This window comes from Citrobacter sp. Ce129 (genome assembly GCF_030334545.1).
GTDB classification, from domain to species: domain Bacteria; phylum Pseudomonadota; class Gammaproteobacteria; order Enterobacterales; family Enterobacteriaceae; genus Citrobacter; species Citrobacter europaeus.
The window spans coordinates 230,002-453,147 of record NZ_JAOWDS010000057.1 but is presented as its reverse complement, the minus strand read 5'-3'; the positions used below and the strand labels follow the sequence as shown (position 1 = coordinate 453,147).

Below are 223,146 nucleotides of genomic sequence, written 5' to 3'. Positions count from 1 at the left end.
GCTTGTAATCCGTTGTTCCGTGTCAGTGGAGGCGCATTATAGGGAGTTATTTCAGGCTGACAAGGGGAAATTTAAAATAACTTTCCGAGTGCGTGTTTTTTCATCAAAACCATCATTAACATGCCATAAAATAAGCAAATTGCCGTTTTTGCAGCCGCAATCACATTTCCTAGTGGCATACTAATGAATAAGAAAATAAGTAAGGAAGAACATTCATGCCGTTAAATGCCCAACAGCTAGCCGCACAGAAAAACCTGTCCTACGTTCTGGCCGAAAAGCTGGCTCAGCGAATATTAAAAGGTGAATACGCACCAGGCGCGATATTGCCTGGCGAAATAGAGCTGGGCGATCAGTTTGGCGTGAGTCGCACTGCGGTAAGAGAAGCGGTAAAAACGTTAACGGCAAAAGGTATGGTATTACCGCGCCCGCGTATTGGTACACGCGTCATGCCGCAAGCAAACTGGAACTTCCTCGATCAGGAACTGCTCACCTGGTGGATGACGGAAGATAATTTCCCACAGGTCATTAAACATTTTCTGGTGATGCGTATCAGCCTGGAGCCTCAGGCGTGTTCACTGGCGGCGACCATAGGCACGGCAGAACAGAAAGCGCATCTCAACACGCTGATGGAAGAGATGGTCGAGCTGAAAAGAAACTTCAGACGCGAGCGCTGGATTGAAGTTGATATTGCATGGCATGAACACATCTATGAAATGAGTGCGAATCCGTTCCTTATATCCTTTGCATCACTGTTTCATTCCGTTTACCAGACCTACTTTACTTCTATTACCTATAACGACGTGGTTAAACTGGATTTGCACCAGGCCATTGTTGATGCAATTGATGATAGCGATGGCGATCGCGCCTTCACTGCCTGTCAGGCATTGCTGATAGCACCAAACGTGCTACCGGATAAATAATATGTCAGAAAAGAAATCACGCAGTATGGCCGGGCTGCCGTGGATAGCCGCCATGGCCTTTTTTATGCAGGCACTAGACGCCACAATCCTCAATACCGCCTTACCCGCAATAGCACATAGTCTTAACCGCTCTCCGCTCGCCATGCAGTCGGCTATTATCAGCTACACCCTGACGGTCGCCATGCTTATCCCGGTGAGTGGATGGCTGGCAGACAGGTTCGGCACCCGGCGCGTCTTTATGATTGCCGTTAGCCTGTTTACATTGGGATCGCTGGCCTGTGCGCTGTCCAGCTCCCTAAGCGAACTGGTGATTTTCCGCATAATTCAGGGCATCGGCGGCGCCATGATGATGCCCGTTGCCCGTCTGGCATTATTGCGAGCTTACCCCCGCAGCGAACTGCTTCCCGTGCTTAACTTCGTAACCATGCCAGGACTTGTAGGGCCGATTTTAGGTCCGGTATTGGGCGGTGTACTGGTCACATGGGCTAGCTGGCACTGGATATTCCTGATTAATATTCCAATTGGCGTGGCAGGTATCTTCTATGCACGCAAATATATGCCGAACTTCACCACGCCGCGCCGCAGTTTTGATATGACCGGTTTCTTTCTGTTTGGTTTGAGCCTGGTGTTGTTTTCCAGCGGGGTAGAGCTTTTCGGTGAGAAGCTTGTCGCAACCTGGATAGCGCTTAGCATTATTCTTACCAGCGTTTTGTTACTGCTTGCCTACATTCGCCATGCGCGTCGTCACCCAACGCCGCTGATATCGCTTCCTATATTTAAAACCCGAACCTTTTCTGTCGGGATCGCCGGAAACCTCGCCACTCGTCTGGGTACAGGGTGCGTGCCTTTCTTAATGCCGCTGATGTTGCAGGTAGGCTTTGGTTACCCGGCGCTGATAGCCGGTTGCATGATGGCGCCAACGGCACTGGGATCAATACTGGCGAAATCAATGGTGACGCAGGTACTGCGCCGGCTCGGCTACAGGACCACACTGGTCGGCGTTACGGTGTTTATCGGCCTGATGATTGCGCAGTTCGCGCTGCAATCTCCCGCCATGCCGGTCTGGATGCTGATCCTACCGTTGTTCATTTTAGGTATGGCGATGTCCACCCAGTTTACCTCAATGAATACTATCACTTTAGCAGATCTGACCGATGAAAACGCCAGTAGCGGCAACAGCGTGCTGGCTGTCACTCAGCAGTTATCAATCAGTTTAGGGGTCGCCATCAGCGCCGCCGTTCTGCGAATCTATGAAGGTATGGAAGGAACCAATACGGTCGAGCAGTTCCACTACACCTTTATAACGATGGGCGCTATCACGGTAGTGTCTGCGCTGATGTTCATGCTGCTAAAAGCCAAAGATGGACGCAACCTGATTAAAGAGCGACATAAGCCTAAACCGACCCCCGCTCCATCAAAACAGGAGTAAGTTGCAGGCGCTGCTGCTGCAATGCGGGCTGCGCCATCCGATGAATTAACACATCGATGGCCAGTTCGCCCAGTTCATCTTTTGGTTGGTGAATGGTCGTCAGGGGTGGCGTCATATAGCGCGCCAGCTCGATATCGTCATAACCCACCACCGCCATATCCTGCGGAATACGCAATCCCGACTGGTACAGAGCCTGATACGCGCCGACCGCCATTGCATCATTGCCGGTAAAAACGGCCTGCGGTCGCTGTTTATGCGATAGCAACGTTTGCATAGCTTCAAAGCCGCCGCCGAACTCAAAGTCACCGGTAATCTCGTAGCCTTCCGGGACAGGCAAGCCCGCCCGCTTCATGGCCGCCCGATATCCTTCCAGACGTAAACGCGCCGGAGTTTTATCCAGCGGCCCGGTAATGCAGGCAATGCGCGTAAAGCCTTTTTCGATAAGATGTTGCGTGGCTAAATCCCCGCCCAGCAGGGAGTTATCCTGAATCAGATCGCTTTCACCATCAAAAGGCGACCAGTCCATCATCACGGTTGGTATAGAAGGATAACGCTGCATTATCTCTCTGGAAGGCTGATGTGTTTCCGTACAGAGCAGCAGCAAACCGTCCACGCGTTTTTGCATCAGCGTTTCCAGATTACGGTTCATGCGCTGTTCATCGCCTTCGGTATTGCACAGCACCAGGCTGTAACCGCGCTCAAAACAGCTACGTTCAACGCCGCGCACCAGCTCAGAATAGAAGGGATTGGTACTGGCAGTGATTAACATGCCAATAGTGCGGGTCTGGTTTAACTTGAGACTACGCGCCAGCGCGGAGGGGGCATAGTTAAGCTCTTTAATCGCCGCTTGCACTTTGTCTGTGACAGACTCACTGACAAAGCGATCTTTATTAATGACGTGAGAAACCGTCGACGTGGAAACACCCGCCAGGCGGGCGACATCCTTCATTGTAGCCAAGCGTTACCTCTGCTGACTTAAAAACGCTTCTATTTCTTCGCGCCATGGAACGGAAGGCTGCGCACCTTTACGAGTGACCGCAATCGCCGCAGCGGCATGTGCAAAACGGATAGCTTCAGGCAGCGGGGTCTCTTCCAGTAACGCTGTAATTAACGCGCCGTTAAAGGTATCCCCAGCGGCAATGGTATCAACAGCGTCAACTTTAAACCCTGGCACACGCTGACCTTCACCCTTTACGCTGGCCCATACTCCGCGACTGCCTAAGGTAATCAGTACCGTATCGATCCCCTTCGCGTGCAATGCCTGCGCCGCTTTGGCCGCGTCTTCATCGTTTTCGACCCGGATCCCCGTCAGCTTTTCAGCCTCGGTTTCATTCGGGGTAATAATATCCACCAGCGCCAGCAGTTCGTCAGAAAGTTCACGTGCCGGAGCCGGATTCAGGGCAACCGTGGTCTTATTTTGATGTGCAATCTTTGCCGCAGCCAGTACGCTTTCGATCGGCGACTCTAACTGCATCAGTAAGGCTGACGCCTGCGCAATACGCTCATGCTGTGCTTCCACCAGAGCTGGCGAAAGCGCTGCGTTCGCACCAGCATGAATACCGATGACGTTCTCGCCTTCACCATTCACAAAAATCAACGCCACACCGGTCGATTCCCCCGAAATTACGCTAATCGGCGCAATATCGATATTATCTTTTGCTAACTGTTTACGAACACTTTCGCCAATATCATCATCGCCCGTACAGGCAATAAATGCGATATTCGCGCCACTACGACCCGCAGCAACAGCCTGATTCGCGCCTTTACCGCCAAATGCGACCTGATAATGGCTACCGGTTACGGTTTCACCAGGTGTCGGGAAAGAATTAAGATTAAGGATGTGATCGGCATTGATACTGCCAAGAACAACGAGGTTGCCTGCGGTTTTCATATTTGGTGTTCCAAGTCAAAGTGCGCCACCGGGTTAGGGTGGCGCGTGCCCTGCTTTTCTTTTTACGCTTTCATCCCCAAAACCAGATACGGGGATGGCGTATTTATGTCTCCATCAGGCCGCGAGCGACCTGAATCGGTATTACTGCTTGATGACCAGCTTCAGGTCAACCGGATATTTAGCCTGAACCTTCTCGCCTTTCAGGACCTTATCCGCAGTCTCAACGCCTTTGGCGCCGATCTGATCCGGCAACTGAGCAATGGTCGCAGCCAGTTTGCCATCATTTACTGCTTTTTCGCCATCTGGAGTGCCGTCAAATCCAACCACCATCACATCAGATTTACCCGCAGTTTGCAGTGCGCGCAGCGCGCCAAGCGCCATTTCATCGTTCTGGGCAAATACGGCCTGCACGTCAGGATGCGCGGTCAGCAGGTTCTGCATGACGTTCAGACCTTTGGTGCGGTCGAAGTCTGCCGGCTGGCTGGCCAGTACGTTAAATTTGTGTGCCGCAACGGCCTGCTGGAAACCTTCGCCACGCTCACGCGCCGCTGAAGTACCGGCAATACCCTGCAGTTCGATAACTTTAGCGCCTTCACCTGCTTTCTTCGCGATGTAATCACCCGCGATTTTGCCGCCCAACACGTTATCAGACGCAATGTGGCTTACCACTTCGCCTTTGGACGCAACGCGGTCAAGGGTAATAACCGGAATTTTAGCCTGGTTAGCCATTTTCACAGCGTTACCAACAGCATCAGAGTCGGTCGGGTTGATCAGCAGAATTTTAGTTCCACGAACCGTTAAATCCTGAACGTTAGCCAGCTCTTTAGCCGGGTTGTTCTGTGAGTCCAGAATCACCAGGTTGTAGCCCAGCTTATCCGCCTCTTTTTGCGCCCCATCCTTCAGAGAAACAAAGAACGGGTTGTTGAGGGTGGAGACCACCAGCGCAATGGTATCTTTCGCCATCGCATTCGCGCTCACGGTGGCGCTCAGCGCAACAGCAGAAACCAGGGTAGCCAGTTTTTTCATATTCATATTTAAGATGTCCTGTAATCGTTGTTACTGCTTTTTGTTGTCTACCAGTACCGCCAGCAAAATCACCACCGCTTTAACGATCATCTGGTAATAGGAGGATACACCTAACAAATTCAAACCATTATTGAGGAAACCAAGAATCAATGCGCCGATCAGCGTCCCAACAATACGTCCTTTACCACCCGCCAGGCTGGTACCGCCTAACACTACCGCTGCGATAGCATCCAGCTCATAGCCAGTGCCTGCCGTTGGTTGCGCAGAGGAGAGGCGCGCTACTTCAATGATGCCCGCCAGCGATGCCAGCAGACCGCACAGTGAGTAAACGATAATTTTGATTTTACTGACGCTGATACCGGACAGACGCGTTGCCGCTTCGTTACCGCCCAGCGCATAGATATAACGGCCCAGACGAGTGTGGTGCAGCATGTACCACGCCGCGAGGAAGACAACCCCCATGATCCACACAGGCGTCGGGACGCCTAACGGACGACCAATACCAAACCAGCCAAACAGATCGGCATTATCAGTAAACCCGGTATTTACCGGACTGCCGTTGGTGTAGACCATGGTTACACCGCGCAGCAGCAGCATCATCACCAGAGTTGCGATAAACGCCTGCACACGGCCTTTCGCAACAATCACCCCGGTGACTGCGCCAATGGCAGCGCCGAGCGCCAGGGCCGCAGCAACAGCCACCAGCGCATTGACTTCAATCCCTACAATCGAAGCCGCAACCGCGCCGGTAAGCGCCAGCAAGGAACCGACTGACAGATCGATACCCGACGTCAGGATAACCAGCGTCATGCCGACGGCCATGATGGCGTTCACCGACGTTTGCTGGAGAATGTTGAACAGGTTATTAACGGTAAAAAAGTTAGGGCTCATGGTAGAAACAATCGCGATCAGCACTAGCAGAGCGATGAGCGACTTTTGCTCCAGAAGCCATGCTTTAGTGAAATAACGGCGACCAGAAACAGCCTGGGTAGTCATCTTTTTTACTCCTGATTCACGCGATTAAGCTTGCCCACAGCGGCAGCCATTAATACTTCCTGAGTGGCCTGCTCGCGAGTGAACTCACCGCCGAGATGCCCTTCATGCATAACGATAATTCGATCGCTCATGCCCAATACTTCTGGCATCTCAGAGGAGACCAGAATGATGCTCAGCCCATCGGCCTTAAACTGGTTGATAAGCTGATAGATTTCTTTCTTGGCCCCAACGTCAACGCCGCGCGTTGGTTCATCAAGGATCAGGACTTTGGGTCGAGTCATGAGACCGCGCGCAATGGCCACTTTCTGCTGGTTACCGCCGGAGAGCAGGCCGATAGCCTGTTCCATCGACGGCGTTTTAACATTGAACAGACGAATAAAATCACCTACCGCCTGCTGCTCATCTTTATGCTTCAGGCTTCCACCGGCGCGGCTGAAATAGCGCAGCGCGGTCAATGACATGTTCTCTTTCACCGACATGCCCAGCACTAAACCATCGCGTTTACGGTCTTCAGAAATATAGACGATGCCGTTAGCCAACCCATCCTGCGGCGAACGGGTAACAACCTCATGGCCATCAAGCGTGACGTAGCCGCTGGTGCGTGGCAATGCGCCGTACAACACTTTCATCAGCTCGGTACGTCCGGCTCCCATCAGCCCTGATACGCCAAGGATCTCGCCTTTACGCAGCGTGAACGAAACATCATTTACGCCAGGGCCACACAGATTATCGACCTTCAGGCGAATATCACCCGGCGCTTTTTCCAGGCGCGGGTACTGATCTTCCAGCTTACGTCCCACCATCATTTCAATCAGCGAGTCTTCGGTAAGCGAGGCGACTTCACGCTCGGCAATAAACTGCCCGTCGCGGAAGACGGTTACGTCATCGCAAATCTCGAAGATCTCTTTCATGCGGTGAGAAATATAGACAATGCCGCGTCCCTGGGATTTCAGTTCGCGAATGACGCGGAACAGAGATTCAGTTTCAGTATCGGTGAGCGCATCCGTCGGTTCATCCATAATGATGACCTTCGATTCAAAGCTCAGCACTTTGGCAATTTCGACCATCTGCTGATCGCCAATCGACAGCTCACCGACCAGCCTGTCGCTTTTAAAGCGCAGATTGAGTTTGGCGAGCAGCAAATCGGCTTCGGCGTACATCTTTTTCCAGTCAATTTTGCCAAAGCGATTCACAAACTCGCGGCCAAGAAAAATGTTCTCGGCGATAGTGAGTTGCGGGATCAGGTTCAGCTCCTGGTGGATGATACCGATTCCGGCTTCCTGGGAGGATTTCGGGCCGTTAAAGGTGGTCTCTTTCCCCAGCCACAATAAAGAGCCGGCATCACGGGTGTAGATCCCGGTCAGCACTTTCATCATGGTGGATTTGCCCGCGCCGTTTTCGCCCACCAGCGCCATTACGCGGCCTGGATAGACATTCAGCGCAGCGCCGGATAGCGCTTTTACGCCCGGGAACGCTTTATCGATCCCTTTGAGTTGCAGTAATGCGTTCATGATGGCCTCAGAACGTGACGCCAGCACAGAGAATGATATTCGCATACGGAGAACACTCTCCGCTGCGAATTACCGCCTGACTGTCTGCGGTTTGTTTTTTGAATTGTTCATGCGTGGTGTAACGAATTTCAATGGTGTTTCCCTGGTGTTGTTGCAGTTGCTCAATGAACTTAAGCAACGTTTCGTGGAGTTGCGGATTATGTTGTTTAATTTCCGACGCGAGAATGGCCGCCTCGACCTGCATTTCACGTGTAACCACATCCAGTACCTGCATAAAAGAAGGTACGCCCTGGGTTAATGCCATATCAATACGCGTTGTGCTGTTCGGGATGGGTAAACCTGCATCACACACCACCAGCGTATCGGTATGCCCCAGACGGGAGATCACCGTTGAAATTTCAGAGTTGAGTACCGTGCCTTTCTTCATTTTCTTTCCCCACTAGCGAAACGTTTCGCTGAAGATAAGTGTAGTGTGAAGAGTGGACAGAAAACCACCGTGACGTTACGAAAATGTGATCGTCATCGAAACGTTTCGCAAGGATTATCATTCGATGAAATGAAAACTGAGAGGGACAAAACAAAACGCCCCCTTTCGCGATGAAAGAGGGCGTCGATGAGATTAAATCTCGACCTGAGTACCGAGCTCAATAACCCGGTTCGGTGGGATTTCAAACTGGTCCGGCGCGCGCAGCGCGTTGCGCTGTAGCAGCAGATACAGCTTGCCGCGCAGACGCAGATACCATGGCCGCTTGCCGACAATCAACGACTCGTGCGACATGAAGAAAGAGGTTTCCATCATTCTACAGCTTAAACCTTCCAGACCGCAGCGATGGAACACTTCCTCAACGTTCGGCGTTTCGCGCCAACCGTAGCTGGCCACCACGCGCCAGAAGGTGGGCGATAATTGCTCAATCTGCACCCTACGCACGTTGTGAACATAGGGCGCATCTTCCGTGCGCAGCGTCAGCAGAATAACGCGCTCATGCAGCACCTTGTTATGTTTGAGGTTATGCAGAAGCGCAAACGGGATGACGTTCAATGCACGAGACATATACACCGCCGTTCCCGGCACGCGTACCGGTGGAGATTTCTCCAGAGAGGCAATCATCGCCTCCAGAGAATTGCCGTGCTCATGCATGCGACGCAGCAGACGGAAACGCTCGCTTTTCCAGGTGGTCATGATGGTGAACATCACCAGCCCCAGCGTCAGAGGCAGCCAACCGCCGGAAATCAGTTTATCGAGGTTCGCGGAGAACAGCGGAATATCGACGCACAAGAACGCCACCAGGATCAGGAAGACAAAGTATTTATTCCAGTGCCAGTTTTTGCGCGCCACGGTGGTCGACAAAATTGAGGTCAGCACCATCGTTCCCGTCACCGCAATTCCGTACGCAGCGGCCAGATTACTGGAGTGCTCAAAGCTCACAATCACGATAACCACCGCAAAATAGAGCATCCAGTTAACGAAAGGAATGTAGATCTGGCCAGATTCCATTTCCGAAGTATGAATGATACGCATCGGTGACAAATACCCCAGACGCACGGCCTGACGCGTCAGCGAGAAGACGCCAGAGATAACTGCCTGTGAAGCGATGACCGTTGCCAACGCGGCGAGGATCAGAAGCGGTATCAACGCCCAGTCCGGCGCCAGCAGGAAGAACGGGTTTTTGATCGCTTCAGGATGCTTTAACAGCAACGCCCCCTGACCAAAATAGTTCAGCACCAGCGAAGGTAATACCACGGAGAACCAAGCCAGGCGAATCGGCAACTTACCGAAGTGGCCCATATCTGCATACAGCGCTTCAACACCGGTGATCGACAGCACCACCGCACCCAGCGCTATAAAGGACAACGTTTTGAATTCGAGGAAGAAATGCACCGCCCAATACGGATTGAGCGCCTGCAGCACTTCCGGATTGCCAATAATACTGCGTACACCTAATACCGCGAGCGTCAGGAACCACAGCAGCATAATCGGCGCAAACAGCTTACCGACCATGCCGGTACCGTGTTTTTGAATCAAAAACAGCAGGGTCAGCACGATTATCGAGAGCGGAACAATCCAGGTGTCCAGTTGCGGGGCAACTATCTCCAGACCTTCAATCGCCGACATCACCGAGATGGCAGGTGTTATCACCACTTCTCCATAGAAGAAGCTGCCGCCAATCAACCCCATAATCACCAGCATGGAAGTGGTTCGCGCCGAGGTATTGCGCCCGGCCAATGACATCAGCGTCAGGATCCCGCCTTCTCCGGCGTTATCCGCGCGCATGACAAACGTCAGGTATTTAATGGAAACAACAAAGATAAGCAGCCAGAAAATCAGCGAGAGAAAGCCAAATACGGCATCACGTTCAACGCCAAAACCAAACTGGCCGGACAAACATTCACGAAGCGTATAAAGTGGGCTGGTACCAATATCACCGTAGACAACCCCAATGGCCGCAAGGGTAATCGCAGACAATGATTGTTTATTATCAGTGCTCATAGACTCGTCTTTCGTTTATACACATCATCTTTCAAGCCGCCTCCGCGTGGGCTGCATTCGTTATTCCCCCCATCCCCGGAGAAAACTCCATTGCCGCCTTGGTGCAGCTTGATTGATTTGGTGTATATATAAGAAATGTGTGCGTCGTCCCTTGGCCCACAAAAAGGCGCACAGTATGCACGATTAATCGCAAAATCGTACCCCTAAATGAGACCAGATTAATCTGGCTCAAAGAAAAATAAGCGCACCTTCAGTCTATTACTGCACTGGTGTGAAGCATCTATACTCGCAGTTTATGCAGTACATTTGGCGAAAGGACGCCACTTCATTATGGCTCACCCACATTTATTAGCGGAAAGAATTTCCCGTCTGAGCAATGCGCTGGAAAAGGGACTTTATGAACGTAGCCACGCTATTCGCCTGTGTCTGCTGGCTGCACTCAGCGGCGAGAGCGTTTTCTTATTAGGTCCTCCCGGGATTGCGAAAAGCTTAATTGCCCGCAGACTGAAATTTGCTTTTCAAAATGCTCGCGCCTTCGAATACCTGATGACGCGTTTCTCTACACCGGAAGAGGTTTTCGGCCCGCTGTCGATTCAAGCCCTTAAAGATGAAGGTCGCTATGAACGCTTAACCGCAGGCTATCTTCCTGAAGCTGAAATCGTCTTTCTCGACGAAATCTGGAAGGCGGGCCCGGCGATTCTTAACACCCTGCTAACCGCCATCAACGAACGCCACTTTCGTAACGGCGCGCATGAAGAGAAAATCCCGATGCGCTTGCTGGTGGCAGCCTCCAATGAACTGCCAGAAGCAGACAGCAGCCTGGAAGCACTGTACGACCGTATGCTGATTCGCCTGTGGCTGGATAAAGTTCAGGACAAAGCCAACTTCCGATCGATGCTGTTAAGTCAGCAAGATGAAAGCGACAATCCGGTCCCGGCGTCGTTACAGGTGACGGATGAAGAGTATAACCAGTGGCAAAAGGACATTGGCGCCATCAAGCTTCCCGATCGCGTGTTTGAGCTTATTTTCACGTTGCGCCAGCAACTGGACACGCTACCGAATGCCCCTTATGTGTCCGATCGGCGCTGGAAAAAAGCCATTCGCTTACTCCAGGCCAGCGCTTTCTTTAGCGGACGTGATGCCGTAGTACCTATCGACCTGATCCTGCTGAAAGATTGCCTGTGGTACGACGCGCAAAGCCTGAATCTGATGCAACAACAGCTGGAAATATTGATGACCGGACACGCATGGCAGCAGCAAGCCATGCTGACGCGACTGGGCGGTATTGTGCAGCGCCGCATTCAACTCCAGCAGCAGCAAAGCGACAAAACGGCGTTCACGGTGATCCGCCAGGGCGGCATGTTCAGCCGTCGCCCTCATTATGATTTACCGCCGGAAGCTACGTCTTCTGTCGTAACATTACTCCTGCAAAAGCCCTTAAAGCTGCATGACATGGAAGTTATCCATATTGCTTTCGAACGTGGCGCACTGGAGTTGTGGCTCACCAAAGGTGGTGAGATCCGCGGAAAATTAAACGGGATCGGTTTTGCCCAGACGCTGAACATGGAAGTGGATAGCGCGCAGCACCTGGTCGTGCGTGATGTCAGTTTACAAGGCTCTCGACTGGCATTGCCCGGTTCTTCACAAGAGAGTATGCCTGCAGAGATAAAACAAGAGCTCGAAGCACTTGATAACGAGTGGCACCAGCAGCACAGCGCATTTAGCGAGCAGCAAAAATGTCTGTTTATTCATAGCGACTGGTTAGGCCGCATTGAGGCCAGCCTGCAGGATGTCGGGGCGCAAATCCGCCAGGCGCAACAATGCTGACCCTTGATACACTCAACATCATGCTGGCAGTCAGTGAAGAGGCGATGATCGAAGAGATGATCGTCGCCCTGCTGGCTTCTCCAAAGATGGTGGTCTTTTTTAAAAAATTCCCCCGCCTCAAAAAAGCGATCGCTGAAGATATACCGCGCTGGCGTGAATCTTTGCGTAGCCGCCTTAAAGATACCCATGTGCCGCCGGAGTTGGCGGAAGAGGTCATTTGTTATCAGCAAAGCCAGCTCCTCTCTCATGCGCAGTTTATCGTCCAGCTTCCGCAAATATTGTCGCTATTGCACCGCCTCCATTCGCCGTGGGCCGGACAAGCGCAACAGTTGGTTAATGACAACAGCGCGTTTACGCCTGCCCTCCATACGCTTTTTCTTCAGCGCTGGCGCCTGAGTCTGGTGGTGCAAACCACAACCCTGAATCAGCAACTGCTGGAAGAAGAGCGCGAACATTTGCTCAGTGAAGTACAGGAACGGATGACCCTTAGCGGGCAACTGGAACCCGTACTGGCAGAAAATGACAACGCCGCAGGCCGGTTATGGGATATGAGCGCGGGTCAAATCAAGCGCGGTGATTATCAGTTGCTGGTTAAATATGGCGAATTCCTGACGCAACAGCCCGAACTCCAGCGTCTGGCTGAGCAGTTAGGCCGTTCCAGAGAAGCGAAATCCGTGCCGCGTAAAGATGCGCCAATGGAAACCTTCCGTACCCTGGTACGCGAACCGGCAACCGTACCGGAGCAGGTGGATGGCATCCAGCAAAGTGACGATATCCTGCGCTTGCTGCCGCCTGAACTGGCCACGCTGGGCATTACCGAACTGGAATACGAGTTCTACCGCCGGCTGGTGGAAAAGCAACTGCTGACCTACCGTCTGCACGGCGAAGCATGGCGCGAGAAAGTAACGGAACGTCCGGTGGTGCATCAGGATTTTGACGAGCAGCCGCGCGGGCCTTTTATCGTCTGCGTTGATACTTCGGGATCGATGGGCGGGTTCAATGAACAGTGTGCGAAAGCCTTTTGCCTGGCGCTAATGCGCGTCGCCCTTGCCGATAATCGGCGCTGTTTCATTATGCTGTTTTCAACAGAAGTGGTGCGCTATGAGCTGTCTGGTCCAGAGGGTATCGAACAGGCGATTCGTTTTTTAAGTCAGCGCTTTCGTGGCGGTACCGATATTGCCAGCTGTTTTCGCGCCATTATTGAGCGCATGCAGGGTCGGGAATGGTTTGATGCCGATGCGGTGGTTATCTCTGATTTTATCGCTCAGCGATTACCCGATGAGGTCGTCAGCAAAGTGGGGGAATTACAGCGGGTACACCAGCACAGATTTCACGCGGTGGCGATGTCTGCACATGGCAAACCCGGCATCATGCGCATTTTCGATCATATCTGGCGCTTTGATACCGGGATGCGAAGCCGCCTGCTCAGACGCTGGCGGCGTTAATTATTACAGCAGAGAGGCGACGCTTTCACGTACCTGTGCCGGCCATACGCCACACTGAACCTGACCAATGTGCGGTAATTGCAGCAACAGCATGGTCAGACGCGACTGCCCAATGCCGCCACCAATTGTCTGCGGCATTTCACCGCGCAGCAGCGCCTGATGCCATTCCAGACTCAGGCGATCTTCATCACCGGTCAGAGACAGTTGGTGTTTCAGGGCGTCAGCATCGACACGGATCCCCATAGAAGACAGCTCAAACGCATCTTCCAGCACCGGGTTCCAGACCAGAATATCCCCGTTCAGACCGGCGTGACCCAGCTCGGACGCTGAACTCCAGTCATCATAATCCGGCGCACGTACATCGTGACGGTGACCGTCACTGAGCTTGCCGCCGATCCCCACCAGGAATACCGCGCCCAGCTCTTTAGCGATCGCACGTTCACGACCTTTTGCATCAAGATCCGGATAACGAGATAACAACTCCTGGCTATGAACAAAGTGGATCTGCTCTGGCAGGAACGGTGCCAGACCAAACTCTTTGCTAACCGCAGCCTCAGTAGCCTTAATACCCGCCCAGATAGCCTCTACCGTGCTTTTCAGAGTGGAGAATTGACGCTCACCGTCGCCCATCACGCGCTCCCAGTCCCACTGATCAACATACACTGAGTGCAGCGGGGAGAGGCGATCTTCATCGGGACGCAGGGCCTTCATGTGCGTGTACAGCCCTTCACCTGCGCTAAAGTCGTGTTGTCCTAACGTTTGACGCTTCCACTTCGCCAGTGAATGAACCACTTCGAATTGAGCGTCTGGCAATGCTTTAACCTTCACCTGCACCGCTTTTTCACAGCCCGACAAGTTATCCTGCGTGCCATCTCCAACGCGGCTGAGGATCGGTGCCTGAACTTCGATCAGACCTAAACGCTCTTCCAGCTGACGAGAAAAATGAGATTTTACGAAGCTAATTTGACGTTGTTTGGCAATGTAAGCGGTTTTCATTATGTGTACTCCTGTGTCCTGTTGCCTATGATTAAGCAACAGAATGGAGGTAATATTCAATAATCAACAAACAAAAAGCCGACTTCGATTTTGATTCGTTAAAATTAACGTCTAAAATAGAGGGAATCATTAATCTACATAAGAAAAACCTATGGAAAATTATCAGATCGACAATCTGGACCGCGGCATTCTTGACGCCCTGATGGAAAATGCCCGTACCGCCTACGCAGAATTAGCCAAACAATTCGGCGTCAGCCCAGGAACAATTCACGTACGTGTAGAAAAGATGAAACAGGCCGGGATTATTACCGGCGCGCGGATTGATGTGAGTCCCAAACAGTTGGGCTATGACGTCGGCTGCTTTATCGGCATCATCCTGAAAAGTGCGAAAGACTATCCGTCAGCGCTGGCCAGACTGGAAAGCCTCGATGAAGTGACCGAAGCGTATTACACCACCGGGCACTACAGCATCTTTATTAAGGTGATGTGCAAGTCGATCGACGCGTTGCAGCAGGTACTTATCAACAAGATCCAAACAATTGACGAAATTCAGTCCACGGAAACCCTGATCGTCCTGCAAAACCCGATCATGCGTACCATCAAGCCGTGATCGCTTTTTTTAATACCCTGGTTTTCCACAGGTAGATCCCAGCTCGCTCACAGCGTACAATACGCCCTCTTTATAAAGGTGGGCGATCATGGCAGACATCACTCTTATCAGCGGTAGTACGCTTGGCAGTGCGGAATATGTAGCAGAACATCTGGCTGAAAAGCTGGACGACGCCGGTTTTTCCAGCGAAATACTGCATGGGCCAATGCTTGAAGAGGTTCCGACTGACGGCATCTGGCTGATTATTAGCTCTACGCACGGTGCGGGAGACATTCCTGACAACCTACAGCCTTTATATGATGCGTTACGCGAGCAAAAGCCGGACCTGTCACAAGTGCGGTTTGGCGCAATCGGGATCGGAAGTCGTGAATATGACACCTTTTGCGGCGCAATCGACAAGCTGGAAGCCGAATTGAAGACCTGTGGAGCAAAACAGGTAGGCGAAACGCTCAGGATCAACGTACTGGAACATGAAATTCCGGAAGATCCGGCTGAAATTTGGCTGGGATCGTGGCATCCATTGCTCAGAGATTTGTAAAGATCGTACTTTTTTATGTGGATAACTCTGGTTAAAAGCTTGGATCAACCGGTAGTTATCCCAAGAACAACCGTTGTTCAGTTTTTGAGTTGTGTATAACCCTTCATTCTGATCCCAGCTTATACGGACCAGGATCACCGATCATTCACAGCTAATGATCCTCAGCAACCTGTTGATCTTATTCAAAGGATCGCCCTTATCCACAGAAACTTGCGATCCTAATAAGAGATCACAATAAAACAGATCTCTAAATAAAAAGATCTTCTTTTTAATACCCAGGATCCCAGGTCTTTCTCCATCGACTAAAGTTGAGTAGAATCCACGGCCCGGGCTTCAATCCATTTTCACACCGCGTTATGCGAGGCAATTACCATGTTTTATCAGGATCCTTTTGACGTCATCATCATTGGCGGGGGTCATGCAGGCACCGAGGCCGCAATGGCCGCGGCGCGAATGGGTCAACAGACTCTGCTTTTGACACACAATATCGACACTCTGGGGCAGATGAGCTGCAATCCGGCGATCGGCGGTATTGGGAAGGGACACCTGGTAAAAGAAGTGGATGCGCTTGGTGGGTTGATGGCAAAAGCGATCGACCATGCAGGTATCCAGTTTAGGATACTAAACGCAAGCAAAGGGCCAGCCGTTCGCGCTACCCGAGCTCAGGCCGATCGCGTGCTCTATCGCCAGGCGGTACGCACTGCGCTGGAGAATCAACCCAACCTGATGATCTTCCAGCAGGCGGTTGAAGATCTGATTGTTGAAAACGATCGTGTTGTGGGCGCAGTGACCCAAATGGGACTGAAGTTCCGTGCCAAAGCGGTTGTATTAACCGTGGGGACTTTCCTCGACGGCAAAATTCATATTGGTCTGGATAACTACAGCGGTGGCCGTGCTGGCGATCCGCCGTCTATCCCGCTGTCACGTCGTCTGCGTGAACTGCCGCTGCGCGTCAGCCGCCTGAAAACGGGTACACCGCCGCGTATCGATGCGCGCACTATTGATTTCAGCGTGCTTGGCCAGCAAAACAGCGATAACCCGATGCCGGTCTTCTCATTCCTGGGCGATGCTTCTCAACATCCGCGCCAGATGCCGTGTTACATCACGCATACCAATGAGAGAACCCATGACGTGATCCGCAATAACCTCGATCGTAGCCCGATGTACGCCGGCGTGATCGAAGGTATCGGCCCGCGCTACTGCCCGTCGATCGAAGACAAAGTGATGCGCTTTGCCGATCGTAACCAGCATCAGATCTTCCTTGAACCGGAAGGACTGACGTCTAACGAAATTTACCCGAATGGCATCTCCACCAGCCTGCCGTTCGATGTGCAGATGCAAATTGTCCGCTCTATGCAGGGAATGGAAAATGCCAGAATCGTCCGCCCTGGCTACGCTATTGAGTATGATTTCTTCGATCCGCGCGACCTGAAACCTACTCTGGAAAGCAAATTCATCCAGGGTCTGTTCTTTGCGGGACAGATTAACGGTACAACCGGTTACGAAGAAGCCGCCGCGCAAGGCATGCTGGCTGGTCTGAACGCCGCACGCTTGTCTGCTGAGAAAGACGGCTGGGCACCGCGTCGCGATCAGGCTTATCTTGGCGTGCTGGTGGACGACCTGTGTACGCTAGGCACTAAAGAACCGTACCGCATGTTTACCTCACGCGCAGAATACCGTTTGATGCTGCGTGAAGATAACGCCGACCTGCGTCTGACCGAAATTGGTCGAGAACTGGGTCTGGTGGACGATGAGCGCTGGGCTCGCTTCAACGAGAAGCTGGAGCGCATCGAACAAGAACGCCAGCGTCTCAAATCAACATGGGTAAACCCGTTAGCGGAATCTGCAGCAGAAGTGAATGCTCACCTGGCAACGCCTCTGTCACGTGAAGCCAGCGGTGAAGATCTGCTGCGTCGCCCGGATATGACCTATGCTCAGTTGACCTCTTTATCTGCGTTCGCACCAGCGCTTGACGATGCTCAGGCCGCGGAACAGGTTGAGATTCAGGTGAAATACGAAGGGTATATCGCCCGTCAGCAGGAAGAAATTGAAAGACAGCAGCGTAATGAGAACACCCTGTTGCCTGCAACGCTGGATTATCGCCAGGTCTCTGGCTTGTCGAATGAAGTCATCGCCAAACTGAACGATCACAAACCGGTATCGATCGGTCAGGCATCGCGCATTTCCGGCGTAACGCCTGCCGCCATCTCCATTCTGCTGGTATGGCTGAAAAAACAAGGTATGCTGCGCCGCAGCGCTTGATAACTCTCATTTGGCGGGGGCGCTTCGCTTGCCCGCCGTACAAATTTGTAGGCCCGATAAGCGAAAGCGCATCGGGCATTTGATTATTAACAGGTAACGACCGTGCTCAACAAACTCTCTCGTCTGCTGGCTGATGCCGGTATTTCTCTTACCGATCACCAGAAAAATCAGCTGATTGCGTATGTCGATATGCTGCACAAATGGAATAAAGCGTACAACCTGACGTCGGTGCGGGATCCCAACGAAATGCTGGTGCGCCATATTCTGGACAGCATTGTCGTCGCGCCGTATCTGAAGGGGGAGCGTTTTATCGATGTGGGTACGGGACCTGGCCTGCCGGGAATTCCGCTCTCTATCGTGCGCCCTGAAGCGCATTTCACACTGCTGGATAGCTTGGGAAAACGCGTCCGTTTCTTGCGTCAGGTGCAGCATGAGCTTGCGCTTACTAACATCACGCCTGTGCAAAGCCGTGTTGAAGAATTCCCTTCAGAACCGCCGTTCGATGGGGTCATTAGCCGTGCTTTTGCATCACTCAATGATATGGTGAGCTGGTGCCATCATTTGCCAGGACCTGATGGACGTTTTTATGCGTTAAAAGGGCAGTTGCCTGCAGATGAAATTGACTCGCTGCCAGCAGAATTCAACGTCGAGTCGGTTGAAAAATTACGCGTTCCGCAGTTGGAAGGCGAACGTCATTTGGTGGTTATTAAGCCAAACAAAATTTAATTTTTATCAAAAAAAATAGAAAAAAAACGGCAGTTCAGGTGTTAAAAGTCATAGGGAATAGTGTGGTTAAATGTCGTTACATTTCACCAATGCCTTACGGTTTTGCATCATAACTATAACGTACCGTTTTTTGTTAAAAGCGAAACAAGTCAGCTGTGAAAATATCAGTCTGCTAAAAATAGAACGTAAGAATCACCCGTTATGTTAATTTTTTATTATAAATGTCAATGCGTGGTTTTTTTGTTGTTAGCTGTTGTTTTTTAAATAGTGGCTATTTTTACGCTTAAATATCAAAAAGATGAAAAGGCATCATTTGCCACGTAAATAAATTATGCGAAGGTGAATATGTTCAATATGTGATCTGGTGCACGCTTTACCGCCAGTGTTTACGCGGCATTTGCAGTTTTGCATGATCGTTCACAGTTTGCCAAAAAGTGATAAATGTGGGGTAGCGAAAAATATTTAAACATTTATTCACTTTTTAGCTACTTATTGTTTGAAATCACGAAGCCGCACCGTATAATTTGACCGCTTTTTGATGCTTGACTCTAAGCCATAAAGAACGTTTTATACGACACGCGGCATACCTCGTAGGGAGCAGGAGTAAAAACGTGATGTCTATGTCGCTCTTGAGTCGAAACGTTGCTCGTAAGCTTTTGCTCACACAGCTTCTGGCGGTAATAGCAAGTGGATTGCTGTTTAGCCTCAAAGACCCTTTCTGGGGCATCTCCGCGTTGTGCGGTGGATTGGCAGTGTTACTGCCTAACGTGTTGTTTATGATATTTGCCTGGCGTCACCAGGCGCATACACCAGCTAAAGGTCGAGTAGCCTGGACGTTCGCTTTCGGCGAAGCCTTCAAGGTGTTAGCGATGCTGGTTTTGCTGGTGGTGGCGTTGGCTGTTTTGAAAGCGGTATTCATGCCGCTGATCGTTACGTGGGTTTTGGTGCTGGTGGTTCAGATACTGGCGCCGGCTGTAATTAACAACAAAGGGTAAAGGCATCATGGCTTCAGAAAATATGACGCCGCAGGATTACATAGGACACCATCTGAATAACCTTCAGTTGGACCTACGTACATTCTCGCTGGTGGATCCGCACAACCCCCCAGCCACCTTCTGGACGCTCAATATTGACTCCATTTTCTTCTCGGTGGTTCTGGGTCTGTTGTTCCTGCTTATGTTCCGTAGCGTAGCCAAAAAGGCGACCAGCGGCGTACCAGGTAAATTTCAGACCGCGATTGAGCTGGTAATCGGCTTTGTGCATGGTAGCGTGAAAGACATGTACCATGGCAAAAGCAAGCTGATTGCTCCGCTGGCCCTGACGATTTTCGTCTGGGTATTCCTGATGAACTTGATGGATTTGCTGCCTATCGACCTGCTGCCGTACATCGGTGAGCATATCTTTGGCCTGCCGGCTCTGCGTGTGGTTCCGTCTGCTGACGTGAACATCACCCTGTCGATGGCGCTGGGCGTATTTATCCTCATTCTGTTCTACAGCATCAAAATGAAAGGCATCGGTGGCTTCGCGAAAGAGTTGACGCTGCAGCCGTTCAATCACTGGGCGTTCATCCCTGTCAACTTAATCCTTGAAGGGGTAAGCCTGCTGTCCAAACCAATTTCTCTTGGTCTGCGACTGTTCGGCAACATGTATGCCGGTGAGCTGATTTTCATTCTGATTGCTGGTCTGTTGCCGTGGTGGTCACAGTGGATCCTGAATGTGCCATGGGCCATTTTCCACATACTGATTATCACGCTGCAAGCCTTCATATTTATGGTTCTGACGATTGTCTATCTGTCGATGGCATCTGAAGAGCATTAATTTACCAACACTACTACGTTTTAACTGAAACAAACTGGAGACTGTCATGGAAAACCTGAATATGGATCTGCTGTACATTGCTGCCGCTGTGATGATGGGTCTGGCGGCAATCGGTGCTGCGATCGGTATCGGCATCCTCGGGGGTAAATTCCTGGAAGGCGCAGCGCGTCAACCGGATCTGATTCCTCTGCTGCGTACTCAGTTCTTTATCGTTATGGGTCTGGTGGATGCAATCCCAATGATCGCTGTAGGTCTGGGTCTGTACGTGATGTTTGCTGTCGCGTAGTAAGCGTTGCTTGAATTAAGAGCAATATCAGAACGTTAACTAGATAGAGGCATTGTGCTGTGAATCTTAACGCAACAATCCTCGGCCAGGCCATCGCGTTTGTCCTGTTCGTTCTGTTCTGCATGAAGTACGTATGGCCGCCATTAATGGCTGCCATCGAAAAACGTCAAAAAGAAATTGCTGACGGCCTTGCTTCTGCAGAACGAGCACATAAGGATCTTGACCTTGCAAAGGCCAGCGCGACCGACCAGCTGAAAAAAGCGAAGGCGGAAGCTCAGGTAATCATCGAGCAGGCGAACAAACGCCGCGCTCAGATCCTGGACGAAGCTAAAACTGAAGCAGAGCAGGAACGTACTAAAATCGTGGCACAGGCGCAGGCGGAAATTGACGCCGAGCGTAAACGTGCTCGCGAAGAGCTGCGTAAGCAAGTTGCTATCCTGGCTGTTGCTGGCGCCGAGAAGATCATCGAACGTTCCGTGGATGAAGCTGCTAATAGCGACATCGTGGACAAACTTGTCGCTGAACTGTAAGGAGGGAGGGGCTGATGTCTGAATTTATTACGGTAGCTCGCCCCTACGCCAAAGCAGCTTTTGACTTTGCCGTTGAGCACCAAAGCGTTGACCGTTGGCAGGATATGCTGACGTTTGCCGCTGAGGTGACTAAAAACGAACAAATGGCAGAGCTTCTTTCTGGCGCACTGGCGCCGGAAACGCTCGCTGAGTCGTTTATCGCCGTGTGCGGTGAGCAGTTGGACGAAAGCGGCCAGAACCTGATTAGGGTAATGGCTGAAAATAACCGTCTGAATGCGCTCCCGGATGTTCTTGAGCAGTTTATTCACCTGCGTGCAGCCAGTGAGGCTATCTCTGAGGTAGAAGTCACTTCTGCCAATGCACTGAGTGATGAACAGCTTACGAAGATTAGTGCAGCGATGGAAAAACGTCTGTCACGCAAAGTTAAGCTGAATTGCAAAATCGATAAGTCTGTAATGGCAGGCGTAATCATCCGAGCGGGTGATATGGTCATTGATGGCAGCGTACGCGGCCGTCTTGAGCGCCTTGCAGACGTCTTGCAGTCTTAAGGGGACTGGAGCATGCAACTGAATTCCACCGAAATCAGCGAACTGATCAAGCAGCGCATTGCTCAGTTCAATGTTGTGAGCGAAGCTCATAACGAAGGTACTATTGTTTCTGTAAGTGACGGTGTTATCCGCATTCACGGCCTGGCCGATTGTATGCAGGGTGAGATGATTTCCCTGCCGGGTAACCGTTACGCTATCGCACTGAACCTGGAGCGCGACTCCGTAGGTGCAGTTGTGATGGGTCCATACGCTGACCTTGCCGAAGGCATGAAGGTTAAGTGTACGGGTCGTATTCTGGAAGTTCCGGTTGGCCGTGGCCTGCTGGGTCGTGTGGTGAACACTCTGGGTTCCCCGATTGACGGTAAAGGTCCGGTTGATAACGATGGCTTCTCGCCAATCGAAGTTATCGCACCAGGCGTAATCGAACGTCAGTCCGTCGACCAGCCAGTACAGACCGGTTATAAATCTGTTGATGCCATGATCCCAATCGGTCGTGGCCAGCGTGAGCTGATCATCGGTGACCGTCAGACAGGTAAAACTGCGATGGCAATCGACGCCATCATCAACCAGCGTGATTCCGGCATCAAATGTGTGTACGTGGCTATCGGCCAGAAAGCGTCCACCATTTCCAACGTGGTTCGTAAACTGGAAGAACACGGCGCACTGTCCAACACCATCGTTGTGGTGGCGACTGCGTCTGAATCTGCTGCACTGCAATACCTGGCGCCATATGCCGGTTGCGCAATGGGCGAATACTTCCGTGACCGCGGCGAAGATGCACTGATCGTTTACGATGACCTGTCTAAACAGGCTGTTGCTTACCGTCAGGTTTCCCTGCTGCTCCGTCGTCCGCCAGGACGTGAAGCATTCCCAGGCGACGTATTTTACCTCCACTCCCGTCTGCTGGAACGCGCATCCCGCGTAAACGCGGAATACGTTGAGAAGTTCACCAATGGTGAAGTGAAAGGTAAAACCGGCTCCCTGACCGCTCTGCCGATTATCGAAACCCAGGCGGGTGACGTTTCTGCGTTCGTTCCGACCAACGTAATTTCCATTACCGATGGTCAGATCTTCCTGGAAACCAACCTGTTCAACTCCGGTATTCGTCCGGCTGTTAACCCGGGTATCTCCGTATCTCGTGTAGGTGGCGCAGCGCAGACCAAGATCATCAAGAAACTGTCCGGTGGTATTCGTACCGCACTGGCGCAGTATCGTGAACTGGCAGCGTTTTCTCAGTTCGCTTCCGACCTGGATGAAGCTACGCGTAAGCAGCTGAGCCACGGTCAGAAAGTAACTGAACTGCTGAAGCAGAAACAGTATGCCCCAATGTCTGTAGCACAGCAGGGCGTGGTGCTGTTTGCGGCTGAACGCGGTTACCTCGAAGATGTGGAACTGGCGAAAATCGGTAGCTTCGAAGCCGCTCTGCTGGCTTACGTTGACCGTGACCACGCTCCGCTGATGCAAGAGATCAACCAGTCCGGTGGCTATAACGATGAAATCGAAGGCAAGCTGAAAGCTATCCTCGATTCCTTCAAGGCAACCCAGTCCTGGTAACGTCTGGCGGTCTGCTTTAGGGCGGACCGCAAGGCATTGAGGAGAAGCTCATGGCCGGCGCAAAAGAGATACGTAGTAAGATCGCAAGCGTCCAGAACACGCAGAAGATCACTAAAGCGATGGAGATGGTCGCCGCTTCCAAAATGCGTAAATCGCAGGATCGCATGGCGGCCAGCCGTCCTTATGCAGAGACCATGCGCAAAGTGATTGGTCACCTTGCGAATGGTAATCTGGAATATAAGCACCCTTACCTGGAAGAACGCGACGTTAAACGCGTGGGCTACCTGGTGGTGTCGACCGACCGTGGTCTGTGCGGTGGCTTGAACATTAACCTGTTCAAAAAGCTGCTGGCGGATATGAAAACATGGTCCGATAAAGGCGTTCAGTGCGATATCGCAATGATCGGCTCTAAGGGCGTGTCTTTCTTTAACTCCGTTGGCGGTAATGTGATTGCTCAGGTAACCGGTATGGGGGATAACCCTTCCCTATCCGAACTGATCGGTCCGGTTAAAGTGATGCTGCAAGCCTACGATGAAGGTCGTCTGGACAGACTGTACGTTGTCAGCAACAAATTTATTAACACCATGTCTCAGACGCCAACCATCACCCAACTGCTGCCTCTGCCGGCATCAGATGATGATGAATTGAAGCGTAAATCCTGGGATTACCTGTATGAACCAGACCCGAAAGCGCTGCTGGATACCCTGCTGCGTCGTTATGTCGAGTCTCAGGTTTATCAGGGCGTGGTAGAAAACCTGGCCAGCGAGCAGGCCGCACGTATGGTGGCGATGAAAGCCGCGACCGACAATGGCGGCAGCCTGATTAAAGAGCTGCAGTTGGTATACAACAAAGCTCGTCAGGCCAGCATTACTCAGGAACTCACCGAAATCGTCGGTGGTGCATCCGCGGTATAACCAGGTTAATTCGTAGAGGATTCAAGATGGCTACTGGAAAAATTGTCCAGGTAATCGGCGCCGTGGTTGACGTCGAATTCCCTCAGGATGCCGTACCGCGCGTGTACGATGCTCTTGAGGTTATGAATGGTAAAGAGAGCCTGGTGCTGGAAGTTCAGCAGCAGCTCGGCGGCGGTATCGTACGTACCATCGCCATGGGTTCTTCCGACGGTCTGCGTCGTGGTCTGGAAGTTAAAGACCTCGAGCACCCGATCGAAGTCCCGGTAGGTAAAGCAACTCTGGGTCGTATCATGAACGTCCTGGGTCATCCGATCGACATGAAAGGCGATATCGGTGAAGAAGAGCGTTGGGCTATCCACCGCGCGGCTCCTTCCTATGAAGAGCTGTCCAGCTCTCAGGAACTGCTGGAAACCGGCATCAAAGTTATCGACCTGATGTGTCCGTTCGCTAAGGGCGGTAAAGTTGGTCTGTTCGGTGGTGCGGGTGTAGGTAAAACCGTAAACATGATGGAGCTGATCCGTAACATCGCGATCGAGCACTCCGGTTACTCCGTGTTTGCGGGCGTAGGTGAACGTACTCGTGAGGGTAACGATTTCTACCACGAAATGACCGACTCCAACGTTCTGGACAAAGTATCCCTGGTATATGGCCAGATGAACGAGCCGCCGGGAAACCGTCTGCGCGTTGCTCTGACCGGTCTGACCATGGCAGAGAAGTTCCGTGACGAAGGTCGTGACGTACTGCTGTTCGTCGATAACATCTATCGTTACACCCTGGCCGGTACTGAAGTATCTGCACTGCTGGGTCGTATGCCTTCAGCGGTAGGTTACCAGCCGACTCTGGCGGAAGAGATGGGCGTTCTGCAGGAACGTATCACCTCTACCAAAACCGGTTCTATCACCTCCGTTCAGGCGGTATACGTACCTGCGGATGACTTAACTGACCCATCCCCAGCAACCACCTTTGCTCACTTAGATGCAACCGTGGTACTGAGCCGTCAGATCGCATCTCTGGGTATTTACCCGGCAGTTGACCCGCTGGATTCCACCAGCCGTCAGTTGGATCCGCTGGTTGTTGGTCAGGAACACTACGACACTGCGCGTGGCGTACAGTCCCTGCTGCAGCGTTATCAGGAACTGAAAGACATCATCGCCATCCTGGGTATGGATGAACTGTCTGAAGAAGATAAACTGGTGGTAGCACGTGCGCGTAAGATCCAGCGCTTCCTGTCCCAGCCGTTCTTCGTTGCGGAAGTATTCACCGGTTCTCCGGGTAAATACGTATCCCTGAAAGACACCATCCGTGGCTTTAAAGGCATCATGGAAGGCGAATACGACCACCTGCCAGAGCAGGCGTTCTACATGGTTGGTTCTATCGACGAAGCCGTGGAAAAAGCCAAAAAACTTTAACGCCTTAATCGGAGGGTGATATGGCAATGACTTACCACCTGGACGTCGTCAGCGCAGAGCAACAAATGTTCTCTGGTCTGGTCGAGAAAATCCAGGTAACGGGTAGTGAAGGTGAACTGGGTATTTTCCCGGGTCACGCACCGCTGCTCACCGCCATTAAGCCTGGTATGATCCGCATCGTTAAACAGTTCGGTCATGAAGAGTTTATCTATCTGTCCGGCGGCATTCTCGAAGTGCAGCCTGGCAGCGTGACCGTCCTGGCTGATACCGCGATTCGCGGACAGGATCTCGATGAAGCGAGAGCCCTGGAAGCGAAGCGTAAGGCTGAAGAGCACATCAAGAGCTCTCATGGTGACGTGGATTACGCTCAGGCATCTGCGGAACTGGCCAAAGCGATCGCGAAACTGCGCGTTATCGAGTTGACCAAAAAAGCGATGTAACACCGGCTTGAAAAGCACAAAAGCCAGTCTGGTTTCCAGGCTGGCTTTTTTTTTGGGTTTTGTTTCAGTAAGAGTGAAACTAAAAAGCTGTTTTATTATTTTGTGATTTACATCACAAAAATGTTGATCGGTTAAAAAATGAGGCGTAGACTTCTTTTTGTGATGTATGTCACATAATTAATTCAGATAAAAACAGGATATCAACATGAAACTGATTAACAAAATCATCGCGCTTTTCAGCAGCATGGAAGTTTAGTCTTCCCTGAACTGCTCTGTGGCGCGATGCTTCATACGGTTACCTGCTCGCGCCATCTGTTAATAAATTCCCCTCCCCCGTATTATCATTTGTACTCTTTCCTTTTAAAACTGTATTTCTCCTGTCTGTTTTTTCTGCTTTTCACTGAATCACTTTAATAAAATTGTATTTTTCTTTTGTAGCTCTTTATTCATGCAGTAAAAAAATAGCAAAAACATTAACCTAAGGCTTTAATAAGAGCAGACTCCTGGTTTTTGGGAGACAAAAGACGCCGAAATAGATGAAAATAGACAGTTATCAGAGGGGAAATTTCCCCGATTGAACGTTTTATCTTCGGTCCATTTCACGCTGAAAAAAATGTAGTATTTTCAATGTGAAACGGTATAAATTCGTTCTCAAATTACAGTCAGGACGTGTATGTTGAATAATGCTATGAGCGTCGTGATCCTTGCCGCAGGCAAAGGCACGCGTATGTATTCCGATCTTCCTAAAGTGCTGCATACCCTCGCAGGAAAACCGATGGTTCAGCATGTCATTGATGCTGCTAATGAATTAGGTGCGACTCACGTACATCTGGTCTACGGGCACGGTGGTGATTTGCTCAAGCAGACGCTGAAAGATGGCAATCTAAACTGGGTTTTGCAGGCAGAGCAGTTGGGCACCGGCCATGCAATGCAGCAGGCAGCGCCATTCTTTGGTGATGACGAAGACATTTTAATGCTCTATGGCGATGTGCCGCTGATCTCTACCGATACCTTGCGTCGCCTGCGTGAAGCCAAACCGCAGGGTGGCATTGGCTTGTTAACGGTAAAACTGGACGACCCGTCCGGTTATGGGCGTATTACGCGTGAAAACGGTAACGTCACCGGTATCGTTGAGCATAAAGATGCAACCGACGAGCAGCGGCAAATCCAGGAAATCAACACCGGTATTCTGATTGCCAATGGCGCAGACATGAAACGCTGGCTGTCCAAACTGACTAATAACAATGTGCAGGGTGAATACTACATCACCGATATCATTGCGATGGCATACCAGGAAGGGCGCGAAATTGCTGCGGTACATCCGGCACGTATTAGCGAAACGGAAGGGGTGAATAACCGTCTTCAGCTCTCTCGTCTGGAGCGCGTGTATCAGTCCGAGCAGGCAGAAAAACTGCTGTTAGCGGGCGTGATGCTGCGCGATCCTGCACGTTTTGATCTTCGCGGTACGCTTATTCACGGGCGCGATGTTGAAATTGATACTAACGTTATCATTGAAGGTAACGTAACCGTTGGGGATCGCGTCAAGATTGGCGCCGGCTGCATCATCAAAAACAGCGTTATTGGTGACGGTTGTGAGCTTAGCCCATACAGTGTGGTTGAAGATGCCCATCTGGAAGCCGCTTGCACCATCGGCCCATTCGCGCGTCTGCGTCCGGGCGCTGAGCTGCAGGAAGGCGCGCACGTGGGTAACTTTGTCGAAATGAAAAAAGCGCGTCTGGGTAAAGGCTCCAAAGCCGGTCACCTGACCTATCTGGGCGATGCGGAAATTGGCGATAACGTGAACATCGGCGCGGGTACGATCACCTGCAACTACGATGGTGCCAATAAGTTTAAAACCATTATTGGTGATGATGTGTTTGTGGGTTCTGATACTCAGCTGGTGGCGCCTGTCACCGTGGGTAAAGGTGCGACGATTGCCGCAGGAACTACCGTAACGCGTAATGTTGCCGATAACGAACTGGTATTAAGCCGTGTACCTCAGGTCCATAAACAGGGCTGGCAGCGTCCGGTGAAGAAGAAGTAATTTATTTTGCCGGATGGCGGCCTACGTGCGGTGACGTTCTGTAGGCCTTATAAGCGTGAGCGCCATCAGGCAGACAAGAGATGAGGGGATAATATAATCCTCCGCTCAACAAGCAGTACCTAAAAAAATAACCCCACTCTCTACAAGGCTCGGGGCGCCCGGAAAGGGCAAATACAGGTCAGCGACAACGACAGGCACAATGCCTAAATTCGGAATCAAAAAATATGTGTGGAATTGTTGGCGCTATCGCGCAGCGTGATGTAGCTGAAATCCTTCTCGAAGGTTTACGTCGTCTGGAATATCGTGGTTATGACTCTGCTGGTCTGGCCGTTGTCGATGCTGAAGGCAACATGACCCGTCTGCGTCGTCTGGGTAAAGTGCAGATGCTGACTGCTGCTGCGGAAGAACATCCGCTGCATGGTGGTACAGGTATCGCTCATACCCGTTGGGCGACACACGGCGAACCTTCAGAAGCGAACGCGCATCCTCATGTTTCTGAACACATTGTCGTGGTGCATAACGGCATCATTGAAAACCATGAACCGCTGCGTGAACTGCTGAAAACCCGTGGTTACACCTTTGTTTCTGAAACAGACACCGAAGTGATTGCTCACCTGGTGCACTGGGAACTGGAACAGGGTGGTACGCTGCGTGAAGCCGTGCTGCGTACTATTCCGCAGCTGCGCGGTGCCTACGGCACGGTGATCATGGATACCCGTAACCCGGAAACCCTGCTGGCCGCTCGTTCTGGTAGCCCGCTGGTGATTGGGCTGGGTATGGGTGAGAACTTTATCGCTTCCGATCAGCTGGCGCTGCTGCCGGTAACCCGTCGCTTTATCTTCCTGGAAGAGGGTGACATTGCGGAAGTGACCCGTCGTTCGGTTACCATTTTCGACAAGTCTGGCGCGGAAGTGAAACGTCAGGATATCGAATCTAATCTGCAATACGATGCGGGCGAAAAAGGTATTTATCGCCACTACATGCAGAAAGAGATCTACGAACAGCCGAACGCAATTAAAAACACGCTGACCGGGCGCATTAGCCACGGTGAGGTGGATTTAAGCGAGCTGGGTTCGCATGCCAACGAGCTGCTGTCTCAGGTTGAGCATATCCAGATTATCGCCTGCGGTACGTCGTACAACTCAGGTATGGTATCGCGCTACTGGTTTGAATCGCTGGCGGGTATTCCTTGTGATGTCGAAATCGCTTCTGAGTTCCGCTATCGCAAATCTGCCGTGCGTCGTAACAGCCTGATGATCACCCTTTCCCAGTCAGGTGAAACGGCGGATACCCTGGCGGGTCTGCGCTTATCTAAAGAGCTGGGCTATCTGGGCTCGCTGGCTATCTGTAACGTCCCGGGATCTTCTCTGGTGCGTGAATCCGATCTGGCGATGATGACCAATGCCGGTACCGAAATCGGTGTGGCCTCCACGAAAGCCTTTACCACGCAACTGACCGTTCTGCTGATGCTGGTGGCGAAACTGTCTCGTCTGAAAGGCCTGGATGCGTCTATTGAGCAGGAAATCGTTCACGGACTGCAGGCGCTGCCGAGTCGTATTGAGCAGATGCTGTCTCAGGACAAACGCATTGCCGCTCTGGCTGAAGGTTTCTCTGACAAACACCATGCGCTGTTCCTTGGTCGTGGCGATCAGTACCCAATTGCGCTGGAAGGCGCGCTGAAGCTGAAAGAGATTTCTTATATTCACGCTGAAGCGTATGCCGCAGGTGAACTGAAGCACGGTCCACTGGCGCTGATTGACGCTGATATGCCGGTTATCGTCGTGGCACCGAACAACGAACTGCTGGAAAAACTGAAATCCAACATTGAAGAAGTTCGCGCCCGTGGCGGCCAGCTGTATGTCTTTGCTGACCAGGATGCTGGTTTTACCAGCAGTGAAAACATGCACATCATCGAGATGCCGCATGTGGAAGAGGTAATTGCACCAATCTTCTACACCGTTCCGCTGCAGCTGCTGGCGTATCATGTGGCGCTGATTAAAGGCACCGACGTGGACCAGCCGCGTAACCTGGCGAAGTCGGTTACCGTAGAGTAATCCGTACTTAACTGAACTGAAAATGCCCTGCTACAAGCGGGGCATTATTTTTTCGTTTGTTCTGTTTTTAATCAATTATCCCGCCTGTTTTATGTGACAAACCGTCATCTTCAGCTACTGTTTGCAGTGTCATAAAAAGAAAATTTTAGCGAAATGTTATTGTCATGATAATGGCTAACGTTTTGTTTTAAATGTATTTTTATCTGAAAAAACTCACGTATTTTTCGTTGTCATAAAACTGTCATATTTCGTACATTTAACTGTCACCTGTTTGTCCTATTTTGCTCACAGTAGCAACTCAAACAACGATTTACGAAAACCGTGCAGGAGACATTATGAAAGTTATGCGTACCACTGTCGCAACTGTTGTCGCCGCGACCTTATCCATGAGCGCGTTCTCTGCGTTTGCAGCAGCGAGCCTGACAGGTGCAGGTGCAACCTTCCCTGCGCCAGTGTATGCCAAATGGGCAGATACCTATCAGAAAGAGACCGGTAGCAAAGTAAACTACCAGGGTATCGGCTCCTCCGGTGGTGTAAAACAAATCACTGCGAATACCGTTGATTTCGGTGCTTCAGATGCGCCGCTGTCTGACGAAAAACTCAATCAAGAAGGCCTGTTCCAGTTCCCGACCGTTATCGGTGGTGTGGTACTGGCAGTCAACATCCCTGGCCTGAAATCCGGCGAGCTGGTGCTGGACGGTAAAACGCTCGGCGACATCTACCTCGGTAAAATTAAGAAGTGGGATGATGAAGCCATCACCAAACTGAACCCGGGTCTGAAGCTGCCTTCGCAGAATATCGCCGTTGTGCGTCGTGCTGACGGTTCCGGTACGTCCTTTGTCTTCACCAGCTATCTGGCAAAAGTGAACGAAGAGTGGAAATCTAAAATTGGTTCCGGCTCTACCGTTAACTGGCCGACCGGTCTGGGCGGTAAAGGTAACGACGGTATCGCCGCGTTCGTCCAGCGTCTGCCGGGCTCTATTGGCTACGTTGAGTACGCTTACGCTAAGCAGAACAACCTGGCGTACACCAAGCTGGTCTCTGCTGATGGTAAACCGGTAAGCCCGACCGAAGAGAGCTTCGCTAATGCCGCAAAAGGCGCTGACTGGAGCAAAACCTTCGCTCAGGATCTGACTAACCAGAAAGGTGACGATGCGTGGCCTATCACTTCCACCACCTTCATCCTGGTGCATAAAGAGCAGAAGAAACCTGAGCAGGGCGCTGAAGTGCTGAAGTTCTTCGACTGGGCGTACAAAAATGGCGGCAAACAGGCTAATGACCTGGATTACGCCAGCCTGCCGGACAGCGTGGTTGAGCAGATTCGTGCTGCATGGAAGACCAACGTGAAAGACAGCAGCGGTAAAGCGCTGTACTAAATACCCGTCATACTTCGAGCCGCAGCTGTGTTGGCTGTGCTTGTTCACTCCAGTCACATAGTGAATCTATGCTCCTGGGGATCCACAAGCTTGCCGCCTTGCTGCAACTCGAATTATTTAGGGTATGGCATTACGTTAGCCGGGAAGCACGATAAAATGCGTGCTTCCTGGCCCAAACTTAAAGAGTGATTTATGGCTGCAACCAAGCCTGCTTTTAACCCACCGGGTAAAAAGGGTGACATGATATTCAGCGCGCTGGTAAAACTGGCTGCGCTGATTGTGCTATTGATGTTGGGTGGCATTATTGTCTCTCTGGTTATCTCCTCCTGGCCAAGCATTCAGAAATTTGGCTTCTCCTTTCTGTGGACTAAAGAATGGGATGCGCCAAACGACATCTACGGTGCATTAGTACCGATTTACGGTACGCTGGTCACCTCGCTTATCGCGCTGCTGATTGCCGTTCCGGTGAGTTTCGGCATTGCTTTATTCCTGACTGAACTTGCACCTGGCTGGCTGCGTCGCCCGCTGGGTATCGCTATTGAACTGCTGGCGGCAATTCCAAGTATCGTGTACGGCATGTGGGGCCTGTTTATTTTTGCTCCGCTGTTTGCGACTTATTTCCAGGAACCGGTCGGGAACATCCTTTCCAACATTCCGTTTGTTGGCGCGCTGTTTGCTGGTCCGGCGTTTGGTATCGGTATTCTGGCTGCTGGCGTGATCCTCGCTATCATGATCATCCCGTACATTGCGGCGGTTATGCGCGATGTGTTCGAACAAACGCCGGTCCTGATGAAAGAGTCAGCCTACGGCATCGGTTGTACTACCTGGGAAGTTATCTGGCGCATCGTCCTGCCGTTCACCAAAAACGGTGTGATTGGCGGTGTGATGCTTGGTCTGGGTCGCGCGCTGGGTGAAACCATGGCGGTGACCTTTATCATCGGTAACACCTACCAGCTCGACAGTGCCTCGCTGTACATGCCTGGCAACAGTATTACCTCTGCGCTGGCGAATGAATTTGCCGAAGCGGAATCAGGGCTGCACGTTGCCGCGTTGATGGAACTGGGTCTGATTCTGTTTGTGATCACCTTCATCGTACTGGCGGCGTCTAAGTTCATGATCATGCGCCTTGCGAAGAACGAGGGGGCACGCTAATGGCTACGCTTGAAATGCAAAACACCGCTGCACTAGCGGAATCCCGCCGTAAAATGCAGGCGCGTCGTCGCCTGAAGAACCGCATCGCGCTGACGCTCTCTATGGCGACCATGGCGTTCGGTCTGTTCTGGCTTATCTGGATCCTGATGTCCACGATCACCCGCGGTATTGACGGTATGTCGCTGGCGTTGTTCACCGAAATGACGCCTCCGCCGAATACGGCGGGCGGTGGTCTGGCGAACGCCCTGGCCGGTAGCGGGCTGTTAATTCTGTGGGCGACCGTGTTTGGTACACCGCTTGGTATTATGGCGGGCATCTACCTGGCAGAGTATGGACGTAAGTCCTGGCTGGCTGAGGTCATCCGCTTTATCAACGACATCCTGTTGTCTGCGCCATCAATCGTAGTTGGCCTGTTTGTTTACACCATCGTGGTGGCAAAAATGGAGCACTTCTCCGGCTGGGCGGGCGTTATCGCGCTGGCGCTGCTGCAGGTGCCCATTGTTATTCGTACCACGGAGAACATGCTCAAGCTGGTGCCGGATAGCCTGCGTGAAGCTGCCTATGCACTGGGTACGCCGAAGTGGAAGATGATTTCTGCGATCACCCTGAAGGCGTCTGTCTCGGGCATTATTACAGGGGTTCTGCTGGCTATTGCACGTATCGCAGGTGAAACGGCTCCGCTGCTGTTTACGTCGCTCTCCAACCAGTTCTGGAGCACCGACATGATGCAGCCTATCGCCAACCTGCCGGTCACTATCTTTAAGTTTGCGATGAGCCCGTTTGCTGAGTGGCAGCAACTGGCCTGGGCCGGGGTGCTGATTATTACCCTGTGCGTACTGCTGCTGAACATTCTGGCGCGCGTCATTTTCGCGAAGAAGAAACACGGTTAATTTTTACGGCGTGGCTGATGCGGCGCCGGATGAGGAAGAGATTGAAATGAGTATGGTTGATACTGCCCCGGGTAAGATTCAGGTTCGTGATTTGAACTTCTACTATGGCAAATTCCATGCCCTGAAGAACATCAACCTGGATATTGCTAAAAACCAGGTAACGGCGTTTATCGGGCCGTCAGGCTGTGGTAAATCGACGCTGCTGCGTACATTCAACAAAATGTTTGAACTGTACCCGGAACAGCGTGCGGAAGGCGAAATCCTGCTGGATGGCGACAATATTCTCACTAACACTCAGGATATCGCTCTGCTGCGTGCCAAAGTGGGCATGGTATTCCAGAAGCCGACGCCGTTCCCGATGTCCATCTACGATAACATCGCTTTTGGGGTGCGTCTGTTTGAGAAACTCTCGCGTGCCGATATGGACGAACGTGTGCAGTGGGCGTTGACCAAGGCCGCACTGTGGAACGAAACCAAAGATAAATTACACCAGAGCGGGTACTCTCTCTCCGGTGGTCAGCAGCAGCGTCTGTGTATTGCGCGCGGTATCGCCATTCGTCCGGAAGTGCTTCTGCTTGATGAGCCGTGTTCAGCGCTCGACCCTATTTCTACCGGGCGCATTGAAGAGCTGATCACTGAGCTGAAACAAGATTACACCGTCGTTATCGTAACCCACAACATGCAGCAGGCTGCGCGTTGTTCCGATCACACGGCGTTTATGTACCTGGGCGAGTTGATTGAGTTCAGTAACACGGACGATCTGTTCACCAAGCCCGCGAAGAAACAAACTGAAGATTACATTACTGGCCGCTACGGTTGATATGCCCGGGCATCTGGAGAAATGATGGACAATTTAAACCTTAACAAACATATTTCCGGCCAGTTCAATGCAGAGCTGGAAAGCATCCGTACCCAGGTGATGACCATGGGCGGCATGGTCGAGCAGCAGCTTTCTGATGCGATTACCGCCATGCATAACCAGGACAGTGAGCTGGCGAAGCGCGTCATTGAAGGCGATAAGAACGTCAACATGATGGAAGTGGCGATCGACGAAGCCTGCGTACGTATCATCGCCAAGCGTCAGCCGACCGCTAGCGATCTGCGTCTGGTGATGGCGATTATCAAAACCATCGCCGAGCTGGAACGTATTGGCGACGTGGCGGACAAAATCTGCCGCACCGCGCTGGAGAAATTCTCGCAACAGCATCAACCGCTGCTGGTAAGCCTGGAGTCACTGGGCCGCCACACCGTACAAATGCTGCATGACGTGCTGGATGCGTTTGCGCGTATGGATCTCGACGAAGCGGTACGTATTTATCGCGAAGATAAGAAAGTCGACCAGGAATATGAAGGCATCGTGCGTCAGCTGATGACCTACATGATGGAAGATCCACGTACCATTCCAAGCGTGCTGACCGCGCTGTTCTGCGCCCGTTCCATCGAGCGTATCGGTGACCGCTGCCAGAATATCTGCGAATACATCTTCTACTTCGTGAAGGGACAGGACTTCCGTCATGTGGGCGGCGATGAGCTGGATAAGCTGCTGGCGGGCAAAGATCCTAAAGAGTGATAAAAACGCAGAAAGTAGGCCGGATAAGCGTTAGCGCCATCTGGCAATTGCCCGGTGGCGCAAGCTTACCGGGCCTACAAAAAATTACCGGGTAATATCCCAACCCCGCGCTTTCCACAATTCCGGCAACTGTGCCAGATCGGTAAACGTCGTGACTTTTGGATGATCGATCGGTTTGTTGTGCGGATCGGCGCAGAAATAGAACACTTCCATTCCCGCAGCAATCCCCGCCTGCGCGCCTGCACTGGAATCATCGACCAGAATGCAGTTCTCAACGTTAACGTCCATCGCTTTCGCCGCATGGAACATCAGGGCCGGATCGGGCTTCCAGCGCTGAATATCGTATCCGCTGAACAGTAAATCAGGGAAATGGTGCAACATGCCCAGTTTACCCAGCGAATGCTGCATTTTGCTGACCGGACCGTTGGACACAACGCACATGGGCACCGTCATACTGTCCAGCAGCGCATTAGCGCCAGCGATCACCTCCAGTTCCGTATCGAACAGACGTGCGACCTCAGCGCGGTAGACCGGTTCTAAATCGGCTTTTGCCAGTTCGACACCGTGCTCTTCGTTGATAATGTCGATGATCTCGTACAGCTTTACCCCTTTGAAGCGTTTGAACGTTTCTTCAAGATCGAGCGTAATGCCGAACGCCTGGAACATGCTGACATACGCGCGAGAACAAATCACTTCACTGTCGACAAGGGTACCGTCACAGTCAAAAAATACGGCTTCTATCTGGGACATGTCATTTCCGTTTTAACAAGTTTAACGTTTTCGTAATGCATTATTAGGCAACGCAATCGTTGCCGTATAAGCAAAATCAATGAAAAAAGTTGCTCATAACCCAACCCTATTGTCGCATTTTGGTATAGGATAGCGACGAATTTTCCCTCCTTGTTCGGAAATTGATAATGAGTCAACAACACACAACCCAGGCTTCTGGCCAGGGGATGCTGGAACGCGTGTTCAAACTGCGCGAACATGGCACGACGGCACGGACCGAAGTGATCGCCGGTTTAACCACCTTCCTGACGATGGTTTATATCGTTTTTGTTAACCCGCAAATTCTTGGCGTGGCTGGCATGGATACCAGCGCCGTCTTTGTTACCACCTGCCTTATTGCTGCATTTGGTAGCATCCTGATGGGGCTATTTGCCAACCTGCCGGTCGCACTTGCGCCAGCTATGGGCCTGAACGCATTCTTTGCTTTCGTGGTCGTTGGCGCCATGGGCCTGTCATGGCAGATCGGTATGGGGGCTATCTTCTGGGGTGCGGTAGGTCTGCTGCTGCTGACCATTTTCCGCGTACGTTACTGGATGATAGCCAATATCCCGGTTAGCCTGCGCGTGGGGATCACCAGCGGTATTGGTCTGTTCATCGGCATGATGGGGCTGAAAAACGCCGGCGTTATCGTGGCGAACAAAGACACCCTGGTGTCCATCGGCAACCTGACCTCCCACAGCGTACTGCTCGGCATTCTGGGCTTCTTTATCATCGCGATTCTGGCGTCACGTAATATTCATGCGGCGGTGCTGATCTCCATCATTGTGACCACGCTGCTGGGCTGGATGCTGGGCGATGTTCATTACAACGGAATCGTCTCAGCGCCGCCGAGCGTAATGTCTGTTATCGGACATGTTGATCTGGCTGGTTCGTTTAACATTGGCCTGGCGGGTGTAATTTTCTCGTTCATGCTGGTCAACCTGTTCGACTCCTCCGGTACGTTGATTGGCGTCACGGATAAAGCTGGTCTGGCGGATGCGAAGGGCAAGTTCCCGCGCATGAAGCAGGCGTTGTATGTGGATAGCGTGTCGTCTGTTACCGGCGCGTTTATCGGGACGTCTTCCGTTACCGCGTATATTGAGTCTTCTTCCGGGGTTTCTGTCGGTGGACGTACTGGCCTGACAGCGGTAGTTGTTGGCTTGCTGTTCCTGCTGGTTATCTTCCTGTCGCCGCTGGCGGGAATGGTGCCGGGCTATGCTGCCGCAGGTGCGCTGATTTATGTTGGTGTGCTGATGACATCAAGCCTGTCGCGCGTGAAGTGGGATGACCTGACAGAAGCGGTTCCGGCGTTTATTACCGCCGTGATGATGCCGTTTAGCTTCTCGATTACCGAAGGTATCGCGCTGGGCTTTATTTCCTACTGTGTGATGAAAATCGGTACCGGACGTTTCCGCGATCTCAGCCCGTGCGTCATTGTTGTCGCGCTGCTGTTTGTGCTGAAGATTGTGTTTATCGACGCGCATTAATGTACACATGCTTCAGTCTTATGATTTAAGGCTGAAGCATAATTTTTTATCACTCATCTCCTGTCAGACCTGCAAATTATCTCTCTTCAATCAAAAGTCTTAAGTGATTTATTCACCGTCCTTCATTGTGATTTGCTAGCCGTGAACTGTTGCTTCATCTGGTGAATTATCTGTTAATAAATTGAAATGTTTTCATTTTGATTTTTTTGAAATATCAAAAATAGCCTTAATAAATGCAGGGGCTATTTCAACTTTCGCACAGGCTTTTTTCGTTACTGTTTCTTATCTCTATTAAAAGGAGTTTAGAAATGAAGAAGACTGTCATTGCGACGTTCTGCGTCTCCCTGTTTTTTCCGTTATTCGCGTATTCGGCTACCAGCGTAACGCTGGATGGTCATTCATTGACACTGGATGATGCCTGGGCCATCGCTCAAGGAGAAAAACAAGTCGACATCGCTTCAACTGCAATGGATCGCGTCGATAAAGCGAACAAACTTTTGATGATTGCTGCCGGTAAAGGGGTTCCTGTTTACGGGCTGACGGTAGGTGTCGGTCTCAACAAAGATAAATCATTGTTCGATGCGCATGGAAAATTGACGCCGGAAGTTATTCAGGCCTCACGTGAATTTAATATCAACGCTCTGCATGCACACGCAGCAGGTGTTGGGCCCGATATGCCGGATGAATTGGTTCGTCTGGCGATGGTGATCCGCCTTAATACGATGTTGACAGGAAATACAGGAGCCCAACCGCAGGTAGCCAAACTGTATCAGCAGTTCCTCAATAAGCATATTACTCCCGTCGTGCCCTCGCGCGGTTCCGTTGGTGAAGCTGATATAACGCTTGCATCACATATTGGCGACGTAATGATTGGTGAGTGGCGTGTTCGTGTCAAAGGCATCGAGATGGATTCAGCGAAAGCCCTGAAACAGGCGGGCATTGAAAAGCTGGAACCGCTTGGTAAAGATGCTCTCTCAATTCTCTCTTCAAATGCGATATCAACAGCCTACTCCGCTCAGGCCTTACTGGAATCCCGCCAGATCATAAACGTTACACCTGTGGTCTATGGTTTATCTCTGGAGGCGCTTAATGGCAATGTTGCCCCATTCTTGTACCAAAGCTTAAGTGTGCGGCCTTTCCCTGGAATTCAGGATACTGCCGGAAGTATTCGTAATGTACTAACCGGTTCTTATCTTTGGCAGCATCAGGATGGACGACCTTTACAAGATCCGCTCTCTTTCCGTACGACAGTATTTGTTCTTAATGAAGCACGTCGCGAGTGGAATGAAGCCTGGCAAATGCTGGAAATTCAGATGAACAGCTCTGATGACAATCCGGCGGTGATCGTAAATGCCGATCGTTCGTTGGCGGAAAATAGCCAGGTTGAGCAGTACTTCGTGAGCGAAAAAGAGGCCAATGGCGAAACCCTCAGCGGCGCGATTTTCCCAACCTCTAATTTTGAACCTCTGCCTCTGGCGCTGGCAATTCAGAATCTGTCTTTAGCGATGGGGCATTTGGCGCATAACAGCGTACAGCGCACTTTGCATTTATCTGACGAGCATTTCACTGGATTGAGTCGCTTCCTTGCTTCTGACACCAATCAACAAGGACATGCTTTTGGGGCAATTCAGAAGCCACAGGTTGCGCTACTGGCTGATATTCGCGACCTGGTTAATCCGGTATCCCTTGATGGCCAACCGATGGCGGGCACGATTGAAGATACCTATACCAATAATCTCCGGGCGTCCAAACGCTTGAATCAGATCGCTGATGATATGCGTAGCATTTATGGTCTGGAATTGTTGCATGCCAGCCAGGCTATCGATCTAAGAAAACAAAAAAATCCTGACCTGAAGTTGGGAGAGATGACAGGCAAACTTTTTGCCGCTTATCGGGAAAAAGTACCGTTTGTTTCGCAGGATCGGATTTTCAGCGACAACATTGCAGATTCCTCTGCATTAGTCGCATCGTTTCCTGCCGGGACCCTGGTTAATACGCAAGCAGGGAGCAAATGACGAAAATGAAAAAAACCGTTAATGCATCGCGGCGGGCCTTTTTAACGAAAAGCACCATTCTGGCGACGGGAGGTGCGCTGACGGCGCTGGCGGGGAGTGCGCGAGCACAGCTGAGCAGCTGTCAGGCAACGGCGGTTCGTTACCATAAAATTTACGATGTGATTGTGGTGGGAAGTGGTTTTGCTGGGTTAGCTGCTGCGCTCGAAGCGGCCCAGGCAGGCCGCAGTGTACTGGTGATCGATAAAATGCCGGTTTTTGGCGGTAACTCTGCGATTAACGGTGGTGCCGTTGCGGTTGCGGGTTCTCCGTTGCAGGAAAAAGAGGGGATAGTTGACTCTCCTGAGCTGATGTTTAAAGACATGCTTAAAGCCGGGCGGGGGCTTAATGATAAAGATCAACTGAAAATTTTGGTCAGTAATACCATGGCGGCATATGAGTTTACCCTGCAACATGGCGTGAAATATAAACCGTTTGTCCAGCATTTTGGCGGTCACTCGGTTCCCCGTACGCTGCAAACTGTTGAGAGCTCAGGGGCCGGTATCACCCGGCCCCTGAAAGAGTCTGCTGCAAAAATGGGGGTTATTTTTCGTTCACGATGCAAGCTGGAATCTTTCCGACTAAACGGCGAAGGGCGAGTGGTTGGTCTGACTGTTCGTGATGGGTATCGTTTCCCTGATGAACAGACGGGTCAGATAAGGCACTACGGCGCACGATACGGCGTGGTGATGTGTTCTGGCGGTTTTTCTAACGATTTACGTTTTCGTAAAATGCAAAACCCCATGCTGGATGAGCGTGTCGACTCCACAAACCATCCTGGTGCGACGTCGGAATGTCTGGTGCAAATGCTACGTATTGGCGCAACACCAGTACAACTTGACCTTATTCAGCTAGGCCCCTGGTCTTCACCAGACGAACGCGGATTTGGTTACGTATCGCAGTTCAATACTATCTCCGGTTTTCCTAATGGAATCATGGTTAACCCACGTACTGGCCATCGCTTCACAAACGAACTTGCCGATCGTAAAGAGCGTGAAGAAGGGATTTTGGCACAAGTCGATGAAAAGGGAGATCCACTTTATCCCATCTGTTTTACCACCCTGGAAGGCGCAAAACAGGCACAAAGCCTGGGGCATGCCCTGCACTATGGCGTGGCCTGGCAATTTGACTCACTGGATCTGTTGGCTGCGCATTTCGGTATACCTTACGACGTGCTGACAGAAGAAGTAGATACCTACAATGCCGCCGTAGCCCGTAAGGGGGGCGATCGCATGAAGAAAGATGTGAGTCGTGCAGTTCCACTGGATAAAGGACCATTTGTCGCCGTACGTGTGTGGCCAAAAGTGCACTACGTCATGGGTGGAGTACAGATAAATATGCGGACAGAGGTACTTAACGCTGCTGATAGTAAGCCGATCCCAGGTCTGTATGCTGCCGGAGAAGCAACTGCAGGTTCACATGGTGGAAGTCGTCTTGGTAGTTGTGCTGTGGCTGATTGTCTGGTTTTTGGTCGGATTGCAGGCGCCAGCGTTGCTTCTTCGAGCGCAGTGGGTGATGTATTTGATGTTGAGGGAATTTAACATGGCAAAGTTATGGATAGCCCTGTTGCTGCTTATTGGTGGTTTTTCCCAGGTTACAGGTGCGGCGGATGATGAGGCTGCTTTTCATCAGCAACTGAACACAATGACCGTTAAGCCTTATCACCATTCGCTGGAGGCAACCGGACGAGATACATCATGTCAGTTATGCCATGGCGCCAGTACGCCAGTTGCGGCACCCAATGATAAGTCGTGCCTTAGTTGTCACGGTTCACGCGATCAGGTTGCCGAATTAACGCAACCTAATCCACAAGATAAAAATGCTGAGCCTAACCCGCATGACTCAATGCATTACGGAAAAGATGTTCCTTGTACTGCTTGTCATAACGAGCATAAACCCTCGGTAATTTATTGTAATAATTGCCATCTCTTTAAATATCCGGATATGAAGCCATGAGGGAAATCATGCGCGGATTCTTAATAAGAGGCTTCTTTTTTCTACTGTCAGGGGGGATGCCGCTGTCGGGATTTTCTGCGCCAATTCCGACACAACAACTCAATCAACCTTGTCTGGCATGTCACGCAGACGGAGATATCCAGGGCATATCGACGGATAAAGTGCAGGATAATTTATTCGTTTCACCAGATAAGTATCACGATAGCGTGCATGGCGAGGTGCCATGTATCGCTTGTCATCAGAGTAAACCCGGAAGCGAGGGATTTTCAGTTACCCCTCATGTTTTAAAAGCAGGAGCAGAGAAGAGTTGTGAAAGCTGTCATGGCGTAGTCATGCGCGATACGGTACATGCCGTACAGCAGAGTGTGCATAGTGAAAAGATTGCCAATGGCGAGTTCACCTGTACCTCGTGCCATAACGCACACACCATGACTGCTGGAGAACTAAATCATCCGGGTAAACAACGGGTTGCTGACGACAATTTAATGTGTACGAACTGTCATTCGCGGGCGGGGGTCTTTACGCAGTTGTCAGGGGGAAAAACCTCAACTACTCAGAATCTGGCGCACTCGGCGCTCCCTTATGCTTCTGAGCATCTCAACAGTTTACGCTGCATTGATTGTCATGCTGATATAGCCGATACCACCCTGCATCGAATTCTGCCTGCCTCGCAAGCTGTCAGTTGTGAACAGTGTCATGGAGATAGCGCGTTGCTGACGAGCCGACTGAAAACGTTCGCGCCGGATGAAAATGCACTGGCTGGAAGTCTTTTAGGGAAAGGGCTCTTTGATGAAAGTGTGCTGAGGGAAAAACTCGCGACGGTATCAACGTTACCACCGGTCGTTCGCCAGGTTGATGGTGCTTTGTTTACCAATACCTACATGATTGGTAATAATGGCAGTGGGCAGGCGGATAGTCTGGTGGCCTGGGGATTGGGCGGCCTTGTCGCTTTGTTAATCTGCCATGGTTTGGGACGAATCATCTTGTCTCACCGCGCTATCGATATGTCGATGGATAAACATTATCTTTATACGCTTCCTGTCCGTTGCTGGCACTGGCTGAATGCGCTCTGCTTTACTGCACTGATCGTTAGTGGTTTTGCACTACACTGGGTAAGTGCGCAATTCTCACTTTGGGTCGATGTGCATAATATTGCTGGTGTATCGTTATGTATTATTTGGCTGGGCTTCATCCTGGTGGCGATATGCGGTAACGGGCATCATTATCGAGTACGCTGGCAAGGTTTTATGGGGCGGTTTACCCGGCAGACACGTTATTATCTATACGGTATTTTTCGTGGCGAATCCCATCCAGAGCAAGCATCGCCAGAGGCTAAATTCAATATCCTCCAACAACTTGGCTATATTGGCGTGATGTTTTTGTTGTTGCCGTCGTTGATAGTGACCGGATTATTCATGATGTATTCTGATCTTACTCCCGAAACGCTATTTTCGTTGCCGGGTAAGCAGGTTGTGGCGTGGCTCCATTATGGTCTGGCTGTGGTTATGATAGCCTTTATCATCGTGCATCTTTATTTATGCAGTACAGGAGATAAGCCAGGATCACTAATTAAAGGTATGATTGACGGTTTCCATCGTTCCAAAAAACTGTAGTAATGAAAATTCTCCCCTTTCCCATACCAGGGGAAGGGGATTAATCTTTAACAACTATGCCCAGCTTTTTTATTTTGCTGTAGAGGGTGTTACTGTTGACACCGAGTAGTTCTGCGGCCCCATCTTTACCTGATATTCTTCCCCCTGTCTGTTTTAATGCCTTTTGAATGTGCTGGCGTATAGCCTCATCAAGCGTGCTGATTGACAAAGTATTCCTCTCTCGGGGGATAATAATATTCAATTCATTAGCTGGGCAACGGAAGAACGCATTCTCTAATAATCCAATTAATTCTGTGATGTTGCCCGGCCAGTTATATTGCAATAATAATCGTAGAGCATCATCCCCTAACACTGGTAGAGTATGGTATTTATGTTGACCTGATAATTTCCTTAAATAATGTGTTAACAACAGAGGGATGTCATCATGGCGATACCGTAGGGGCGGTAAGGTGATTATCTGGCAGAGAATGTTAGCATACCGTTGATTTGTCAGATGGCCTTTAGATATATCGTAGATACCGGAGTTTTGTACCATTGAAAATGGTTGTGTTTGCGTAGCAATAATCTGCAACTGGCAATACTCGCGATAGCTTGCATGGAGTCCGAGTAGAAAAGTTTGCCAGCGCTCGGGAAATGACTTTATTTCTTTTACTAGTAAAGAACCTTGATGTAATATCAAAAACATAGCCATATTAGGTGTTTTATTCAAGTCTATGTTTATTGTTCTATCTACAACCCCACTTCTCATAATAACCAACTGGCCTTGAGGTGTTATCAATCCATAATAACCACTACGGTTGGTTTTTCGTTGTTGAAGTTCTGAGGCTAGTGTTGTTTTTCCTACACCTTCCTCGCCCAGTAGTAAAATAGGTTGCTCACTATTTGCTAATTTATCCAGCGACCTATATAACTGATACAGATGGGAATTGGTTTGACTGATGATAAATTTTTCATTCTCTTCTGGGACAGGAAGTTCTGATAGTGGAACTGGAGTATTATTCACTAAAAGATTTTGTCGTGACAAGGCAATAAAAGCCAGTAATGAGAGCTCCCCTCTCACAGATTCAAATAATTCAGCATGTTGAGGTGTAAAGGCATTTGCATGGTGGCTAAATATACCCATTGCACCAAGTCGTAAACCATCCAAATGCATGCGCATCAGGATAAGCGATTTGATATTACGAAAGCAGGTACTAACCACATATTCAGTCAACGGGCATTGGCTCAGATTGTCGATAACCTGAGTAGAAAAATTATCTGAGTGATTGAACTGTCGGGCAATGTTTTCAGGAATGGGGATGACATCCCTTTTCAATCGTGCCGTTTTATGCGTCGCCAATGCTAAAAACTGGATGCAACGAATATCACTACGGTAGTAGTTAAAGAAAATACCGTCACAAACTATTGAATCTGGTATCGATTGTAGGCAAGCATACATGGATTTCTCCAATTGTGTACTGCTACATAAAGCGGTCCTGAGATGTGAAAATGTCCTGTCCATGGCATATCCATTGTTCACGGTAGACAAAATGTCGGGAAAATATTAGAAATATTTATTGGTATAATTGCAACTGCAATGTCTGGTAACACTATGCCACAATAGTGAAGGAGAAAAAATAGACAAAAGTGAGTTATTGGATTGGTTTACGGAAATAAGAAAATAATCCAGAAGCATAGACACTTACTGGATTATTTAAGAGTACGAAGCAAATTTTCTTTTACGCTTTCACGCGCTGAATGTAGTCGCCAAATGCGGTCAGCTGACCGGTCAGATGGTCCAGCGTACTTTGGTCGATCACTTCGCCCGTCTGCGGGTCAACTTTGTTCTGAATGACGCCGCCCATAAATTCAGGCTTGTTCATAACCATGGCGTCAAGGAACACCAGGATCTGACGCAGATGGTACTGGCAGCGCGCGCCGCCAATGGCGCCCATGGAGCTGGTCTGAATCAGCACTGGTTTGCCCGATAACGGCTGATCCGGCAGACGAGACAGCCAGTCGATAGCGTTCTTCAGTCCGCCGGGTACTGAATAGTTATATTCCGGCGTCACGATGACAACACCGTCAGCCTTCCTGATTTGCTCTGCCAGCGCTTCTACGCTTGCCGGAAAACCTTCTTCCTGCTGGAGATCGGCATCGTACAGTGGGATATCACCAATCGATGGTAACGCGTTCACTTCCATGCCCGCTGGAGCAATCTTAGGCAGCGTACGGGCAACCATTCCATTAAACGAACCTTTGCGCAGACTTCCCAGTAACGTAACAACATTCAATGTTTCAGACATGGTAACTCCTGTTTCATCATGAAGGTTAAATCAGCTAAGCGTATAGCTCTTCGCTGCGCATAATTGAGAGAATCGAATCAGACGACCTGTAGGCTCATTGGCGCGAGTCTGGATATCCGGCAAACTTTTCCAGTCCTGTTTACCATCAAACTCCCAAACCTTGAGTTTTTCAATGGTTGGCGTAACCGCAACCGACCACACCAGCACATCTTCCGCATCGCAAATGGCTTCAACCTGCGCAACGTGGGCACATTTCAGACGTCCTGCACCGGGTAAAAGCTGGAGTTCGCGCGGGTCGTCATTGCACACATCGCCGGTGAGTTTGAGTACGCTCTGGCGCAACGTAATGAGCTGCGCGCGTGCTTCGTTGGGGTCGTTTTGATTGTTGATCCACAGATTTTCGTTGCTGGAGAAGCGCCAGGTTTCCGCTGAATTCGGATTGTGAAAGCCGCGGGTAGCCCGCTGAAGCTCCAAATCCAGGCCGCACGTTCCTTCCGTCGTTAGCGCAACGCCGACGATATTCCCGGCATAAGAAATCGAAAACCCCGGCAGGTTCGTATCGCGAAAAACGGGTTTTCCTTTGGCCTGAGTAACAATCTCGGGCAGCGTGCTGGTGCCGTAAAGCATAAACATCAGTTCGGCGAGAAGACTTCGGGAAGCCAGGAAACGTGTTCGGCGATGAACGGGTAGATCTCTTGCTTCGATATGACATGGAGAAGGGAGGCGAGCTGAAACCAGGTGTCCCTCCGTAAGAATCCCTCTGGCAAAATGTGTCGCCATTTGTCGCTCCGTGAGTAATGGTCCGTGATAATTACCAGAGTAACATTTACGCGCTTTCCAGGCAGGCTTTGCTGCCCAAAAAGTAAGCTGAAATGGAATACATTACGCGATATTTACATTTCTGTTGCCAGAATAGTCGATTCAGCAACAAAGTGGCGGCGGATCGTCAGGACATATCGCGATAAAGCGCCTTGATCGTGTCTTTCAACCAGACGATCTTAGGATTATGACTGTTACGTTTATGCCAAAGAAGGGTGAAGGGTACGCGCATTTTTTCCAACTGCGCGGCATCAAAAGGCATTGGGCGCGCCACCAGCGGAAGCTGGTGGAGTTGGTTATAACGCTGGCAATAAACCGGAGCTGTGGCTATCAGCGCGTGTTCCGGCTGGGCGGCCATGAACAGCGATTGCTCAAAACCGGGCAGACATAACGCGATATTGCGCGCGCGCCCCATCTCTTGCAGGACTTCATCCAACGCCCAGGTATCGCTTTGCTCCCAGCTAATGCTGATGTGCGGATAGCGCAGAAAAGTGTCCAGATTCCACTCTTCCTGCAGTGCGGGATGATCTTCACGTAGCCAGACGCAGGGCAGATCGGAAAACAGCACTTCATGGTCGATCGACAGCGGCAATAAACTTAACAGCTCACGCGAGCGTGGATGGCTTTCACGCCCGGTAAAGCCGATATCCACTTCGCCGCGAATAATCGCATCCAGCGAATCATAGTCCCAGTTGCGAATTTTGATCGTCGCCTGAGGATAACGCTGATAAATCTGCCTGGAAAGCGCGTTGAACATGATCATCACCAGCGGCGTTTCGGCCACCAGATCAAACTTCAACCCGCGCGGCGCTTCATGATGTGGCTTATCCAGCAACTGGTTGCTCATCTGCATCCACTCTGCCAGGTTCTGTTCCATGCTGACCATCAGCGGCGTTGGCGTTAGCCCCAGCGGGGTGTTTACAAACAGCGGATCGTCAAACCAGGCCCTTAACTTCGACAACGATTTACTCACCGCCGACGGCGTGACGTTCATCCGTTTGGCGGTTTTGGTGACGCTGCGCTCCTGCATCAACAGCTGCAGGCAGAGTAATAAATTAAGATCGAGACTGCTGAGCGATTTCTTCATGAGTTGGCGCGGACCGGTTAGGTGCAACAGTGATAATCAGCATGATACTCACTATGCTACAGCCAATCAGAATCCCGATCAGCATATTCAACGCATCAAGGCCGAGCACCGCCGCCAGCCAAATCCACAGCGAGGAACCGCAAACCTGCGCAATACCTAACGCCGAGCTGGCAACGCCCGCGCGCAGCGAGAACGGACCCAGTGCCTGGCTCATGGCGACACCAAAACCAACCGAGAACCCCGCGCAGATTAAAGTCAGCCCAAACAGCGTTACTGCGTGTGAGGCGGCAAGGGTTAACACCACACCTGCACACAGAAACAGCACCTGCGAGGTCAACATCAGAACGCGAGGCTTAAATACGCTCAGAGCGAATGGTGTGGAGAAAGAGACCGCCATGCTGATGCCTGCGGTCATGGCCATGGTGGTGGCGTACTCGCCGCGGTCGAAGCCCATCACTTCCATCAACAGCACTGGGGAGGTATTCACGAAGGTCAGGATCACCGACACGCTGAGGGTGGTAATAGCCAGGCGGCTTAAGAAAAAGCGGTTAACCAGAGATTCGGACAGATGATTCTTTTCCGCAGAGGCCGGGAGCATCGCTGGGCGCGATTCTCGCAGGACAAACACCGACAGCAGGCAAACAGCCACCCCCATACCGATCATCGTGTAGAACAGGCTCTGCCACGGGTATTTGAGCATGATCAGATGCCCCATCACTGGAGCCAACACCGGCACAATACAGGTAATTCCGTTCAACAGCGACAGTACCTTCGCCCGGCGGCGATCGTCGAGCGTATCGCGCAGAATAGCGAAGGCCACCACATAGCAGCAACCTGCGCCTGTGCCCTGAATAAAGCGGCCAATAAGAAACGGCGTACCGCTTTCGGCGAATGAACACAGCGCAGAGGCGAAAATAAAGATGAGGGCGCCGACAATAGCGACGGGTTTGCGTCCTGACCGATCGGCAATTTTTCCCGCGAACAGCATCGCCGTCGCCATTCCCGCCAGATAAACCGAAAACGCGATATGCAGTTGCGCCTCGCTGGCCTGTAAATCGGCAGCAATACGGGGCAGCCCTACCAGATACATATCAATACCGGCGGGATAAAGTAACACCAGGGCGAAACTGCAGATTAGAAAGCGTGTCATAGCGACCTCATGAGGAATGTGGCGCTAAGCATACGGTGATAGAGTCAACTGCACGAGTTGCCATTTGGACAACAGTGATTTCCCCATGGGAAATTATTGTTGCCGGATGGCGGCGTAGGCCCGGCAAGCATCGCGCCACCGGGCAACACAACGTTACTTACCAATACAGAAACTGGAGAAAATCCGTCCAAGCAGATCGTCGGAGGTAAATTCCCCGGTGATCTCACTGAGGTTCTGCTGCGCCAGACGTAGCTCCTCTGCCAGCAGTTCTCCGGCCCATGCTCCGAGCAGTTGGGCTTTGCCTTGTTCAAGATGTTCCGCCGCTTCTGCCAGCGCCTGCAGGTGACGACGACGCGCCAGAAAGCCGCCTTCCATATTGGTTTCAAAGCCCATGCTCTGCTTGAGATGATTACGCAGCACGTCAACGCCTTCCCCGGTACGCGCGGAGAGGCGAACCAGTGAGTGGCCATTTACTTCGCTAAGGCCCAGCGTCTCACCGGTAATATCCGCTTTGTTACGCACTACGGTAATCGGCAGTTTAGCTGGCAGACGGGCAATAAAGTCTGGCCAGATGTCAGCCGGATCCACGGCGTCGGTGGTGGTGCCATCAACCATAAACAGTACGCGGTCGGCCTGTTCGATTTCCTGCCACGCACGTTCGATACCAATGCGTTCAACTTCATCGCTGGCATCACGCAGACCGGCTGTGTCGATGATATGCAGCGGCATCCCGTCGATATGGATATGCTCACGCAGCACATCGCGGGTTGTCCCGGCGATGTCGGTGACAATGGCTGCCTCACGGCCAGCCAGGGCGTTTAACAGGCTTGATTTCCCGGCGTTAGGACGCCCGGCAATCACCACCTTCATCCCTTCGCGCAGCAGACTGCCCTGACGCGCTTCGGCACGAACGGCATCAAGATCGCTGATAACGCTGTTGAGCTGCGCTTCAATCTTGCCGTCAGACAGGAAGTCGATTTCTTCATCCGGAAAGTCGATCGCCGCTTCCACATAGATGCGCAGGTGAGTGAGCGCTTCCACAAGATGATTTACCCGTGCGGAAAATGCGCCCTGCAACGAGTTTAGCGCCGAGCGAGCCGCTTGCTCTGAGCTGGCATCGATCAGGTCGGCAATCGCCTCTGCCTGGGCTAAATCGAGCTTATCATTGATAAATGCGCGCTCGGAGAATTCACCTGGTCTGGCAATGCGCAGCCCGGGAATAGTCAGAATACGTTTGAGCAGCAGATCAAGAATCACCGGACCGCCGTGGCCCTGAAGCTCTAAAACGTCTTCGCCAGTAAAGGAGTTCGGGCCGGGGAACCACAGGGCAATCCCCTGATCCAGCGCGCTGCCATCCGCGTCTTTAAACGGCAGATAGTCGGCATAACGCGGTTTTGGCAGTTTCCCCAGTACGGTTTCTGCGACTTCACGTGCCTTCAGGCCGGAGATACGCAGGATACCCACGCCACCACGTCCCGGAGGGGTGGCCTGAGCGACGATGGTGTCGTTATGGCTCATGGTTTGTCTCTTCTTAATACAATAAAAAAGGCGGTCTAAAATGACCGCCCTTTACTTTATGTTCCGTTTGCCGGATGGCGGCTTCGCCTAATCCGGCCTACACCGAATCAGGAGTTTTTCTTCTCGCGGCTATGCAGCCCACGCTTCTCCAGACCACGGTAAATCAGCTGTTGCTGAATAATGGTTACCAGGTTGCTGACGATATAGTACAGCACCAGACCTGACGGGAACCACAGGAAGAACACGGTGAAGATGACCGGCATAAAGGTCATGATCTTCTGCTGCATCGGGTCGGTCACGGTGGTCGGAGACATCTTCTGAATGAAGAACATCGTCACGCCCATCAGGATCGGCAGGATGTAGTACGGGTCCTGTGCAGACAGGTCATGGATCCACAGAGCGAACGGCGCATGACGCAGTTCAATGGAGCCCATCAGCATGTAGTACAACGCCAGGAAGATTGGCATCTGGATGATCAGCGGGAAGCAGCCGCCCAGCGGGTTAACCTTCTCAGCTTTGTACAGGGCCATCATTTCCTGGCTCTGACGCTGTTTGTCATCGCCCAGACGCTCACGCATAGCCTGAATCTTAGGCTGCAGCATACGCATCTTCGCCATGGAGGTGTACTGCGCTTTGGTCAGCGGGTACATGATGCCACGAACGATAAAGGTGATAACGATGATGGAGAAGCCCCAGTTACCCAGGAAGCTATGGATCCACTTCAGCAGTTTAAACAGCGGCTGAGAGATGAACCACAGCCAGCCGTAATCCACGGTCAGATCCAGGTGCGGTGCAACGGCCGCCATTTTATCCTGAATTTCCGGGCCGACCCACAGGGTGCTGGTCATCGCGCCAGTCTGACCAGGCTGAACCAGTACCGGCTGTGATTTATAGCCGATAGCGGCAATGCCGTTACCCAGATTAGCGGTGTAGAAATTGTTGGTACCGTCGTTACGCGGAACCCATGCCGTTGCGAAATACTGTTGCAACATTGCGACCCAGCCGTCTTTAGCGTTGACGTTCAGGTTTTCGTTTTCAGCAATGGTGTCGAATTTGTATTTCTCATACTTCTCATCCGGCGTGGAGTACGCCGCGCCACGGAAAGTGTGCAGCGCAAAGTTGCTGCTCCCGGTGTCGCGATGAGATGGCAGATTGATGGATTGCTTCAGCTGACCAAAGGTGGAGACTTCCAGCGGTTTTTCGCCGGCGTTCTGCACGCTGTAGTTAACGTTGACAGCATATTCACCACGCTTGAGGACAAACGTTTTAGTGAATGTGTTACCCGCTGCGTCAGTATAGGTCATCGGGATCTGCAGTTCGTTCTGACCGTCAGCCAGTACAAACGCGTCTTTTTCGACGTTGTACAGCGGACGCGGGCCGTTAGCCGGGTTATCCGGGCCGTCACGACCTGTCAGGCCACTCTGTGCCTGGTAGATGAACTGTGGCGTGGTTTCCAGTAACTGGAACGGTTCGGTAGAACCGAGTTCTTTCGGGTAAGCTGGCAGTGAAGCCTGTTCCACATCACCACCACGGGTGTTGATGGTCAGATCAAGCACGTCAGTTTTAACCGTAATCAGTTTCCCCTGGCCACTGGCCGGTACGCCCTGGTCTGCGGCGCTACCCGCTGCGGTGGTCGTTGTCTGCGTGGTCTGTTGGGCCTGAGGTTGCGGGTTTTTATCCTGCTCCCAGGCTTGCCAGATCATGAAAGACACGAACAGCAAAGCGATGACTAAAAGATTGCGTTGCGAATCCATCGTTAGTGTTCTCTGGTATCAAATGGTCCGGGCGGGACGGGATCGTCACCACCAGGGTGTAAAGGGTGGCATTTTAATACGCGTTTCACCGTCAACCAACTGCCTTTTATCACTCCAAACCTGCGCAATGCCTCAATTCCGTAGCTCGAACAGGTTGGAGTGAAACGGCAATGCGGCCCAAGCAGCGGACTGATCAGGCGTTGATAGACCCGAATGAGGGCTATCAGGACCCGCGAGCCAGGCGACAATGGCGACGCCATAATTTTTCCAACGCTTCCGAGAGAGCACGGTTATCGAGGTCAGCAACCCCTTTTTTCGCCACCACCACGAAATCCATTGCTGGAAGCTCGTGCTGACGTAAACGGAAGCTTTCACGCGTCAGACGTTTAATCCGATTGCGTTCATGCGCACGCTTAACATTTTTCTTGGCGACTGTGAGACCGATACGGGGATGCCCCAGCGAATTCAGGCGGCCGAGGATGGTGATTTGCGGCGTGCCAGCCCGTTGTGGCTGCTGGAAGACGAATGTGAAATGAGTGGGAGTTAACAAACGTAACTCCCTGGGAAATGCGAGCTTAACCACTCAGGGGCTAGCTTTTATTACTTAGAAACGGTCAGACGAGAACGGCCTTTAGCACGACGACGTGCCAGAACCTGACGACCATTTTTATTAGCCATACGAGCACGGAAGCCGTGAGAACGGTTGCGCTTCAGTACAGACGGTTGAAAAGTGCGTTTCATGGCGATTTCTACCTAAACTTGAATAAATTCACTGACTTTTGCGTATACCCGAACGAGTTTCGAACGACTTACGCCACAGTGTGGGTGATTAAAGAGGCCGGATTGTAATAATTGTACACTCCGGAGTCAATTCTCTTTCCTTATTTCCCGCTTTTTTCCGCACGGTTTCGCGTAAAAAACAGGCAGCGTTGACGCCGTAAGGCGACCGTTACTCGCTGGGGGTAAGAATTATACGGGCTGGTGGATAAAGCGCAAGGATCGCACGGGATCTTTATTAGATCGTTTAAGCAGTAAAGCATCTTTACTCATTAATTTTTTCAATATGCGCGCTAAAACCTGCAGCACTTCTCCAGGATCGTTTACACTTAGCCGATTCTGGATCATCCTGTGGATAAATCGGGAAGAATCTGTGAGAAACAGAAGATCTCTTTCTCAGTTTACGCTATGATCCGCGGTCCCGATCGTTTCAATGGATCCTGATCGGGGAAAAATTGCAGATAGCAATTCGCACGTCACCCTTTGCATAGGGTCTTGTCGATGTGCGTCAACAATCATGAATGTTTCAGCCTTTGTCATTTATCGACTTTTGTTCGAGTGGAGTCCGCCGTGTCACTTTCGCTTTGGCAGCAGTGTCTTGCCCGATTGCAGGATGAGTTACCAGCCACAGAGTTCAGTATGTGGATACGCCCGTTGCAGGCGGAACTGAGCGATAACACGCTGGCTTTGTATGCGCCAAACCGTTTCGTGCTCGATTGGGTAAGGGATAAATACCTTAATAATATTAATGGATTACTCAATAACTTCTGTGGAGCGGATGCCCCACAGCTGCGCTTTGAAGTCGGTACTAAACCCGTCACGCAAACGCTGAAGACGCCGGTGAACAACGTTGTTGCGCCCGCTTACGTAGCGCAGCAAGTGCAACCGCAACGCGCCGCTCCGGCAGCGCGCCCAGGCTGGGATAACGTCCCGGCCCCGGCAGAACCTACCTATCGTTCTAACGTCAACGTCAAACACACGTTTGATAACTTCGTTGAAGGTAAATCTAACCAACTGGCGCGCGCGGCGGCACGTCAGGTGGCGGACAATCCTGGCGGCGCCTACAATCCGTTATTCCTTTATGGCGGTACGGGTCTGGGTAAAACTCACCTGCTGCACGCTGTCGGTAACGGCATAATGGCGCGTAAGCCAAACGCGAAAGTGGTGTATATGCACTCCGAGCGTTTTGTGCAGGACATGGTTAAAGCCCTGCAAAACAACGCGATCGAAGAGTTTAAACGCTACTACCGTTCCGTTGACGCGCTGCTGATTGACGATATCCAGTTCTTCGCGAATAAAGAACGATCGCAGGAAGAGTTTTTCCACACCTTTAACGCCCTGCTGGAAGGCAATCAGCAGATTATCCTGACCTCGGATCGCTATCCGAAGGAGATCAACGGCGTTGAAGATCGTCTGAAATCCCGCTTCGGCTGGGGACTGACTGTGGCGATCGAGCCGCCTGAGCTGGAAACGCGCGTCGCGATCCTGATGAAAAAAGCCGACGAAAACGACATTCGTCTGCCCGGGGAAGTGGCGTTCTTTATTGCCAAACGTCTACGCTCTAACGTGCGTGAACTGGAAGGCGCATTGAACCGCGTGATCGCCAACGCCAATTTTACCGGCCGGGCGATTACTATCGATTTTGTGCGTGAAGCGCTGCGCGATCTGCTGGCTTTGCAGGAAAAACTGGTCACCATCGACAATATTCAGAAGACGGTGGCGGAGTATTACAAAATCAAAATTGCGGATCTGCTTTCTAAGCGTCGATCTCGCTCGGTAGCTCGTCCGCGCCAGATGGCGATGGCGCTGGCAAAAGAGCTCACTAACCACAGTCTGCCGGAAATTGGCGACGCGTTTGGTGGGCGTGACCATACTACCGTGCTTCATGCCTGCCGCAAGATTGAGCAGTTGCGTGAAGAAAGCCATGATATTAAAGAAGATTTCTCCAATTTAATCAGAACATTATCTTCGTGACGCTATGAAATTTACCGTTGAACGTGAACATTTATTAAAACCGCTTCAGCAGGTCAGCGGCCCGCTGGGTGGACGTCCTACACTGCCTATTCTCGGAAACCTGCTGCTGCAGGTTGCTGACGGTGCGCTTTCGCTGACCGGTACCGATCTCGAAATGGAGATGGTGGCGCGCGTGGCGCTGATCCAGCCGCATGAACCTGGTGCGACCACCGTTCCGGCGCGTAAATTCTTCGATATTTGCCGCGGATTGCCGGAAGGCGCGGAGATTGCCGTTCAACTGGAAGGCGACCGTATGCTGGTGCGTTCTGGTCGCAGCCGTTTCTCGCTGTCTACGCTGCCTGCTGCCGACTTCCCGAATCTGGACGACTGGCAGAGCGAAGTCGAATTCACCCTGCCGCAGGCTACGATGAAGCGTCTGATTGAAGCCACGCAGTTTTCGATGGCGCATCAGGACGTACGTTACTACTTAAACGGCATGCTGTTTGAAACCGAAGGGGAAGAGCTGCGTACCGTGGCGACCGACGGTCACCGCCTGGCGGTCTGTTCAATGCCTGTCGGTCAGCCGTTGCCAAGCCATTCGGTGATCGTACCGCGTAAAGGCGTGATTGAACTGATGCGTATGCTCGACGGCGGTGATAACCCGCTGCGCGTGCAGATTGGCAGCAACAACATTCGTGCACACGTGGGCGACTTTATCTTCACTTCCAAGCTGGTTGACGGTCGGTTCCCGGATTATCGCCGCGTATTGCCGAAGAATCCGGACAAACATCTGGAAGCCGGTTGCGATATCCTCAAACAGGCATTTGCTCGTGCGGCGATCCTCTCTAACGAGAAATTCCGCGGCGTGCGTCTGTATGTCAGCGAAAACCAGCTCAAAATCACCGCCAACAACCCGGAGCAGGAAGAAGCAGAAGAAATTCTGGATGTCTCCTATCCTGGTACTGAACTGGAAATCGGCTTTAACGTGAGCTACGTACTGGACGTTCTGAACGCGCTGAAGTGCGAGAACGTGCGTATTCTGCTGACCGATTCCGTATCGAGCGTACAGATTGAAGATGCAGCGTCACAATCTGCAGCCTATGTCGTCATGCCTATGCGCTTGTAAAGAATATCGGGCTATCTTACTTGTTATTCTGGCTCCGGGCAGTGCTCGCAATCCTCACGTACTTCAGTACGCTCCGGTTGCTGTGCGCTGGCCGTAACCAGACTAACTGCGACGATAATGCCCTGGTTATGAGTTGATATGTCGCTATCCCGACTCCTGATTAAAGATTTCCGCAATATTGAAAATGCGGATCTCGCTTTATCTCCCGGCTTTAACTTTCTGGTTGGCGCGAATGGCAGCGGCAAAACCAGCGTGCTGGAAGCCATCTATACGCTCGGCCACGGCCGGGCGTTTCGCAGTTTGCAGATTGGTCGCGTCATTCGCCACGAGCAGGAGTCGTTTGTTTTACACGGGCGTTTGCAAGGGGAAGAGCGTGAGACGTCGATTGGTCTGACGAAAGACAAACTGGGCGACAGCAAAGTGCGCATTGACGGCACTGACGGGCACAAGGTTGCAGAACTGGCGCACCTGATGCCGATGCAACTGATCACGCCAGAGGGGTTTACTTTACTTAATGGCGGCCCCAAATACAGAAGAGCATTCCTTGACTGGGGATGCTTTCACAATGAAGCCGGATTTTTCACCGCCTGGAGCAACCTGAAACGACTGCTCAAGCAGCGTAATGCGGCGCTGCGCCAGGTGAGTCGTTATGAGCAACTGCGCCCGTGGGATAAAGAACTGATCCCGCTGGCGGAACAAATCAGCACCTGGCGCGCGGAGTACAGCGCCGGTATCGCGCAGGATATGGCGGATACCTGCCAGCAGTTTCTTCCCGAGTTTTCTCTCTCCTTCTCATTCCAGCGCGGCTGGGAGAAAGAGACTGATTATGCCGAAGTGCTGGAACGCAGTTTTGAACGCGATCGCATGTTGACCTACACCGCGCACGGCCCGCATAAGGCGGATTTCCGCATTCGTGCCGACGGTGCGCCGGTGGAAGACACGTTGTCGCGTGGGCAGCTAAAGCTGCTGATGTGCGCCTTACGTCTGGCGCAAGGGGAGTTCCTGACCCGTGAAAGCGGACGGCGCTGCCTGTACCTGATAGATGATTTTGCCTCTGAACTGGATGACGCGCGTCGCGGGCTGCTGGCCAGCCGCTTAAAAGCCACGCAATCTCAGGTCTTTGTCAGCGCAATCAGCGCTGAACACGTTATAGACATGTCCGATGAAAATTCGAAGATGTTTACCGTGGAAAAGGGTAAAATAACGGATTAACCCAAGATAAAATGAGCGAGAAACGTTGATGTCGAATTCTTATGACTCCTCCAGTATCAAAGTCCTGAAAGGACTGGATGCGGTGCGTAAGCGCCCTGGTATGTATATCGGCGACACGGATGACGGCACCGGTCTGCACCACATGGTATTCGAGGTGGTAGATAACGCTATCGACGAAGCGCTCGCGGGTCACTGTAAAGATATCGTGGTAACGATTCACGCTGATAACTCCGTGTCCGTTACCGATGATGGCCGTGGTATCCCGACCGGTATTCACCCGGAAGAAGGCGTTTCGGCGGCGGAAGTTATCATGACCGTTCTGCACGCAGGCGGTAAATTCGATGATAACTCCTATAAAGTTTCCGGCGGTTTGCACGGCGTGGGTGTTTCTGTCGTTAACGCCTTGTCGCAGAAACTGGAACTGGTGATTCGTCGTGAAGGCAAAGTGCATCAGCAAACTTACGTGCACGGTGTGCCGCAGGCGGCACTGGCGGTAACCGGCGAAACAGAACTGACCGGGACTCAGGTCCGTTTCTGGCCAAGCCACGAAACCTTTACCAATGTCGTTGAGTTTGAATACGACATTCTGGCGAAGCGTCTACGTGAGCTGTCCTTCCTGAACTCCGGCGTCTCTATTCGTCTGCGCGACAAGCGCGACGGCAAAGAAGATCATTTCCACTATGAAGGTGGCATTAAGGCGTTTGTTGAATACCTCAACAAAAATAAAACGCCGATCCACCCGAATATCTTCTACTTCTCCACTGAAAAAGACGGTATCGGCGTTGAAGTTGCGCTGCAGTGGAACGATGGTTTCCAGGAAAACATCTACTGTTTCACCAACAACATTCCACAGCGTGACGGCGGTACTCACCTTGCAGGCTTCCGTGCGGCGATGACCCGTACCCTGAACGCCTACATGGACAAAGAAGGCTACAGCAAAAAAGCGAAAGTCAGCGCCACCGGTGACGATGCCCGTGAAGGTCTGATTGCCGTTGTTTCTGTGAAAGTACCGGATCCGAAGTTCTCCTCACAGACCAAAGATAAGCTAGTCTCCTCTGAGGTGAAATCGGCGGTAGAACAGCAGATGAACGAACTGCTGAGCGAATACCTGCTGGAAAACCCATCTGACGCGAAAATCGTCGTTGGCAAAATTATCGATGCTGCGCGTGCCCGTGAAGCTGCACGCCGCGCGCGTGAAATGACCCGTCGTAAAGGCGCGCTGGACTTAGCCGGTCTGCCGGGCAAGCTGGCGGACTGTCAGGAACGCGACCCAGCCCACTCTGAACTGTATCTGGTGGAAGGGGACTCCGCGGGCGGATCTGCGAAGCAGGGCCGTAACCGTAAAAACCAGGCGATTCTGCCGCTGAAGGGTAAAATCCTCAACGTCGAGAAAGCGCGCTTTGACAAGATGCTCTCCTCTCAGGAAGTCGCGACGCTGATCACCGCGCTCGGCTGTGGCATCGGTCGTGACGAGTACAACCCGGACAAACTGCGTTATCACAGCATCATCATCATGACCGATGCGGACGTCGACGGCTCGCACATTCGTACGCTGCTGTTGACCTTCTTTTATCGTCAGATGCCGGAAATCGTTGAGCGCGGCCACGTTTACATTGCACAGCCACCGCTGTACAAAGTGAAAAAAGGCAAGCAGGAACAGTACATTAAAGATGACGAAGCGATGGATCAGTACCAAATTTCTATCGCTCTGGATGGCGCAACGCTGCACACCAATGCCAGCGCACCAGCCCTGGCGGGTGAAGCATTAGAAAAACTGGTTTCTGAATACAACGCGACGCAGAAAATGATCGGCCGTATGGAACGTCGTTTCCCGAAAGCGCTGCTGAAAGAACTGGTTTATCAACCGACGCTGGCTGAAGACTGCCTGTCTGATGAAGCGAAAGTGACGGCCTGGGTTTCCCAGTTGGTTAACGTGCTGAATGAAAAAGAAATGCACGGCAGCACCTGGAACAGCTTCGTGCGTAAAGACGCTGAACTGAACCTGTTCGAACCGGTGATCCGTGTGCGTACCCACGGTGTCGATACCGATTATCCGCTGGAGCATGAATTTGTGACCGGTGGCGAATACCGTCGTATTTGTACGCTCGGCGAGAAGCTGCGCGGGCTGATCGAAGACGATGCGTTTATCGAACGTGGCGAACGTCGTCAGCCAGTAGCAAGCTTTGAGCAGGCGCTGGAATGGTTGCAGAAAGAGTCTCGTCGTGGTCTCGCTATCCAGCGTTATAAAGGTCTGGGTGAGATGAACCCGGAACAGCTGTGGGAAACCACCATGGACCCGGAAAGCCGTCGTATGCTGCGCGTTACCGTGAAGGATGCGATCGCCGCCGACCAGCTGTTCACCACGCTGATGGGTGATGCCGTTGAACCGCGTCGTGCGTTTATCGAAGAAAACGCCCTGAAAGCGGCGAACATCGATATTTAACCTGCACCCGGGCCTGCTCCTGTGGGCCTGTGACCGATCGACAAAAGGGGAATCTCGATTCCCCTTTCTATCCCCCTTTTCGTAGCTGTTTTTTGAGCGGAATCGCGTTAGCATGAGGACGGACTCATTTCATCCGGGGAACTCATGGCTATCAAACTTATTGCTATCGACATGGATGGCACACTTCTGCTGCCCGATCACACCATTTCACCTGCGGTCAAAACGGCGATTGCCGCGGCGCGCGCGCGTGGCGTGAATGTGGTGCTGACTACGGGGCGCCCGTATGCCGGCGTTCATAGCTATCTGAAAGAACTACATATGGAACAACCCGGTGACTACTGCATTACCTATAACGGTGCGCTGGTGCAGAAAGCGGGGGATGGCAGTACCGTGGCGCAAACCGCGCTGAGCTATGATGATTATCGTTACCTGGAGCAACTCTCCCGGGAGGTTGGTTCCCATTTCCATGCCCTCGATCGCAACACGCTGTATACCGCGAACCGTGATATTAGCTACTACACGGTGCACGAATCGTTTGTCGCGACCATCCCGCTGGTGTTCTGTGAAGCCGAGAAAATGGATCCTGCAACCCAGTTCCTGAAAGTGATGATGATTGATGAGCCGGAGATCCTCGATAAAGCCATTTCGCGTATACCTGCGGAAGTAAAAGAGAAGTACACCGTGCTGAAGAGCGCGCCGTATTTCCTCGAAATCCTCGATAAACGCGTCAATAAAGGGACAGGTGTAAAATCGCTGGCCGATACGTTAGGCATTAAAGCCGAAGAGGTGATGGCGATTGGCGATCAGGAAAACGACATCGCGATGATTGAATACGCAGGCGTGGGCGTTGCCATGGACAACGCTATTCCATCAGTCAAAGAAATCGCCAACTTCGTGACGAAATCCAACCTTGAAGATGGCGTCGCGTATGCCATTGAGAAATTTGCGCTGAATTAAGAAGTTATGGGCAAGTGCCTTGTTACATTTGCCCATTTAAATTTTTATTGGTGATAATAATTAAAAAATAATATTTGTAATGGAGAGGTTACGACATCCAGAGTGATAGTAATGGGCAGTAGTCCGTTTGTGACGAATTCGGGTATATGTGAGGTTTTATATTCGTAAAAACCAACGGTAAATGGATGATAAAACGTAAGCATCTGCGAGTAATCCTGTTTGGTGCTTTTTTTATGGATTGTCCCTTCCAGTTTGGATAGATTTTTAGTGCAGTATTGCGCTGAGCAGTCAAAACCGTAGCCCGTAAGCACTTGTTTAACGTCCTGCGTTTCCCCTGTGTATTTAAGCGTTAATACGCCTTTAAATCCCTTTTTATTGTCGCTGATGATGAATTCGGCGATATCAACGGCCTGTAAATTATGACGGTCGATTTGCGGATCTTGCAGCAACTTCACCACGCTTTCGGCACCACTGGTTATCAGATAATCAAACGTTTTGCCGACAAAGACATAGCCTTCATTACCATCATTATCTTTACCTGACGATAAGCCAATAACGGTGTCTGTTTTCCACTTTTCCCTTGTTGTTTGTGGATCGCCTGCTTTGAGCCACATAAAGCTCAGGCACCCTGATAACATAACGCTAAGCGATGATACGACCAGCGATTTTACCAACCAGCTATGTTTTATGTTCAACTTAATCCCTTAAAAAAACGCGCCGTAATGTCATGGCCATACTACGCGATTTATCACGCTTTTCTTTTGCTGGCGGGTGACTTTCAGATTTTGCCAAGGGAATGTGCGCCACGCCGCTGCGCATTATCCATTTACGGGAAAAGGCCGATGTCAGGGCGCGACTTTTCAGGATTTTGCCATACAGTTTGAGGCGTAACTTGCGGGTGGCGTTGCGGTAGGCGTGATTCATATCTGGCGCATCCCGCAGGAGTACAGATTTGAGGATCTCCGCGCTGTCCAGCGCATAGCTAATCCCTTCCAGCGAACTGGCGCTGATAAATCCGGCCGCTTCACCAATCAAGAACGCGTTATCTTCGCCGCAGACGAAGTCTTTCCAGCGTGAGGGGAACAGCACCGTACATTTTTCGCTTTTCACCGGTTTGCCGAACTGGAAATGGAACGCTTCCAGCTTCTCTTTCAGCGCGTCAAAGCGCGCCTGGCCGTCCTTCATGGGGTACGCGCCGCCAAAGATAAAATAGCCGTCTTTGCTGATACTCCAGGAATAACAGTCGGTTGCGTCATTATCAAAAATACAGGAATAGAACGGGACAGGATGTTTTTCCGCAAACCATTGTTGAATAGCGACATATTTACGGATTTGGTGCTGGGGATAAAGATGACGGCGTACCAGTGAATTCGCTCCGTCGGCACCTACCAGATAACGCGCGGTGATCTGCTGCTCCCAACCGTCGGCGCGGAAGATTACATGCCATTTATCGCCCTCGCGCCAGATTTTCCGACACAGGCTGTCGTGGTACACCTGTACATCGTCAGGAATGAGCGATTTAAGCCATAAATCAAACGCATGGCGATTGATATTAATGTAGCTACGTTGGTAGTTACGCGTCAAAGAAGCGGCAACATCAACCGTTTTAACGCTAAATATCTGCGGGTTGGCGATGACATTAACGGGTAAGGTTATCCCGTCGCGGATAAACGAACGCTGGGCATCCGGGGCCAGCAGACCGCCGCAGGGTTTAGTGAAACCTTCGTTGCCGCACTGGCGCTTTTTATCCAACGCGATCACGCGCATTTTTCCACTCAACTGCCGCGCCAGCGCTGCGCCTGCCGGGCCTAATCCGATAATCGCTACGTCAAAATGTTCCATCTTTCTGTCCGCAAAAAATGAAGATAGCGATACGCTAAAGCCTGAAAGTGAAGTGCTTGTGAAGTATGATTGCTGAAATCGTCTTGTATCAGGGCATCCCATGAAGCAAATCACCTTTACGCCGCGTAATCATCAGCTTACCAATATCAATACCTGGACACCGGACAGCCAGTGGCTGGTCTTTGATGTGCGCCCCTCCGGCGCCTCTTTTACCGGTGAAACAATTGAGCGCGTTAATATCCATACTGGCGAGCTGGAGGTGATTTACCGGGCTACTCAGGGATCGCACGTTGGCGTGGTGACCGTTCATCCAAAGTCGGAAAAATATGTATTTATTCATGGGCCTGAAAATCCTGATGAAACATGGCATTACGACTTCCATCATCGGCGTGGGGTGATTGCTTCGCAGGCTGGGATGGAGAATCTGGATGCGATGGATATTACTGCGCCATATACGCCGGGCGCGCTGCGCGGCGGCAGTCATGTGCATGTTTTTAGCCCGAACGGCGAGTTTGTCAGTTTTACCTATAACGACCATGTGCTGCATGAGCGCTCTCCGGCGCTCGATTTACGCAACGTCGGCGTGGCTGCGCCGTATGGTCCGGTGAATGTTTCCTCGCAGCATCCCCGTGAATACAGCGGTAGCTACTGGTGCGTGCTGGTGAGTCAGACGACGCCAGCGCCAAAGCCGGGGAGCGATGAGATTAACCGCGCCTATGAAGAGGGCTGGGTGGGGGAAAGCAGACTGGCGTTTATCGGCGATACGTTGTCCGCCTCTGGTGAGAAGGTGCCGGAGCTGTTTATTGTTGATTTGCCACAGGATGAAAGCGGCTGGAAACAGCCTGGCGACGAGCCACTGGAGGGGACTGAGGCGACAATGCCTGCGCCGCCATCCGGCATAACTCAACGCCGCCTGACGTTTACCCATGAGCACGTCTTCCCTGGGCTGGTTAATCAGCCGCGCCACTGGGTGCGCAGTAATCCAGGAGCCTCTGAGATTGCGTTTTTAATGCGCGATGATCGTGGTGTTGTGCAACTGTGGCTGATTTCCCCACAAGGAGGGGAGCCGCGTCAGCTTACCCGCTGCGCCACGGATATTCAGTCAGCGTTCAACTGGCATCCGTCGGGGAAATGGCTGGGATTTGTACTGCAGAACAAAATCGCCTGTTGTGATGCTCTTACGGGAGAGATTGATTTTTTAACGGATCATCATGGCAACCCGCCGTCAGGCGACGCGATCGTCTTTTCTCCTGACGGTCAACGGGTTGCGTGGATGGAAGACGTCGAGGGTTTCCGCCAGTTATGGGTGACAGAAACCGGGCGCTAGCTTAAGGCGCGGTCATTTCAGCCGGGGGAATAACCGCGTTTGTGGCCTGCGTTCTCTCCTCGCTTTTTTCTACGCGGGATCTCACCGAGTTGTCTTTGCGAAAGAGATCCCACGGAAGCAGTACCGTATCCAGTACGGCGGTAAACGGCATATCCAGAATCGCCAGCGACTTGGTTCCCCAGTTTGTATCACTTTCGCTAATCATTGTGGCGCTGGCGCGCGTGCCAGGATACGTCCCTTCCTTGCCTCCGGTATGCGACATAATGCTGGAACAGCCGCTCAAAAACGCCATCCCGCTGCACATTGCCAGTGTTACCAACATTTTTTTTATCATCATTTATTCATCTGTATTTATCGTGTTTGCATGGTGAGTTAAAGCGATCCGTTGCGAAAATAACATCACCATTTCGTCGCACTGTGGCGGCTATCGCGATTTAACGATAACAACTGCTTCCCCCAGTGTATGCAATAGACACCAAACTGCAAAAAAAGTCAGATGAATACGCTTGAAAAGTTTGTATTAAGACCCATTTTTAGAGTGTAGACAAATGAAGGGCATGCCTGATGGGTGTCCTGGCTACCTGACCTGTCCATGATGGAAGGTCGATTATTCTCGCTGATTTCAGGAGCTATTGATTATGCGTAACTTTGATTTATCCCCGCTGTACCGTTCTGCAATTGGTTTTGATCGCCTGTTTAACCTGCTGGAAAACAATCAGGGCCAGAGCAATGGCGGCTACCCTCCGTATAACGTTGAGCTGGTAGACGAAAACCATTACCGCATTGCGATTGCTGTTGCCGGTTTTGCTGAAAGCGAACTGGAAATTACTGCCCAGGACAATCTGCTGGTGGTGAAAGGCGCTCATGCGGACGATCAAAAAGAACGTACTTACCTGTATCAGGGCATTGCCGAGCGCAACTTCGAACGTAAGTTCCAGTTAGCGGAGAACATTCATGTTCGCGGCGCAAACCTGGTGAATGGTCTGCTGTATATCGATCTTGAGCGCGTGATTCCCGAAGCGAACAAGCCGCGCCGCATCGAAATCAACTAATTCTGTGGGCCGCTGCAGGCGGCCCTGCTAAGTCATCGGCTTGCCGTCAGGGAGCCGAAAAGTACCTACTCGCTTCTTAGAAGGAGATTATTATGCGTAACTACGATTTATCCCCACTGCTGCGTCAATGGATCGGTTTTGACAAACTGGCCAATGCCTTGCAAAACACCGGTGAAAGCCAGAGCTTCCCGCCATATAACATCGAAAAGAGCGATGATAACCACTACCGCATTACCCTTGCGTTAGCCGGTTTCCGCCAGGAAGATCTGGATATTCAACTGGAAGGCACGCGCCTGACCGTGAAAGGTACGCCGCAACAGCCGGAAAAAGAGACCAAATGGTTGCATCAGGGGCTGGTCACTCAGCCGTTCAGCCTGAGCTTCACGCTGGCTGAAAATATGGAGGTCTCCGGCGCAAGCTTCACTAACGGCTTGCTGCATATCGATTTGACCCGGAATGAACCTGAAACCATTGCTCCACAACGTATCGCCATCAGCGAACGTCCCGCATTAGAGAGTTAAATAGCTCCATGCCTTTGCCCCGCCAGAAATGACGGGGCTTTTTTGTGCTTTACCACCCATACATTGCGACTGTACTCTGCGAGAATCCATTTACTTAATGATGTTATTCACAGGGAACAGGATAATGAGTGATATAGCATTGACGGTCAGCGTTCTGGCGTTGGTGGCGGTTGTCGGATTATGGATCGGCAACATAAAAATACGTGGTGTTGGTTTTGGCATTGGAGGCGTGCTGTTCGGCGGCATTATTGTCGGGCATTTTGTCGATCAGGCAGGGATGACCCTGAGCGGCGACATGCTGCATTTTATTCAGGAATTTGGCCTGATTCTTTTCGTCTACACCATCGGTATTCAGGTGGGGCCGGGCTTTTTTGCGTCACTACGCGTTTCAGGCCTGCGGCTGAATCTGTTTGCCGTACTGATTGTTATTATGGGTGGCCTGGTCACCGCGATCCTGCATAAGATTTTTGCCATTCCCCTTCCCGTGGTGCTGGGAATATTTTCCGGTGCGGTCACCAATACCCCGGCCTTAGGCGCGGGCCAGCAAATTCTGCGCGATCTGGGTACCCCTGCTGATGTAGTGGATCAGATGGGGATGAGCTATGCCATGGCCTATCCTTTTGGTATCTGTGGTATTTTGCTCACGATGTGGCTGATGCGCCTCATTTTTCGCGTTAACGTCGATGCCGAAGCCCATCAGCATGAATCTACGCTGACCAACGGACACGCGCTGATTCAGACGATGAACATCCGCGTGGAAAACCCGAACCTCAACAATATGGCGATTCAGGATGTCCCGATTCTGAACAGCGATAAAATCATCTGCTCGCGTCTGAAACGTGAAGAGACATTGATGGTGCCGTCGCCAGGGACAATTATCCAGATGGGCGACCTGTTACACCTGGTCGGTCAGCCTGGCGATCTGCACAACGCGCAGGTGGTGATTGGGCAGGAGGTGGACACATCGCTGTCGACGCGAGGTACCGATTTACGCGTTGAGCGCGTGGTGGTGACCAACGAACAGGTACTGGGTAAACGAATCCGCGACCTGCATTTCAAAGAGCGTTACGACGTGGTTATCTCCCGTCTGAACCGTGCGGGCGTTGAGCTGGTGGCCAGCAGCGATGCCAGCCTGCAATTCGGCGATATCCTCAATCTGGTGGGGCGTCCCGCGTCCATTGATGCCGTCGCCAATGTTGTGGGTAACGCGCAGCAAAAACTGCAACAGGTGCAGATGCTGCCGGTATTTATTGGTATCGGGCTGGGTGTTCTTCTGGGTTCCATCCCACTGTTCATCCCGGGGTTCCCGGTGGCGTTAAAACTGGGTCTGGCCGGTGGGCCGCTGATTATGGCCTTGATCCTGGGGCGTATTGGCAGCATTGGTAAGCTGTACTGGTTTATGCCTCCCAGCGCTAACCTGGCGTTGCGAGAGTTAGGTATTGTGCTGTTTCTTGCGGTAGTTGGTCTGAAGTCAGGCGGTGATTTTGTCGATACCCTGACGCAGGGCGATGGCCTGAGCTGGGTGGGCTACGGTATTTTCATTACTGCGATTCCGCTGATTACCGTGGGATTGCTGGCGCGTATCTTCGCCAAAATGAACTATCTGACGCTGTGCGGTATGCTGGCGGGTTCGATGACCGATCCCCCCGCGCTGGCGTTTGCTAACAACCTGCATGCCACCAGCGGGGCAGCTGCGCTCTCCTACGCCACCGTTTATCCGCTGGTTATGTTCCTGAGGATTATCACGCCACAGCTGCTGGCGGTGATCTTCTGGGGGCTGGGTTAAAGAGCGAGTATCCGGCCTGCATCTCCTGCAGGCCGGATGAGACGGTATTTCACTTCTCATGTTTAAGCACTGCCGAGGGCGCATAGCCAAACTTGTGTTTAAAGGCTTTGCTGAAATGAAATGAGTCAAAAAAGTTAAGCATATCTGCCACCTGTCCGACCGTATTCCCTTCCTGCTTTAACAGTGACAGCGCCAGTTCCAGCCGGGCATCGAGATAATATTCCTTCGGTGTTTTACCGGTGTAACGTAAAAAAAGACGACGTAGCCAGGCTTCGCTGCAGGGGATGGTGGCCGCCATATCCGCCACGCTCCACCGCCTTTGCAGGCTGGCATGCAGAGTGGCAATCAGTTTTTCAATTTGTATCCGCTGTGGGTCTTTTTTACCTTCGGCGTAAATAAGACAAATCCATTGATAAATTATTTTTGTGAGAAAAGCGACGGCCAGATTATTTTTCATTGAGTCTTGTGACGTAATTAATCGCGAGACCTCGGCCAGTTCCTGATTATAAATATCACCATTATAAATAATGCTTTGCTGGCGTAACGGAATATCCATTACGCTGGTTGGAGTGAATTCCATCCAGTATTGTTCCCATACTAATCCTTCACAATGATAAGACTGAATGTCTGTTGGTTTTAAAAATATTATACAATTTCCGGTGAGGGTAATGTGTTCGCCGCCTTTTAGCAGGATTTTCCCACAGCCCTGGACGGTATAGACAGCAACCCATGAATTAGCTATCAGTGGCTTTTTCTTATCGCGTGGCCAAATAACCCGGTAATGTTCGTCGGCATAGGTGTGCCACAGCGAGATCAATGAAATTCCGCTTGAGATCACATTTTCGTTAATCAATAGGGGAATATTGTACGTAGTTTCGTTTTTTACATGCGAACTTTGCATCTTTCCATTCATTTTAATTTCCCGCCGGAGAATTATGCCCACAACCTGAACTTAACAGAAAAAATCCGTTCAGGGATATGACGTTTTTATTTTAAGAAATCTGACTGCCTGACCCGGTGCGTAATACCTCCGATTTTCCCTACCGCTACCGGGACATAATGATAAAAAGGGCTATGAGATGAATACGCTACAAATTCTAAGCTTTGTGGGTTTTACGCTGCTGGTGGCGGTAATCACCTGGTGGAAGTTACGGAAAGCGGATACCGGATCGCAACAAGGATATTTTCTGGCGGGGCGATCGCTAAAAGCGCCGGTTATTGCCGCGTCGCTGATGCTAACGAATCTCTCGACGGAACAACTGGTAGGGTTAACCGGCCAGGCTTACCGCAGTGGAATGTCGGTAATGGCATGGGAAGTTATCTCAGCGATCCCGCTCATTTTTCTGGCGCTGATTTTTTTGCCGCGCTATCTGCAGCGTGGCATTGCTACTATTCCGGACTTTATTGAGGAGCGTTATGACAAAACGACCCGCATTATCATCGACTGCTGTTTTTTAATTGCCACGGGGATTTGTTTTCTGCCGATCATTTTGTATTCCGGCGCGCTTGCCTTTAACAGTATGTTTCATGTTACTGAAACCTTTGATATTTCCCAGCATACGGCAATTTGGTTGATGGCGGTGGTATTGGGGATTAGTGGTATTTTGTACGCCGTGGTCGGTGGGATGCGTGCCATCGCTATTGCCGATGTGATTAACGGTATCGGTCTGGTGATTGGCGGTCTGATGGTGCCACTGTTTGGCCTGATGGCAATGGGTAAAGGCAGCCTGAGCGAAGGGATTACGCGCTTAACGCAGGATCACAGCCAGATGTTGAATTCGATTGGCGGGAGCAACGACCCGGTACCGATCGGCGCGGCGCTGACCGGGCTTATTCTGGTGAATACCTTCTACTGGTGTACGAACCAGGGAATTGTTCAACGTACGCTGGCGTCAAAAAGCTTATCGGAGGGACAGAAAGGGGCCTTATTGACGGCGGTGTTGAAGATGCTGGATCCGCTGATTCTGGTATTGCCTGGCGTTATCGCCTTTCACCTTTTCCAGGATCTCCCAAAAGCGGATATGGCTTACCCGGCGCTGGTAAACAAAGTCATGCCGTTGCCGCTGATTGGCTTTTTCAGCGCCGTATTGTTCGGCGCGATCATCAGCGCGTTTTGCGGTTTTCTCAACAGCGCCTCGACACTCTTCAGCCTCGGTATTTATCGTCGACTGATTAACGAGCAGGCCAGCCCCGATAAACTGGTCAGCGTGGGACGTCGCTTTGGTTTTATCGTCGCGGTTATTTCTGTGCTGGTTGCGCCGTGGATTGCGTATGCGCCACAGGGGCTTTACAGCTGGATGAAACAACTCAACGGCATTTACAACGTACCATTGGTGACCATCGTTATTATGGGCTTCTTTTTCCCCCGCATCCCGGCGTTGGCGGCGAAGGTTGCGATGGGGCTGGGTATCGTCAGCTACATCACCATCAACTATCTGGTGAAATTCGAGTTCCACTTCCTCTACGTGCTGGCCTGTACCTTCTGCATCAACGTGGTGGTCATGCTGGCTATCGGTGTTATCAAGCCGCGTGCCACGCCGTTTAAATTCCATGATGCTTTCGCGGTCGACATGAAGCCGTGGAAAAACGCGAAGATCGCCTCTGTTGGCGTCCTGTTTGCGATGATTGGCGTTTATTCTGGTCTGGCGCAGTTTGGTGGTTACAACTCTCGTTGGCTGACAATCTTCAGCTACGCCATCACGGCAGCAGTAGTGATATACCTGATTTTCAGCAGCTGGCAGTCGCGGCGTATCTCTACTGAACACTGTGTCTCTGACGCTAAGGATAAAGCATGACCCGCCCTAATTTTCTGTTCATTATGACCGACACTCAGGCAACCAATATGGTCGGCTGCTACAGTGGTAAGCCGCTGAATACCAATAATATTGATAGTCTGGCGGCGGAAGGTATTCGCTTCAATTCCGCTTATACCTGCTCACCGGTCTGCACCCCGGCCCGCGCGGGGTTGTTTACCGGTATTTATGCCAACCAGTCTGGTCCGTGGACCAATAACGTCGCGCCGGGGAAAAACATTTCCACCATGGGGCGCTACTTCAAGGATGCGGGCTATCACACCTGCTACATCGGCAAGTGGCATCTCGACGGGCATGATTACTTTGGTACCGGCGAGTGTCCACCCGAGTGGGATGCCGACTACTGGTATGACGGGGCCAATTACCTGGCAGAACTGACGGATAAAGAGATCGGTTTGTGGCGTAACGGTCTGAACAGCGTGGAGGATTTGCTGGCCAACAATATCGACAAAACCTTCACCTGGGCGCATCGTATCAGCAACCGGGCGGTCGATTTCCTCCACCAGCCAGCGCGTAACGATGACCCCTTCCTGATGGTGATTTCCTACGACGAGCCGCATCACCCTTTTACCTGTCCGGTGGAGTATCTGCAGAAATATCAGGACTTTTACTACGATCTGGGCGCGAAAGCGCAGGATACTCTGTGCGATAAGCCTGAGCATCATCGCCTGTGGTCGCAAGCGATGCCGTCTCCGGTGGGTGAAGACGGACGCTATCACCATCCACTCTATTTTGCCTGCAACGATTTTGTTGACGATCAGATTGGCCGGGTGATTGATGCCTTAACGCCAGAACAGCGGGAGAATACCTGGGTTATTTATACCTCCGATCACGGTGAGATGATGGGAGCGCATAAGCTCATCAGTAAGGGGGCGGCGATGTATGACGACATCACGCGAATTCCGCTGATTATGCGCCCGCCGCAGGGGGAACCGATGCAGGTAGACACGCCGGTCAGTCATATCGATCTGCTGCCGACGATGATGGCGCTGGCGGGCATTGAGCAGCCACAAATCCTGCCGGGTGAAAACATCCTTAACATTGAAAAGCCACGCGGCGTGATGGTGGAGTTCAACCGTTATGAGATTGAACATGACAGTTTTGGCGGATTTATTCCGGTACGCTGCTGGGTGACAGACGACTGGAAGCTGGTGCTGAATCTGTTTACCAGCGATGAGCTTTACGACAGACGAAACGATCCCGATGAGCTACATAACCTGATAGATTCGCCACAATTGGCCGACGTTCGCTGCCAGATGCACGATGCTCTGTTGGACTATATGGATAAAATCCGCGACCCGTTCCGTACCTACCAGTGGAGTTTGCGTCCGTGGCGTCCGGACGCCGTACCGCGCTGGATGGGCGCTTTCCGCCCACGCCCGCAAGATGGCTATTCTCCGGTGGTACGCGATTACGACACCGGTTTACCAACCCAGGGCGTAAAAGTGGAGGAGAAAAAGCAGAAGTTCTGAGGGAACGCCCTGCCGGATCGGGTTCTCACGCCGCCATCCGGCAGGCTGGTCAAACTGGAGAAGCACCGCCGAGAAAGGAAAATATCAGCATGAGCAGAATGATGCCGCAGATAATGGCAATGCCAAAAAGCAGAGCATGAAAGGCAAGTGTCGCGCCGCCGAAGAACATTGCGCCATGAATACTCCAGCGATTTTCTTTACGCATGCCGCCGATAAACGCACATATCAGCGCGATGACGGCAAGAGCGATGCCGCTGTTATCCAGTATTTTATCGATATCAGTGGCAGTTTTTTTCGCAGCAGCGGGCGGTTGTTCCCCTTTCAGACCGGCAAGAATCCCTTTTTTAACGGCGGATACCTTCTCTGCCACCACGCTTTCCAACGCTGGCGGTGGGGCGGAAAAGGGGCCAAAAGAGAAATGAAAAATGCCGAGAATCAACGCAATGGCGCCAAATAGCATTCCCAGTGAACTACATTTGTTTTGCGATATGATGTCCATCAGACCTCCCTGTGCTGGTTCAGGTAGAGGGTATCAGCATTCCGCTGTACGAAATTCTGAAAATGACCAGACAACGTAGCTGAGCTATGAATGAAAAAGGAGTTTGGATGAAGATTTCCCGCCTTGGAGAAGCCCCGGATTATCGCTTCTCGCTGGCAAATGAACGTACCTTTTTGGCGTGGATCCGTACCGCGTTGGGATTTCTGGCGGCGGGCGTTGGTCTTGACCAACTGGCTCCGGATTTCGCCACGCCGGTCATTCGTGAGCTTTTGGCGCTGTTACTGTGTCTGTTTGCCGGTGGCCTGGCGATTTATGGTTACCTGCGCTGGCTGCGTAATGAGAGGGCAATGCGTCTGAAAGAGGATTTGCCGTATACCCATAGCCTGTTAATCATCAGCCTGATTTTGATGATCGTCGCGGTGATTGTCATGGGACTGGTACTGTATGCCGGATAGCCGTAAGTCGCGACGTATCGCCGACCCGGGATTACAACCGGAGCGAACATCGCTGGCCTGGTTTCGTACGCTGCTGGGCTATGGCGCGCTAATGGCGCTGGCGCTGAAGCACAACTGGCATCAGGCGGGCTTTCTGTTTTGGGTTTCAATTGTGGTGCTGGCGATGGTGGCCATCGTACTTTGGCGCTATACCCGTAGTCGTACCCTGATGGATGTTACGCATAGTGATTTTTCTGAATCTCGCGCGGTGCGTGACAAATTTATGATCTCCCTCGCGGTGTTATCCCTCGCAATACTGTTTGCTGTAACGCATGTTCGCCAACTTATTGCATTTATCGGGAATTTAGCATGACAGGATGTCAGGTCATGGCCAAGCCGGCCAGCTCTCGTTGTAACCTTGATTGTCGTTACTGTTTTTACATTGATAAACCCACTCAACCCGAAATGGATGATGCCACCTTAGAGACGTTTATTCGCCAGCATATTGCCGCGCAGCCGGGGTCTGAAGTGATGTTCGCCTGGCAGGGTGGAGAGCCAACCCTTTGTGGTATCGACTTTTTTCGCCGCGTAGTGACCTTGCAAAAACAGTACGGGCAAGGGAAGCAAATCCATAATGCTTTCCAGACCAACGGGATTTTGCTCAACGACGAATGGTGTCAGTTTTTACGTGAAAACGGCTGGCTGGTTGGGATTTCCCTGGATGGCCCTGCCGAGTTGCACGATGCGTATCGCGTTAACCGTAGTGGAAAACCGACTCACCATAAGGTGGTGGACGCCATTGCCAGGCTGCGTAAGCATCAGGTGGAGTTCAATCTGCTGGTGGTGGTTAATTCTCTGAACAGTCAGCGGCCCGGGTTGATGTATCACTACCTTCGCCAGCTTGGCACGCCGTTTTTGCAGTTCATTCCGCTGGTTGAATATGATGAAAAAGGCGAGCTTACCGCCGAATCTGTCCCGCCGCAGGCATGGGGAACCTTCCTGAATTCCGTCTTTGATATCTGGGTCAGAGAAGATATTGGTCGCGTATTCGTCCAGTTATTTGATTCAACCCTGGGCGTATGGTGCGGGCATCCGGCGCAGATGTGTTCGCTAAGCTCCACTTGCGGGCATGCGTTTGCCCTGGAAGCGAATGGCGATCTGTATCAATGCGATCACTATGTTTACCCTGATTTTCGCCTGGGTAATATTCATCACACGTCGCTGAGTGAGCTCAATGCCAGCCCGCAGGTAACGGCGTTTGGTCAGTCCAAGAAGGCCACGCTGAGTGCGGAATGTCAGGCGTGTTCGTTGTTACGCTTTTGCCATGGTGATTGTCCAAAGCATCGCGACAGCAGTGGAAAAAGTGCGATTTGCGGCGGGTACAGCGCTTTCTTCAACCATACCGCGCCGCATATGCGCGTGATGCGTGACCTGCTTAAGCAACATCGCTCACCGATGGAACTGATGGCGATGCTGCGTTAAGGTCAGCAACGTTTAACGCCCTTTGGCCAGATACTGCGCCATTTCTTCTTCAGGTACCATGCCGCCGCCGGTCGCCCACACCAGGTGGGTGGCGTTATTGAGCTGCTCTGCGCTGAAGCCGTGCATCTGCTGATAGTCAGCAGAGGCGCATACGCGTTGCGGACCGGCCATCCCGGCCAGCGCCGACGGCTCAAGGCGAATGCCTTCTTCCTGCGCCAGCCAGCCCAGCATGTCGTACATCGTCTGATCGTCCAGGGTGTACAGACCGTCGAGCAGACGTTCCATCGCCCGGCCAACAAAGCCGGACGCACGACCTACCGCCAGCCCATCCGCCGCCGTCAGGTTATCGATGCCGATGTCCTGCACGGAAATCGTATCGTGCAGCCCGGTATAAATCCCCAGCAGCATGCAGGGGGAGTGGGTCGGTTCGGCGAAGAAGCAGTGCACGTTGTCGCCGAAGGCCAGCTTCAGGCCAAACGCCACGCCGCCAGGACCACCACCGACGCCGCACGGCAGGTAAACAAACAGCGGATGGTCGGCATCCACCACGCGTCCTTGCTGGGCAAACTGCGCCTTCAGACGCTGGCCCGCGACCGCATAGCCTAAAAACAGCGTGCGGGAATTTTCATCATCGATAAAGAAACAGTTCGGATCGGATTCTGCCGCCTTACGACCCTGCTCAACCGCCACACCGTAATCTTCTTCATACTCCACTACCGTCACGCCGTGACTGCGCAGTTTGGCTTTTTTCCACGCGCGAGCGTCGGCAGACATATGCACCGTCACCTTAAAGCCGATACAGGCGCTCATAATGCCAATCGACATGCCGAGGTTGCCGGTGGAGCCTACCGCGATGCTGTACTGGCTGAAGAACTGTTTGAACTCAGGTGAAAGCAGGATGCTGTAATCGTCTTGTGTGGTCAGCAGACCGGCTTCCAGCGCCAGTTTTTCCGCGTGTGTCAGCACTTCATAAATACCACCACGCGCTTTAATTGAGCCGGAAATCGGCAGATGGCTGTCCTTCTTCAGCAGGATTTCTCCGCGGATAGGCTGCCCGTACTCTTTTACCAGCCGTTTTTGCATCGCCGGGATCGCGGCCAGCTCGGATTCGATAATGCCGCCGGTGGCTGCGGTTTCCGGGAATGCCTGCGCCAGATACGGCGCGAAGCGCGTCAGACGAGCATGGGCATCCTGAACATCGTGCTCGGTCAGGCCAACGTACGGTAAACCTTCCGCAAGAGAGGTGGTGCCAGGGTTAAACCAGGTCGTCTCCTTGAGAGCGACCAGGTCTTCCACTAAAGGATACTGGGCGATAAGTGTTTGAATATTTTCCATAGTCAGTCTCTTTGCGTTTAAATAATAAAGGAAAGCAGGAATGTGCAAACCAGTGCAATCACGGACGCGATAAATGTCGCGGTCGTATAGTATTTGAACGTCTCATTCAGGGTGGCGCCGCAGTACTGCTTCACCAGCCAGAAGAGGGAATCGGTCACGATCGTGCAGCCAATAGCGCCGGAACCGATGGCAATGGCGATGATCTCCGGGCTAACGTTAGGATAGAGCGGCAGCATCGGTGCCACGATAGCCGTCGCCCCCATCATCGCCACCGTGGCGGAGCCTACTGCGGCATGCAGGATTAACGCCACCAGCCAGGCCAGCAGAATCGGATGCATATGCATGTTTGAGAGGATCAGTGCGAGGGTATCCGCCAGCCCGCTGCTCTTGAGGATAGCGTTGAATGCGCCGCCTGCGCCGATAATCAGCAAAATGTTAGCAATCGAGCCAAAACCGTTTTCGGTGTGGGTCAGTAGCGCCCCCATGCCGATATGCTGACGCAGACCGAGAATGTAGTAGGCCACGAAAACGGCAATAAACATCGCGGTGATCGGGTTACCGATAAACTCCAGCAGCGTATACACCGTGCTGCCTTTCGCCATGTTCAGCTCTGCGACGGTTTTTACCAGCATCAGGGCAATCGGCAGCAGAACGGTAAACAGCGTAGCGCCCAGCGACGGCAGTGTACTTTCGTCACGCACTTTGAGGTCGGAAAACTCAGCCGGAACCGGTTTAAACGGCAGACGGTTACCGAGGAATTTCAGGTACAGCGGACCGCCGATCAGTGAGGCCATCAAACCGACCAGTAAACCGTAAACAATCACGGTACCAATGTCCGCACCCAGCTTATTCGCCACGAACAGGGCGGCCGGATGCGGCGGCACGACGCAGTGTACTGCCATCAGCGCCGTACACAGCGGAATCGCCAGCTTCAGGAGTGATGTATTGGTCTTTTTGGCAATCGAAAAAGCCAGTGGAATCAACAGCACCACGCCGACTTCAACAAACAGTGTGATCCCGCATATCAGTCCGACCAGTACCATAATGACGTCAGCGGAAAGCCAACGGCAGCGCTGCAGCGTCAGTCCGATGCGTTCGGCCGCGCCTGAGACTTCCATCATTTTGCCCAGAATGGTTCCAAGGCCGATAACCGCGGCGAGGAAGCCCAGCGTACCGCCGATGCCACTCTCAATGGCATTGACCATATCCAGCGGCCCCATACCCATCATCGTACCCACGAAGAAGCTGGCTAACAGCAGCGCCAGAAACGGGTGGAATTTGAACTTCACGATGGTCAAAACGATTAACACGATGCTTATCAGCAGCGTGCTCACAACCCAGATTTGAGAGTGCATAGCTCACCTTGCCCTGTGATTAATATAGGGGTATTGGACAAAAATAAGGCAGGGTCTGACAAACGATATAAATCCCCTTTCACATGAGCCAGATTGCATCAAATGAGTGATTTACGTCTAATTGCGTCTGGTTTTTGCGATATAGTTCACTTTGATTCATCTTTATGCTGATTTTTGCAGCGAACTTTTTTACACTCCGGCGAATGAATCAGGAGGACAAGAGGTGAGTATGGATCCCGTACGCGAGGTCAGAAATCGTCTGCTCAATGGCTGGCAGTTGTCAAAACTGTATACTTTTGAAGTGGCTGCGCGGCATCAGTCGTTTGCGCTGGCAGCAGACGAGCTGTCATTAAGTCCCAGCGCCGTCAGCCATCGGATTAATCAGCTGGAAGAGGAGTTAGGCATTCAACTGTTTGTCCGCTCGCACCGCAAAGTGGAACTCACCCACGAAGGCAAAAGGGTTTTTTGGGCGCTGAAATCGTCGCTGGACACGCTCAACCAGGAAATTCTTGATATCAAGAATCAGGAGCTCTCGGGGACGCTCACAGTCTACTCGCGGCCCTCTATCGCTCAGTGCTGGCTGGTTCCGGCGCTCGGTGATTTTACCCGCCGTTACCCGGCAATTTCACTGACTATCCTGACCGGCAATGACAACGTCAATCTGCAGCGTGCCGGGGTCGATCTGGCTATCTATTTTGACGACGCGCCTTCCGCGCAACTCACCCATCACTTCCTGATGGATGAAGAGATCCTGCCGGTATGCAGCCCGGACTACGCTCGACGCCATGACCTTACCGGATCGCTGGTGAATCTGCCGCACTGTACGCTGCTGCACGACAGACAGGCGTGGAGTAACGATTCCGGGACCGATGAATGGCACAGTTGGGCGCAGCATTTTGCAGCAAATCTGCCGACATCATCGGGAATTGGTTTCGATCGCTCTGATTTAGCGGTCATTGCGGCAATGAACCATATCGGCGTGGCGATGGGCCGAAGGCGGCTGGTGCAAAAACGTCTCGACAGCGGAGAGCTGGTCGCGCCTTTTGGCGATATGGCGCTGAAATGCCATCAGCACTACTACATCACCACGCTGCCCGGCAGGCAGTGGCCGAAAATCGAGGCGTTTATTGGCTGGCTACAGGAGCAGGTTAATTAGGCAGGTCGCGAATATTTTTTACGCTTTCTCTCTACACGGAAAGTGAAAAAGCATGCTAAATACGTGATATCACTCCTGATGATTTGCGTAAGGACGACCGTGTTAAAGCCGATTGTTTCCCTTTTGCTGTTAGCCAGCGCCACCGTATATGCCACGCAACCTGCGCTGACGGCGGCGCAGTATGCGCAGCAGCTTGGCGTTGGGATGGACGTAGACTGGGCGCGCACCGATCGGGGTATCCGTGAATTCGATCCGCTGGTGGTGCGGGATTTTAAGGCGAAAGGGTTGACCCACGTGCGCATTCGCGTGTCGGGAGAGCCCACGGAGGCGCGGCTTATACACTTGCGTAAACTGGTGGAAGCCTGTGAGCAGTATGGCGTGATCCCGATAATCGCCTATCAGGCTGACGAATATAAAAAAGACCCCAGCGCCGGTAACGAAAAAGAGGTGGTTAACTGGTGGGTGGCGGTGGCGCATTACTTTGGTCAAAGCTCGCCGTTGCTGGGTTTCGACCTGATATTTGAACCCTCTGATAAGCTCAACCATAATCAGGCGTCGCTCAATCGGGTGTATGATAAAACCATTCGTAACATCCATGCCATCGACCCGCAGCGGATGATTTTCATCGCGCCGCGACTGCGTGCTGCACCGGAAGATTTGCTTAACCTGAAACTGCCGCCGCAAAGTCAGAATACCGTGCTGGCCCAATGGCATATTTTTCCGTGGGGACCGCTGAAAAATAACGGCAAATACCCGTGGACCTCAGGGACTGCGGCAGAAAAGGCCGCTATTCGCGCCCGCATCAATACCGCCGTTCATTGGCAGCAGAAAACTGGTCATGTCAGTTGGGTAGGAGGCTGGTCGCCAGGAGAAACCATCAGGAACGCGCCTTCAGCCTCACAAATGGCGTTTGCCCGCTTTATGGCGTGCGAGCTGAAGAAAGCGAAAATTCCCTATGCTATCAATGCGGATACGCAGTTCTATGATGGCGAGGAGGGTGCCTGGCGTCCGGCGCTGGAGCCGCTGCTGACGACGATGATCGCGCCTGAATGCGAAAAGCCCGGCGATAAGCCGGGCCATCATACGCTTAAACCGCCTGTCCCTGATGCGACACGCGTGACGCCAGTGGAATCCAGCAAACAAAAATCAGCAGCCCCATAAGGGTCATCAACAATCCCAGACTGGCTTGCCCGGTCTGCGGCAGCATGGCAGAGAACCACGCCAGCACGCCGGAACCAATGTTTTGTAATCCCCCTACCAGCGCGCCGGCAGTGCCTGCCAGGAACGGGAAAGGTTCCATTGCGCCGCTGGTTGCCAGCGGAAACAGCATCCCGGCACCGAAGAAAAACAGCGCGGCGGGAACCAGCAGCGTCCAAACGTTCATCACGTCGAACAGCCCAGGGATCCACATCATCAAACCGGCGACCAGACAGCAGATAACCGACTGCCACATCAGCGTCGAGAAACGCTTGTTCGGGCGACCGGCGAACCAGGCGCCGAAAAACGCCGCCGGGATGGGCAGAATAAACAGGATACTGACCACCATGCTGCTCAGACCGAGCCGTGCGCCCAACAATACCCCGGAGCAGGCTTCGAAGACCGCAACGCCTGCCAGACCACCGATCAGCATCAGCACGTAACAGGTGAAAGCGCTGTTGCCAAACAGCGTTTTATAGCTGGCGATAAGCCGTGGGCGCGGGGCACCTGCAGGGCGCGTTTCCGGCATCCAGCGCGCCATGCTAAACGTGACGCCCGCGCACAGAACCAACAGGAAGATGTAGCACGCGCGCCAGTTCCACAGGGTATCCAGCATGCCGCCAATCAATGGCGCCAGCAGTGGGCTGACCAGAATCCCCATGTTTAACAAACTATTCGCGTGGCGCAACTGCGAGCCTTCGTACAGATCGCGCGGTAAGGTTCTCGCCATCACACCGCCGACGCCCGTTCCCATCCCCTGAATTGCACTGGCGATAATCAGTACCGTCAGGCTGTGAGTGGTAATCGCGACCAGCGTGGCCAGCATAAAAATAGACATTCCGGCGAGGATCACCGGGCGGCGGCCAACGCGATCGGAAAGCGGGCCGTAAAACAGTTGTGACAGGCCGTAGGTCAACAGGTAGGCGGCCATCACACTTTGCACCGCCCCTTCGCGAACGTTCAGTTCACGCGCCATATCAGCAATTGCGGGGATATAAATGGTTTGCGCCATCTGACCTACCGCCACCAGTAATACCAACATCAACAACAAATTGACGCTTCTATGCCTTTTCATTTCGCTGATTACTTTTAAAAAAGAGAAAAAAGAAGAATAAGGTGCTGCACTTTCCCGTAAATGCGCGTGGAATCTACCACAACAGAAAAAGAAGGCCAGATAGTAGGCTGGAATGTTTAGGGGGTGGACGGCAGGAAATGTAAACAAAAAGCGGCAACAAATGTTGCCGGATTGCATCGGGTTACAGCACGATCAAGACAAACGTAGTAATACCGCGCCTACGGCAATGCCTGCGGCCGCGACAAGACGTATTCCGGCAACCTTTTCTTTCAGCAGCAACCACGCGAGCAGAGCGCCAAACAGAATGGAGGTTTCACGCAGCGCCGCGACCACAGCCAACGGAGCCTGGGTCATGGCCCATAGCGCCAGACCGTAAGAACCCATCGTGCCAATCCCGCCAAGAATACCTTTCTTCCACTGCTGCACCAGATAGCGCGACGCTTCCCGGCGCCTGGCGATCATCGCCCAGGTGAGCAGGCAGGAGCCGTTCAGAAAGAAGGTCCACAGCGTATAACCCAGCGCGGTTTCTGATAAGCGTACGCCGGTGCCATCAACCAGCGTGTAACCGGCGATAAAGCAGGCATTAATGAGCGCCAGTACGATCCCGCGTTGCGAGCTGCTGCGTCCGTTAAATGCCATACCGAGAATGGCCAGACAGATCGTGGCAATCCCCACCCACGCCAGCATAGACAGACTATCCCCAAGGAACAGAACGCTGATAATTGCGACCAGCAGCGGCGCTGTACCGCGCATTAACGGATAGGTCTGGCTCATATCCGAAACCTGATAGGTTTTGGCGACCAGGACCGTATACACCACTTGTAGCGCGGTTGAGACGGCCAAAAACGGCAGGCTGGCGGCGGAAGGTTGAGGCGCGAAGGGTAAGCAGATCAATGCCATAATCGCTGCTGAGCCGCTAACGCCGATCGCCGAATACAGTTTATCGTTTCCAGCTTTGACGATGGCGTTCCAGCTGGCGTGCAGCAGCGCGGCGAACAGCAAAATGCAGAAAACAGAAAGCGTCATGGTGGAATTCTTCCCTGAGAATGTCATAAAAACGTAACATATTGGCGCGACACAAGCACCAGGGAGAAGGTGAAAGGGGAGCGGAGTGTTACCCGCCCCCCTTTGGTGCGACTTGAATCTGAATTACTTAATGTATTTCAGAACGGCATCAAGGAGTTGCAGTGCTGCAACAATGAGTTTGAGGATAAGAATAGCGATATCCACGAGGCTCATACGCTCTCCTTTTGGTACAAGGAGCACGGTGCTGACGTACCTCGCCGCTGCCTGTTGTCAGCACCTTTGTTGACATAACACAGTGTGCTCACACGGGGGTTAAGGCGCTGACGGCACCACCCGTTTCAGCCAGGACTTTGATGCGCCGGTTTACGATGCGGCCCCCGTATAACACATTGCGTACCGAGACATTATAGATAAATACTGTATAAATTAACAGTATTTTATGGACGTTACGCCATTCATGTCCCATACTCAAAACCATCAAAATTCGTGCCGAAATTGCGTGTTCTTCGCAGAACGCGTATACTTTTTTCGTTGACATAACACAGTGTGTTCGGCGGCTACCAACCGCACAGCGCTGAAAAAACCTCGCTCCGGCGGGGTTTTTTGTTTTTCGGCCAGGTCCTGTGAAATGTGATCGTTGACGCATTTTTATGCAGATGAAAATTTTTCCATTGTCACGCTGAAAAACCTGTGTTTGTATAAATCCAGTTAATCAACAAACAGACAGGTCCCTAATGAACCCTTCCATGCTGACTGCGACCCTACTAAAAACTGCGCCATCTCGCGCAGCGGTCGTCGTGCGTGTGGTGGTGGTCGTCGGCAATGCGCCGTAGGGTCCGAATCAACACACGATTCCAAAACCCCGCCGGCGCAAACCGGGCGGGGTTTTTCGTTTCAGAGACCTGCCCGGAGCAAAGGCCCAGAATAAAAGGACTGGAGCATGGCAAGTTCGGGCATAACATCCAAGCGTACGCGTTTTACGGGCGCAGAATTCATCGTTTATTTCCTGGAACGCCAGGGCATTCAGGTTGTTACCGGTATTCCCGGCGGATCGATTCTTCCCGTCTATGACGCCTTAAGCCAAAGCACGCAAATCCGTCATATCCTGGCGCGCCACGAGCAGGGCGCAGGGTTTATCGCGCAGGGAATGGCGCGAACCGATGGCAAACCCGCCGTCTGTATGGCCTGCAGCGGACCGGGCGCAACCAACCTGGTAACCGCCATTGCCGACGCGCGTCTGGATTCCATCCCGTTGGTGTGTATCACCGGGCAGGTTCCGGCTTCGATGATCGGTACCGACGCCTTCCAGGAAGTCGACACCTACGGCATCTCTATCCCCATCACTAAGCACAACTATCTGGTCCGCCATATCAGTGAATTACCCCAGGTTATGAGCGATGCGTTCCGCATTGCGCAGTCCGGACGTCCAGGCCCGGTGTGGATAGACATTCCTAAGGATATTCAAACTGCCGTTTTTGATATTGAAGAGATGCCGGAGCCCGCGCAGAAAATGGCGGCGCCAGCGTTCAGCCAGGACAGCATTCGCGATGCCGCAGCCATGATTAACGCCGCACAGCGCCCGGTGCTGTACCTCGGCGGCGGCGTGATTAACGCGCCTGAGCGCGTGCGTGAACTGGCAGAAAAAGCGACGCTGCCTACCACCATGACCTTAATGGCGCTCGGTATACTGCCGAAAGCGCATCCGCTGTCGTTAGGTATGCTGGGCATGCACGGCGCGCGCAGCACCAACTTTATTCTGCAAGAAGCGGATTTACTGATTGTTCTGGGCGCACGTTTTGATGACCGGGCGATTGGTAAAACCGAGCAGTTCTGCCCGAACGCTAAAATCATCCATGTGGATATCGACCGCGCGGAGCTGGGTAAAATCAAACAGCCGCACGTGGCGATTCAGGCTGATGTCGATGAGGTTCTGGCGCAATTGATCCCATTAATTGACGCGCAGCCGCGAGAGCCGTGGCATCAAATGGTGGCCGATTTACAACGCGAATTCCCTTGCACTATTCCGCAGGAACGCGACCCGCTCAGCCACTATGGATTGATCAACGCCGTGGCTGCCTGCGTGGATGACAGCGCCATTATCACCACCGATGTAGGCCAGCATCAGATGTGGGCGGCACAGGCTTACCCGCTGAATCGTCCGCGTCAGTGGCTGACCTCCGGCGGTCTGGGAACCATGGGCTTTGGTCTGCCGGCGGCAATTGGCGCGGCGCTGGCCAACCCGGACAAAAAAGTGCTGTGCTTTTCTGGTGACGGCAGCCTGATGATGAATATTCAGGAAATGGCGACCGCCAGCGAAAATCAGCTGGATATTAAAATTATCCTGATGAATAACGAAGCGTTGGGTCTGGTGTATCAGCAGCAAAGTTTGTTCTATAAGCAGGGCGTTTTTGCGGCGACCTATCCGGGGATGATTAACTTTATGCAGATAGCCGCCGGGTTTGGTCTCGAAACCTGCGATCTGAATAACGAGGCGGACCCGCAGGCAGCGCTGCAGGAAATTATTACTCGCCCTGGACCTGCGCTGATTCACGTGCGCATTGATGCCGAACAAAAAGTGTACCCGATGGTGCCGCCGGGTGCGGCAAACACAGAAATGGTGGGGGAATAAGCCATGCAACAGCAGACTCATGACAACGTAATCCTGGAACTCACCGTGCGCAACCATCCGGGCGTAATGACTCACGTCTGCGGGCTGTTTGCCCGCCGCGCGTTCAACGTGGAAGGCATTCTCTGTCTACCGATTCAGGACAGCGATAAGAGCCGCATATGGCTACTGGTCAACGACGATCAACGTCTGGAGCAGATGATAAGCCAGATAGACAAGCTGGAAGATGTGGTGAAAGTGGCCCGCAACCAGTCCGACCCGTCGATGTTTAACAAAATCACCGTGTTCTTTGAGTAGTTCGCTCAAGACTTGAACAGCCACGCGCTTATCGTTAAGGTAAGCGCGTTTTTTTATCCGCCAGGACAAACCCATGATCACCATCGCCCTTATCGACGACCACACTATCGTTCGCTCCGGCTTTGCCCAACTGCTGGGGCTGGAACCTGATTTGCAGGTTGTGGCTGAGTTTGGCTCAGGCAGCGAGGCGTTGGCGGGATTACCGGGACGCGGCGTGCAGGTGTGTATCTGTGATATCTCGATGCCCGATATCTCCGGCCTTGAACTGTTGAGTCAGTTGCCAAAGGGAATGGCGATTATCATGCTCTCCGTCCATGACAGCCCGGCGCTGGTGGAGCAGGCACTGAACGCGGGCGCACGTGGTTTCCTTTCTAAACGCTGCAGCCCGGATGAGCTGATCGCGGCGGTGCATACCGTGGCGACCGGTGGTTGCTATTTGACGCCGGACATCGCCGTCAAACTGGCGGCCGGTCGTCAGGATCCGCTGACTAAACGCGAACGTCAGGTGGCGGAAAAACTGGCGCAAGGCATGGCGGTGAAAGAGATTGCCGCCGAGCTGGGGCTGTCTCCGAAGACGGTACATGTGCATCGCGCCAACCTGATGGAAAAGCTCGACGTCAGCAACGACGTGGAACTGGCTCGCCGGATGTTTGACGGCTGGCAATGAACACGCTCTGTTCCCGGTTAATTACCGTTGTTGCCTGCTTTTTTATTTTCTCAGCCGCGTGGTTTTGCCTGTGGAGCATCAGCCTGCATCTGGTTGAGCGCCCGGAACTGGCGGTGCTGCTGTTTCCGTTTGGCCTGCGTCTGGGGCTGATGCTGCAATGTCCGCGCGGCTACTGGCCGGTGCTGCTGGGCGCGGAATGGCTGCTTCTTTTCTGGCTGGCACAGGAAGTGGCGCTGGCCCATTTGCCACTTTTGATGATCGGAAGTGCCCTCACGCTACTCCCGGTGATGCTGATTTCGCGATACCGCCATCAGCGCGACTGGCGCACGCTGCTGTTGCAGGGCGCGGCGCTGACGGCGGCGGCATTGCTACAATCGTTGCCCTGGATTGGGCAAGGCGAAGAGGCGTGGAACGCGCTGTTGCTGACGCTCACCGGTGGATTAACGCTGGCCCCGATCTGCCTGGTGTTCTGGCACTATCTGACCAGCACCACCTGGCTGCCGCTGGGCCCGGCGGTGGTGTCGCAGCCGGTGAACTGGCGAGGGCGGCATCTGGTCTGGTACCTGCTGCTGTTTAGCGTCAGCCTGTGGTTGCAGCTTGGCCTGCCGGATGAACTGTCACGCTTCACGCCGTTTTGCCTCGCGTTGCCGATCATTGCGCTCGCCTGGCACTATGGCTGGCAGGGGGCGCTGATTGCGACGCTAATGAACGCCATCGCGCTGATTGCCAGCCAGACCTGGCACGATCATCCCGTCGATTTACTGCTCTCGCTGCTGGCGCAAAGCCTGACCGGGCTACTGCTCGGCGCGGGCATTCAGCGTCTGCGCGAGCTTAACCAGTCGCTGCAAAACGAATTAGCGCGCAACCACCGTCTGGCTGAACGCCTGCTGGAGACCGAAGAGAGCGTGCGCCGGGATGTGGCGCGCGAACTGCACGACGATATCGGCCAGACCATCACCGCCATTCGCACGCAGGCGGGTATTGTCCAGCGCCTGGCCCCGGAAAACGCAGGGGTGAAGCGCAGTGGGGCGCACATCGAACAACTTTCTCTCGGCGTGTACGATTCAGTGCGTCGCTTGTTAGGCCGCCTGCGACCACGTCAACTGGACGATCTCACGCTGGAGCAGGCCATCCGCTCACTGATGCGCGAAATGGAGCTGGAAAGCCGCGGCATCGTCAGCCATCTCGACTGGCGAATTGATGAATCTGTGCTCAGCGAAAGCCAGCGCGTAACGCTGTTTCGCGTTTGTCAGGAAGGGTTGAACAACATCGTGAAGCACGCCAACGCCAGCGCGGTGACGCTTCAGGGCTGGCAACAGGATGAACGGTTGATGCTGGTGATTGAGGACGACGGCAGCGGCCTGCCGCCGGGGTCGAATCAGCAGGGATTTGGCCTTACGGGGATGCGCGAACGCATTAGCGCCCTCGGCGGTAAGCTCACGATTTCCTGTACGCACGGCACGCGTGTCAGCGTGTCGTTACCCCAGCGATATGTGTAAGGCGCAGTTATGTTTTCGTTTTTAAAAGCCCCGGCCAGTGCGCCGCTCATTACTGATAAGCGTGAGGTGGATGCCCGCTACCGCTACTGGCGGCGGCATATTCTGACCACCATTTGGCTCGGCTACGCGCTGTTCTATTTCACACGCAAGAGCTTCAACGCCGCCGTACCGGATATTCTCACCAGCGGTGTGCTGACTCGTAGCGACATTGGGCTGCTGGCGACGCTGTTTTACATCACCTACGGCCTGTCGAAGTTTGTTTCCGGTATCGTCAGCGACCGCTCCAACGCCCGCTATTTTATGGGTATCGGGCTGATTGCCACCGGCGTGGTGAACATTCTGTTTGGATTTTCCACCTCGCTATGGGCTTTTGCGGTGCTGTGGGCGCTGAACGCCTTTTTCCAGGGCTGGGGATCGCCGGTCTGCGCGCGTTTATTGACCGCGTGGTATTCGCGTACCGAGCGCGGCGGCTGGTGGGCGCTGTGGAATACCGCGCACAACGTCGGCGGGGCGCTGATCCCCATCGTGATGGCGGCGACGGCGCTGCACTACGGCTGGCGCGCCGGGATGACCATCGCCGGGCTGCTGGCGATTGTAGTAGGGATTTTTCTCTGCTGGCGGCTACGCGACAGGCCGCAGGCAATTGGCCTGCCACCGGTTGGCGACTGGCGGCATGATGAACTGGAGATCGCCCAGCAGCAGGAAGGCGCAGGGCTGAGCCGCAAAGAGATCCTCACCCGCTATGTGCTACTGAATCCTTATATCTGGCTGCTGTCGCTGTGTTATGTGCTGGTGTACGTTGTGCGCGCCGCGATCAATGACTGGGGTAATCTGTATATGTCGGAGACGCTCGGCGTGGATCTGGTGACCGCCAATACCGCCGTGACGATGTTTGAGCTGGGCGGATTTGTTGGCGCGCTGGTGGCGGGTTGGGGTTCTGACAAGCTGTTTAACGGCAACCGTGGTCCAATGAACCTGATTTTCGCCGCCGGAATTTTACTCTCCGTTGGCTCGTTGTGGCTGATGCCGTTCGCCAGCTACGTGATGCAGGCAGCGTGCTTTTTCACCACTGGATTCTTCGTCTTCGGCCCGCAGATGCTGATAGGCATGGCGGCGGCGGAGTGCTCGCACAAAGAGGCGGCGGGCGCGGCAACCGGGTTTGTCGGACTGTTTGCTTATCTGGGGGCATCGCTCTCCGGCTGGCCGCTGGCGAAGGTGATGGAGGTCTGGCACTGGACAGGATTCTTTGTGGTGATCGCCATTGCGGCGGGGATTTCCGCGCTGCTGCTGCTGCCGTTTTTAAACGCCCAGGCCCCGCGCGATCTTAACGAAGCGTGATGTACCTCACCTTTTTGCCCTGAGTGGGGCAAAACTAAGAAATTTTCCCGGTTTCACCTGGACGCTGTCTCAGGCGCGTCTTCCGGCTGATTTTTACAATGCCTGCCATTCGCAGGTATAAAAATTAGCTCGGGAGTGTCAAATGCTGGCCTTTCTAAACCAGGTGCGCAAGCCGACCCTGGATCTGCCGCTCGATGTGCGGCGCAAAATGTGGTTCAAACCGTTCATGCAGTCCTATCTGGTGGTCTTTATCGGCTACCTGACCATGTACCTGATCCGCAAAAACTTCAACATCGCGCAGAATGACATGATCTCCACCTACGGGCTGAGCATGACGCAGTTGGGGATGATTGGCCTGGGCTTCTCTATCACCTACGGCGTGGGTAAAACGCTGGTTTCCTACTACGCGGACGGTAAAAACACCAAGCAGTTCCTGCCGTTTATGCTGATCCTCTCCGCCATCTGTATGCTCGGCTTCAGCGCCAGCATGGGTGCGGGTTCAATCAGCTTGTTTTTGATGATCGCCTTCTACGCGCTGAGCGGTTTCTTCCAGAGTACCGGCGGCTCGTGTAGCTATTCCACCATCACCAAATGGACGCCGCGTCGCAAGCGGGGTTCTTACCTCGGCATGTGGAACATCTCTCACAACCTTGGCGGTGCGGGTGCGGCGGGCGTGGCGCTGTTTGGCGCTAACTATCTGTTCGACGGTCACGTCATCGGGATGTTTATCTTCCCGTCAATTATTGCCCTGATAGTCGGCTTTATCGGCCTGCGCTACGGCAGCGATTCCCCGGAGTCATACGGCCTCGGTAAAGCCGAAGAGCTGTTCGGCGAGGAGATCAGCGAAGAGGACAAAGAGACAGAAGAAAACGAGATGACTAAATGGCAGATCTTTGTTGAGTACGTGCTGAAAAACAAAGTGATCTGGCTGTTATGTTTCTCGAACATCTTCCTGTACGTGGTGCGTATCGGTATTGACCAGTGGTCCACCGTCTACGCTTTCCAGGAGTTGAAGCTCTCCAAAGAAGTAGCGATTCAGGGCTTTACCCTGTTTGAAGTGGGCGCGCTGGTCGGCACGCTGCTGTGGGGCTGGCTCTCTGACCTGGCGAATGGCCGCCGTGCGCTGGTGGCCTGCGTGGCGCTGGCGTTGATTATCGCCACCCTGGGCGTTTATCAACATGCCAGCAACCAGTATGTCTATCTGGCTTCGCTGTTTGCGCTGGGCTTCCTGGTGTTCGGTCCTCAGTTGTTAATCGGCGTTGCGGCAGTCGGATTTGTGCCGAAAAAAGCGATCGGCGCGGCCGATGGGATTAAAGGCACTTTCGCTTATCTGATTGGTGACAGCTTCGCCAAGCTGGGTCTGGGGATGATTGCCGACGGCACGCCGATTTTCGGTCTGACCGGCTGGGCGGGCACTTTCGCCGCGCTGGATGCTGCCGCCATCGGTTGTATCTGCCTGATGGCCGTGGTGGCCGTATTTGAAGAACGGAAAATTCGCCGCGAGAAAAAGATTCAACAATTGAAAGTCGCTTAAGTTAAGTGTGCATTGGTAACTTTTGCCCGCCTTAATGGCGGGCTTTTTTATGTTTGAGGCTGAAGCATCTCGTATTCAGGTTGTTTCAAAGTCAGTTGATTAATCGTCGGCAATGACCATTTTTTTATCAAAGTTGATCAGTAGCGAGCAGATGAGATAACCCACTGCAGCCAGTGCAAAGAACATCATGGCGGCGTAATAGTTGCCGGTAGATTGAACCAGGAAACCGATAAAAATGGGTAAGATGGCGGCGAACAGGTTACTAGTGAAGTTCATGGTCCCGCAAATGGTGCCTGCAACAGATTGTGCGCCCAACAGTCCCGGTATTGACCAGTAAACGCTGGCCCACCGCAGAGGGAAAAGGGCAATAGTGAGTAAGGTGATGGCGACGGCTGGCGTCGAACTTTGTGCGCAAAGGAAAATGCCAACACCAGCAGTAGTGGCGGAAATAGCCAACATGGTATGCATAACACGGCTTGTTTTTGCTCCTTTGCTGCGCCATTTATCCATAATGTAACCGCCCGTCAATTGGCCGACAAAGCACAGCAGGAAGATCAGCGCCATTGCTCCGCCCATCGATTTGATATCAAAACCGTAGGTGGCTTGAAAATAGAGCGGCAGCCAGGTCATCAGACCGTAGAACACAAAGCTGTAGCAGACCCACCCCCCGATAAGCGCAATTACATTTCGTTGTTTCAGGTAAGGTTTGATATCAGCTAAACGGTATTTTTTGCTGCTGGTTTCCGCGCCGTTTGCGGCAGCAATGTGGTCCAGCTCAGCTTTATTAATGCTCGGATGTTCTGATGGATATGTGCGGATGTACCACCAGGCCAGAAGGCCGACGACCATTGTTCCGACGCCTGCCACTACAAATGCCATACGCCAGGAGTCGAACATTGCAATAAGACCGGCGATGATTACTGCCCCTAACGCCGTGCCCAGGGGGGCGCCACCATCAAGCAGCATCGAACCGCGTCCGCGCTCTGTTGGTGTTAACCATGTCCCCATTAACTTCGCACCAGCGGGCATGATTGGAGATTCAGTGACGCCTAACCCCAGACGAGAAAGTGAAAGGGTGAAAATAGAGTGACACAGAGCTGCGACGGCCTGAAATGCACCCCATAAGATAGTGGCCAGGGCAATGATATTTCTGGCTTTGAATTTATCGGCAATGATGCCACTGGGAATTTGCATTAATGCATACGCCCAGAAAAAAGCACTATGAATAACGCCGACAACGCGGGTGTCAGTAATACCAAATTCATCCGTAATATAAGGCATGGCAATAGAAAGAGAGGTGCGGTCAATATAGTTAATGGCACCTAATAAAAGCATGATGATAAATATCCGCCATCTTACTGTTGTTGCCTTTAATTTATCTTCTTCAGTATTTGTATTAATAATAGACATAAAGACTCCTTGCCATACTCATAGTGAGTATGGCGGTACGAGGTATTATTATATTGTGGAGCGTTACATTATGGAGCCAATAGTCCAGGGGACGAATTCTTGACTGCCATAGCCAAATTCCTCACTCTTCGTTTTTTTTCCGGATGCCATTTCAAGGATCATTTGGTAAATACGTTCGCCAACTTCCGCAATGGTTTCTTCCCCCTCGACAATGGTTCCGCAATTAATATCCATATCCTCCTGTTGGCGTTCCCAAAGCGCATTATTGGTAGCCAACTTCAGGCTTGGCGTTGGTTTGGAACCAAAGGCCGAACCGCGGCCTGTGGTGAAACACAGAAGATTTGCCCCTCCGGCGATTTGACCCGTGACGGCGATGGGGTCATATCCAGGAGTATCCATAAAGACAAAGCCTTTCGCGGTTACCGGTTCGGCATACTCATACACTTCTGTCAGATTGGTTGTGCCTGCTTTAGCAATACCACCTAGTGATTTTTCCAGAATCGTCGTCAATCCGCCGACTTTGTTACCGGCCGAGGGGTTATTGTTCATTTCGCTCCCGGTACGGCGGCAATACTCTTCCCACCAGTGAATGCGTGCAATGAGTTTTTCACCTACTTCGCGAGAAACGGCGCGGCGGGTAAGAAGATGTTCAGCGCCATAAATTTCCGAGGTTTCAGATAAAATTGCTGTTCCGCCTTGTTGCACCAGTTTATCTGCCGCATAGCCCAGAGCTGGATTGGCCGAAATCCCGGAATAGCTGTCGGAACCGCCACACTCAAGCGCGAGGATAATTTCTGAAGCAGGGATGGGTTGACGTGTAACCTGGTTAGCAACAGGTAGCATCTGGTTAACCAGGATAATACCTTTCTCAATGGCGTGGCGTGTGCCGCCTACATCCTGAATGGTATAACTGTGCATCATGGGGCCATCGGCCAGGCCATGGGCGTTCATCATGTCTTTAATTTGACTGGATTCGCATCCCAAACCAATGATGATTACCCCGGCGAAGTTCGCATGGGTGGCATAACCGGCCATCGTACGTCTCATGACGTCCATTGATTCACTTTTAGCGCCGATAGCGCAGCCAAAACTTTGTGGTAATGATACTACGCCATCAACGTTTGGATAATCTGCAAGGCCGTGCAGGCGGAAGTGATCCTCAATGGCCCTGACGACAGTGGCGCTGCAGTTGACGGAGCTTAAAATACCGATGTAGTTACGTGTGGCTGCTCGGCCATCTGCACGGCGGATACCCATAAATGTATCTTGTTGAGGGACTGGAGGAAGTGAATGGCAATCTTCACCCCAGGCATAGTCGCGCTCAAAATCGCCCATTCCCAAATTGTGCATGTGGACGTGTTCGCCAGGTTTAATCGGCTGGGTTGCGAAGCCTATAATCTGTCCATAGCGTTTGACCGCGTCGCCGACACTCAGCGCACGCAGGGCGATTTTATGCCCTGCAGGAATTTCACTCAAAACCGTAATTTGTTCGTCTTCAAGCCAGGTCTCACTGGGCACTGTTTGTCTTGCGATAACCACATCATCTTTGGGATTCAATTTTAGTACAGGGTTGATGTTCATTATCATTGCTCTCATGCTGGTTTATACCGAGATACGGGTCAAAATACTCTTAACCTGCGCTATTTTTTCTTTATCTAACGGTAATGCAGGAGGGACAACTGCGGTAGATATGTCCACACCACTTAATTTTATGGCGGTTTTTATAACGCCAAAGAAAGGTTGTTCTAAGGCATATAAAGGTGATAATCCGGCAAGTTGTTGTTGAAGCGTTTTGGCTGTAGCAAGATCGTTTTGTTGAACAGCCTGATAAATTCCCCGCGTAATATGAGGCGCAAAGTTAAAGGTTGCCGGAATTCCGCCATGTCCACCCAGTAGTAATGTATCAAGTAAATATTCGTCATAACCGCTGAAAATGATAAAATCTGGGCGAAAACAGTGAACTCGATTAATAATTTCCCTTGTGTGGCTAATGTTATCAATAGTGTCTTTAATACCGACGATATTTGGTACATCACGGGCAAGACGGGTGATGACGTCTAAACCAATATCCTGACCGGTTAGCTCTGGAAAGTTATATAAGAAGACTGGGATGCTTAACGCTTCTGCGATCCGTTTGTAATGCGTAAAGCGGGCCTCATCGCTGAGTTTTGCATAATAGGGGTTAACTACCAGTACTCCTTGTGCCCCCGCGTTTTCGGCGTGTTTTCCAAGCTGGATAGTTTCCGCAGTGCTCGCGCAGGCAATACCGATGAGAACTGGAACTCTGTCGGCAACATGTTGCAGACTAAATTCTGCAATCTGTTTTCTTTGCTCAGACGATAAATGTGAGAATTCGCCGCCGCTGCCCAGAATCAACATACCGTCAGCACCATTGCTAATAACATGGTCAATCATTGCTGCCATTCCTGCGCGATCCAATTCACCGTTATCGTCAACGATGGTCGGTACTGGCGGGAAAATACCTTTGAAAACGTTCAACATTGCCACTCCTCTAGTTCTATATGTGGAACTCATGTTCTGTATATTGAAGTTAGTACAGCAAATATCCAAATCGTTCGTCAATGCTTTTTGCGGAAAAAACGAACAATTGTGAGATGGATCGAGTTTGGGGAATTGACATTTAGGGAATGGAGCTCATTTGCTGATGTGCAAAAAAGCCGCATTCCTGAGAAAAGTGATTGCGGTATACTGTGCAGAGTCTATGAATAAAAAAAGATTAATAGCGCATGAACCAAGACATTACGACCTCTGTTCCCGCATTGGATAAGACAGTAAAAATCTGTAATTACCTTTTCAATTCCCCTGGGGCGACGTTCAGCCAGATTCAGCAGGATCTGGGATTACCCAAAAGCAGCACATCCTCGTTGCTAAATGCCCTGGTTGAGCATCATCTTTTGCGCCTGGAAAAGGGGCGTTTCTTTTTGGGACTAAAGCTGTATGAATGGGGGAATCGTTCGCTGGAACAGTTTGATATCCGTAATGCAGCGCTTCCAGTTTTGGAAAAACTGCGTGAGCAAACGGACCTGACCTGCCATCTGGGCATACTGGATGAAGTTGCCCCAATTTATCTCATGAAGCTGGAAAACACTCAGGCTATTAGTATTCGTACCTGGGTCGGTAAAAAGTTACCGATGCACAGCTCCGGTGTGGGGAAAGCGCTTTGTGCCTGGCTGCCGCAGGATAAAATAGATGAACTGTTACCGAATGAGGAATTGCCGCAGTATACAGATACCACCATTACCAGCAAAAAAGCGTTGATGAAAGAGTTTGCCAAAATCCGCGAGCAGGGTTGGGTATTTGATAACGCCGAGGACTCCCCTGGCATCTATTGCATTGCTGCACCGGTATTTAATCGTAATAAAGAAGTAATTGCGGCAATAAGTATCAGCGGCGTTGAATTACAAATGCCTAAAGATTGTATTCCACAATATTCACAGTGGGTGCGCGAAGCCTGCCAGTCACTCTCGGAAAAATTAGTTTAAGCAGGCGGGTATCGTCATTAATGATTTGGATAATGCTGGCCACGTTGGTGGTTGTTTTTGTGGTGGGTTTTCGGGTACTGACGTCCGGGTCGCGGCGGGCAATTCGTCGTCTGAGCGAGCGACTAAATATTGATGTCGTGCCGGTAGAATCGATGATCGATCAGATGGGAAAAGTACAGGGTGAGGCTTTTTTACAGTACCTGCACCGCCCGGATGAATCACATCTGCAAAATGCCGCCCAGGTGCTGTTGATCTGGCAAATCGTGATTGTCGACGGCAGTGAGCAGAATCTGCTGCAGTGGCACCGTTGGCTGCAAAAAGCCCGGCTGGCTGCACCGATTACCGACGCGCAGGTGCGTCTGGCGCTCGGATTTCTGCGCGAGATGGAGCCGGATATGCAGGAGCTTAATGCGTTTCAGATGCGCTATAACGCCTTTTTCCAGCCCGAAGATGGCGTGCACTGGCTGCACTGATAGTGATGCCTGATGGCGCTACGCTTATCAGGCTTACAAACAGGTTCAATCGTAAGCCGGATAAGGCGCAGCCGGCATCCGGGGAATAGTTGTCAAAACGTTAAATACGTCACAAATTTAATGTTACACTGCGTAACTTTTCTACAATAACCCCACGCAGGTAACAAAATGAGTGAAGCTGTTGAACAAAAATCCCGCGCTGAGGCAAATGTCCGCCCGAACTGGTCGGCGGTATTTGCCGTGGCGTTCTGCGTTGCCTGCCTGATAACCGTTGAATTTTTGCCCGTTAGCCTGTTAACGCCGATGGCGCAGGATCTGGGGATTTCTGAAGGCGTTGCCGGACAATCAGTGACCGTGACGGCGTTTGTCGCCATGTTCGCCAGCCTGTTTGTGACGCAAATTATTCAGGCGACCGATCGTCGCTACGTGGTGATCCTGTTTTCGGTGCTGCTGACGCTCTCCTGCCTGCTGGTTTCCTTTGCCAACTCTTTTTCGCTGTTGCTCGTTGGCCGTGCCTGCCTCGGTCTGGCACTTGGCGGTTTCTGGGCGATGTCGGCGTCGCTGACCATGCGTCTGGTTCCCGCACGTACGGTACCGAAAGCGCTGTCGGTGATTTTTGGCGCAGTCTCAATCGCGCTGGTGATTGCCGCGCCGTTGGGGAGCTTTTTGGGCGGCATTATCGGCTGGCGCAACGTGTTTAACGCGGCGGCGGTAATGGGGGTGTTGTGTACCATATGGGTGGTGAGAGCGCTGCCTTCGCTGCCGGGCGAACCTTCGCATCAGAAACAAAACATGTTCAGTCTGCTGCAGCGCCCGGGCGTGATGGCCGGGATGATTGCCATCTTCATGTCCTTTGCCGGGCAGTTCGCCTTCTTTACCTATATTCGTCCGATCTATATGAATCTGGCGGGCTTTGGCGTTGATGGCCTGACGCTGGTGCTGCTGAGTTTTGGTATCGCCAGCTTTGTCGGGACGTCGCTCTCCTCGGTAATTCTGAAGCGCTCGGTAAAACTGGCCTTAGCCGGTGCGCCGCTGGTGCTGGCGCTCAGCGCGCTGGTCCTGATTCTGTGGGGCAGCGACAAAGTTGTGGCGGCAGGCATTGCGATTATCTGGGGACTGGCGTTTGCGTTGGTACCGGTCGGTTGGTCGACGTGGATCACCCGCTCGCTTGCCGATCAGGCAGAAAAAGCCGGATCCGTCCAGGTCGCCGTGATCCAGCTTGCCAATACCTGCGGGGCAGCAGTGGGAGGCTATGCGCTCGATAACCTCGGACTGCTGTCGCCCCTGATGCTCTCCGGCAGCCTGATGCTGCTGACGGCGCTTCTGGTGGCAGCGAAAGTTCGCATAAAGGGTATGCAATAAACTCCTGTGTTGTTCGCCGGATGGCGCTGTCATCGTAGGCCGGATAAGGCGTTCTCGCCGCATCCGGCACTTCACGGCTCACTAATCAGAACCATGCTTCCCACATGGCGCCAAGGTTAAAGTCGTCCAACGTTTCGTCTGACGTGCCGTTCACCCGCGCGGTGCGATCGTTATCCACCTTGCCGCCAGTGACGTAGAAGCGCAGCATCGGGCGGAACTCCGGCCCCATAGCGATCGACATATTCTGCGACAGCGTCAGCTTCCAGCCGTGGTTATCCCCGCCGTTGTCATAATCAACCCGCTGATAGCCCGCTTCCAGCCAGGTGGAGTGAACGTCGTTCCAGAAGTACATTGGACGCACAATCGCGCCGTAGTTCTTACGGTTATCGCTCTTATCGGCGCTGTTGTCGTAATCATGGAACGCTAACAGGTATTCCACCTGCGCCTGGCGGGTAAACTTATGGCTTCCCTCGAAGCTGGCGTAAACCGTGGTCAGGTCGTCGGTTTTGTTATAGACGCTGTTGTCAGAGTTATCAGAATAACGGGCAATCACTTTATTCACGCCGCTGTCGTTGGTGTGGCTCAACACGAAGGCACCCTGCCAGGCTTTCAGGCGGTCATCGCTCTCGACGGCTTTGGAGTCAAAACCGTAGTTGGCGTAGATCTCCAGATCCAGCGGGCCCACTTTCATATTGTGAATTTTTGACGTCACCGCGTAGTTGCCTTTATCGCCGGTGCCGGAACCGCCGGTACAGGTAATACGCGATGGGTTAGCTTCGTCCTCCATCACTTCCGGGCTGCAAGATTCAACTGCGGCAACGGTGGCGACATCAAACTGTACACCGCCGATGTCGAAGTTCTTCACCCCAGCGCCCTGGCCGTCGTGGTTCATCCAGAAGTAGTCATTGATACCCTGTTGCGGACGCTGGTGGAAGTCACGGCCTGCCCAGATATAGGCGTTGGGATTGGATTCCAGGACGTTGGTGACGCCAGCGTAGGCTTTTTTCAGGTTAACTTCGTCGCCCCAGTGGTCGATCATCACGTTAATGTCCCAGATTGCGCCGTTGTCGCTTTTGAACGCTTTCGATAGCTGGAACTCGCCGCCGTTGCCTTCGTTACCTAAACGACCGATGGCGGAAGCACCGTTGTAGGAGCCATCGACGCCAACGTATTTCTGATCGCCGCTCTGGAAATGCGCGCCGTAACGTGCATAGCCGCTGAATTTCACACCGAACGGAATCGCCATATCCGGCGATTGCGCCGCGCTTTGCGGCTCGTTAATAACATCGGTTTTTTTCGCGACGGCAGCGTCCATTTTCGCCTGACGCTCCGCCAGCGCTTTATCGACTGCTTTGGCGACGATGGCATCGATTTGTTCTTGTGTGAATTCCTGTGCGAGGACAGAAATTGGGCACAGCGCGGCGACTACCGCCAGCGTGACTGGAAGTTTTTTTATCATGTTCATGGTTATCTCATCGACACTTTACCCTTCAGTTCGCGCGGAGCATTCTGAATAAGCGTGTGCATTAATTTATTTTAAGATAATAACCATCCCGTCTCGGTTGAATTTGCTATCACCAAAACAAGTTGATTTTTCTGTTTTAATAACGGGTACAGGACTGTTTTATTTAATCGTAATGCTTTCTCCGTTGTTGAATGTTTAATTAACGATTAACGCTGATACAGATGAATAATTTCTTCTGACAGTTCGCGGGCTAATAACGACGTCATTAAGTGGTCCTGCGCATGCACCATAATCAATGTCATTGGTTGCCGGGCTTCCCCGGCGTCCTGTTCAATCAATTTGGTTTGCATGTGATGAGCCTGACGGGCGTAGCCGTCAGCCTCACGAAGCAGGCTTTTCGCTTCGTCAAAGTTCCCGGCACGCGCGGCGTGCAGCGCTTCGAAGCACAGACTGCGGGACTGTCCGGCATTGACGATGATTTCCATTACTGCTTCTTCTAATGCAATCATGTTGTTCTCTTCCTAATCGAATCCGTTATTTTCGGCGGTGTGGGCAAACCATTCGCCGCTCTTTTTCACCGTACGTTTTTGCGTTTCTAAATCTAACTGGACAAAGCCGTAGCGGTTTTTATAGCCGTTGAGCCATGACCAGTTATCAATAAAGGTCCACATATGGTAGCCAAGACAATTACACCCTTCGCTAATTCCTTTATGTAGCCATTTGAGATGCTCAGCAACAAATTCAATACGGTAGCTGTCGTTGATTTGCTCTTGCTGAATAAAACGCTGCTCATTCTCGACTCCCATACCGTTTTCAGAAATAAAACAGCGCGGGTTACCATAATTATCACGTAGATTAGTAATAATATCGTAAATACCCGGCTCATAAATTTCCCAGCCACGGTAAGGATTCATTTTCCGACCCGGCATTTCGTAATAATCAAACAGCCACTCCGGCATAAACGGTGCATCCGGGTTGACGGCGCTATCACGGCATTTGACTCGACGCGGCTGATAGTAGTTGATGCCGAGCAGATCGATTTTGCCCTCGGCGATTAACTGGCGGTCGCCCGGCTGGCATGCCGGTAATTGATCGTACTCTTTCAGCAGTTCGACCAAATCTGCCGGATATTCACCCTTCAGCACCGGATCGAGGAAGCTGCGGTTAAACAGCAGATCCGCATAGTGTGCGGCTTTCACATCCGCCGGATTTTGTGAGCGTGGATAGGAAGGCGTTAAATTCAGCACCACGCCGATTTCACCGTCATGGTTTGCGCCACGATACGCCCGAACCGCCGTGGAATGCGCCAGTACGGTGTGATACGCCACGGTGGCTGCACGTTTGAAATCCACTACGTTAGGGTAATGGAAGTCATACAGATAGCCGCCTTCTACCGGGACAATTGGCTCGTTAAAGGTAAACCAGTGCTTAACCCGGTTGCCGAACAATGTAAAACAGGTCTGTGCGTAGCGGCCAAACGCCTCGACCACTTCACGGTTTTCCCAGCCGCCTTTCTCCTGCATCACCATCGGCATATCGAAGTGGAACAGGGTGATAAATGGCGTAATACCTTGTGCCAGCAGCTCGTCGATGATGTTGTTATAGAAATCGACAGCTTCAGGATTAACCTCGCCGGTACCGTCCGGGATCAGTCGCGACCAGCTCAGAGACGTACGGAAGCTGTTGTGTTTCAGCTGTTTGAGCAATGCGATGTCTTGTTTCCAGTGCTGATAAAAGGTCGAGGTAGTTGCCGGGCCAACCCCCTGATGGAAACGACCTGGCTGACGATCGAACCACACGTCCCACGTGGTCTGGCTTTTGCCGCCGTTCAGGCTATCCCCTTCGGTTTGCAGCGCTGAGCAGGCACTGCCCCACCAGAAGTTTTCAGGAAAACGGTATCTCATTGTTCTGACTCCTTGATTCATTATGAGTTGCTACGGGCAGCGTTCACCACGGAGACTGCATCCTGGGCTTTTTGCTCTTCGGTTTTCAGCAAAGAACGTTCGTAAGCACGCAGGAATGGCAGGTACATCAGCGCTGACATCGCCATACAGATAAAGCACATCACCACCGGGCTTAATGCCCAGTTCGCGGCCCAGGAAGCACCGATCGGCGCAGGCGTGGTCCACGGTGTCAGCGAAACCACTTGTGCCAGCCAGCCGAGTTTGGTGGCGCTATAGGCCAACACGGCGTTGACCAGTGGGACGCAGACAAACGGGATGAACAACATCGGGTTCATGATGATTGGCGCACCAAACAGAATAGGCTCATTGATATTAAAGAAACTAGGCACAATTCCCATTTTGCCGATAGTACGCAGATGGGCGACGCGACTGCGCAGAAGCAGGAATGCCAGCGGTAAAGTCGAACCAACGCCGCCAATCAGCAGGTAGTGATCCCAAAAACCTTGCAGATAGACGTGAGGCAGCGCCGCGCCCGCCGCCAGAGCGGCCTGGTTAGCGGACAGATTCGCCATCCAGAACGGGTTCATTATGCCGGTTACGATCAATGAGCCGTGGATGCCGGCAAACCAGAAAATCTGGCACAGCAGAACAGAAAGCAGAATAGCGGGCAGTGAGTCTGAAGCGGAAACCAGCGGCTCCAGCAGGTGCATAATCGCCTGCGGGATGATCATCCCGGTTTGTGCTTCGATAAACAGGTTCAACGGATGCAGGGTCGCAATCACCACCAGTACTGGAATGAGGATCTCGAAAGAACGCGCGACGCCGGTCGGTACTTCCTTCGGCAGGCGGATTGTCACGTTATTCTGCTTCAGCCATGCATACATGCGGGTGGAGTATATGGCGGTGATGAGCGCGGTAAAGATCCCCTGACCGGAAAGATACTGCGTCGAGATTTTACCTTCGGCATACGGCGCAGCAACCAGTAAAAACGCCATAAAGGCCAGCAGGCCAGACATCACCGGATCGAGGTTAAACTGACGGCCCAGACTGGCGCCAATGCCCACGGAGATAAAGAACGTCATAACACCCATGCTGAGGTTAAACGGCAGCATCAGCTGTTCACGATACGTTGCCGAGAAATCGAGCCAGCCCCGGGCAAAGCTGTTGGTGGTATCGGCAGAGAACGGCGGAAAAATAAACACCAGCATGAAGGAGCCGATGATCATAAACGGCAGCGCCGCCGTAAAACCGTCACGAATTGCAATCACATACTTCTGCTGCCCTAACTTGCCGGCGAGCGGGGTGATGGATTGTTCAATGACGGCAACCATTGACTGATATAACGAACTCATAGTGACACCCTTTTAGTGTGTCGCTTCAATCAGCGACAGAGCATAATCCAGCACTTTGTCACCGCGTTGCATACCGTAATCCATCATATCTATGGCTTTTACGGGTATACCCTGGGTGGCAGCCTTTTCGGAGAGCGTATTAAGCATGTACTTTACCTGGGGGCCGAGCAGTACCACCTGGTAATTTGGAAACTGAATGTCAAATTCGGAAACGCCGTAGGCCTCAATCTTCACGGGCAATCCGCGAGACTCTGCCTCCTCAATCATTTTACGAACCAGCAAGCTGGTGGACATCCCTGCCGAACAACACAACATAATCCTGAACATGGTGAACCATCCTTTAAATGTAAAAACTTATTGCGAGTCTGATTTGATATCATACGGAAACCGGTTTCCATTCATGGAAACCGGAATTGTGACAGCCATCAAGATCTTATTCTTATGAGGCTAATTATTTGGATTTAGCTCACGAAATTGGCTGTGGAAATCTCTTTTTGAGTCCAAATGGAAAATCGGTTTCCATGAAAAACGGAAACAGCTATACTGCGGATGGCGATTATTTGAGCCAATGTTAAATTCAGGATGGAAAGGGCCTGGCGGGTCCTGTCAGGGGAGAATGATGTCTACTATCAACGATGTATCGCGTTTGGCTGGCGTGTCAAAAGCCACTGTGTCACGCGTGTTGAGCGGTTCGCGTGGCGTAAAAGAGGCCAGCCGCATCGCTGTGCTGAAAGCGGTGGATGAACTCAATTATCGTCCGAACGTGATTGCGCAGTCGCTACTCAGCCAGTCTACCGGCTGTATTGGCGTGATATGCGCGCAGGACAACATCAATCAGACCACGGGTTATCTCTACGCGCTGGAAAAGCATCTAAGCCAGCATCAAAAGCACCTGCTGCTGCGTTTTGCCAATACCAAAGCGGAAGTCATGAGCGCTCTTGATGAATTAAGCTGCGGTTTGTGCGACGACGTCCTGATTATCGGCGCGCGTTTCCCGCTCAATATCAATCAGGAGAATGTCATTCTGGTGGATTGTCTGGATTCCGGCGATGACGTCAACAGCATTCAGTTCGATCATGAATTTGCCACCGAAACTGCCTGTAACTATTTGATAAGTCAGAATCGACGCCAGATTGCTTTAATTCATCCGGACGGAATGGGCTTCTCCGATCAGGTGCTGTTGGGCTATAAACACGCGCTGGAAAAAAACTTCCTGCCGTTTAACCGTAACCTGGTGTTTATGGCCGCCACGTCATCGTCAGTGGCCTTGCAGGAGCTGCTTAACAACGCGTCGACGCTAAATTTCAACGCGCTGCTGGTGGCGGATGAGCAGCAGGCACAGCGGGTTATCCCGCAGTTGCAGGCGTTTAATAAATCCGTTCCGCAAGACATTATGGTCTTTAGTCTGGCCGGATCGCTGCATCTGCCGGGTATCCCAACTATCCCGGCGATTGAATATTCTATGGATGCCATGGCGGCGCGGATCGTCAGTTGGCTCAATGAGAAAACCCAAAGCGTGCTGGGTTCGTACGTGCTGCGTGGCGACTTAATTATTCCTCAGCGTTAACGCTGTCCCTCTGGCGTGGGGCTATTTCGCTTCACGCCTATAAATCCGGGCATTCAACTTTGCCAAGCGCTTCCCAGTAGTTGTTCTGATTGTTTCTTTGAATTGCCAGAATGGCTTCGCGGATGTGCTGTTGGTTACGCGTATCAGCCATAATCGTTTTTTCCCATACCTCATCAGATGGCGAGCCTTGCGGGGTGCAAATCTTACGTAAATCCTTCAAAACGGTATTCTTTTCGTGTACAGCCTGCAGACTGCCATATGCCGAGTCGGCTTGCGCCAGAACGGGTAGCATGAAAAGGACGGCAATAATCGGAAAAATGACTCGTTTCATGATAATAATCCTTGTTGTCTATGCGCATCATCTCAAGAGTAAGTGTAGACGGCATACGACTCACTCATCACCCTGTGTTAATGTCAAAAATAAATCAGCCAGAAGTTGTAGTTATTTTAGGAGGATAGGATGCAAATACAGATTACGGATACGATTACCGAAGACGATCAAAATGCCCTGCTTGCCGGGTTGCGCGCTTACAACCGCCAGTTTCTGAAAACCACCAATTTTGGCGACCTGGCGGTGTACTGGCGCGATGAGCGCAATGAAATTCTGGGCGGGTTGATCGGCAAAATCAAAGGCGAATGGCTGTGCATTGATTTTCTGTGGATGCATGATTCACTGCGTAAAGGCGGTTACGGCACAAAATTGATGCAGGCCGCAGAACAGACGGCGCGTGAGAGAGGATGCCTGCATGCGCTGGTGGATACCATGAGTTTCCAGGCGCTGCCGTTTTATCAGAAAAACGGCTATCAGCTGCAAATGACCCTCGATAACTTCCCGGAAACCGGTTCCGCGCGCCATTATTTGTCAAAAACGTTTTGATGACCGGAAGGTCTGGACGCCGCCTCACTTTCTTGCGCAGCAGAATAGTGTATGTTCTGAACAATCATTTATTTCTTAAGCGGTAAAGAGATGAGACGGATTGAGATAATACTGGGAGAGCTGGAACGGCTGACGCGAGGACTGAATCTTGCCCATCTGGCGCAGGAAAGGGCGTTCACGGCGGAGGCTATCGGCTTCAACCTCGGGCTGGCGCGCAACTCGGTCAGTAAAGATCTCAATCAGCTCTGGAACGACGGCCTGGCGATTAAAAGCCGCGGTCGCCCGGTATTCTTTCTGCATCGTCAGGCGATTGAAACGCTGCTGGGGCGCAAACTGGATGAGTCCGAGCGTGAAGTGCAAACCGTTGCCGACCTGTTGCCTGTTCAGGAAAACCAGGCGACAGACGATCCCTTTTCCGGCCTGATTGGTTACGATCGCAGCCTGCGCGATGCGGTGGAAAAAGGCCGCGCGGCGGTGCTGTATCCCCACGGGCTGCATGTTCTGCTAACCGGTCCCTCCGGCGTAGGTAAAACCTTTTTTGCCGAACTGATGCACCGTTTCGCCTGCGAACGTGCAGCGGGAACGCCTCCCCCGCTGGTCTATTTCAACTGCGCGGAATACGCGCATAACCCGGAGCTGCTCTCTTCACACCTGTTTGGTCATCGACAGGGGGCGTTTACCGGCGCAAACGAGAATAAACCCGGTCTGGTCGAACAGGCTGATGGCGGCTATCTCCTGCTCGATGAAGTGCATCGTCTGCCGTATGAAGGCCAGGAAAAGCTGTTCTCTATTCTCGACAAAGGCGAATACCGGCCGCTGGGTTCAAGCGCCGTGGCGCGTTCAATCTCGGTTCGCCTGATATGTGCGACCACCGAACCGGTAAGTTCGGCATTGCTGCGCACTTTCCAGCGACGTATTCAGGTATGTATCGATCTCCCTGGCATACGCCAGCGTTCGGTGGAAGAGCAGGTTGAACTGATCGTTGGCTTCTTACAGCGTGAGAGCCGCAAAATCGAGCGTACGATAAGCATCGACCGTACCCTGCTGCTCTGGCTGCTGAACAAGCCGCTGGAAGGCAATATTGGTCAGCTCAAGAGCGATATTCAGTTTCTCTGCGCCCAGGCCTGGGCTTCGGGAATGACGGAGCACAGCGATACGCTACAGCTGGATAAACGTCTGACCGAGATCCCCTTTAACGCCACGCCGGAGCAACGTCTGCTGGTTGGGGCGCTGTTCGAAGGCAAAGAGCACCTGAGCATCGATGCCCGCACGCTGCCGGCACTGAAAAATTCGCTGGCCACCGGAGCTGAAATTGAAGAGAGCGATCTCTTTTATAGCTTCCTGACCCGGGAATATATCAATCTGCGTAACAGTAACGTACCGCCAGCCGAAACGCTGGCAATCCTCAAAAACAAACTCAGCTCGATTTTTGAATATGGTCTCTATAGCCGCGACAGCGTGGCGCATCCCCCGCGCTATGGCGATCAGATTGAAGAGCGAGTCACGCTGCTGATCGGCTGTGTTGAGCAGGTGCTTGGCTTCACGCTGCCGGAAAATCTGGTTAACCCGTTACGCAAACACTTCCTGGCGCTGATTGGCTATGTGCAGCGCGGCCTTATTCCGCAACTTTATTCTTCCAGCCTGATCCTCGATCGCTGCAAAGATGAATACGAAAACGCTACGTTGTTATGCCGAAAAATCAATGAACTGCTGCATATTCAGTGTCCGGCGACGGAGGTGGTCTGGCTGTGCCTGTTCCTCAAAGAGTGTCGCCATTACCGCCAACGGATTGACGCCAGTCCGGACTGCGGGGTGATTTTGATTGCTCACGGTGCGACGACCGCCACAAGTCAAGCGCAGTACGTGAATCGCGTACTGGAGCGCGAGGTGTTCAGCGCTATCGATATGCCTTTCGAGCAGTCGGTGCATGACACGCTGGAAGCCCTGACGCAGATGATCCAGACCCGGCAGTATCGCCGATTAATCCTGATGGTGGATATTGGCTCGCTGGTCCATTTTGGCAGTACGATCAGCAAATTATTCCAGATAGATGTTCTGCTGATGCCCAATATTACGCTCACCAGCCTGCTGGAGATTGGGCTGGATTTAAGCTACGAAACCAGCGACTTGCCGCAGCTGGCGGCGTTGATGCAGAGCAAAAATATTCCCTGTCAGCTCTGTACGCCGCAGCAGGAAAACAGCGGTAAAGTGCTGGTTATCTCCTGCATTACCGGGATGGGAACAGCAGAAAAAATCAAAAAGGTGCTGGAAGAGAGCTTCGGCGAGCTGATGTCGCAGGATACGCGGATGGTGATCCTCGATTACAACGAAGTTCGCAGCCTGGAGCGCGTTCAGCAGGCGATTAACGCCAGTGAACGTCTGGCGGGAATCGTGGGTACTTTCCAGCCGGGACTGCCGGATATTCCGTTTATCTCGCTCGAGGAGCTGTTCTCTGAGCAAGGCCCTGAACTGGTGCTCAGCCTGCTGACGCCCGATCTCTCCAGCAGCGAACGCCGTCTGGAGATGGAGCGCAGCGCGATGCGCTTTATCAGCGCGTTGACCATGGAGAGCATCATTAACCATATTTCGGTGCTCAACCCGCAGCGTATTCTGAAAGAGATGGAAGGCGTGCTGAATCATCTGACCACCACGCTTTCGCTCAAACCGAGCCGTCAGGTGACACTGCGCTTCCTGATCCACTGCTGCTGTATGGTCGAGCGTATCGTGATTAACCGCAAACCGTTACAGATGGCGCTGGAGAACAAGCCGGATCTGGATATTCGTGCGTTTAGTGTCATTAAATCTGCTTTCCTGCCGATCGAAGAGGCCTATGCCATTCGCTTATCGGACGCGGAATATTTTTATATCTACGAACTGCTGTATAGCTAACCCCAAGACTTGCGGGGCTTTGCGCCCCGTCGGCATCCATAACTCCCCCGCGTGACACAAATTCTGGCACAGCCTTTGCTCTGTTTACCTATGTCTATGTAATCGAGCCAGGAGGCCATTTTGACTACCACTGAATCCTTGCCCCAGATCCTGCTGCTGACCCATGGCGGCTGGGGGCAACAGCTTTGCAACAGCCTGCGCATGGTGATGGGCGAAATCAAAGGCGTGACGGAAATTGCGCTGATGCCCGTTGATACGCTCGGCGAATTTTATCAGCGCGTCGAAGCCGTAGTGAAAGCTATGCCGGAAGGCTCACTGATCCTGACCGATTTTATTGGCGGAACCACCTCTAACGTGGCGGCACGGCTGAGCGCCGATTACCCGGTGGCAGTGATTTCTGGGCTCAACGCCTCGTTGTTACTGGAGGCGCTCGACAAACGCGAGCATGGCCAACTGACCACCTGCGTGGCCGATCTGGTCGAGGCCGGGCGTAGCAGCTGCCTGGACGTTGTTGCCCACGTACGTCAATTACAACAATCACAATAAGGAATAAACATCATGGCAAACATCGTTTTATGTCGTATCGATAGCCGTCTGATTCATGGACAAGTGGTGACCAAATGGGTTGGGCAATCTCAGGCAAACCGGATTGCGGTGGTCAGCGATGAGCTGGATGCCGATCCGTTTATGAAAAACATCTACCTGATGGCCGCGCCGCCGAACATCAAAGTGGATTGTTTCAGTAACCAAAGTTTTGCGGCAGCCTGGAAAGAAAACCAGCTTGGTGACGGCAAAGTGCTGGTGCTGTTCCCTTCTCTGGCGGCGGTTCAGGAAGCGGTCCAGTTGGGATTTGACGTCACTACCATTCAGGTCGGTGGACTGGGCGGTGGGCCAAACCGCAAAGCGGTATTCCAGAACATTACGCTGGATGAAAAAGACGTCGGCATTCTGAGCGACCTGAAAAATCGTGGGATTCAGGTGTTCTTCCAGACTATCCCGGAAGATAAGCCTCAGTCGCTGGACGATATCCTGAAAAAATTCTAATTCTTTGATAACAGGGTACTTAATTATGGATACTTTAGTCTTTGCAAGCCTGATGGGGTTGTATTACTGGTTTGCCCGATTACGCCTTGGCTACACCTTCTCAGCCATGCTGCTACAACCCGTCGTGATTGCCGTATTCGTTGGCCTGCTGTTAGGCAACATGGAAACGGCGATGATCATCGGCGCAGGTATGCAGCTGGTTTATCTCGGCGTGACCTCCACGCCGGGCGGCAACGTCCCGTCGGATCCGGCGCTGGCTGCCTGTATTTCAATTCCTATCGCCGTGAAGGCCGGAATGGACCCGAACCTGGCTATCGCACTGGCGATCCCGTTTGGCGTCATCGGCGTGTTTCTCGACCAGCTGCGCCGCACGTTAAACGCGGCGTGGGTGCATATGGCCGACAAGCATGCGGAAACGGCAAATATGGCGGGCATTATGCGCTGTGCGTTCCTCTACCCGGCGTTACTCGGGCTGGTGCTGCGTTTCCCGGTGGTTTTCGCCGCTAACTATTTTGGTCAGGACGTGGTGGAAAGCTTCCTGAAGCTGATGCCGCACTGGCTCACCCACTCCTTTGAAATTATGGGCGGCATTCTGCCGGCGCTGGGCTTCGCCATCACCATTATGGTGATCGGTAAAAAGAGTCTGCTGCCGTGGTTTATCGGCGGATTCTTTGCGGTGCTGTACCTGAAGGTGGACATCATGGCGATGGCAATCTTTGGTACCTGCGTGGCCTTCCTGATTAAAGGTCTGGCGAAAAATGAAGGAGCAGCATGATGAGCAGCGACGTAATGCAGCATGAACTGGTGGAGCGCGCGCGTGAAAGCGGCACGCTGACTAAAGCAGACATCACCAAAGCCTGGTTTATCTACTGGCTGGGCGCGGAAGTTTCCAGCTCCTATGAGCGATTGCAGAGCCTGATTTTCTGCGCCTCAATGACGCCGATCATCAAAAAACTCTACCCGCAAAAAGAGGAGCAGGTTGAAGCGCTGAAACGCCATTTGAACTTCTTCAACTCGGAGCAGACGTTCGGGGCGGTGATTCAGGGGATCTCCATTGCGATGGAGGAGCAGAAAACGCGCGGCGAGCCGATCAGCGATGCCTCCATCACCGGGATTAAAACCGGACTGATGGGACCGCTGGCCGGGATGGGGGACTCCATCATCTGGGCCGCCGTGATGCCGCTGTTAATTGCTATATTCATCCCGTTCGCCGCCAATGGCAGCGCGATGGGCGGGATTGTGCCGTTAATTCTCTATCCTGCTATTACGCTGGCAATCAGCTATGGCATGGTTCACAAAGGCTATACGCTGGGACGTGACTCGATAATTGGCCTGCTGCAGGGAGGGCGAATAAAGGAGCTTATTTACGGCGCGAACGTGCTGGGCTTGATCATGATGGGGGCGCTTTCTGCTAGCTACGTCAAGATCACCACGCCGTTAAAACTCAGTGCCCTGAAAGGTTCTGAAGTGGTGGTTCAGCAAATCCTCGACTCTATTGCCCCCGGTCTGTTACCGCTGGCGGCGGTGTTCGCCATTTACTTCTACCTGGTGAAGAAAGGGCCGCGTTATACCACGATTTTGCTGTCGATTGTCGCGCTCAGCGTGGTCTGTTCGCTGCTGGGAGTGCTGTAAGCCATGACGCAAAATATCTATCAACAGTTGGGGCTAAAACAGGTCATTAACGCCTGCGGCAAAATGACGATTTTGGGCGTTTCCAGCGTAGCCCCGGAAGTGATGCAGGCCACCGCGCGGGCAGCTTCGGCTTTTGTTGAAATCGATCGGCTGGTGGACAGAACCGGAGAACTGGTTTCCCGCTACACCGGCGCTGAAGACAGCTATGTCACCTCCTGTGCGTCGGCGGGTATTGCCATCGCTGTTGCTGCCGCCATTACCCGCGGTGACCAGGCAAGAGTCACGCTGATGCCGGACAGTGCAGGTATGGCTAATGAAGTGGTTATGCTGCGCGGACATAACGTTGACTATGGTGCGCCCATCACCAGCGCCATCCGCCTGGGCGGCGGGCGGGTGGTGGAGGTTGGCTCGAGTAATCTGGCGGCCCACTGGCAACTAGAGAGCGCGATTACCGACAACACCGCCGCGCTGCTGTACGTGAAATCGCACCACTGTGTGCAGAAAGGCATGTTGAGCATTGCGGATTTTGTGCAGGTCGCGCAGGTTCACAACCTGCCGCTAATTGTCGATGCCGCCGCCGAGGAGGATTTACACGCCTGGGTGGCGAGCGGGGCAGATATGGTGGTCTACAGCGGGGCAAAAGCTTTTAACGCGCCGACCTCCGGATTTATCACAGGGAAGAAACAGTGGATTGCCGCGTGTAAAGCGCAGCACCACGGGATTGCCCGGGCGATGAAAATCGGCAAAGAGAATATGGTTGGGCTGGTGTATGCCCTGGAAAACTACCATCAGGAACAAATCGTGGTCACCGCTGAAGAGCTCCGCCCCGTGGCGCAGGCGATTTCAGCGATTCGCGGACTGGATGCGGATATCGAGCAGGATGAGGCCGGACGCGCCATCTGGCGGATACGTATTCGGGTGAATGCGCAGGTGCTGGGAATGGATGCTTACGCCGTAGAAGCGCAACTTCGCGGGGGTGAAATCGCGATTTACGCTCGTCGTTACAACCTTCATCAAGGCGTTTTTAGTCTTGACCCGCGTACGGTCGCAGAAGGGGAAATGGCGCTGATCGTGGCGCGATTAAAGGAGATTGCAGACCATGCAGCAGATTAATTTTTATCGGAATAAAGTGGCCATTAACGTACTGGCGAAGGATATCGCTAATGCCCGGGAAATCTATGAAGCTGCCGAAGGCCACGCGGTGATCGGTATTCTTTCGGCGCAGTTTTCCTCGGTTGAAGAAGGGATCAAAGAAGTAAAACGTTGGATGACCGATGTGCCATCAATTTCCGTGGGGTTGGGCGCGGGCGATCCGGCGCAGTATTACAAAGCGGCGATGATTGCCTCACGGGTCCATCCGGCACACGTCAACCAGACCTTCACCGGTTGTGGGTTTGCGGCAGGGGCGCTGGCGGCCACGGGCGGCGAACAAACCCATATCAATGCGTTAGTCAGTCCCACAGGCACGCCGGGGGAAGTGTTGATCTCGACCGGCGTCAGCAGCAGCCAGGGAACGCCAGCCCGCGTTTCCTGCGATGCAGCGGTACGTATGATGCTTGATTCCGGGGCTCACGCGGCGAAATTCTTCCCGATGGGCGGTGAGCGGTCGCTTCCTGAGCTGTACGCACTGGCGACGACTGCAGCACGAAACGGCATGACGCTGATTGAACCGACCGGCGGGATCGATCTCGAAAACTTCGGCGTTATCCTGCAATCCTGTCTGGAGGCGGGAGTACCGCGCGTCATGCCGCATGTTTACAGCTCGATTATTGACCCACAGACCGGCAATACCCGGCCTGCAGACGTCGTCAGGTTGATGGAGATAGTGAAAGAGATGGTGTGATGTTGTTATCGCCGGATGGCACTTCGCTTATCCGGCCTACAGATAACCTCATGTCACCAGCCCGGTCAGCGTAAGCGCTACCGGGCATTTTTGTCCATATGTCTGCTTTATGCTTTTTTCTTCTTGCTGATGCTTTTTCGTTTTTTAAACCGCAGCGGCCTTCCCGCTATAGTCATTTCATTACTCATCAGGCGGTTATTGCAAAAGGATAAAATGTGAAACTGAAGATACCTTATTTCGGGGCCGGGGCGGTGGTATTACTGGCGGGATTATTGCTGGCAGGATGCGATCAGCAGAGCAATGGTGCAAAGCATATCAAAGTGGGCGTGATTAACGGCGCAGAACAGGACGTGGCGGAAGTCGCGAAGAAAGTCGCTAAAGAAAAATATGGCCTGGAGGTGGAGCTGGTGGGGTTTAGCGGCTCTCTGCTGCCCAACGATGCCACTAACCATGGTGAGCTGGATGCTAACGTCTTCCAGCATCGTCCGTTCCTTGAACAAGATAATAAAGCGCACGGCTATAAGCTGGTCGCGGTGGGTAATACCTTTGTGTTCCCGATGGCTGGATATTCGAAGAAAATCAAAAGCGTTGCTGAGCTAAAAGACGGTGCGACGATTGCGATACCTAACGACCCAACCAACCTCGGGCGGGCGCTGTTGCTGCTGCAAAAAGAGAAGTTAATCACTCTGAAAGCGGATACTGGCCTGCTGCCAACGGCGCTGGATATTACTGATAATCCGCGGCATCTGAATATTATGGAACTGGAAGGCGCACAGTTACCGCGCGTGCTGGACGATCAAAAAGTGGATGTAGCGATTATCAGTACCACCTACATCCAGCAAACCGGGCTTTCCCCGGTACATGACAGCGTATTTATTGAAGATAAAAACTCACCGTACGTAAACATTCTGGTGGCGCGGGAAGACAATAAAGATGCCGAGAATGTAAAAGAATTCCTGCAATCTTATCAGTCACCGGAAGTGGCGAAGGCGGCAGAAACTATCTTTAACGGCGGCGCGGTTCCGGGCTGGTAATCATGACCCGTTGCCGCGCTGGTTGAGGTTAAACCGCTCTGGCGCGGCGACGTGAGTCCATTGAGATAAGTATTACCGAAGAGAGGATCAAAAGCGTGCCCAGCCAGTCTGGCAGGGTAAAGGTAATGCCTAACAGCAGCAGGGACAGCAACGCGCTGCTCAACGGTTCAGCGCAGCTTAAAATGCTCGCTTTCGGTCCGCCAATCATCTGCGCGCCTTTCAGGTACAGGCTAAACGTGAGCGATGTGCCGATAACCACCAAATAGAAAAACGCCAGAATCAAACTGCCATTCACCACGAAATTAGTGCCTTGCCCGGCATAAAACGGCAGCAGGATCATCCCGCCGATCAACATACTCCAGCCGACGACCGGCAGCGTGCCGTAGCGCGCGATGAGCGTTGAAGGGTAGGTAGTATAAAACGCGGCGGCAAACGCCGAGGCAATTCCCCAGAACAGCGCGGCAGGTGAGATTGATAGCGACGTCGGGTTACCGTGGGTGACCAATAAGAAGGTGCCGATAAGCGAGGTGAAGATTGCGGTCAGCACTAAAATCCCCGGTCGCGCTTTGCGCACCACGGAGAACCACGCCACGATAATGGTCGGTGACAAAAATTGCAGCACCGTCGCGGTGGCGGCGTTGGATTTTTCGATGGTCAGCAGAAAAGTTAGCTGGACGGTAAGCGCCCCGACTACGGAGAAAATCAGCAGGCTAATAGCATCTTTGCGGTTTTTAATTATGGAGAACACTTTGTCGCCGTGAACGAAAGAGAGCATCAGCAGAATTAGCCCGGCGAATATCAGGCGCGTCATGGTCAGAAACTGCGACGACATCTGACTTTGCTCCATGATGTACTGCGCGCAAACGCCTGAACTTCCCCATAATACGGCGGCAATCAGGACATTCATCATCCCTCTTCTGGTGGAACTCATCTTTTCCTCGGCATGTTGTTTTGTTTTATTTGTGTGCAGGCATCATAGCAGAGATAGCGAAGCGAGGGAGGCATGGCTGACAACGCCCCCCACTCGGCAGGGGGGCTGGCGATAACATCAAGGTGCAATCGGCGTCAGATAATCCAGCCGTAGTGGTTCGGCCAGCAGATCGTTCATTTGCAGAATGAACGTCTGGAAATGCGGCAAAGCGATATGTTCGTCCAGACCGGCCTGGCCGCGCCAGGATTCGCGTACGTAGAACTCATCCGGCGTGTCGCGTAGCTGGAACAGGGCATATTCAATATTGCCTGGCTCCCGGCGCGTGGGCAGCAGCAGGGCCTGCAGCGCGTGTTTCAGTGCGTCGATTTTCCCCGGTCTGGCTTTCAGTACCGCAATAATTGAAATTACTTCTGAATCAGACATATTAAAACCCCTCCAGCACAATCTTGCCGACCGAGCGACCGGTTTCAATTTGCGTGTGGGCTTTTTGCAGATTCGCCGCGGTGATCGCGCCAAAATGCTCGCCCAGCGTGGTGCGGAGGATATTGTCGTCGATCAACCGTGCCACGCGGGTCAATAGCTGATGCTGCGCAATGATGTCATGGGTGGTAAACATTGAACGGGTGAACATAAACTCCCAGTGCAGCGAAATGCTTTTGGCCTTCAGCGGACGCGCATCGAGGGATTGCGGATCGTCAATCAGCGCCAGTTTGCCCTGCGGCGCCAGGGCGGCAATAATTTGCGAATAGTGCTGCTCGGTATTGTTCAGGCTGGCAACGTGCGTCACCTCTTTAATACCTATCCGTGTCAGCTCTTCCGTCAGCGGTTTGCTGTGGTCAATTACATGATGAGCGCCCGCTTCACGTACCCATTTTTGACTCTGTGGACGTGATGCCGTACCGATGACGGTCATTTTGGTCAACTTACTGGCCAGTTGCGTCAGGATAGAACCGACGCCGCCAGCCGCGCCAACAATCAATAACACATCATTTTCATTGTCGTTTTCCGCAATACCCAGACGGTCAAACAGCATTTCCCAGGCGGTGATGGCGGTTAGCGGCAGCGCCGCCGCAGAAGCATTATCCAGTGATTGCGGCTTCAGCGCGGTAATACGTTCATCAACCAACTGAAATTCACTATTACTGCCAGCGCGACCCAGCGCACCGGCGTACCAGACTTCATCGCCAGGTGCGAACAGAGTGACCGCTTCACCCACGGACTTCACCACGCCAACAGCGTCCCACCCCAGCACGCGCGGTACATCAGCGTTAAAACCTTCGCGGACCTTGGTATCAACGGGGTTGACGGAAATGGCTTTCACTTCAACCAGCAGATCGTGCCCGGTGGCGACTGGCATGGGCAGATCAATCTCTTGTAAAAATTCAATGTTATTGCCGTCGGTCGCGGCGTGGGTAATAGCGATGGCTTTCATAATCTCTCCGGTCACAGGAATCTTTTATACCCGTCATACTTCAAGCTGCATGTGCGTTGGCTGCGCTCGCTCACTCCAGTCACATAGTTTGCTATGCTCCTGGAGATTCACTCCCTTGCCGCCTTCATGCAACTCGAATTATTTAGGGTATATCTTTTGAATAATGTGATGGTAAACCGGTAGCAGAACGGGAAAAATAGCCGTACGGCGACAGGACTTATACTCGGGGAGTGAAAATGTTCCGGCTTGAAGATCTCACGTTGTTTGTCCGCGCCGCGGCGCTGAATAGTTTTAGCGATGCCGCGCGTGAAGTCGGGGTTCAGCCTGCCCAGGTCAGTTCTGCTATCAAGCGCCTGGAGTCTACGTTGGCTATCCGCTTGTTCGCCCGCTCCACGCGCAGCCTGCGCCTGACGCCGGAGGGCGAGGTCTGGCTGCCCTATGCTCGCCAGATGCTGGATGTGATGCATGCCGGGCTGCAAAAAATTCAGACCCCGGAAGATGAAGTGTCAGGCACGCTGCAAATCGCCGTGCCTTCCGATCTCGGTCGTAACCTGCTGCTGCCCGTCTTTCAGTCGTTTCGACGCCGCTATCCCGCGCTGCGCCTGCGGATTTTTTTCTCTGACCAGGTGACGGATGTCTTTAAAGATCCCGTCGATGTTGCGTTTCGCTATGGCAACATTGAAGACGCGTCTTACATTGCACTGCCCGTTGCACCGGGTAATCGACGCGTGCTGGTGGCATCACCGCAATGGGTTAAGCAAAACGGCGCGCCGCAAACCCCGGACGATTTAACTCAGCTCAACGCCATGACCTTCGTATTACGCGGCCGCCTGCACGATCGCTGGACGTTTACGCGTAACGGCGAGGTCAGCAGTGTACAGGTTAACGGCACCATTATGAGCGACGATGCGGAAGTTATTCGACGGCTGGCGATTGCCGGAGAAGGCGTGGCGTACAAGTCGTGGCTGGATGTCAGCGAGGATGTGCGTGACGGTCGATTACAACTGCTGATGCCGGATTATCAGGGGGAGAAAGTTCCTCTGAATATGATTTGCCCGCATCGGAAGCAGCTTTCGACGGCGGTCCGTCTGCTGCACGACGCGGTGAAGGCGCGGTGTGAAATGCTGGCGCAAAGCTAATATGCGCTTGCGCCAGAATATTATCGCGTTGTTACTCAGTCTTTTTTCGCCGCGTTTGCAAAGAAAATATCAGACTGAATATCTTTCGTGCGGATGGTAAACAACTGATTAGTGAGGTCTTCCGTCAGCTTCTCGGCGTCGGCCATGATGCGCAGGTTGAAGTCATTCAGCATCTTATCGGCGGCTGGTTTATCAGTTTTGGCCATCTTCAGGTACTCTGCTTCGACCTCTTTTTGCTCCTTCGCCACTTTGTCTTCCCACGCTTTGTAGGCTTTTTTGACGATTGGCGCGAGCTTCGGATAATCAGTCATCGTCAACGTCTGTAGCTTGCGGTATTTCCAGTAAATGGATTGATCGTCCGCTTTGTCGCTACCCATCGTGTAGTTTGCCGGATACGCTTTCAGGCCGCTGTAGTACGGAACAAAAGCGGTGAGGTCGGCCATGCCCAGACCAATGTAGGTCGTTTCACCAATCTCTTTTGGCAACCACGGACGGACCTGCATAACGTGCGCTTCATAGGTGCGGAAGACGCTGACCGGACGCCATGGTTCTTTGCCGTTCAGACCGTTGGTGTAGGGGTCATGGCTGGTGCCTTCGTAATGATTACGCAGTACGGCCTTCACATCGTCCAGCGTCATTTTCTTCTCTGGCGTCATGAAGACCGGGAATTCACGCCCTTTGGCCATATCCTGGTTTACGGAAGGATTGAACTCTTTCTGGATGGTCCATACACGAGGATCGTTATACGTGCGATCGCGCTCATCATCACGGGTATAGGCTTTGGAGAAGTTGAATTTGCCATCTTTTGTTGGTTCGTACAGACCTTTTTCAGTCGCAAATTGAATCAGGTTTTTTGACGCCATCATGTCCGGGTTTTTCGGATCGTAATCCTGTAAGCGGCCCTGATTACCGGTGGCAAAATACTGGTTATTTGGCAGACGCTGCGCCATCCACTGATGGCCGCTGCCGGTTTCCAGGTACCAGATCTCGTTATCGTCGACGACGGCAACGCCAAAGCCTTCACCTGCGCCGACGGTCTCAACGATATGGCCCAGCAGCGCCACGGCTTCACGCGCGTTTTTACTCTGCGACAGCAGAATATCCGGAATATCGTCTTCGGTGATCCCTTTATCCTCAACGTACGGGTCGGCGGCCAGCGCTTTTGGTGAGGCAAAAATAGATTCTGTGCCGCTCACGCCAACGCCCAGCTCGTTAAATCCGGTCGCGCCGTGCAGTTGAGTTTTCCAGTTTGGAACGGTGGTATAACGCAGAGAGTTTTTGGGGAGCGGCCAGGTAAAGTCATTCGCACCGTTATGTGCTTTGGTACTGTATACCCCGGTCTGATTCTGTTTTGCCGGATGAATGACAAAATGTTGCGCTTTTAGGGCATCGCTGTCTGCGCTACGGGCTACCAGCATAGAGCCGTCCGCTGATGCTTCGTTACCGACCAGCAGGGTCGTACAGGCAAAACCTGATGAAACAACGGCCAAATTTATAGAAAGTGCAATCAGGCACTTTTTAAAAGTAAACATTACGTATCCCTCATATGTACGCCAAAAATACACCGGAAACACACCGTTTCCTGAAGTGCGATAACGCCTGAACGCTCAGACATTGCTCGCGAGAGAGATAAACGCCCCTGCCCACGTCTTCTCCAAATATCCATCTGTAGGTTGAAGTCTTCTGGGCAAAATAAAACGCCCATTTCGCTTAATTATTACGCAATGGATATCGTGGTATTCAGGATGTTTCCTGATTCGGGATGAAGAATAGCAATGGGTTATTAGTGGATTCAGTGACCCATGTCGCGTAAGTCGATGATGGAAAATATGAATTCCATTGGGGAGGCGCGCTTTTTGTATCCGGATAAGACGTTACCTTTTGCGGCAGTACAGCGAGGGTACATTGGAGCTGGCAAAAATCCATGCGCCCTTATACTCCTCCATGACCAGGCTTAGGGTTCGTCCGCTTTGGCGATAAAATCCGGGTAATGTGTTGTTAATATCAGCTTCATCGGCGCTATCAGCAAAGGTTTTGACCACCTGCATCGCCTGTAGCACTCGGGCTTCGTGCTGCCTGGTATAGTTGAAATAGATGTTCCTGCTAATGTCTGAGGTATTACGTCCGTACAGTTTTCCGGTAATGGTCGATAGCCCTGCATCTTTGTACATTCGGAATGAAATCGTACCGGCAAAGCGGTTGCTGCCAATATTCCATTCAACATTTCCAACGCAATTTAGCGGTTTTTCGGCATAGCGTGAATGCCATAGCCATCCACCAGAGCCGAGTAATGTCGCCAGGCCGATCACCAGCAAAATAAGGTGGCGTGTTTTTTTCATTGCCCGCGCATCCAGTAATAATGGGTGGTACAAAACGCGTGAGCATCTACCCGCGCATCTTTATCACAGACAAATGCCACAATCCTCTCCGCTTTTCGGTAGCCGGAAAGGAACACATGCTTGTTGTTTTCACAGAGATAGGGATGCAACTGCATCAGATTGAAATAATTCTCCTGATCGTGCTCATTCGGTGAGTAAAAGATTTTACAGTTTTGTCGTGAGGGGACCTGCATAGAAACCGACACGAATTTACTAAACGGCATAACAGGACGTGTTTGATACCACACCAGCCAGATAAGCAGGGTGGCAATAACGATGCCAGCGCTAAAAATAATGTCCCACCAGGGTACCCGCGTCGTTTGTTGAGGCGCGGGAGGAATTATCTTTGGGGGCGCGTAATCCTCTATAACCGGCGGCTGGTAAACGTCACTCTCAGGATGCGTTATTGCCTCTACCTGCGTATTTTCATTTAATCTGAGCCCGCGCCGGGAAATAGTTTTCACCGTATCTCGTGGTAGCCCCACATCCGCCAGCGCATTACGTAGCGTCAGAATAGCCTGGTAAAATGTGTTGGTGGTGGTCACATTATTTCTCTCGCCCCAACCTACTTTCATCAACGTGCTCTGCGAAACAATGTCACTTGCGTGAGTAATTAAATAGAGAAAACAAAGTGAGGCTGGGAGCTGAAGTTGTATTGCCCGCCCGGTCTGACGATTGACCAGACTTTTGCTATCAGGATTAAATTCGACCAACTGATTGATAAGGTACAATTGCCAACCCTCAGTAACCACAACGTATCACCGCGTGTGCCAACATCTCCCTTAAATTTTACATCCAAATCGAAAATATGCCTCACTCTTTGTACGTGATCGAAGATAAGAATTTTACTTAAGGAATTAAAACTCTTTAAATACAATGAGTTATGCTTTTCAGTTCTTAGGTGAGAATTAACTAATGTTAAATAATGAGAATTCATTACAGTTTTATCTGAATTATCATTATATTTATCCACAGCACTTCAAGGGTGATTGAGTTATCAGTATTGTGTAATTAATGAGTATCGTTTACATCGGTTGTTTTTTAGCAAATAGTGCTTTTTTACTGTTTTATCCTGGAATCTGAATTTATGCATAAAATTCCTAATGCCCAGGCTGTAATTCTGAGGTAAGGCACAAAAAAGCTTAGCGCAATCGTATTAATCACAGCCCATACATAATAGCACATCAGGAGTTTATTACATTTTATTAGCACCACTGTTATTAACTGACAAGGAATGTCAAACGTGTCGGATTGACACATTTATTTACCAATGAAATATTTATGGAAAAATAACAGGAGTCATTTTTGATGAAGAGATCACCGTCACAGAGTGTTCGTTGCATAAGCTGTGAATTATCCTGTCAATTATTTCCGGATACTGCGGTTCGCGCCAGCTACTGTCACCGTGCCGCTTTTGCGATCTGGCCAGAGGGAAATGGCTTTCTGCAAAAAGGAATTATTGAAAAACTTCTGCTTAATAATCAAAACCATTTGTCGCGCGGGTTTATTTTTGTGGACTTTTCTTTCCCGAATCTGCGCCTGTTCGCCGACCCGCAATGGGTAGACCGCCTGGCCTATAGCGGTATGCATATTGTGTTGATAGCAGACAGGAACCTGGCGCCGTTAGCCAACTACTGGTTGTCAAAAAGCAATAAAATTCAAGGTATTATATATTCCGATGATGATGATGAGGTTCAGCGTCAGAAAATTCGCCGATTATTTACCGGTCACCTCGCTAACAGTAAACGCGGACGCTCACTCAATTACACAGAAATGATATTACTGAAGCGCTTTGTGTCAGGAAAAAGCATTCAGCAAATTACCAAAATAGATAATATCGATATTAAGAAAATATATGTCTACAAGCTCAGGCTTGAAGATAAGTTAGGCCATAGTATTCATCAAATATTGTCGAATATTTTATAACGCATTTCTGATTTCTATTATTTTCACATCCTTGCGATGTGGTGGACGCTCTACGCCTGATAGCAGGAGGCTAATATGCCAAATCCCAAATCTTACTCTCGTATTGCCATAGCGGTTTCAGCCGCATTAACCTCTATGGTATTTTCAAGCCATGCGGCATGGGTTGACGTTGATAGTCTTCCTTCCAGCGGACTGGTTAGTAGTTTGCCCCCAGAGTTGCAGGCAATAATACCTGCGCAGGCAAATGCCAATTTCGCTAAAACCAGCGCCATGCCGAATTATGTTTATCAATGGAGTGCGGGTACTATTCCCGTTTATGGCAATGGATTAACGATTAATGGACCCGGTGCTGAAGCTTTTGAGCACTCTGTTACCGTTATTCAGAATAGTACCACGGGTAGCCCGGGCGTTATTTTCGGTGACGACCTGACGATTCGCACACAGTCGAAGAATGCCGCCAATAATGGTAAAGATGTTGACGGTATCCGCACGCATGGGGCCAATACGCCTGATAACCCAGTCTTTATCATTACAGGCGACCGCACCAGCATTTATGTGGACGGTCAGGATGGTGACGGTATTAACGCCGGTTACAACTCCTATAGCCAGGGTTGGAAAGGATCGGCCAGCATTTATGTCGGCGACGATCTGTATATTCAGACCACCGGTACCCAGGGACGTGGCATCACTGCAAACGCAATGAAAGACGCCACGCAGGCCAAAAATACGATTGTCGTTGGCGACCGGGCACACATTGTGACGACAGGTGACAGTTCAGAAGGTCTTCGCACCGGGCAGAGCGGTTCCTCGATCCTGCTTGGCAATGACGCCACCATTGAGACATCGGGTGCCTCTTCCACGGGGATTTATGCCGCCTCGTCTTCCAAAACAGAACTGGGCAACAACGCGACGATTACGGTCAATGGCGTTAGCGCACATGCGGTCTACTCCACCAACGCGACCGTAAATCTCGGCGAAAATGCAACAATCAACGTCAACAGTTCGGCGAAAGCGGCGTCATACAGTAAAGCGCCACGCGGCCTGTATGCGACTTCACGCGGGGCGATAAACCTGGCAGGCGGTGCCGCCATTACCATGGCGGGCAATCACAGCAATGAAAGCTATGCGATCAGCACCGAAACGGGCGGCACCGTAGACGGCTCCGCTGGCGGGCGCTTTCTTATCGATGGCGATCTTCACGCCGCCGGCGCGACTGCTGCAACCAGCAGCCTGCCGCAGCAAAACAGTACCATTAAGCTCAACATGACCGACAACTCGTTGTGGAGCGGGGCGTCATACATCACCAGCGCCACTGCCGGGACGGGCGTTATCTCGCTGCAAATGAGCGACGCGACCTGGAATATGACCAACAGCTCAACGCTCACCGACCTGACGCTGAACAGCGGGTCAGTGGTGAACTTTGGGCATGCTGACGGTGAACCGTGGCAGACGCTTACCATCAATGAAGATTTTACCGGAAACGGCGGCAAACTGGTTTTCAATACCGTCCTGAATGACGATACCTCCGAAACCGACAAGCTGAAAGTGCTCGGCAACACCGCGGGTAACGCGTTTGTAGCGGTGAACAATATTGGCGGAACCGGGGCGCAGACCGTTGAAGGCATTGAGATCATCGAAGTGGCCGGTAATTCTGACGGTACTTTTGAGAAAGCGGGCCGTATTGTTGCCGGAGCGTACGACTATAACGTTGTGCAGAAGGGTAGCAACTGGTATCTGACCAGCTTTATTCCGGCTCCGCCGGATCCGGAAGAGCCGGACCCCGTCGATCCGGACCCGGTTGATCCCATCGACCCCGACCCCGTTGACCCGGATCCGGTTGACCCTATTGACCCAGGTCCAGTAGATCCAGACCCGGTCGATCCTGTAGACCCGATTATCCCTGAGCCGGAAGAACCCGTTGCGCCTCCTGTCACTGAGCAGCAGTACCGCCCGGAAGCAGGCAGTTATCTGGCAAACAATTACGCCGCTAACACGCTGTTTATGACCCGACTGCACGACCGTCTGGGTGAAACGCAGTACATCGACATGCTGACGGGCGAGAAAAAAGTCACCAGCCTGTGGATGCGTAACGTTGGAGCGCATACCCGCTTCAAAGACGGTAGCGGACAGTTGAAAACCCAAAGCAACAGCTATGTCTTGCAGTTAGGCGGCGATCTGGCGCAGTGGAGTAGCGACGGTCTCGACCGCTGGCATCTTGGCGCGATGGCAGGTTATGCCAATAGCCAGAACCGCACGCAGTCCAGCCTGACCGGCTACCATTCACGTGGTCAGGTCACCGGTTACAGCGTGGGACTGTACGGCACATGGTATGCCAATGACGCCGACAAGACCGGTACCTACGTGGATACCTGGGCGCTGTACAACTGGTTTGATAACAAAGTGATGGGCCAGGAACAGGCGACAGAGAAATACAAATCCAGCGGGATAACCGCTTCTGTTGAAGCCGGTTACAGCTTCAAACTGGGTGAAAACGAGCGCAATAGCTACTGGCTGCAACCGAAAGCGCAGGTGGTGTGGATGGATGTGCAGGCCGACAGCCACCGCGAAGCGAACGGTACCCGCGTGAGGGACAACACCGATGGCAACCTGATGACCCGTCTGGGTGTAAAAGCCTTTATCAACGGTCACAACGCCATCGACGACGGTAAATCTCGCGAGTTCCAGCCGTTTGTTGAAGCCAACTGGATCCACAACACGCAGACAACCAGCGTGAAAATGGATGATGTAAGCAACGACATGCGCGGCACCAAAAACATCGGCGAGCTGAAAATCGGTGTTGAAGGTCAAATCACTCCGCGTCTTAACGTATGGAGCAACGTGGCCCAACAGGTCGGCGATAAAGGCTACAGCGATACCCGCGGTATGCTCGGTGTGAAATATAACTTCTGACGTAGTTGCAGGTAATGGAAAAGCCGCTGATTAACCGATCGGCGGCTTTTTTACGTATTAAATATGATGGTTATTGCAGTTGTTCGGTAAAACCGAACAACTGAAAATGAAAGGCCGCAACGTTATTTTTTGCTGTGTGCAGTTCGTAGGCCGGCGTAAAGTCTGAAGGAATGAGTTTAGGGAATTGGCTCAAAACCCTGGGACGAAAGGCGTTGGTGAGGTTGGATACTGAGCCTGAAGAGAAGAGGTGAGTGGATTAATGCTCCTGCCTTCCGGGAATATTTATAATTTCCATTTTTAAAGCATTTTCTCCTGAGAATATTGCAGCTAACCCCTGTCTAATTTTTAATTGATCGTTTTCTATTGCCCCGTGGGCCACAGGTGAGTATATAGCTGTTTGTAATTGAACTCGCTCAAAATCATAGCCAATATCTTTTGCTATCTCTGAAAGCAAGTCCAGAAAAAGATTGTTGCTTGTTTGGTTCCATATGGCACCTAATGTATTATCATTATCTGGATAAGATGTATTCAAATGTGCAAAATAAAGCTTCCATGAGGATAAGACATTGCTCTCAGAGGCGCTTCTCTTGGCCTTTCCTCTTTTTATTTTTCCATAAAATGCTAAGTCAATCATATTTAATGCACGAACATGCTCACTGGACAACCTTGCATTCTGAGATCTGGTAGCCATAAGCTGTTTGAATATATCAATTTTCAATGATTTTTTTTGGTAATATCTTTCTATAAATTTCTGTGTCTGAATGGCTAATAATGGACTAATTACTGTAGCTGCAATAGCCATTATCGTAAGGGCTGTACTCATATGAGATTCTCGATAAAAATAAATGGAATTAGAGATTTTGGGCGAGAATTATAAAAGCATATATATGGTGAGAGGATAGGGCAAATGGCTGGGATGATATAAGCATTTTGGCGGAAGATCACAGGAGTCGAACCTGCCCGGGACCGCTGGCGGCCCCAACTGGATTTGAAGTCCAGCCACCTCACCGGAGATGACGATCTTCCGCGCCTCGATTGCTACATGGAGGCGGGGCGCATTATAGCTACTTCCAAACGTTTCCACACCCCCTCACTCACTTTTTTAACTTCCGTTTCACGTTACCATGACCCGTTTCAAATAAATCCCTACGAAATCCATAAGTTACAGTGATGATTATTTTTTGACGCTACCCCGATCACAGAAAACAAGAATCGTAATTTGATAACGAGATATCGGAATACCCGCGCCCACAGGGATGGTTTACAAAAGCTGTAACCGGTACCAGCGCGTGAGAAAGTGCAAACAAGGATGCGTAATGAAAAGTGAGATTCTGTCTGTTAAAGAGAAAATCGGCTACGGCATGGGCGATGCCGCCAGTCATATTATCTTCGACAACGTCATGTTATATATGATGTTTTTCTATACCGATATTTTTGGTATTCCTGCCGGATTTGTCGGCACCATGTTTCTGCTGGCCCGCGCACTGGATGCTATCTCAGACCCTTGCATGGGGCTACTGGCCGACCGTACCCGGTCGCGCTGGGGGAAATTCCGTCCGTGGGTGCTGTTTGGCGCTCTGCCGTTTGGTCTGGTCTGTGTGCTCGCTTACAGTACGCCAGACCTCAGCCTGCACGGCAAAATGATTTATGCCGCCATCACCTACACGCTGCTGACCCTGCTTTATACCGTGGTGAATATTCCCTACTGCGCGCTGGGCGGTGTTATCACCAATGACCCGACGCAGCGCATCTCCCTGCAATCATGGCGCTTCGTGCTGGCGACGGCGGGCGGCATGCTCTCCACCGTGCTGATGATGCCGCTGGTGAATCTGATTGGCGGCGAAGATAAAGCGCTGGGCTTCCAGGGCGGGATTGCCGTGCTCTCGGTAGTGGCGTTCCTGATGCTGGCGTTTTGCTTCTTCACAACCAAAGAACGCGTGGAAGCGCCGCCGAGCAGCACCTCAATGCGTGAAGACCTGCGCGACATCTGGCAAAACGACCAGTGGCGCATTGTCGGCCTGCTGACCATCCTCAACATCCTGGCCGTCTGTGTTCGCGGCGGGGCGATGATGTATTACGTCACCTGGATCCTGGGCACGCCGGAAGTGTTTGTCGCCTTCCTCACCACTTATTGCGTCGGCAACCTGATCGGCTCTGCGCTGGCAAAACCGCTGACCGACTGGCAATGCAAAGTCAGCGTCTTCTGGTGGACGAACGCCCTGCTGGCAGTCGTCAGCCTGGCGATGTTCTTCGTGCCGATGCACGCCAACATCACCATGTTCGTCTTCATCTTCGTGATTGGCGTACTGCATCAGCTCGTGACGCCCATCCAGTGGGTAATGATGTCCGACACCGTTGATTACGGCGAGTGGTGCAACGGAAAACGTCTGACGGGGATCAGCTTTGCGGGCACGCTGTTCGTGCTCAAGCTGGGTCTGGCGCTCGGTGGGGCGATGATCGGCTGGATGCTGGCGGGCGGCGGTTACGATGCCGCAGCGAAAACCCAGAACAGCGCCACCATCAGCATCATTATCGCATTGTTCACGATTGTCCCGGCTATTTGTTACCTGCTGAGTGCCGTGATCGCCAAACGCTTCTATACCCTGAAAACGCCGTATCTGACGGAAATTATGAGCCAGTTGGCTCAGGGCGCGCGCCGCAATCAGCAGGATTTTACGACGAAAGAATTACAGAACTAAGGAACTGACGATGAAAATTAGCGATGGTAACTGGCTGACGCAACCTGGCCTGAATTTAACTCACCCGATTCAGGTATTCGAGGTCGAACAGCAGGGTAACGAGATGATCGTCTACGTTGCGCCGCGCGACGTGCGTGAACGTACCTGGCAACTGGATACCCCACTCTTCACCCTACGCTTTTTCTCGCCGCAGGAAGGCGTGGTTGGCGTGCGTATGGAACACTTCCAGGGCGCGCTGGATAACGGTCCGCACTACCCGTTGAACGTGCGGCAGGACGTCAACGTCGAGATGCAAAACACCGCTGAATTTGCCGAACTGAAGAGCGGTAATTTGAGCGTGCGGGTCACCAAAGGTGAGTTCTGGTCGCTGGATTTCCTGCGTAACGGGGCACGTATTACCGGCAGCCAGTTGAAAAATAACGGTTATGTCCAGGATACCCACAGCGGGAAAAACTATATGTTTGAGCGCCTGGATCTGGGCGTTGGGGAAACGGTGTACGGGCTGGGGGAGCGCTTTACCGCGTTGGTACGTAACGGCCAGACGGTGGAAACCTGGAACCGCGATGGCGGCACCAGTACCGAGCAGTCTTACAAGAACATCCCGTTTTATCTCACCAACCGCGGCTACGGCGTGCTGGTGAACCATCCGCAATGCGTGTCGTTTGAAATCGGCTCTGAGAAAGTGTCGAAAGTGCAGTTCAGCGTTGAAAGCGAGTATCTGGAGTATTTCGTCATCGACGGCCCAACGCCGAAAGCGGTGCTGGATCGCTATACCCGCTTTACCGGTCGTCCGGCGCTGCCGCCCGCCTGGTCGTTCGGCCTGTGGCTGACCACGTCGTTCACCACCAATTATGATGAAACGACGGTGAACAGCTTTATCGACGGCATGGCCGAGCGCAATCTGCCGCTGCACGTCTTTCACTTCGACTGTTTCTGGATGAAAGCCTTCCAGTGGTGCGACTTTGAGTGGGATCCGGCGACCTTCCCGGACCCGGAAGGCATGATCCGTCGCCTGAAGGAGAAAGGGCTGAAGGTCTGCGTCTGGATAAACCCCTATATCGGTCAGAAATCCCCGCTGTTCAATGAATTGAAAGAGAAAGGGTATCTGCTCAAACGTCCGGACGGTTCCCTGTGGCAATGGGATAAATGGCAGCCGGGTCTGGCGATTTATGACTTCACCAATCCGCAAGCCTGCGAGTGGTATGCCAACAAGCTGAAAGATCTGGTGGATATCGGCGTTGACTGCTTCAAAACTGACTTTGGCGAACGCATTCCCACGGACGTGCAGTGGTTTGACGGTGCCGATCCGCAGAAAATGCACAACCATTATGCCTACATCTACAACGAACTGGTGTGGAACGTGCTGAAAGAAACCGTCGGTGAAGAAGAGGCTGTGCTGTTCGCCCGTTCGGCCTCCGTGGGCGCGCAGCAGTTTCCGGTGCACTGGGGCGGTGACTGCTACGCCAACTATGAATCGATGGCCGAAAGCCTGCGGGGCGGGTTGTCTATCGGTCTGTCCGGCTTTGGCTTCTGGAGCCACGATATTGGCGGCTTTGAGAATACCGCCCCGGCGCACGTCTACAAGCGCTGGTGTGCGTTCGGGCTGCTCTCCAGCCACAGCCGCCTGCACGGCAGTAAATCCTACCGTGTGCCGTGGGCGTACGATGACGAATCCTGCGATGTGGTGCGCTACTTCACCGAACAGAAATGCCGTATGATGCCGTACCTGTATCGCGAAGCGGCACGCGCCAATGAGCAAGGCACGCCGATGATGCGCGCAATGATGCTGGAGTTCCCGGACGATCCGGCATGCGACTATCTCGACCGCCAGTACATGCTGGGCGATAGCGTGATGGTTGCGCCGGTGTTTAGCGAGGCAGGAGATGTGCAGTTCTACCTGCCGGAAGGACGCTGGACGCATCTGTGGCATAACGACGAGGTGGCTGGCAGCCGTTGGCATAAACAGAGGCATGACTTCCTGAGTCTGCCGGTGTATGTGCGCGACAACACCCTGCTGGCGCTGGGGCGCAATAATCAGAAGCCGGACTACGCCTGGCACGAAGGGACCGCCTTCCAGCTGTTCCATCTGCAGGAGGGCCGGGAAGCGATTTGTGAAGTCCCGGCGGCTGACGGTTCGGTTATCTTCACGCTGAAGGCGACGCGTGCGGGTAATACCATCACCGTGCAAGGGAGTGGCGAAGCGCGTAACTGGACGCTGTGCCTGCGTAATATTGCGCAGATCAGCGGCGTGATGGGCGGTTCATCTGCGGGCAGCGAGTGGGGAATGGTCATCACGCCTGGTGAGGATGTGCTGACGATTACCCTGTAAATTCAGTCTACGTGGTGCCGGATGTGTTTTATCCGGCCCACGCTGCGAGCAGCGTTCCAGATCTGAAAATCAAAAACATCCTGATTTAAAATTTTATATCTCCATATTTGCGAGCGTTATCACTCTAATTCCCGCGAAAAATGTGATCTGCGCCGTAAATATCTCACTATTTCCCCTTTTTGTCTTATTTCTGTCCGGAATACAGGACACGATTTAGTATTGTTGGCGCATCGTAGTCCTCTTATATTTATCATCACGGAATACACGTGGAGCATAAATGCTTCTTTATAACCTAAATAATTCGAGTTGCAGGAAGGCGGCAACGCAGCGAATCCCCTGAGCGTACATAAGTACGTGACTGGGGTGAGCCAGGAAAGCCAACGCACATGCAGCTTGAAGTATGACGGGTATAGATATTTAATCTGGTATGTAATAAGGGTAAATAATGCAAATGATTACCTCGCGACAAAACAGATTATTAAAATTTCTTCTGTCCCGGAAGGAATATGTCACACTACTGAAAATTGCCGAATATTTATCTGTTTCAGAGAAAACAGTCCAGCGCGATCTACGGCTACTGGAATCATGGTTAGCGGAATGGAAAATAACCATTGATAAACGTACCGGTGCGGGCGTGATATTAATTGCCGATAATATTACCGATCTTTTATATCTGGATCAGTTATTAGGGGCGGAAGGTGAAGATGCTGACGGCATGATGAATAATTCACGACGAGTCAAAATAGCCTCCCAATTATTAAGTGAAACGCCACATGAAACGTCGATCAGCAAATTATCCGAACGCTATTTCATTAGTAGCGCATCGATTGTTAACGATCTGAAAGTTATTGAGTCCTGGATCACTCCGCTGGGCCTGTCGCTGATTCGCAGCCAAAGCGGTACGCACATCGAAGGCAGTGAGAGCGGCGTGCGTCAGGCGATGGCGTCGCTGATTAACGGTGTGATTAACCATAATGAACCTGGTAACGTGGTTTATTCACGCCTTGACCCGGGCAGTTATAAAGCGTTAGTGCATTACTTTGGCGAAGAAGACGTTTTATTTGTCCAGACGTTGTTGCAGGAAATGGAGAACGATCTGTGCTGGTCGCTGGGTGAGCCTTATTACGTCAATATCTTTACTCATATTCTGATCATGATGTACCGCATCACGCGGGGCAACGCGCTTGCGAGAAAAGAAGAAAACATCACTTTATGTGACGAGAACATTTTTTCCATTGCCAGCCGTATGATTCAGCATATCGAAAAACGTATTGCCCATCCGCTACCGGAAGACGAAGTCTGGTTTATTTATCAATACATTATCTCCTCCGGTGTAGTGATTGAGGAACATAACGATGTGAGCGTGATTGGCCATATGCACTCCAGCGACGAAGCACGCTTAATTACCCAGCGGCTGATTGCCACCTTCGCCGAAATGGTTGACAGCGATCTTAGCCAGGACACTGCACTGTACGACGGATTGCTGATCCACATTAAGCCGCTGATTAACCGCCTGAACTACCAGATCCGTATTCGTAATCCCCTGCTGGAGGACATTAAAGGCGAGTTACAGGATGTCTGGCGTCTGACTCAGTGTGCGGTAAATCGGGTGTTTAGCGGCTGGGGCGAGCGGGCCGTGTCGGAAGATGAGGTGGGATATTTAACCGTACATTTTCAGGCCGCAATGGAGCGGCAGATAGCACGAAAGCGCGTGCTGCTGGTCTGCTCAACCGGTATCGGCACCTCTCACTTACTCAAAAGCCGCATTTTGCGCGCCTTTCCGGACTGGACCATCGTTGGCGTGGTGTCGGCAGGCAGCCTGCCCTCCGTACTGACGGACGATATTGAACTGGTGGTATCGACGATCAATTTACCTGCCGTTGCCATCCCGGTCGTGTATGTCACTGCCTTCTTCAATGATGCGGATATTAAGCGGGTAACAGAAACGGTTATTACGGAAAAATTACATCGGGCGACGTCGCTGGTCGTTGCAAATTAATGTCTGAACTCCATGAGGTAAGATTGATGGACATCACGAAAATACTCAATACAAATCGCGTTATTTTGGACATGAAGGCCACAAACAAAACGGAGGCTATTGAGGAACTGACGGATATTCTGCAAAAAGATGGGGCAATTAGCTGTCGGGAAACATTTATTCAGGATGTCTGGCTGCGTGAATCAGAAGGTTCGACCGGCTTCGAAAATCATATTGCGATCCCGCACGGGAAATCTTCGGCGGTGGTCAATACTACGCTGGCGATTGGTCGTACCCGCCAGGATATTCCCTGGGAAACCCTGGATGGCAGCAACGTGCGCTGCATCATTCTGTTTGCCGTACGCCTTGAAGATCAAAACACCACCCATATTCGTCTGCTTTCGCAGGTTGCCGGCGCGTTGGCGGATGACGATATTATTGAACAACTGTTAGTCGAAAGCAGTCCACAGAAAATTATTGAGCTTTTTAGCCAATATGCTGAATCCAATGTTTGCTAAATAAAAAAGTGGAGCATGTTATGAATATTGTTTGTGTCGCCGCCTGTACGGCGGGTATTGCGCACACCTATATTGCTCGTGAAAAGTTAATTAAAGGTGCTAAAGCGCTTGGCCATAATATAAGAGTAGAAACCCAGGGAACCATTGGCACGGAGAACGAACTGCTGGCAGAGGATATTTCTGCGGCTGATGTCGTGATTCTTGCTGTCGATGTAAAAATAAAAGGGGAGGAGCGCTTTTCAAATAAACGCATTGTGCGAGTGAAAACCGAAATCGTCATAAAATCGCCGATTCAGTTTCTTGAAAAGGTCGAAAAATCATTAGTTAATACTAACCAGTAGCGATCCTCATTCTGGAGGGATTTCACATGAGTGAAAATAAAATTCCGCTATCTCAGGAAATAAAAAGACATTTATTAACGGGAATTTCGTGGATGATCCCGTTAATTGTTGCCGCCGGGATCTGTATTGCTCTCGGGCAAATACTTGGCGGCACTAACGTGGGTGAAAAAACAGGCACCATACCCTGGATGCTCAACCAGATTGGCGGCTGGGGAATGGGGTTAATCGTACCGCTGATTAGCGCGGCGATTGCGTACTCCATTGCCGATCGTCCCGGATTCGCGCCGGGCCTGATTGTCGGCTTCGTCTGCGGAGAAATTCATACCGGTTTTATCGGCGGGATGCTGGGCGGGTTTCTGGTCGGTTATACCGTCCTGCTGCTCAAACGCTATATCCGTTTGCCACAGTCGATGCAGGGGTTGATGCCCATCATGGTGTTGCCGGTACTGAGTACCGTCATTGGCGGCCTGTTGATGATGACGCTGATTGGCAAGCCGATAGCCTGGCTGCAGGACGCGCTAATTCATCTGCTGGAGTCCATGCAGGGCGGATCCCGCTTTCTGATGGGCGCTATCCTCGGCGCAATGGCGACATTCGACTTTGGCGGCCCGGTGAATAAAACCATGTCGCTGTTTGCTGACGGCATGCTGGTCAGCGGTGTGTACGGTCCGGAAGCGGTGAAGTTTGTCGGTTCGATGATCCCTCCGTTTGGCATTACGCTCTCTTTCCTGCTGACGCGTCACAAATACACCCGTGCGGAGCGCGAGGCGCTGAAAGCGGCATTCCCGATGGGGATCTGCATGATAACCGAAGGGGTTATTCCGATTGCGGCGCGCGACCTGCTGCGCGTGGTGGGGTCCTGCGTGGTAGCTTCGGCGATAGCGGGCGGCTTGATAATGGTATGGGGCGTCGAAAGCCCGGTACCGCACGGCGGCATGTTCGTGGTCCCACTCTTTACGCATCCGCTGCTGTTTTGCCTGGCGCTGGGGATTGGCACGGTGATTTGCGGCGTCATGCTGTCGCTGTGGAAGAAACCGGTGACCGAGCGTGACGAAGAGTTTGATGAACTTAGCGATCAAAAGCTGAAAGACGAAGAGATCACCTTCACCCTGGAATAACCGGAGGCCGTATGTTTGCCGATATGAAAAGCATGGTGACGAAAGCCTGGCGCGAGCAGTACGCGCTGCTGGCTATCAACTGTATGAACCTGGAAAGCGCCCGTGCAGCGGTACGGGTGGCTGAGAAACACCGTGCGCCCATCATTCTGAATCTGTATCAGGGACACCTGGACCATTTTCCGGCTCCGATAGCGGTAGCGGTGGTCAAAACGCTGGCAGAGGAAGCCTCGGTACCGATCGCGCTGGCGCTGGATCATGGAAAGGATCCTGTACGCATTCGCCAGGCTTTTCGCGCCGGATTCAGCGGGTTAATGATCGACGCCTCCGCCTTTGCCCTGGAGGAGAATATTCGCCAGACCCGGGCGGTGGTTGATCTCGCTGCCAGCGTGCAACTGTGTGTGGAGGGTGAGTTGGGCCATCTGGCCGATGCTCCGTGCTATGACCACGCCGCTAACGCCGATTTGATGACCCAGGCCGCTGACGTGGAACCCTTTATCCAACAGACCGGGATCGATTTACTGGCGGTATCGGTTGGCACGGCGCACGGCATGTACGCGCCGGGCGTCACGCCAGCTATTGATTTTCAACGGCTGGAGGAAATTGCCCGGTTATCAACGGTGCCGCTGGCGCTGCATGGTGGTAGCGGGACGCCGTTTGACCAGCTACAGCGCTGCCCGACGTTTGGCGTTGCCAAGATAAACGTTGGCGCGGCGGTTTTCGAAGCCGGAAAGGCAGCGCTACTACATACCCTGTGTCGCGACACATCCGGTGAACTCGTTGATGTCCTGGCCCTGATGGAGCAGGCCTGCGAGGAAGCCATTATTCCGTACCTGCAGGCCAGCGGCGCTATCGGCAAAGCCTGATTCATTTTCTGTAACGCCTTCTATGCCTCTGCGATGACGCACTGGCAGGGCTTTCTACACCCTGAAACTGGAGAATTAACATGTTAGTTTCGATGAAAGAATTACTGCAACCTACCCGTCAGCACGGTTTTGCCATCGGCGCATTCAACGTGGCGGACAGCTGCTTTGTACGTGCCGTAGTGGAAGAAGCGGAAGCGACCAATACCCCGGCGATTATCTCCATTCACCCCAGCGAACATGATTTTGTCGGCGATGCGTTTTTTAGCTACGTGCGCGATATCACCCTGCGCAGCCCGGTTCCTTTTACTCTGCATCTGGACCACGGCGCTTCGGTTGAGCATGTCCTGCGGGCAATTCAGTGTGGGTTTACCTCGGTGATGATTGATGGCTCGCTGCTGCCGTATGAAGAGAACGTGGCGCTGACCCGAGAAGTGGTCAAACTGGCGCATGCGGTAGGCGTTTCAGTGGAAGGGGAGTTGGGTACGATTGGCCAGACCGGGACGTCAGTGGAAGGCGGCGTGTCGAAGGTTACTTATACCGATCCTGCTCAGGCACAGGATTTTATCGCCCGTACCGGCGCGGACACGCTGGCGGTGGCAATTGGAACTGCGCACGGGATCTACCCGAAAGGGATGCAGCCAGAGCTGCAAATGAATATCCTGCGCGACATCGCCGGGCGGGTGGATATTCCGCTGGTGCTGCATGGCGGTTCCGCGAACCCGGATGCGGAAATTGCCGAATCCGTGACGCTGGGCGTTGGCAAAATCAATATTTCCAGCGACATGAAATACGCCTACTTCCAGAAAGTCCGCGAAATCCTGGCGAAAGAAACCTGGTGGGATCCTAACGTTATTTACCCGGAAGCCATTAGCGCCGCGCGTGACGTCATCCGCCATAAAATGAAACTGTTCGGCTCAACCGGCAAAGCGTCACTTTACTAACGGCATGCAGGCGGGGCGACCCGCCTCTTTCGCAATAAGGAAAAGTGGAATGAAGCGTTCACACATTAATTATGCCGTCGATAAAGCGCATGCCATCGCCGAGACTTTTCGAATCTGTCTGCCTGACTTTGCGTATTTTACCGTCGATGCCTGGCGGCAACAGGATCAAACTCTGTGGCGTGAAGTACTCGATCTCCAGTTGGGATGGGACGTTACCGACTTCGGGCGCGGAGATTTTGCGCAAACGGGGCTGACGTTACTGACGTTGCGCAATGGTCTGATAGGGTCAGTCAATTATCCCAAACCGTACGCCGAAAAGATGCTGCAAATTCAGCAGGATCAGCAAACACCATGGCATTTTCATCGCCATAAAATGGAAGATATCGTTAATCGCGGCGGCGGTGATTTGTGTATGCAACTGGCGTGGGCCACGCCTGATGACGGGTATGATGCCCGGCGCATTGTTGAGGTTAGCGTGGATGGTCAGCGGCGTACCGTTGACGCTGGCGAGACGCTGGTATTGAAACCGGGACAAGGAGTGTGTTTGCCGCCGCGATTGTATCACCGCTTTTGGGCGGAGAAAGCGTTCGTGCTGGGCTGGGAAATCTCGATGGTCAATGACGACCTGCATGACAACCATTTCCTTGAGCCGGGCGGTCGCTTCCCGGCGATAGAAGAGGACGAACCGGTGAAATGGTTGTTATGCAGTGAATATATTCGTTTATAAGCGGGGGTAGGCCCGGTAAGCGAAGCGCCACCGGGCAATAATCACTGCGCAACGGGTGGGGCGGTAATTTCACTCCCGGATACCACGCCCGCCCGCATGGCTTGCGTTACCTGTTGTTTCTCCACATTCACCGCATGTAACTGACCGTTGACCGTAGGCTTGAGCGGTGCATCGGCCTGAAGACCGCCGCTGGCGGTAAGCTGGATGTTACCGTCACCGGAAAGTGGCAGTGCGGGCCATCCCCAATGTTGCAGAATCGTCATTGGCACGCCGCGCCCGTTCAGGCTGACCTGAGTCTGGCGCTGAGGCAACTGCGAAATGCTGGCGGTGGCCTCCAGTAGCCCTTTTTCCGTATAGGCGCTCAGTTCGCTGATATTGATGGTGCTGCTGTTCGCGGTCAGCGCCAGCGAAGGACGACGCACGTCGGTGCGGTTAAAGGTGGCTGCAGCGGCGTTGAGGGTGGCGCTTCCGCTCCAGACCCCCCACTGATTGTTCTGTACCAGCCCGAGGTTGGCGCCGTAACCGTCCAGCGCGGTGAGTTGCCAAGGGAAGTCCGGATCGATATCAATCACCAGATTACGGCTGGCGCTGAATTTCTTCAGCGTCAGGCTGTTTAGCCAGGCTGGCAAGGGTTTCATCCAAAGCTGTTTCCAGTTTTCCGGCAGCGTATATTCCAGACCGGCAATAGCGGCATCATCGAGGATCAGCGCTTTGTTGCTGCGCATCCAGCTTCCGGATGTTCTGACCATACCGCCTTCCCAGCGGGTGGTGAACTGGCGCAGAGCAATACCCTGTGGTGAGAACTCGGCGTTCAGGATTGGATCGAAGAAGTGCAGAGAGCCGTAAATAAACTCGCTGGCATTCATCGACAGTTTGCCTTCCTGGGTTTGCCAGTCGTCCTTACTGAAGGTCATGTTGCGCAAGCTCAGGTCGAGATCCGTCACCGCCCAGTCGGGGCCTTGCAAACGGGCATCTGTTACCTCCAGACGACCAATTTGCAGGGAAGGAATCGTGCTTAACGGAGCAAAAAACTCGGCCAGCGATTTGTCGCTTTGCAGCCGGATATCGTTCAGGCGCAGATTCTCCACTACCCAACTACCGTCGGCATTGCGCTGCGCCACGCCGGTTAATGCCCCACGCGCCACGTCTGCACCAATATTGCTAAGCGTCACCCGGTCATGGTCGATGCTGCCTTCAATCAATACGTTAGTGGTCGGGACATCGTTGAGCGTCAACGAACTGGCGCTGAGCTGAATTTGCGCTTTACTCCCGAGAATTTTACCCGCCTCAGGGCTCCAGGGAATGACGCCGCCGTTAACGCGCTGCGCGCTCAGGGTCCACTCGCTACCGGGGCTGTTAAGGGCCATATCCTGCAACTGCAGGCGATCGGCCTGGAAAGGCAGCGGCGCGGTTTGCTGCGACAAATTCAGCGTGCCGTTTTGCAACAAAATGGTGTCGACATGCAGCGGGTCGGTGATTTGGCGGCTGCTCAGTCCAATATCGACCGTTTTGGCGACCAGCGTCGCGGGCTGACCATCCCGGCCAAAGGTGACGTTTTCCAGCAGAATATGGGAAGGGGAAGAAAATCGGTGATCGATGGCATCAAAGGCCAGATGGTAGCTGCTGTTCTCCGAGACCCAGGCGCTGACATGCTCTGCGCCCCAGCGGGTTTGCAGTAGAAAATAAAGGCCAAGGATCGCCACTGCAAGGGCGATCAGCACGTAAAGAAGCAGCTTTCCAATAAATTTCATGGTCTTCCATCCCGCGAAGTGCACATAGTCAAGTTATGCACGATTTAGGCGCAATGCTCAAGGCGGGAATGGTGAAAGAGCGTTACAGCGGCGTTGATTCAGAATCAACGCCGCATTTTGCTTATTGCTTCTCTGGCGGGAATACCAGGTTCAGAACGATAGCGGTGATACCGCCTGCGGCAATGCCGGAAGAGAGCAGGTTTTTCACCCAGTCCGGAGCGAACTGCAGGATCAGCGGCTGCTGGGAAACGCCCAGGCCGACGGCCAGCGACAGGGCGATAATCAGAATCGCACGGCGGTTCAGTGGCTCGCGGGACACGATACGTACGCCGGATGCCGCGATCGTACCGAACATCACCAGCGTTGCGCCGCCGAGTACCGGCTCAGGAATATGCTGTACAAAACCGCTGACCGCCGGGAACAAACCCAGCGCGATCAGCATCAGCGCCACCACAAAACCGACATAGCGACTGGCAACGCCTGTTAATTGAATAACCCCGTTGTTCTGGCCAAAACAGGAGTTAGGGAAGGTGTTGAACACGGCGGAAACAAACGAGTTCAGACCATTCGCCAGCACGCCGCCTTTCAGGCGTTTCATGTACAGCGGACCAGAAACCGGCTGCTCGGAGACGTCGGAGGTGGCCGTAATATCACCGATGGTTTCCAGTGAGGTGATCATAAAGACCAGCATCAGCGGCAGCAGTAAACTCCAGTCGATACCCAGGCCATAATACAGCGGCGTTGGCACCATCAGCAGATCCTGGCTTACCGGCGCGGTATTTTGCGGCAGCATGTCCATAAACCAGGCCAGCAGGTAACCCGCCGCCATTGCAATCACCAGTGACGCAACGCGCAGGTACGGGTTGCGCTGGCGGTTAAGCAGAATAATTAGCGCCAGCACGACGCCTGCCAACAGTAAATTCTTCGGTGCGCCAAAGGTGTTGTCGCTCATTGCGGCATAGCCGCCGCCAATCGACGTCAGACCGACCTGAATCAGCGACAGGCCGATAATCATCACCACCACGCCTGAGACCAGCGGGGTAATGATACGACGCGCCAGATGCAGTACGCGTGAAATAACCATCTCAGTGCAGCTGGCCAGCATCAGCGTACCGAACAACGCCGCCATCATGGTTGGGACATCTGCGCCACCGGTTTTTAGCGCTGTACCGCCCATAATCAGTGGCGCAACAAAGTTAAAGCTGGTGCCCTGAATGGATAACAGCCCTGAGCCGACCGGGCCCCAGGCTTTGATCTGAATGATAGAAGCTACGCCGGAAGCGAACAGCGACATACTGATAATGTGTTGAGTATCCTGAGCCGGTAAGCCGAGCGCCTGGCAAATTAACAGAGCAGGAGTGATTACCGCGACGAACATGGCCAGCAGGTGCTGGCAGGCGGCAAACAGGGTCTGGGCTAGCGGGGGGCGATCTTCAAGACGGTAAATCAGTTCACTGTTGTGAGTCTGCGCAACCGGTTGCGCATTTGTTGACTCTACGGCGTTAACGGACATCAGAGGCAATCCCATGGTGGAAAAGCGGTGATTTTATCTGACCAGGGCAGAAATGCAAACGTTTGCTACCAGGTATTCTTAATATTTAAAACGGATAAACATACATTTTTATATAACTTTTCATGATTTTCTGCTTAAAATCCACCCCGAAAACTCAATAAGAGCTAAAAATCGGTCTGGAATGCATCGTGCGTGATTGTGCTAAACGCACTAATGGAGCTGTAAATGTTTTATCTCGATACGTTATCAACGCTGGTTGCGGCAACCCTTGTATTGCTGCTGGGACGTAAGCTCGTCCAGTCTGTTTCCTTCCTGAAAAAATACACCATTCCCGAACCTGTAGCGGGCGGATTGCTGGTAGCGATTGCGCTGCTGATACTGAAAAAAAGTATGGGTTGGGAAGTGAACTTCGACATGACCCTGCGCGACCCACTGATGCTGGCCTTCTTCGCCACCATTGGCCTGAATGCCAATATCGCCAGTCTGCGTGCTGGTGGCCGTGTGGTGGGAATCTTTCTGATTGTGGTTGTTGGCCTGCTGCTGATGCAAAACGCCATCGGTATTGGTATGGCGACCCTGCTGGGCCTGGATCCGCTGATGGGGCTGATTGCTGGTTCAATAACCCTCTCTGGCGGACACGGAACCGGGGCCGCATGGAGCAAGCTGTTTATTGAACGTTATGGCTTCACCAATGCAACTGAAGTGGCGATGGCTTGCGCAACGTTTGGCCTGGTTCTGGGCGGATTGATTGGCGGTCCGGTGGCGCGCTATCTGGTCAAACACTCCACCACGCCTGACGGCATGCCTGACGATCAGGCCGTGCCGACCGCGTTTGAAAAGCCGGACGTCGGGCGCATGATCACCTCGTTGGTGCTGATTGAAACCATCGCGCTGATCGCTATCTGTCTGACGGTGGGTAAAATCGTTGCGCAAATGCTGGTGGGAACGGTGCTGGAACTGCCGACCTTCGTTTGCGTGCTGTTTGTTGGCGTGATCCTCAGTAACGGCCTGGCGCTACTGGGCTTTTATCGGGTATTTGAGCGCGCGGTTTCGGTGCTGGGTAACGTCAGTCTGTCGCTTTTCCTGGCGATGGCGCTGATGAGCCTGAAGCTGTGGGAGCTGGCTTCTCTGGCTCTGCCGATGCTGGCAATCCTGGTCGTGCAGACCATTTTCATGGCGCTGTACGCGATATTCGTCACCTGGCGCATGATGGGTAAGAACTACGATGCCGCCGTGCTGGCAGCCGGACATTGCGGTTTTGGCCTCGGCGCGACGCCGACGGCGATTGCCAACATGCAGGCGATTACCGAACGTTTTGGGCCGTCCCATATGGCGTTTCTGGTGGTGCCGATGGTGGGGGCGTTCTTTATCGATATCGTCAACGCGCTGGTGATTAAGCTGTATCTGCTGTTGCCGATTTTCGCGCAATAAAGGCTGTGCGGCGGAGTCACATCCGCCGCCGCTAAGAATCAACTATGCGTTGGAGTAGCGTTCGGTTTCCGGCATCCAGCGCTCGATTAGCGCCACAGCCTGTTGCGGGTAACGTTCATGAATATGGCGGGCAATACGCTGAACTTCCGGGATAATCGCTTGATCACGCAGTAAGTCCGCAACTTTGAATTCCGCCGTTCCGGTCTGGCGTGTACCCAACAGCTCGCCGGGGCCGCGAATCTCTAAATCTTTTTGCGCAATGACGAATCCGTCGTTGCTATCTCGCAGAACCTGCAGGCGTTGTTGTGCAGTTTTTGACAGCGGTGATTTATAGAGCAGGACGCAATGGGAGGCCACCGCGCCTCGACCTACGCGACCACGTAGCTGGTGCAACTGCGCCAGGCCCAGGCGCTCCGGGTTTTCAATAATCATCAGGCTGGCATTGGGTACGTCCACGCCCACTTCAATCACCGTGGTGGCAATGAGCAGATGCAAATCTCCCTGTTTAAAAGCAGCCATTACCGACTGCTTCTCGGCAGGCTTCATGCGCCCGTGTACCAGGCCAATATTGAGTTCGGGCAACGCCAGTTTAAGCTCTTCCCACGTCGCTTCAGCCGCCTGAGCTTCTAACAAATCAGACTCTTCAATTAACGTACAGACCCAGTACGCCTGACGCCCTTCGTGGGTGCAGGCGTTGCGCACGCGGTCAATAATATCGCTGCGGCGGGTATCCGGAATGGCCACCGTAGTGACCGGCGTACGCCCCGGAGGCAGTTCGTCAATGACCGACGTGTCGAGATCGGCATAGGCGGTCATCGCCAGCGTGCGCGGGATTGGCGTGGCGGTCATGATTAGCTGGTGCGGGTGAAAACCCTGCTGCTGGCCTTTCTCCCACAGCGCAAGACGCTGATGCACGCCAAAACGGTGCTGCTCATCGATGATAACCAGCGCAAGTCCGTTGAACTGCACCTGCTCCTGGAAAATCGCGTGCGTGCCGACAATCATCTGTACCTGGCCGCTGGCGATGGCTTCCTGCTGTGCCTGGCGCGCTTTGCCTTTCTGCTTACCTGCCAGCCAGCCCACTTCAACGCCCAGAGGCGCGAACCAGTTGCGGAAGTTATTCGCATGCTGTTCAGCCAGCAATTCGGTGGGGGCCATCAGCGCCACCTGCTTACCATGTGCGATAGCCCGCAGCGCGGCCAGAGCCGCAACCAGGGTTTTACCGGAGCCGACATCGCCCTGCACCAGACGCATCATTGGGACATCCAGCGCCATATCGCGTTCGATCTCAGCGGTAACGCGGGCCTGTGCGCCGGTGGGTTTAAACGGTAGCGCTGCCAGCAGTTGGTCTTTCAGCGTGTTGTTTGCGCTCAGCGGCTGGGCGTGGAAGCGCTGTGCCCCGGCGCGTAGCGCCAGCATGCTGAGGTTATGCGCCAGCAGCTCTTCCAGTATCAGACGTCGCTGCGCCGGATGCTGGCCGGTTTCCAGATCGCTCAATTGCAGTGACGGCGGTGGACGGTGTAGCGTGCGCAGGGCTTCCGGCAGGCTCATCATGCCCTGTAACAGCTCTGGTGGCAGCAGTTCGGCAATGGCGCAGGTATCGAGCAGATCCAGCGCTTGATCGGTCAGTTTGCGCAGCGTGGCCTGCTTCACGCCTTCGGTAGTTGGATACACCGGTGTGAGCGTTTCTTGCAATTCCGGCGTGCTGAGATCGCCCTGCACGCGGTATTCCGGGTGAATCATTTCTGCCCCATATTTCCCGCGTTTGGCTTCACCGTAGGCCAGCACCCGGCGACCGGTGGCAAGGCTGTTTTTCATCGCAGCGCTGAAATTGAAAAAGCGCATGGTGAGAATGCCGGAGCCATCGCTTATCTGACAGGTCATCATCCGGCGGCCACCGAAGGTGATATTACAGTTCAGCACTTCGCCTTCAACGGTGGCATAGACGCCCGGTAACAATTCGCCAATGGGGTACAGATGGGTACGATCTTCGTAACGCAGAGGGAGGTGGAGCAGGAGGTCCTGCACGGTGTGCAGGCCAATTTTCGCCAGTTTACTGCTTTGCGCTGCGCCAACGCCGGTCAGAGAGTTGAGTGGGATGGCATCCAGTAAACGGCCTTTCATCGCGTTTATCTCGCAGATTGCATAGTGGCCCACCACGTTGCATCGGCTTCAATTTCGCCCTGCGTGTTGACGTGAGGGTAGGGAAGACCTTTGCGCTTAGCGACATTCGCCAGCACCGGATAACCGCCTTCAAACAGTAAGCGCTGCTGCTCGTCTTGTGGCAGCATGCTGTTTTCTCGTCGGTACATGCCAGCATTTTGCCGCTGGCGCTGCGCTTCGTACAGGATTAGCGCGGAGGCGACAGAAACGTTCAGCGACTGCACCATGCCAGTCATGGGAATGATGATGTCCTGATCAGCCAGATCCAACGCTTCCTGAGTGATGCCGGTTTTCTCCTGGCCCATCAGGATGCAGGTGGGCCGCGTGTAATCAATCTCGCGAAAATCCACGGCGTTATCTGACAGATGAGTAGCCAGAACCTGCATGCCCTGGCTTTTTAAATGTGTGACCGCATCGCCAATGGTAAGGTGAGTTTTCACCTGCACCCAACTGTTGCTGCCTGCGGCAGAAGAGGCCATGGTGCGCATACGGCTACCCGGCCAGACGGCGTGGACTTCATGCACGCCGACCGCATCTGCAGTACGAATGATCGCAGAAACGTTATGAGGTTTGTGGACCTGCTCCATGCAGACGGTCAGATCGGGCTGCCGACGCGCGAGCATCTCGCGGATACGTGCATAGCGCTGTTCATTCATAAGACTAGTTTCGGTTTCGGGTGACTTTTATCACGTCCGGCATGACGCGAATTTTGCGCATGATATTCGCCAGATGCACGCGATCGCGAGCGGTCAGGCGAATAAAGGCGCTATAGACGCGGCCATCTTTCTCTTCCGTATTCAGACTTTGAATGTTGGAGGTGGTCGTGTTGATTGCCGCCGTCAGGTTCGCCAGAGCACCCTGGTGGTTAAACATATCCACCTTAATCTCTGTAATGAACTCCTGCTCCGTCTCTTTATCCCATTCCACCGCCATAAACTTCTCTGGCTCTTTCTGGTAGCCACGAATATTACGGCAGGATTCATGGTGAATCACCAGACCTTTACCCGGACTGACGTGGGCAATGATTGGATCGCCTGGAATCGGACGACAGCATTTCGCAAAGGTGATCAGCACGCCGTCTGCGCCTTTGATCGGCAGATGACCGTGACCAGATTGCGCCGGCACATTTGTCGTTGCTTCGCCCTGCTGAAGGTTTTTCGCTACCACCACGCTCATGGCGTTACCCAGACCGATTTCTGCGAGCAGATCGTCAAGCGTGGCGAGCTTCATACGCTCAAGCTCACGCTGGATGCTCTCTGGTGGGATCTCAGCCAGTTTACGGCTACCGCCCAGGGCATGGTTGAGCAGTCGACGACCCAGACTAACGGAATCATCGCGCTTGAGGTTTTTCAGCAGTTGGCGAATTTTGGCGCGCGCTTTCGAACTGACGACGAAGTTGAGCCATGCGGCGTTCGGACGTGCGCCCGGCGCGGTAATAATCTCAACGGTCTGGCCGCTAAAGAGCGGTTGTGAAAGCGGATAAGGCTGTCTGTCGACGCGTGCGCCAACGCAGGCGTGGCCGATATCGGTATGCACGGCGTAGGCAAAGTCGACAGGCGTTGCACCGGCAGGCAGTTCGACAATGCGCCCTTCCGGTGTGAAAACATAAATCTCATCCGGGAAGAGATCAGATTTAACGCTTTCAATAAATTCAAACGAGCTACCGGCGCTCTGCTGCAGTTCCAGCAGGCTTTGCATCCAGCGCTGAGCGCGGATTTGCGCAGTGGTGCTGCTTTCGCCGCCGTGCTCTTTGTAAGCCCAGTGCGCTGCAACCCCCATCTCTGCCATCTGGTCCATGTCTTCAGTACGAATCTGTACTTCTACCGGGACACCGTGTGGGCCGATCATTGAGGTGTGCAAAGACTGATATCCGTTAGCTTTCGGAATGGCGATATAGTCTTTCACGCGACCAGGACGTGGTTTGTACAGGCTGTGCATCTGGCCGAGTACGCGATAGCAGGTATCGGAATCATGAACGATAACGCGAAACGCGTAGATGTCCATGATGGAGTGAAAACGCTGCTCTTTGAGCACCATTTTGCAGTAGATCGAGTACAGGTGCTTCTCACGCCCGCTTACGCGACACGGAATGCCTGCCTCTTGCAAACGCCCTTCGATTTCCGAGAGGATTTTTTGGATCATCTCTTTACGGTTGCCGCGAGCGGCTTTTACCACTTCTTTAATCACGCGATAGCGGTTTGGGTACAACGCTTCAAAACCCAGCTCTTCCAGCTCGGTTTTAATGTGATGAATACCTAAACGGTGCGCCAGCGGACTATAGATTTCGAGGGTTTCACGGGCGATGCGGCGACGTTTGTCCGGGCGTAATGAGCCCAGCGTGCGCATGTTGTGGGTACGGTCAGCAAGTTTGATGAGAATGACGCGGATATCCTGCACCATCGCCATAATCATCTTGCGAAAGTTTTCAGCTTGCGCCTCTTTCTTATCGCGAAACTTAAGCTTATCAAGCTTCGATACCCCTTCTACCAGTTCTGCAACGCTTTTACCAAAAAGCTGTTCCATATCCTGGTAGGTGGCTGGAGTATCTTCAATCACGTCATGCAGCAGCGCAGCCATCAGCGTTTCGTAGTCGAGTTTCATCTCGGCCAGAATGCAGGCTACCGCTACCGGGTGCGTGATATAGGGTTCACCGCTTGAACGTGTCTGGCCCTCGTGAGCGTCACGTGCAACGAGATACGCCTGCCGAAGACGCTTAATCTGGTCTTCCGGCAGGTAGTTTTGAATCAGTTGATTCAGGCTTTCAAACAGATACAAGGGCGACCCGCTTTGTGATTAACGACGACCTTCAGCAATAGCGGTAACGGCTTGTAATTCAGCGGCTTCCTGCTCTTGCTGTTCCTGGCGCTCACGCACGTCGAGGATCTGGTTGTTGATCAGACCTTCTTCGATTTCGCGCAGCGCGATAACGGTAGTTTTATCGTTTTCTTCCGGTACGAGCGGATCCTTTCCGCCTACCTGCATCTGACGAGCGCGACGCGCGGCGACCAGTACCAGGTCAAAACGGTTACCAATTTTCTCTACAGCGTCCTGAACAGTTACGCGTGCCATACTTAAAATGCTCCACAGGTGAAGAAATGACTGGGCATGATACTGAATGTGGGTTCAGTCTGCCAACAGTTTGCTGATTAAAGCGTCATGACGCTGCTTTTGGCGGCTCATGCGCAGACGTTCGGCGCGAATGATAGTTTTCAAATCGCCCAGGGCGGTATCGAAGTCATCATTCACAATAAGATAATCATATTCGGCGTAATGGCTCATTTCTGCAACAGCTTGCGCCATACGTTTTGCGATCACGTCTTCGCTATCCTGACCGCGGCCACGCAGACGGCGGTCCAGCTCAATCTTAGATGGCGGCAAAATAAAAATACTGCGCGCATGCGGCATTTTTTGACGAATTTGCTGCGCACCTTGCCAGTCGATATCTAAAAAGACGTCTACGCCGGATGCCAATACTTGCTCAATGGTCTCACGCGAGGTGCCGTAGTAATTACCGAAAACCTCAGCGTGTTCCAGAAACGCGTCTCTGCCAATCATGGTTCTGAATTCGTCATGGTTCACAAAGAAATAGTGTTCACCGTGCACTTCCCCCGGGCGCGGCGCGCGCGTGGTGTGCGAAACAGAAACCTGGGTGTCATACAACGGTTGGGTCTTTAATAAAGCCTGAATCAGGCTGGATTTACCCGCGCCACTGGGGGCAGAAACAATATAAAGCGTGCCTTGAGCCATGAGTATCTTAATGTATGTGATTGTCGAAAGAGAGCCTACATACGGGCTTATTATACACGTAGCCGCTATGTGACGTAGCCCTTGTCACACTTTTTGCGCATGTTTATTGCGTTTTGCGTACCAGTTTCCTGTTTTATCCGCGATTTGCAGCAATTTGTGCAAATGTCAGGAATGGTGCTCGCAGGATGATTTTTTGCCGCTCTGTTTCCCTTTTACTTCGCGCTATATCTGCCGGGAAATGCAGTGTTCAGCGGAGGTAACATGGGATTATGGAAAGGCATAGGGCTGGTTTTGCTAATGGGATGTCTACCCGCATGGGCGGTATGCCCAGTCTGGTCTCCTGCCAGGGCAAACGAAGAAATTTCTCGACTACAGCAGCAGATCACACAGTGGAATGACAGTTACTGGAAACAGGGTGAAAGTGCCGTAGACGACGGCGTTTATGACCAGCTCAATGCGCAACTCATCCAATGGCAGCGCTGTTTTGGCGATGAAGCCCCACCAGATCTGTCTGCGCCCCCAATAAGTGGCACCGTCCCGCATCCAGTTCCCCACACGGGAGTCCGTAAACTTGCCGATAAGCAAGCGCTACAGCAATGGATGCACACTCGCAGCGATCTCTGGGTACAGCCAAAGGTGGACGGCGTGGCGGTCACGCTGGTCTATCGCAACGGCAATCTGATACAGGCGATTAGCCGTGGTAACGGCCTGAAAGGCGAAGACTGGACGCAAAAGGTTCTTCAGATCCCTTCCGTGCCACGCACCACCACAGGACAGCTCGCTAACAGTACGTTGCAGGGGGAGATATTTTTACAGCAGCAGGGGCATATCCAGCAACAGAAAGGCGGAATGAACGCCCGCTCAAAGGTTGCTGGAATGATGATGCGCCAGAGCAACCCGGAAATATTACGCTCGCTGGATATTTTTATCTGGGCCTGGCCTGATGGTCCGGCGCTCATGTCTGAAAGACTGGAGCAACTCACTGCTGCCGGGTTCAGTTACACGCAACGCTATACTCAGGCTGTGAAAAATGCGGATGACGTCGAAAAGTCGCGCGCCAGATGGTGGAGTTCAGCATTACCTTTTGTGACGGATGGCGTAGTGGTGCGAACGGCAAAAGAGCCACGTGCACAGTATTGGCTACCTGGACAGGGTGACTGGCTGGCGGCGTGGAAATATCCTCCTGTGGCAAGGGTATCTGAGGTAACGGGTATTCAGTTCTCCGTTGGCAAAAGCGGGAAAATTGCGGTGGTGGCATTGCTGACCCCCGTCATGCTGGATGATAAGCGGGTGCAGCGCGTCAATATTGGCTCTGTACGACGCTGGAATGAATGGGATATCGCGCCAGGCGATCAGATTCTGATAAGCCTCGCTGGACAAGGGATCCCCCGTATAGATGAGGTGGTCTGGCGCAGTACCCAGCGTATTAAGCCGGTGCCACCTGAGGGGCGCTTCAATTCATTAACCTGTTTTTATGCCACAGCGGAGTGCCAGGAACAGTTTGTTGCCAGACTGGTCTGGCTGGGCGGTAAAGAAGTGCTGGGGCTGGAGGGTATCGGCGAGGCGGGATGGCGAGAGCTCCATCAGGCGTATCGCTTTGAACATATCTTTTCCTGGCTAGGATTAACCCAGGCGCAGCTACAGTCCACCTTCGGCGTGAACAAAGGGGAGAAGTTGTGGCATCAGTTCAACCTGTCGCGCCATCTCCCGTTCACGCGCTGGGTGATTGCCATGGGAATACCGTTAACACAGGCAACACTGAATGCCAGTCGGGATGGTTCGTGGCAGCAGTTACAGGCGCGCAGTGAACAAAGCTGGCGGCAGTTGCCTTTCATGGGGGAGCGGCGGGCACGCCAGGTGATGCAGTGGCTGGAGAATAGAGAGATCATTGCGCTGAGCAACTGGTTAGCTGCTCAGCGGATCGCGGGCTTTATGCCTTAATGGCCTTCATGGCGATAGTAAAATACCGGTAGCCCTAACTTCAGGCGCAGCGCCAGCAGTCGGGCGGTGAAGCCGAAGAGCAGGGTAGAGATAACCACTACATCGTGACTGGAGACATAATGTTGCAGCACGATGTACAGCACTGCAGCGGCAAATGAAACGCCGGCATACAGTTCTTTCTGGAATACTAATGGGATACGTTTGCAGAACATATCACGTAAAACACCACCAAAGACGCCGGTAGTGACTGCAGCGACTACGGCGATAATCGGCCCATGACCCATATCCAGCGCCACCTGAGCGCCAATAATAGAAAAAACCACCAGGCCCAGCGCATCCAGTACAAGGAATATTTTACGCAGATAGGGCATGACGGGAGCAATAATGGTGGTGAGTACCGCAGCGGTCGCCACGATAATGACGTATTCAGGGTGCTTTACCCAGCCAAGCGGATAGTGGCCGAGAAGAATGTCGCGTACTGAGCCGCCGCCAATGGCGGTCGCGGTGGCAATAATAATGACGCCAAATGTATCCATACGACGACGCCCAGCCGCAAGCGCACCGGTCATGGCTTCGGCAGTAATACCAATTAAATATAAAACGTGTAACAGCATGTATTCCCCCTGATTTGCTGGGGGCTAAGGTTAACGATTTGTGCGCATTGTCACGATTGAGATTTTCTAAGGTGAAACGATTTTAATAACTACAGCTAATGCGAATGTGCTGAAAATACGTGGTGACATGCGCTTTGGGTTATGGGTGGTGATAATAAATGATGAGAAAATATAATTCGGAATGAATGGGAAGAGTACCAAAGCGAAGGGAAAACACGTAGTCCCGCCGTTTATTGGCGGGCTACGTAGAATGCTGGCTTATTCGATGTTCTGGATCTGCTCGCGCATTTGCTCGATCAATACCTTCAGTTCAATCGCGGAATTCGTCACCTCGGCATTGATAGACTTGGATGCCAGAGTGTTCGACTCACGGTTGAATTCCTGCATCATGAAGTCCAGACGACGGCCAACGGCCTCTTTTTTCTTCAGGATGTTGTAGGTTTCTTTGACGTGGGCTTCCAGACGATCTAACTCTTCTGCCACATCGATGCGCTGCGCCATCAGCACCAGTTCTTGCTCAAGGCGGTTATTTTCCAGTTGCACCTGGGCGTCTTCCAGTTTGGCTACCAGGCGCTCGCGCTGCCATTGCAGGATTTCCGGCATATGTGCACGTACTTTCGTAACTTCAGCGCTGACGCCTTCCAGACGCTGCTCGATCAGCGCTTTCAGCGCCTGACCTTCGGTTTCACGCGCGACGATGAAGTCATCCAGCGTACCGTCAAGCGCAGCGAGGATTTCGGCGGCAATGGCGTCCAGATCTTGCTCCTGGGCAGCCATTACGCCTGGCCAGCGCAGGATATCAACCGGGTTAATTTCACCTTCATCACTCTGCATTTTTACCCAGTTAGCCGCACTCACGAGCTGTTTAGCGAGCTTTTCATTCAGAATCAGCTCGCCCTGGGCGCTGGCATCGGGCTCAAAACGCAGCGTACACTCGACTTTACCGCGCGTCAGACGTGTGCGGATGCGCTCGCGAACAACGGGTTCAAGGCTACGGAACTGCTCCGGCAGGCGAAAATAAGTTTCCAGATAACGCTGGTTTACCGAGCGCATTTCCCAGGTTGCGCTACCCCATTCACCCTTGATTTCACGCCGGGCGTAGGCGGTCATGCTGCGGATCATAGACGTTCCTGTTTTTAAAGATGAGATGGGAGGATTATAGCCATCCACGTCTTGTCAGGATAGGAATAACAGTCGGAAGTCCGTATAATGCGCAGCCACATTCGTTTCAAGCCGGAGAATTTATCATGCGTCCAGCAGGTCGTAGTACCAATCAGGTGCGTCCCGTCACCCTGACCCGTAATTATACAAAACACGCTGAAGGCTCCGTGCTGGTCGAATTTGGTGATACCAAAGTGCTGTGTACCGCCTCGATTGATGAAGGCGTACCGCGTTTTCTGAAAGGACAGGGCCAGGGCTGGATCACCGCAGAATATGGCATGCTGCCACGCGCCACGCACACCCGTAACGCCCGTGAAGCGGCAAAAGGTAAGCAGGGCGGTCGTACCATGGAAATCCAGCGTCTGATCGCTCGTGCGCTGCGCGCCGCCGTTGATCTGAAGACGCTCGGCGAATTCACGATTACGCTGGACTGCGATGTTATTCAGGCCGATGGCGGTACGCGCACCGCATCCATTACCGGTGCTTGTGTCGCTTTGGCTGACGCGCTGAACAAACTGGTAGCAAGCGGTAAGCTGAAAACCAACCCAATGAAAGGGATGGTCGCGGCGGTCTCCGTAGGTATTGTGAACGGCGAAGCACTCTGCGACCTGGAATACGTTGAAGATTCTGCCGCAGAAACCGACATGAACGTGGTGATGACTGAAGACGGTCGCATTATAGAGGTGCAGGGCACGGCGGAAGGCGAGCCGTTCAGCCATGAAGAACTTCTCACCCTACTGGCATTGGCCCGAGGGGGGATCGAGTCCATTGTAGCGACGCAGAAGGCGGCGTTAGAAAATTGATTTTAAAGGCGACTGATTAGTCGCCTTTTTTTTGTCTGTAATAAAGTGAGATGAGGAGCGAATCCATGAAACCGTATCAGCGCCAGTTTATTGAGTTTGCGCTTAGCAAGCAGGTACTAAAGTTTGGCGAATTTACGCTGAAATCCGGGCGCAAAAGCCCCTATTTCTTCAACGCCGGGCTGTTTAATACCGGGCGCGACCTGGCACTGTTAGGCCGTTTTTATGCCGAAGCGCTGGTGGATTCCGGTATTGAGTTCGATTTGCTGTTTGGTCCGGCCTACAAAGGTATTCCGATTGCTACCACAACGGCCGTTGCGCTGGCGGAGCACCATGATAAAGATTTGCCGTACTGCTTTAACCGTAAAGAGGCGAAAACCCACGGCGAAGGCGGTAATCTGGTAGGTAGCGCACTTGAAGGGCGTGTCATGCTGGTCGATGATGTTATCACCGCGGGTACGGCTATTCGTGAGTCGATGGAAATTATCCAGGCTCATGGCGCCACGCTGGCGGGGGTACTGATTTCTCTCGATCGTCAGGAACGCGGTCGCGGCGAGATTTCAGCGATTCAGGAAGTGGAACGCGATTATGGCTGCAAGGTGATTTCTATCATTACCCTGAAAGAATTGATTGCGTATCTGGAAGAGAAGCCAGAGATGGCAGAGCATCTGGTGGCAGTACGGGCCTATCGCGAAGCGTACGGCGTTTAAGAACTGCCGGATGGCGCTGCGCTTATCCGGCCTACGTAACCCCGTAGGCCGGACTAAACAAATCTGCTATTGCAACTGAGCAGCCACCAACGGCCAGCGGGTGTCGAAATCATCCGTCGGACGATATTTAAATTCGCTACGTACAAACCGGGACAGCATACCTTCGCAGAAAGCCAACAACTGGCTGGCCAGCAGCGTTTCATCCACGGTGTAGCCTTCACCTTCACGCATTCTTTTTTCTCGCAGAACCTGGCGTAATTGCGCCTCAATTCGCTCAAAAAGCTGGTTAATACGGCCTTGCAGACGATCTTGCTCGAACATCAACGCGTGTCCGGTCAGAATTCGCGTCAGGCCAGGGTTGCGCTCACCGAACCCTAAAATGAGCAGTACGATCAGACGCAAGCGCGCGTTGGTGTCCTTTTCATCTTTCAAAATCAGATTGATTCGGGTAATCAGACTATCTTCGATAAACTCAATCAGGCTATCGAACATGCGAGTCTTGCTGGGGAAATGGCGATACAATGCCGCTTCGGATACGCCAACTGAGGCTGCCAGCTTTGCTGTGGTGATGCGTTGGCTACCATCGCTGGACTCAAGCATCAGTGCCAGAGACTGAAGTATTTCTTCGCGACGATTCCTTTTCGCAGTTTGCTTTTCTACCATGTTACAAAATACCCCTGAAAATAAGCTCTTGCCAGGCAGGCATCCACACAGCGACCGCAAACTGTTGTTTGCGGTATGTTATTGCGTTATTACGCTGTGGGATACTTTTCTGCGGGTTACTTGCGCCCGGAATGGCCGAAGCCACCTTCGCCACGATCGGTGGCTTCAAACTCTTCCACCAGATTAAATTCAGCCTGCACAACCGGTACAAATACCATCTGCGCGATGCGCTCGCCCGGCTCGATAGTGAAGCTGTCCTGACCACGGTTCCAGACGGATACCATCAGCTGGCCCTGGTAGTCGGAATCAATTAAACCGACCAGATTGCCCAGTACGATACCGTGCTTATGGCCCAATCCGGAACGCGGGAGCATTACCGCTGCCAGAGAAGGATCGGCAATGTGGATAGCTAACCCCGTTGGTACCAGCGTTGTTGCGCCCGGCGCCAGTTCTACGGCGTCATCAAGACAAGCACGCAGGTCAAGTCCGGCAGAACCAGAGGTGGCGTACGTAGGAAGCGGAAATTGTTGCCCTACGCGCGGGTCCAGAATCTTAACGTCGATTTTTTTCATCATAACGGGTCACGATCTCGTCGAGTAATAATTGGCCCAGGAGTTCTTTGCGCTCAAGCGGTAAGACTTTATCTCCATCCTGCCAAAAAAGGTGTAATGCGTTGCTGTCGCTGTTAAATCCTTGAGTAGACAGCGAAACATCGTTCGCACAGATCACATCAAGGTTTTTGCGGATGCGTTTTTGCCGGGCATATTCTTCCACATTATTTGTTTCGGCGGCAAACCCAACGACAAAGGGACGGTTAGCAACCAGTGCGGCAACACCGGCGATAATATCCGGATTTTTGACCATTTTTACTGTTAATTCATCACCCTGCGTCGCCTGCTTTTTGATTTTTTCGTGGGCGATCGTGTCAGCGCGATAATCAGCGACTGCGGCGCAGCCGATAAAAATATGCTGTTGTTGCACCGCAGATTGCACGGCGGCTTCCATCTCCAGCGCGGTCATCACATCAACGCGCTGGACAAATGGCGGAGTGGGTAACGAAACCGGACCCGATACCAGCGTGACGTTTGCTCCGCGCTTTGCGGCCGCGGCTGCGATAGCAAATCCCATTTTCCCGGAGCTGTGGTTGGAAATATAACGCACGGGATCAAGCGGTTCACGCGTCGGGCCCGCCGTAATCATGATGTTGAGATGTTGCAGGGAGTTGACAGGTGAAAAATGTTCTGCCGCCATATCCACAATGGTTAATGGGTCCAGCATACGCCCAGGACCGATATCACCACATGCCTGACTACCGCTGTCAGGGCCCCAAATGAGCAACCCTCGCGAAGCAAGGATGCCCAGGTTTTTCTGGGTCGCGGCAGCGCGGTACATCTGCTGGTTCATGGCCGGTAGCACGGCAACAGGCGCTGGCGTTGCCAGACAGATTGTTGACACCAGATCGTTGGCCATACCTGCGGCAACGCGAGCAATCAGGTCTGCCGTAGCAGGGGCCAGGATAACCAAATCGGCCCATTTCCCCAGCTCAATGTGGCCCATCGCGGCTTCGGCTGCAGGATCAAGCAGGCTGTCGGAAACGGGATAACCCGAAACGGCCTGTAAGCTCAGAGGTGTAATAAACGCTTTTGCCGCTTCGGTCATCGCCACGCGGACGTCAGCGCCGCGTTCCCGTAAACGACGTACCAGCTCAGGGGTTTTGTACGCAGCAATGCCGCCACTGACGCCAAGTACGATTTTTTTACCGGCCAGGCTCATCATGATCTTTCCTGTTGGGTTTCACCAGAAGGCGGATATTTTATCACAATCCGCAATTTGTCGTGCTTTTGCCCGCGATCCAGTTTGCGAGGCGCTACGAAGAAGTGAAAACAGAGCGTCGATTCACCGCTGGCGTTATGCCACTATGCGCACGCTAAAGGAGAGGAAAAGCATGGGAAATACAGGACGTATGATGCCTCGGGAAAAGCTGTTGGCGCAGGGGGCCAGTTCGCTGACCGACGTTGAGCTACTGGCTCTTTTTTTACGCACCGGGATGCTGGGTAAAGATGTGCTTACGCTGGCGAAAGAGATGCTTCAGCATTTTGATTCGCTGTATGGCCTGTTGTCTGCTGATTACTTGGATTTCAGCTACGTTCAGGGCATCGGTATCGCGAAGTACGCGCAACTGAAGGGAATAGCGGAGCTGGCAAGGCGTTATTACAACGTACGGGTGATAGAGGAGCGCGCGATACTTAGCCCGGAAATGGCGCGCGAATTTCTGCAAAGTCAGCTCTCGCAAGAGGAACGCGAGATCTTTTTTGTGATCTTTATGGATTCTCAACACCGTGTGATTAAGCACAGCAAACTTTTTTCCGGTACGCTAAGCCACGTTGAGGTGCATCCACGAGAAATTGTCCGTGAAGCGATAAAAATGAATGCTTCGGCGGTGATCCTTGCACATAATCACCCTTCGGGGTGTGCAGAGCCGAGCAAAGCAGATAAACTCATCACCGAGCGTGTTGTGAAATGCTGTCAGTTCATGGATATCCGGGTGCTAGATCATCTGGTCATTGGGCGCGGAGAGTACGTTTCTTTTGCGGAACGCGGTTGGATTTAACGCACTTTACGCGATCCATCGGGATCTTTGTCTGTTCGGGACTTGAGCATAACGCCGGGTCAGCGTATACTACGCCACCTTTGAGAATCTCGGGTTTGGCATTTGGGCCTGGCAATCGAGAGTTCACTTAGAACTATGCGATGACCGGGCTGTAAAGCCTGACGAGGCGCCGATACCCCATACGAAGCTCGAGCTAATTTGATTTTTGGAGAATAGACATGTCCCGAGTCTGCCAAGTTACTGGCAAGCGTCCGGTGACCGGTAACAACCGTTCCCACGCACTGAACGCGACTAAACGCCGTTTCCTGCCTAACCTGCACTCTCACCGTTTCTGGGTTGAGAGCGAGAAGCGTTTTGTCACCCTGCGTGTATCTGCTAAAGGTATGCGTGTTATTGATAAGAAAGGCATCGAAACAGTTCTGTCTGAACTGCGTGCCCGTGGCGAAAAGTACTAAGTACTAAGAGGAAATAAATCATGGCTAAAGGTATTCGTGAGAAAATCAAGCTGGTTTCTTCTGCTGGTACTGGTCACTTCTATACCACTACGAAGAACAAACGTACTAAGCCGGAAAAACTGGAACTGAAAAAATTCGATCCAGTTGTCCGTCAGCACGTTCTCTACAAAGAAGCGAAAATCAAATAATTCTCGCTTTGACGTAATAAAAAACCTCGCTTCGGCGGGGTTTTTTGTTTTCTGGCCGTCCCCATATTAATGTGACCTGATACATCGCCGGAGATACTATGCCTGAATTACCTGAAGTCGAAACCAGCCGCCGCGGTATTGAGCCGCATCTGGTGGGGGCAACGATTATGCACGCGACGGTGCGTAACGGTCGTTTGCGTTGGCCGGTATCTGAGGAAATCTATCGTCTGAGTGATAAACCCGTTCTGAGCGTACAGCGGCGCGCGAAATACCTGCTGCTGGAGCTATCGGATGGCTGGGTAATCATTCATCTGGGGATGTCGGGTAGTTTGCGTATCCTCCCTGAAGAACTTCCGGCAGAAAAGCATGACCACGTTGACCTGGTGATGAGCAACGGCAAAGTCCTGCGCTATACCGATCCACGCCGTTTTGGCGCATGGCTGTGGGCTAAAGAGCTGGATGGGCATAATGTCCTCGCTCATCTTGGTCCTGAGCCGCTGAGCGATGATTTCAACGCTGGTTATTTGCAGCAGAAATGTGCGAAGAAGAAAACTGCGATTAAGCCCTGGCTGATGGATAACAAGCTGGTGGTGGGGGTGGGTAACATCTATGCCAGCGAGTCGCTGTTTGCGGCTGGCATCCATCCTGACCGTCTGGCGTCATCTTTGTCGCAGGACGAGTGTGAACTGCTGGTGCGCGTCATCAAGGCGGTTTTGCTACGTTCTATCGAGCAGGGTGGCACCACGCTGAAGGATTTCCTGCAAAGTGACGGTAAGCCGGGCTATTTTGCCCAGGAGCTGCAAGTCTATGGGAGAGAAGGTGAACCCTGTCGCGCGTGCGGCGCGCCAATCATTGCGACAAAACACGCCCAGCGCACAACGTTCTACTGCCGTCGCTGTCAGAAATAACACCGTTATTGGCCGGAGGTCGCATACGTCTCATCCGGCCAGACGTATTACTTCAGTTTACCCAATAATGCCTGATGGACGTTTTTCGGCAGAAAATGCGTCACGTCACCCTGATGGCGGGCAACTTCTTTCACCAGCGACGATGAGATAAATGACCACTCTTTAGACGGCATCAAAAAGACGCTTTCCAGTTGTGGCATCAGGTGACGGTTCATATGGGCCAGCTGCATTTCATATTCAAAATCGGCTACCGCACGCAGACCACGGATCAGAATATTAGCCTGATTATCGCGGGCAAAATTTGCCATCAAATCGCTGAATCCCAGAACTTCGACATTGCCAAGATGCGCCGTTGCCTGTTGCGCCAGCTCAACGCGCTCTTCCAGAGTAAACATCGGCTGTTTACTGGGACTTGCGGCAATGGCCAGGATTACGTGATCGAACATGCTTGTTGCACGCGTCACAATATCGAGGTGGCCGTTAGTAATGGGATCAAAGGTTCCTGGATAAATCGCCCGTTTTTGCATGACTTGCCTCAATGCGTTTTGGGTGGCAGATAAGGTTCCAGCAGCTGCAGCAGACGCTGTAGCGCGCCCTGATTTTGATACAGAACTTCAACTGCGTGACGGCCATAAAAATTACGATAATCTGCATCGGTCAGTAAAGAAGAGACCTCTTTCACCAGCGTAGTTGCGTCGGTGACGGTGATCAATCCGCTTGCCTGTTCGAGGCGGGCGCAAATATCTTTAAAATTAAAAGTATGCGGTCCCATTAATACAGGAATGGCGTGTGCCGCGGCTTCCAGTGGATTGTGTCCACCACGTTCAACCAGTGAACCGCCGACAAAAGCGAGGTCGGCAATGCCGTACAGTAGCATCAGCTCGCCCATAGTGTCGCCGATCACAACCTGAGTACCCGATGACGGAACTTCGCCCGAAGAGCGTGTGGTATAGCTTAGCCCAGCCTGGCGTACGAGGTTAATAGCATCCGGGAAGCGTTCCGGATGTCTGGGAACCAGAATCAGTAAAAGATTCGGGAACTGATTTAATAACGCCTGATGGGCGGCAATGATAATGCTTTCTTCGCCGTCGTGGGTGCTGGTTGCAATCCATACCGGGCGGTGAGGCGCCCATTGACGACGTAATGTGACTGCTTTTGCGGCCAGTTGCGGCGTGACGGAAATATCAAACTTCAGGCTGCCGGTGACGGTGACCTGATTGCTTCTGGCGCCAAGCGCAATAAAACGTGCGCCATCTTCTTCGTTCTGGGCGGCAATCAAGGTGATACGACGGAGCAGCCTGCCAACAAATTTCCCTAATTTAGCGTAGCCAGCAGCTGAACGAGCTGAAAGACGTGCGTTGGCAATGACCAGCGGGATGTGGCGCTTATGGAGCGCCGCGATCAGATTTGGCCACAGCTCTGTTTCCATAATTAACACCAGCTTGGGGTCAACTTTATTCAGAAAACGGTTCAGGGCATCCGGTAAATCGTACGGCAGATAAATGTGTTGAACGTCAGTGCCAAAAGCGGATTGTACGCGCTCGGAACCGGTTGGCGTCATGGTGGTTACCGTGATCGGCAAATCGGGATAACGATGTCGCAGAGCGCGGACTAATGGGATAGCTGCCAGCGTTTCGCCTACTGAAACCGAATGAAGCATGATGCCGCCTGGTTTAAGCGGACGGCGGTAAAAGCCGTAGCGTTCACCCCAGCGTTTACGGTAGGCCGGAGCCTTACGTCCGCGCACCCAAAGCCGTATCCAGATCAGAGGCTGAATAAGGTAGAAAAGGGCGGTGTAAAGCAATTCGAGCATAATGGTAGCTGACTTATGAATGTGCTGGGGATTCTATGTATTTAGTTGTGGCTTTACCAATACTTTTCCTATTTTTAAATTAAATAGCGTCTCAGGCGGGGATTACCTTGGGTGCAAACATCTTTTGCATCTTTACGATATCTGTTGATATTTTCAGGTTTAGTCGAGCCAGAGAGCTTAAAATTAAAAGGTCTTTACATGGTAATTTATTGATTTATATGGCTTAATGATATTGGTTGTGCAAGAATTATTCGAGTCGGAACATGGCGAAAGAAGTGATACACTAGCGCGTAAAAAATCAGTGCGATATCAGTAATCAGGTAGCTGTTGAGCCTGGGGCGGTAGCGTGCTTTTTTCTGCTTAACTTTACCGGACACTCACGATAAAAGAGCCGCTTGTGGATAAGCCAATTAATAGAATTCTGGTCATAAAAATGCGTTTTCACGGAGATATGTTGTTAACAACTCCTGTCATTAGTACGCTAAAGCAGAACTATCCTGAAGCGAAAATCGACGTGCTTCTTTATCAGGATACCATCCCAATTTTGTCGGAAAACCCAGAAATTAATGCCCTTTATGGTATTAAAAATAAAAAGACAAAAGTAACCGACAAAATTACTAATTTCATGCACCTGGCCACAACGTTACGCGCAAATGGGTATGATTTAGTTGTAAACCTTACCGACCAGTGGATCGTCGCGATATTGATGCGGCTACTGAATGCGCCGATTAAAATCTCTCAGGATTATGCTCATCGGCAATCTTCTTTTTGGAAAAATAGTTTTACATGTCTGGCTCCGCTGAGCGGAGAAAATGTGGTGGAAAGTAATCTGTCTGTGCTGGCCCCGTTGAAACTTAACTCGACTGTGACGCATACCACAATGAGCTATCCTCCGGATAGTTGGGAACGTATGCGCACAGAATTAAATCGGGCTGGGGTTGGTGATGAATACGTTGTTATTCAACCGACGGCACGTCAACGCTTCAAGTGCTGGAATAACGAAAAGTTTTCACAGGTAATTGACGCCTTACACCAGCGTGGTCTGGAGGTAGTTCTGACCTCTGGCCCAGGCGCAGACGATCTGGCTTGCGTGAATGAAATTGCACAAGGTTGCAAAGAAAAGCCCGTTACTGCGTTGGCCGGAAAGATGAGCTTCCCAGAGCTAGGAGCAGTCATCGATCATGCCCAGTTGTTTATTGGGGTGGACTCTGCTCCCGGACACATTGCTGCTGCGGTTGATACACCATTGATATGCCTGTTTGGCGCAACGGATCATAATTTTTGGCGACCATGGTCAAAGCAGATGATTCAATTTTGGGCTGGTGATTACCGTCCGATGCCACCACGTGAGCAGCGCGATCGCAATGAAATGTATCTTTCGGTGATTCCCGCTGACGATGTTATTGCTGCTGTCGATAAACTATTACCCGGTAGACTTGTGCCGCCACAAGCGGGGAGTCCCGTATGATTGTTGCTTTCTGTTTGTATAAATACTTCCCATTCGGTGGGTTACAGCGTGATTTTATGCGCATTGCGCAAACTGTAGCGGCACGAGGTCACCATGTTCGTGTCTACACGCAGTCCTGGGAAGGTGAGTGTCCTGACGTTTTTGAATTAATTCTTGTACCGGTAAAGTCCCGGACAAACCATGGCCGCAATGCGGAGTATTATTCCTGGGTCCAGGCACATTTACTTCAGCATCCTGTCGATCGGCTTGTTGGTTTTAATAAAATGCCGGGCCTGGATATCTACTATGCTGCTGACGTTTGCTATGCCGAGAAAGTGGCGCAAGAAAAAGGTTTCCTCTATCGGTTAACTTCACGATATCGGCACTATGCAGCGTTTGAGCGTGCGACGTTTGAGCAGGGTAAATCGACGCAGCTATTAATGCTAACTGATAAGCAGATTGCTGATTTTCAGAAGCATTATCAGACAGAAGCTGAGCGATTTCATATTCTTCCTCCCGGGATTTATCCGGACAGAAAGTATAGTCAGCAGATCCCGAATAGCCATGAAGTTTTTCGCCAGAAAAACGGTATAACAGAGCAACAAAATCTTTTATTACAGGTAGGCTCTGATTTCACTCGTAAAGGTGTGGATCGTTCAATTCGCGCGTTGGCATCATTACCAGAAACTCTTCGAACCAATACGCTACTGTTTGTTGTTGGACAAGACAAACCGAGAAAATTTGAGGTGTTGGCGGAAAAACTTGGCGTACGCAGTAATGTCCATTTCTATTCAGGCCGTAATGATGTTGCAGAATTAATGGCTGCGGCTGATTTATTGATGCATCCGGCTTATCAGGAGGCGGCAGGCATTGTGCTACTAGAGGCAATCACTGCAGGGCTGCCGGTTTTGACCACAGCTGTATGCGGTTACGCGCATTATATTGTTGATGCTAACTGTGGTATGGCAATTGCAGAACCATTCCGGCAAGAAACGCTGAATGAAGTCTTACGTAAAGCGCTGGTAGAGCCTTCATTGCGTTCTGAGTGGAGGGAAAATGCACGAAACTATGCGGATACGCAAGATTTATACAGCCTACCGGAGAAAGCAGCGGATATGATTACGGGTGGTTTAGATGGTTGAATTAAAAGAACCGTTAGCCACATTATGGCGCGGGAAAGATGCATTTGAAGAAGTTAAAAATTTACAAGGTGAAGTATTCAGAGAGCTGGAAACTCGCCGTACGCTACGATTTGAACTAGCGGGCAAAAGCTATTTTTTAAAATGGCACAGAGGCACTTCTCTGAAGGAGATTGTTAAAAATCTACTTTCATTACGCATGCCAGTATTAGGTGCTGATAGAGAATGGAATGCTATTCATCGCCTGAGTCAATTGGGCGTGGATACAATGACAGGGGTGGGATTTGGTGAGAAAGGATTGAATCCACTGACTAAAACCTCGTTTATTATTACTGAAGATCTCACTCCAACCATCAGCCTGGAAGATTACTGTGCGGAATGGGCCACAAATTCTCCCGATGTGAAAGTGAAGCGTATGATTATTGATCGTGTTGCCACCATGGTGCGTAAGATGCATGCTGGAGGTATCAATCATCGCGATTGCTATATTTGCCACTTTTTATTACATCTTCCTTTTTCTGGGTATGAGGACGATCTCAAGATTTCAGTGATTGATTTGCACCGTGCTCAGATTCGGTCGACCGTTCCCCGACGCTGGCGTGACAAAGACTTGATTGGTCTCTATTTTTCATCCATGAATATTGGATTAACACAGCGTGATATATATAGATTTCTACGCGTCTATTGCGAGTTGCCATTGAAAAGAATCCTAAGCCAGGAGGCTGATTTGTTCAATGAAGCACAGGTTAAAGCTAATAAAATACGCGAAAGAACAATTCGTAAATCTCTGTGATTAATTTATCCTGAACTATTTGGAATAGGGCATGTGAGAACGTGGTCTATTTCTCAAAAATTGGTAAGAGTCAAATGTCTCAATTTAGTGATAAAGAAGTTATCCTTTCTGTTTTTGAGTACGATTTTCGGGAAAATGCTTCTGCAGACTGTTTTAATATCGGTTATGGTATTGACAGAAATTTTTTATTTGGCTGCGGCGTTTCAATAGCCTCTATATTATTGTCGAATAAAAAAATCGATTTCACATTTCATATATTTACTGATTATTTTGATGAGAGTGATAAAGCCAGATTCTCCGATCTGGCTAAACAATATCAATCCTGTATCAAAGTCTACCTAATTGATTGCAATAAATTAAAAGACTTACCTAGTACCAAAAATTGGACTTATGCAACATATTTCCGTTTTGTTATTGCAGATTATTTCTATAATAAGGTAGATAAATTATTATACCTTGATGCTGATATTGCTTGCCAGGGTTGTGTGCGAGAACTGGTCGATTATAAGTTTTCCGCAGATGAGATCGCTGTCGTTGTAACGGAAAGAGATTCCGAATGGTGGCATAATCGTTCTGTAACGCTGGCCACTCCAGAATTAACTGCCGGATACTTTAATGCTGGGTTCTTACTTATCAATATCAACGCATGGCACAGTAATAATATCTCTTCCCGAGCCATCGAAATGTTGCGTATTCCAGAATGGGTGGAAAGAATAACTCATCTTGATCAAGATGTCCTTAATGTGTTGTTAGCCGGAAAAGTAACTTTTATCAATGGTAAATACAATACTCGCTTTAGCATTAATTATGAACTGAAAGATAAAGTAGTCAACCCTGTTAATAATGAAACTGTCTTCATTCATTATGTAGGACCGACTAAACCCTGGCATGAGTGGTCCAACTATCCGGTATCGAAGAGTTTTTTAGTTGCGAAAGAGGCCTCGCCCTGGCATTCAGTCGCGCTTCTCAAACCGACCAATAGTAACCAATTCAGATATTGTGCAAAGCATAAATTTAAACAAGGGTTATACATTCAGGGACTGTATAGCTACTTTAATTATTATCTGACTAAGTTGAAAGGTTAACTGCTGGTTAAGTGCATTACTAAAATCATCCATAATTATGCAGAACTTGGCCGCTGAAAAATATAGCTGAAATAATTAAAGGTAATTAAATTGGACTTCAAAAGGTTAACTAACTTCAAAGATATCATTGAGTTAGACAGACGTGTTACTCCATGTGATGATCGTGACACTTTTAATATTTCATGGGGGATCGATAAAAATTACCAAACTGGTGCGGCAATCTCTATTGCATCTATCCTTGAAAATAATAAAGAGAGTAATATTAATTTTACCTTTCATATTATTGCGGATTATTTAGACCAAGATTATATTGCACTTTTGACACAGTTAGCAGAACAGTATAAAACAGTTATTAAGCTATATCATATTGATTCTGAACCGTTGGTGTCACTGCCTAAAACAAATATATGGCCAGTGTCAATATACTATCGCTTGCTTTCATTTGATTACTTTTCTGAACGATTAGATCGACTGCTATATCTAGATGCTGATATTACGTGTAAAGGCTCTTTAGAGGATCTTGCCGCTCTGAAATTTGATGGGGAATATGGTGCGGTCGTAGTAGATGTTGATTCCATGCAGGCTAAAAGCGCAGAACGTTTACATAACCCTGAGTTTAAAGGCAACTACTTTAACTCGGGGGTCATGTATATAAACTTGCAACAATGGCTTAACTCTAGTTTGACGAAGAGATTTTTTGAACTATTGTCAGATGAAAATATAGTTTCCAAAGTAAAATATCCTGATCAAGATATTTTAAATATTATGTTTTTGCATCATGCGGTATTATTACCGAGAAAATTTAACTCAATTTACTCATTGAAGTCTGAGTTTGAAATTAAAAATAAAAATCATTATAAATCAGTGATTAATGAAGAGACAGTATTTATTCATTATACTGGTGTAACAAAACCATGGCACGAGTGGGCTGATTATTCCTCAGCACAGTTTTTCCGCACAGTATATGAGAAGTCACCATGGAAGAATCAGCCTTATCAAGTTGCAAAACAAAAACATGAATATAGAGAAAAATATAAGCATCTTCTTTATCAAAATAAAATAATTCCAGGCCTGATCGCAGCAATTAAATATAAGACAATGTGAAGGTGATCTTTATGATTGATAAAATCATATTTACTGTAACCCCTATTTATTCTATTCCACCACGTGGTGCCGCGGCAGTTGAGACCTGGATGTATCAGGTTGCACAGAGAACTCAATTCCCTAATCGTATTGTCTGCATAAAGAATGAAGGATATTCTGATTATTCTTACGTAAACGAACGATGCAGTATTCATCGCATAGGATTTAGTCCGTTATATAAGCGTATTTTCCAAAAGTGGACCCGACTGGATCCGGTACCTTATTCAAAGCGCATACTGAAAGTTGCTGAAAAGTTTGAGATAACCGATCAAAGTGTGATTGTTGTCCATAACAGTATGAAGCTATATCGACAAATTCGCTCGCGAGCTCCTCAGGCAAGAGTTGTGATTCATATGCATAATGCTTTTGAACCTAAGTTGCTCGATCAAAAAGTTAAGATGATCGTACCAAGTTTGTTTTTGAAGAATTATTATCAATCTTATCTTCCTGAAGCTGATATTGTTATTGTACCTAATGGTATTGACCTGGATATCTATCAATCGTCCTATGAATCCATATCAAAGAGTAAATTAAATATTTCCCCAGAAAGCAAGGTGGTATTTTTTGCTGGACGCATAGTACCTGATAAAGGTGTTCTCTTGCTTCTGCAGGCTTTTGAAAAGCTGCAACATGAAAACAAAAATCTGAAGCTTGTGGTCGTTGGTGATCACATGGAAGTAAGTAAGAATGATAAAGGTGATTATCAGCGCGAAGTGCGGGAGATAGCCGAGCGTCTCAAGCCACATTGCATTATGTTGGGTAGTATCTCTCCCGAGAAAATGCACTATTACTATCCACTGGCAGACATAGTAGTGATTCCTTCGCAGTTTCAGGAGCCATTTTGTATGGTGGCAATTGAGGCTATGGGAGCCGGGAGGCCTGTATTAGTCAGCACTCGAGGCGGCATGATTGAGTTTGTTAAAGATAAGATTACAGGCTATCACTTAACAGAGCCGATGACTGCAGACACTATTGCTGAGGATATCACCAGGGTCATGCTGGAAAGTGATTTACCGGATACGGCCCAACGAGGGCAGCAATACGTCTTTAAAAACTATAGCTGGTCTGCTGTTACGCAACGTTTTGAAGAGGTTATTTGTAACTGGTTCGAGTGATAAAAAGGCTACATATAGTAGCCTTTTTTTAATGATTTATTTATTCTTCAGGGCTAACAGGAACCCAGCAAAAATACCCAACAGATCTAATTCAATCTGCTCAACGTTGCCTCGAATAATAAAATAACCGACAAATGAAAGTAAAATTATCATATAAGCATTGTATGGGGAGTGATAATTCTCCCTAAATGCATGTGTGACGCACTCTCTCACAACGCTTGTGTACACCATTATTAAACCCAGAAGTCCAAGCAACCCTGTACCAAACCAGACAAAGAGAATAAGGTTATGTGGCCCAATTGACTCACGGAATGTCCAGTTTGGATAATCAACAACACGCTTGTTGTACACTATCTTATAAGCATTGTTACCAAAGCCATAGCCTATAACCGGGTTTTCAAGGATTAGGTCAAACGCACTTCCTTGGGTACCATTAGTATAGCGGTATGAGCTGTCAGTTTGCTGTAATTTAACTGTCAGGTTTTCTGACATATCTTTGTGTGAAAAAATAGCTGTCAGAGCAACAATGGCGACGAGTACTCCAACAAGACACAATCGCCATTGTTTATAAATAACTATCCATGTAAGAGCGATGATAAATACCGATAACCAAGCGCCACGGGACAATGTTCCGAGAATTAGAAAGGTATAAATTGCCCCTAGCGTCAGGAATAATATACGGTATTTTGCTGATTTAAGTAACCAGAGATTCAGAAGCGCGGGAAATAAAAATACCATTGCGTCTGAAATTCCGCGATGTTGATAATTAGTAAAAGGCATGATTCCTTGCTGATAGTCCTGATAATAAAGGACAAGTTCTGAAAGGCATCGCAAACTAAGAGCTGTAAGGAACGAGAAGAATATCAACTTCGAAATGGTTTCTTTGCTTTCTTCTCTTAATAATACAGGGATCGCAATGGTGCATAATAAAACATTTTCAACAACAGAGTTGTTTATCTCTTTCAGGCTGGCTTTTAGTTCAGGAGTGAACATTAAAGAGACGAAAGTAGCGATTACAAGAAATAATACACTTGAAAAAATAAATGTTTTAAAAGTTGAAATGTAATGACGAGGATTCTTGCATAAATAGACTATCGTAGTGATTGTCATCAGTATGACAATCAAATGTTTATAACGTGTAATATCACCTAAGAAATAGGTGGCGATAAAAAGAAATACAAGTCCTCTATTCCAGTTTACCTTCCAGTTTTTTTTCTCATTTAAAAAAAACTTTGTTAGAGCCATCATTTCTCCGACACCGGCAGACAATTATTCAAAAATTCACAATTAATTGATCTAAATACGGTCGAAGAATGCAAGTCTGAAAGGTTTTCACTTCCTGAGCGACATACCACTTGATTCTTCCCATACCCACCAATCAATCCTGGGTCCGTTGGACCGTACAACGTAATATTAGGGCGATCCAGCGCAGCGGTTAAATGGCTCAGGCCTGTATCAACCGACACCACAAATTTTGCCCCCGCCAATACGCGAGCGACCTCTTCAAGAGTCATCCGTGGAAGAACATCAACATAAGAAAAACCATCCGCCAGCCTAAGGGCCCGTGCTTCTTCATGGGGAGCACCCCAGGGCAGTTTAATACGTATGCCAGCGTTATTTAACAGGCCAATTAGCTCCCGCCAGTTGGCTTCTGGCCAGTGTTTATCATCACGCGTCGTGGCATGCAGAAATACGGCATACTGTCCTGTCTCAGCATTACGTTCTTTCAGAAAATGCTGAGCGATAGCGTAATCACCCTGCGACTGCGGTTTAGCATATCCCAGACTTTTGGCGAACAGCTCACGCGTACGTTCTACCGCATGCTGCTGCCGGGCAATGTGATGTTTGCGATTATAAAACAGGCTAGCCAAGGGTTCGCGTGCCGTGCTCCAGTCCATACCATGCTTGATGCCACGCGCCAGACGCGTAACCAACGCTGCGCTTTTAACCAAACCCTGCGCATCAATTATCGCGTCATACTGGCGTAAACGCACCGCATCGCGAAAGGCTTTACGCTCGGCTTTAATCGGCGCTGAAAACCAGGCTTTACGCCAACGACGAATCGCCACTGGGATCACGCGGTCAACGGCCGCATGCCAGGATGGGATCTGCGCGAAGCCCTCTTCCACTACCCAATCAAATTGAATATCCGGCATGACCTGCTGCGCGTCAGTTAATGCAGGTAACGTATGCAGTACATCGCCCATAGACGATGTTTTAACGATCAGTACCCGCATCCGTCAGGCTTCCTCTTGTAACAACAGGTCGTTGAGCTCTTCCAGTACGCGCTGGGGGGTAATGTCAATCAGGCTCTGATGATAGCCTTCTGCCGCATCGCCCTTGCGTACTTTGTGATAACCCGTAATCAGGCGAATCACGCGCGCCTTGTGTGAAAGAGGCGGAGTGAAATCCGGGCTGCTGGGGCCGTATAATGCGACCAATGGGCGGTTTAGCGCGGCGGCAACGTGCATTAATCCAGAGTCGTTGGTGACCACCGCTTTGCAGGCTGCGAGAAGGATGACGGCCTGCTCCAGCTGTGTTTCGCCCGCCAGATTACGGCACCATGCCTGCTGTTCAACGCTCAGCGTCGCCAGGATCTCATTTCCGGCCTCATGGTCTTTTGCCGAGCCAAACAGCACAATCTGATGGCCCTCATCGATCAATTGCTTCGCCAGTTCTGCGTAGTGGTAATGTGGCCATCGTTTTGCAGGGCCAAATTCCGCGCCAGGGCAAAAGCCGATGATGGGGCGTTCGGCAGAGAGGGAAAACTGACTACAGGTCAGTGATTTCTCGCCTTCGCTGACCTGCAACTGCGGCCATAGCAGAGGCTGCGGCAAATCTTTGGCCGTCAGCATCACGCCTTTATCATACGCCAGGGCCACATAGCGCTCGACCATCAGCGGCCATGCGTCTTTATCCAGCACGCGCGCATCGTTTAGCAGACCGTAGCGCATTTCGCCACGCCAACCGGTACGATGGGGAATGCCAGCAAAGAACGGCACCAGCGCTGATTTAAACGAGTTAGGCAGCACATAGGCGCGGTCATAGCGCTTTTCACGCAGGCTGTGACCGAGTTTACGGCGTTCGCCGATCTCCAGCGCGCCATGACCCAGCGGCATGGCAATGGCTTCGTTGACTTCAGGCATGCGCGACAGCAGCGGACGGCACCACGCAGGTGCCATCACGTCGATTATCGCCTGGGGATAGCGCGCCTTAAGCGTGCGATAGAGACTTTGCGACATCATCATGTCGCCCACCCAGGACGGGCCCACCACCAGAATCCTCATTGATTGCCTGCCTTACGCGTCGCGGTTCAGCCAGGCCATATATTCCGTGACGCCTTCGGCGACGGTTTTAAACGGCTTGTCATAGCCCGCTGCGCGCAGGTTAGTCAGATCGGCCTGAGTAAATGCCTGGTAGCGACCTTTCAGTTTTTCCGGGAATGGGATGTACTCAATGCTGCCTTTGTTGTGATACGCAAGCGTAGCATCGGCAACGGCCTGGAAAGATTCCGCACGACCGGTACCGAGGTTAAAGATGCCGGAAACCCCGTTTTCCAGGAACCACAGGTTTACCGCAGCCACATCGCCGACATAAACGAAATCACGTTTGAAGTTTTCACTGCCTTCGAACAGTTTTGGTGTTTCGCCATTGTTGAGCTGGGTATTGAGGTGGAAGGCGACGCTCGCCATGCTGCCTTTATGGCCTTCACGTGGTCCGTAGACGTTGAAATAGCGGAAGCCAACAATCTGAGAGTTCGCTTCTGGCAGGATCTGACGAACGTACTCGTCGAACAGGAATTTTGAGTAACCGTAGACGTTCAGCGGCTTCTCATATTCACGGGATTCGATGAAATCAGAAGTGCGACCGCCATAAGTGGCGGCAGAAGACGCGTACAGGAACGGGATTTCACGCTCCAGGCAGTAGTGCAGCAGCTCTTTGGAGTATTGATAGTTGTTATCCATCATATACTTGCCGTCCCACTCGGTGGTGGAAGAGCATGCGCCTTCGTGGAAAATCGCTTCGATATCGCCGAAATCTTCCCCGGCCATAATCTGGATCAGGAAGTCTTCCTTGTCCATGTAGTCAGCAATATTCAGATCCACCAGGTTAACAAACTTGGTGCCGTCTTTCAGGTTGTCCACCACCAGGATGTCGGTGATGCCTTTATCATTCAGGGACTTAACGATGTTGCTGCCGATAAAGCCCGCGCCGCCGGTAACGATGATCATAAATGTAACCTTCGAATTATGGAGTCAGAGACAATCTCAGACACTAATGTTTGTAATCATACCATCACATCGGCATCCCTTCAGCCTCTTAAGTAAGATGGCGAGTCGGCAGACGGTCTATAAACACTTGCATAAGAATGCTTATTTAATGGTTATTATCTGTATTGAATTATTCTTAAATGTATTGCGGTTTTTTAATAACCACCCATGTATATTATATGTACAAAAACAAAAGCTATGTGATATAATATTTTTTTTATTAATGGTTTGATATGGCTATGAAATCATCTACCACTATTGTTACAGCATATTTTGATATCGGTAGGGGGGAGTGGACTGTTAATAAAGGCTTCCGTGAAAAACTATCCCGATCTTCTGATGTCTATTTTGATTACTTCAAGCGGTTAGCCGCTTTAGAAAACGATATGGTTATTTTTACTTCGCCTGAGTTTGAAGCCAGAATTGCGGAAATACGCAAAGGTAAGCCCACAAAAATTATAACTATAGATTTAGATAATAAATTCAAACACATTAAAAATAAAATTAGACAAATCCAGCAGGATGATACCTTTAAGAATAAGTTAGAAACTCGACAGCTTGGTAATCCTGAATACTGGTCTCCAGAATATGTGTTGATCACTAATTTAAAAGCATATTTTGTAGCTAAAGCTATTAATTTAGGCTTAGTTAATACTCCGATGGTTGCGTGGATCGACTTCGGGTATTGTCGTAAACCTCAGGTCACTGGCGGTTTAAAGGTATGGGATTTCCCATTTGATCGTAATAAAATGCATCTCTTTACGATTAAAAAAGGCTTGGTTGTGTCATCAATAAAGCAAGTGTTTGACTTTATGATTGGGAATCATATTTATATTATCGGTGGCGCTATTGTTGGCTCTCAGGAAAAATGGAAAGAGTTTTATTCATTAGTCACTGAATGCCAAAAAGAGACCCTCAGAAATAATATTGTTGATGATGATCAGGGTATTTTTGTTATGTGTTATTACAAGCGCCCTGCGCTATTAATGCTTAATTACCTTGGTCGTGGCAAATGGTTCGATCTGTTCCGTGTTTATCGGCGAACCGCGTTAGGTGCAAAACTCCAGGCACTACGAATTTTTCTGACCCGAAAGTAGTGGTTCGAATGGGATCTAAGGGTTACCTGAGCAGATAGAATGCTGTGAAGGCATTCTACTGTTATTGCTGCTGTTTTTTCACCTCAATCAATAAAACTCTTCTAAATCAACTGGTTGCTAATCATCTCTCCTAATAAAGATACACGGCAGCATCACTGATTAGCCATGTGGATATACGTGATTTATGCTTCATTTTGAAGAAGTAGTGATGCGTCATCTCGTATCAACGTATAGCTTTGGGTAATATGTGCTGAAATTTGCCCAGTCTGGAGAATTGAAATGCGTGGGGATTTTTACAAACAGTTAACCAACGATCTCGACACCGCACGTGCGGAAGGATTGTTTAAAGAAGAGCGCATTATTACGTCTGCCCAGCAGGCGGATATCACCGTGGCGGACGGAAGCCACGTTATTAACTTTTGTGCGAACAACTATCTGGGGCTGGCTAACCACCCGGAGCTGATTGCAGCGGCAAAAGCGGGCATGGATTCTCACGGATTTGGTATGGCTTCGGTCCGCTTTATTTGCGGTACCCAGGACAGCCATAAGCAACTGGAGCAAAAACTGGCGGCATTCCTCGGTATGGAAGATGCCATCCTTTACTCTTCCTGCTTTGACGCCAACGGCGGCCTGTTCGAAACACTGCTGGGTGCAGAAGATGCGATTATTTCAGATGCGCTAAACCACGCGTCTATCATTGACGGCGTTCGCTTGTGTAAAGCAAAGCGTTTCCGTTACGCCAACAACGACATGGTCGAGCTGGAAGCGCGCCTGAAAGAAGCGCGTGAAGCGGGCGCCCGTCATATCCTGATCGCCACCGATGGCGTGTTCTCTATGGATGGTGTTATCGCTAACCTGAAAGGCGTTTGTGACCTGGCGGATAAATACGACGCGCTGGTCATGGTTGATGATTCTCATGCGGTCGGCTTTGTCGGCGAAAACGGTCGTGGCTCCCATGAATACTGTGATGTGATGGGCCGTGTGGACATCATCACCGGTACGCTGGGTAAAGCACTCGGTGGCGCATCCGGCGGTTACACCGCAGCGCGCAAAGAGGTTGTTGAGTGGCTGCGTCAGCGTTCCCGTCCGTACCTGTTCTCCAACTCACTGGCTCCGGCGATTGTTGCAGCCTCCATTAAAGTGCTGGAGATGGTCGAGGCTGGCAACGAGCTGCGCGATCGCCTGTGGGCGAACGCACGTCAGTTCCGTGAGCAAATGTCTGCCGCAGGCTTTACGTTAGCGGGTGCGGATCACGCGATTATCCCGGTGATGTTGGGTGATGCGGTTGTAGCGCAGGCGTTCGCCCGTGAACTGCAAAAAGAGGGGATTTACGTTACCGGATTCTTCTATCCGGTGGTTCCAAAAGGCCAGGCGCGTATTCGTACCCAGATGTCTGCGGCGCATACCCCTGAGCAGATCACGCGTGCTGTTGAGGCGTTCACACGCATTGGTAAACAACTGGGCGTTATTGCCTGAGGATGTGAAATGAAAGCGTTATCCAAACTGAAAGCGGAAGAGGGCATTTGGATGACCGACGTTCCTGAACCGGAAGTCGGCCATAACGATTTGCTGATTAAAATCCGTAAAACAGCCATCTGCGGGACTGACGTTCACATTTATAACTGGGATGAATGGTCGCAAAAAACCATCCCGGTACCGATGGTCGTTGGGCATGAATATGTCGGCGAAGTTGTTGGCATCGGCCAGGAAGTTAAAGGCTTTAAAATCGGCGATCGCGTTTCAGGCGAAGGTCATATCACCTGCGGGCATTGCCGTAACTGCCGCGGTGGGCGTACTCACCTGTGCCGCAATACGACCGGTGTCGGCGTAAATCGTCCTGGCTGCTTTGCAGAGTACCTGGTGATCCCGGCATTTAACGCGTTTAAAATTCCGGACAACATCTCCGACGACCTGGCGTCTATTTTCGATCCGTTCGGTAATGCGGTGCACACGGCGCTGTCGTTTGATCTGGTTGGGGAAGATGTGCTGGTTTCCGGTGCGGGTCCAATCGGAATTATGGCAGCGGCGGTCGCGAAGCACGTTGGCGCACGCCACGTGGTGATTACCGATGTTAATGAGTATCGCCTTGAGTTGGCGCGTAAAATGGGCATCACTCGCGCGGTCAACGTCTCGAAAGAGAATCTGACTGACGTGATGGCTGAACTGGGTATGACCGAAGGGTTTGATGTAGGTCTGGAGATGTCCGGTGCGCCGCCAGCGTTTCGCGCCATGCTGGACACTATGAACCACGGTGGGCGCATTGCTATGCTGGGTATTCCGCCATCTGACATGTCAATCGACTGGACGAAAGTTATCTTTAAGGGGCTGTTTATTAAAGGTATCTACGGTCGTGAGATGTTTGAGACCTGGTACAAAATGGCTGCACTGATTCAGTCTGGTCTGGATTTGTCGCCAATCATCACCCATCGATTCTCCATCGATGAATTCCAGCAGGGCTTTGACGCGATGCGTTCAGGCCAGTCAGGGAAAGTGATCCTGAGTTGGGATTGAAGGCTCGATTTGTATTAAATGTTACCAACGGCCAGATTATTTGATCTGGCCGTATACATAATAAATGCTATTTACCACGAAGCTTTCTGGATAAAGATCTTGTCGCTTCTTTGAGGCAGATGAGCTTATACACTAACCCTTTCCCTTTGATTTTAATATTATATTTTCGCTGCAACGCTAAAATGTCATTAGCCTGACAAATCTTCATGTTTCCCTTACAAGATAAGTCGATAATTCTTAATTCACCGCCTGGCGTACGAATGAAGTTTCCTGGGTGGATATCATTAGATGCCAACCCGGCTTTGTGAAGGCGCAGAACGCACTGCTTCACTTCATCGGCATTCTTAGGGCTAATTTCTTTTAAAGGAGTACCTTCAATATATTCATGAATAATATAAACATCATGACACTGACGAAGGCGCACTTTCTCTGCAGCGTAGTAGAGATCGGCTGTACAGGCGCGCATTTCCGGGGAGAGCTTGTCCAGCTTCTTGATGAGCCTGGAATAGAAGGGACCGGAGATAAAATTCTGCATTTTTTTCTCGAATCGAGGATCAACTTCACGGTCGTTTTTGATGATAAATTTTTGTGAGTTGTACTCGACCAGTTCCACGCTGCGCATAGCGTTACCACTGCTCAACGGTTTGCCACTGATTTCTTTATTTATATACTTACTCATCAGTGACTTAAGGTCTATATTGGTCTCTTTACAATAGACCGTATAACCTTTTTCATGTGTCTTACTGATGGCCATCACTTTCCTCAATATCAGTGTACATAATGCGTTAATTTATAGCGATATAGTATACAGGTTGCGCCCCTCAATATGTAGACGATCTGAGCTTTCACTGCCCGCTGAACTCAGGTTTCGCATAGCATTTTCTCATACTGGCTGCTTTCGCCGCGCCGCTTCTGGCGATAAATCGTTCCAGGCTTAATAATTCCTTAATGAAACTGTAGTAAAAGTCATCAGTGTACTAACAAACCAGGGTTAGCTGATGAGAAACAGCACAAATATGTTGAGTGTTATTATTCCGTTGTATAACGCGGGTGATAGTTTTCGGGATTGCATGGAATCTTTGATCGCACAGACATGGAGTGCGATAGAGATCATTATTGTCGATGATGGCTCAACGGATAACTCTGTTGATATTGCAAGAAAGTATGCTGATAACTATCCCCATGTTCGGTTGTTGCATCAGGCTAACGCTGGGGCATCTGTTGCGCGTAATCGTGGTCTGGCAGCGGCCAGAGGGGATTATGTTGCATTTGTCGATGCTGATGACCTGGTTTATCCCAATATGTATGAAACCCTGATGACCATGGCACTTCAGGATGACCTGGATCTGGCGCAGTGCAATTCTGACTGGTGCATTTTCGAAACGGGGGACACCTGGCAATCAATACCGACGGACCGTTTGCGGTCTACGGGTGTATTGACCGGCCCTGACTGGTTACGTATGGCATTGGCTTCACGCCGTTGGACACATGTGGTCTGGATGGGGGTTTACCGCAGGGATGTTATCGAGAAAAATAAGATATCGTTTGTTCCTGGGTTGCATCATCAGGATATTGTATGGACGACGGAGTTTATGTTTAACGCCAAACGTGTACGATATACCGAACAATCTTTATATAAATACTTCTTACATGATCAATCAGTTAGCCGTCTTAAAAGACAAGGCTTAAAAAATCTCAATTACCAACGACACTATATTAAAATTACACGGTTATTGGATAAGTTGAATCGTGAATATGCTGGACGGATTACTCTTTATCCGGAATTTCATCAGCAAATAACCTATGAAGCTTTGCGCGTTTGTCACGCAGTACGCAAAGAACCGGATGTTCATATTCGTCAGCGTATGATTGCAGAGATTTTTGTCTCGGGTATGTATAAACGCATGATTACTAATGTACGCAGCGCCAAAGTTATGTACCAGGCGCTGCTATGGTCATTCCGTCTCTGGAAATGGCGAGATAAAACATCGTCGCCTTCTCGTATTACACGTAAAACGCTTAATCTACGTTAGCGTTCATAGTGCCGGGAGAGGATGTATTTCCCCAGCCCTGCCACTGCAGCTTCATGTACTGCACCAGCGTGCTTTGGGTGATGCTTTCACCGAGCACGCTGAAGAAGCGGCTGGCGTAAACGGGCTCTAACGGCTGTTTCGGTTTGCATAATTTCACCCCGCGGAAAGGATTACGCGGTGCGTCAGGCGTACCGTTTTTTGGCGGAGTGAGGTTTGGTCTGGACGTATCCACCTGTGGTTCATTGAGCAGGCTGCTTGGGCGAACCAGCGTGATGTCGGCTGGCAGGCTATAAAGCATCTGCTGCAGGACGCGAACCGTAGACGGGTGAGGGTGGCCAATGGCAATTGCCGAGCCGTTGCGACGCGCAAGTTCGACGGCACGATTAAACTGACGGCGAATATCGGCTTCGTTTTGCGTGTCGTCCAGGAAGACTTTGCGTTTGATGACCTTCACACCGGTTCCTGATGCTGCGCGCATGGCCTGACTGTTGCCGATGGTCATGCTGTCAAGGAAGTAGAGATCGTATCGTTCCAGCGCCTGCATCACCTTCTGCATGCCAAACAGGCTGGAGGTCATCGCGCTGCCCATATGGTTGTTCAGACCGACCGCATTCGGTACTTTGCTTACCGCATCGCGAATAATTCGCTCAATCTCTTCGCTGCTCATTTCCGGGCGTAAAGTGTCTTTCTCTAACGGCTGTTTGCTCAGTGGCGCCATCGGTAGATGGATCAGGACTTCATGCCCGCTGTTATGCGCTTTGGTTGCCATTTCCCGCGCATGCGGAGCATTAGGCAAAACGGCAACGGAGATGGTGGAAGGCATCGCCAGTACCTGATTTTCAGTGTGTGGACGATAGCCGAAATCATCAATGACGATGGCGAGTTTGCCAGCAAAAACAGGTGTTGCGAAGGCCAGCAGGCTGGCGAGAGAGAGTAATAGACGACGAAATTGAGGCAAAACTTATCTTCCCAACCACGGCTGTGGATTGACCGCCTGACCCTGGCGACGAATTTCGAAATAGAGCGCCGGTCTACCCTGACCGCCGCTGCTACCCACAAGTGCAATAGGCTGCCCGGCGCGAACCTGCGTACCGACGCTGACCAGTGCGCTCTGGTTATAACCGTACAGGCTCATATCGCCTTTACCGTGCTCAACGACGACGACCAGGCCATAGCCCTGCAGCCAGTCCGCCAGAATGACGCGACCATCGGCAATGGCTTTAACTTCGGTGCCTTCGGATGCGCCAATAACCATCCCCTTCCAACGTAGCTCACCCTGCAGCTGTTCGCCATAACGATGTAACGTTGGACCACGAACGGGCCAGAATGCCTGGCCACGTGGCGAACCCAAACCGCCGGTACGCGACATCAGTGATTTTTCACTTTCGGTTGGCTTATAGGTTGAGCCTTTCCGTGAGGCATCCTGCTGCTTATCGCGTACGGCCTGCGCCTCGCGGGCTTCACGTTCCGCGCGTGCTTTGGCTGCGGCTTCGGCGCGAGCAATGCTGTTACGCAGGCGCGATTCGTTGGCGCGCATTTCGCCCAATTGCTGTTGACCCTGTTGAATCGATGACTCCAGACCCGAGAGCGTCTTCTGGCGTTCATTACGCGCCTGCTCCAGCTTAGCCTGCTGAGCACGCTGCTCGTACAACAGAGTCTGCTGTTCGCTCTGCTTATCTTCCAGCTCGGCTTTTTGCGAGTCGACCTCTTCGCGGGTTTGTTTCAGCTGCGCGATAGTTTCCTGTCGCGCCTGGTTCAGATAGCCGAAATAGGCCTGCAGGCGTTGCCCACGCTGGCTTTCTTCACCGCTAAGAATGAGCTGAATGCCGGTATGTTCGCCCTGGCGAAATGCAGCGTCGAGTTGGGCTGCCAGGCTGCGTTCTTGCGCGGCCCGCTGTTTTTCCAGCTTCGCAAGGGCGGCATTCATCTCTGCGATTTGCGCGTTCAGCTGCGCCAGTGAGTTTTGCGTTTCGCGCAGTTGCCTGGCGGCAACGGCAATGGCCTGTTCCTGCGCTTTAAGCTGAGCGAGGAGGGTGGCGCGTTGTTGTTGCTGTTGGCGTACCGCGCGTTCTTTTGCCGCGATATCGGCCTGAATAGATTTGAGCTGGTCACGTTCGTCCGCGTGGGCGGAAAAGGCGCACAGCAATACGCCAGCGCTAAGCGCGCTGGCGTAGAACAAGGGCCTGACTGAAAGCTTGCGCAGCTTCACGGCCCGAGTGATGGTATTAATCGCCTTTCCCCTCATGGGGAGGGATTATTCCACGATGAACAGCGGCTTACCAGTCATCTCTTGCGGGATTTCCATACCCATCAGCGTCAGCATCGTCGGGGCGATATCAGAAAGTTTGCCGCCTTCGACTGCTTTGACGTTTTTACCACCGACATAAATCAGCGGAACGGGCAGGTTGGTGTGCGCTGTATGTGCCTGACCGGTGGACGGATCGCGCATTTGCTCTGCGTTACCGTGGTCCGCGGTGATCAGCAACTGGCCGCCAACGGATTCAACCGCTTTAGTCACCTGCTCTACGCAATGATCCAGCGCTTCAACCGCTTTAACCGCTGCTTCCATCACCCCGGTGTGACCAACCATGTCGCCGTTCGGGTAGTTACAAATGATGGTGTCGTATTTTCCGCTCTCAATCGCAGCAACCAGTTTTTCGGTCAGCTCTGCAGAGCTCATTTCCGGCTGCAGATCGTAGGTCGCGACTTTCGGCGAGTTGATCAGGATGCGGTCTTCGCCTTTGAACGGTTCTTCTACGCCGCCGTTGAAGAAGAAGGTCACGTGCGCATATTTTTCGGTTTCGGAAATACGCAGCTGCGTTTTGTCGTTCTTCGCCATCCACTCGCCAAGGGTATTGGCCAGAGACGCTGGTGGGTAAGCTACCGCAGTTTTGATGTCGGCCGCGTATTCGGTCAGCATCACAAAGTTGAGGTTAACGACTTTCTTACGGGCGAAGCCGTCGAAGTCAGCGTTAACAAACGCACGGGTAATTTCACGCGCACGGTCAGCACGGAAGTTCATGAAAATCAGCGTATCGCCGTCTTCCATGGCGGCTTCAGCCTGGCCTTCAGCACGGATCACGGTCGCTTTCACGAATTCGTCGTTTTCGTCGCGGGCATAAGCAGCCTGCAGGCCTTCAACCGCCGTAGCGAACTGGAACTCGCCTTTTGCCAGCGTCATCAGGTCATAAGCCTGTTCAACGCGATCCCAACGGTTGTCGCGGTCCATAGCGTAGTAACGACCGATGATGGACGCTACGCGGCCTTTGCCCAACGCGGCAAATTTCTCTTCGAATTTCTGCAGGGAATGTTCAGCGCTGCGCGGCGGGGTGTCACGGCCATCAAGGAAAGCGTGCAGATAGATTTTCTCAGCGCCACGTTCAGCGGCCATTTCTACCATCGCCATGATGTGATCTTCGTGGCTGTGAACGCCGCCAGCAGAGAGCAGACCCATGATGTGTACCGCTTTGCCGCTATTTTTTGCCTGGTCGACCGCATTGGTCAGCACCGGGTTAGCGAAGAAAGTACGCTCTTTAATTTCAACATCCAGACGGGTCAGGTCCTGATACACGATGCGGCCAGCGCCCAGGTTGACGTGGCCCACTTCGGAGTTGCCCATCTGGCGATCGGGCAGGCCGACTTCCAGGCCAGACGCATCAATCAGGGTATGCGGACGTTTTGCCCACAGGGCATCCATTACCGGGGTTTTGGCATTAAAGATGGCGTTATCCTGGCTGTCTTCACGATAACCGTAGCCATCCAGAATCACCAGTACCATAGGTTTTTTAGAAACCGACATTGCGACAACCTCACACTTAATAGATAAAAAATAATTGCGTAATTTTACTACAGCTGAATCGATAAAGTAGCCCCAGAAGATCAAATAATCGATCAGAGCGCGCCGCAGAGGGCGCGGATTTACGTTTTTTTTTCCGTAGCGCCCCGCAAAAATGCAATCCAATGCACGCTCTGGCTGTATTTGCGCCAACGCGCAGGTATACTCCTTTCCTGGTTTTTTAATCACTGAGTCGGGAGTTGTTACCCCCCATGCAAGAAATTATGCAATTTGTTAGTCGCCACCCTGTCTTGAGTATCGCCTGGATTGCGTTACTGGCGGCTGTATTATTTACCACGTTTAAGAGCCTGACTTCGAAAGTGAAGGTGATTACGCGCGGAGAAGCTACACGTCTTATCAATAAAGAAGATGCGGTGATTGTGGATTTACGTCAGCGCGACGACTTCCGTAAAGGTCATATCGCAGGCTCCACTAACCTGCTGCCGAGCGAAATCAAAGCCAATAATTTTGGCGAGCTGGAAAAACACAAAAACAAACCTGTTATTGTGGTTGATGGCTCAGGCATGCAATGCCAGGATTCAGCAACTGCGCTGATTAAAGCCGGTTTTGAGCAGGTATCTGTACTGAAAGACGGCGTAGCGGGCTGGAGTGGTGAGAACCTGCCACTGGTTCGCGGCAAGTAATTTACCCGTCTTCTTTCATACCGCAGGGTAAAAGAACACTGGAGATAAGTCATGGCCAATATTGAGATCTATACCAAAGCAACCTGCCCGTTTTGCCATCGCGCAAAGGCGCTGTTGAATAGCAAGGGTGTGAGTTTCCAGGAACTTCCGATTGACGGCGATGCCGTGAAGCGCGAAGAGATGATCAAGCGCAGTGGCCGTACTACGGTTCCGCAGATTTTTATTGATGCACAGCACATTGGTGGTTGTGACGACTTGTATGCGTTGGATGCGCGTGGTGGACTGGATCCACTGCTGCGTTAAGGCGTACCGAAGTATTTAAAGGACAACACTAAAGGGTTTTCTCAACATGTCAGAACAAAATAACACTGAAATGGCTTTCCAGATCCAACGTATCTATACCAAGGATGTGTCTTTCGAAGCGCCAAATGCACCGCATGTTTTCCAGAAAGATTGGCAGCCAGAGGTTAAACTTGATCTTGATACCGCATCTACCCAACTGGCAGATGATGTGTATGAAGTAGTGCTGCGTGTCACCGTAACGGCTTCTCTGGGCGAAGAAACTGCGTTCCTGTGCGAAGTTCAGCAGGGCGGTATTTTCTCCATCAGTGGTATTGAAGGGACTCAGATGGCGCATTGCCTTGGCGCATACTGCCCGAACATTCTGTTCCCGTATGCCCGCGAATGCATCACCAGCCTGGTTTCACGCGGTACATTCCCGCAACTGAACCTTGCGCCGGTCAACTTTGATGCGCTGTTCATGAACTATTTACAGCAGCAGGCTGGCGAAGGTACTGAAGAACATCAGGATGCCTGATGAACCAAAGTAATGCTTCAATGACTGTGATTGGTGCCGGCTCGTACGGCACCGCTCTTGCCATTACCCTGGCAAGAAATGGCCATCAGGTTGTCCTGTGGGGCCATGATCCGAAACATATCGCGACCCTCGAGCACGATCGCTGCAACGTCGCGTTCCTCCCTGATGTGCCTTTTCCCGAAACGCTGCGCCTGGAAAGTGACTTAGCCACTGCGCTGGCCGCCAGTCGTAATATTCTGGTGGTAGTGCCGAGCCACGTTTTTGGCGAAGTGCTGCGTAACATCAAACCGCTGATGCGCCCTGACGCGCGGCTGGTCTGGGCGACAAAAGGTCTGGAAGCGGAAACGGGACGCCTGCTGCAGGACGTCGCGCGTGAAGCGTTAGGTGATTCTATTCCACTGGCGGTTATCTCCGGTCCGACGTTCGCGAAAGAGCTGGCGGCGGGCATGCCGACGGCGATATCTCTGGCCTCAACGGATGATACTTTTGCTGACGATCTCCAGCAGTTGCTGCACTGCGGCAAAAGCTTCCGTGTGTACAGCAACCCGGATTTCATTGGCGTTCAACTGGGCGGCGCGGTGAAAAACGTCATTGCGATTGGCGCGGGGATGTCTGACGGCATTGGTTTCGGCGCGAATGCGCGAACCGCATTGATCACCCGTGGTCTGACCGAAATGTCTCGTCTTGGCGCGGCGCTGGGTGCCGATCCTGCCACCTTTATGGGGATGGCGGGTTTGGGCGATCTGGTGCTGACCTGTACCGACAACCAGTCACGTAACCGTCGTTTTGGCATGATGCTCGGCCAGGGGATGGACGTGCAGGGCGCGCAGGACAAGATTGGTCAGGTGGTTGAAGGCTACCGCAATACGAAAGAAGTTCGTGAATTGGCGCACCGTTTTGGTGTTGAGATGCCAATAACCGAGGAAATTTATCAAGTATTGTATTGCGGAAAAAACGCGCGCGAGGCAGCATTGACGTTATTAGGCCGTGCACGCAAGGACGAGCTGAGTCGCCACTAGCTGTAAGGAACTGTTGAATATAACGACCCGACCCGCGAAGAACGGGTCGGTCGTTTTGCTACCTTCTGGAGTACGCAATGCCGTGTGAAGAACTGGATATCGTCTGGAAAAACATTAAAGCAGAAGCCCGGGCACTGGCGGAATGTGAGCCAATGCTGGCCAGTTTTTACCACGCAACGCTGCTCAAGCATGAAAATCTCGGCAGTGCGCTAAGCTATATGCTGGCGAATAAACTCGCCTCTCCGATCATGCCTGCCATTGCGATTCGCGAAGTCGTGGAAGAGGCCTACGCCGCCGATCCTGAAATGATTGCCTCAGCGGCCTGTGATATTCAGGCGGTACGTACGCGTGACCCGGCTGTCGATAAATATTCCACCCCACTTCTGTACCTGAAGGGTTTTCATGCGCTTCAGGCCTACCGTATTGGTCACTGGCTGTGGCATCAGGGGCGTCAGGCACTGGCGATCTTCCTGCAAAATCAGGTGTCCGTTAGCTTCCAGGTAGATATTCACCCGGCGGCAAAAATTGGCCGTGGGATCATGCTCGATCACGCCACCGGTATTGTGGTGGGTGAAACCGCCGTGATTGAAAACGACGTCTCTATTTTGCAATCCGTTACGCTCGGCGGGACCGGTAAAGCCGGCGGCGATCGTCATCCGAAAATTCGTGAAGGGGTGATGATTGGCGCAGGAGCAAAAATTCTCGGCAACATTGAAGTCGGACGCGGCGCGAAGATTGGCGCAGGTTCCGTGGTTTTACAGCCGGTCCCCCCGCACACTACCGCGGCAGGCGTTCCGGCACGCATCGTCGGTAAGCCAGACAGCGATAAGCCGTCCATGGATATGGATCAGCATTTCAATGGGATTCATCATACTTTCGAATACGGCGACGGCATCTGATTTCGAGCCATGCCCGGTGGCACTGCGTTTACCGGGCCTACGTGGTATTTGTAGGCCGGATAAGGTGTAGCCGCCATCCGGCATTTAATTCTTTTACGACCGTAATACCGCGCCAGGGTATCCTAACTGGCGCCAGGCCTCATACACCACCACCGACACCGCATTCGACAGGTTCATGCTGCGACTGTCCGGCATCATCGGAATACGAATTTTTTGTTCGGCAGGCAGCGCATCGAGGATACTGGCTGGCAGGCCGCGGGTTTCCGGGCCAAACATCAGATAATCTCCGTCCTGATAGCTTACCGCGCTGTGCGCTGGCGTACCTTTGGTGGTCAGGGCAAACAAACGTTGCGGATGTTCTGCAGCGACGAAGGCGGCGTAATCAGGGTGGCGAAGCACGGCGGTAAATTCATGGTAATCCAGCCCCGCGCGACGCAGGCGCTTATCGTCCCAGGTAAAGCCCATTGGCTCAATAATATGCAGACGAAAGCCGGTGTTGGCGCAAAGACGGATAATATTGCCGGTATTTGGCGGGATTTCTGGTTCGAATAAAACGATGTTAAGCATACTGCCCCCTTAATAACGGGGGGCAGAATAGCAGAAAGAGCCGGTACTATGCGACGGTCAGCGCGTGCGGTTTATAGCGTTGCAGCTTGTAAATCGTCGCGGCAGCGGCGACCAAAGCCGGAAGGCTGAGGAACATTAAGATACTGTCTGCCTGCCATTGCAGGGAAAGCAACTGGGCGCTCATCATCGTTCCGGCTACGCCGCCGAAGCGGCCCACGCCCTGCATCCAGGCAATGCCCGTTGCGCGGCAGTGGGTTGGATAAAACGTTGCAGCCAGCGTCTGTAGCCCGGACTGCGCGCCGTTCATGGTAATCCCCATCAGGAAGATCAGTGCGCCGAACAGGATGATGTGGTTATGTTCAAACCCGAGAGCGAGGGCAAACAGCATCGTCAGCATAAAGCCGAGTGACACCACTTTATGCGCTTCCCAACGGTCCATTAACCAACCGGCCAGCAGGATCCCTGCGGTACCGCCGAAGGTAAACAGTGACGTCAGCCAGGCGGATTCAGCCAGCGGATAGCCCATGCCCAGCATCAGCGTTGGCATCCAGCTCAGCAGCACGTAATAGATAACCAGCCCCATAAAGTAGGTCGTCCAGAGCATCAGCGTGCCCGGCAGCCAGGGCATACTGAATAGTTGCGCCACGCTGCCTTTTTTGATCGTGACGCGGTCTTCATCCAGATAAAACTGAGTAACCTGTTCCAGATTTCCCGACATAAAACGTTGAGCAATGCGTTTAACCTGTGCCACCCCTTTACCGCGGTGAACCAGATACTTCACCGACTCCGGCAGGAACAGCACCAACAGTACGGTGAGGGCCAGCGGGGCGATCGCACCGGCAAGCAGAACACTGTGCCAGCCGTAATTGGGAATAAGCCAGGAGGAGATTACGCCGCCGCCCGCAGCGCCTAAAGGAAAGCCGCAGTACATGGTGTTAATCGCCATTGAACGACAGCGTTTCGGGGCGAATTCTGACACCAGGGTGATGGCGTTGGGCATTGCCGCGCCAAGCCCAAGTCCAGTGAGAAAACGCCAAAATGTGAGCATATTCAGCGTCTGGGCATAGGCGGTTCCCAGACTGGCGAGGCCAAAGAACAGACAGGAAAAGACCAGAACACGCTTACGGCCCATACGATCGGAAATCGGTCCGGCGAGCAGGGCGCCAAATGACAGGCCTAATAGCGCGGCGCTTAACACCGGTCCGAGATCTTGCTTCTTGATGCCCCAGTCGGCTGAGAGCGTGGGAGCAATATAACCCATCGCCGCGGTATCGAAGCCGTCAATGGCTAAAACCAGAAATCCCAGGACAATAATGACCCAATGGAAGCGCGAAAAAGGACTGTCATCTATCGCCTGCTGGATATTCACTTTACCGGAATAAGCCATGTCACCCTCGCCCGTTATGATGGTTGTTATCTGTATAAATCGCTCTTGTATTAGCTTGTATATACATTTGGCAGGTGGATAAAAAGTTGTCAAATATATTGGTTGTAAATGTTAACTGGTCGTTATTTTTGGATAAAAAATGGTCGGGCTGAGAACAGGCCGACCATTCAGGAAATAGGGTTTTATGAAGTGTTGTTACGCTGCGCTACCCTGGACCAGAGGTGCCAGCGCGGCAGGCAGGCTCTTACCCAGTTCCTGTACCAGCGAATCACCGCTGATTTCGCTAATCGACTTCGCACCGGTCAGGGTCATTGCCACTTTCATCTCTTTCTCGATCAGATTCAGCAGATTCGCCACCCCGGCCTGGCCGTGGGTCGCCAGCGCGTACAGATAGGCCCGCCCCAGCAGCACGCTATCCGCGCCCAGCGCAATCATGCGCACAACGTCCAGACCGTTGCGGATCCCGCTATCGGCCAGAATGGTGATATCGCCCTTCACCGCATCGGCAATGGCGGGCAGCGCGCGAGCAGAAGACAGCACACCATCTAACTGGCGGCCACCATGGTTAGAAACGACAATGCCATCCGCGCCGAAACGGACTGCATCACGAGCATCTTCCGGATCGAGGATCCCTTTGATCACCATCGGGCCGTCCCAGAATTCACGGATCCACTCGAGGTCTTTCCAGGAAATCGACGGATCGAAATTATTCGCCAACCAGCCGATGTAATCCTCAAGGCCGGTGGGTTTGCCAAGATAGGTCGAGATATTGCCTAAATCATGCGGGCGACCGTTCAGGCCAACGTCCCATGCCCACTGTGGATGAGTGGCTGCCTGCCAGTAGCGACGCAGCGCGGCGTTGGGACCACTCATACCGGAATGGGCGTCACGGTAACGTGCGCCGGGCGTAGGCATATCGACGGTAAAGACCAGCGTGGAGCAACCCGCTGCTTTGGCGCGCTCCAGGGCGTTACGCATAAAGCCGCGATCGCGCAGGACATACAGCTGGAACCACATCGGACGCTTGATGGTCGGGGCGACTTCTTCAATAGGACATACGGATACCGTGGAAAGCGTAAACGGAATGCCTTTAGCGTCAGCGGCGGCGGCGGCCTGAACTTCCCCCCGGCGTGCGTACATGCCGCACAGTCCGACAGGCGCGAGGGCCACCGGCATGGAAAGCGTTTCGTTGAACAGCTTTGTTTCCAGGCTCAGGTCGGACATATTCTTCAACACGCGCTGGCGCAGCGCCACTTCCGACAGGTCTGCCACGTTACGGCGCAAGGTGTGCTCGGCATACGCCCCACCGTCAATATAATGGAACAAGAAAGGGGGTAGGATGCGCTGGGCTGCGGCGCGATAGTCGCTGGCTGCTGAAATAATCATGTGTTGTTCTCCCTGCTATTTTCACCAGAGTCACCGGGCAGGCGGGTGATACGCGCCTGGCGGGCCTGATCTTCATCAAATCGTTTAATCGTGGTGTGGACAAAACTAAGGTGCGCCATCATGGCCTTACGCGCCCCGTCGGCATCGCCGGCGACAATGGCGTCCAGCACTGCCTGATGCTGCGCCGTCAGTTGTGAAAATACGGGGGGCACGAGGTACATACGTTGGCGGCTCTGTTTAACCGAAGACTGCAATACGTCGAAGAAACCGCGCATGGTCTGCAACAGCACCACGTTGTGCGAGGCCTCCGCAATGGCGAGATGAAAGCGCACGTCAGCCTGTGAGGCGAGATCCGGATCTTCGCTTTGCGTGGCGTCGAAACAGAGCCTGATTTTCTCTTTGTCGGCGGCGGTGGCCCGCATCGCTGCGTGCCATGCGGTGCTGGCTTCAATGGCGTGGCGGGCTTCAAGAATATCGAAGCTGTAGTCGGGATCGTCCGCCAGCAGAGTCTTCAGCGGCTGAACGATGTTTTGTTCAGACCAGGCCTCATGCTGCCAGCGGATAAACGTCCCGCCGCCACGACGGCTAATCAGTACGCCTTCGCTCACCAGCTTTGCTAACGCCTCGCGCAGCGAGTTGCGCGAGACGCCGAGCTGTACGGCCAGCTGACGCTCAGCGGGCAACTTCATGCCCGCCTCCAGCTGTTGTTCTTCAATCAGCGCCCGCACACGAGATGCGACTTCGTCTGACAGGCGTCTGGGCATCACTATCATGGAATCATCCAGGTTAAGACATAGGCCTGCAGCGTGGTGATCACACCCACCATGCAGGTGAAAATCAGGCTGTGCTTCACGGTAAAGCGGAACAGGTCAGATTCTTTCCCCACTAATCCCACTGCCGCACAGGCAATAGCGATAGATTGTGGAGAGATCATCTTGCCGGTCACGCCGCCGGTGGTATTTGCCGCCACCATCAGTACGTCTGATACGCCGATTTGCTGAGCGGCCGTGGCCTGCAGGGCGGCAAACAGTGCGTTTGATGAGGTGTCGGACCCGGTCAGGAATACCCCCAGCCAGCCGAGGAACGGCGAGAAGAAGGTAAACGCGCTGCCGGTGTGCGCCAGGGCCAATGCCAGGGTTGATGAAAGACCTGAGTAGTTAGAGATAAACGCGAACGCCAGCACCATGCCGATGGAGTAAATAGGCAGCGCCAGATCTTTCAGCGTGCTGCCAAAGGTTTGCAGCGCAGCAGACGGCTTCATCTTCAACCAGACGATAGACAGCAGGGCGGCAAACAGGATCGCGGTACCGGTCGCAGAGAACCAGTCAAATTTGTACACCGCCGCGTAGGCTGTGGCTTCGTGTACGACCGGCGGCATACGGGCAACCAGCTTGTCGAGGAACGGGACTGGAATATTGACCACCCAGTGGTACATCGCGCCGCCGGGCGCAAACAGCGCTTTAAACGGCGGTATGCTCCACAGCGTGACGGTGGCGGTCAGGAACAGGAACGGAGACCAGGCGCGTACCACTTGTCCTGCGGTGTAGCGGGTGCGCGACAGGTCCATATCGACCTGCGAAGCGCCCATATCGCCAAAGCGGAAGATGCGTACTGGCTGCCAGCGTTTCAGGAACAGCGTCAGGCAGACCAGCGAAACCAGAGAAGAGATGATGTCTGGCAGCTCCGGTCCGATAAAGTTAGAGCTGAGGTACTGCGCGATAGCAAACGAGCCGCCAGCGACCATCACCGCAGGCCAGGTCTCTTTTACGCCGCGCCAGCCATCCATAATCGCCATAATCCAGAACAGCACGATAATGGTCAGGAACGGCAGCTGACGGCCCACCATCTGGCCAATCTCGAAGCTGTCCAGTCCGGTCACCTGACCGGCAACCAGAATCGGAATGCCCATTGCGCCAAAAGCGACCGGCGCAGTATTTACGATCAAGCACAAACCTGCCGCGTACAGTGGGTTAAAGCCGAGGCCTACCAGCAGCGCGGCGGTAATCGCTACCGGAGCGCCAAAGCCTGCTGCTCCTTCGAGGAAGGCACCAAAGGAGAAACCGACAATCAGCATTTGCAGACGCTGGTCCGGGGTAATCGAGAGTATCGATGAGCGGATGATGTCGAACTGCCCGGTTTTCACCGAGATTTTATAGACGAATACCGCGGCGATAATGATCCAGGCAATCGGCCACAAACCATAGAAGAAGCCGTAGACCACGGAAGCCAGAGCGTGATCGACCGGCATTTTGTAAAACAGCAGGGCGACCGACAAAGCAATCACCACCGTCCATGATGCCGCAACATAGCCTTTCAGCTTGAGCTTAATCAGGGCGAAGAAAAAGAACAGGATAGGGAGCGATGCGATCAAACTGGAAAGCCAGATGTTACCGGCCGGGTCGTAGTTCTGTTGCCAGAGATTCATTGCAGGTCTCCTGGGGGCCGCCGACATAATGGAATGAGTCTGTGCTCATCTCCAGGTCACATTATGTGTAAAAGTGGCCCTGCCAATATTGTTGTGTAGGGGTAATGACAATGAATGGTTAATCAAATGTTATCTATTGGCAACGGTATTGTACGCGCATTTTAATGAAATGTGAGGTGCTGGTGGGATCTGACTGAAATTGGTAGGGCCAATTGCGAGGTGAAATGAAGGACCGGGCAAGCGGATGTTGCCCGGTGGGAGATTAGAACTCGCTCTTCGCGAAGCCCGTCATCTCTTTCAGGCCCATTTCACGGCCAAGCTCGGTCATCGGGTGAACGACAATCAGGCCGCGCACGCTCTTCTTCAGCTTGCCCATATCCGCCTGCTCTTTTTTGGTGATGGCGCGACGGAAAGGGAGTTTCGTCAGCTTTTGCGCTTCTTTGCTCAGCTTCTGGCCATGGACTTCACGCAGACGCGCAATCTCGGTTTCCAGAGTTTCTTTCTCTTGTTCCAGCTCGGCATATTTGTCGGCGGCTTCAACCAGAGACAGGTCAGCCTGCTGGTGGCGGATAGCGTCCAGACGATCGCTCAGGCGTTTAATTTCGTTTTTTTCGACTTCTTTCATAGGATAGCTTCTGATAAAAATAGGATGAATATCCTATAGTATGCGCGCAGAGCGGGATTATTCACAACTAATCGAAGATAAATAATCAAATGCCGCAAGTATTATTCAGCTAATGGAAATACTACCATTTTGATTAATAAGGAATTTTAAGCGATAAGATCGGCCATGGCGCTTTTTATTGGCGGGTTCATAGTGAAGCACGTTTTCCTCAATGTAATTGCCCAACCGATCCTAAACTTAAATGATCAACCGCGCAGGCTGAGCGTGGTTAATACATGGAGGAGGGAAGATTATGGCGAAAATAGGTGAGAACGTTTCGGTCCTTATTGATAAGACGGTCGATTTTATGGCTTCAAGCCAGGCTTTTCGCGAGTATCTGAATAAAACACCACCGCGCAACGTTGTCCCTTCTGAAATACCGCAGGAGAATGCGCAGCTGTATCTGCAACGTCTGGCGTACTATCGGCAGCTTTATCGACCGCAACAGGAAGAGAAGTAAGCCTGCAGGGTCTTATTTTTGAAAGGCTTTTTTTAAGCTGATTTTAGAAATCAGCTCGGTCAGGGAAAGTACCATCGTGGAGCGCACCATCTGCTGGTAGCGCTGGATCTGCATCGCGTGCAGACCTGAGTCTGAGGTATCAAACTGCGGTGGCGGCGGGAGTGCCGTCACGCAGTGGAGTTCGCCAAACGGACCAAGAATTTCGTCGTCGGTGAACGCATATTCATTGCCGTCATGGTTTAACTCTTCCCGCAGCGCCATCAGAAGCTCCGCGTCTTCATACTCCGGCCGGCTGAGTACGCCCAGACCGTAGATGAGCTTCAGGCGAACGGAAAGATCGCCCAGCGGACCATCGCCGTCAAGCAGCGGTTCTACAGCATATTTCACCGCATAGTCGTCTTTGCGAAATACCTGAAGCACAAGAATATTCACCGCCTCGGTGAGCAGTTCTACGGCGGTGATGAGGAAGCTGCGTACGGTTTTGCCAGCATTCAGACGCTCAAGCACACGATTTTCAAAGGCCTGCGTTTGTTCCATTATTGCCTGCATATCTGACAATCTGTCATTTTGGCGCAGGCTGACCTGCGCCAGATTCTCTATCATTTGGTCGCGTTATATGCGTTAACCGCCTCCGCCACCACATCACTGTTGGCATCCAGGCCGGAGATCTGCGCCAGCGCGGCCTGTGGACCTTTTTCGTCAATCAGCGCGGCCAGTTCCTGTGCCTGCGGATCTTCCTCACTGCGATAGTGCATTGCAGCGGCAATACCGGTGACCAGATTGGCGTGCGGCAGAGCATACTCCAGCGTGCCCAGCAGCGGTTTAATCAGACGATCGCCCGCGCTCAGCTTACGCAGCGGCTGACGACCCACGCGCTCAACGTCATCTTTCAGATACGGGTTTTCAAAGCGACCGAGGATTTTCTGAATGTATGCCGCATGTTTTGCTGCATCAAAGCCATAGCGTTTGATCAGTACCGCGCCGCTCTCTTCCATCGCACCTTTTACCACTGCGCGGATTTTCTCGTCGAGAATCGCGTCACGGATGGTCTGATGACCGGTCAATTTTCCGAGGTACGCGGTTATAGCATGCCCGGTGTTCAGCGTGAAGAGTTTACGTTCGACAAATGCCATCAGGTTATCAGTTAATTCCATTCCCGGGATGTTCGGCAATTCGCCTTTAAACTGCGTTTTGTCGACAATCCACTCACTGAAGGTTTCAACGGTAACTTCCAGCGGGTCATTGGTCGCAGAGGCTGAAGGAGGAACAATACGGTCCACGGCGGAATCGACGAAGCCAACATGTTCTTCAACCCAGGCTTTGTCTTCATCTGCCAGCGCGTTCATTACATGGCCTTTCAACTGGGTCGTTCCGCGCACCATGTTTTCACAGGCGATGATATTTAGCGGAGTAGCTATGCCCTGTGCCTTGCGTTTAACCAGCCCTTTGGCGATGGCCGGAGCGATGCGCTCAAGCACGACCGGACCGACGGCGGTAGTGACTAAATCTACATGGGCAATCAGGTCGACGACATCATCGCCGATGCTGCTCACGGCGTTGACGCCGGAGACGGTATCAACCTGCTCGTTTTCACCCACCACATGAACCTGATAGCTATGACGGGCATTCAGGGCATCGAGCACGACCTGGTTTACATCCGCGAACGTCAGCTGTATCCCCGCGTCCGCCAGCAATTTGCCGATAAAGCCACGACCGATATTACCTGCGCCAAAATGTAATGCTTTCATAGTATTAACCTTCATTAATGTTTTTACCCAAGAGGGCTGGGGTGAGGGACTGCATAGATTTCCCCTCAACCTAACCCTCTCCACAAGGGAGAGGATATCGCCTTCATATTTCGAACTGCAGATGCGTTGGCTCTCCTCGCTCACCCCAGTCACGTACTTATGTACGCTTCTGGGGATTCACTGCGTTGCCGCCTTCCTGCAGCTCGAACTATTTTGGAGATACTTAAGCGTTAAGCTTTTTTACCCGCCAGCAATTCCAGAACTTCATCCACGCTGGTGGTATGGGCCAGACGTTCGATCACAGATTCATCATCCAGAGCGTTGGTCAGGCTGGTAATCACCTGGATGTGCTCGTTGTTACGTGCTGCGATACCAATTACCAGGCGGGCAATATCATCTTCTTCTTCACCGAAGCGAACGCCTTCCGGGTATTGGCAGAACACCACACCGGTTTTCAGCACGCGGTCTTTGGCTTCAACCGTACCATGCGGTACTGCGATGGACTCGCCGAGGTAAGTCGGGGTCAGTTTTTCGCGGTCCAGCATTGCCTCAACGTATTCTGGCTCAACGTAACCACCTTTCACCAGTTGCTCACCGGCAAAGCGAATCGCTTCCTCTTTGTTAGTGGCTTTACGGCCAAGGAAGATATTCTCCGCACCCAGCTTGAACAGGTGGGTATCACCCTCTTCAAAGCTGTCTTTCAGGTGATCGCGGACTTTCACTTCATTCACGTTGTGGCGCTGTGCCGCAACCAGACGTTCGGTCAGGCTGGAGTACAGACCGCTGTCGAGGAAGTTGGTCAGCGAAATGTGCTGTGCCTGAGGCACCTGGCGCATCGCGCGTTCGGTCAGGTCACGGTGGGTAATGACCAGATCCACATCCGGCGGCAGATTGTTAATCGCGCTGTTGGTGACAGAAATCTGAGACAGACCGGCATCCTGCACTTTCTTACGCAGTACGCCCGCACCCATGGCGCTGGAACCCATACCGGCATCGCAGGCAACGATGATTTTACGCACATGGCTCAGGTCGTTAGTCACGTCGCCAGCCGCCAGCGGAGATGCGCCTTTAGATTCCGCTTTCATGTCGTGCATACGACGTGTGGCAGCATCAATGTCATCATCTTCTTTTACTTTGCTGGTTTTCAGCAGAATGGCTGAGACTACAAAGGAGACCGCCATTGCTGCACAGATAGCGGCGATGTTAGCGAAGTAAGCCCCCTTCGGCGTCATTGCCAGCACGGCCAGGATAGAACCCGGAGAGGCCGGAGAAACCAGACCGCCGTTCAGGATAGTCAGGGTAAATACGCCAGTCATACCGCCGAGGATAACGGCCAGAATCAGACGTGGGTTCATCAGCACGTACGGGAAGTAAATTTCGTGGATACCACCCAGGAAGTGAATGATTGCCGCGCCGCCCGCAGACTGCTTAGCGCTGCCGCGACCGAAGAACATGTATGCCAGCAGGACGCCCATACCCGGACCCGGGTTAGCTTCAATCAGGAAGAAGATGGATTTGCCCATCTCATGGGATTGCTGAATACCCAGCGGTGAGAAAATACCGTGGTTGATGGCGTTATTGAGGAACAGGATTTTCGCCGGTTCAACGAAGATAGACGCCAGCGGCAGCATGTCATGGACAACCATGAAGTTAACCCCTGCCGCCAGGATTTTGGACAGAGCTTCAACCAATGGGCCAATGCCAAGGAATGCCAGAATGGCGAGGATCATCCCGATGATGCCTGCGGAGAAGTTATTCACCAGCATCTCAAAACCGGACTTGATCTTACCGTCTACCCAGTTGTCGAAATGTTTGATAGCCCAGCCGCCCAGCGGACCTGCGATCATCGCGCCGAGGAACATTGGCATATCAGCACCGACGATAACGCCCATGGTGGTGATAGCACCAACCACGCCGCCACGCTCGCCGCCAACCAGCTTACCACCGGTATAACCGATCAGTAGCGGCAGCAGATAGGTGATCATTGGGCCGACAAGCTTCGCCAGCGTTTCGTTCGGCAACCACCCTGTCGGAATGAATAATGCGGTGATAATACCCCACGCGATAAACGCGCCGATATTTGGCATCACCATGTTGCTGAGGAATCGACCAAAGCTTTGCACCTTGATCTTAATATCGGATGACATAAAAACACCCCTTCTTATGTTTGCTATCGCGCAGGCTGAAAGCCCGAGGTTTGTTAATGTAGCGGCAGGAGGTAGCCGGACCCTGTAGATACTGCGAAATCTGGCACTGAATCGTTCAACTGTCCAGTCGACGCCCTTTTGTGTGACTTCCGTCACGTAAATATAGGGTGTGGGGCGCTAGTTAATGTGATCTTAATCACAAAATACCGGTACAAAAAAACATCACTGGATCAGAATTCGCCAAAAACGAGGGGTAAATGTGAACTGATTCACATTTTTGCTTTTGCTGTTTGTTGAATCTTTGTGATGTAGATCGCAAAGTATTTTTATCTGCATTTGCCCGGATGTGATCTACAGCAGGTTCTACCCCCGACATTTTTATTGCAAAAGAAAGCAACTTCTCACCAGAAAAAATATTTTTTTTGTGGTATGGCGAAAACCCCAAACTGCAGTTATGTTCAAAACATCAGCCTGGGTGCATACGGCTGCCGGCATAAAAAAACTCTAATTAGCGTGAATTCGAGGCAGGTATGTTTCTTAATTATTTCGCGTTGGGCGTGCTGATCTTCGTATTTCTGGTGCTGTTTTATGGAATCATCGCCATCCACGATATCCCCTATAACATGGCTAAGAAGCGCAACCATCCTCATGCCGATGCCATCCACACGGCGGGATGGGTGAGTCTTTTTACATTGCATGTTATTTGGCCATTCCTGTGGATTTGGGCGACGCTCTACCAGCCTGAGCGTGGCTGGGGCATGCAGTCACACATCACGTCGACCGGAAAGGATCCAGACCCCGAGATTGCTGCGCTGGCAGCGCGCATCAGCCAGTTGGAAAAAAGACTGGATGGGGAGAATAAAACCGATAACTCCACCTTTCCGGAGATTTAATCATGGATTTGTTGATTGTCCTGACCTATGTGGCATTCGCCTGGGCCATTTTTAAAATATTCCGTATTCCGGTCAACCAATGGACGCTTGCAACCGCTGCATTAGGCGGCGTGTTTATTGTGGCGGGACTCATCTTATTAATGAACTATAACCACCCGTATACCTTTACGGCGCAAAAAGCGGTTATTTCAATTCCTGTTACCCCGCAGGTCACGGGAATTGTTAGTGAGGTGACAGATAAAAATAATCAGCTGATTAAAAAAGGCGAGGTGTTATTTAAACTCGATCCTGTGCGTTATCAGGCGCGGGTTGACAGACTCCAGGCAGACCTGGTGACCGCGACGCATAATATCGACAATCTGAAAGCACAGCTGTCGGAAGCGGTCGCTAATACCACCCGCGTGTCTGCGGAACGTGACCGCCTGTATAAGGATTATCAACGCTATCTGAAGGGTAGCCAGGCGAAGGTTAACCCGTTTTCCGAAAGTGATATCGACAATGCCCGCCAGAACTATCTGGCTCAGGATGCGCTGGTGAAAGGCTCAGTAGCGGAACAGACGCAGATTCAGAGCCAGTTAGACAGTATGGTCAACGGGGAGCAATCCCAGGTCGCCTCCCTGCGCGCCCAGCTTGCCGAAGCCAAATACAATCTTGAGCAGACTATCGTCCGTGCCCCCAGCAACGGCTATGTTACGCAGGTGCTTATTCGTCCCGGGACCTACGCTGCCGCGCTGCCTCTGCGCCCAGTGATGGTGTTTATTCCGGAACAGAAACGACAAATCGTGGCGCAATTCCGCCAGAACTCGCTGTTGCGCCTGAAACCGGGCGATGAAGCGGAAGTGGTGTTTAATGCGCTACCAGGTCAGGTTTTCTCCGCTAAGTTGACCTCCATTCTGCCGGTTGTGCCGGGCGGTTCTTATCAGGCTCAGGGGGCATTACAATCCTTAACGGTGGTGCCGGGTACCGATGGGGTGCTGGCCACGATTGAACTGGATCCTAATGCCGATGTAGATGCGTTGCCGGACGGTATCTATGCCCAGGTGGCGGTCTATTCTGACCATTTCGCCCACGTGTCGGTGATGCGTAAAGTGTTGCTGCGCATGACCAGTTGGATGCATTACCTTTATTTGGATCATTGAGATCGTCATCACCTGCCATTTACGGCGACCTGAGCCATACTGATATTTTTGTTGGCAAAAAGGACCCGGCATGAAACTCATCGGCAGCTATACCAGCCCTTTTGTGCGTAAAATTTCTATTCTGTTACTGGAAAAGGGCATCACCTTCGAATTTGTGAATGAACTCCCCTATAACGCGGATAGCGGCGTGGCGCGCTATAACCCGCTAGGAAAAGTGCCCGCGCTGGTCACCGATGAGGGCGAGTACTGGTTTGACTCCCCGATCATTGCGGAATATATCGAGCTGCTGGATATTGCGCCAGCTATGCTGCCGCGTGAACCGCTGGCGGCGCTGAAGGTACGCCAGTTGGAAGCGCTGGCAGACGGCATTATGGATGCGGGTTTAGTCTCGGTGCGTGAGCAGGCTCGCCCCGCCGCGCAGCAGTCAGAAACGGAACTGTTACGCCAGCGGGAAAAGATTACCCGTAGTCTGGATATGCTGGAGGGCTATCTGGCGGACGGTACGCTGAAAACGGATACGGTTAACCTGGCAACCATTGCGATTGCTTGTGCCGTCGGTTATCTCAATTTCCGTCGGGTCGCGCCCGGCTGGTGTGTTGATCGCCCGCGCCTGGTCAAACTGGTGGAAACGCTCTTTCAACGCGAAAGTTTTGCCCGTACTGAACCGCCAAAGGCTTGATACACATTTACACTTCATCCTTCAAGCTGCCTCTTTGTTGGCAGCGTTTCTTCGCCCCAGTTACGTACTATTCGTACGCTCCTGGGGACTCATTCTCTTGCCGCCTCGATGCATCTTGAATGATTTTGTGTATGTATGTCCGCCTGAGCAAAGTCACGGTACAATCCTTCCTATATCGATATCCCTCTCCACGGTGGAGAGGGCCACCAACAGCCAGGCCCTTTCATGACAACCGACATGCGTTCACTCTACAGCCAGCTTCCCGCTATCGATCGTTTATTGCGCGATAGCGCCTTCCCAGCCTTACGTGAGTCTCACGGTCATACCCGAGTGGTTGACCTGCTGCGTCATATGCTCGACGAAGCCAGAGAAGCCATCCGCGACACGCACGCGCTCCCGGCATGGTGTGAGGACTGGGCGCAAGAAGCCAGCGCCCGGCTGGAACGAGAATCGCAAAGCGCGCTGCGTCCGGTGATTAACCTGACCGGCACGGTGCTGCACACCAACCTTGGTCGCGCGTCGCAGGCAGAAGAAGCGATCGAGGCGGTGGTGCAGGCGATGCGCACGCCGGTGACGCTGGAATACAGCCTGGATGATGCCGGGCGTGGACATCGGGATCGGGCCCTGGCGGATTTACTCTGCCGTCTGACGGGGGCGGAAGACGCCTGTATCGTTAATAACAATGCAGCAGCGGTTTTACTGATGTTGGCCGCCACGGCTAACGGCAAAGAGGTGGTCGTTTCACGCGGCGAACTGGTAGAAATTGGCGGCGCGTTTCGTATTCCGGACGTTATGTGCCAGGCCGGATGTATGCTGCGTGAAGTGGGTACCACCAACCGGACCCATGCGAAAGATTACCGTCAGGCGGTGAATGAAAACACCGGGCTGCTGATGAAGGTGCATACCAGTAATTACAGCATCGAAGGCTTTACGAAGTCGGTGGGTGAGGCTGAGCTGGCCGCTATTGGTAAGGAGCTGGATGTACCGGTGGTGGCGGATCTCGGCAGTGGCTCGCTGGTCGATCTCAGCCAGTATGGACTGCCGCAGGAGCCGATGCCGCAGCAACTGATTGCCGCTGGCGTCAGTCTGGTGAGCTTTTCTGGCGATAAATTACTGGGCGGGCCGCAGGCCGGGATCATCGTCGGTAAAAAAGAGATGATCGCTCGCTTACAGAGCCATCCGCTGAAACGTGCATTACGGGCTGATAAAATGACGTTGGCTGCGCTGGAAGCGACGCTGCGGCTTTATCTGCACCCGGAAGCATTGGCGACGAAGCTGCCGACGCTACGCCAGCTCACCCGTTCGCAAGAGGCTGTCCATGCGCAGGCCCAACAATTACAGGCACGGCTTGCTGAGCATTACGGCGACGAATTCGCCCTGAATGTGATGCCTTGCCTGTCGCAGATTGGCAGCGGCTCGCTACCTGTTGATAGGCTGCCCAGCGCGGCATTAACCTTTACCCCCCACGACGGGCGCGGTAGCCGCCTTGAAGCGCTGGCCGCTCGCTGGCGTACGTTGCCCGTGCCGATCATTGGGCGAATTTATGATGGTCGCATGTGGCTGGATCTGCGCTGCCTTGAAGACGAGACCCGGTTTATGGAGATGATGCTGAAATGATTATTGCAACCGCCGGACACGTTGACCACGGAAAAACAACGTTATTACAGGCGATTACCGGCGTGAATGCCGACCGTCTGCCGGAAGAAAAAAAGCGCGGCATGACCATCGATCTCGGCTATGCCTACTGGCCGCAGCCGGACGGACGGATACTGGGATTTATCGATGTTCCGGGACACGAAAAGTTTTTGTCCAACATGTTGGCAGGTGTCGGCGGGATTGACCACGCGCTGCTGGTGGTGGCGTGTGATGATGGCGTGATGGCGCAAACGCGTGAGCATTTGCAAATTTTGCAACTGACGGGTAATCCGCAGATCACCGTGGCGCTCACGAAAGCCGACCGCGTGGATGAGGATCGCATCAACGCGGTACGTGCCGAGGTGCACACCACGCTTGAGAATTATGGTTTCGCCGGTGCGGTTCTGTTCGTGACGGCCGCCAGTGAAGGTCGTGGGATTGAAGAACTGCGCGAGCATTTGCTGCAATTAACGTCGCGCGAGCATGCCTGCGATCGCAGCTTTCGCCTGGCGATTGACCGTGCCTTTACGGTCAAAGGCGCGGGGCTGGTGGTGACCGGGACGGCGCTTAGCGGTGAAGTGAATATCGGTGACACGCTGTGGCTCACGGGCGTCAACAAACCGATGCGCGTACGTAGCCTGCATGCGCAAAATCAGGCCACCGAACGCGCGCAGGCGGGGCAACGTATCGCGCTGAATATTGCCGGCGATGCGCAAAAAGAAGAACTTAACCGCGGCGACTGGCTACTTTCCGATGCGCCGCCGGAGGCTTTTACCCGCGTAATTGTTTCTTTAGAACATGCCGCGCCGCTGATGCAGTGGCAACCGCTGCATATTCACCACGCGGCCAGTCATGTAACCGGGCGAATCTCGCTGCTTGAAGGAACGCTGGCGGAACTGGTGTTTGATACACCGCTCTGGCTTGCTGATAACGACCGTCTGGTGCTGCGCGATATTTCTGCCCGCACGACGCTAGCAGGTGCGCGCGTGGTAACGCTCAATCCGCCGCGTCGCGGGAAACGTAAGCCGGAATATCTGCAGTGGCTGTCGGCGCTGGAAAAGGCGCAGAGTGACGGCGACGCCCTGGCGCTGCATCTGACGCGTGGGGCGGTGAATATTCCTGATTTCGCCTGGGCGCGCCAGCTCAACGGCAACGGGATGCGTCCGTTGATTGAGCAACATGGTTTTATTCAGGCGGGATACAGCCTGTTGAATGCTCCCGTTGCGGCGCGCTGGCAGCGAAAAGTCCTCGATACGCTGGCGACCTACCACGAACAGCACCGTGATGAGCCAGGGCCTGGACGCGAACGTCTGCGGCGTATGGCTTTGCCGATGGAAGACGAAGCGCTGGTCTTGCTGCTGATTGAAAAGATGCGCGAGAGCGGTGCCATCCATAGCCATCATGGCTGGCTGCATTTGCCGGATCATAAGGCGGGTTTCAGCGATGAGCAGCAGGCAATCTGGCTAAAAGCAGAACCGCTTTTTGGCGATGAACCGTGGTGGGTACGCGATCTGGCAAAACAGACGGGTACGGATGAGCAAATGATGCGCGTGGCGTTACGACAAGCGGCACAGCAAGGCATTATTACCGCGATCGTTAAAGATCGCTATTACCGTAACGATCGGATTGTGGCCTTTGCCAATATGATCCGCGAGCTGGATCAGGAACGGGGATCGACCTGTGCGGCTGATTTCCGCGACAGGCTGAACGTTGGGCGCAAATTGGCTATTCAGATTCTGGAATATTTTGACCGCATTGGTTTTACGCGTCGCCGGGGAAATGATCATTTATTACGCGATGCGTTATTGTTTCCGGAAAAATAATGAAACAATTAATTCATGGTTTAAATGAATTAATACAAAATATATGTTGATTGAAATAAGCACATTAGATTCTAAGCCTAATGTGCTTTTTTATTTATGGTGTTATTAAAATAACCACCACGATCATATTTTGTTGAAAAATTCACACGTATGCTTCCTGGCTCTTCAGAATAAAATAAGGAACGTACAATGGCTGCTTCAACATTTTTTATTCCTTCCGTGAATGTAATTGGCGCTGATTCATTAAAAGACGCGATGAATACAATGGCGGAATATGGTTTTCGCCGTACGCTGATTGTCACAGATGCCATGCTGACGAAATTAGGTATGGCTGGCGAGATTCAAAAGGCATTACAGGAACGTGATATTTTCAGCGTCATTTACGACGGTACGCATCCTAATCCCACGACCAGTAACGTCGCTGCTGGCCTGCAAATGTTGAAAGAAAACCAATGTGATAGCGTTATTTCCCTCGGCGGTGGTTCTCCGCACGATTGTGCAAAAGGTATTGCGCTGGTGGCGGCTAACGGCGGCGATATTCGCGATTACGAAGGCGTGGATCGCTCAGCAAAACCTCAGTTGCCGATGATCGCCATTAACACCACCGCGGGTACGGCGTCGGAGATGACGCGTTTTTGCATTATTACCGATGAAGTACGCCATATTAAAATGGCGATTGTGGATAAGCATGTTACGCCGCTGCTGTCCGTTAATGACTCCTCGCTGATGGTCGGTATGCCGAAGTCTCTGACGGCGGCCACTGGTATGGATGCGCTGACCCACGCTATCGAAGCCTACGTTTCTATTGCTGCAACCCCAATTACCGATGCTTGCGCGCTGAAAGCGGTCACCATGATTGCGGAAAACCTGCCGGTCGCTGTTGAAGACGGCAGCAATGCTCTGGCACGTGAGGCTATGGCCTACGCGCAGTTCCTCGCAGGCATGGCCTTTAACAACGCTTCTCTGGGTTACGTGCACGCCATGGCGCACCAGTTGGGTGGTTTCTACGATCTGCCGCACGGTGTATGTAACGCTGTTTTGCTGCCGCATGTGCAGGTTTTCAATAGTAAAGTGGCTGCCGCTCGTCTGAGTGATTGCGCTAAGGCGATGGGCGTGGACGTTGCTGGCTTGAGCGCAGAGCAAGGGGCGGAAGCTTGCATCGCGGCGATCCGCGAACTGGCGCAGAAAGTGAATATTCCTGCCGGTCTGCGTGAGCTGAACGTGAAGGAAGAAGATATTGCCGTACTGGCGACCAATGCCCTGAAAGATGCCTGCGGTTTCACTAACCCGATTCAGGCGACTCATGAAGAAATTATGGCGATTTATCGCGCAGCCATGTAATTCGTGATACCTGTCGTAAAGCAGGAAATGGCTGGCGAATAATTCGCCAGCCCCGTCTACCCTTGTAGTACCCCTACAGCAAGGAGACGGTCATGACCAATAATCCCCCTTCAACGCGTATTTATCCCGGCGAATATGGTTACCCTCTGAAGTTAAAAGCCCGATACGATAACTTTATCGGTGGTGACTGGGTTGCACCGGTGGACGGCGAGTATTACCAAAACCTGACGCCGGTAACCGGGCAATTACTGTGCGAAGTGGCCTCTTCCGGCAAAAAGGATATCGATCTCGCCCTGGATGCCGCGCACAAGATAAAAGACAAGTGGGCGCAGACATCCGTGCAGGACAGGGCGGCGATTCTGTTCAAAATCGCCGATCGCATGGAGCAAAATCTCGAGCTGCTGGCGACGGCAGAAACCTGGGATAACGGTAAACCTATCCGCGAAACCAGCGCGGCAGACGTGCCGCTGGCGATTGACCATTTCCGCTATTTCGCTTCCTGTATTCGTGCGCAGGAAGGGGGAATCAGTGAGGTTGATAGCGAGACCGTGGCGTATCACTTCCATGAACCTCTTGGTGTGGTAGGGCAAATTATCCCGTGGAACTTCCCGCTACTGATGGCCAGTTGGAAGATGGCGCCCGCGCTGGCGGCGGGTAACTGCGTGGTGCTTAAACCTGCGCGTCTGACGCCGCTGTCCGTACTGCTGTTGATGGAAGTCATCGGCGATCTTCTCCCACCAGGCGTAGTAAACGTGGTAAACGGCGCGGGTGGAGAAATCGGTGAATATCTGGCGACATCTAAACGCATTGCGAAAGTGGCGTTTACCGGCTCAACGGAAGTCGGGCAGCAGATCATGCAGTACGCCACGCAGAATATTATCCCTGTCACGCTGGAGCTGGGTGGGAAATCTCCCAATATCTTCTTTGCAGACGTGATGGATGAAGAAGATGCGTTCTTTGACAAAGCGCTGGAAGGCTTTGCGTTGTTTGCCTTCAACCAGGGCGAAGTGTGTACCTGTCCAAGCCGTGCCCTGGTGCAGGAATCCATTTACGAACGTTTTATGGAAAGAGCGATTCGCCGGGTGGAAAGTATTCGTAGCGGCAACCCGTTAGACAGCGTGACGCAAATGGGCGCGCAGGTGTCGCATGGTCAACTGGAAACCATCCTGAATTACATCGATATTGGTAAGAAAGAAGGGGCAGATATTCTCACCGGCGGGCGGCGTAAGCAGCTGGATGGCGAGTTAAAAGAGGGTTACTACCTCGAACCGACCATTTTGTTTGGTAAGAATAATATGCGGGTTTTCCAGGAGGAGATCTTCGGACCGGTACTGGCCGTCACGACCTTCAAAACCATGGAAGAGGCGCTGGAAATCGCCAATGACACCCAATACGGTCTCGGTGCTGGCGTCTGGAGTCGTAACGGAAATCTGGCGTACAAGATGGGCCGCGGTATTCAGGCGGGGCGTGTATGGACCAACTGTTACCATGCTTACCCGGCGCATGCGGCGTTCGGCGGTTACAAGCAGTCGGGCATCGGGCGCGAGACGCACAAGATGATGCTCGAGCATTATCAGCAAACCAAATGCCTGCTGGTGAGTTACTCAGATAAACCGCTGGGGCTGTTCTAATATCCCGTCACTTACTGCCCGGACGCGTTTAGCGTACCGGGCATCCCCAGGATGCTTACTCAGGTAAGTGGCTGGGGTGAACGAACGCAGCCAACAAAGAAGCAGCTCGATAGACGACGGGTATATATAGAAACCCATATATCGTTATATAAATAACACCATTGCATCCAATCTGGTCATTCCACTACTATTATCAACTCTATTGTTTAAATCAAACAGCAGCCGAATTTTTAATTTAAATCCCTGAGGCAAATATGTTCCTTGATTATTTTGCATTAGGAGTGCTTATTTTTGTATTCCTGGTCATTTTTTACGGGATTATTATTCTGCATGATATTCCCTATCTAATTGCAAAGAAACGTAACCATCCACATGCTGACGCAATACACGTCGCGGGCTGGGTTAGTTTGTTTACCTTACATGTTATTTGGCCCTTTTTGTGGATCTGGGCAACGCTTTATCGCCCCGAGCGCGGATGGGGCATGCAGAGCGCGGATCCTTCCCTGATCCAGCTTCAGGCACGGGTGGCCGATCTGGAAAAGAAACTGGGTGAGGCGAAGACCTCTCCGGCGGAGTAATATCGATGGATTTACTGATTGTTCTGACCTATGTGGCGTGCGCATGGTCAATATTTAAAATATTTAAAATTCCTGTAAATAAATGGACAGTACCCACTGCAGCCTTAGGCGGTATATTTATTGTTTGCGGGCTGATATTACTGATGAATTATAACCATCCGTATACATTTAAGGCGCAAAAGGCGGTAATTTCAATTCCCGTAGTGCCACAGGTAACGGGTGTCGTGACAGAAGTGACGGATAAGAAAAATACGCTGATCAAAAAAGGCGAGGTTCTTTTTAAGCTTAATCCGGGACGTTATCAGGCACGGGTAGATCGTCTGAAAGCTGATATAGTCACCGCACAGCATAAAGAGCAGGCTCTGGTGGCACAGTTAGACGAAATGCAAGCCAACACGCAGCAGGCAAAGGCCACGCGCGACAAACTGGCTAAAGATTACCAGCGCTATGCGCAGGGGAGTCAGGCGAAGGTGAATCCTTTTTCTGAACGCGATATCGACGCGGCGCGGCAAAACTATCTGGCGCAGGAAGCCGCGGTGAAATCCTCCGTTGCAGAACAACAGCAAATCCAGAGTCAGTTAGACAGCCTGGTGCAGGGTGAGAATTCGCAAATTGCCAGCCTGAAAGCACAGTTAGCTGAAGCGGAATTCAATCTGGATCAGACCGTGGTTCGCGCGCCCAGCGATGGTTACGTAACCCAGGTGCTGATGCGCCCCGGAACCTACGCCGCCGCGCTGCCGATGCGCCCGGTGATGGTGTTTATTCCGGATCAAAAACGGCAAATTATCGCCCAGTTCCGTCAAAACTCGCTGCTGCGACTGGAGCCCGGCGATGAAGCGGAAGTGGTGTTTAACGCCCTGCCGGGTAAGGTATTTAGCGGCAAACTGGCTGCTATCAGCCCAGCCGTACCGGGGGGGACATACCAGTCGAACGGGGCGCTACAATCCTTAAACTCGACGCCCGGTTCGGAAGGGGTGATCGCCACAATTGAGCTAAATGAAAATGCGGATGTGAGCGCATTACCTGATGGGATTTACGCCCAGGTCGCCGTTTACTCTGACCACTTCGAGCATGTGTCGGTCATGCGTAAGGTCTTGCTGCGGATGACCAGCTGGGTGCATTACCTGTATCTCGACCACTAGGTGCAGGCTATTTTTGACCCTGGGCAGTGTTCAAACTACCTGCGCCAATAACGCCTGTTGAGTCTGGTATCCTCATTTTGCTTACTCAGTCTGCTGCTCCAGCGACTGAGTAAGCTGCTGGCGGATCTCTGCCAACATCTCATCAAGAATAAACTGTACCCGCCATGGCTGGTATTCACGCTTGCGGAAAATCGCCACCAAATCCAGCCACCATTCATGTTGTTCTGAGAAACATGGGACCAGCAATCCGGATTGAACATCTTTTTGTACACTTGCATTCGGCGCAAAAACAATGCCCAGATGGTTACGTGCAAGCGCCAACGCAGACTGTGTATTGTCGCAGACATAATTTCCGGTCACCCGATAATCGTGCATTTCCTTGCCGCCGGCGGAGGTGAAGCGCCAGATATTGGCATCATCTATCATCATGGAATCAATCAGAATGCAGGAATGTTCTTCCAGCTCATCAGGACTACTAATAGGATGTTGTTTGATGTATTCAGGGCTGGCAAATGCCGTCACTGCATATTTGGTAATAAAACTGGCGACCAGTGATTCATCTTTAGGGTGTGCATAGGTGATTAAAACATCACAATCATCAGGAAAGTCGACGCCTTCATAAAATGCTTTACGTTCAAGGTTACATGTTTTAAGTGAGAGGCTAATGCTGCCGATATTCTGAATTTTTGCAATAACATGTTGCGATAAGTAAGCAATAATTCCCGTTGGTGCATAGACCGTTACCCGCCCACGTTTTTCATGCTTATAATCAGCAATGAAACTATTGAGCTGATCGTTTCTTTCCAGCATATCATTGATGTAAGGAAGCAGCGCCGTACCAAACGGCGTAAGAGTTAGCTGCCGAGTGGTGCGGTCAAACACCTTTAATCCAACTTTTGATTCGAAATCAGCCAGGTACTTGCTGACGTTGGCCTGTGCGATGCCGAGAACCGTAGCGGCATGACTGATGTTTTCACTGGCAGCAATTACCGAAATAATTTTCAGTTCCCGGTGTTTGAGTTGTAATTTGTTCATCGCCAAACCCAATATATATATGTTTGTATATATTACTATATAAATATGAATGTTGCATCGATGAAATTGTAAGCATTATTATGCACGCGCTTTGTAGCTTATTTTAAAATGGAATGTTGGCATGTTAATTAAACGCAATATTGTGGCGCTGTTCGCCTTTTCTTTTATGGCGAGTGCAACTGCCGCAGAATTTTCTATTGGTGCTGGCGCTGTATATAATGAATCTCCTTATCGTGGATATAATGATAACGTTCGCGCAGTACCGCTTGTCAGTTATGAAAGTGAATCCTTTTATTTTAGGCAAACAACGTTAGGTTATATTCTTTCAAAAAACGAAAGTAATGAATTTAGCATTACTGCCTCATACATGCCGCTTGAGTTTGATCCAGGTGATAACGACGATCATGCGATGAAAAAGCTGGATAAGCGTGACGCGACCGCCATGGCGGGCGCTGCGTGGTATCACCATCAGAAATGGGGCAGTGTGAAAGTCTCCGCCGCAGCGGATGTGCTGGATAACAGCAATGGCTGGGTCGCGGAAATGTCTCTGTTCCGCCAAATGCCGATGGGCAAGCTAACGCTGACGCCGGCGATTGGCGTGCTCTACTATGACGAAAACTTCAACGAATATTACTACGGCATCTCTGGCAATGAATCCCGCCGTAGTGGGTTATCAAGCTACTCTCCTGGGGACAGCTGGACACCGTATGTTGGCCTGTCCGCTAAATACGCGTTGACCAGCAACCTGACGCTGCTGGCCAGCGCCAACTACAGTGCGCTGCCGGACGACATTAAAAATAGCCCGATGGTTGATCGCGATGACAGCTTCACCTTGATGTCCGGTCTGACCTGGCGTTTCTGATTCTCACCCGTTTGTCCTCAGGGAGGAGGGCAATCTTTTCAGTCGCCAGACCGGATAAGACGCGAAACGTCGTCATCCGGTACGCTTACCGTTACTGCTCGTTTACCCAGATTCGCATTTCGCCTTCACCACGGTTCGCCCAGCTAAACCACGGAATAAACGTCAGCGTATGCGCCTGGCGAGAAGCCGGTGAAATATCATAGTGCCACAAGGATTGCTGCGTCGCGTCGGCGCAGCTTTGCTTCACGCCTTCAGCCTGAATTAACATCTTATGGCTGAACAGCCCCTTACCCTCGAACACCCTGAATTCGCTCTCTTTCGCCAGCCACAGATTATGCAGTTCTTCGCCGTTGTCGGCCTGCTCCAGGCAATACACCAATGGCCCACGTTGAATAGCGACCTTACCGGCAACATGACGCACCAGTGGGTTTCCGTACACCCGACGCACTGGCATTGGCAGAGTCAGACTGAGCGTATCGCCCTCCTGCCAGGTTCGGCTGATGTGCAAATAGCCTTTGCGAATATCCTGCTCAACCGGTTGACCATTCAGCAAAACCTGCGGCGCGGAGCACCAGTCAGGCAAGCGCAAGGCCAGGGTGTGATACACCGACTGCGGAGATTCAATGGCGATTTTCACCTGCTCATGCCATGGATAATCCCCGCTAATGCGCAGTTTGAGCGCGCCATCTGCCACGGGGACTTCCATGCTATTGCCCACATACATATTGATATACAGCGCGTCCTGACGTGGCGTGTAGATGTAATGGCCAATTGAGGTTAAGACGCGGGCGATATTGGGCGGACAGCAGGCGCAGCCGAACCAGCGTTGGCGAACGGGCTTCACGTGGTCGTAAATGTGATTGAATTTTAATGACTTAGGGTGTACTTCCAGTGGGTTAACGTAGAAGAAGTGTTTACCGTCCAGCGCCATGCCGCCGAGAACGGTGTTATACAGGGCGCGCTCCATGACGTCGGCATACTGGCTGTCGGCCTCCATTTCCAGCATTCTGCGGGCGAACATCATCAGTCCGATTGAAGCGCAGCTTTCCGCGTACACGGAGTCGTTGGGCAGATCGTAATCACTGCTAAACGCCTCGCCACTGCTTTGAGAGCCGATCCCGCCGGTAATGTACAACTGGCGCTGGGCCATATTTTTCCACAGACGCAGGCAATCCTGACGCTTGCCTTCGTCCTGGCTTAAACGTGCCAGGTGCGCCACGCCGGTCATCAGATAAACAAAGCGCACCGCGTGACCGATAGCCGTTTGCTGTTCTGAAATGGGCTGATGTGCCTGGCTGTAGGGTTTATCTTTCACCATCCACGCCGGGCCGTAAGTGTGCCAGTAAGAGGTTTGCCCCCGCTTTTCGTACTCTTCGTCATAGAAATGGGGCTGAGCGCCGCGCTGCTCAACAAAGTAATTTACCAGCGCCATATAGCGTGGCTGCTGAGTCACTTCATATAAGCGCATTAAGGCCAGCTCGATTTCCGGGTGTCCGGGGTAGCCGCGTAACTGATTTTCACCAAGCCCAAACACGCTGTCGATATGATCCGCCAGGCGGCACACCACTTCTAACAGACGACGCTTACCCGTCGCCTGGAAGAATGCGACGCCCGCTTCAATTAAATGACCGGCGCAGTACAGTTCATGGCATTCGGCGAGGTTGGTCCAGCGTTCATCCGGAGCTTTTACCGTGAAGTAAGTATTGAGATAGCCGTCTGCACACTGTGCCGCAGCCACCAGTTCAATGACCTCATCAGCGGTTTTCTCAAGTTCCGCATCGGGTTTCTGGCACAGGGACCAGGCGACGGCCTCCAGCCATTTCGCCACGTCGCTATCCTGAAAAACCATGCCGTAAAACTCGCCGTCCTGCAGCCCCGCGGCGATACGAAAGTTTTCTATCGCATGGCTTGGTTCCGCCTCTGCAATGCGGTCATTAAGCGCATCCCACTGGTAGGGGATCACCACATCACGCACCAACTGCTGATATTGTCCGAGGAACGGATCGCTGACCGTGAGCTTATGCAGGTCGACTTCCAGTACGTTCATTTCATGCTCCTTAAGGCTGTACATGACGCTGACGCAGATCGGTGGCAATGCGCGACATCATCGGGTTATTGAGTTTGCAAAGGCGGATAGACAGCGCCAGCAGCAGGTGGAACAGCGCGGGCAGCAGCGTTTCCATCGCGGTAATCCCTTGCAGCGAACTGGCGGTTTGGTTGCCAGCGCCTGGCTGATAGGCGACAAAAATAAACAACAGGCTGATGATCCCCGCGCTTGAGGCCCAGGCCAGCTTGATGAAAAACAGGTTGAAGGCGAAATTCATGCCGGAAGAACGCACGCCGGTTTTCCACTCGCCGTAGTCGTCGGCAAAGGCCATCAGCGAGAAATGCAGCGGCAGCGTAAAGCCCAGAATAATACCGTTGCCGAGGATCACCGCCAGCCACAGCGTCTGATAAGCCGGACCGGTGGGCAGGAACCACATCAGCACCGCCAGCGCCGTCAGCACCAGGTTGGTGTAGTAATAGAGTTTGACGGTATCCATGCGGCGGGTCAGCGGGCTGACGATCACCGAACCGATGATGGACGCGAAGGTGACCATGGTGAAAAACAGCGACGTGTAAGCGGTGCTGCCCTCCAGCACATAGGTAATGAAGTACATGTACCCGCCGCCGCGAATATTAAAGACGTTAATCAGCAGGAAAGACATTACCAGCATCAGTAATAGCTGATCATTTTTGCGCAGCCCGCCAATGTGTTCGCGCAGGGTAAATTTCCCCATCATCGCCAGCGGCACGCGCTCGCGCACCCAGAAGAAGCAGCACAGGAACATCACTACCGCGATGGCGCACAGGATACCCACGCCGAACTGATAACCCTGCGCAGCGTTGCCCTGACCCAGAACATCCACCATCCACGGCAGGCCGACGGAGACAAGGAATCCCGCCACGCCGCACAACACAAAGCGCCAGGACTGGCAGGCGATCACCTCATTGTGGCGGGTGGTCATGGTGTTGATCAGCGCACAGTACGGCACGTTGATGGCGGTATAGCCGACGGAGAGCAGCAGATAGGTGCCGAACGCCCAGGCAATTTTTACGCTCATGCTGGCGTCAGGGACGGTAAACGTGAGTACGCCAATAATGCCAATGGGAATTGCCACCCACAGCTGCCAGGGGCGAAAGCGCCCCCAGCGACTTTGGGTACGGTCGGCCAGCACGCCCATTATCGGGTCGGAAATGGCGTCAAATACGCGCAGGGCAATAAACAATGTACCAACCAGTGCGGGCGTTAACCCGAAGACATCGGTGTAGAAAAATGTCAGGAAGTTCATGATCAGACAGGTAATGACCGTCCCGCCCGCATCGCCTAACCCATAGCCTATTTTTTCACGCAGAGAGAGTTTGTCGTCCTGGGCACGCTGTGCCAAATCGGATGTCGTAATCGGAGCCGAAGTCATAAATAACTCCCGGAGAGAATGTTCAGAAAAATTCCCGCTACACTGCGGGTTATTTGTGGGTAATTTGCAAAGTACGTTATTTATTCTGCACGAAATGTTTGGAGCAACAAGGGAAGAGAAAAGTATAAAAAGATAACAATTCCGACTTCATTTAGAAAATGTGATTTCGATCCGGTGAAACCTGGGTTTATCGTGAATAATCAATAATAAAGACCGATTTAAATAATGCTGAAAGCGGGAATTTGAATATATATGCTCGAATTATCCATGTCTCTTCCGATTAAAGTACAAAATGGCGGATTATTTATTTCCCGGGGCGTGGGCAGTCATCCTGCGCGACGATTGCAATCCTGGGAAATTATCTTTGTCGAAAAAGGGACATTAACGATTCGCGAAGGCCAGACCGTTTTTTGCGTGAATGCCGGAGAAAGTTTGCTGCTGTGGCCGCAGCGCTCGCATATTGGCGTTGGGCAATTTCCGGCTGATTTGAAATTTTACTGGCTGCATTTTGAGGTGACGGCAGAAAGCGACGCATCAATAACGGAACCGTTACTTGCTATCCCTCAACATACCCGGGTGAGCGAGCCACAATATATTATCTCGTTGTTTCGTCAGTTCTTACGCGAGCAGGAAAATATTCATCGCAGCATAGCGCTGGAACTGATCCTGCTGCTGATTTTGCAGCAAATATCCGCGGCTGCCAGCGAGCAACCACCAGACAGTCCGGGTAATGCGCTGGCGTGGAAAGCGCAGCAGATAATTCACACTCAGTTCCACCTGCCGATTAGTGCCTCAACGCTGGCGAAAGAGCTGCATTGCAATGCGGACTATCTGGGGCGTGTATTCCGTAGCGCGTTCCGGCTGACACTCACCGAAGCGTTGCATCGCCAGCGGGTAAGGGCGGCAGAAAAACTGTTGATCAGTGATTCGCTATCGCTTACCGAAGTGGCGATGAAATGTGGATTTAATGAGGTGGGTTATTTTCGCAAAATCTTTCGCAAGCATACCAGCCTGACGCCCGCGGCGTGGAAACGGCGCTATTGCAAAGAGCATATTAATAGCGCCTGACCCGTTACTGCCCGTAATACGCATTCACGCCATGTTTGCGCAGATAATGTTTATCCAGCAACTCAGGCTGCATATCCGGCAACTGCGGAGCTAACTGGCGCGAGAACAGCCCCATGTAGGCGCACTCTTCGAGCACCACGGCGTTATGTACGGCGTCTGCGGCGTCTTTACCCCAGGCAAACGGACCGTGTGAATGCACTAACACCGCCGGAACCTGCATCGGGTTCAGGTCTCGTTGCTCAAAAGTTTTAATGATGACTTCGCCGGTCTGATATTCATATTCACCGTTGATCTCCTCAACGGTCATCAGACGGGTACATGGAATAGAACCATAGAAATAATCGGCATGCGTGGTGCCCCATGCCGGGAGATCAAGACCCGCCTGCGACCAGATCGTCGCGTGGCGTGAGTGGGTATGGACGATCCCACCGATCTCAGGGTAGCGGCGGTATAGCGCCAGATGGGTTGGCGTGTCAGATGAGGGTTTTTTACTCCCTTCAACCACGTCGCCGCTGGCGATATCCACCACCACCATATCGTCGGCGGTCATCACGTCATATTCTACGCCGGATGGCTTAATCACCATCAGTGTCCGCGTTTCATCTACTGCGCTGACGTTACCCCAGGTAAAGGTGACTAAACCATGAGCCGGAAGCGCCAGATTGGCCGCCAGCACCTCGGCCTTCAGTTGTTTTAACATGGAAATCCTCCCTCCTGCATACGTGCTTCTATCCAGCGTCGTGCCTCGATAATTTCCAGTACCGGCTCTTTCGCTTTTTCAGTCCACATTTCAATCAGAAACGACCCGCGATAGTTCAGCTCATGCAGCGTTTTGAAGATACCAACAAAGTCCACACACCCTTCGCCAAAGGGCACATCGCGAAACTGGCCCGGATGGGTTTCGGTTACTGGCAGCGTGTCTTTCAGGTGGATAGCGGCGATACGGTCAATACCCAGTGTCAATTCGGCAGTGACGTCATTACCCCAGGCGCTGAGGTTGCCTACGTCCGGATAGACGGTGAACCACGGCGATGACAGCATTTCATCCCACTTTTTCCACTTGCTGATCGAGTTCATAAATGCGGTATCCATGATTTCTACCGCCAGCATGACCTGCGCGGCGGCGGCTTGCTCGACTGCCCATGCCAACCCTTCGGCAAAGCGCTGCTGCGTACCTTCGTCATGTTCCTCGTAATAGACGTCGTAGCCTGCCAGCTGAATGGTGCGAATACCGAGATCGCGCGCCAGACGAATGGCTTTGGTCATGATGTCGCGCGCCCGGACGCGTGCAGATTCATCGCGGCTGCCAAACGGAAAACGGCGATGGGCGGACAGGCACATTGAGGGGATTGCCACACCGGTTTCCAGCATCGCGCTCACCAGCGATGCGCGCTGAGTGGAACTCCAGTCGAGACGCGACAGGCGTTCATCGGTTTCATCCACTGACATTTCGACGAAATCAAAACCGCAGCTTTTCGCCAGCACCAGACGCTCCGGCCAGGAGAGGTCTTTCGCCAGCGCTTTTTCATAGATACCTAACGGATGATTACGCATACTGTGCTCCCCAGATGGCATCGATTTGCGCATGGAATTCGCCAGCAACCTGCGTTGGGTTTTTCGCCCCAGCCAGCGCGCGTCCGGCGATAAAGGCTTTGACGTTGATATCGCGAAACAGCGGCAGGTCGGCGGGCGTAATCCCGCCGGTAATCGACAGTTCCAGACCAATATCGGAAAGCGCTTTCATGCGTGCCAGATCCGCTTCTCCCCACTGTTGCCCGCTGGCCTGGGCATCGCGCCCGCGATGGTAAATCGCCTGACGAACCCCTACGCGATACCAGTCTCGGGCGTCATCCAGCGTCCAGTTGCCGAACAGTTCCATCTGAATTTCGCCGCCGCAGGACTGCGCGACGCTATGACCTTTTTCTACCGTCGCCAGCGGCGCAGCGCAGATGATGGTCATCCAGTTAGCGCCAGCATCAAACGCTTGCTGTGCGAGGGTTTCGCCCGCATCGGCCACCTTCCAGTCGGCGACGATGATTTTATTTGGGCACTGGGCGCGCAACGCTTTTACGGCGCTAAGGCCTTCGGTTAAGCAGAGAATCGTCCCCGCCTCAACGATATCAACACTCTCTTGTAGCAGTGCGACATCGCGCTGGGCCGCCTGCAGGTTGGTGTGGTCGAGCGCCAGTTGCAGTAATGGTCGACTCATCATTCGTACTCCTTAATGCGGGCGTGATAGCCCTGTAGTGCGGTAATTAAATTCTGGTATTGGCGGTATTTACGCTGGTAGCTCGCATGCGCGGCGGCGTCTGGCAGCAGCGTGCGTACCGGGTGCTGTAAGCTGCGCTGGGCGTCGCTGAAATCGTGATAAACGCCGGTGCCTACGCGGGCAGCAAGCGCTGCGCCAAAGCAGCCGGTCTCTTCAATCTGCGGCAGCTCGATACGTAAGCCGCTGACGTCGGCCAGCATTTGCATCCAGACATCTGAGTGCGCCGGACCTCCGGTGACGCGCAGGGTATGCGCCTGCGTAAAACGTTCGCGCATGCGGTTGAGGTGGGTCATGTGGCTGAAAACCACGCCTTCGTAGATGGCCTGTAATAAGTGGGCGCGAGTGTGTATAGCCTGCATGCCATAAAAGCCGCTGGTCATGTCCAGCCCGGCGTTGCTGCCGTACAAAAAGGGCAGGAAGAAAAGCTCGCTACCGGCTTTCGGTAAGCTGTCGACGGCCTGATTGACCTCATCAAAAGAGAGTTCGCCCCACTGGGCGGTAAACCATTCCAGATTGCCGGAGGAGGTCGGACTGGCTTCGTGAACGATGTACTGCCCGTCATTCACATAGCGGCCATAAACATAGGGATGGGCCTCGTGGTCACGCAGGCCGTGGGCGATCCCGCTGGTCACAGCCCAGGTTCCCATTACCGCGTTGAGGGTGTGCTCATCTTCAATACCGGCGCAGAGTGCGGTGGAAACCACATCAAACAGACCGCCGACGACGGGCGTACCCGCCGCCAGACCGGTGATGGCGGCTGTCTGAGCGGTGATTTCCCCGCATATTTCTGCTGAGCCAACGACAGGTGGCAGGGCAGCGTCGATTTCACTGATGCCCAACCATTGGGTCAGTCGCGGGTCGTACTGACCGGTGGTCATGTTGTAGAGGTTCGACTCGGAGATATTGCTTTCTTCGCAGCCTTTGACGCCGGTTAAGCACCAGCGCAGGTAATCATGGCCCATCATGACGCTGCCAATTTGCGCGTAGCGCTGAGGGGTATTCTCCTTTACCCAACGCAGGAGCGATGCCGGATGCCCGGTCCACAATGTCTGGCGGGTGACCGGGTAGAGCTGCTCAGGGATCCCATCCTGCTGCCAGCGCTGAACGATGTCCATCGCGCGTCGATCGGAAGAGAGAATGGCATTGCCCAGCGGTTTATCCTGCTTATCAAGAAGAAACAGGCCTTTGCCCTGAGCGGAAATACCGACGCCTTTAATTTGATCGCCGCAGACGCCAGTGCGTTTTAACAGACCGGCAATGGTCGCGATGCACTGTTGCCACAGTTGGTGCATATCGCGTTCGGCGTAACCGGGTAACGGCGATATTGTCTGCAGCGATTGCCGGTTAATTCCCTGCTCATGACCTTTGGCATCATACAAACCTGCTTTCAGATATGTACCGCCACAATCAATACCCAGCCAGAAGGTCGCTTTCTCACTCATCTTTGTCATCTCATTTTGACCGGATGACGCTGCGCTTATCCGGCCTGGGGTATGTATGGATTTCGTCGGCCCGATAAGCGAAGCGTCACCGGACATCGTGTTACGCCGCGTGTTTACGCGGATTCAGCGTCTTTAGCGGCGCAGAACCGGCATCGCATTTTGCTGGCAGCAGCAGTGCCATCAGCGCGGCCAGCGCCAGTGAGATTGCCAGGCAGTAAACGCCCGCATCTTTGCTGTACAGGGTGATGAGTACGCCGACCGCGTAAGGACCGCAGAAGCCTCCAAGGTTGCCGAGGGCGTTGATAACCCCACGTGCGCCACCGGCCATTTCCGCGCTGAACAACCGCGCCGGAATGGTCCAGAACACGCCCGCAGCCGATTGCAGGAAGAAGCCACAGCCGACCAGCGCGGCATAAGCCAGCCAGACGTTATTTTTCAGCGCCACGGAGAGGAACATGCACAGGGCAAAGCCAATCAGCGGCAGGCAGACGAACAGCTTGCGTTTACCGGTGCGGTCAGAGAGAGAAGAGAACAGGAACATCCCGGCAATTGCGCCAACGTACGGCAGAATGGCGAGCATACCGACCTGTCCCATGCTGCTGTGCGTCAACTCTTTGAGGATGGTCGGCAGCCACAGGGTGTAACCGTAAATCCCGGTTTGGTAGAAGAAATTCAGTGCGATCAACTGCCACATGGTTTTATCGGACAGCACCGCGCCCAGAGAGGCATTTTTGACTTCGGTTCCGGCAATGGCTTTTTGCTCGGCGGCCAGCGTCTCAACGAGGTAATTTTTCTCGGCGTCAGAGATCCAGCGTGCTTCCTGCGGTCGGTCGTAAACGGTATAGGCCCACAGCACCAGGACCACAATGGAGAGTAAACCTTCAATAATGAACAGCCAGCGCCAGTCGAGCACGGTGATGATCCAACCCGAGAGCGGGGCGGTAATGATCCCGGCAATCGGCACAAACATAATCACAATCGCATTGGCGCGACCGCGCTCGGCGTCGGGGAACCAGTTGCTGATCATCGTCAACACAACCGGCAGCATGCCGCCTTCGGCAACGCCGAGTAAAAAGCGCAAAACCAGCAGTTGATACTGATTAGTGATCAATCCCGTCAAAACGGAAATAACCGCCCAGGCAACCAACGACCAGCCGATAAATTTCTTGCCGCTACCGTGTACGGCAATTTTTCCGCCGGGAACCTGTAAAAACAGATAACCGATAAAGAAAATACCGCCAGCCAGTCCCGCCATGGTGGCGGAAATACCTAATTCGGCGTCCATGCCGCCCGGCATCGCAAATGCGATATTAACGCGGTCCATATAAGAAATAATACAGGCGATGAGAATGGGTGGGATAATTCGCAGCCAGCGCTGACGGGGTATATCTTTGAGTGTAGGGCGAGAGGTCATGTTCATATTAATATTCTCGTAGAGTAGTATGTTATTTTTATAATTTTGTTTTGTTTAATGCAGCGATACCGTCGCGCAATATTGCTACGCGATGATCCACATCTGCATTGGCATTTATTTCCAGTAATTTAATACCGGCAAATTGCAATGGCTCGGTTCCTGCGCAGGCGAATAATTCGCGGGCATGGTCGGTGGTCATCAAGCTTTGCGGGCAGAAAGGAGCAAACGGCGCGTGTAAGTCCTGCCACTCGCCATACTCTCCCGTGATTGTGGTGCCGGAAAACATCAGCGCGCCCAATTTACCGGCCTGTTGGACCTGCTGCGTGTGGGTCAGCGGTAGGGCGAGGTTCTGCCCTTCAATGGCCGATCGCGCCCAGTTAATGCACACGCTGATGTCATATCCGGTTATTGCGTCCAGCACGTTTTCTAACGGCAAAAAGCCTTTGCGTGGCGCAGGGCCCGTCATGGCATCGCAATGCTCCAGCACCAGATCGCAGGACCAGTCCCAGTGGGTAATTTCTTTCAGTGAACGAGCGAACGCGTCGGTGGCCTGGGCGACGTTCGGGTTGCCTGCCAGCGGGGCAGCGTGCAACTCCAGCGCGATCACTTTTCCGCCATTGGTTGCATTGATATGGTTGATTTTCTGGTGCAGATGGCGGTAATACGCCACACAGGCTTTACGCTGATCTTCGTCGCTGGAGGCCAACCCGAAACCACCCTCAGTACCGCGGCGGCGCATGGTTTCCATAATGGCCGTGACCACGATTTGCCAGTCGCCCGGCGTATGGCGCAATAACCATTCGTCGCCCAACGGATGCAGATGTTCAAGGCAGGGCTGTTCCAGTCCGCGAATATCCGGGGTATCGGAGAGCTGCCGCCAGAATTCCTTCTCTTCCTCTTCACTCTTTTGGTGAAATGAGGGTGCACAGGGGTACGCACCGATAATATAACCGGTTGTATTAGCTTTCATTTTTTGTGCTCCTTTTATAAAACTGAAATAGCAACCTTCACGACTATTTTGCGGATCGGTGTGGCGACAGTTTTATGACATCCCGGACGATGAACATCCTGCGGGAAAAATATGGCGTAACTTCCCGGAGTCATTTCAATAAAAGATTCATGTTCACTGGCGTGATAAAAAATAATATCGCGCTGTTCTAATAACGCTTCGCTGATTTCATTATTTCCGGTATCAATAGCGATACCGATTTTTTCTTCACCCCAGGCTAAAAACTGAATATCCAGATAGCGGCGATGCGCTTCCGGGCGATTTTCGGCTGGGTCACGGGTAGTTAAATCGATAATCTGCGCGAAGATATTTTTACCGTCTATCTCCACCACGCCCGGCTCCAGTTTGCGGAAATCCGTGGTGCGCAGAAAATCGAGCGCCCTTTCAATCGCTGCGGGCAAACGACACGGATTAGGCTGAGCAATATGTCCAAAGATCATGGTGTTGCTCCTTACAGCGACTGAATTTTTGCCCAGACACTGTCATCAATGGTGATGCCGTTTTGGCGATTTTCTGCCAGTAGCTTTGTAAACTCGTGGCCCGGCAGACGAACAGGCGTGTTTTCATCAGCGCGTTCGGCGGTGGTGATGAAATCCATAATCCGCTGTAGTTTGGCATCGCGGGTGGCGCCATCGATTAGCTTATCCACTTCAATGGCGATGAAAATCTGTGAAACGCCATATTCATCGCTGTTATCCTGGGTGACTTCCGCCACGGAGGCACCGTCAGAAAGCAGGGTGGCAATCATATCCAGCACAATCGACAGGCCTGAACCTTTCCAGTAACCCATTGGTAAAATGCGGCGATTTTTTTCGATAACGCCCGGCTCTTTGGTGAGATTGCCTTCATCGTCAAAACCACCGTCTACCGGCAGTTCGCGACCAGCCAGGCGATTCACTTCCAGCATGCCGTAGGAGAACATCGACATCGACATATCAACCATGGTGATTGGCGTGGAGGGGATCGCGACAATCAGCGGGTTAGTACCAATACGGCACTCTTTCGAACCCCATGGCGGCATTACGGCAATCGAGTTGGTCCAGCAGATACCAATGTACCCTTTCTCTGCCGCCTGCCAGCCATAGCTGCCGCCGCGCATCCAGTGGTTGGCGTTACGCAGCGCGACCAGGCCGATGCCGTGATCGGAAGCCAACTCAATAGCTCTGTCCATCATCTTTTTCGCCGTCAGGTTGCCGATCGAACGCTGGGCATCCCATTGTTCAATCGCCCCCAGGCTGGTAATGCGCTGCGGTTTGGCCTCAGGAATGATGTCGCCGTTATCCAGTTGCTGAATGAAACGGGGGAAGCGATTCACGCCGTGCGAATAAACGCCGGACTCGGTGGTGCGCGCAAACATTTCGGCACAGGCATCGGCGGTTTCAACGGCGATACCGCGTGCCAGCAGTACCCGATTGAACGCATCTTTCAACTGCTCAAAAGTGACTTTCATTCCTGTTTCCTTGTTTAAGTTTGATCGCTTTTTTATCTCTAAATTTCACTATGCGAAATCTGATTTCAAATATAGCGATCAAATTTTGACAGATCAACGGGGTGGTCTATTTTTTAAAATCATCAAAATCAAATAGTTGTGTTTTTTCGGTTCAGATCGTGAACTGAAACACACTTTGCGCTACCATCAGAGCGCGACGAAAAGGGGAGCGGAAGCGATGGGCACCAAAGAGAGTGAAATGACGCAAGATAAAGAGAGGCCAGCCGGAAGTCAGAGCCTGTTCCGTGGTTTGATGTTGATTGAGATCCTGAGCAACTATCCGAATGGGTGTCCGCTGGCCCATTTGTCTGAACTGGCCGGGCTGAACAAAAGTACCGTGCATCGACTCCTGCAAGGCCTTCAGTCATGCGGATACGTCACGCCCGCACCCGCTGCGGGCAGTTATCGGTTGACCACTAAATTTATCGCCGTGGGACAGAAGGCGCTGTCGTCACTGAATATCATCCATGTTGCCGCACCGCACCTTGAAGCGCTGAATATCGCCACTGGCGAAACGATCAACTTCTCCAGTCGTGAAGATGACCATGCGATTCTGATTTATAAGCTGGAGCCGACGACAGGCATGCTGCGTACCCGCGCCTATATCGGCCAACATATGCCGCTGTACTGCTCCGCGATGGGCAAAATTTACATGGCGTTTGGGCATGCGGATTACGTGGAGTCCTACTGGGAGAGCCATCAGGATCTGATTCAGCCGCTGACCCGCAATACCATTACCGGTCTACCGGCGATGTACGATGAACTGGCGCAGATCCGCGAAAGCAGTATGGCGATGGATCGGGAAGAGAACGAGCTGGGGGTATCCTGTATTGCCGTGCCGGTGTTTGATATTCATGGCCGGGTGCCCTACGCGGTATCAATTTCACTCTCGACATCGCGGCTTAAGCAGGTAGGGGAAAAGAATCTACTCAAGCCGCTGCGGGAAACCGCGCAGGCCATTTCAAATGAGCTGGGCTTTACCGTTCGCGATTAGGCGCATGCCAGGCGTCGTTCAGACACCTGACACTATTTAACCGTTTCCCCTGTCCGATCAAAGCGACAGGGGCAGTCTCTCTGGCAATCTGAAGTTTTCATGCAGAAGGAGGGGGCAATGAACGAGTTTATTATGGCGGATGCGGCAAAATGTATTGGGTGTCGCACCTGTGAAGTTGCCTGCGTCGTCGCGCATCAGCAAAACCAGGACTGTGCGTCGGTCTCTTCTTCTGCGTTTGTCCCGCGGATTAGGGTGATCAAAGACGATGCCTTTACAACGGCAGTCGCCTGCCATCAATGTGAAGATGCTCCCTGCGCGAATGTTTGTCCAACGCACGCTATTCGCCGTGAACATGGGCATATCTTCGTTGAACAAACACGGTGTATTGGCTGTAAAAGCTGTATGCTGGCCTGTCCGTTTGGGGCAATGAATGTTGTCGCCCGCTCATCGCGGGTGCAGGCGATAAAATGCGATTTGTGCTGGCATCGCGAAACGGGGCCTGCGTGTGTTGAAGCTTGCCCGACAAGTGCGTTGCAGTGCGTAAGCGAGAATCAGATCGCGCAGCTAAACTGTGAAAGGCGTAGCCGTACGGCGTTTTCTACCTTTTGAACATTGAGCAAGGACGCATAATTATGGCATCAAACAAGCAAGCGTATCTCGCCGCTGCGAACAACGGTCTGTTTAAAACGGACTCCGAGTTTGTAGCGACCCCGCCACAACCCGTTACCCTTGAAGCGTTACAGGCGCGTGTGGAGGGGCAGACGCTATTTCCGGAGCTGTTGTCACGTATTGACGAAGAGAAAGAAGAACTGCATCTGACCTTTACCGCAGACGGTGAGCTTTATCTTTATCGCGTTTCTCTCTTTAGCTGTGAGCACGATCCTTCCGCCCTGGAATACGTCCCTGGCGCACGTTCTGTTGCACCGGAGGTACTTTCTGAGATGGCAGATTATCGCCAGCGAATCTCAGTCACGACCCGTTTTAGTAATGATGTTTTCCTGAGCTGGCAGCAGGCGATCAAAATTGTGGGACTGTTGGTGCCGGACCTGCTGGTGGCCCAGGACGCTAGCGCAGGCGGTAGGCTGTTTTCCCGCGAGCGGTTACTGTTTGAAGCGCGTTTTCCGGCGCGGCCGCGTGCAGATACACTGTATGCGATCCACGCCGTTCACGATGATGAAAACGATCATTACTGGTTGCACACGCATGGCCTGCGGCGGTTGGGTTTACCGGAGTGCGAGGTGATTATTCACCAGCCGGTGGAAAGTCTGGGCAGCATTGGCTACATGATTGAAGCGTTTGTGAATATCTGTATTGACGATCGCGGCATGTATTGTAATGAACCGCTGATGCTGGCGCGAACTCACGAAGGCGAGCAGTATATTGTGGCCATTCCCTGGGAACAGGGACTTAGCGTGATCGAACATGGCGGCAACCTGAACCTGTTGCCTGAGATCGCAGAGAGGGTGGGTGATATCTCAGATTTACCTTCCGGGCGTTTTTCCGGCGATCTGGCCGATCGGGAAGATGAGCATAATGGCCCGTCGTGCCTGTTGTTCCGTCTAGCCGATGAGCGTGGCGGCATTGGCAGCGTGATTGACGGTGGGCTGGGCGGCGATCAAGTGATGTTCATGAAAAGTATCGCATTGTCGGATAGCGATGCGCAAAAAGCGCAAATGCGCTGGCCTTATTTCCAGCATATTTTTGAGACGCAGCATAATGAAATATCAGCGCCCCTTGTCAAAATCGGTGTTCCCTACGGCGATGACGATAAGCGCGAACATATGTGGTTTATGTTGCAGAACATCGCTGATGAACATCTGACAGGCGTATTAACCAATCAGCCGTATTACGTGCATCATATGCAGGAAGGCGAGCAATATACGTTACCGTTTACACTGCTCAGTGACTGGCGCATTTATCATCCGCAGGGAGTGTTTACCCCGGATAATATCTTCGAGCTGATATCGCACAGTTCGTGATGCTAGCGCCCGATACAAAACGGTATCGGGCGACAAAAATCAGCTGCTCCCTTCGCTCCAGGCGCGCTCGATCTCTTCCGCCAGAATCTTCACCCCAGCTTCGATTTTCTCCGGCTCCGGAACGTAGTTCATCCGCATGCACTGATGGGTATGCGGCCAGGGTTTATCCAGACCCGGGAAGAAGTAGTCACCGGGAACCATCAGTACGCCGCGCGCTTTCAGGCGCTGATACAGCAGCTCGGTGGTGATCGGCAAATCTTTAAACCATAACCACAGGAAAATCGCGCCCTCCGGTTTGTGGATCAGGCAGCGATCTTCAGACAAATAGCGGCGAATGATCGCAATCGTCTCCTGAACACGCTGATAATAAAACGGTTTGATTACCGTTTCGGAGAGGCGCAGCAGATCGTTACGTTTAATCATCTCGCACATCATTGCCGGCCCCATTCCGCCAGGCGCGAGGCTGATGATGCCGTTCATATTGGTGATGGCGGTGATGATTTTTTCATTCGCGATGATGATGCCGCAGCGGGAGCCTGGCAGGCCCAGCTTCGAAAGGCTCATGCACAGCACAATGTTGGGGTTCCACAGCGGGCGCGCTTCGCTAAAGATGATGCCGGGGAACGGTACGCCATAGGCGTTATCAATCACCAGCGGGATCCCATGCTGGTTGGCCAGCCGGTCCAGCTTCATCAGCTCTTCGTCGGTGATCACGTTGCCTGTCGGATTCGTCGGACGAGACACGCAAATCATCCCCGTCTCTTCACCAATATGCAGGTGTTCAAAATCAACGTGATACTTAAACTGGCCTTCCGGTAACAGTTCGATGTTTGGGCGCGCGGAGACAAAGAGTTCCTCTTCCAGCCCGGAATCGGCATAACCAATGTATTCCGGGGCTAACGGGAACAATACTTTTTGCGTTGTGCCGTCGGCGCGACGTCCTGCGAACAGATTGAATAAGTAGAAAAACGCGCTCTGACTGCCATTTGTCAGAGCAATATTTTGTGGCTCGATATCCCAACCCTGCTTCTCACGTAGCAGTTTCGCCAGCTCAGACAGTAGCTCGGTTTTTCCTTGTGGACCGTCATAATTACAAAGCGCATCAGTGGCTTTGCCGTTTTCCAGCATATCTGCCAGCAGAGACTGAAAGTAATTTTGCATCTCTGGAATTTGCGCCGGATTACCGCCGCCAAGCATGATGGCGCCTGGGGTGCGTAAACCGTCGTTGAGGTCCTCCATCAGGCGTGTGATGCCTGAATGGCGGGTGAATTTGTCGCCAAAAAGTGAGAATGTCATAGCAGGTGGTCTGTCGAACTGAGTAGTAAAGTGGCTAACCATAGCGCTACCCATGGCAGGGTGCAAATCGGGGGCATCAGGTTGGATTGAGGTTTTGTGCTGTAGATTTTTATCTGGCTGGTTTTTTATGTTGAATCAGGCTTCCCGCTGCGTGCACAGCGAGAAGCCGGGCGCGTCAGGGCTGACCGGCCCACACCACCATCACTTTGTCGTCGCCATGTTCGCGGATAAATCCGTATCCCTGCTTCAGGGTCAGCGTGGTTTGTTTACCGGCGCCAATGGCGGGATGTCTGGCCCTGAACTGGCTGATACGTTGCCAGTGTGCGACGCTGGCGGCAGATTTCCCGGTCACATCCTGCCAGTTCATCTCCGAGCGCGTCCCCTGTAATGGATCTGAGCCGGTTGGGCCAAAGGGGCGGGCAGACTCGTCGCCATAAAAGAGTTGTACCGCGCCAGGCGCCAGCAGCAATAGCTCGGCGGCTTTGTCTCCACCTTCGCGGAACAGACGCGTATCGTGTGAGGAGAGATAGCTCAGAACGTTAAAGTCCTGCAGTTTATCCGCCATCTGCTGCCAGGTGGGGTCCATATTCGCCAGACACTCGACGGCTTTTGCCGCTTGCTCCTGGTAGTCGAAATTGATCATCGCATCGAAGCCGTGACGGTAATAGTCGCTTTGCATCACGCCGTGGCCCCAGGCCTCGCCGGTCATCCAGAAGGGTTTATCATCCAGCGCTTTGTCAGGGTTGGCTTTCTTCCATTCGACCAGCGCCGCGCTGGCCTGTGTTTTTAGCTGCTGCCAGGCGGGAAGTTCGACGTGTTTAGCGGTATCGACCCGAAAGCCGTCAATCCCGTAATCACGCACCCACTGACTGAGCCAGTGCGTCAGATAATCCCGGGGCGTGTATCCGGCGATAGCTTTAGCGTGCGTATCCGGCTTGTGCTGATAAAAATGTGGCAGCCCGGAGGGCGTGGTCGATTCGGTTTTCAGGTCGGGCAGGAAGGCCAGCGACATGGTGAGGTCGTCAAAGCCAGGATTGTCGTAATCGCCAATATCGGTGCGGATCCAGTTTTTCCCCCACCATTTTTCCCAGCCGGCTTTATCGCTGAAGTTGATGTAATCATTAAAGCTGTGCCAGCTCTGCCCGGCGGCCGGTTTCCAGTCAGTCCAGCGTTCGCCGAGCGTTTTTTTCAGCTCATCGCCCGATAAGTACAGCGCCCCAAACTGATATTCCTGCATATCCGCCAGGGTGGCGTAGCCGGTATGGTTCATTACCACATCAAACAGAACACGGATGCCGCGCTGATGTGCGCCATCAACCAGCGTGCGCAGGTCTGCTTCGTCACCCATATTGGCGTCGAGCGTGGTCCAGTCCTGAGTGTAGTAGCCGTGGTAAGCGTAGTGAGGGAAGTCGCCTTTGGTGCCACCACCGACCCAGCCGTGGATTTGCTCAAACGGCGCACTGATCCACAGGGCGTTGACGCCCAGTTGTTGCAGGTAGTCGAGTTTGCTGGCGAGCCCGCGCAAATCGCCGCCGTGGAAGGTGCCAATTTCCTGCATGCCGTCGCTGCGACGCCCATAGCTGTGGTCGTTACTCGGATCGCCATTTACAAAGCGGTCCGTCAGGACGAAATACACCGTGGCGTTATGCCAGTCAAAAGCGGCAGGGGCATCAGTTTCCGCCCGTTCGAGCAGCAACAGCCCGTTACTGGTTGCGGCGGGCTGCAGGGTAATCGCCCCGTTTTTTACCGTCGCGGTTTGCTGGCTGTAGAAATCACGTACCACGGCACCTTCCGGGAAGGTCTGGCTCACGTTCAGCGTGACCGGCGCACCGTCCCATTTCGGGCACTGGCGAATCTGGGTCGTGACAGGGTCTGCGGCGCTTTTTACCGAGAGCATCAGCGTTGGCGTGCCGGAGCGGGTATCCACTTCCAGCGTGTAATCGCCGTCTTTGAATAAGCGCCACTGCGGCGGAGCGCCTTCACACGGTTTTAGCGACAGCATCTGGTTGAGTTTTATCGCATCGGCGGGCTGCCAGCACTGTTGGTCAAAATTCAGGGTTAAAGGACGAGTACCCTTCGTCAACGCTGCATGGCTGACGAATTTACCCGTACCTTCCGCTTCGAAGGTCGGTAGTCCTTGAGAAGTCCATGATGAAGCGATGGCAATGCCGGGTATGAGCGCCAGCGCAACGGCGGCAAGTTTCATAATGCTGTCCTTGATGCTGCGATTTTCGCCAGTTTGCCAGTGAAATCAGGCCGGAAACTCCTCCTTAGAGTCGATTCCGCCAGGAGGAGAAGTGAGGGTGAGTTAACGCGCGCAAAAAATAAACTGATTTTGCGATAACCCCCACATTTTCTTCGAATTAATGGCGCCCAGAACTGTTAGTGCGTGACATAGTTTCAGAATTGGACTATTCCTTTGGGTGCTCTTGACAGCTATTTTTGATATGATTTGAGATTCATCTCTCATTTTTGTGAAAAATATAAGGTGTTGGAATGTATAAATCCGACCAGGAGACCTAATGATATTGACTCCCATTCGACGATATGGGGCAATGATTCTTATGTTACTCACCGTTGCATTTTCGGGTGAGGTGCTGGCAAAGACACACACGGCGACAACGAGTCACAAGCCCCAGATAACCAAGGCAAGTAATAAACAGGTTAGCAGTAAACAAGAGTATTCTCGCAATAGTGCAAAGAGTAGTTCACTTCCTGATTTGCGAAAATACCCTTCCGGAACACCAAGGAAAAAAGCGTTTCTCCGGACGGTTATGCCTTATATTACCAGTCAAAATGCTGCCATTACGGCGGACCGTAACTGGCTGATTTCAAAACAGTACCAGAACCGCTGGTCACCGACTGAGCGTACGCGGATGAAAGACATCGCGAAGCGCTACAAAGTGAGCTGGTCTGGTAACACGCGTAAAATTCCGTGGAATACGCTGCTTGAGCGCGTAGACATTATCCCGACCAGTATGGTGGCAACCATGGCTGCGGCCGAAAGCGGCTGGGGCACGTCGAAGCTGGCGCGCAGCAACAACAACCTGTTTGGCATGAAATGTGGCAAAGGTCGTTGTAACAATGCACCAGGTAAGGTGAAAGGCTACTCACAGTTTGAATCGGTGAAAGAGTCGGTGAATGCTTACGTCATCAACCTGAACACGCATCCGGCTTACTCTTCCTTCCGTAAGTCACGCGCGCAGCTGCGTAAAGCCGATCAGGAAGTCACCGCTACCGCGATGATCCATAAGCTGAAGGGTTACTCCACTAAGGGACAGAGCTACAACAACTATCTGTTCGCAATGTATCAGGATAACCAGCGTTTAATCGCCGCGCATATGTAATTTCGCGTGCTGATCCGGTCTACAAGTCATCTCGTAGGCCGGATCAGACGAAGCCGCCATCCGGTAATTCCCCCTATAGCAACACTTCACTGTTCACATCGCGATACTCTTTTGGCGTCGTGTCGTACTCTTTCTTGAAGACCGAATAGAAATACTGCAGAGACGGATAGCCGCACATCTGTGAAATTTCGTTGATTGAAAGTGTGGTAGAAATCAATAGGCTACGCGCTTTTTCCAGCTTTTCGGCATGAATCACAGCGTGGATAGTCTCGCCGACCTCTTCTTTAAAGCGCTTCTCCAGGTTCGAGCGTGAGATTCCTACTGAATCCAGCACCTGTTCAACCTTAATACCTTTACAGGCATGATTACGGATAAAGTGCATCGCCTGAATGACCGCC

207 protein-coding genes, 1 tRNA gene and 1 other annotated feature (1 of these 209 only partly in view) are annotated in these 223,146 nt (G+C 52.1%); of the genes, 116 read left to right on the top strand and 92 right to left on the bottom strand.

What is annotated here, in order from left to right; translation table 11 throughout:
- The first annotated feature begins 215 nt into the window (after nucleotides 1-215).
- Both OGV77_RS08965 and mdtD read left to right on the top strand, forming a co-directional pair.
- Entirely contained in the window at nucleotides 216-920 is a 705-nt protein-coding gene (locus OGV77_RS08965) for a FadR/GntR family transcriptional regulator (protein WP_043018832.1), read from the top strand.
- 1 nt (nucleotide 921) lies between these two features.
- Nucleotides 922-2,349, top strand: a complete 1,428-nt coding sequence (gene mdtD / locus OGV77_RS08960) for a multidrug transporter subunit MdtD (RefSeq protein WP_075145437.1) — start codon at nucleotides 922-924, stop codon at nucleotides 2,347-2,349.
- On the opposite strand, the gene rbsR is transcribed toward mdtD, so the two are convergent.
- From rbsR to kup, 7 genes are all read right to left on the bottom strand, one after another.
- Entirely contained in the window at nucleotides 2,315-3,307 is a 993-nt protein-coding gene (gene rbsR, locus OGV77_RS08955; protein WP_087050730.1) for a ribose operon transcriptional repressor RbsR, read from the bottom strand. The genes mdtD and rbsR overlap by 35 nt on opposite strands.
- Before the next feature lie 3 nt (nucleotides 3,308-3,310).
- Nucleotides 3,311-4,240 (bottom strand): ribokinase, encoded by a 930-nt coding sequence (rbsK, locus tag OGV77_RS08950; RefSeq protein WP_047407672.1) that lies wholly within the window; start codon nucleotides 4,238-4,240, stop codon nucleotides 3,311-3,313.
- A 141-nt stretch (nucleotides 4,241-4,381) separates the two neighbouring features.
- A complete protein-coding gene (gene rbsB / locus OGV77_RS08945; RefSeq protein ID WP_003023760.1) occupies nucleotides 4,382-5,272 on the bottom strand; it encodes a ribose ABC transporter substrate-binding protein RbsB in 891 nt (296 codons plus the stop codon).
- A 24-nt stretch (nucleotides 5,273-5,296) separates the two neighbouring features.
- Nucleotides 5,297-6,262 (bottom strand): ribose ABC transporter permease, encoded by a 966-nt coding sequence (gene rbsC / locus OGV77_RS08940; protein WP_043018828.1) that lies wholly within the window; start codon nucleotides 6,260-6,262, stop codon nucleotides 5,297-5,299.
- Between the two features lie 5 nt (nucleotides 6,263-6,267).
- A complete protein-coding gene (gene rbsA / locus OGV77_RS08935) occupies nucleotides 6,268-7,773 on the bottom strand; it encodes a ribose ABC transporter ATP-binding protein RbsA (protein ID WP_003023764.1) in 1,506 nt (501 codons plus the stop codon).
- Nucleotides 7,774-7,780: 7 nt separating this feature from the next.
- A complete protein-coding gene (gene rbsD / locus OGV77_RS08930; protein ID WP_043018826.1) occupies nucleotides 7,781-8,200 on the bottom strand; it encodes a D-ribose pyranase in 420 nt (139 codons plus the stop codon).
- 192 nt (nucleotides 8,201-8,392) lie between these two features.
- Nucleotides 8,393-10,261 carry a low affinity potassium transporter Kup gene (gene kup / locus OGV77_RS08925; protein ID WP_075145440.1) on the bottom strand — a complete coding sequence of 623 codons (1,869 nt, stop codon included), beginning with the start codon at nucleotides 10,259-10,261 and terminating at the stop codon, nucleotides 8,393-8,395.
- Nucleotides 10,262-10,591: 330 nt separating this feature from the next.
- Between kup and ravA the strand changes: the two genes are divergently transcribed.
- Both ravA and viaA read left to right on the top strand, forming a co-directional pair.
- Nucleotides 10,592-12,088 (top strand): ATPase RavA, encoded by a 1,497-nt coding sequence (ravA, locus tag OGV77_RS08920; protein WP_047407695.1) that lies wholly within the window; start codon nucleotides 10,592-10,594, stop codon nucleotides 12,086-12,088.
- The gene (gene viaA / locus OGV77_RS08915; RefSeq protein WP_043018823.1) at nucleotides 12,082-13,533 is read left to right on the top strand and encodes an ATPase RavA stimulator ViaA; all 1,452 of its coding nucleotides are present in this window, start codon (nucleotides 12,082-12,084) and stop codon (nucleotides 13,531-13,533) included. Before ravA ends, viaA begins: the two co-directional genes overlap by 7 nt.
- A gap of 3 nt (nucleotides 13,534-13,536) precedes the next feature.
- On the opposite strand, the gene asnA is transcribed toward viaA, so the two are convergent.
- Nucleotides 13,537-14,529: an aspartate--ammonia ligase gene (asnA, locus tag OGV77_RS08910; protein ID WP_003827009.1), complete on the bottom strand. Its 993-nt coding sequence runs from the start codon at nucleotides 14,527-14,529 to the stop codon at nucleotides 13,537-13,539.
- A 151-nt stretch (nucleotides 14,530-14,680) separates the two neighbouring features.
- On the opposite strand from asnA, the gene asnC reads away from it, so the two are divergent.
- The 20 genes from asnC to phoU all read left to right on the top strand — a co-directional run bounded on the left by asnC (nucleotide 14,681) and on the right by phoU (nucleotide 35,250).
- Entirely contained in the window at nucleotides 14,681-15,139 is a 459-nt protein-coding gene (gene asnC, locus OGV77_RS08905; RefSeq protein ID WP_003023780.1) for a transcriptional regulator AsnC, read from the top strand.
- Nucleotides 15,140-15,227: 88 nt separating this feature from the next.
- Nucleotides 15,228-15,677 carry an FMN-binding protein MioC gene (gene mioC / locus OGV77_RS08900; RefSeq protein ID WP_080625926.1) on the top strand — a complete coding sequence of 150 codons (450 nt, stop codon included), beginning with the start codon at nucleotides 15,228-15,230 and terminating at the stop codon, nucleotides 15,675-15,677.
- 372 nt (nucleotides 15,678-16,049) lie between these two features.
- Nucleotides 16,050-17,939, top strand: a complete 1,890-nt coding sequence (mnmG, locus tag OGV77_RS08895; RefSeq protein WP_016155085.1) for a tRNA uridine-5-carboxymethylaminomethyl(34) synthesis enzyme MnmG — start codon at nucleotides 16,050-16,052, stop codon at nucleotides 17,937-17,939.
- 102 nt (nucleotides 17,940-18,041) lie between these two features.
- A complete protein-coding gene (gene rsmG / locus OGV77_RS08890) occupies nucleotides 18,042-18,665 on the top strand; it encodes a 16S rRNA (guanine(527)-N(7))-methyltransferase RsmG (protein WP_043018821.1) in 624 nt (207 codons plus the stop codon).
- Nucleotides 18,666-19,279: 614 nt separating this feature from the next.
- Nucleotides 19,280-19,660 (top strand): F0F1 ATP synthase subunit I, encoded by a 381-nt coding sequence (gene atpI / locus OGV77_RS08885; protein ID WP_043018820.1) that lies wholly within the window; start codon nucleotides 19,280-19,282, stop codon nucleotides 19,658-19,660.
- 7 nt (nucleotides 19,661-19,667) lie between these two features.
- Nucleotides 19,668-20,483 carry a F0F1 ATP synthase subunit A gene (gene atpB, locus OGV77_RS08880; protein ID WP_003023792.1) on the top strand — a complete coding sequence of 272 codons (816 nt, stop codon included), beginning with the start codon at nucleotides 19,668-19,670 and terminating at the stop codon, nucleotides 20,481-20,483.
- Nucleotides 20,484-20,529: 46 nt separating this feature from the next.
- Nucleotides 20,530-20,769, top strand: coding sequence for a F0F1 ATP synthase subunit C (atpE, locus tag OGV77_RS08875; protein WP_003023794.1), 240 nt, complete (start codon nucleotides 20,530-20,532; stop codon nucleotides 20,767-20,769).
- 59 nt (nucleotides 20,770-20,828) lie between these two features.
- Nucleotides 20,829-21,299: a F0F1 ATP synthase subunit B gene (gene atpF / locus OGV77_RS08870; RefSeq protein ID WP_003827022.1), complete on the top strand. Its 471-nt coding sequence runs from the start codon at nucleotides 20,829-20,831 to the stop codon at nucleotides 21,297-21,299.
- A 14-nt stretch (nucleotides 21,300-21,313) separates the two neighbouring features.
- Nucleotides 21,314-21,847: a F0F1 ATP synthase subunit delta gene (atpH, locus tag OGV77_RS08865; RefSeq protein WP_006687767.1), complete on the top strand. Its 534-nt coding sequence runs from the start codon at nucleotides 21,314-21,316 to the stop codon at nucleotides 21,845-21,847.
- Nucleotides 21,848-21,859: 12 nt separating this feature from the next.
- Entirely contained in the window at nucleotides 21,860-23,401 is a 1,542-nt protein-coding gene (gene atpA / locus OGV77_RS08860) for a F0F1 ATP synthase subunit alpha (protein ID WP_003023802.1), read from the top strand.
- Nucleotides 23,402-23,451: 50 nt separating this feature from the next.
- Nucleotides 23,452-24,315, top strand: a complete 864-nt coding sequence (atpG, locus tag OGV77_RS08855; protein ID WP_003023804.1) for a F0F1 ATP synthase subunit gamma — start codon at nucleotides 23,452-23,454, stop codon at nucleotides 24,313-24,315.
- Between the two features lie 26 nt (nucleotides 24,316-24,341).
- Nucleotides 24,342-25,724, top strand: a complete 1,383-nt coding sequence (atpD, locus tag OGV77_RS08850; RefSeq protein WP_003023806.1) for a F0F1 ATP synthase subunit beta — start codon at nucleotides 24,342-24,344, stop codon at nucleotides 25,722-25,724.
- Between the two features lie 20 nt (nucleotides 25,725-25,744).
- Nucleotides 25,745-26,164, top strand: a complete 420-nt coding sequence (locus tag OGV77_RS08845) for a F0F1 ATP synthase subunit epsilon (protein WP_003023809.1) — start codon at nucleotides 25,745-25,747, stop codon at nucleotides 26,162-26,164.
- A 673-nt stretch (nucleotides 26,165-26,837) separates the two neighbouring features.
- Nucleotides 26,838-28,208, top strand: a complete 1,371-nt coding sequence (glmU, locus tag OGV77_RS08840) for a bifunctional UDP-N-acetylglucosamine diphosphorylase/glucosamine-1-phosphate N-acetyltransferase GlmU (protein ID WP_043018819.1) — start codon at nucleotides 26,838-26,840, stop codon at nucleotides 28,206-28,208.
- Nucleotides 28,209-28,432: 224 nt separating this feature from the next.
- Nucleotides 28,433-30,262, top strand: coding sequence for a glutamine--fructose-6-phosphate transaminase (isomerizing) (gene glmS / locus OGV77_RS08835; RefSeq protein WP_043018818.1), 1,830 nt, complete (start codon nucleotides 28,433-28,435; stop codon nucleotides 30,260-30,262).
- Nucleotides 30,263-30,597: 335 nt separating this feature from the next.
- Complete coding sequence (pstS, locus tag OGV77_RS08830; RefSeq protein WP_043018817.1) at nucleotides 30,598-31,638, top strand: phosphate ABC transporter substrate-binding protein PstS; 1,041 nt, start codon at nucleotides 30,598-30,600, stop codon at nucleotides 31,636-31,638.
- Nucleotides 31,639-31,830: 192 nt separating this feature from the next.
- Nucleotides 31,831-32,790 carry a phosphate ABC transporter permease PstC gene (gene pstC, locus OGV77_RS08825; protein WP_038635761.1) on the top strand — a complete coding sequence of 320 codons (960 nt, stop codon included), beginning with the start codon at nucleotides 31,831-31,833 and terminating at the stop codon, nucleotides 32,788-32,790.
- Complete coding sequence (gene pstA / locus OGV77_RS08820; protein ID WP_016155077.1) at nucleotides 32,790-33,680, top strand: phosphate ABC transporter permease PstA; 891 nt, start codon at nucleotides 32,790-32,792, stop codon at nucleotides 33,678-33,680. Before pstC ends, pstA begins: the two co-directional genes overlap by 1 nt.
- A 46-nt stretch (nucleotides 33,681-33,726) precedes the next feature.
- The gene (pstB, locus tag OGV77_RS08815; RefSeq protein ID WP_042998747.1) at nucleotides 33,727-34,500 is read left to right on the top strand and encodes a phosphate ABC transporter ATP-binding protein PstB; all 774 of its coding nucleotides are present in this window, start codon (nucleotides 33,727-33,729) and stop codon (nucleotides 34,498-34,500) included.
- 24 nt (nucleotides 34,501-34,524) lie between these two features.
- Entirely contained in the window at nucleotides 34,525-35,250 is a 726-nt protein-coding gene (gene phoU / locus OGV77_RS08810) for a phosphate signaling complex protein PhoU (protein WP_003023824.1), read from the top strand.
- A gap of 84 nt (nucleotides 35,251-35,334) precedes the next feature.
- On the opposite strand, the gene yieH is transcribed toward phoU, so the two are convergent.
- Nucleotides 35,335-36,000, bottom strand: a complete 666-nt coding sequence (gene yieH, locus OGV77_RS08805; RefSeq protein WP_043018816.1) for a 6-phosphogluconate phosphatase — start codon at nucleotides 35,998-36,000, stop codon at nucleotides 35,335-35,337.
- A gap of 167 nt (nucleotides 36,001-36,167) precedes the next feature.
- On the opposite strand from yieH, the gene adeP reads away from it, so the two are divergent.
- The 5 genes from adeP to phsC all read left to right on the top strand — a co-directional run bounded on the left by adeP (nucleotide 36,168) and on the right by phsC (nucleotide 43,125).
- Entirely contained in the window at nucleotides 36,168-37,505 is a 1,338-nt protein-coding gene (adeP, locus tag OGV77_RS08800) for an adenine permease AdeP (protein WP_003023830.1), read from the top strand.
- A 233-nt stretch (nucleotides 37,506-37,738) separates the two neighbouring features.
- Nucleotides 37,739-39,520, top strand: a complete 1,782-nt coding sequence (locus OGV77_RS08795; RefSeq protein ID WP_231130599.1) for an HAL/PAL/TAL family ammonia-lyase — start codon at nucleotides 37,739-37,741, stop codon at nucleotides 39,518-39,520.
- Nucleotides 39,517-41,097 (top strand): flavocytochrome c, encoded by a 1,581-nt coding sequence (locus OGV77_RS08790; protein ID WP_231130600.1) that lies wholly within the window; start codon nucleotides 39,517-39,519, stop codon nucleotides 41,095-41,097. Before OGV77_RS08795 ends, OGV77_RS08790 begins: the two co-directional genes overlap by 4 nt.
- Nucleotide 41,098: 1 nt before the next feature.
- The gene (locus OGV77_RS08785) at nucleotides 41,099-41,512 is read left to right on the top strand and encodes a cytochrome c3 family protein (protein WP_080625929.1); all 414 of its coding nucleotides are present in this window, start codon (nucleotides 41,099-41,101) and stop codon (nucleotides 41,510-41,512) included.
- Complete coding sequence (gene phsC, locus OGV77_RS08780; RefSeq protein WP_233602716.1) at nucleotides 41,509-43,125, top strand: thiosulfate reductase cytochrome B subunit; 1,617 nt, start codon at nucleotides 41,509-41,511, stop codon at nucleotides 43,123-43,125. The genes OGV77_RS08785 and phsC overlap by 4 nt, the downstream gene beginning before the upstream one ends.
- Nucleotides 43,126-43,165: 40 nt before the next feature.
- Here phsC and OGV77_RS08775 read toward each other — a convergent pair whose 3' ends face one another.
- The 11 genes from OGV77_RS08775 to OGV77_RS24830 all read right to left on the bottom strand — a co-directional run bounded on the left by OGV77_RS08775 (nucleotide 43,166) and on the right by OGV77_RS24830 (nucleotide 52,788).
- Nucleotides 43,166-44,626, bottom strand: a complete 1,461-nt coding sequence (locus OGV77_RS08775) for an AAA-type ATPase lid domain-containing protein (RefSeq protein WP_231130601.1) — start codon at nucleotides 44,624-44,626, stop codon at nucleotides 43,166-43,168.
- A gap of 217 nt (nucleotides 44,627-44,843) precedes the next feature.
- Complete coding sequence (locus tag OGV77_RS08770) at nucleotides 44,844-45,410, bottom strand: NADPH-dependent FMN reductase (protein WP_003827046.1); 567 nt, start codon at nucleotides 45,408-45,410, stop codon at nucleotides 44,844-44,846.
- 30 nt (nucleotides 45,411-45,440) lie between these two features.
- Nucleotides 45,441-46,190, bottom strand: coding sequence for a 4'-phosphopantetheinyl transferase family protein (locus OGV77_RS08765; RefSeq protein ID WP_043018815.1), 750 nt, complete (start codon nucleotides 46,188-46,190; stop codon nucleotides 45,441-45,443).
- Nucleotides 46,191-46,356: 166 nt separating this feature from the next.
- On the bottom strand, nucleotides 46,357-47,316 hold the full coding sequence (gene yidZ, locus OGV77_RS08760) for an HTH-type transcriptional regulator YidZ (protein ID WP_043018814.1): 960 nt from the start codon (nucleotides 47,314-47,316) through the stop codon (nucleotides 46,357-46,359).
- Nucleotides 47,285-48,466 (bottom strand): MFS transporter, encoded by a 1,182-nt coding sequence (locus OGV77_RS08755; protein WP_087050732.1) that lies wholly within the window; start codon nucleotides 48,464-48,466, stop codon nucleotides 47,285-47,287. The genes yidZ and OGV77_RS08755 overlap by 32 nt, the downstream gene beginning before the upstream one ends.
- 153 nt (nucleotides 48,467-48,619) lie before the next feature.
- Entirely contained in the window at nucleotides 48,620-49,984 is a 1,365-nt protein-coding gene (gene mnmE / locus OGV77_RS08750; protein ID WP_043018812.1) for a tRNA uridine-5-carboxymethylaminomethyl(34) synthesis GTPase MnmE, read from the bottom strand.
- Between the two features lie 107 nt (nucleotides 49,985-50,091).
- Nucleotides 50,092-51,738: a membrane protein insertase YidC gene (gene yidC / locus OGV77_RS08745; RefSeq protein ID WP_003023844.1), complete on the bottom strand. Its 1,647-nt coding sequence runs from the start codon at nucleotides 51,736-51,738 to the stop codon at nucleotides 50,092-50,094.
- Nucleotides 51,739-51,740: 2 nt separating this feature from the next.
- Nucleotides 51,741-51,998, bottom strand: a complete 258-nt coding sequence (gene yidD / locus OGV77_RS08740) for a membrane protein insertion efficiency factor YidD (protein ID WP_003023846.1) — start codon at nucleotides 51,996-51,998, stop codon at nucleotides 51,741-51,743.
- A complete protein-coding gene (gene rnpA / locus OGV77_RS08735) occupies nucleotides 51,962-52,321 on the bottom strand; it encodes a ribonuclease P protein component (protein WP_003844432.1) in 360 nt (119 codons plus the stop codon). The genes yidD and rnpA overlap by 37 nt, the downstream gene beginning before the upstream one ends.
- A 17-nt stretch (nucleotides 52,322-52,338) precedes the next feature.
- A complete protein-coding gene (gene rpmH, locus OGV77_RS08730; protein ID WP_003023858.1) occupies nucleotides 52,339-52,479 on the bottom strand; it encodes a 50S ribosomal protein L34 in 141 nt (46 codons plus the stop codon).
- A 228-nt stretch (nucleotides 52,480-52,707) separates the two neighbouring features.
- The gene (locus OGV77_RS24830) at nucleotides 52,708-52,788 is read right to left on the bottom strand and encodes a hypothetical protein (protein WP_418221920.1); all 81 of its coding nucleotides are present in this window, start codon (nucleotides 52,786-52,788) and stop codon (nucleotides 52,708-52,710) included.
- A gap of 297 nt (nucleotides 52,789-53,085) precedes the next feature.
- Between OGV77_RS24830 and dnaA the strand changes: the two genes are divergently transcribed.
- The 5 genes from dnaA (at nucleotide 53,086) to yidA (ending at nucleotide 60,206) form a co-directional block, all read left to right on the top strand.
- Nucleotides 53,086-54,489 carry a chromosomal replication initiator protein DnaA gene (gene dnaA, locus OGV77_RS08725; protein WP_043018810.1) on the top strand — a complete coding sequence of 468 codons (1,404 nt, stop codon included), beginning with the start codon at nucleotides 53,086-53,088 and terminating at the stop codon, nucleotides 54,487-54,489.
- Nucleotides 54,490-54,493: 4 nt separating this feature from the next.
- Nucleotides 54,494-55,594 carry a DNA polymerase III subunit beta gene (gene dnaN / locus OGV77_RS08720; RefSeq protein WP_005121477.1) on the top strand — a complete coding sequence of 367 codons (1,101 nt, stop codon included), beginning with the start codon at nucleotides 54,494-54,496 and terminating at the stop codon, nucleotides 55,592-55,594.
- A gap of 138 nt (nucleotides 55,595-55,732) precedes the next feature.
- Nucleotides 55,733-56,806 carry a DNA replication/repair protein RecF gene (gene recF, locus OGV77_RS08715; RefSeq protein WP_003844434.1) on the top strand — a complete coding sequence of 358 codons (1,074 nt, stop codon included), beginning with the start codon at nucleotides 55,733-55,735 and terminating at the stop codon, nucleotides 56,804-56,806.
- Nucleotides 56,807-56,834: 28 nt separating this feature from the next.
- On the top strand, nucleotides 56,835-59,249 hold the full coding sequence (gene gyrB, locus OGV77_RS08710; RefSeq protein WP_087050733.1) for a DNA topoisomerase (ATP-hydrolyzing) subunit B: 2,415 nt from the start codon (nucleotides 56,835-56,837) through the stop codon (nucleotides 59,247-59,249).
- A 144-nt stretch (nucleotides 59,250-59,393) separates the two neighbouring features.
- Nucleotides 59,394-60,206 (top strand): sugar-phosphatase, encoded by an 813-nt coding sequence (yidA, locus tag OGV77_RS08705; protein ID WP_043018808.1) that lies wholly within the window; start codon nucleotides 59,394-59,396, stop codon nucleotides 60,204-60,206.
- Between the two features lie 44 nt (nucleotides 60,207-60,250).
- Here the strand turns inward: yidA and OGV77_RS08700 are convergent, their stop codons facing one another.
- Entirely contained in the window at nucleotides 60,251-60,820 is a 570-nt protein-coding gene (locus tag OGV77_RS08700; RefSeq protein WP_491700941.1) for a YidX family protein, read from the bottom strand.
- 82 nt (nucleotides 60,821-60,902) lie between these two features.
- Nucleotides 60,903-62,048, bottom strand: coding sequence for a colicin M resistance lipid reductase CbrA (gene cbrA, locus OGV77_RS08695; RefSeq protein ID WP_080625930.1), 1,146 nt, complete (start codon nucleotides 62,046-62,048; stop codon nucleotides 60,903-60,905).
- A 100-nt stretch (nucleotides 62,049-62,148) separates the two neighbouring features.
- Between cbrA and OGV77_RS08690 the strand changes: the two genes are divergently transcribed.
- A complete protein-coding gene (locus tag OGV77_RS08690; RefSeq protein WP_087050734.1) occupies nucleotides 62,149-63,375 on the top strand; it encodes a YidR family protein in 1,227 nt (408 codons plus the stop codon).
- A gap of 1 nt (nucleotide 63,376) precedes the next feature.
- Here OGV77_RS08690 and OGV77_RS08685 read toward each other — a convergent pair whose 3' ends face one another.
- Nucleotides 63,377-63,709: a YceK/YidQ family lipoprotein gene (locus tag OGV77_RS08685; protein WP_167373431.1), complete on the bottom strand. Its 333-nt coding sequence runs from the start codon at nucleotides 63,707-63,709 to the stop codon at nucleotides 63,377-63,379.
- Nucleotides 63,710-63,947: 238 nt separating this feature from the next.
- Nucleotides 63,948-64,020, top strand: a sequence feature (ROSE (Repression Of Heat Shock gene Expression) occurs in the 5'-region of heat shock genes and acts as an RNA thermometer to modulate expression.).
- On the opposite strand from OGV77_RS08685, the gene ibpA reads away from it, so the two are divergent.
- The 3 genes from ibpA to OGV77_RS08670 all read left to right on the top strand — a co-directional run bounded on the left by ibpA (nucleotide 64,014) and on the right by OGV77_RS08670 (nucleotide 66,734).
- Entirely contained in the window at nucleotides 64,014-64,427 is a 414-nt protein-coding gene (gene ibpA / locus OGV77_RS08680; protein ID WP_003023882.1) for a small heat shock chaperone IbpA, read from the top strand. Its footprint overlaps the feature before it by 7 nt.
- A gap of 92 nt (nucleotides 64,428-64,519) precedes the next feature.
- Nucleotides 64,520-64,948 (top strand): small heat shock chaperone IbpB, encoded by a 429-nt coding sequence (ibpB, locus tag OGV77_RS08675; protein WP_047407721.1) that lies wholly within the window; start codon nucleotides 64,520-64,522, stop codon nucleotides 64,946-64,948.
- A gap of 124 nt (nucleotides 64,949-65,072) precedes the next feature.
- Nucleotides 65,073-66,734, top strand: coding sequence for a putative transporter (locus OGV77_RS08670; RefSeq protein WP_043018802.1), 1,662 nt, complete (start codon nucleotides 65,073-65,075; stop codon nucleotides 66,732-66,734).
- A gap of 49 nt (nucleotides 66,735-66,783) precedes the next feature.
- Here OGV77_RS08670 and OGV77_RS08665 read toward each other — a convergent pair whose 3' ends face one another.
- On the bottom strand, nucleotides 66,784-67,647 hold the full coding sequence (locus OGV77_RS08665; RefSeq protein ID WP_043018801.1) for an AraC family transcriptional regulator: 864 nt from the start codon (nucleotides 67,645-67,647) through the stop codon (nucleotides 66,784-66,786).
- Between the two features lie 166 nt (nucleotides 67,648-67,813).
- Between OGV77_RS08665 and OGV77_RS08660 the strand changes: the two genes are divergently transcribed.
- Entirely contained in the window at nucleotides 67,814-69,529 is a 1,716-nt protein-coding gene (locus OGV77_RS08660; protein ID WP_043018800.1) for a solute:sodium symporter family transporter, read from the top strand.
- Entirely contained in the window at nucleotides 69,526-71,019 is a 1,494-nt protein-coding gene (locus OGV77_RS08655; RefSeq protein WP_043018799.1) for a sulfatase-like hydrolase/transferase, read from the top strand. Before OGV77_RS08660 ends, OGV77_RS08655 begins: the two co-directional genes overlap by 4 nt.
- A 49-nt stretch (nucleotides 71,020-71,068) precedes the next feature.
- Here the strand turns inward: OGV77_RS08655 and yidI are convergent, their stop codons facing one another.
- Entirely contained in the window at nucleotides 71,069-71,518 is a 450-nt protein-coding gene (yidI, locus tag OGV77_RS08650) for an inner membrane protein YidI (protein ID WP_043018798.1), read from the bottom strand.
- 107 nt (nucleotides 71,519-71,625) lie between these two features.
- On the opposite strand from yidI, the gene OGV77_RS08645 reads away from it, so the two are divergent.
- Genes OGV77_RS08645 through OGV77_RS08635 form a run of 3 tightly spaced genes read left to right on the top strand, consistent with a single transcriptional unit; the run spans nucleotide 71,626 to nucleotide 73,434 of the window.
- The gene (locus OGV77_RS08645) at nucleotides 71,626-71,973 is read left to right on the top strand and encodes a YidH family protein (RefSeq protein WP_042311462.1); all 348 of its coding nucleotides are present in this window, start codon (nucleotides 71,626-71,628) and stop codon (nucleotides 71,971-71,973) included.
- Complete coding sequence (locus tag OGV77_RS08640) at nucleotides 71,963-72,325, top strand: DUF202 domain-containing protein (RefSeq protein ID WP_043018797.1); 363 nt, start codon at nucleotides 71,963-71,965, stop codon at nucleotides 72,323-72,325. Before OGV77_RS08645 ends, OGV77_RS08640 begins: the two co-directional genes overlap by 11 nt.
- Complete coding sequence (locus OGV77_RS08635; RefSeq protein WP_167373430.1) at nucleotides 72,322-73,434, top strand: anaerobic sulfatase maturase; 1,113 nt, start codon at nucleotides 72,322-72,324, stop codon at nucleotides 73,432-73,434. Before OGV77_RS08640 ends, OGV77_RS08635 begins: the two co-directional genes overlap by 4 nt.
- A 12-nt stretch (nucleotides 73,435-73,446) precedes the next feature.
- Here OGV77_RS08635 and dsdA read toward each other — a convergent pair whose 3' ends face one another.
- Together dsdA and dsdX are read right to left on the bottom strand one after the other, a co-directional pair.
- On the bottom strand, nucleotides 73,447-74,769 hold the full coding sequence (gene dsdA / locus OGV77_RS08630) for a D-serine ammonia-lyase (protein WP_043018795.1): 1,323 nt from the start codon (nucleotides 74,767-74,769) through the stop codon (nucleotides 73,447-73,449).
- 17 nt (nucleotides 74,770-74,786) lie between these two features.
- The gene (gene dsdX, locus OGV77_RS08625; RefSeq protein WP_043018794.1) at nucleotides 74,787-76,124 is read right to left on the bottom strand and encodes a D-serine transporter DsdX; all 1,338 of its coding nucleotides are present in this window, start codon (nucleotides 76,122-76,124) and stop codon (nucleotides 74,787-74,789) included.
- Nucleotides 76,125-76,353: 229 nt separating this feature from the next.
- Between dsdX and dsdC the strand changes: the two genes are divergently transcribed.
- Both dsdC and OGV77_RS08615 read left to right on the top strand, forming a co-directional pair.
- Complete coding sequence (gene dsdC, locus OGV77_RS08620; RefSeq protein ID WP_043018793.1) at nucleotides 76,354-77,280, top strand: DNA-binding transcriptional regulator DsdC; 927 nt, start codon at nucleotides 76,354-76,356, stop codon at nucleotides 77,278-77,280.
- A 78-nt stretch (nucleotides 77,281-77,358) separates the two neighbouring features.
- A complete protein-coding gene (locus OGV77_RS08615) occupies nucleotides 77,359-78,441 on the top strand; it encodes a cellulase family glycosylhydrolase (RefSeq protein ID WP_087050735.1) in 1,083 nt (360 codons plus the stop codon).
- Here OGV77_RS08615 and emrD read toward each other — a convergent pair.
- The 3 genes from emrD to tisB all read right to left on the bottom strand — a co-directional run bounded on the left by emrD (nucleotide 78,368) and on the right by tisB (nucleotide 80,791).
- Nucleotides 78,368-79,552 (bottom strand): multidrug efflux MFS transporter EmrD, encoded by a 1,185-nt coding sequence (gene emrD, locus OGV77_RS08610; protein WP_043018791.1) that lies wholly within the window; start codon nucleotides 79,550-79,552, stop codon nucleotides 78,368-78,370. The two genes, OGV77_RS08615 and emrD, sit on opposite strands and share 74 nt — an antisense overlap.
- Before the next feature lie 192 nt (nucleotides 79,553-79,744).
- A complete protein-coding gene (locus OGV77_RS08605) occupies nucleotides 79,745-80,578 on the bottom strand; it encodes an EamA family transporter (RefSeq protein ID WP_047407739.1) in 834 nt (277 codons plus the stop codon).
- Nucleotides 80,579-80,701: 123 nt separating this feature from the next.
- On the bottom strand, nucleotides 80,702-80,791 hold the full coding sequence (gene tisB / locus OGV77_RS08600; protein WP_003840643.1) for a type I toxin-antitoxin system toxin TisB: 90 nt from the start codon (nucleotides 80,789-80,791) through the stop codon (nucleotides 80,702-80,704).
- Nucleotides 80,792-81,312: 521 nt separating this feature from the next.
- On the opposite strand from tisB, the gene ivbL reads away from it, so the two are divergent.
- From ivbL to uhpT, 7 genes are all read left to right on the top strand, one after another.
- The gene (gene ivbL / locus OGV77_RS08595) at nucleotides 81,313-81,411 is read left to right on the top strand and encodes an ilvB operon leader peptide IvbL (RefSeq protein WP_003827118.1); all 99 of its coding nucleotides are present in this window, start codon (nucleotides 81,313-81,315) and stop codon (nucleotides 81,409-81,411) included.
- Nucleotides 81,412-81,518: 107 nt separating this feature from the next.
- Nucleotides 81,519-83,207 carry an acetolactate synthase large subunit gene (gene ilvB, locus OGV77_RS08590; RefSeq protein WP_043018788.1) on the top strand — a complete coding sequence of 563 codons (1,689 nt, stop codon included), beginning with the start codon at nucleotides 81,519-81,521 and terminating at the stop codon, nucleotides 83,205-83,207.
- Nucleotides 83,208-83,210: 3 nt separating this feature from the next.
- A complete protein-coding gene (gene ilvN / locus OGV77_RS08585; RefSeq protein ID WP_003023914.1) occupies nucleotides 83,211-83,501 on the top strand; it encodes an acetolactate synthase small subunit in 291 nt (96 codons plus the stop codon).
- Between the two features lie 73 nt (nucleotides 83,502-83,574).
- Complete coding sequence (uhpA, locus tag OGV77_RS08580) at nucleotides 83,575-84,168, top strand: response regulator transcription factor UhpA (RefSeq protein WP_043018787.1); 594 nt, start codon at nucleotides 83,575-83,577, stop codon at nucleotides 84,166-84,168.
- Entirely contained in the window at nucleotides 84,165-85,667 is a 1,503-nt protein-coding gene (uhpB, locus tag OGV77_RS08575; protein WP_043018786.1) for a signal transduction histidine-protein kinase/phosphatase UhpB, read from the top strand. Before uhpA ends, uhpB begins: the two co-directional genes overlap by 4 nt.
- Before the next feature lie 9 nt (nucleotides 85,668-85,676).
- Nucleotides 85,677-87,005 (top strand): MFS transporter, encoded by a 1,329-nt coding sequence (locus OGV77_RS08570; protein WP_043018785.1) that lies wholly within the window; start codon nucleotides 85,677-85,679, stop codon nucleotides 87,003-87,005.
- 142 nt (nucleotides 87,006-87,147) lie between these two features.
- On the top strand, nucleotides 87,148-88,539 hold the full coding sequence (gene uhpT / locus OGV77_RS08565) for a hexose-6-phosphate:phosphate antiporter UhpT (protein WP_043018784.1): 1,392 nt from the start codon (nucleotides 87,148-87,150) through the stop codon (nucleotides 88,537-88,539).
- Nucleotides 88,540-88,638: 99 nt separating this feature from the next.
- On the opposite strand, the gene OGV77_RS08560 is transcribed toward uhpT, so the two are convergent.
- From OGV77_RS08560 to OGV77_RS08550, 3 genes are all read right to left on the bottom strand, one after another.
- Complete coding sequence (locus tag OGV77_RS08560; RefSeq protein ID WP_051642805.1) at nucleotides 88,639-89,949, bottom strand: MFS transporter; 1,311 nt, start codon at nucleotides 89,947-89,949, stop codon at nucleotides 88,639-88,641.
- Nucleotides 89,950-90,012: 63 nt separating this feature from the next.
- Entirely contained in the window at nucleotides 90,013-91,530 is a 1,518-nt protein-coding gene (locus OGV77_RS08555; RefSeq protein WP_043018783.1) for a UxaA family hydrolase, read from the bottom strand.
- Nucleotides 91,531-91,551: 21 nt separating this feature from the next.
- Nucleotides 91,552-92,451 (bottom strand): dihydrodipicolinate synthase family protein, encoded by a 900-nt coding sequence (locus OGV77_RS08550; protein WP_043018782.1) that lies wholly within the window; start codon nucleotides 92,449-92,451, stop codon nucleotides 91,552-91,554.
- A gap of 245 nt (nucleotides 92,452-92,696) precedes the next feature.
- Between OGV77_RS08550 and OGV77_RS08545 the strand changes: the two genes are divergently transcribed.
- The 3 genes from OGV77_RS08545 (at nucleotide 92,697) to nepI (ending at nucleotide 95,287) form a co-directional block, all read left to right on the top strand.
- Nucleotides 92,697-93,452, top strand: coding sequence for an IclR family transcriptional regulator (locus tag OGV77_RS08545; RefSeq protein WP_043018781.1), 756 nt, complete (start codon nucleotides 92,697-92,699; stop codon nucleotides 93,450-93,452).
- Nucleotides 93,453-93,472: 20 nt separating this feature from the next.
- Nucleotides 93,473-93,925 carry a DUF1198 family protein gene (locus OGV77_RS08540; protein WP_003827141.1) on the top strand — a complete coding sequence of 151 codons (453 nt, stop codon included), beginning with the start codon at nucleotides 93,473-93,475 and terminating at the stop codon, nucleotides 93,923-93,925.
- 168 nt (nucleotides 93,926-94,093) lie between these two features.
- Complete coding sequence (nepI, locus tag OGV77_RS08535; RefSeq protein ID WP_080625938.1) at nucleotides 94,094-95,287, top strand: purine ribonucleoside efflux pump NepI; 1,194 nt, start codon at nucleotides 94,094-94,096, stop codon at nucleotides 95,285-95,287.
- An 85-nt stretch (nucleotides 95,288-95,372) separates the two neighbouring features.
- On the opposite strand, the gene OGV77_RS08530 is transcribed toward nepI, so the two are convergent.
- The 5 genes from OGV77_RS08530 to OGV77_RS08510 all read right to left on the bottom strand — a co-directional run bounded on the left by OGV77_RS08530 (nucleotide 95,373) and on the right by OGV77_RS08510 (nucleotide 100,335).
- A complete protein-coding gene (locus OGV77_RS08530; RefSeq protein WP_043018779.1) occupies nucleotides 95,373-96,752 on the bottom strand; it encodes a carbohydrate porin in 1,380 nt (459 codons plus the stop codon).
- Nucleotides 96,753-96,958: 206 nt separating this feature from the next.
- A complete protein-coding gene (locus OGV77_RS08525) occupies nucleotides 96,959-97,261 on the bottom strand; it encodes a PTS lactose/cellobiose transporter subunit IIA (RefSeq protein WP_012908063.1) in 303 nt (100 codons plus the stop codon).
- A 12-nt stretch (nucleotides 97,262-97,273) separates the two neighbouring features.
- Nucleotides 97,274-98,656: a 6-phospho-beta-glucosidase GmuD gene (gene gmuD / locus OGV77_RS08520; RefSeq protein WP_043018778.1), complete on the bottom strand. Its 1,383-nt coding sequence runs from the start codon at nucleotides 98,654-98,656 to the stop codon at nucleotides 97,274-97,276.
- A 20-nt stretch (nucleotides 98,657-98,676) separates the two neighbouring features.
- Nucleotides 98,677-100,008 (bottom strand): PTS sugar transporter subunit IIC, encoded by a 1,332-nt coding sequence (locus OGV77_RS08515; RefSeq protein ID WP_043018777.1) that lies wholly within the window; start codon nucleotides 100,006-100,008, stop codon nucleotides 98,677-98,679.
- A gap of 12 nt (nucleotides 100,009-100,020) precedes the next feature.
- Entirely contained in the window at nucleotides 100,021-100,335 is a 315-nt protein-coding gene (locus tag OGV77_RS08510; protein WP_043018776.1) for a PTS sugar transporter subunit IIB, read from the bottom strand.
- A 292-nt stretch (nucleotides 100,336-100,627) separates the two neighbouring features.
- On the opposite strand from OGV77_RS08510, the gene OGV77_RS08505 reads away from it, so the two are divergent.
- Nucleotides 100,628-101,575: a LacI family DNA-binding transcriptional regulator gene (locus tag OGV77_RS08505; RefSeq protein WP_080625940.1), complete on the top strand. Its 948-nt coding sequence runs from the start codon at nucleotides 100,628-100,630 to the stop codon at nucleotides 101,573-101,575.
- A gap of 37 nt (nucleotides 101,576-101,612) precedes the next feature.
- Here OGV77_RS08505 and OGV77_RS08500 read toward each other — a convergent pair whose 3' ends face one another.
- On the bottom strand, nucleotides 101,613-101,906 hold the full coding sequence (locus OGV77_RS08500) for a YicS family protein (RefSeq protein WP_043018774.1): 294 nt from the start codon (nucleotides 101,904-101,906) through the stop codon (nucleotides 101,613-101,615).
- Between the two features lie 129 nt (nucleotides 101,907-102,035).
- Here OGV77_RS08500 and OGV77_RS08495 point away from each other — a divergent pair, with 129 nt between their 5' ends.
- The 9 genes from OGV77_RS08495 to nlpA all read left to right on the top strand — a co-directional run bounded on the left by OGV77_RS08495 (nucleotide 102,036) and on the right by nlpA (nucleotide 110,894).
- Nucleotides 102,036-102,452 carry a GNAT family N-acetyltransferase gene (locus tag OGV77_RS08495; protein ID WP_043018773.1) on the top strand — a complete coding sequence of 139 codons (417 nt, stop codon included), beginning with the start codon at nucleotides 102,036-102,038 and terminating at the stop codon, nucleotides 102,450-102,452.
- A gap of 90 nt (nucleotides 102,453-102,542) precedes the next feature.
- The gene (gene dagR, locus OGV77_RS08490; protein WP_087050736.1) at nucleotides 102,543-105,341 is read left to right on the top strand and encodes a transcriptional regulator DagR; all 2,799 of its coding nucleotides are present in this window, start codon (nucleotides 102,543-102,545) and stop codon (nucleotides 105,339-105,341) included.
- Nucleotides 105,342-105,461: 120 nt separating this feature from the next.
- Nucleotides 105,462-105,887, top strand: a complete 426-nt coding sequence (locus tag OGV77_RS08485) for a PTS sugar transporter subunit IIA (RefSeq protein WP_043018771.1) — start codon at nucleotides 105,462-105,464, stop codon at nucleotides 105,885-105,887.
- A 12-nt stretch (nucleotides 105,888-105,899) separates the two neighbouring features.
- The gene (locus tag OGV77_RS08480) at nucleotides 105,900-106,385 is read left to right on the top strand and encodes a PTS sugar transporter subunit IIB (protein WP_043018770.1); all 486 of its coding nucleotides are present in this window, start codon (nucleotides 105,900-105,902) and stop codon (nucleotides 106,383-106,385) included.
- 25 nt (nucleotides 106,386-106,410) lie between these two features.
- Nucleotides 106,411-107,160, top strand: a complete 750-nt coding sequence (locus tag OGV77_RS08475; protein WP_003023960.1) for a PTS mannose/fructose/sorbose/N-acetylgalactosamine transporter subunit IIC — start codon at nucleotides 106,411-106,413, stop codon at nucleotides 107,158-107,160.
- Nucleotides 107,157-108,017 (top strand): PTS system mannose/fructose/sorbose family transporter subunit IID, encoded by an 861-nt coding sequence (locus OGV77_RS08470; protein WP_005121522.1) that lies wholly within the window; start codon nucleotides 107,157-107,159, stop codon nucleotides 108,015-108,017. The genes OGV77_RS08475 and OGV77_RS08470 overlap by 4 nt, the downstream gene beginning before the upstream one ends.
- Nucleotides 108,018-108,020: 3 nt before the next feature.
- Nucleotides 108,021-109,130, top strand: coding sequence for a D-glucosaminate-6-phosphate ammonia lyase (dgaE, locus tag OGV77_RS08465; protein ID WP_087050737.1), 1,110 nt, complete (start codon nucleotides 108,021-108,023; stop codon nucleotides 109,128-109,130).
- Nucleotides 109,117-109,860, top strand: a complete 744-nt coding sequence (dagF, locus tag OGV77_RS08460; RefSeq protein WP_087050738.1) for a 2-dehydro-3-deoxy-phosphogluconate aldolase — start codon at nucleotides 109,117-109,119, stop codon at nucleotides 109,858-109,860. The genes dgaE and dagF overlap by 14 nt, the downstream gene beginning before the upstream one ends.
- Before the next feature lie 215 nt (nucleotides 109,861-110,075).
- Nucleotides 110,076-110,894, top strand: a complete 819-nt coding sequence (nlpA, locus tag OGV77_RS08455; protein WP_075145461.1) for a lipoprotein NlpA — start codon at nucleotides 110,076-110,078, stop codon at nucleotides 110,892-110,894.
- 28 nt (nucleotides 110,895-110,922) lie between these two features.
- Here the strand turns inward: nlpA and OGV77_RS08450 are convergent, their stop codons facing one another.
- From OGV77_RS08450 to OGV77_RS08440, 3 genes are all read right to left on the bottom strand, one after another.
- Nucleotides 110,923-111,825, bottom strand: a complete 903-nt coding sequence (locus tag OGV77_RS08450) for a carboxylate/amino acid/amine transporter (protein WP_003827166.1) — start codon at nucleotides 111,823-111,825, stop codon at nucleotides 110,923-110,925.
- A 117-nt stretch (nucleotides 111,826-111,942) separates the two neighbouring features.
- Entirely contained in the window at nucleotides 111,943-112,248 is a 306-nt protein-coding gene (locus tag OGV77_RS08445) for a putative quinol monooxygenase (protein WP_087050739.1), read from the bottom strand.
- Between the two features lies 1 nt (nucleotide 112,249).
- On the bottom strand, nucleotides 112,250-113,257 hold the full coding sequence (locus OGV77_RS08440) for a zinc-binding alcohol dehydrogenase family protein (RefSeq protein WP_087050740.1): 1,008 nt from the start codon (nucleotides 113,255-113,257) through the stop codon (nucleotides 112,250-112,252).
- Between the two features lie 236 nt (nucleotides 113,258-113,493).
- On the opposite strand from OGV77_RS08440, the gene OGV77_RS08435 reads away from it, so the two are divergent.
- Complete coding sequence (locus tag OGV77_RS08435; protein ID WP_043018764.1) at nucleotides 113,494-114,396, top strand: LysR family transcriptional regulator; 903 nt, start codon at nucleotides 113,494-113,496, stop codon at nucleotides 114,394-114,396.
- 35 nt (nucleotides 114,397-114,431) lie between these two features.
- Here OGV77_RS08435 and OGV77_RS08430 read toward each other — a convergent pair whose 3' ends face one another.
- The 3 genes from OGV77_RS08430 to OGV77_RS08420 form a co-directional block, all read right to left on the bottom strand.
- Nucleotides 114,432-115,928: a C69 family dipeptidase gene (locus OGV77_RS08430; RefSeq protein ID WP_043018763.1), complete on the bottom strand. Its 1,497-nt coding sequence runs from the start codon at nucleotides 115,926-115,928 to the stop codon at nucleotides 114,432-114,434.
- A gap of 342 nt (nucleotides 115,929-116,270) precedes the next feature.
- Entirely contained in the window at nucleotides 116,271-116,735 is a 465-nt protein-coding gene (locus tag OGV77_RS08425) for a hypothetical protein (RefSeq protein ID WP_043018762.1), read from the bottom strand.
- Nucleotides 116,732-117,505 (bottom strand): winged helix-turn-helix domain-containing protein, encoded by a 774-nt coding sequence (locus OGV77_RS08420; RefSeq protein WP_043018846.1) that lies wholly within the window; start codon nucleotides 117,503-117,505, stop codon nucleotides 116,732-116,734. The genes OGV77_RS08425 and OGV77_RS08420 overlap by 4 nt, the downstream gene beginning before the upstream one ends.
- A 577-nt stretch (nucleotides 117,506-118,082) precedes the next feature.
- On the opposite strand from OGV77_RS08420, the gene OGV77_RS08415 reads away from it, so the two are divergent.
- Together OGV77_RS08415 and misL are read left to right on the top strand one after the other, a co-directional pair.
- The gene (locus tag OGV77_RS08415; RefSeq protein WP_043018761.1) at nucleotides 118,083-118,700 is read left to right on the top strand and encodes a helix-turn-helix transcriptional regulator; all 618 of its coding nucleotides are present in this window, start codon (nucleotides 118,083-118,085) and stop codon (nucleotides 118,698-118,700) included.
- A 75-nt stretch (nucleotides 118,701-118,775) separates the two neighbouring features.
- Nucleotides 118,776-121,610, top strand: a complete 2,835-nt coding sequence (gene misL, locus OGV77_RS08410; RefSeq protein WP_087050741.1) for an intestinal colonization autotransporter adhesin MisL — start codon at nucleotides 118,776-118,778, stop codon at nucleotides 121,608-121,610.
- Between the two features lie 256 nt (nucleotides 121,611-121,866).
- On the opposite strand, the gene OGV77_RS08405 is transcribed toward misL, so the two are convergent.
- Nucleotides 121,867-122,433, bottom strand: coding sequence for a DUF6680 family protein (locus OGV77_RS08405; protein WP_047407803.1), 567 nt, complete (start codon nucleotides 122,431-122,433; stop codon nucleotides 121,867-121,869).
- 108 nt (nucleotides 122,434-122,541) lie between these two features.
- Nucleotides 122,542-122,636 (bottom strand) — tRNA-Sec (locus OGV77_RS08400).
- A gap of 290 nt (nucleotides 122,637-122,926) precedes the next feature.
- On the opposite strand from OGV77_RS08400, the gene OGV77_RS08395 reads away from it, so the two are divergent.
- The 9 genes from OGV77_RS08395 to OGV77_RS08355 all read left to right on the top strand — a co-directional run bounded on the left by OGV77_RS08395 (nucleotide 122,927) and on the right by OGV77_RS08355 (nucleotide 133,124).
- Entirely contained in the window at nucleotides 122,927-124,309 is a 1,383-nt protein-coding gene (locus OGV77_RS08395) for a glycoside-pentoside-hexuronide family transporter (RefSeq protein ID WP_087050742.1), read from the top strand.
- A gap of 10 nt (nucleotides 124,310-124,319) precedes the next feature.
- A complete protein-coding gene (yicI, locus tag OGV77_RS08390) occupies nucleotides 124,320-126,638 on the top strand; it encodes an alpha-xylosidase (protein WP_087050743.1) in 2,319 nt (772 codons plus the stop codon).
- Between the two features lie 445 nt (nucleotides 126,639-127,083).
- The gene (locus OGV77_RS08385; protein WP_043018756.1) at nucleotides 127,084-128,637 is read left to right on the top strand and encodes a BglG family transcription antiterminator; all 1,554 of its coding nucleotides are present in this window, start codon (nucleotides 127,084-127,086) and stop codon (nucleotides 128,635-128,637) included.
- Nucleotides 128,638-128,663: 26 nt separating this feature from the next.
- Nucleotides 128,664-129,134 carry a PTS sugar transporter subunit IIA gene (locus OGV77_RS08380; protein WP_043018755.1) on the top strand — a complete coding sequence of 157 codons (471 nt, stop codon included), beginning with the start codon at nucleotides 128,664-128,666 and terminating at the stop codon, nucleotides 129,132-129,134.
- Nucleotides 129,135-129,154: 20 nt separating this feature from the next.
- Entirely contained in the window at nucleotides 129,155-129,475 is a 321-nt protein-coding gene (locus tag OGV77_RS08375; protein ID WP_043018754.1) for a PTS fructose transporter subunit IIB, read from the top strand.
- Nucleotides 129,476-129,501: 26 nt separating this feature from the next.
- Nucleotides 129,502-130,593 (top strand): PTS fructose transporter subunit IIC, encoded by a 1,092-nt coding sequence (locus OGV77_RS08370; RefSeq protein ID WP_003837581.1) that lies wholly within the window; start codon nucleotides 129,502-129,504, stop codon nucleotides 130,591-130,593.
- 11 nt (nucleotides 130,594-130,604) lie between these two features.
- Nucleotides 130,605-131,456 (top strand): class II fructose-bisphosphate aldolase, encoded by an 852-nt coding sequence (locus tag OGV77_RS08365; protein ID WP_087050745.1) that lies wholly within the window; start codon nucleotides 130,605-130,607, stop codon nucleotides 131,454-131,456.
- A gap of 80 nt (nucleotides 131,457-131,536) precedes the next feature.
- Complete coding sequence (locus tag OGV77_RS08360; protein ID WP_040231557.1) at nucleotides 131,537-132,397, top strand: ketose-bisphosphate aldolase; 861 nt, start codon at nucleotides 131,537-131,539, stop codon at nucleotides 132,395-132,397.
- Nucleotides 132,398-132,446: 49 nt separating this feature from the next.
- Nucleotides 132,447-133,124 carry a D-lyxose/D-mannose family sugar isomerase gene (locus tag OGV77_RS08355; protein ID WP_087050746.1) on the top strand — a complete coding sequence of 226 codons (678 nt, stop codon included), beginning with the start codon at nucleotides 132,447-132,449 and terminating at the stop codon, nucleotides 133,122-133,124.
- A 41-nt stretch (nucleotides 133,125-133,165) separates the two neighbouring features.
- Here OGV77_RS08355 and OGV77_RS08350 read toward each other — a convergent pair whose 3' ends face one another.
- Nucleotides 133,166-134,875, bottom strand: coding sequence for an AsmA family protein (locus OGV77_RS08350; RefSeq protein ID WP_087050747.1), 1,710 nt, complete (start codon nucleotides 134,873-134,875; stop codon nucleotides 133,166-133,168).
- Between the two features lie 121 nt (nucleotides 134,876-134,996).
- Nucleotides 134,997-136,388: a xanthine/proton symporter XanP gene (xanP, locus tag OGV77_RS08345; protein ID WP_003024026.1), complete on the bottom strand. Its 1,392-nt coding sequence runs from the start codon at nucleotides 136,386-136,388 to the stop codon at nucleotides 134,997-134,999.
- A gap of 225 nt (nucleotides 136,389-136,613) precedes the next feature.
- Between xanP and gltS the strand changes: the two genes are divergently transcribed.
- Nucleotides 136,614-137,819 carry a sodium/glutamate symporter gene (gene gltS / locus OGV77_RS08340; protein ID WP_087050748.1) on the top strand — a complete coding sequence of 402 codons (1,206 nt, stop codon included), beginning with the start codon at nucleotides 136,614-136,616 and terminating at the stop codon, nucleotides 137,817-137,819.
- A 42-nt stretch (nucleotides 137,820-137,861) separates the two neighbouring features.
- On the opposite strand, the gene recG is transcribed toward gltS, so the two are convergent.
- Genes recG through gmk form a run of 5 tightly spaced genes read right to left on the bottom strand, consistent with a single transcriptional unit; the run spans nucleotide 137,862 to nucleotide 143,729 of the window.
- The gene (gene recG / locus OGV77_RS08335; RefSeq protein ID WP_047407826.1) at nucleotides 137,862-139,943 is read right to left on the bottom strand and encodes an ATP-dependent DNA helicase RecG; all 2,082 of its coding nucleotides are present in this window, start codon (nucleotides 139,941-139,943) and stop codon (nucleotides 137,862-137,864) included.
- 5 nt (nucleotides 139,944-139,948) lie between these two features.
- A complete protein-coding gene (gene trmH, locus OGV77_RS08330) occupies nucleotides 139,949-140,638 on the bottom strand; it encodes a tRNA (guanosine(18)-2'-O)-methyltransferase TrmH (protein ID WP_043018748.1) in 690 nt (229 codons plus the stop codon).
- 4 nt (nucleotides 140,639-140,642) lie between these two features.
- Complete coding sequence (spoT, locus tag OGV77_RS08325) at nucleotides 140,643-142,757, bottom strand: bifunctional GTP diphosphokinase/guanosine-3',5'-bis pyrophosphate 3'-pyrophosphohydrolase (protein ID WP_032950538.1); 2,115 nt, start codon at nucleotides 142,755-142,757, stop codon at nucleotides 140,643-140,645.
- An 18-nt stretch (nucleotides 142,758-142,775) separates the two neighbouring features.
- Nucleotides 142,776-143,051, bottom strand: coding sequence for a DNA-directed RNA polymerase subunit omega (gene rpoZ, locus OGV77_RS08320; protein ID WP_000135058.1), 276 nt, complete (start codon nucleotides 143,049-143,051; stop codon nucleotides 142,776-142,778).
- Between the two features lie 54 nt (nucleotides 143,052-143,105).
- A complete protein-coding gene (gmk, locus tag OGV77_RS08315; protein WP_019078035.1) occupies nucleotides 143,106-143,729 on the bottom strand; it encodes a guanylate kinase in 624 nt (207 codons plus the stop codon).
- Nucleotides 143,730-143,990: 261 nt separating this feature from the next.
- Here gmk and ligB point away from each other — a divergent pair, with 261 nt between their 5' ends.
- Nucleotides 143,991-145,670, top strand: coding sequence for an NAD-dependent DNA ligase LigB (ligB, locus tag OGV77_RS08310; RefSeq protein WP_047407829.1), 1,680 nt, complete (start codon nucleotides 143,991-143,993; stop codon nucleotides 145,668-145,670).
- Here ligB and OGV77_RS08305 read toward each other — a convergent pair.
- Nucleotides 145,667-146,284: a trimeric intracellular cation channel family protein gene (locus tag OGV77_RS08305; RefSeq protein ID WP_003024049.1), complete on the bottom strand. Its 618-nt coding sequence runs from the start codon at nucleotides 146,282-146,284 to the stop codon at nucleotides 145,667-145,669. The genes ligB and OGV77_RS08305 overlap by 4 nt on opposite strands.
- A 258-nt stretch (nucleotides 146,285-146,542) precedes the next feature.
- Complete coding sequence (locus OGV77_RS08300; protein WP_003024052.1) at nucleotides 146,543-147,406, bottom strand: YicC/YloC family endoribonuclease; 864 nt, start codon at nucleotides 147,404-147,406, stop codon at nucleotides 146,543-146,545.
- 125 nt (nucleotides 147,407-147,531) lie between these two features.
- Between OGV77_RS08300 and rph the strand changes: the two genes are divergently transcribed.
- Together rph and pyrE are read left to right on the top strand one after the other, a co-directional pair.
- On the top strand, nucleotides 147,532-148,248 hold the full coding sequence (gene rph, locus OGV77_RS08295) for a ribonuclease PH (protein ID WP_286502651.1): 717 nt from the start codon (nucleotides 147,532-147,534) through the stop codon (nucleotides 148,246-148,248).
- A gap of 65 nt (nucleotides 148,249-148,313) precedes the next feature.
- The gene (gene pyrE, locus OGV77_RS08290; RefSeq protein WP_043018746.1) at nucleotides 148,314-148,955 is read left to right on the top strand and encodes an orotate phosphoribosyltransferase; all 642 of its coding nucleotides are present in this window, start codon (nucleotides 148,314-148,316) and stop codon (nucleotides 148,953-148,955) included.
- A 66-nt stretch (nucleotides 148,956-149,021) separates the two neighbouring features.
- On the opposite strand, the gene slmA is transcribed toward pyrE, so the two are convergent.
- From slmA to coaBC, 3 genes are all read right to left on the bottom strand, one after another.
- A complete protein-coding gene (gene slmA / locus OGV77_RS08285) occupies nucleotides 149,022-149,618 on the bottom strand; it encodes a nucleoid occlusion factor SlmA (RefSeq protein ID WP_003827257.1) in 597 nt (198 codons plus the stop codon).
- A gap of 116 nt (nucleotides 149,619-149,734) precedes the next feature.
- Nucleotides 149,735-150,193 (bottom strand): dUTP diphosphatase, encoded by a 459-nt coding sequence (gene dut, locus OGV77_RS08280; protein WP_003827259.1) that lies wholly within the window; start codon nucleotides 150,191-150,193, stop codon nucleotides 149,735-149,737.
- On the bottom strand, nucleotides 150,171-151,391 hold the full coding sequence (gene coaBC / locus OGV77_RS08275; protein ID WP_087050825.1) for a bifunctional phosphopantothenoylcysteine decarboxylase/phosphopantothenate--cysteine ligase CoaBC: 1,221 nt from the start codon (nucleotides 151,389-151,391) through the stop codon (nucleotides 150,171-150,173). Before coaBC ends, dut begins: the two co-directional genes overlap by 23 nt.
- A 172-nt stretch (nucleotides 151,392-151,563) precedes the next feature.
- Here coaBC and radC point away from each other — a divergent pair, with 172 nt between their 5' ends.
- The 4 genes from radC to mutM all read left to right on the top strand — a co-directional run bounded on the left by radC (nucleotide 151,564) and on the right by mutM (nucleotide 153,780).
- The gene (radC, locus tag OGV77_RS08270) at nucleotides 151,564-152,229 is read left to right on the top strand and encodes a RadC family protein (RefSeq protein ID WP_043018744.1); all 666 of its coding nucleotides are present in this window, start codon (nucleotides 151,564-151,566) and stop codon (nucleotides 152,227-152,229) included.
- A gap of 218 nt (nucleotides 152,230-152,447) precedes the next feature.
- Complete coding sequence (gene rpmB, locus OGV77_RS08265; RefSeq protein WP_003024071.1) at nucleotides 152,448-152,684, top strand: 50S ribosomal protein L28; 237 nt, start codon at nucleotides 152,448-152,450, stop codon at nucleotides 152,682-152,684.
- Between the two features lie 20 nt (nucleotides 152,685-152,704).
- Nucleotides 152,705-152,872, top strand: coding sequence for a 50S ribosomal protein L33 (gene rpmG / locus OGV77_RS08260; protein WP_003024094.1), 168 nt, complete (start codon nucleotides 152,705-152,707; stop codon nucleotides 152,870-152,872).
- 98 nt (nucleotides 152,873-152,970) lie between these two features.
- A complete protein-coding gene (gene mutM / locus OGV77_RS08255; protein ID WP_043018743.1) occupies nucleotides 152,971-153,780 on the top strand; it encodes a bifunctional DNA-formamidopyrimidine glycosylase/DNA-(apurinic or apyrimidinic site) lyase in 810 nt (269 codons plus the stop codon).
- A gap of 47 nt (nucleotides 153,781-153,827) precedes the next feature.
- On the opposite strand, the gene coaD is transcribed toward mutM, so the two are convergent.
- Both coaD and waaA read right to left on the bottom strand, forming a co-directional pair.
- The gene (gene coaD / locus OGV77_RS08250) at nucleotides 153,828-154,307 is read right to left on the bottom strand and encodes a pantetheine-phosphate adenylyltransferase (RefSeq protein ID WP_080625955.1); all 480 of its coding nucleotides are present in this window, start codon (nucleotides 154,305-154,307) and stop codon (nucleotides 153,828-153,830) included.
- A gap of 8 nt (nucleotides 154,308-154,315) precedes the next feature.
- A complete protein-coding gene (gene waaA, locus OGV77_RS08245; RefSeq protein ID WP_043018741.1) occupies nucleotides 154,316-155,593 on the bottom strand; it encodes a lipid IV(A) 3-deoxy-D-manno-octulosonic acid transferase in 1,278 nt (425 codons plus the stop codon).
- 397 nt (nucleotides 155,594-155,990) lie between these two features.
- Between waaA and rfaQ the strand changes: the two genes are divergently transcribed.
- The 6 genes from rfaQ to OGV77_RS08215 all read left to right on the top strand — a co-directional run bounded on the left by rfaQ (nucleotide 155,991) and on the right by OGV77_RS08215 (nucleotide 162,315).
- Nucleotides 155,991-157,061: a lipopolysaccharide core heptosyltransferase RfaQ gene (rfaQ, locus tag OGV77_RS08240; protein WP_072033413.1), complete on the top strand. Its 1,071-nt coding sequence runs from the start codon at nucleotides 155,991-155,993 to the stop codon at nucleotides 157,059-157,061.
- Nucleotides 157,058-158,182, top strand: coding sequence for a glycosyltransferase family 4 protein (locus OGV77_RS08235; RefSeq protein ID WP_087050749.1), 1,125 nt, complete (start codon nucleotides 157,058-157,060; stop codon nucleotides 158,180-158,182). Before rfaQ ends, OGV77_RS08235 begins: the two co-directional genes overlap by 4 nt.
- Nucleotides 158,175-158,972 (top strand): lipopolysaccharide core heptose(I) kinase RfaP, encoded by a 798-nt coding sequence (gene rfaP / locus OGV77_RS08230; RefSeq protein ID WP_087050750.1) that lies wholly within the window; start codon nucleotides 158,175-158,177, stop codon nucleotides 158,970-158,972. The genes OGV77_RS08235 and rfaP overlap by 8 nt, the downstream gene beginning before the upstream one ends.
- A 74-nt stretch (nucleotides 158,973-159,046) precedes the next feature.
- On the top strand, nucleotides 159,047-160,057 hold the full coding sequence (gene waaO, locus OGV77_RS08225; protein ID WP_075145474.1) for a lipopolysaccharide 3-alpha-galactosyltransferase: 1,011 nt from the start codon (nucleotides 159,047-159,049) through the stop codon (nucleotides 160,055-160,057).
- A gap of 90 nt (nucleotides 160,058-160,147) precedes the next feature.
- On the top strand, nucleotides 160,148-161,161 hold the full coding sequence (locus OGV77_RS08220) for a glycosyltransferase family 8 protein (protein ID WP_043018736.1): 1,014 nt from the start codon (nucleotides 160,148-160,150) through the stop codon (nucleotides 161,159-161,161).
- A gap of 11 nt (nucleotides 161,162-161,172) precedes the next feature.
- A complete protein-coding gene (locus tag OGV77_RS08215) occupies nucleotides 161,173-162,315 on the top strand; it encodes a lipopolysaccharide N-acetylglucosaminyltransferase (RefSeq protein ID WP_043018735.1) in 1,143 nt (380 codons plus the stop codon).
- Between the two features lie 36 nt (nucleotides 162,316-162,351).
- Here OGV77_RS08215 and rfaL read toward each other — a convergent pair whose 3' ends face one another.
- The 4 genes from rfaL to rfaD are packed head-to-tail and all read right to left on the bottom strand — an operon-like array spanning nucleotide 162,352 to nucleotide 166,547.
- Nucleotides 162,352-163,560 (bottom strand): O-antigen ligase RfaL, encoded by a 1,209-nt coding sequence (rfaL, locus tag OGV77_RS08210; protein ID WP_043018845.1) that lies wholly within the window; start codon nucleotides 163,558-163,560, stop codon nucleotides 162,352-162,354.
- A complete protein-coding gene (gene rfaC / locus OGV77_RS08205; RefSeq protein WP_043018734.1) occupies nucleotides 163,560-164,552 on the bottom strand; it encodes a lipopolysaccharide heptosyltransferase RfaC in 993 nt (330 codons plus the stop codon). The genes rfaL and rfaC overlap by 1 nt, the downstream gene beginning before the upstream one ends.
- 3 nt (nucleotides 164,553-164,555) lie before the next feature.
- Nucleotides 164,556-165,602 (bottom strand): ADP-heptose--LPS heptosyltransferase RfaF, encoded by a 1,047-nt coding sequence (gene rfaF / locus OGV77_RS08200; RefSeq protein WP_043018733.1) that lies wholly within the window; start codon nucleotides 165,600-165,602, stop codon nucleotides 164,556-164,558.
- Between the two features lie 12 nt (nucleotides 165,603-165,614).
- Nucleotides 165,615-166,547 (bottom strand): ADP-glyceromanno-heptose 6-epimerase, encoded by a 933-nt coding sequence (gene rfaD / locus OGV77_RS08195; protein WP_043018732.1) that lies wholly within the window; start codon nucleotides 166,545-166,547, stop codon nucleotides 165,615-165,617.
- Between the two features lie 278 nt (nucleotides 166,548-166,825).
- Here rfaD and yibB point away from each other — a divergent pair, with 278 nt between their 5' ends.
- The 3 genes from yibB (at nucleotide 166,826) to tdh (ending at nucleotide 170,194) form a co-directional block, all read left to right on the top strand.
- The gene (gene yibB, locus OGV77_RS08190) at nucleotides 166,826-167,683 is read left to right on the top strand and encodes a protein YibB (RefSeq protein WP_087050826.1); all 858 of its coding nucleotides are present in this window, start codon (nucleotides 166,826-166,828) and stop codon (nucleotides 167,681-167,683) included.
- A 279-nt stretch (nucleotides 167,684-167,962) separates the two neighbouring features.
- Nucleotides 167,963-169,159, top strand: coding sequence for a glycine C-acetyltransferase (gene kbl / locus OGV77_RS08185; protein ID WP_043018731.1), 1,197 nt, complete (start codon nucleotides 167,963-167,965; stop codon nucleotides 169,157-169,159).
- A 9-nt stretch (nucleotides 169,160-169,168) separates the two neighbouring features.
- Nucleotides 169,169-170,194, top strand: coding sequence for an L-threonine 3-dehydrogenase (tdh, locus tag OGV77_RS08180; protein ID WP_003024132.1), 1,026 nt, complete (start codon nucleotides 169,169-169,171; stop codon nucleotides 170,192-170,194).
- A 67-nt stretch (nucleotides 170,195-170,261) separates the two neighbouring features.
- On the opposite strand, the gene rfaY is transcribed toward tdh, so the two are convergent.
- Nucleotides 170,262-170,948, bottom strand: a complete 687-nt coding sequence (rfaY, locus tag OGV77_RS08175; protein WP_043018730.1) for a lipopolysaccharide core heptose(II) kinase RfaY — start codon at nucleotides 170,946-170,948, stop codon at nucleotides 170,262-170,264.
- 244 nt (nucleotides 170,949-171,192) lie between these two features.
- On the opposite strand from rfaY, the gene OGV77_RS08170 reads away from it, so the two are divergent.
- Complete coding sequence (locus OGV77_RS08170; RefSeq protein ID WP_087050751.1) at nucleotides 171,193-172,227, top strand: glycosyltransferase; 1,035 nt, start codon at nucleotides 171,193-171,195, stop codon at nucleotides 172,225-172,227.
- On the opposite strand, the gene OGV77_RS08165 is transcribed toward OGV77_RS08170, so the two are convergent.
- The 3 genes from OGV77_RS08165 to gpmM are packed head-to-tail and all read right to left on the bottom strand — an operon-like array spanning nucleotide 172,214 to nucleotide 176,026.
- A complete protein-coding gene (locus OGV77_RS08165; protein WP_087050752.1) occupies nucleotides 172,214-173,185 on the bottom strand; it encodes a divergent polysaccharide deacetylase family protein in 972 nt (323 codons plus the stop codon). The two genes, OGV77_RS08170 and OGV77_RS08165, sit on opposite strands and share 14 nt — an antisense overlap.
- Before the next feature lie 3 nt (nucleotides 173,186-173,188).
- A complete protein-coding gene (gene envC / locus OGV77_RS08160) occupies nucleotides 173,189-174,448 on the bottom strand; it encodes a murein hydrolase activator EnvC (protein ID WP_230586371.1) in 1,260 nt (419 codons plus the stop codon).
- A 33-nt stretch (nucleotides 174,449-174,481) separates the two neighbouring features.
- Nucleotides 174,482-176,026, bottom strand: coding sequence for a 2,3-bisphosphoglycerate-independent phosphoglycerate mutase (gene gpmM / locus OGV77_RS08155; protein ID WP_043018843.1), 1,545 nt, complete (start codon nucleotides 176,024-176,026; stop codon nucleotides 174,482-174,484).
- Nucleotides 176,027-176,274: 248 nt separating this feature from the next.
- Between gpmM and OGV77_RS08150 the strand changes: the two genes are divergently transcribed.
- The 5 genes from OGV77_RS08150 (at nucleotide 176,275) to cysE (ending at nucleotide 179,441) form a co-directional block, all read left to right on the top strand.
- Nucleotides 176,275-176,706 carry a rhodanese-like domain-containing protein gene (locus OGV77_RS08150; protein ID WP_005120473.1) on the top strand — a complete coding sequence of 144 codons (432 nt, stop codon included), beginning with the start codon at nucleotides 176,275-176,277 and terminating at the stop codon, nucleotides 176,704-176,706.
- Nucleotides 176,707-176,757: 51 nt separating this feature from the next.
- The gene (grxC, locus tag OGV77_RS08145; protein ID WP_003024152.1) at nucleotides 176,758-177,009 is read left to right on the top strand and encodes a glutaredoxin 3; all 252 of its coding nucleotides are present in this window, start codon (nucleotides 176,758-176,760) and stop codon (nucleotides 177,007-177,009) included.
- Between the two features lie 46 nt (nucleotides 177,010-177,055).
- Nucleotides 177,056-177,523 (top strand): protein-export chaperone SecB, encoded by a 468-nt coding sequence (gene secB, locus OGV77_RS08140; RefSeq protein WP_003024155.1) that lies wholly within the window; start codon nucleotides 177,056-177,058, stop codon nucleotides 177,521-177,523.
- Nucleotides 177,523-178,542, top strand: a complete 1,020-nt coding sequence (gpsA, locus tag OGV77_RS08135) for an NAD(P)H-dependent glycerol-3-phosphate dehydrogenase (protein WP_043018726.1) — start codon at nucleotides 177,523-177,525, stop codon at nucleotides 178,540-178,542. The genes secB and gpsA overlap by 1 nt, the downstream gene beginning before the upstream one ends.
- 77 nt (nucleotides 178,543-178,619) lie before the next feature.
- Nucleotides 178,620-179,441 (top strand): serine O-acetyltransferase, encoded by an 822-nt coding sequence (gene cysE / locus OGV77_RS08130; protein WP_016154965.1) that lies wholly within the window; start codon nucleotides 178,620-178,622, stop codon nucleotides 179,439-179,441.
- A gap of 93 nt (nucleotides 179,442-179,534) precedes the next feature.
- On the opposite strand, the gene trmL is transcribed toward cysE, so the two are convergent.
- From trmL to OGV77_RS08100, 6 genes are all read right to left on the bottom strand, one after another.
- Entirely contained in the window at nucleotides 179,535-180,008 is a 474-nt protein-coding gene (trmL, locus tag OGV77_RS08125; protein ID WP_043018725.1) for a tRNA (uridine(34)/cytosine(34)/5-carboxymethylaminomethyluridine(34)-2'-O)-methyltransferase TrmL, read from the bottom strand.
- Between the two features lie 46 nt (nucleotides 180,009-180,054).
- Nucleotides 180,055-181,395, bottom strand: a complete 1,341-nt coding sequence (locus OGV77_RS08120) for an MFS transporter (RefSeq protein WP_032945353.1) — start codon at nucleotides 181,393-181,395, stop codon at nucleotides 180,055-180,057.
- A gap of 195 nt (nucleotides 181,396-181,590) precedes the next feature.
- Complete coding sequence (gene lldD, locus OGV77_RS08115; RefSeq protein ID WP_075145481.1) at nucleotides 181,591-182,781, bottom strand: FMN-dependent L-lactate dehydrogenase LldD; 1,191 nt, start codon at nucleotides 182,779-182,781, stop codon at nucleotides 181,591-181,593.
- Entirely contained in the window at nucleotides 182,778-183,554 is a 777-nt protein-coding gene (lldR, locus tag OGV77_RS08110) for a transcriptional regulator LldR (RefSeq protein ID WP_047407887.1), read from the bottom strand. Before lldR ends, lldD begins: the two co-directional genes overlap by 4 nt.
- Nucleotides 183,551-185,206: an L-lactate permease gene (gene lldP / locus OGV77_RS08105; protein ID WP_003827332.1), complete on the bottom strand. Its 1,656-nt coding sequence runs from the start codon at nucleotides 185,204-185,206 to the stop codon at nucleotides 183,551-183,553. The genes lldR and lldP overlap by 4 nt, the downstream gene beginning before the upstream one ends.
- Nucleotides 185,207-185,468: 262 nt before the next feature.
- Nucleotides 185,469-185,831, bottom strand: a complete 363-nt coding sequence (locus tag OGV77_RS08100) for a YibL family ribosome-associated protein (RefSeq protein ID WP_043018722.1) — start codon at nucleotides 185,829-185,831, stop codon at nucleotides 185,469-185,471.
- 292 nt (nucleotides 185,832-186,123) lie between these two features.
- Here OGV77_RS08100 and OGV77_RS08095 point away from each other — a divergent pair, with 292 nt between their 5' ends.
- On the top strand, nucleotides 186,124-186,330 hold the full coding sequence (locus OGV77_RS08095) for a hypothetical protein (protein WP_003827334.1): 207 nt from the start codon (nucleotides 186,124-186,126) through the stop codon (nucleotides 186,328-186,330).
- Between the two features lie 12 nt (nucleotides 186,331-186,342).
- On the opposite strand, the gene mtlR is transcribed toward OGV77_RS08095, so the two are convergent.
- The 3 genes from mtlR to mtlA form a co-directional block, all read right to left on the bottom strand.
- Complete coding sequence (gene mtlR / locus OGV77_RS08090) at nucleotides 186,343-186,933, bottom strand: mannitol operon repressor MtlR (protein WP_087050753.1); 591 nt, start codon at nucleotides 186,931-186,933, stop codon at nucleotides 186,343-186,345.
- A complete protein-coding gene (gene mtlD, locus OGV77_RS08085; protein ID WP_043018719.1) occupies nucleotides 186,930-188,078 on the bottom strand; it encodes a mannitol-1-phosphate 5-dehydrogenase in 1,149 nt (382 codons plus the stop codon). Before mtlD ends, mtlR begins: the two co-directional genes overlap by 4 nt.
- A gap of 230 nt (nucleotides 188,079-188,308) precedes the next feature.
- Entirely contained in the window at nucleotides 188,309-190,225 is a 1,917-nt protein-coding gene (gene mtlA, locus OGV77_RS08080; protein WP_043018718.1) for a PTS mannitol transporter subunit IICBA, read from the bottom strand.
- A gap of 530 nt (nucleotides 190,226-190,755) precedes the next feature.
- On the opposite strand from mtlA, the gene OGV77_RS08075 reads away from it, so the two are divergent.
- The 9 genes from OGV77_RS08075 to OGV77_RS08035 all read left to right on the top strand — a co-directional run bounded on the left by OGV77_RS08075 (nucleotide 190,756) and on the right by OGV77_RS08035 (nucleotide 201,086).
- Nucleotides 190,756-191,118: a DUF3302 domain-containing protein gene (locus OGV77_RS08075; RefSeq protein ID WP_043018717.1), complete on the top strand. Its 363-nt coding sequence runs from the start codon at nucleotides 190,756-190,758 to the stop codon at nucleotides 191,116-191,118.
- 2 nt (nucleotides 191,119-191,120) lie between these two features.
- Entirely contained in the window at nucleotides 191,121-192,257 is a 1,137-nt protein-coding gene (locus tag OGV77_RS08070; RefSeq protein ID WP_087050754.1) for an HlyD family secretion protein, read from the top strand.
- A 70-nt stretch (nucleotides 192,258-192,327) separates the two neighbouring features.
- Entirely contained in the window at nucleotides 192,328-192,936 is a 609-nt protein-coding gene (locus OGV77_RS08065) for a glutathione S-transferase (protein WP_075145483.1), read from the top strand.
- A 225-nt stretch (nucleotides 192,937-193,161) separates the two neighbouring features.
- On the top strand, nucleotides 193,162-194,553 hold the full coding sequence (gene selA / locus OGV77_RS08060) for an L-seryl-tRNA(Sec) selenium transferase (RefSeq protein ID WP_087050755.1): 1,392 nt from the start codon (nucleotides 193,162-193,164) through the stop codon (nucleotides 194,551-194,553).
- Complete coding sequence (gene selB / locus OGV77_RS08055; protein WP_043018713.1) at nucleotides 194,550-196,394, top strand: selenocysteine-specific translation elongation factor; 1,845 nt, start codon at nucleotides 194,550-194,552, stop codon at nucleotides 196,392-196,394. The genes selA and selB overlap by 4 nt, the downstream gene beginning before the upstream one ends.
- A 189-nt stretch (nucleotides 196,395-196,583) precedes the next feature.
- On the top strand, nucleotides 196,584-197,735 hold the full coding sequence (gene yiaY / locus OGV77_RS08050; protein WP_087050756.1) for an L-threonine dehydrogenase: 1,152 nt from the start codon (nucleotides 196,584-196,586) through the stop codon (nucleotides 197,733-197,735).
- 92 nt (nucleotides 197,736-197,827) lie between these two features.
- On the top strand, nucleotides 197,828-199,366 hold the full coding sequence (gene aldB, locus OGV77_RS08045; RefSeq protein ID WP_043018711.1) for an aldehyde dehydrogenase AldB: 1,539 nt from the start codon (nucleotides 197,828-197,830) through the stop codon (nucleotides 199,364-199,366).
- 254 nt (nucleotides 199,367-199,620) lie between these two features.
- Entirely contained in the window at nucleotides 199,621-199,944 is a 324-nt protein-coding gene (locus OGV77_RS08040) for a DUF3302 domain-containing protein (RefSeq protein WP_047407908.1), read from the top strand.
- Between the two features lie 5 nt (nucleotides 199,945-199,949).
- Nucleotides 199,950-201,086 (top strand): HlyD family secretion protein, encoded by a 1,137-nt coding sequence (locus OGV77_RS08035; RefSeq protein WP_047407922.1) that lies wholly within the window; start codon nucleotides 199,950-199,952, stop codon nucleotides 201,084-201,086.
- Nucleotides 201,087-201,167: 81 nt separating this feature from the next.
- Here OGV77_RS08035 and OGV77_RS08030 read toward each other — a convergent pair whose 3' ends face one another.
- Nucleotides 201,168-202,121, bottom strand: coding sequence for a LysR family transcriptional regulator (locus OGV77_RS08030; protein WP_087050757.1), 954 nt, complete (start codon nucleotides 202,119-202,121; stop codon nucleotides 201,168-201,170).
- A 121-nt stretch (nucleotides 202,122-202,242) separates the two neighbouring features.
- Here OGV77_RS08030 and OGV77_RS08025 point away from each other — a divergent pair, with 121 nt between their 5' ends.
- On the top strand, nucleotides 202,243-202,983 hold the full coding sequence (locus tag OGV77_RS08025; protein WP_087050758.1) for a MipA/OmpV family protein: 741 nt from the start codon (nucleotides 202,243-202,245) through the stop codon (nucleotides 202,981-202,983).
- Nucleotides 202,984-203,074: 91 nt separating this feature from the next.
- Here the strand turns inward: OGV77_RS08025 and OGV77_RS08020 are convergent, their stop codons facing one another.
- Both OGV77_RS08020 and OGV77_RS08015 read right to left on the bottom strand, forming a co-directional pair.
- Nucleotides 203,075-205,030: a glycoside hydrolase family 127 protein gene (locus tag OGV77_RS08020; protein WP_080625962.1), complete on the bottom strand. Its 1,956-nt coding sequence runs from the start codon at nucleotides 205,028-205,030 to the stop codon at nucleotides 203,075-203,077.
- Nucleotides 205,031-205,040: 10 nt separating this feature from the next.
- On the bottom strand, nucleotides 205,041-206,441 hold the full coding sequence (locus OGV77_RS08015; RefSeq protein ID WP_087050759.1) for an MFS transporter: 1,401 nt from the start codon (nucleotides 206,439-206,441) through the stop codon (nucleotides 205,041-205,043).
- 252 nt (nucleotides 206,442-206,693) lie between these two features.
- Between OGV77_RS08015 and OGV77_RS08010 the strand changes: the two genes are divergently transcribed.
- Entirely contained in the window at nucleotides 206,694-207,509 is an 816-nt protein-coding gene (locus tag OGV77_RS08010) for a helix-turn-helix domain-containing protein (RefSeq protein ID WP_043018704.1), read from the top strand.
- Nucleotides 207,510-207,513: 4 nt separating this feature from the next.
- On the opposite strand, the gene araD is transcribed toward OGV77_RS08010, so the two are convergent.
- From araD to yiaK, 8 genes are all read right to left on the bottom strand, one after another.
- Complete coding sequence (gene araD / locus OGV77_RS08005) at nucleotides 207,514-208,209, bottom strand: L-ribulose-5-phosphate 4-epimerase (protein ID WP_087050760.1); 696 nt, start codon at nucleotides 208,207-208,209, stop codon at nucleotides 207,514-207,516.
- Nucleotides 208,203-209,063 carry an L-ribulose-5-phosphate 3-epimerase gene (locus OGV77_RS08000; protein WP_087050761.1) on the bottom strand — a complete coding sequence of 287 codons (861 nt, stop codon included), beginning with the start codon at nucleotides 209,061-209,063 and terminating at the stop codon, nucleotides 208,203-208,205. The genes araD and OGV77_RS08000 overlap by 7 nt, the downstream gene beginning before the upstream one ends.
- A complete protein-coding gene (gene ulaD, locus OGV77_RS07995) occupies nucleotides 209,056-209,718 on the bottom strand; it encodes a 3-keto-L-gulonate-6-phosphate decarboxylase UlaD (RefSeq protein ID WP_087050827.1) in 663 nt (220 codons plus the stop codon). The genes OGV77_RS08000 and ulaD overlap by 8 nt, the downstream gene beginning before the upstream one ends.
- Entirely contained in the window at nucleotides 209,718-211,220 is a 1,503-nt protein-coding gene (locus OGV77_RS07990; protein ID WP_087050762.1) for an FGGY-family carbohydrate kinase, read from the bottom strand. Before OGV77_RS07990 ends, ulaD begins: the two co-directional genes overlap by 1 nt.
- A 100-nt stretch (nucleotides 211,221-211,320) precedes the next feature.
- Nucleotides 211,321-212,640, bottom strand: a complete 1,320-nt coding sequence (locus OGV77_RS07985; RefSeq protein WP_043018700.1) for an MFS transporter — start codon at nucleotides 212,638-212,640, stop codon at nucleotides 211,321-211,323.
- Between the two features lie 31 nt (nucleotides 212,641-212,671).
- A complete protein-coding gene (locus OGV77_RS07980; RefSeq protein WP_043018699.1) occupies nucleotides 212,672-213,604 on the bottom strand; it encodes a DUF4862 family protein in 933 nt (310 codons plus the stop codon).
- 14 nt (nucleotides 213,605-213,618) lie between these two features.
- Nucleotides 213,619-214,083 carry a YhcH/YjgK/YiaL family protein gene (locus tag OGV77_RS07975; RefSeq protein WP_047407940.1) on the bottom strand — a complete coding sequence of 155 codons (465 nt, stop codon included), beginning with the start codon at nucleotides 214,081-214,083 and terminating at the stop codon, nucleotides 213,619-213,621.
- A gap of 11 nt (nucleotides 214,084-214,094) precedes the next feature.
- Nucleotides 214,095-215,093, bottom strand: coding sequence for a 3-dehydro-L-gulonate 2-dehydrogenase (gene yiaK / locus OGV77_RS07970; RefSeq protein ID WP_087050763.1), 999 nt, complete (start codon nucleotides 215,091-215,093; stop codon nucleotides 214,095-214,097).
- A gap of 217 nt (nucleotides 215,094-215,310) precedes the next feature.
- On the opposite strand from yiaK, the gene yiaJ reads away from it, so the two are divergent.
- From yiaJ to OGV77_RS07955, 3 genes are all read left to right on the top strand, one after another.
- Nucleotides 215,311-216,126 carry an IclR family transcriptional regulator YiaJ gene (yiaJ, locus tag OGV77_RS07965; protein ID WP_043018696.1) on the top strand — a complete coding sequence of 272 codons (816 nt, stop codon included), beginning with the start codon at nucleotides 215,311-215,313 and terminating at the stop codon, nucleotides 216,124-216,126.
- Nucleotides 216,127-216,243: 117 nt separating this feature from the next.
- Nucleotides 216,244-216,735 carry a 4Fe-4S dicluster domain-containing protein gene (locus tag OGV77_RS07960; RefSeq protein WP_043018695.1) on the top strand — a complete coding sequence of 164 codons (492 nt, stop codon included), beginning with the start codon at nucleotides 216,244-216,246 and terminating at the stop codon, nucleotides 216,733-216,735.
- 23 nt (nucleotides 216,736-216,758) lie between these two features.
- Nucleotides 216,759-218,105, top strand: coding sequence for a DUF4026 domain-containing protein (locus OGV77_RS07955; protein ID WP_043018694.1), 1,347 nt, complete (start codon nucleotides 216,759-216,761; stop codon nucleotides 218,103-218,105).
- 39 nt (nucleotides 218,106-218,144) lie between these two features.
- Here the strand turns inward: OGV77_RS07955 and avtA are convergent, their stop codons facing one another.
- Both avtA and malS read right to left on the bottom strand, forming a co-directional pair.
- Entirely contained in the window at nucleotides 218,145-219,401 is a 1,257-nt protein-coding gene (avtA, locus tag OGV77_RS07950) for a valine--pyruvate transaminase (protein WP_043018693.1), read from the bottom strand.
- Between the two features lie 175 nt (nucleotides 219,402-219,576).
- On the bottom strand, nucleotides 219,577-221,607 hold the full coding sequence (gene malS / locus OGV77_RS07945) for an alpha-amylase (protein WP_087050764.1): 2,031 nt from the start codon (nucleotides 221,605-221,607) through the stop codon (nucleotides 219,577-219,579).
- Between the two features lie 316 nt (nucleotides 221,608-221,923).
- On the opposite strand from malS, the gene OGV77_RS07940 reads away from it, so the two are divergent.
- On the top strand, nucleotides 221,924-222,748 hold the full coding sequence (locus tag OGV77_RS07940) for a protein bax (RefSeq protein ID WP_003024247.1): 825 nt from the start codon (nucleotides 221,924-221,926) through the stop codon (nucleotides 222,746-222,748).
- Nucleotides 222,749-222,821: 73 nt separating this feature from the next.
- On the opposite strand, the gene xylR is transcribed toward OGV77_RS07940, so the two are convergent.
- A protein-coding gene (gene xylR / locus OGV77_RS07935) for a D-xylose utilization transcriptional activator XylR (RefSeq protein WP_043018691.1) crosses the window boundary here: on the bottom strand, nucleotides 222,822-223,146 show its 3' portion. The gene runs 854 nt beyond the window's last position; only the last 325 of its 1,179 coding nucleotides appear in the window; its start codon lies beyond the right edge, outside the window; it ends in the stop codon at nucleotides 222,822-222,824.

What these genes read in the sequence shown, in the direction of transcription:
- OGV77_RS08965 (WP_043018832.1), top strand. Translation starts at nt 216, where the DNA reads ATGCCGTTAAATGCCCAACAGCTAGCCGCACAGAAAAACCTGTCCTAC.
- mdtD (WP_075145437.1), top strand. Translation starts at nt 922, where the DNA reads ATGTCAGAAAAGAAATCACGCAGTATGGCCGGGCTGCCGTGGATAGCC.
- rbsK (WP_047407672.1), bottom strand. Translation starts at nt 4,240, where the DNA reads ATGAAAACCGCAGGCAACCTCGTTGTTCTTGGCAGTATCAATGCCGAT.
- rbsB (WP_003023760.1), bottom strand. Translation starts at nt 5,272, where the DNA reads ATGAATATGAAAAAACTGGCTACCCTGGTTTCTGCTGTTGCGCTGAGC.
- rbsC (WP_043018828.1), bottom strand. Translation starts at nt 6,262, where the DNA reads ATGACTACCCAGGCTGTTTCTGGTCGCCGTTATTTCACTAAAGCATGG.
- rbsA (WP_003023764.1), bottom strand. Translation starts at nt 7,773, where the DNA reads ATGAACGCATTACTGCAACTCAAAGGGATCGATAAAGCGTTCCCGGGC.
- rbsD (WP_043018826.1), bottom strand. Translation starts at nt 8,200, where the DNA reads ATGAAGAAAGGCACGGTACTCAACTCTGAAATTTCAACGGTGATCTCC.
- kup (WP_075145440.1), bottom strand. Translation starts at nt 10,261, where the DNA reads ATGAGCACTGATAATAAACAATCATTGTCTGCGATTACCCTTGCGGCC.
- ravA (WP_047407695.1), top strand. Translation starts at nt 10,592, where the DNA reads ATGGCTCACCCACATTTATTAGCGGAAAGAATTTCCCGTCTGAGCAAT.
- viaA (WP_043018823.1), top strand. Translation starts at nt 12,082, where the DNA reads ATGCTGACCCTTGATACACTCAACATCATGCTGGCAGTCAGTGAAGAG.
- asnA (WP_003827009.1), bottom strand. Translation starts at nt 14,529, where the DNA reads ATGAAAACCGCTTACATTGCCAAACAACGTCAAATTAGCTTCGTAAAA.
- asnC (WP_003023780.1), top strand. Translation starts at nt 14,681, where the DNA reads ATGGAAAATTATCAGATCGACAATCTGGACCGCGGCATTCTTGACGCC.
- mioC (WP_080625926.1), top strand. Translation starts at nt 15,228, where the DNA reads ATGGCAGACATCACTCTTATCAGCGGTAGTACGCTTGGCAGTGCGGAA.
- mnmG (WP_016155085.1), top strand. Translation starts at nt 16,050, where the DNA reads ATGTTTTATCAGGATCCTTTTGACGTCATCATCATTGGCGGGGGTCAT.
- atpI (WP_043018820.1), top strand. Translation starts at nt 19,280, where the DNA reads ATGTCTATGTCGCTCTTGAGTCGAAACGTTGCTCGTAAGCTTTTGCTC.
- atpB (WP_003023792.1), top strand. Translation starts at nt 19,668, where the DNA reads ATGGCTTCAGAAAATATGACGCCGCAGGATTACATAGGACACCATCTG.
- atpE (WP_003023794.1), top strand. Translation starts at nt 20,530, where the DNA reads ATGGAAAACCTGAATATGGATCTGCTGTACATTGCTGCCGCTGTGATG.
- atpH (WP_006687767.1), top strand. Translation starts at nt 21,314, where the DNA reads ATGTCTGAATTTATTACGGTAGCTCGCCCCTACGCCAAAGCAGCTTTT.
- atpA (WP_003023802.1), top strand. Translation starts at nt 21,860, where the DNA reads ATGCAACTGAATTCCACCGAAATCAGCGAACTGATCAAGCAGCGCATT.
- atpG (WP_003023804.1), top strand. Translation starts at nt 23,452, where the DNA reads ATGGCCGGCGCAAAAGAGATACGTAGTAAGATCGCAAGCGTCCAGAAC.
- atpD (WP_003023806.1), top strand. Translation starts at nt 24,342, where the DNA reads ATGGCTACTGGAAAAATTGTCCAGGTAATCGGCGCCGTGGTTGACGTC.
- OGV77_RS08845 (WP_003023809.1), top strand. Translation starts at nt 25,745, where the DNA reads ATGGCAATGACTTACCACCTGGACGTCGTCAGCGCAGAGCAACAAATG.
- glmU (WP_043018819.1), top strand. Translation starts at nt 26,838, where the DNA reads ATGTTGAATAATGCTATGAGCGTCGTGATCCTTGCCGCAGGCAAAGGC.
- glmS (WP_043018818.1), top strand. Translation starts at nt 28,433, where the DNA reads ATGTGTGGAATTGTTGGCGCTATCGCGCAGCGTGATGTAGCTGAAATC.
- pstS (WP_043018817.1), top strand. Translation starts at nt 30,598, where the DNA reads ATGAAAGTTATGCGTACCACTGTCGCAACTGTTGTCGCCGCGACCTTA.
- pstC (WP_038635761.1), top strand. Translation starts at nt 31,831, where the DNA reads ATGGCTGCAACCAAGCCTGCTTTTAACCCACCGGGTAAAAAGGGTGAC.
- pstA (WP_016155077.1), top strand. Translation starts at nt 32,790, where the DNA reads ATGGCTACGCTTGAAATGCAAAACACCGCTGCACTAGCGGAATCCCGC.
- pstB (WP_042998747.1), top strand. Translation starts at nt 33,727, where the DNA reads ATGAGTATGGTTGATACTGCCCCGGGTAAGATTCAGGTTCGTGATTTG.
- phoU (WP_003023824.1), top strand. Translation starts at nt 34,525, where the DNA reads ATGGACAATTTAAACCTTAACAAACATATTTCCGGCCAGTTCAATGCA.
- yieH (WP_043018816.1), bottom strand. Translation starts at nt 36,000, where the DNA reads ATGTCCCAGATAGAAGCCGTATTTTTTGACTGTGACGGTACCCTTGTC.
- adeP (WP_003023830.1), top strand. Translation starts at nt 36,168, where the DNA reads ATGAGTCAACAACACACAACCCAGGCTTCTGGCCAGGGGATGCTGGAA.
- OGV77_RS08795 (WP_231130599.1), top strand. Translation starts at nt 37,739, where the DNA reads ATGCAGGGGCTATTTCAACTTTCGCACAGGCTTTTTTCGTTACTGTTT.
- OGV77_RS08790 (WP_231130600.1), top strand. Translation starts at nt 39,517, where the DNA reads ATGACGAAAATGAAAAAAACCGTTAATGCATCGCGGCGGGCCTTTTTA.
- OGV77_RS08785 (WP_080625929.1), top strand. Translation starts at nt 41,099, where the DNA reads ATGGCAAAGTTATGGATAGCCCTGTTGCTGCTTATTGGTGGTTTTTCC.
- phsC (WP_233602716.1), top strand. Translation starts at nt 41,509, where the DNA reads ATGAGGGAAATCATGCGCGGATTCTTAATAAGAGGCTTCTTTTTTCTA.
- OGV77_RS08775 (WP_231130601.1), bottom strand. Translation starts at nt 44,626, where the DNA reads ATGGACAGGACATTTTCACATCTCAGGACCGCTTTATGTAGCAGTACA.
- OGV77_RS08770 (WP_003827046.1), bottom strand. Translation starts at nt 45,410, where the DNA reads ATGTCTGAAACATTGAATGTTGTTACGTTACTGGGAAGTCTGCGCAAA.
- OGV77_RS08765 (WP_043018815.1), bottom strand. Translation starts at nt 46,190, where the DNA reads ATGGCGACACATTTTGCCAGAGGGATTCTTACGGAGGGACACCTGGTT.
- yidZ (WP_043018814.1), bottom strand. Translation starts at nt 47,316, where the DNA reads ATGAAGAAATCGCTCAGCAGTCTCGATCTTAATTTATTACTCTGCCTG.
- OGV77_RS08755 (WP_087050732.1), bottom strand. Translation starts at nt 48,466, where the DNA reads ATGACACGCTTTCTAATCTGCAGTTTCGCCCTGGTGTTACTTTATCCC.
- mnmE (WP_043018812.1), bottom strand. Translation starts at nt 49,984, where the DNA reads ATGAGCCATAACGACACCATCGTCGCTCAGGCCACCCCTCCGGGACGT.
- yidC (WP_003023844.1), bottom strand. Translation starts at nt 51,738, where the DNA reads ATGGATTCGCAACGCAATCTTTTAGTCATCGCTTTGCTGTTCGTGTCT.
- yidD (WP_003023846.1), bottom strand. Translation starts at nt 51,998, where the DNA reads ATGGCGTCGCCATTGTCGCCTGGCTCGCGGGTCCTGATAGCCCTCATT.
- rpmH (WP_003023858.1), bottom strand. Translation starts at nt 52,479, where the DNA reads ATGAAACGCACTTTTCAACCGTCTGTACTGAAGCGCAACCGTTCTCAC.
- OGV77_RS24830 (WP_418221920.1), bottom strand. Translation starts at nt 52,788, where the DNA reads ATGAGTAAAGATGCTTTACTGCTTAAACGATCTAATAAAGATCCCGTG.
- dnaN (WP_005121477.1), top strand. Translation starts at nt 54,494, where the DNA reads ATGAAATTTACCGTTGAACGTGAACATTTATTAAAACCGCTTCAGCAG.
- recF (WP_003844434.1), top strand. Translation starts at nt 55,733, where the DNA reads ATGTCGCTATCCCGACTCCTGATTAAAGATTTCCGCAATATTGAAAAT.
- gyrB (WP_087050733.1), top strand. Translation starts at nt 56,835, where the DNA reads ATGTCGAATTCTTATGACTCCTCCAGTATCAAAGTCCTGAAAGGACTG.
- yidA (WP_043018808.1), top strand. Translation starts at nt 59,394, where the DNA reads ATGGCTATCAAACTTATTGCTATCGACATGGATGGCACACTTCTGCTG.
- OGV77_RS08700 (WP_491700941.1), bottom strand. Translation starts at nt 60,820, where the DNA reads ATGTGGCTCAAAGCAGGCGATCCACAAACAACAAGGGAAAAGTGGAAA.
- cbrA (WP_080625930.1), bottom strand. Translation starts at nt 62,048, where the DNA reads ATGGAACATTTTGACGTAGCGATTATCGGATTAGGCCCGGCAGGCGCA.
- OGV77_RS08690 (WP_087050734.1), top strand. Translation starts at nt 62,149, where the DNA reads ATGAAGCAAATCACCTTTACGCCGCGTAATCATCAGCTTACCAATATC.
- OGV77_RS08685 (WP_167373431.1), bottom strand. Translation starts at nt 63,709, where the DNA reads ATGATAAAAAAAATGTTGGTAACACTGGCAATGTGCAGCGGGATGGCG.
- ibpA (WP_003023882.1), top strand. Translation starts at nt 64,014, where the DNA reads ATGCGTAACTTTGATTTATCCCCGCTGTACCGTTCTGCAATTGGTTTT.
- ibpB (WP_047407721.1), top strand. Translation starts at nt 64,520, where the DNA reads ATGCGTAACTACGATTTATCCCCACTGCTGCGTCAATGGATCGGTTTT.
- OGV77_RS08670 (WP_043018802.1), top strand. Translation starts at nt 65,073, where the DNA reads ATGAGTGATATAGCATTGACGGTCAGCGTTCTGGCGTTGGTGGCGGTT.
- OGV77_RS08665 (WP_043018801.1), bottom strand. Translation starts at nt 67,647, where the DNA reads ATGAATGGAAAGATGCAAAGTTCGCATGTAAAAAACGAAACTACGTAC.
- OGV77_RS08660 (WP_043018800.1), top strand. Translation starts at nt 67,814, where the DNA reads ATGAATACGCTACAAATTCTAAGCTTTGTGGGTTTTACGCTGCTGGTG.
- OGV77_RS08655 (WP_043018799.1), top strand. Translation starts at nt 69,526, where the DNA reads ATGACCCGCCCTAATTTTCTGTTCATTATGACCGACACTCAGGCAACC.
- yidI (WP_043018798.1), bottom strand. Translation starts at nt 71,518, where the DNA reads ATGGACATCATATCGCAAAACAAATGTAGTTCACTGGGAATGCTATTT.
- OGV77_RS08645 (WP_042311462.1), top strand. Translation starts at nt 71,626, where the DNA reads ATGAAGATTTCCCGCCTTGGAGAAGCCCCGGATTATCGCTTCTCGCTG.
- OGV77_RS08640 (WP_043018797.1), top strand. Translation starts at nt 71,963, where the DNA reads ATGCCGGATAGCCGTAAGTCGCGACGTATCGCCGACCCGGGATTACAA.
- OGV77_RS08635 (WP_167373430.1), top strand. Translation starts at nt 72,322, where the DNA reads ATGACAGGATGTCAGGTCATGGCCAAGCCGGCCAGCTCTCGTTGTAAC.
- dsdA (WP_043018795.1), bottom strand. Translation starts at nt 74,769, where the DNA reads ATGGAAAATATTCAAACACTTATCGCCCAGTATCCTTTAGTGGAAGAC.
- dsdX (WP_043018794.1), bottom strand. Translation starts at nt 76,124, where the DNA reads ATGCACTCTCAAATCTGGGTTGTGAGCACGCTGCTGATAAGCATCGTG.
- dsdC (WP_043018793.1), top strand. Translation starts at nt 76,354, where the DNA reads ATGGATCCCGTACGCGAGGTCAGAAATCGTCTGCTCAATGGCTGGCAG.
- OGV77_RS08615 (WP_087050735.1), top strand. Translation starts at nt 77,359, where the DNA reads ATGATTTGCGTAAGGACGACCGTGTTAAAGCCGATTGTTTCCCTTTTG.
- emrD (WP_043018791.1), bottom strand. Translation starts at nt 79,552, where the DNA reads ATGAAAAGGCATAGAAGCGTCAATTTGTTGTTGATGTTGGTATTACTG.
- OGV77_RS08605 (WP_047407739.1), bottom strand. Translation starts at nt 80,578, where the DNA reads ATGACGCTTTCTGTTTTCTGCATTTTGCTGTTCGCCGCGCTGCTGCAC.
- tisB (WP_003840643.1), bottom strand. Translation starts at nt 80,791, where the DNA reads ATGAGCCTCGTGGATATCGCTATTCTTATCCTCAAACTCATTGTTGCA.
- ivbL (WP_003827118.1), top strand. Translation starts at nt 81,313, where the DNA reads ATGAACCCTTCCATGCTGACTGCGACCCTACTAAAAACTGCGCCATCT.
- ilvB (WP_043018788.1), top strand. Translation starts at nt 81,519, where the DNA reads ATGGCAAGTTCGGGCATAACATCCAAGCGTACGCGTTTTACGGGCGCA.
- ilvN (WP_003023914.1), top strand. Translation starts at nt 83,211, where the DNA reads ATGCAACAGCAGACTCATGACAACGTAATCCTGGAACTCACCGTGCGC.
- uhpA (WP_043018787.1), top strand. Translation starts at nt 83,575, where the DNA reads ATGATCACCATCGCCCTTATCGACGACCACACTATCGTTCGCTCCGGC.
- uhpB (WP_043018786.1), top strand. Translation starts at nt 84,165, where the DNA reads ATGAACACGCTCTGTTCCCGGTTAATTACCGTTGTTGCCTGCTTTTTT.
- OGV77_RS08570 (WP_043018785.1), top strand. Translation starts at nt 85,677, where the DNA reads ATGTTTTCGTTTTTAAAAGCCCCGGCCAGTGCGCCGCTCATTACTGAT.
- uhpT (WP_043018784.1), top strand. Translation starts at nt 87,148, where the DNA reads ATGCTGGCCTTTCTAAACCAGGTGCGCAAGCCGACCCTGGATCTGCCG.
- OGV77_RS08560 (WP_051642805.1), bottom strand. Translation starts at nt 89,949, where the DNA reads ATGTCTATTATTAATACAAATACTGAAGAAGATAAATTAAAGGCAACA.
- OGV77_RS08555 (WP_043018783.1), bottom strand. Translation starts at nt 91,530, where the DNA reads ATGAACATCAACCCTGTACTAAAATTGAATCCCAAAGATGATGTGGTT.
- OGV77_RS08550 (WP_043018782.1), bottom strand. Translation starts at nt 92,451, where the DNA reads ATGTTGAACGTTTTCAAAGGTATTTTCCCGCCAGTACCGACCATCGTT.
- OGV77_RS08545 (WP_043018781.1), top strand. Translation starts at nt 92,697, where the DNA reads ATGAACCAAGACATTACGACCTCTGTTCCCGCATTGGATAAGACAGTA.
- OGV77_RS08540 (WP_003827141.1), top strand. Translation starts at nt 93,473, where the DNA reads ATGATTTGGATAATGCTGGCCACGTTGGTGGTTGTTTTTGTGGTGGGT.
- nepI (WP_080625938.1), top strand. Translation starts at nt 94,094, where the DNA reads ATGAGTGAAGCTGTTGAACAAAAATCCCGCGCTGAGGCAAATGTCCGC.
- OGV77_RS08530 (WP_043018779.1), bottom strand. Translation starts at nt 96,752, where the DNA reads ATGAACATGATAAAAAAACTTCCAGTCACGCTGGCGGTAGTCGCCGCG.
- OGV77_RS08525 (WP_012908063.1), bottom strand. Translation starts at nt 97,261, where the DNA reads ATGATTGCATTAGAAGAAGCAGTAATGGAAATCATCGTCAATGCCGGA.
- gmuD (WP_043018778.1), bottom strand. Translation starts at nt 98,656, where the DNA reads ATGAGATACCGTTTTCCTGAAAACTTCTGGTGGGGCAGTGCCTGCTCA.
- OGV77_RS08515 (WP_043018777.1), bottom strand. Translation starts at nt 100,008, where the DNA reads ATGAGTTCGTTATATCAGTCAATGGTTGCCGTCATTGAACAATCCATC.
- OGV77_RS08510 (WP_043018776.1), bottom strand. Translation starts at nt 100,335, where the DNA reads ATGTTCAGGATTATGTTGTGTTGTTCGGCAGGGATGTCCACCAGCTTG.
- OGV77_RS08505 (WP_080625940.1), top strand. Translation starts at nt 100,628, where the DNA reads ATGTCTACTATCAACGATGTATCGCGTTTGGCTGGCGTGTCAAAAGCC.
- OGV77_RS08500 (WP_043018774.1), bottom strand. Translation starts at nt 101,906, where the DNA reads ATGAAACGAGTCATTTTTCCGATTATTGCCGTCCTTTTCATGCTACCC.
- OGV77_RS08495 (WP_043018773.1), top strand. Translation starts at nt 102,036, where the DNA reads ATGCAAATACAGATTACGGATACGATTACCGAAGACGATCAAAATGCC.
- dagR (WP_087050736.1), top strand. Translation starts at nt 102,543, where the DNA reads ATGAGACGGATTGAGATAATACTGGGAGAGCTGGAACGGCTGACGCGA.
- OGV77_RS08480 (WP_043018770.1), top strand. Translation starts at nt 105,900, where the DNA reads ATGGCAAACATCGTTTTATGTCGTATCGATAGCCGTCTGATTCATGGA.
- OGV77_RS08475 (WP_003023960.1), top strand. Translation starts at nt 106,411, where the DNA reads ATGGATACTTTAGTCTTTGCAAGCCTGATGGGGTTGTATTACTGGTTT.
- OGV77_RS08470 (WP_005121522.1), top strand. Translation starts at nt 107,157, where the DNA reads ATGATGAGCAGCGACGTAATGCAGCATGAACTGGTGGAGCGCGCGCGT.
- dgaE (WP_087050737.1), top strand. Translation starts at nt 108,021, where the DNA reads ATGACGCAAAATATCTATCAACAGTTGGGGCTAAAACAGGTCATTAAC.
- dagF (WP_087050738.1), top strand. Translation starts at nt 109,117, where the DNA reads ATGCAGCAGATTAATTTTTATCGGAATAAAGTGGCCATTAACGTACTG.
- OGV77_RS08450 (WP_003827166.1), bottom strand. Translation starts at nt 111,825, where the DNA reads ATGAGTTCCACCAGAAGAGGGATGATGAATGTCCTGATTGCCGCCGTA.
- OGV77_RS08445 (WP_087050739.1), bottom strand. Translation starts at nt 112,248, where the DNA reads ATGTCTGATTCAGAAGTAATTTCAATTATTGCGGTACTGAAAGCCAGA.
- OGV77_RS08440 (WP_087050740.1), bottom strand. Translation starts at nt 113,257, where the DNA reads ATGAAAGCCATCGCTATTACCCACGCCGCGACCGACGGCAATAACATT.
- OGV77_RS08435 (WP_043018764.1), top strand. Translation starts at nt 113,494, where the DNA reads ATGTTCCGGCTTGAAGATCTCACGTTGTTTGTCCGCGCCGCGGCGCTG.
- OGV77_RS08430 (WP_043018763.1), bottom strand. Translation starts at nt 115,928, where the DNA reads ATGTTTACTTTTAAAAAGTGCCTGATTGCACTTTCTATAAATTTGGCC.
- OGV77_RS08425 (WP_043018762.1), bottom strand. Translation starts at nt 116,735, where the DNA reads ATGAAAAAAACACGCCACCTTATTTTGCTGGTGATCGGCCTGGCGACA.
- OGV77_RS08415 (WP_043018761.1), top strand. Translation starts at nt 118,083, where the DNA reads ATGAAGAGATCACCGTCACAGAGTGTTCGTTGCATAAGCTGTGAATTA.
- misL (WP_087050741.1), top strand. Translation starts at nt 118,776, where the DNA reads ATGCCAAATCCCAAATCTTACTCTCGTATTGCCATAGCGGTTTCAGCC.
- OGV77_RS08405 (WP_047407803.1), bottom strand. Translation starts at nt 122,433, where the DNA reads ATGAGTACAGCCCTTACGATAATGGCTATTGCAGCTACAGTAATTAGT.
- OGV77_RS08395 (WP_087050742.1), top strand. Translation starts at nt 122,927, where the DNA reads ATGAAAAGTGAGATTCTGTCTGTTAAAGAGAAAATCGGCTACGGCATG.
- yicI (WP_087050743.1), top strand. Translation starts at nt 124,320, where the DNA reads ATGAAAATTAGCGATGGTAACTGGCTGACGCAACCTGGCCTGAATTTA.
- OGV77_RS08385 (WP_043018756.1), top strand. Translation starts at nt 127,084, where the DNA reads ATGCAAATGATTACCTCGCGACAAAACAGATTATTAAAATTTCTTCTG.
- OGV77_RS08380 (WP_043018755.1), top strand. Translation starts at nt 128,664, where the DNA reads ATGGACATCACGAAAATACTCAATACAAATCGCGTTATTTTGGACATG.
- OGV77_RS08375 (WP_043018754.1), top strand. Translation starts at nt 129,155, where the DNA reads ATGAATATTGTTTGTGTCGCCGCCTGTACGGCGGGTATTGCGCACACC.
- OGV77_RS08370 (WP_003837581.1), top strand. Translation starts at nt 129,502, where the DNA reads ATGAGTGAAAATAAAATTCCGCTATCTCAGGAAATAAAAAGACATTTA.
- OGV77_RS08365 (WP_087050745.1), top strand. Translation starts at nt 130,605, where the DNA reads ATGTTTGCCGATATGAAAAGCATGGTGACGAAAGCCTGGCGCGAGCAG.
- OGV77_RS08360 (WP_040231557.1), top strand. Translation starts at nt 131,537, where the DNA reads ATGTTAGTTTCGATGAAAGAATTACTGCAACCTACCCGTCAGCACGGT.
- OGV77_RS08355 (WP_087050746.1), top strand. Translation starts at nt 132,447, where the DNA reads ATGAAGCGTTCACACATTAATTATGCCGTCGATAAAGCGCATGCCATC.
- OGV77_RS08350 (WP_087050747.1), bottom strand. Translation starts at nt 134,875, where the DNA reads ATGAAATTTATTGGAAAGCTGCTTCTTTACGTGCTGATCGCCCTTGCA.
- xanP (WP_003024026.1), bottom strand. Translation starts at nt 136,388, where the DNA reads ATGTCCGTTAACGCCGTAGAGTCAACAAATGCGCAACCGGTTGCGCAG.
- gltS (WP_087050748.1), top strand. Translation starts at nt 136,614, where the DNA reads ATGTTTTATCTCGATACGTTATCAACGCTGGTTGCGGCAACCCTTGTA.
- recG (WP_047407826.1), bottom strand. Translation starts at nt 139,943, where the DNA reads ATGAAAGGCCGTTTACTGGATGCCATCCCACTCAACTCTCTGACCGGC.
- trmH (WP_043018748.1), bottom strand. Translation starts at nt 140,638, where the DNA reads ATGAATGAACAGCGCTATGCACGTATCCGCGAGATGCTCGCGCGTCGG.
- rpoZ (WP_000135058.1), bottom strand. Translation starts at nt 143,051, where the DNA reads ATGGCACGCGTAACTGTTCAGGACGCTGTAGAGAAAATTGGTAACCGT.
- gmk (WP_019078035.1), bottom strand. Translation starts at nt 143,729, where the DNA reads ATGGCTCAAGGCACGCTTTATATTGTTTCTGCCCCCAGTGGCGCGGGT.
- ligB (WP_047407829.1), top strand. Translation starts at nt 143,991, where the DNA reads ATGGGATTATGGAAAGGCATAGGGCTGGTTTTGCTAATGGGATGTCTA.
- OGV77_RS08305 (WP_003024049.1), bottom strand. Translation starts at nt 146,284, where the DNA reads ATGCTGTTACACGTTTTATATTTAATTGGTATTACTGCCGAAGCCATG.
- OGV77_RS08300 (WP_003024052.1), bottom strand. Translation starts at nt 147,406, where the DNA reads ATGATCCGCAGCATGACCGCCTACGCCCGGCGTGAAATCAAGGGTGAA.
- rph (WP_286502651.1), top strand. Translation starts at nt 147,532, where the DNA reads ATGCGTCCAGCAGGTCGTAGTACCAATCAGGTGCGTCCCGTCACCCTG.
- pyrE (WP_043018746.1), top strand. Translation starts at nt 148,314, where the DNA reads ATGAAACCGTATCAGCGCCAGTTTATTGAGTTTGCGCTTAGCAAGCAG.
- slmA (WP_003827257.1), bottom strand. Translation starts at nt 149,618, where the DNA reads ATGGTAGAAAAGCAAACTGCGAAAAGGAATCGTCGCGAAGAAATACTT.
- dut (WP_003827259.1), bottom strand. Translation starts at nt 150,193, where the DNA reads ATGATGAAAAAAATCGACGTTAAGATTCTGGACCCGCGCGTAGGGCAA.
- coaBC (WP_087050825.1), bottom strand. Translation starts at nt 151,391, where the DNA reads ATGAGCCTGGCCGGTAAAAAAATCGTACTTGGCGTCAGTGGCGGCATT.
- radC (WP_043018744.1), top strand. Translation starts at nt 151,564, where the DNA reads ATGGGAAATACAGGACGTATGATGCCTCGGGAAAAGCTGTTGGCGCAG.
- rpmB (WP_003024071.1), top strand. Translation starts at nt 152,448, where the DNA reads ATGTCCCGAGTCTGCCAAGTTACTGGCAAGCGTCCGGTGACCGGTAAC.
- rpmG (WP_003024094.1), top strand. Translation starts at nt 152,705, where the DNA reads ATGGCTAAAGGTATTCGTGAGAAAATCAAGCTGGTTTCTTCTGCTGGT.
- mutM (WP_043018743.1), top strand. Translation starts at nt 152,971, where the DNA reads ATGCCTGAATTACCTGAAGTCGAAACCAGCCGCCGCGGTATTGAGCCG.
- coaD (WP_080625955.1), bottom strand. Translation starts at nt 154,307, where the DNA reads ATGCAAAAACGGGCGATTTATCCAGGAACCTTTGATCCCATTACTAAC.
- waaA (WP_043018741.1), bottom strand. Translation starts at nt 155,593, where the DNA reads ATGCTCGAATTGCTTTACACCGCCCTTTTCTACCTTATTCAGCCTCTG.
- OGV77_RS08235 (WP_087050749.1), top strand. Translation starts at nt 157,058, where the DNA reads ATGATTGTTGCTTTCTGTTTGTATAAATACTTCCCATTCGGTGGGTTA.
- rfaP (WP_087050750.1), top strand. Translation starts at nt 158,175, where the DNA reads ATGGTTGAATTAAAAGAACCGTTAGCCACATTATGGCGCGGGAAAGAT.
- waaO (WP_075145474.1), top strand. Translation starts at nt 159,047, where the DNA reads ATGTCTCAATTTAGTGATAAAGAAGTTATCCTTTCTGTTTTTGAGTAC.
- OGV77_RS08215 (WP_043018735.1), top strand. Translation starts at nt 161,173, where the DNA reads ATGATTGATAAAATCATATTTACTGTAACCCCTATTTATTCTATTCCA.
- rfaL (WP_043018845.1), bottom strand. Translation starts at nt 163,560, where the DNA reads ATGGCTCTAACAAAGTTTTTTTTAAATGAGAAAAAAAACTGGAAGGTA.
- rfaC (WP_043018734.1), bottom strand. Translation starts at nt 164,552, where the DNA reads ATGCGGGTACTGATCGTTAAAACATCGTCTATGGGCGATGTACTGCAT.
- rfaF (WP_043018733.1), bottom strand. Translation starts at nt 165,602, where the DNA reads ATGAGGATTCTGGTGGTGGGCCCGTCCTGGGTGGGCGACATGATGATG.
- rfaD (WP_043018732.1), bottom strand. Translation starts at nt 166,547, where the DNA reads ATGATCATCGTTACCGGCGGCGCGGGCTTTATCGGCAGCAACATCGTT.
- yibB (WP_087050826.1), top strand. Translation starts at nt 166,826, where the DNA reads ATGAAATCATCTACCACTATTGTTACAGCATATTTTGATATCGGTAGG.
- kbl (WP_043018731.1), top strand. Translation starts at nt 167,963, where the DNA reads ATGCGTGGGGATTTTTACAAACAGTTAACCAACGATCTCGACACCGCA.
- tdh (WP_003024132.1), top strand. Translation starts at nt 169,169, where the DNA reads ATGAAAGCGTTATCCAAACTGAAAGCGGAAGAGGGCATTTGGATGACC.
- rfaY (WP_043018730.1), bottom strand. Translation starts at nt 170,948, where the DNA reads ATGGCCATCAGTAAGACACATGAAAAAGGTTATACGGTCTATTGTAAA.
- OGV77_RS08170 (WP_087050751.1), top strand. Translation starts at nt 171,193, where the DNA reads ATGAGAAACAGCACAAATATGTTGAGTGTTATTATTCCGTTGTATAAC.
- gpmM (WP_043018843.1), bottom strand. Translation starts at nt 176,026, where the DNA reads ATGTCGGTTTCTAAAAAACCTATGGTACTGGTGATTCTGGATGGCTAC.
- OGV77_RS08150 (WP_005120473.1), top strand. Translation starts at nt 176,275, where the DNA reads ATGCAAGAAATTATGCAATTTGTTAGTCGCCACCCTGTCTTGAGTATC.
- grxC (WP_003024152.1), top strand. Translation starts at nt 176,758, where the DNA reads ATGGCCAATATTGAGATCTATACCAAAGCAACCTGCCCGTTTTGCCAT.
- secB (WP_003024155.1), top strand. Translation starts at nt 177,056, where the DNA reads ATGTCAGAACAAAATAACACTGAAATGGCTTTCCAGATCCAACGTATC.
- gpsA (WP_043018726.1), top strand. Translation starts at nt 177,523, where the DNA reads ATGAACCAAAGTAATGCTTCAATGACTGTGATTGGTGCCGGCTCGTAC.
- cysE (WP_016154965.1), top strand. Translation starts at nt 178,620, where the DNA reads ATGCCGTGTGAAGAACTGGATATCGTCTGGAAAAACATTAAAGCAGAA.
- trmL (WP_043018725.1), bottom strand. Translation starts at nt 180,008, where the DNA reads ATGCTTAACATCGTTTTATTCGAACCAGAAATCCCGCCAAATACCGGC.
- OGV77_RS08120 (WP_032945353.1), bottom strand. Translation starts at nt 181,395, where the DNA reads ATGGCTTATTCCGGTAAAGTGAATATCCAGCAGGCGATAGATGACAGT.
- lldD (WP_075145481.1), bottom strand. Translation starts at nt 182,781, where the DNA reads ATGATTATTTCAGCAGCCAGCGACTATCGCGCCGCAGCCCAGCGCATC.
- lldR (WP_047407887.1), bottom strand. Translation starts at nt 183,554, where the DNA reads ATGATAGTGATGCCCAGACGCCTGTCAGACGAAGTCGCATCTCGTGTG.
- lldP (WP_003827332.1), bottom strand. Translation starts at nt 185,206, where the DNA reads ATGAATCTCTGGCAACAGAACTACGACCCGGCCGGTAACATCTGGCTT.
- OGV77_RS08100 (WP_043018722.1), bottom strand. Translation starts at nt 185,831, where the DNA reads ATGAAAGAAGTCGAAAAAAACGAAATTAAACGCCTGAGCGATCGTCTG.
- OGV77_RS08095 (WP_003827334.1), top strand. Translation starts at nt 186,124, where the DNA reads ATGGCGAAAATAGGTGAGAACGTTTCGGTCCTTATTGATAAGACGGTC.
- mtlR (WP_087050753.1), bottom strand. Translation starts at nt 186,933, where the DNA reads ATGATAGAGAATCTGGCGCAGGTCAGCCTGCGCCAAAATGACAGATTG.
- mtlD (WP_043018719.1), bottom strand. Translation starts at nt 188,078, where the DNA reads ATGAAAGCATTACATTTTGGCGCAGGTAATATCGGTCGTGGCTTTATC.
- mtlA (WP_043018718.1), bottom strand. Translation starts at nt 190,225, where the DNA reads ATGTCATCCGATATTAAGATCAAGGTGCAAAGCTTTGGTCGATTCCTC.
- OGV77_RS08075 (WP_043018717.1), top strand. Translation starts at nt 190,756, where the DNA reads ATGTTTCTTAATTATTTCGCGTTGGGCGTGCTGATCTTCGTATTTCTG.
- OGV77_RS08070 (WP_087050754.1), top strand. Translation starts at nt 191,121, where the DNA reads ATGGATTTGTTGATTGTCCTGACCTATGTGGCATTCGCCTGGGCCATT.
- OGV77_RS08065 (WP_075145483.1), top strand. Translation starts at nt 192,328, where the DNA reads ATGAAACTCATCGGCAGCTATACCAGCCCTTTTGTGCGTAAAATTTCT.
- selA (WP_087050755.1), top strand. Translation starts at nt 193,162, where the DNA reads ATGACAACCGACATGCGTTCACTCTACAGCCAGCTTCCCGCTATCGAT.
- selB (WP_043018713.1), top strand. Translation starts at nt 194,550, where the DNA reads ATGATTATTGCAACCGCCGGACACGTTGACCACGGAAAAACAACGTTA.
- yiaY (WP_087050756.1), top strand. Translation starts at nt 196,584, where the DNA reads ATGGCTGCTTCAACATTTTTTATTCCTTCCGTGAATGTAATTGGCGCT.
- aldB (WP_043018711.1), top strand. Translation starts at nt 197,828, where the DNA reads ATGACCAATAATCCCCCTTCAACGCGTATTTATCCCGGCGAATATGGT.
- OGV77_RS08040 (WP_047407908.1), top strand. Translation starts at nt 199,621, where the DNA reads ATGTTCCTTGATTATTTTGCATTAGGAGTGCTTATTTTTGTATTCCTG.
- OGV77_RS08035 (WP_047407922.1), top strand. Translation starts at nt 199,950, where the DNA reads ATGGATTTACTGATTGTTCTGACCTATGTGGCGTGCGCATGGTCAATA.
- OGV77_RS08030 (WP_087050757.1), bottom strand. Translation starts at nt 202,121, where the DNA reads ATGAACAAATTACAACTCAAACACCGGGAACTGAAAATTATTTCGGTA.
- OGV77_RS08025 (WP_087050758.1), top strand. Translation starts at nt 202,243, where the DNA reads ATGTTAATTAAACGCAATATTGTGGCGCTGTTCGCCTTTTCTTTTATG.
- OGV77_RS08020 (WP_080625962.1), bottom strand. Translation starts at nt 205,030, where the DNA reads ATGAACGTACTGGAAGTCGACCTGCATAAGCTCACGGTCAGCGATCCG.
- OGV77_RS08015 (WP_087050759.1), bottom strand. Translation starts at nt 206,441, where the DNA reads ATGACTTCGGCTCCGATTACGACATCCGATTTGGCACAGCGTGCCCAG.
- OGV77_RS08010 (WP_043018704.1), top strand. Translation starts at nt 206,694, where the DNA reads ATGCTCGAATTATCCATGTCTCTTCCGATTAAAGTACAAAATGGCGGA.
- araD (WP_087050760.1), bottom strand. Translation starts at nt 208,209, where the DNA reads ATGTTAAAACAACTGAAGGCCGAGGTGCTGGCGGCCAATCTGGCGCTT.
- OGV77_RS08000 (WP_087050761.1), bottom strand. Translation starts at nt 209,063, where the DNA reads ATGCGTAATCATCCGTTAGGTATCTATGAAAAAGCGCTGGCGAAAGAC.
- ulaD (WP_087050827.1), bottom strand. Translation starts at nt 209,718, where the DNA reads ATGAGTCGACCATTACTGCAACTGGCGCTCGACCACACCAACCTGCAG.
- OGV77_RS07990 (WP_087050762.1), bottom strand. Translation starts at nt 211,220, where the DNA reads ATGAGTGAGAAAGCGACCTTCTGGCTGGGTATTGATTGTGGCGGTACA.
- OGV77_RS07985 (WP_043018700.1), bottom strand. Translation starts at nt 212,640, where the DNA reads ATGAACATGACCTCTCGCCCTACACTCAAAGATATACCCCGTCAGCGC.
- OGV77_RS07980 (WP_043018699.1), bottom strand. Translation starts at nt 213,604, where the DNA reads ATGAAAGCTAATACAACCGGTTATATTATCGGTGCGTACCCCTGTGCA.
- OGV77_RS07975 (WP_047407940.1), bottom strand. Translation starts at nt 214,083, where the DNA reads ATGATCTTTGGACATATTGCTCAGCCTAATCCGTGTCGTTTGCCCGCA.
- yiaK (WP_087050763.1), bottom strand. Translation starts at nt 215,093, where the DNA reads ATGAAAGTCACTTTTGAGCAGTTGAAAGATGCGTTCAATCGGGTACTG.
- yiaJ (WP_043018696.1), top strand. Translation starts at nt 215,311, where the DNA reads ATGGGCACCAAAGAGAGTGAAATGACGCAAGATAAAGAGAGGCCAGCC.
- OGV77_RS07960 (WP_043018695.1), top strand. Translation starts at nt 216,244, where the DNA reads ATGAACGAGTTTATTATGGCGGATGCGGCAAAATGTATTGGGTGTCGC.
- OGV77_RS07955 (WP_043018694.1), top strand. Translation starts at nt 216,759, where the DNA reads ATGGCATCAAACAAGCAAGCGTATCTCGCCGCTGCGAACAACGGTCTG.
- avtA (WP_043018693.1), bottom strand. Translation starts at nt 219,401, where the DNA reads ATGACATTCTCACTTTTTGGCGACAAATTCACCCGCCATTCAGGCATC.
- malS (WP_087050764.1), bottom strand. Translation starts at nt 221,607, where the DNA reads ATGAAACTTGCCGCCGTTGCGCTGGCGCTCATACCCGGCATTGCCATC.
- OGV77_RS07940 (WP_003024247.1), top strand. Translation starts at nt 221,924, where the DNA reads ATGATATTGACTCCCATTCGACGATATGGGGCAATGATTCTTATGTTA.